Below are 230686 nucleotides of genomic sequence, written 5' to 3' on the forward strand. Positions count from 1 at the left end.
GGATCGTATTGTGCTGCTCTCGCGTCGGCCGAGTCGCGTTGCGCAGATCATCGAGCCCAAGATTGACCGAACCGCGTCTCCCGATGCGATTCGCCGCGATCAGGGCTATCTCGATACCGTCGAGGAGATCTGGCAGGGACTCAAACACTACGTGGACTGAGGAGGGCGGCTATGACTTTTTATGGATACCGGGTGCCGATGATGGCGTCCCTTCTGGTCTGGTGTCTGATATGGGAGCTGGTCGGGCAGTCCGGCCTGATGTTCCTGGTGCCGCCGCTCTCGAGCGTGCTGTTGGCCGGCGTCACGATGGTGCAGACCGGCACATGGCAAGCGGCCGCGCTGATCACGCTGCACAGCTTCGCCGTCGGCATGGCGCTAGCCATTGTTGTCGGCGTCACGCTGGGCGTGTTGATGGGAAGGTTCAAGGCCGCGGATGAGCTGTTCAGCATCTGGGTCAACATCTTCGTCAGCGCGCCGCTTTCTGCCCTTGTTCCTGTGTTGATGATTCTATTCGGCATGGGCGAGACCACGGTCATCGTCACAGTCTTCCTCTTCGCGGTGTGGATCATCGTGTTGGACACGCGAGCGGGCATTCAGCATGTGCCGAACTCGCTCATCGAGATGGGGCGCTGCTATGGCGCCTCTCCCTTCGCTCTTTACGGGAAAATCGTTCTCCTTGCAGCACTGCCGGAGATCCTCGCGGGGATCCGACTCGGCCTCGTGCGCGGCGTAAAGGGTGTTGTGATCGGCCAGCTTCTGGTGGCGATCATTGGTTATGGCGAACTGTTTGAACTCTATTCACGCAGCTTCGACATGGAGAACTTCTGGGCATTGACGATCATCCTCTTCGCTGCGGCGATGCTGATGTCGGCAACCATTGAACACATTGAGAAAAAAGTCGACTATTACGCAGGAGTAAGATGATGAATGCGCCTCTCGCTATGACCGGCTACGTCGTTCAGCCGACAGCAGTTGCCACGTTGCCTGTGCAGGGCAGTGACAAGCTCTTCCCGATCCATCGCATCTATTGCGTCGGCCGCAACTACGCCGAGCATGCCATAGAAATGGGTCACGACCCCTCGAAGGAGCCGCCGTTCTTCTTCCAGAAAAATCCGGACAACATCGTCACCGACGGCAAGTTCCCGTATCCCAGTGCGACCTCGGATGTGCATCACGAGATCGAGATGGTAGTGGCGCTGAGCAAGGGTGGTACTGACATTCCGGTGGAAGCAGCGCTCGATCACGTCTTCGGCTACGGCGTTGGCCTCGATATGACCCGACGCGATCTCCAAGGCGAAGCCAAGAAGCTGGGACGCCCGTGGGAAGTCGGTAAGGCGTTCGAGGCCTCCGCTCCTTGTGGCCCGCTGGTGCCCGCGAGTGAAATCGGCCATCCGACCTCCGGCGCGGTCACGCTGAAGGTGAATGCAGAAATCCGTCAGCAGGGTGATCTCAACCAGCTGATCTGGAAGGTACCGGAGATGATTTCGTATCTTTCTGGCCTGTTCACTCTGCAGCCGGGCGACATCATCATGACTGGCACGCCGGCCGGGGTTGGCGCGGTTGTGCGAGGCGATGTCCTCGAAGGCTTCGTCGAGGGCATCGGGAAGATCGAGGTCGTCGTCGTCTGACCCGAATAGCCCGCAGGCGTGATGCGGGTGAGGGGTTCTCTAACAACACCGCAGCGCATTTACTTGCGCTGCGGTGCAATTTTGCGGCGGATCAACCGCTAGCGTTCAATTCTGTCAGGAGCCACAAGTGGCGAAGATCAAGGTTGCCAACCCGGTTGTCGAGCTCGACGGCGACGAGATGACCCGCATTATCTGGCACTTCATCAAAGAGAAGCTGATCCACCCCTATCTCGACCTCGACCTGAAGTACTACGACCTCGGCGTCGAGCATCGCGACGCGACCAACGACCGCGTCACGGTCGAGGCCGCCGAGGCGATCAAGAAGTATGGCGTCGGCGTGAAGTGCGCCACCATCACGCCGGACGAGGGCCGCGTGCAGGAATTCGGCCTCAAGGAGATGTGGAAGTCGCCCAACGGCACGATCCGCAACATCCTCGGCGGCGTGATCTTCCGCGAGCCCATCATCTGCAAGAACGTGCCCCGCCTCGTGCCCGGCTGGACCCAGCCGATCATCGTCGGCCGCCACGCCTTCGGCGACCAGTACAAGGCCACGGACTTCAAGGTACCCGGCAAGGGCCGCCTGACGATCAAGTTCGAGGGCGAGGACGGCACGGTCATCGAGAAGGAAGTGTTCAAGTTCCCGGATGCCGGCGTCGCCATGGCGATGTACAACCTGGACGAGTCGATCCGCGACTTCGCCCGCGCCTCGCTCAACTACGGCCTGAACCGCAAGTACCCGGTCTATCTCTCGACGAAGAACACCATCCTCAAGGCCTATGACGGGCGCTTCAAGGACATCTTCGAAGAGGTCTACCAGAACGAGTTCAAGGCGAAGTTCGATGCCGCGGGCATTATCTACGAGCACCGCCTGATCGACGACATGGTGGCCTCGGCGCTCAAGTGGTCGGGCGGCTATGTCTGGGCGTGCAAGAACTACGACGGCGACGTGCAGTCCGACACGGTGGCGCAGGGCTTCGGCTCGCTCGGCCTGATGACCTCGGTGCTGATGACGCCGGACGGCCAGACGGTGGAGGCGGAAGCCGCCCACGGCACGGTGACGCGCCACTACCGCGAGCACCAGAAGGGCAAGGAGACCTCGACGAACTCGATCGCGTCGATCTTCGCCTGGACCCGCGGCCTCGCGCACCGGGCAAAGCTCGACGACAATGCCGAGCTCGCCCGCTTTGCCGCGACCCTGGAGAAGGTGTGCGTCGACACGGTCGAGGCCGGCTTCATGACCAAGGACCTAGCGCTCCTGGTCGGCGCCGAGCAGAAGTGGCTCTCCACCACCGGATTCCTCGACAAGATCGACGAAAACCTCAAAAAAGAAATGGCGGCGTAAAGAGCGCAAAGCCTCTCTCCGCGTGTGGAGAGGGGCTTTCGTTGAACTGCTCTGCCGGCTGCCCTTTGATCGGGCTATCCCGGGAAGCCGAACTCCAAATTTTACATCCTCTGCAAGGGGTGAATCCTCGTGTTTGGCATCCCCCTGCTTGATCTGGCGTGGCTTGTTGTGGCGCTGCTGGCCGCCGGCGCGATCACCGGCCTGCTCGCCGGCGTCTTCGGCGTCGGCGGCGGCGCGGTCGCCGTGCCGATCCTCTACGAGCTCTTCCGCATCCTGGAGGTGCCCGAGGAGGTGCGCATGCCGCTGTGCGTCGGCACCTCGCTGGCCATCATCATCCCGACCTCGATCCGCTCCTTCAACGCTCACCGGGCCAAGGGCGCCGTCGACATGACCATCCTGCGCGTCTGGGCCGTGCCCGTGGTGCTCGGCGTCATCATCGGCAGCATCATCGCCCGCTATGCCCCGGCCGACCTGTTCAAGGCCGTGTTCGTGGTCGTGGCCGGCCTCTCGGCCATCCGCCTGCTCTTCGGCAAGGACACCTGGCGCTTCGGCCTCGACATGCCGGCCAAGCCCATCATGGTGGCCTATGGCTGGATCATCGGCATCCTCTCGGCCCTCATGGGCATCGGCGGCGGCCAGCTCTCCAACCTGTTCATGACCTTCTACAACCGCCCGATCCATCAGGCGGTGGCGACCTCGTCGGGTCTCGGCATCCTGATCTCGATCCCGGGGGCGCTCGGCTACATCTATGCCGGCTGGCCGCACATGGCCGATTACCCGAACGTGATCGCCTTCCAGCCGCCCTTGGCCCTGGGCTACATCTCGCTCCTCGGCTTCGTCCTGTTCATCCCCACCAGCACCTGGATGGCGCCCATCGGCGCACGGCTGGCCCACCGGCTCTCGAAGCGCCGGCTCGAGGTCGCCTTCGGCATCTTCCTCCTCCTCGTCTGCGCCCGTTTCGCCGCAAGCCTCATCGCCTAAAGTATCGGCACATCCGTCCGGAACGACCGCTCCTGGTACGTTCCGGACAGGGGCGAAGTTCGGCGTTGGACAGGAACATCGGACGTTCCTCTCAGCGAACGAATTTCACTACCTGTCCCCTTGCAGACCTTCGGCCTTCTCCTAAGGTGGAGCCTCGAACTGGCCCCGAAGGGAACGGCATCATGACCCACGCAATACGCTTCCATGAGACCGGAGGGCCCGAGGTTCTCGTCTGGGAGAAGGTCGACGTCGGCCAGCCAGGGCCGGGTGAAGCCCGTGTCCGGCACACGGCCATCGGCCTCAACTATGTCGACACCTATGTGCGGTCGGGCGCATACCCAGCGTCGCTCCCAAGCGGCCTAGGCACAGAAGCAGCTGGCGTGGTCGAGGCGGTCGGTCCGGACGTTACAGACGTAAAAACTGGCAATAGGGTTGCTTATTCCGGAGGTCCTCAAGGCGCCTATGCGGAAGCGCGGGTGATGCCGGCGGATCGTCTGGTTGTGCTGCCGGATGGCATCTCCGATCACCAAGCTGCTGCGATGATGCTCAAGGGCATGACCGCCCAGTACCTCATCCGGCAGACCTACGAGGTCAAGGAAAGCGACACCATCCTGTTTCATGCCGTGGCTGGCGGAGTTGGCCTTATCGCGTGCCAATGGGCCAAGGCGCTCGGCGCAACCGTGATCGGCACCGTCGGCAGCGATGAGAAAGCCGAACTCGCCAAGGCTCATGGCTGCGACCATACCATCCTCTACACGCGCGAGAACTTTGTCGAGCGGGTGAGGGAGATTACTGGCGGCAACATGGTGCCGGTCGTGTACGACTCAGTCGGTAGGGACACCTTCTCCGCCTCTTTGGACTGTCTCGCCCCACGCGGGCTCATGGTGCTGTTCGGCCAATCCTCCGGGGCTGTCGAGCCGATCAATCTCGGCATCCTAGCCCAGAAGGGCTCGCTCTACGTGACGCGCCCCACCTTGGGAACCTACGCCGCGAAGCGGGTTGATCTTTTAGCCATGGCCCAGGACCTGTTCGACGTCGTGCTCTCAGGCGCGGTCAAGATCGAGATCAACCAAGCCTATCCTTTGCGGGATGCGGCCAAGGCCCATCAGGATCTGCAAGCGCGTAAGACCACCGGATCAACAATCCTGACGGTGTAGCGGTTCGGTCCGACGGCTGGATCACGCCCGGCAAGAAGAACGAGGCCGCTTGACAAGCCGCCATATCGGAATATCTAGCGCGCTAGATGCTAGGATACTAGAAGAGAATGACTTCGGAACGGCACAGCGTCAGCACGCAACTATCCTTTGCGCTTTATGGCGCGGCAAACCGCATCGCACGCATGCACAAGCCGTTCCTGGAGCCGCTCGGCCTGACCTTCCCCCAATATCTCGTGATCCTCGAACTGCTGGATGGCGCACCCCTATCCGTCGGCACGCTCGGCGCTCGCTTGGATATGGACACGGGCACAATCACGCCGCTGGTGAAGCGGTTGGAGAGTGCAGGCTTCGTGACGCGCACCCGTGACCCCTCCGACGAGCGCCGCGTGCTGGTAGACCTGACATCCCGCAGCCGGGCTCTCGAAGCCGAGATCCGGAGTATCACCGACAAGATCAAGTCAGCGTGCCAGCTCACCGACCAAGGAGTGGACGACCTCCGTCGCACGCTCGAAGCGCTCGCCCACCCGGCGAGCGAGTGAAGCCTCAAGGAATTCGTAGGAGACAATTATGAAGATCGGCATTTTAGGCACCGGCCACATTGGCAAGACCCTGGTCCGCAAGCTGGGTGCGGCCGGGCATGACGTGAAGGTGGCCAACTCCCGCGGCCCGGACACGATTGAGCGCGACGTGCTGGCTTCTGGCGGGCGTGCGGTCCCGGCGGCGGAAGCGGTAGTGGACGTTGACGTCGTGATCCTGTCGATCCCCCTCAACCGACTTCCCGGGATCGCGCCGCTGATCGCGAGCGTCCCAGCCGAAACGGTGGTCATCGACACGTCGAACTACTATCCGGCCCGCGACGGCAGGATCGAGGCCATCGAGGCCGGTCAGGTCGAGAGCCTGTGGGTGTCCGAACAGTTAGGCCGTCCCATCGTCAAGGCATGGAACGCCATCGGGTCCGACTCCTTCGCAAGGAAGGGCAAGCCTGCCGGCAGCCAAGACCGCATCGCTATTCCCGTTGCGGCTGAGAATGACAGAGATCGCAAGGTGGGCATGGCACTCGTCGAATACACGGGGTTCGACGCTTTTGACGCGGGCACGCTGGCCGACTCGTGGCGGCAGCAGCCTGGCGCTCCGGGCTACTGCACGGACCTCACCCTTGAAGAGATGCCTGCCGCCCATGCTGCGGCCGAGCGGGCGCGGTTGCCGAAGCGGCGCGACCTGGCGGTCGCTGCCATCGTGGAGAGGGTTGGTGACGGCACAACGAACCCAGATGCGGAGTACGGCGTCCGCCTGAGCCGTGCGCTGTACATGTGAACCCTGGCGCAATCCTCCGCGAAGCACCTCGCGCAAGAGGGATCAGCTCGCGCTGATCCACTCTGGGGCGGAGCGCGGGAGCGCTCACGCGGAAGGTCTCTTAGTGGCACGCCTGAGACCTTCGCTCGAAGGCAGCAATCCTCATCGAACCGGACCTTCCGAAAGCGCAGGGAAACTCGGTTCCTGACCCGAAGCAGCTCTTCGAGATGTCATGGACTGATAATCAGATATTGAGACTATTGTGACAACGCACGATATAGAGGGCGCTCTTCGTACGACCTCAGTAACATCGAAATCCGCTCCGCCCCAATGAGAAAGAGCGGCACTTCAGCGCTTAGCACTATCCTGCTGGTGGATCTCGAACGTCCACTCTGCGCCGCCTGGCCAGACCGTCACCATGCACGATCGGGCCGGTACGCAGCTTTCAATCTCACTCGCCCACGATGGTCCCTCAGTCAAACCACGCGTCCATGGGCTCTTGATCATCTGGGCTACGGATACGGCGCCCATCAGGCAGATCAGGGCAACGCTGATCCGGCGCGCCAAGCGATCGTTGGCTCTCGTCCCGAGCACCAGAAGGAGCAGAAAGCACACGCAGCCGAACAGATAGTAACGTGCTCCACCCCATCCCGAGATGAGGCCTTCCGGATAGCCTCCGAAGGCCCCGAACGTATTGAGAACCGACTCCAGCGCCCACAGGAATACGAGAACCGCAACGAGGCTTCTCCAGCGCGACGACCAAGCCAGCGCCGCGGCAAGGCAGATCAGCGAGAGGCTCACCAGAACGGTCGCTGTGGTAACGATATCCGCTCCCGCTTCACCTGAGCGGATCTTCGCGCCGATGAGTTCGACGATGTCGGCGCTTATGATGGGTGCGAGCACGGTTTGCAGCAGGCCCGGCATGACAAGGGTCAAAGGGGCGAACGCAAACGAGCGTCCCTCGATCGGGTGGGTGATGATGAGGACCAGCTGGATGAGTGCACAAATGCTAAGGATGACGCCGATCACGAGGTGGGGCCTTGATCGCTCGGCAATGCCGCGTAGAAAAAAGCCCGGCGCAGCGATGCAGGACGGGACGCCCGTGAGCCCGCAGGCGATCACCCAGACGTAGAGCGCGGGCTCGTAGCGCGTTTGCAGGATGTGTGGAGGAAGCGCGCAGATCAGCAGGATCGAGACCGAGCACACCCATTGCGCGTTCGTCGCCGTCGCAAAGACCTCATAGGTCGGGGGCAGGAGAGCCCAGATGATCACGGCGGCAAAGCAAACCGATTGCCTGATGCCATAAGATGCGCAGAAAAGAACGATCAGATGGGCCGTGAATGCCGCAATGGCGAACGACAGATAGGTTGTGACATGCGCCGCCCAAGCCAGCGGCACCTGGGTGGCCAGATAGACGATGGCGTTCGTGAGAAACTGGATATTCGCGCGTACGACCAGGGTCAGCGAGTCGATGAGGCCGAGCGACTGGATCGCGCCGAAATAGAGCGTGCCTTCCTCGGACCACATCCGGGGAGCCATGTAAAGCGTGGGCGCCTTCAGCCATGAGACGATCAGGAACGCCGTAAGGGCGAGGGGAGCGGTCGTTCTGAGCTCATAGTCGACTTTCATCGGCTCTGCGACTCGTCGCCGAACCGCACCTCCGTCATGCGACATACTCCACGACATCGTCCACGGACAAGCCTTCCGCTTGAAGACGCCACATGGTGTCGAACAGGCCGCCACGCTGCCGCAACTCCGTCGCGGTTCCGTCCTCCACGATCTGCCCTCCCTTGACCACGATGATGCGGTCGAAGGCGGAGAGCGTGGAGAGGCGGTGGGCAACCGCGATCACCGTGCGACCGCGCATGAGGCGCACGAGCGAGCGCTGGATCTCCATCTCGGATTCCGTGTCGAGGGCCGAGGTCGCCTCGTCCAGAATGATGACCGGAGCATCCTTCAGGAAAGCCCGCGCGATGCCGATCCGCTGGCGCTGGCCGCCCGAGAGCTTCATGCCCCGCTCGCCGACAAGGGTGTTGTAGCCTTCCGGCGTCGCGCGGATGAAGCTGTCGCAGCAGGCGGCGCGGGCGGCTGCATAGACCTCCTCATCCGTGGCGTCCGGCCGGGCGAAGCGGATGTTCTCCATGAGTGTGCGATGGAACAGCGTGATTTCCTGAGGGACCACGGCCAGGGCCGCCCGGAGAGAATCCTGCCCGACCTCCGTGAGACGCTGCCCATCGATGAGGACTTCGCCCGATTGCACGTCATATAATCTCTGCAGCAAGTGGATCAGGGTGGACTTGCCTGCCCCTGAAGGGCCCACGATCCCGACCTTCTGGCCCGGCGGGATCCGCAAGCTCAGTCCATGCACGGTGTCGGATCTAGCCTCGCCGTAGGAGAAGCTCACATCCCGGAACTCTACCGACCCGCCGCGGGCGACGAGGGGCTTGGCGTTCGGCGCGTCGACCACCGATTGCGGCTGTGCGATCACCCGCAAGGTGTCCTCGATATACCCCACATACTGCGCCGTTTCGACGAGCGAGAGGGCCAAGTCCCGGGAGCTGTTGAGAATGCGGAAGGTCAGAGTCGACACGACCACCACATCACCTGGCGTGATGTCACCCAGACTCCAAAGATGCACCGCCCAGGACAGCATGCCGCCCGCCATGCCCCACAGGGTGACGTCATGCAGGGCGCGCGCTTTCTCGAGATAGAGCCAGCTGCGGCGTTGCGCTAGCGCCTCCCGACGGAAGCCTTGGGCGAGACGCTCCGCCTCACGGGTGCGGGCCGAGAAGGATTTTACCGCCCACATATTGGTGATCACATCGACGAGGTCGCCCGCTACGGCGCCCGCATGACCTGCATATGTCCGATGCAGCGGTCGCCCGCGCTCGCCGAACCAGATGAGCCCGCCGGTAACCGCTATCACGAATACGGCAAGGACGAGCATCATGCGCCAGTCGACCGTCATGAACACGATCAGCGCGCCGATGAATTCTATGCAGGGCGGCAGGATGCGCCACACAACCGTATTCGTGAGAGCCCCGAAATTGCCTGCCGTCGCAGTTAGGCGCTGCCCGAGCGAGCCGGCCAGATTATCGGCGAAGTAGCGCATGGGTTGACCGTTCAGGTAACTGAACAGATCAAGGCGCATGTCCACACCGACGCCGAGGGTGGCTCGGCAGGCAAGCCAACCTGTGATGCGCCAAAGGATGCTCTCGCCGGCAATGAAGGTCACGAACAGGATAAGGGCCGACCAAACTGCCGCGCTTGCCTCGCGAGGCCCCGCCATGCCATCGACAAGGAGCTTCATCACGTACTGCACGGCCACCGCGCAGCCTCCGGCTCCGACCACGGCCAGAAGCAGCGCGCCGAACTGCCAGGGGCGGCCGGCAATGTAGTGAAGGACGAACCGGTAGGGCCCCTGGAGAAAGGTGGATGGCGCCGCCATGGGCGGAGCCGGATTGATCGTGAGGCTCCTCGACCGGCTGCGCCCCGAGTTGACCAAGAGGCTATCGTCCCACCACATGAATCCTACTCCGCCGCCACTGAAGGTACAGGGCCGGTATCGCTTGCCTCGAACACTGCAAAAAGAGCCTGCTGTTGCTGCAGCTCGCGAGCAAGCCGAGGAAAGACCGCGCGGCGCCCCTGCGCGTCAGGAGCCGTCAGGAGTCCGACGCTGCAGGTCCGCTCATTGTCCCAGCCAGGGTAGTCCGCGATCGGGTAAAGACAGATCCCCTTGATCGGGACGCCGGCATCCAGGGCGGCATGCACCTCCGAGCAAACATAGTGAAACCAGGAGGACCGGCCGCAACCTTCAGCGCCCGTCTCGGCAATGAGAAGTGGGCGGCGATAGCGCAGGTGCACCTCCTCCAGCAGCGTGTGCAGGGGCCGGTATGCATGGTGGCCCATGGGAATTGTCGAGCCGCCGTGATACCATTGGTTGTCGGGGTAATAGTTGAGCCCGATGATATCGAGACACTCAGGCGCCCCACCTAATTCGGGCTCCTTAGCGCCGCGCAGGATGTCGAGTGCTTCAAACTGAATCTGCTGATAGGCGTACGCGCTTCTGACATGCTCCTCGTCACCGAGGCCTGCTTCCACATTGATCAGCGGCTCCGCCGTTATGAATCGGGCCCTCGGATCGACGCTCCGGACCGCGTGGATAGCTGCAATTGTGGCGCGCACGAGCTGGCGCTTGAGCTCCGCGCCCCGGCCGTGACAGCAGGGATTGAAGCGACCGACCTCGCCGCCCGCCCAAGCCCAGAAGGACATTTCGTTCACGGGGCAGTAAACTGGCACATATTCGCTTTCTTCCTTCACCACCCGGGCCGTGGCGGCAGCAAAGCGTGCGAACCGGTCGATGAAGGCAGGCGACCAGATGTCGAGACCGTCGGGATAGCCATAGTGGCACAAGTCCCAGATGACATGCGTTCCGGCGGCCTCTGCGGCCCGCAACATCGGCAGAAAGCTGCTCCAGTCATAATGACCGGGCGTCGCCTCGATGAGATGCCATCGCAAGCCGTCGCGAACTGCCCGTATGCGGTGCCGGGCGAGAAGCTCGTAATCCTTCGCAGCAAGCAGGTCGTGTTGCGTGCTCGCAAGGAGATCAAGCCTTCGACCGTCGTTGCGCCAGTGGCTTGAACATTCGAAACCACCTAGGAAGAAGCTCCCGAATGTAGAAGCAATATCAGATGAAACCATAAGCGCGATTGCTCCAACCCTGCGTGATGGCGGGTAAGCGTTGGTTGCTTGAATCTGTAGCGGCCAGCCCGCGCCGAATAGCCGGCTATTCCACTTTTACGCACACAAACTTGGCTGGGCCGCAACCCGGCTACCAACAATGTGCCTATCGCTTTGTTCCAAAGCCGCTCTGATACTTTGACAGTTCTGTATGTACCGCACGCAGATAGCGGGCTGTTCTGTGCTGATATTATCGGGAAGGCTATCAGCCCAGACAGCTAAGCTTTTCATACGTTAAAGCGACTCTTTTGGCGAATTCTCAGCATAGGGTCGAGTTTGTCCGGATCGTGAAGATCGGCCGATAACCGTGAGAGCGCGGTGTCAGACGGAAACTTGCTTGGGGCATGTTCGGATAGCGGCCGCTTCAGGCAGAAAGAACCTCTTGTGCCGCAAGTGCCACACTCTTGATGAGGAGGCTCATTTGAGTGAAGTGATGTTGCTGACCGCGATCTTAGGCGTGGTAAGCGCGACTGCGCGAATCCTTTATCAACATCCCATTCAATGGTCCGAGGAGACGGATGACGAGCTAGGCAGTTCAGCTCGCACCAAAATGCAGAACCTTTTTATGGCCTGTCCCGGAGGCAGAGTGTGGCCTGGACGAGATCATCCATCTGTTTGATACTGTCGGCCATGATCACGAGCGACGCAGACATTCTGAAGCTCGATGTCACGATCATAGATCCCACGACGCCTTTGCAACACCTGATCGATTTCGGGGCGTCACCTTGTTGGTTGGCCGAATGGCCGACGAGGCGTTGCCGCGCTTAGGCTCGATCGGCATATTGCAGTGCTGACACTGACGCATGATCCGACGATCAGGCGCTCTCGGCTGCCTTGCGATCCGACTGCTTCCACATCGGTGCGCTCGGGGCTCGAAAGTCGCATGCCCAGCGGCTGGAGCGGTTGGTTGCCATGGGCTTTACGGACGCAGATCTGGCACATCTTCACGTCTCGGCCGGCATCCGTATCGGCGCCGTCTCTCCCGCCGAGATCATTGCGATCCTTCGATACACCGGACGAACTTCAGACCCTCGCAACCTGACGCGTTGGGCAACTGACAGGCAGATCATCCAACCAGACTGGAACTGCCTGTCTTCCCTTTTCATATTATTGGCTTTCCGCCCGTCACTGCGATGGTCGCACCTGAGACATAGCTGGAGTTCGGCTCCGCCAACATAACATAGGCCGAGGCCAGCTCCTTGGGCTGTCCTGGACGCTTCATCGGCACCTGCGAGCCGAACTCCTTCACCTTCTCAGGAGGCATGGTGGAAGGGATCAGCGGTGTCCAGATTGGGCCGGGAGCGACGCAATTCACTCGGATGCCCTTCTCGGCAAGCAACTGCGCCAACCCTCCCGTGAAGTTCTGGATGGCACCTTTGGTCGTGGCGTAGGCCAGCAGTTGCGGGCTTGGCGTATCGGCATTCACCGAGGTGGTGTTGATGATGGCGCTGCCCTCCCGCATGTGCGGCACCGCCGCTTTGACGAGATAGAACATCGCGTGGATGTTGGTGCGGAAGGTGACGTCCCATTCCTCGTCGCTGATCTCCTCCACATCGGTGAAGGTCGCCTGGTGGGCCGCGTTGTTGACGAGGATGTCGACGCCGCCGAACTCCTGGACCGCTCGCTGCACGATGGCGCGGCAATGAGCCGGATCCTTGATGTCACCGGGCATGAGCACGGCCTTGCGGCCGGCGGATTCGATGAGGCGCTGCGTCTCACGGGCGTCCTCATCCTCGTTGTAGTAGCTGATCAGAACGTCCGCACCCTCGCGGGCAAAAGCCAACGCCACGGCCCGCCCTATGCCGCTGTCGCCGCCGGTGATGATGGCTTTCTTGTCGGCCAGACGACCCGAGCCTTTGTAGCTGTCCTCGCCGTAATCGGGCTGCGGGTCCATGGCTGCACTGGAGCCCGGCATTGGCTGCTTCTGATCGGGAAAGGGAGGTTTCGGAAAATCTTGGCTCATCGTACTGTCCTTATCCAGATTTACTGCTGTGGCTTGGCCGGTCTGTCGAGAGAGCCGGTCGCCTCTGCGCTGTCGAGCTTCATCCGCCAGAGCTGGGTGGTCAGGCTCTTGGGAGCGTCGGGCTTGTAGGTCGCTGAGTCCTGAATGCGCGACGTGGTGAAGTACAGCGTTCCATCCGGCCCTTCGGCGAGGCTGTCCGGCCAGCGCAACCGTTTATCCTGCACGAGGATGGACGGGCGGCTGTCCTGGGCGGTGCCAAGAACGCGCACCTTGAGCGCGTCCTCCTCGGGTGCGGTTACGATCATGCGGTCCCCGCGGCGGGTGATCAGCAATCCGTCGGCCACACCGTTTTCGCCGACCTTCTCGACCTTGGACGCCAGATCCTTGTCCCCCACCTGCGCATTCTCAAGCGCATCGGTGGCGATGCGGTAGAGCGTCTTGCCCTTGATGGCCTGCCAGTAGAGATGGCGTCCGTCGGGGTCAGCGCGATGCCGTCGGCCGCAAATTCGACGCCGCGTCCATCCGGGCGCCGCAGCACCTGACCGTCCGCCTTGACCTGCACATCCTTCTCGACCTGCGTGCTCGGGTGCCCATCGAGCACGCGACGGGACTGACCGCTGCGCAGATCCACCACGACGAGCGCGCCTTTAACTCCGGAATCCGTGATGTAGGCGTGGCGGCCGTCAGGGGAGAAGCGCGCGTCATTCAGATAGGAGCCCTGAGGGGCGATTTCCTCATTGAAGGCAATCGTCTGGATCGGCTGGTTGGTTTTGAGATCAATCTTCACCAGCTTCGGCCCGCCGGAGACGACCTTGTCCTGTGCCGGTGCTGCCGGATCAAGAACCCAGAGGTTGCCTTGACCGTCTGCCACCACGCTTTGCACGCAAACCCAGTGGTCCTGCGGCGACATCTCATCCTTCCGGGCATTGCGCCACTCGTTCCAGCCCTGGTCAGGATAAGGTTTGAGCGAGCCGTCCTTCATCACCTCGGCCACGGAAACCGGTGCATCCTCGGTCCAGCGGGGAAAGTTGACGAAGATCCTTCCTTCCTGCGAGACGGCCACACCGGTAACCTGATGATCGAAGGTCGCGACCTGCTCAAACGGTTGCTGCGACGGGGTCTGAGCGAGGGCTGAGCCGAAACCTGCGGAGGCAGCGAGGCAGACGCCGAGCAGAAGCCTTGTATGAAGAGGAGCGTTGCGCATGGAGCTTCCTATCAGATGTCAGGGTAGGGAGGTGGAGCGCACGTCTCCCATGGTCCATCAACCGGACGGGACTCTCCTCGTTCCATCAAAGAGCTCTCTTCACCTTGCGCGTCAGGACGTGTTCACGCCTTCTTGAGTTCGCTCGGCTTATGCGCGGCGGTTTTTCCCGACTTGTCGCTTTTGACGATGTATTGCGGGTTGCCTTTCGAGGCTGCCACCTTGTGGCCTTTAATCTGCGTCGGTCTGGTCTGCTTCGTTACGACCTTGCCGATGCTGTGGCCGCCTGAGGAGTCCCGGGATACTTTGTCTCCGGTTTTGAGTGACTTCGCCATCGCAAGCTCCTCGCAAGGACCATGAACAATCGGCAACTCAGGCCCACGGGCTCTGTTCCTTAGAGTGATATCCTGCCGTGTCCGGCGGAGGTCTGACGCTCTCAATCCTGAAGCATCGTGTGAGCGGGCTCCTCTGCAAGGGCCCGTTCGATCTCCTCGCGGCCAGGAGTTCCGGCGCGCAGGGCCTTCTCCAGATTTTTGGCGTATTTCTCCATGCGTTTGGGCGGCAGAAGCGGGTCGTTGGGATCGACAATGGCCTCGACCAGAGCCGGTCCCGACTCGGCAAGGGCTTGGTCGAGCACGGGTCCGCATTGCTCCGGGTCCTCGACACGGAACCCTCGGATGCCGAAGCCCTCGGCCACCTTCGCGAAATCGATGGGAGTGAGGTCGCACTCGTATTCCGGATTGCCGAGGAACATCATCTGCTCCCATTTGATCTGGCCGAGGGTGTTGTTCTTCACCACCACGATCTTGATCGGGAGCCGGTAGCGAACCACCGTCGCGAGTTCCCCCAGAAGCATGCTCAAGCCGCCGTCGCCCACGAAGGCCACGACTTGCCGGCCGGGGAAGGCCAGTGCCGCGGCAATGGCATAGGGGATGCCGCAGCCCATGGAGGCGAGAAGGCCCGAGCCCGAGAACATCCGATCTCCCCGTGCTTCGACATAGCGGGCGAGAAGGCCTGTGTTGTGGCCGGAATCCCAGGTCACGATGGCATTGTCGGCAAGCCGTCCGTTGAGATCGCGGGCGATGCGCCCCGGCTTCATGGGAAGCTCGTTCTTCTCGACCGCATCGTGCAGCAGCCGGCGCCATTCGGCCATGCCCTGCTGGGCCTGCTCCAGGAAGCTGCGATCCTCCTTGCGGGTGAGCTGCGTGTTGAGCATCTCGAGCGCCGCTCGGGCATCTCCCACGAGCCCAACTTCGGCTGGAAAGCGAAGGCCAATGCGGGTCGGGTCCCTATCGATCTGCACGCCGCGCGCTTGATCGGGCTTGGGATAGTACTCAATGTAAGGAAAGGTCGAGCCGACGACCAGCAGCGCGTCGCATTGCTCAAAAGCTTCCTGAGAAGGCCGTGTGCCCAGAAGGCCGATGCCGCCGGTGGTCAGCGGATGATCGTCCGGCACGACCCCCTTGCCGAGCAGCGCCTTGACGATGGGAGCCCCGAGGAGGTCTGCCGTGCGGATCAACTCGTCACGGGCATGATAGGCGCCTTGCCCGGCCAGGATCGCCACTTTCCGTCCCGCGTTCAGGATCTCCGCCGCATGGGCGATGGCTTCCGGATCGGGAATTCCCGTTGATTGCGTCTGTGCGAAGGAGGTGTGATGCGGAACATTGCGATCCGAGGGCTTCGTCGTCGCCTCCGGCTCCTCCTGCACGTCAACCGGAATGGCCACATGAGCAACGCCGCGATGGGTGAGCGCCATGCGACAGGCGAGCCCCACGGTGTTCTCCACCTGGCGGGGGCTCATGATCCGTGCCGTGTAGAGGGCCACATCCTGGAACAGCTTGGTATGGTCGACGTCCTGCTGCGTGAAGGTGTCGACGAGATCGTGGTAGGGCAGGCCGGTGATTGCGAGGACTGGAGCCCGGTCGAACTTGGCATCGTAGAGGCCATTGAGCAGGTGAATGCCGCCCGGTCCCGTCGTGGCAAGGCAGCAGCCGAGCTTGCCGGTGAACTTGGCATAGGCACAGGCCATGAAAGCAGCGGATTCCTCATGTCGGACCTGGATGAAGCGAATACGGTCGGAGCGGGTACGGATCGACTCCATCACGCCGTTGATGCCGTCTCCCGGCATGCCGAACACCACCTCGACACCCCAGGCGATCAGACTCTCGACCAGAACATCGGCTCCGTTGCGGGACATCGTAGGCTCCGTGTTGAAGATGCAAAGCCGGCTCGACAGTTGCAGGATGATCCGAGCGGCCATTGACGAGGCTGGCACCTCACAGCTGAACTCATGCGCGCTTGCGTTGTTCCGGCTCCCTTAGATCAAGCCAGCCTGTCAGGACTGCACCATCTCTGGTTTCATCTGCCGCAGCCCCGGCGAGCTGCTGAACGCAGATTACCTGAATTCAAAAATCGGCCTGGACGCAGTCGGCGGATCGCTTTGCTCTCACGATTGGATTTGGCTGCTTATGGCACATTCCGGCAGGAGACTAATTTTCTGGGATATGGCGCGGAGCGGACCTTTGCACGGCCGCGCCTAGAGACGGTCCTCGACCCAGTGCAGACCTTCCTTGGGTTCTGCGTCGACACCACCAGCCTCGGTCCAAATCGCAACAGTTACCGTTTCATCTGTCTCTCCGGGACAGCAAGCACCATCATTGGCTTCAAGCCTGCCTGTCGCGTAGCCCAGAGTGTTGAAACGGATCGCTTCAGGATTGTTGACATTCTATTTGGGGTGATTTGGCCAACGGGAGGCTCAAAGAACTTGAGCGTGTGTGAGAGCATACCTGATGCGCTGGTTCGCTCGGAAATGAGCAAAACCCTAGATGGTTCTAGGAGCGCGAGAATCTTGGAGGAGGTCCCGTCCGCAGCAAGCTACCAAGCCATTTCAGCCCTCATGGGCATCAAGGATTTCAGGCAATTCGTTGAGGAGGACCTTTTATGTCCAAGCCATCGCTTTATTTCAACGCGACCACCGAAGAGCATGGAGCAGAGCTCTATTATCTCCCTCAGGGAGGCGCTCGGGCGACCCTGATCGATCTGATTCCGGGCTCGGTTGGATCCGATCCTGCCGGCTTCATCACTCTGGAAGACCGAATCTATTTTTCGGCCTATGCTCCGGGGCATGGCTATGAGCTTTATAGCCTTGCTCCCGGAAGCTCCAAACCCTCATTGATCGAAATCGAGAGTGGCCGGGAGAGCTCATACCCGCACAATTTCACGGTCTACAAGGGACAGCTCTATTTCACCGCCACCACGGCAGCGAATGGCGCCGAACTCTATCGTCTCTCTCCCGAGAGCAATGTGCCGACCCTGATCGATATCAATCCCGACCGTAGCGGACCCAATTCGTATACCGTGGGTTCTGACCCGAAGAACTTCCATATCTATAAGGGGGACCTCTACTTCACCGCCTTCACGGAGGCGCAGGGAGAGGAGCTCTATCACCTTTCTACCGACAGCAACAAGCCAACCGTGATCGACATCAGTCCCGGCCCAAGGAGTTCGAAGCCGGGGATCTTCGGAGATTTCACGGAGTACAAGGGACAGCTCTATTTCACGGCAGATACACCGCAGAGCGGGGTTGAGCTGTATCGGCTGTCCCCCGGCAGCACGAACCCCATTCTGATCGAAATGACCCCTGGTTCGGCAGGATCATTCTCCACTTACTTTAATGGTTTCGAGGAGTTCGGTGGCAAGCTCTACTTTGCCGGATTCAGTGCAAAGACAGGGGCGGAGCTCGCTTATCTCGACGGTATAAGCAGGACACCGACAATCATCGATATCAACCAGGGTCCGGCCTATTCCTTTCCGAGCGACCTCACCGCTTTCCGAGGAAATCTTTATTTCACGGCTTCGACGGAGGAGCATGGCACCGAACTCTACCGCCTCCCTCGTGGCAGCACGAAGCCGGTCCTGATCGATCTCAATCCAGGCTCCGCCGGCTCGACTCCGCATGACCTGACCGTCTTCAAGGGCAGTCTCTACTTCACAGCCAGCTCGAAGGAGCATGGCACCGAGCTGTACCGGATCTCTCCCGGCAAGACGAAACCAACGCTGATCGACATCAATCCGGGGACGGCCGATTCTTCCCCATCGGACTTTGCCGCGTTCGATGGCAGACTTTACTTCACGGCCAGTTCACACGATCACGGCCGTGAGCTCCATGGCCTTTCTCCCGGCAGTCAGAAGCCGAACGTCATCGACATCAATGCTGGCGTTGCGGACTCGTATCCTCACGAATACTTCACGCTGTGACTGTACTAAAAAGCGCTTCTGATCAGAGCGGTGCTGAAAACGAGGTCAGGCGGAGTTCTAAACAACGAGTTGCCGTTGCGTGCGCGTCAAGACGTCCACGGGTACTTCCATTTCCTGGGCGGTGAAGTCGTCGCCGTAGGCGTGCGTCACGTGCTGGTCTGGCTCGAGGCTGTCGTCGGCGCAGAGGGCCTTGGCCTTCGCGTCGATCTCGTCATTCGTTACGCGGGATGTAGCCCGTGCGGTTGAGTGCAACATCAATCAGTCCGAAACCGACTTGATTGGGGGAAGAGGCTCGTTGCGCTGCTCCAGGCAGCGTGTCAGCTCTTGGATGACCCAGCGTCTGGCCTGGCGTTTCGAGGACCGCTTCATGATAACCTCCTGCGATGGATCCCAGTATCGCTCGAAACAGCCTATCCTTCTGTGAACGGCAGCACACAAGCCTTGTGTGACGTGGCTCACAGTCAGCACGCGATGAAGCGGCTAGAGCTAAGGAGTTCCTTGTGGTCCTCCCTCACTTAAGCGCCTCGGTATCAAACCGAGGCGCTCTTTCTGGCCCAGTTCCATCCACGTCCCTCAGCGAAATTCTGCCTGGGAACAGTCGAGGATTCGGCGTGTGGGACGCTGTGAACCCGGAAAGTCTCCAAATGGCGCTGAACTGAAGTATAAGCCGAACGTCCGCTTTTACATGGCGAGCAGACCTCAACACTGCCGCGCTTAAGGGCTGTTCCTGACCCAATCCGCACATTCCGGAAAGTCGCAGAAATTTGTCAGCGTGAAGCGGCAAGCCGCCATTGTGCAGTGCGGCAACCGGTTTGGACCTGCTGCGTTGTCTGATCTCACATCTCACGGGAGAGGCCAGATGCGCAGCGTGGATACGACAGCCGGAGGTATCACACCGAATCGCGTTCCTGGGCGAAGTCAAGCACCACGCCACCTTGGCCTTGAGAACGGGAAGGATGGCCTTCCTCGGACAAAGCATCGCTCCAACTCTCGACGCTGGCTCGTACCTCTTTTAGCCGGCTCCGCCGCCGCTCTTGGAGCATCCGTTCTGTACAACAGGAGGCAGACTCAAGAAGCGGAGCGCCGCAATCCGCCGGTTGGCAAATTCCTCAATGTGGATGGAGTGCGCCTGCACTACATCGAGCGTGGCCATGGCGATCCATTGGTGCTGATCCATGGCAACGGCACCATGGTGCAGGACTTCACGGTCAGCGGGCTCGTGGACCGGTTGGCGGAGCGCTACCGGGTGATCGTGATCGACCGCCCCGGCTATGGCTATAGCTCACGACCGCGCCAGCTCTGGACGCCGCGAGCCCATGCTACCCTTTTCCAGAAGGCTCTGGGGCAGCTCGGGGTCGAGCGGGCAATGATCTATGGACACTCGTGGGGCACATTGGTGGCGGTTGCGCTTGCCCTGGAGTTTCCGTCGTTCGTGCGTGGCCTCGTCCTGGGGTCCGGGTACTACTACCCGACCCTGCGGGCCGACACGGTCCTCCTCTCGCCGCCGGCCATTCCGGTGATCGGTGATGCCATGCGCTACACCATCTCTCCCTTGCTCGCACGGACCATGCTCCCTGGCATGATCAAGCGGGTGTTTCAGCCGGCAGCGGTGCCGGAGCGTTTCGAGAAGCGGTTTCCGAAAGCGTTGATGCTCCGCCCGCTGCAGCTTCGCGCAGCCGCGGAGGACGCAGCCCTCATGGTGCCGTCCGTCATGGAATTGGAACGTCACTACAGGGAGCTGACGCTGCCGGTGACGATCATCACGGGAGCCGATGACCAGATTGTGGATGTGGGTCGCCAGTCCGGGCGCCTGCATCGGGAATTGCCGCACAGCGAACTCACCGCTCTTCCAGGCCTGGGTCACATGATCCACCACCTGGCTCCCGATGCTGTCATCCGCGAGATCGATCGGTTGGCGCAGAAGTCCAAGGCCTGAACGGACCACCCAAAACCGCTGTTCCGATTTCCGCCGCTTGGGAGATGGTAAGACCCGAACGCCCGGAACAGGGACCCGCCGACGAGCGAGAGCATCAGCGAAAAATCATCAGGATCACAAAGTGGGAGTGGCAACCGCCTAGCGCTGCTCCCGCCTGTGGGCTTCCGATGTGGTGTTGGGTGACTCCTTGGGACATACGGCCCGTCTGCGAGGCGGCCCTGAGGATCTCCGGCGTTCCTGCAATCCGGCTATCGCGCACTGACGTGCGCCCATCACCGGCTTCCGTCTCGGGCAGAGGCGATCTGTCACGTCCCTACGCTTCAAGGTGTGGCATCTGTCCTGGGCGGCAGTCGGGGAGAGCCGGCACGGGAGAGGTGATCGTTATCGATGTCCGAGAAGGAGCAACAGGCGGAATTGGCCTGTCCGGCTGACGAGCCTGCGCCTTGAAGCCGAGACTGGACGGCAACCAAAAATGCCGTCCGACGTTATCGAACCGTGGCAGTTCGAGTGTGAGGTCAGGCGTATGCGACGGTTCCTGCGGGACAATGGACTCTCGGTGGCATTGTTCGGCCTGTTCCTGGTTTCCCTTATCGGCCAGGCGCTCACGGGATGGAGAGCCCAGGCCGAGGAACTGCGCCTGCATGAACTCCCTGCCATCGGTTTCCTGCCCTATCTGACCAGCGGCCACTTCATCTCGGCGGTGTTCGAGAACTGGGAAAGCGAGTTCCTCCAGATGGCGGCCTACGTGCTGCTCACCATCTTCCTGTTCCAGAAGGGGGCCTCTGAGTCCAAGAAGCCTGATGAGGACAACCCCGAGGATGAGTCGCCATCCGCTCATCGCGGCGATCCGGATGCACCCGGTCCCGTCCACCGTGGCGGCTTGCTGCTGAAGCTCTACTCGCATTCCCTCAGCATCGCTCTGGTCACGCTGTTTCTTGCCTCCTTCTGGCTGCACCTGGCGGGGAGCACGCGCCGGATCAACGAGGAGGCGCTCCAGCATCATCAGCCGCCACAGACCATCACCGACACGCTGGTTGATCCGCAGTTCTGGTACGAGAGCTTCCAGAACTGGCAGAGCGAGTTCCTGTCGATCGGGGTGCTGCTGGTGCTCGGCATCTACCTGCGGGAACGCGGATCGCCGGAGTCCAAGCCCGTGGCCGCCCCTCATGCGGCTACCGGACACTGAGCATTCGATCTCGGACTCGGATCGGAGCGCGTTACGCCTCAGCGACAACCGTGACGACGAGCCTGGTCTCCGTTTCGGCTTCCGGTCACCGCGAACAGCAATGCGACCACGAGGTGACGTTGAGACAGCCCCGTCTAAAGACCGTCCTCGAGCCACAGAAGACACTCGCTGAGTTCTGTCGCCACTCGTTCCTTGGTTATCAAACCTCGACATGGAAGTGGAACAAGCGCGCGACTGTCACGCGAGGGAGGCGAACCGCCTCAAGTCGGACGAGAACAATGTACAGGATTGCTCCAAACGAAGGCCCCAACAGGTAGATCCATGGGTCTACGGGCACATTGGCCACAAGCGCCGGCCCAAACGAGCGCGCCGGGTTTGCGCTTGCACCGGAGATCGGGGCCTCCAGCCACACCAGCACGGAAAGGACGGCAGGCATCACGAGCGGGGTGAAGCGCCGTGTGCGGGGGTGAGCCGCTGTGGTGAGAATGGCAAGAATGAGCAGAAACGTCACTCCCGCCTCGCCCAGCATGGCGGCCCAGGCGGGCACGTGGGGACCCGGCTGGGTCGCGCCAAACGCAACGCTTTGTCCCATGGGTCCCCAAGCCAAAAGTGGCACGGCTCCGACCACGCTGCCAGCAAACTGAGCCAGCATGTAAAGAGCCGCATCGCGCCACGCCAGCTTGCCCTCCAGCCAAAACGCAAGCGTTACGGCGGGGTTGATGTGCGCACCGCTGATCCGACCGACCGGCGAGATGGCAATGAGGGCGCCGACAGACCCGAACAAACCTCCCGTCAGAAACAAGCGCAAACCTTCGGCAGGGATCAGCCTCGATCCGGGACTGCCCTGCCCGAACATGAGGATCACAACGGACACCCCAAGCACAACCAGAAGGGCCGTGCCGATGAACTCGGCCATATAAAGAGCGGGGTGCAACCGAGAAGGAGGAGAGGGGGCGCCATGCAACGGCCGGTCCCGAGCACGCCGCGCCGGCACGCGCTCATCCCGCATGATCGGTCATCGTCGGCGATGCCATGGTGCCGCGGCGCAGGTCCTGGGCCGCTTCCTGCTGGGAGACGGCATGGGCATTGCCGAATTGACTCGGCTGAATGATCGGCAGCGTAAGACATACGCTCTGCGTTGGCAGAACCCTGCGCCATCTCTGGATCAATTGCTGATAGGCTTTGCCCACGGGCCGGATATTGCGATCCAGATCATAGAGGCCGAGGGGATTGACCCGGCCGTTGTCTTCACGCAAGGCCGTGTCCCAATCGACCTGGTCCGTCAGTGAGTACCACGTGAATCCGACGATTGGGACGCCGCTGTTGCGGACCCGCAGGACATTGGCCCATTCCTTCCGTAACCAGGTTGCCGCTTCATCGCCGTTGGCGCCCTGTGCCAGATTCGTCTCGGTGTGCATGACCGGGAGGCGGTAGCGGTCGTAGTATTGCCGGGTGATCTCGGCGTATCCGAAGATTTCTCCCGCCGCCCAGGTCCGACCATCAGGCGCAACCCGATGTTCGTTCGTGACGTAGTAGTCGTTCCCCATGATGCAGTGCTGACGCAGATGGTGGGTCAGGAAGAATTGGTACTCGTCGCGCGTCATGCCGTTGTCCAGGAGGAACTGGTACATGTCGGAATCGACTCGGCGGCCGTAATTGAGATCCAGGGAGAGAAACCGGCGCGCATTCAGGATCTCGGCACCCCCGATTGCGTCGGGCTCGTCGGCATGGAAGTACTCTGACGACTCGCTCTGAATGAAAATCGCATCGGGGCGGATTTCAAGGATTGCCGCCATGGCCAGGACGTTCGCCTTCACGATGTGCTTGAGCGCCGTCACGAAGGCCGTGTCGTTGGCAAGCTGCTCATTCCACCAGCCGTACGCCGCCGAGAAGGTGGCACATATGAACATCTCGTTCACCGGCGTATAGAGCTGCACCCACGGAAACCGCTGCGCAAAGGCACTCGCATACTCGGCGAACAGGGTCGGGAAATCAGGATTCTGAAAATTGCCGACCCAGTCGGGCACCCCGAAATGGCAGAGATCCACAATGGGCACGACGTCAAGGGTCTTGAGCACGCCGAACGTCTCATCCGGAAAGCTCCAGTCATACCGGCCGTGGCCGAGCCAGACGCGGTGGATCGGCGGACCATAGCGCAGGTAACGGATGTCGAGTTCCTTCAGGAGCTCAAAATCCCTCCGCCAATGCGTGTAGTGGCCGCACTTCTCAAGCTCGTCGACGCGGGCGCTGCCGTTTTTGATCGTCGGATAGCTGTTCTCTATGCCGGTCGCGAACATGAACCAGGGAGCTGCCATCGCGGGCCTCCAAGCAGGGCCCACCAAGCCCCTTGAGCAAAGTGGCCAAGCGGGCTCGCCTGACCGACGCAAGATACTGGTCTCTCAGGAAATCATACGTCGATTGCAGGCCAACGCAAAGGCGTGCCGCAGTGGTTGGCTGCCTCATTGGGCGTACTCCGACCCGTCATGTCGGATGGCCGAGGAGGAAGGACCGAAGCAGTCGACGTCTCCGGTCAGGGGCGGATCATCCCGTTCCCGGTGCGGTGGCACACTGGGCGACGAAGCTCCGGATTGCCGTCCCGACTTCCTGCGCTGCTTCGAGCGGGAGAAGGTGCCCGGCTCCCGCAATCTCGATGCGGGAGGCATTGGCGAGGCGGGGCATGACGTCGGCTGTGATCACGTGAGGCGAAATGACCGGGTCGTCACTCCCGCCCAGCACCAGAACCGGACAGGCAACCTGCCCGGCCTGCTCCGTGATGTCTTCACGGCTGCCCTCCGCGAGCCACCAATGCCAGGCCTCAGGGGAGGTCAGGAGGTTGTCCTCGATGCAGACTGCAATGTCCGCCTCCGGGATATCCCGCCGCGTGATCGCGCGAACGGTTCGCTCCGCCGAGGCGCGGTCACCGTGCGTCGCGAGCAGGCGGGTTCGTTCTCGCTCGTCCATCGGTTCGGGCGAAGGAGGTGAGGGGGCCACGAGAACGAGACCCGCCAAACCCGAAGGATTCATGGCCGCGCAGGCGAGCGCCAGCTTGCCTCCCATCGAGTGACCGACGAGAACGTAGCTGTCGAAGCGATAGTTCGCGATCTGCGTCGCGACCGCCTGGGCCACCGCGTGCACGCTGTAGGCCGGCAGCGGCGCCGAGCGGCCGAAGCCAGGGAGGTCGATGCGCAGGCATCGGCCGGTGCTCGACAGATCTCCGGCAACATGGGCCCAGGAACGCAGGGAGCCGGCGAAATAGTGAAGGAAGACGAGAGCAGGAGATCCGCTGCCTTGATCTTCGTCGTGTAGGATAACCTCGCTCATGTCCTCACCGTCAGCCGCTCAAGCCGTCGCGCCCTCCGATCGCTCTTGTGGCGGGCGACAGGGGCGGCGGAGGCCTATGGAGAGTGAGTCATTTGCGGTGTATCGCCAATGGCTATTGCGTGGATCCGCTCCGGATCTTGCGCGTTCCGGAAGCAGGTCGAACGTCTATATCTGCAATTGAACGGACCTCCATGTGCTCACGCCGGAAGGCCTTTTTGACCCAACGCGGACGTTCCGCAGCACTGAGATGCGGGTGCAGTCGTCCGGGTGGGCGCAACGGCATGCACACGAGAAGGGGGAGAAACCAGGGTCACGGTGGGTTCGCTCTCGCCCTGGGAAACACGGGCGGTAGCGGTCCGGTCTCACGTCTGGGGTGCGGACAGGGCCTGTTGCAGCTGGGCGGGATCGATCGCCACCTTCAGGACGGTTCCTCCGAAATCCAGGATCAGGACGGGGCTTTCGCCACCATGGTCGACTCGTGTGCTCAGAGGCTGCAGCGGCACGCTCCTGACATGGTTCGGCCCAGCATCTCCGGCAAAGGTCCTGGGCGGTTTTCCCCGGTGGGTTCGCACCATTTCGTTGAGCAGGTCCGTCACGATGGGCGTTGAATCCACCGTGCCGAGAAGAACCTCATATTCGCGGCCCGTATCGGCGCGGACGCCTAGTGCTATGATTGCTCCGTCGTCCGAGACCTGGACCCGCCAGGCCGTTGAACCAATCCGCTTGACCAAAACCGTTCCTCCCGACGCACCGTCCACCCTGTGCGACCCGGACCGTCTCCCTGTCAATCCCAACAATCCCAGTTGCAATGCCGAGCGGCCTCGCCCGAACTTGATATTCGACGGGATGACAGGTTTCATCGCCGGCTAAATGATGTCGCTGCCCTGTTTGCAAATGCGTCCCCACAGCTCGTCCGCCGCATGGTTGCGGCAATCGGGCGATCTGAACAAGCGGATCTCAACCGGGATGTCGGAGCTGTTCGGCCCAGCTCGCACGAGCCGCGTGCGGATCAGATCCTCCTCGACCAGCCCGAGAGGAAGCCAAGCGATGCCGTGTCCCTCCCGGGCCATGGTCATCAGCGTGGCGGCCAGATGCGAGGTGAAAACGCTCTCCAGCCTGGACGCTTCAGCGTTCCTGATCTCGTGAGCGGCGAGGATGCGACCAAGGCCGGATGCGGGGCTGTAAGCGAGCAGCCGCGCCGGCCTCTCGGGTGTACCGGGAAGCGGCCAAAGAGGCTGGCCTTGTGCATCTGGCGCACAGACCGGGAGCAGGAGATCCTGCCCCACCCGGACGCTCTCGAAGCGGCTGTCGTCGAAGCGCGTCGGCACATCGGCATGATAGTGACAGAGCAGGAAATGGACTTCGCCCCCGAGCATGATCTGCTCGCAAGCTTCCATGCTGTCCGAGATCAGGTTGAGCGTGCCGAGCGCCTCGAAGCGCATGTGCCGGCGGATCCAGCCGGGAAAGTAGGTGAAAGACAGAGCATGGGTCGCTGCAATGGACAGCGATCCCGTCTCGCGCTCGCCCACGGTCCGCGTAGCGCGACGAGCGCGATGCAGGTTGCGCATCAAGTCTTCAGCCAGTGGCAGGAAATGAAGACCGGCCCGTGTCAGGCTGGCGCCCTGGGTGCCCCGCACGAACAGGGGCGTTCCGATCCAATCCTCAAGAGCGCGGATCCGGCGGCTGAAGGCTGGCTGCGAGACATTCCGCGCCTCCGCGGCCCGGGAAAAATTCTTCTGCTCCGCCAGAGCCAGAAAATCCTCTAGCCAATTCAGGTCCATCTCGATGCCGTTCACGCATAACGCGAACCGATCTTGGCATTGGCCTATGGGCAGTGTCCAGACCTATAAAGACTTCCGCTCCCGCAGCATCCCAAATCACAGGCTCCAACGCGAGAAGGTTGTCCATGCGCATCATCGACGTCCGCGAGATCACCCAGCCGATCGCCTCGCCGATCCGCAATGCCTATATCGACTTCTCGAAGATGACGACGAGCCTCGTCGCCGTCGTGACCGACGTGGTGCGCGACGGTCGCCGCGTCGTCGGCTACGGGTTCAACTCGAACGGCCGTTACGGTCAAGGCGGACTCATCCGGGAGCGCTTCCGTGACAGGATTCTGGAGGCCAGCCCCGAGAGCCTGCTCGATGAGAGCGGCGCCAACCTGGATCCGCACAAGATCTGGGCCACGATGATGAAGAACGAGAAGCCGGGCGGACATGGCGAGCGCTCGGTCGCAGTCGGCACTCTCGACATGGCGATCTGGGATGCCACCGCCAAGATCGCCAGCAAGCCGCTTTTCCGCCTTCTGGCCGAGCGTCAAGGCCGTGAGGCCAACCCGAGGGTCTTCGTCTATGCCGCGGGCGGCTACTATTATCCGGGCAAGGACGACAGCGCCCTGCGGGCCGAAATGCGCAGCTATCTCGACCGCGGCTACAATGTCGTGAAGATGAAGATCGGTGGAGCTTCCATCGCGGAGGATCAGCGCCGGATCGAGGCGGTCCTCACCGAGATCGGTTCCCAGGCGCAGCTTGCAGTCGATGCCAACGGACGGTTCGACCTCGAGACCGGGATCGCCTACGCCAAGATGCTGCGCAACTACCCGCTGTTCTGGTACGAGGAGGTCGGCGATCCGCTCGACTATGCTCTCCAGGCCGCGCTTTCCGAGTTCTATCCCGGACCGATGGCCACCGGCGAGAACCTGTTTTCGCACCAGGACGCCCGCAACCTCCTGCGATACGGAGGCATGCGGCCGGACCGCGACTGGCTGCAGTTCGACTGTGCATTGTCCTACGGGCTCGTGGAGTACCTGCGCACCCTCGACATGCTTGAGCAGTTCGGCTGGTCGCCCTCCCGCTGCATTCCGCACGGCGGGCACCAGATGTCGCTCAACATTGCGGCTGGGCTCGGTCTCGGCGGCAACGAGAGCTATCCCGACCTTTTCCAGCCCTATGGAGGTTTCCCGGACACCGTGCGGGTGGAGAACGGTCACATCGTCATGCCTGAGCTGCCCGGCATCGGATTCGAGGGCAAGTCGGACCTGATCAAGGTCATGCGCGAGCTGGCGGAGTGATCGGTCCCTGAGCGCCTTATGCCTCTGGCGGCACGCGGTACTGCTCATCCGTGACATGCTCCAGCCACGTGACATGGGTGCCGTCCAGGGCCTCCTGCATGGCGATGTGGACCATGCCGCTGGCGGGCGAAGCGCCATGCCAGTGCTTCTCGCCCGGCGGGATCCACACGGTGTCGCCGGCCTTGATCTCCCTGACGGGCCCGCCCCAGGTCTGCACGCGCCCGACGCCCAGGATTACGTGAAGGGTCTGGCCGAGCGGGTGGGTGTGCCATGCCGTCCGGGCGCCGGGTTCGAAGATGACACGGTTCGCTCGGATGCGCGCCGGAGGCGGGGCATCGATGATCGGGTCGTGCCAGACCGTCCCGGTGAAGGCATCGGCCGAGGCCCGCTTCGTCGGGAACGTTCCCGCGACGTGAATTTCCATGGAATTCTCCCCCATATGATGTTGGTGCGCCAAGCCGATGCGTCAGAGATGCTTGATGCCGAAGCTCTGGATCAGCGGAAGAAGCTCGTCCCGGGCGTCGATGCGATGCTGGCGAGCATGCTGGTGTGCGTCGGCCATTTGCCCTTTCCGGATCGCCTCGGCGATGCTCCTGTGGGCGGCGGCCGATCCGGTCGGCTTCGGCCGGAGCTTGAGCGTGAGCATTCGCGCCCGGTGGGCCTGGTCTGTGATGGTCTGAGCGATCCTGCGGATGCGGCTGTTGCCGCAGCGCTCGACAAGGATGCGATGGAACTGATCGTCGGCGACGGCCCAGGCGTGGAGATCGTCCTCCCGAAGAGCCTGTTCCATGCGTGCGGTCGCTTCCTCGAGCTCATCGGCGACCCGTCGCCGGATTTCGTAGGGCATGGCGGCCAGCAGCTCTGCGGCTCGCGCTTCTATGGCGAGGATGACATCATAGATCTCGCGAATGTCCTCCGGGGCGAGCGGGCAGACCTGGACGCCCCGCTTGGAGAGCACGCGGACGAGCCCGTCCTCCTGAAGACGGATGATGGCCTCGTGAACCGGCGTCCGGCTCATGCCGAGCCGCAGGGCGATTTCCTGCTCCGAGCCTTGGTAGCCGGGCGGAAAGACATTGTCGCGGATCGCCTCCTTCAACGCCTTGTAGGCGTCCTCGACCAGCGAGGGCTTCCTCGCAGTCTCCTGGGCCGTGCGCACCTGCAGCTTGTCCATCATTGGGCCTCCCGCTTCATGATGCCCTTCTTGCAACTTCCATACAAGGATGAATGGATGGTTGACAAAGGGGCAGATGAGGAGCAGCTTTCTTGCATGCCAACTTCCATGGAAGCTGTGGAACCATAAAACAGCCAGCCAAGCGCTCACGAGAAGCGGGGGCATGTGGAGGCAAGGGCGCAGGAATCCGAGGTGTATCACCGACGACCAAGCTTTGCCGACAGGCGAGCGGCGCCGCTCGCCGACAACAAGAATCTTTAGGGAAGGAAATGCCTATGAAGAAAGCTCTCTTCACCCTCACGGCGGCCTTGGGATTCCTTGCGACGGCCGCACAGGCACAGGGAACCTATCCGACGCGGCCGATCACCCTAGTGGTCCCGTTCGCGGCCGGCGGCACGACCGATGTGGTGGCGCGCCTCATGGCCGATCATATGAGCCGCACGCTCGGTCAGCAGCTGGTGGTCGAAAACGTCACCGGAGCGGGGGGCACCGTCGGCGTCACCCGCGTCTCCAAATCCGAACCGGATGGCTATACGATTCTCATGGGCAATCTTGGAACGCAGGCGGCAAGCGTCGGCCTCTATCCCAAGCTGGCCTACGATCCGCGTACCGACTTCGAGCCGATCATGAACTCGGCGGCAACGCCGATGCTCGTGGTCGCGAAGAAGGATCTGCCGGTCAAGGACTTCAAGGAATTCATCGCCTACCTCAAGGCCAATGCCCCCAAGATGAACTACGGTTCCGGCGGCGTCGGCTCGACCTCGCACCTGACCTGTCTGTTCATGGAATCACTCCTGGGCGTGAAGCCTCAGCACGTGCCGTTTCGCGGCTCGGGTCCGGCGTTGAACGCGCTCCTCGGCGGCCAGGTCGACTATGTGTGCGACCAGACGGTCGCGATTGTGCCGACGGTGCAGGCGAAAGAAGCCAACGGTCTGGTCGTCGCGGTGCAGAACCGCCTCCCGGTTGTCCCGGACGTTCCGACATCGGCCGAGCAGGGCTTGCCGCAGTTCCAGGCGACCGGCTGGAACGCGCTCTTCGCCCCGAAGGGAACGCCCAAGGACATCGTCACGAAACTGAATGGCGCCGCGAAGGCGGCGCTGAAGGATGAGACGACGCGCAAGCGCCTCCTTGATCTCGGCGCGGAACTCCCGGACGAAGCGGGTCAGACGCCCGAGGCACTCGCCAAACTCGTGAGTTCCGAAATTGACAAATGGGTTCCGGTCATCAAGGCCTCAGGCGTTACCGGGCAGTAACAATCGATGGCGGATGCGAGTGCCTCCAGCGTTCGCATCCGCCATCGAACCAATCATGAAGGACGGACGGGTTTCACATGGCATCGGATCAAAGGAAGCGGTATCGGCTGGCAGTCATTCCAGGTGACGGCATCGGCAAGGAGACGACCCCGGAGGGCGTCCGGGTTCTGGAGGCTGCCGCCAAGAAGTTCGGCTTCGACCTGCAGCTCGATCACTTCGACTTCTCATCCTACGACTACTACGCCAAGCACGGCCGCATGCTGCCGGAGGACTGGAAGGCGCAGATCGGCTCGCACGATGCCATCTTCTTCGGAGCCGTCGGCTGGCCGGAGAAGATCCCGGACCACATCTCCCTCTGGGGTTCGCTGCTGCAGTTCCGCCGCGAGTTCGACCAGTACATCAACCTGCGGCCGGTGCGCCTGATGCCGGGCGTGCCGACGCCGCTCGCCAACCGCAAGCCCGGCGACATCGACTTCTGGGTCGTGCGCGAGAACACCGAAGGCGAATATTCGTCCATCGGTGGCAAGATGTTTCCCGGTACGGAACGTGAAGTCGTCATCCAGGAAACCGTGATGACGCGCATCGGCGTCGACCGTGTGCTGCAATTCGCCTTTGATCTCGCTCAGAAGCGCCCCAAGAAGCATCTGACTTCGGCCACGAAGTCGAACGGGATCTCGATCACGATGCCGTATTGGGACGAGCGCGTGGAAGAAATGGCCAGGCGTTATCCGGATGTGAAATGGGACAAGTACCATATCGACATCCTCACGGCTCACTTCGTGCTGCATCCCGACTGGTTCGACGTGGTCGTCGCGTCGAACCTCTTCGGAGATATCCTGTCCGATCTCGGACCGGCCTGCACGGGCACCATCGGCATCGCGCCCTCGGGCAACATCAACCCGAACAGTGATTTCCCTTCGCTCTTCGAGCCGGTTCACGGTTCGGCGCCCGACATTGCAGGGCAGGGGATCGCGAATCCCATCGGACAGATCTGGGCCGGCGCCATGATGCTGGAGCATCTCGGCGAAGCGGAAGCGGCGGCCGCCATCGTCCAGGCTATCGAGGATGTCTTGAGCGAGCGGACCCTGCGCACCCGCGATCTCGGCGGGAATGCCGGAACCGAGACCACAGGCAAGGCCGTCGCCGACGCGCTCGGCTGATCAGGAAAAGTGACGAATCGATCCTCGGCCGCCGCGCGCCGGCGGCCGCACAAATCAGGTGCAATCATGAACAGCTATAAGATCGCAGCCATTCCCGGCGATGGAATCGGCAAGGAAGTCATCGCGGCCGGAGTCGAGGTTCTTCAGGCTTTGGCTGCCCGCGACGGTGGCTTCAAGCTGGAGTTCGAGGCCTTCGACTGGGGCTCGGACTACTACAAGAAGCATGGCGTCATGATGCCGGAGAACGGCCGCGAGACTCTCAAGAGTTTCGATGCGATCTATTTCGGTGCCGTCGGTGCGCCCGATGTTCCCGATCATGTCACGCTGTGGGGCTTGCGTCTCGCGATCTGCCAGCCTTTCGATCAGTATGCGAACGTGCGCCCGACGCGCATCCTGCCCGGAATCGAGGGGCCCCTTCGCAACGTGGCGGCAAAGGATCTCGATTGGGTGATCGTGCGTGAGAATTCCGAAGGCGAATACGCCGGCCAGGGCGGACGCTCGCATCGCGGTCTGCCGGAAGAGGTGGCGACGGAAGTCTCGATCTTCACCCGCGCCGGCGTCACGCGGATCATGCGCTTCGCCTTCGAGGTGGCGCGATCGCGTCCGCGCAAGCTTCTCACCGTGGTGACGAAGTCGAATGCGCAGCGTCATGGCATGGTCATGTGGGACGAGATCGCCGCCGAAGTGGCTGCAGACTATCCCGACGTGACCTGGGACAAGATGCTGGTCGATGCCATGACCATGCGCATGACGCTGAAACCGCAGAGCCTCGACACCATCGTGGCGACCAACCTGCATGCCGATATCCTGTCGGATCTCGCGGCGGCGCTGGCGGGGTCGCTCGGCATCGCGCCCACGGCGAACCTCAACCCGGAGCGCAGGTTCCCGTCGATGTTCGAGCCGATCCATGGTTCGGCTTTCGATATCACCGGCAAGGGCATCGCCAATCCGGTGGGTACGTTCTGGACGGCCACGATGATGTTGGAGCATCTCGGCGAGAAACCGGCCGCCGAGCGTCTCATGCGAGCCATCGAGCGGGTGACTGCCGATCCATTGCTGCATACGCCGGATCTCGGCGGTTCGGCCACGACCCGTCAGGTCACGGACGCCGTGATCGGCGCCATTCACGGCGACAATGCGTGAGAGCAGGTTCTCTGGAACCGTACACCTTCCGGAGTTGAACAAGGACTGCGCTCGCGTGGGTGAGCGCAGTCCTCGGTGGGATCGAGCTCTGATATAAATTAAATGACTGCGGCCTTGCGCAGTGAGAGATTCGCGTCCTCGAACGCGGCCCTGATACGCATTGCCATGCTTGCAATGCCCGTCCGGTCAGGCTGTCGTTCCACGACTTTCACCATTTGGGAGTACGCAGAACTAGCGCCGAAGCGGCGAGCGACAAGCTCTATCATCCTGATATCTGCCCTGTCGGAAATGCAATTGTCCGCCACCCGGCAAAGGACCGAGCATCGGGTTCGATTGATTCCCGAACGCCACTCCAATCCTGGAGAAAATGGGAACGATCGGTTTCACTCAGGGAGGAAGACTCGATGAGGGCTTTGACCAGAACCGCATGCCTGGTGCCATATGTGGGCGCTCTGCTCGCAAGTACGGCGATTCCAGCTTCCGCTGACATGTCGAGTGCGGTTCGGACCACATCGCAGCAGGCGAAGGGGCTCCAGGCTCCGGCTGAAATCATCGTCGATCATTGGGGCATCCCGCACATCTACACGGAAAATCAGCACGATGCCTTCTTCATGCAGGGCTATAATGCTGCACGCGACCGACTCTGGCAGATCGACCTCTGGCGCAAGCGTGGCCTCGGCTTGCTCGCGAAGGATTTCGGCCCCGCTTATGCGGATCAGGACCGGGCCGCTCGCATGTTCCTCTATCGCGGCGACATGGACAAGGAATGGGCCTCCTACGGACCCAAGGCCAAAACCTATACGGAAGCCTTCGTCGAGGGTGTGAATGCTTTCGTGCAGCAGGTCCGGGACGGCACACGCCCTGCTCCGGTGGAGTTCAAGATTGCTGGAACGCAGCCCGACTTGTGGAAGCCGGAAGATGTGGTTCGCATCCGCAGCCATGGACTGACCCGCAACGTGGCGTCCGAAGTCCGGCGAGCTCAGGTCGCGTGTGCGGCCGGTCTCGACGCCGACCGCCTGCGCACCAAGTTCGAGCCCGAATGGCAGACATCTGTCCCGGCAGGTCTCGACCCGTGCTCGATCCCCAAGGACGTCCTGAACGACTACGAGCTCGGCACGAAGGATGTCTCATTCACCCAGCCACAGAAGAAAGCTTCACTGGACACGCATGAGGACTTTCTCAACGAGGCGATGGCGAATATCGACCGGATCGGATCCAACAACTGGGTTGTCGCAGGCAATCGAACCGCAACGGGCCGGCCGATCCTGGCGAACGATCCGCACCGTGCTCATGGCGTGCCCTCCCTCCGCTACATCGTGCATCTGAATGCACCCGGGATGTCCGTGATCGGAGCGGGCGAGCCGGCGCTGCCGGGCATCTCGATCGGACATAATGGGAAGATCGCATTCGGCCTGACGATCTTCGGGATCGATCAGGAAGATCTCTACGTCTACGAGCTGAACCCGAGCAATCGCAACCAGTATAAGTTCCGTGACGGCTGGGAGGACATGAAGGTCGTGCGGGAGACGATCGAGGTTAAAGGCGAGCAGCCGCGCAATGTCGAACTGCTCTTCACGCGCCATGGGCCTCTGCTGTCGAGGGATGACGCCAAGCAGCGGGCATTTGCCATGCGTTCGGTCTGGTTCGATCCCGGCACCTCCGCCTATTTCGGCTCGTCGGACTACATGACGGCCCAGAACTGGAACGGCTTCCTGGAGGCCATGAATCGCTGGGGGGCTCCATCCGAGAACCAGGTCTATGCCGATACGGACGGCAACATTGGCTGGGTCCCCGGCGGCCTGACACCCCGGAGGGTCAGCTACGACGGCCTGATGCCGGTGCCTGGGGATGGCCGCTATGAATGGGACGGGTTCATTCCCATGGCCGACCTCCCGAAGGAGTACAATCCTTCTCAGGGCTTCTTCGCGACCGCGAACCAGAACAACCTTCCTCCCGACTATCCGGTGAACGAGCGCAGAATCGGCTTCGACCAATGGGCCGACCCCGCGCGGTTCCAGCGCATCACCGAGGTTCTCCAGGCAAAGCCTAAATTCACGTTGGCCGATGCCATGGACCTGCAGAACGACGACACGAGCATGCTTGGACGCAGGCTCATTGTGCTGCTCAAGCCTCTTCGTTCGGAGGATCCGAAGCAGCGGGCTGCTCTCGAGCTGCTGCAGAACTGGGACGCGAAGGAGGCCGCCGACAGTGCCGGGGCCGCGCTCTTCGAGGTTTGGACCGGTAAGCATCTGGGCCGGGCAACGGTTGCCGCAACAACGCCGGAGGCGGCTCGCGCCATCATCGGCAACGGCAGTCTCTCGGCCATTGTCGATTATCTGGAGAAACCCGACCAGGCTCTCGGGGCCGATCAGTCTGCGGCCCGGGACAAGATCCTGCTCACGAGCCTTTCCTCTGCAGCGGATGAAGTCGGCAAGCTGCTGGGCGAGGATATGGCGCAGTGGAAGTGGGGCAACCTGCATCAGGCCGAGTTCAACCATGCCTTGAAGCCTCTCGCCGACAAGGCGACGCAGGCGCAGATGACCGTTGGACCGCTCGTGATGGGCGGCGGCAACAACGTGCCTCATGCGGCGGGCTACAACACGTCCACGTTCAAGGTGACGTCCGGTGCATCGTTCCGCATGGTGCTCGATGTCGGAAACTGGGACGACAGCCGGGCGATCAACACACCCGGCCAATCCGGCAATCCCTACAGCCCGCACTACCGTGATCTCGCACCACTCTGGGCGACGGGCGATTACGTGCCGCTGCTCTATTCCCGGGAGGCCGTGGAAAGGGCTGCGAGTGAGCGCCTCCGACTGACCCCATAAGGTCGATCTGGTTGGAGAGAATAAATTTTCCAGCTGCGAGAAGGACCGGCCATTGGCCGGTCCTTTTCTATGCGATCGATCGATCGGGCGAGCCTCCGCTGGCCTGATCGAGACGGCGGGAACCCGGCCGAAAATCCATGGGTGGGACCGGCTGAAGGGCGGCCGGGAAGTTCGACCCGACCGATCTGCATGAAGTCAGAAAGGGTGCTGCCGCATGACCCTCAGTCCGTGCATGCCGCCCTAATGTCCTCGAGCGTTCCAAAATGGGATCGTGGGAGCTAGAGGATCGTCGTCAGGGTTTGCTCAACCCAGGCTCCGGCCTCTTCGGGCGTCTTGAACAGAGGCGCATACCGAACGGCGCATTTGCCGAACCCTGCTTCCAGGTTCCAGAGCCCCTTATGCTCAGGCTCATGGCTTTCGCCGTCGAGGCGGACGATCACGGCGGTGAGCTGGCCATCTGAGAGGATGAGATTGCCGTCGGTGTCGTGACCATCGATGAGGACAGGGATGGGCTTGAACGAGATGTTGAGGGGCATGCCTTCGCCTTCGGTTGGGGCGAAGGGTCAGTTGCCAGATGGCCGGACACCCAAAAAGCTAGATCATATCGTACTCGATATGTTATGATTAGGTACTAACATATGTTGTTCTTGACTATTAACACACGCCGCCTGTGAAGACGATGATCTTCTTCCTAGTCTCGCGCCCACCGCAGCAGGAAAAACATAGATCAATATTATGCATTAATTTGTATTAATCTGAAGAACAAACCTGCTTGAATGACAGCAATTGGCATCTGTGTGACGGATGGTTCATCGTCAGCAGACAGCTATAGGCACCGATGCCAGAGAGTTTCTTGTGCTCCCGCCTGTCAATGAGGGGAGCCTGATCGTGAACTCAACCTTCCATCGCGAGCATAATCCACTCATCCGCAAGCTGGAAAGCGCCATTGCCCTCACAGACGACGAGCGGCAGGCATTGCTCGACTTGCCGCTGCAGCTTGTCGCCATCAAGGCTGACCAGGACATCGTACGCATAGGCGACCGACCGTCCCGCTGCTGCCTGCTTTTGAGCGGCTTTGCCTGCACCTATACAATGACCGGCGAAGGCAAGCGCCAGATCGTCAACTTCCATATTCCCGGCGATATTCCCGACCTGCAGAGCTTGCACCTGAGGGTGTTGGACAACAGTGTCGCCACGATCGAGCCCTGCACCGTCGGGTTCATCACCCATCAGGCCCTGCGCGACCTGTGCCGCCGCTACCCCAGGATTACAGAGGCCTTCTGGCGCAACACTCTCGTGGATGCCGCCATCTTCCGAGCTTGGATGACCAGCATCGGACAGCGCGAAGCCTATGATCGGATTGCCCATCTCCTGTGTGAGCTGCTGGTGCGCCTGCGCGCGGTCGGACTGGCCGAGGATCACACCTGCGATCTGCCGATCACTCAGGTCGAGTTCGGCAATGCGCTCGGCATCACGACCGTTCACGTCAACCGCGTGTTTCAGGCTATGCGCGCCGATGGTCTGATCCAGACCAAGGGAACCCGGCTGACCATTCCCGATTGGGAAAGATTGAAGGAGGTCGGCGACTTCGATCCGACCTACCTGCACCTTGAGCAGGAGGATGCCACTAAATGAGCCTCACGCTTCAGCCGGTGCGCGTTGCAACCGGCAGCGATGAAGAGGGCATGCTGGTCTTTGGCAAGGGGCAGCGGCTCGTGGCGGTGCTGACCCATCTTTCCGAGAGGAATGAGATCGCTCCCGGCCAATGGTACCTGGAAGCGGGTTTTGGCCCGCTGGAAGGACCGAGCCACCCCACCTTCGTCGACTTGGAAGCGGCGCAGGCGTGGATCAACCAGCGCCTTGCCAAAGGGCGTTAGGTGTCTCTCCCCAGGTGCCAATGCTGTTTCTGCTCAATGACGTCCATTCCATGCTTCGTCAGCGTCTCTCCATGAGGACGTAGAGACCGGGCACCGGCCGCCCTGCCTCAAGCCGAATGTTGCCTTCCACGGCTTCCATAATGACGAAATCGGTGGCCATCGCCTTGAGGTAGTCAAGAGAGTGAGCAAAGCGACCGGAGGGCTGCAGCGTAAAACCCTCCCGTGCTGCAACCTCAATGCTCAAGGCGAACAGCCCCCCTTGTACCATGGCCTCGGCAACGGCCCGCATAAGCGACCCGAGTTCGCCAAAATTGATCAGCGAATCCGCCGCGAAGATGAGATCGAAGCGGTTTGGTGTCGTCTCGAGATAGGCGATTGCCTCCGACTTGACGAGTTCCGTGTATCCCCCGCGCTTTGCCGCCTCCGCCAGCATGCCCGAGGACAGATCGACCCCGATCAGAGTCTGGCCGAACGGCAGCAATTCCCCGGCTGCAAGTCCGGTGCCACAGCCCAGGTCGAGCATTTGCTGGAAGTCGGTCCGGTGCCCGGCCACAAGCTTCGCCATCCGGCTCGGGGCATTGTATTGAAGCGTCTCGAGCAGTTTGCTGTCGAACTGCGGAGCAAACTGATCAAAATAGCGTTCGATATATTCCGTGGGAGCGGCCGTCATGGACCGCCCGAGGACGGCGTCGAGCAGATAACGCCGGACTGGATCGTCCGGCTTGTCGGCAAGCCGCATCCGTCCAATTTCGGCGGCCGCTTCGAGGTGACCGGAGGCGCTGAGAACGGAAAAGGCATCTCGCGCGATGACATCGAGATCCTCACGATCCTCGCCTGCAATCTGGCCGTAGTTTTGAAGGGCTTCTTGGACGCGGCCTTCGATCATGGCCTGAAACGTCAAAGCCCGCGCCCGCTTCTGCCTGCTTTGCGGATCGAGCGGCAGGGTCAGTCGAGCGGCTTCGTCGAATGCTCTCGCGCAGCCCGCGAAATCGGATGCGATAAAGGACAGGTGGCCGAGAGCGAAATGAGCCAAGCCGTTGACGGGGTCAAGATCAACGGACATCCGCACGGCAGCCAAGGCCTCTGCGTAGCTCTTTTTCCTGAACAACAGCAGGCCAAGCCCGAGATGGGCAGCGGCGGCTTTCGGATTCAGATCGATTGTGCGGCGGTAGGCGCCTTCGGCCGCCTCAACGTCGTCCAGCCGGTCTGCCACACTGGCGAGGGTCTGCCAGGATTGAGCGCTGTGCGGATCGACTTCCAGGGACTTCCGTATCGCCGCCAGCGCCTGCTCGTCGCGATCCGAAGCGCTATAGACGCTTGCCAGATCGCGCCAGAGGTCAGGATCTTCAGGCCTGAGAGAGAGCGCGGCTTCAAACGTCCGAGCGGCTGTGTCGAACCGTCCATTCTCCCAATGAACGAGACCGAGCTGTCGCAAGGCGGGGGCCGGATGCCCGAACTGATCGACGATGCGGCCGAAGTCCGGCAGGTTCGCCTGTAAGCTGGCCACCAGCGCCATCGTGACGCTGACGTCAGGAAGTTGGATGTTCGTCATGGAAAGGATCCGAATGTCATTTCTACCTGAAGCCAAATCACCTGCTCCAGGATTAATCGAGCTAGCTTTTCTGGGCCTTGCCGATCGATGCGTCGTATTGCCGAGGCCGAGAATACCTTCACCTGTTCATGGGAAGGGCGGAGATTGTCCAGACGCTTGTCCACAACAGGTCCGGAGGTCGGCTCCGGGCACCGGGCAGACTTCTTCGGAATTTCGGCATTGGTAACGTGAGCGGATCTTCATTGAGCGCATCGCGCGGATCCGATGCTCCTGTCCGCTCTTGTTCGTCGGTTGATTTCGCCTGTCAGCCTGCCTCATCCGCAAGGGCTACAAGTTCGGTAATCCGGTGGGATGTCAGGAACGGCCAGCCAGTCCCTGGACCCGGTTGGGTCTGGACGGCTGGCCCCATTGCCTCCCAATCAGTCGGGCCAGCGCATGATCGCCTGAGAGGACCGGCTGCGACGCCCCTCGAGGGGTGTTGCAATGATCTCGTTGGATTGCCGGGCCTTCTCCAGTTCCTCGACGAGCCGTTCTGCGACGACGGTTTCCTGTCCCGGATGAAGATTGCACGGGTCGAGATAGAAATAGCCGTGCTCGACCTCGTGGTCGCGAACGATGATCGGCGTGCGCCCCGATGCGAGAGCGTCGGCGAGATCCCAGGCTGTGATGTGGGCTCCCTTGGGCTCGATGGCGACCTTGAGACGATCGAGAGGGTTGTTGGTCGGATCCGCCTCGCGGATCGGCGTCACGCCGGGACGACCGGAAAGAGTCTGCTCCCAGAGTTGCAAGTAGCGCGTCTCGCGATCGCGGACAGCAGCATGGTCCCGCTTCTCCCAGGCTTCGAGTGCGGCGATGGTGCCGAGAATGCCCTCTTTGCCGATCTTCATGCCGCGGCCGATGCCCATGTTCTGCATGTAGGTGGCGCGAACGAGCTCGGTGCGGCCGGCCACGATGCCGCCGGTCAGGCCGCCGAGGAATTTATGGGAGGAATAGAGCGCGATGTCGGCGCCGGCGGCCAGGAACCCCGTCAGGTCGTATTCCGAGGCCGCGTCCACGATCACCGGCACGCCCCGCGCATGGCAGATCTCGACGAATTCCTTGAGCGGGATCAGACCGTACTGCACCGTGTGGTGCGATACGACGTAAACCGCAGCGGCCGTCCGTTCATTGATGGCGCCATTGAGTTGGTAGCCATAGGCCGAGGTGGCCTGACCCACCGGCACGACCTTCGCGCCCGCGAGGCGGATGCCCTGCTCGACCGGTGCGCCGTAGCTGACCATGTGACCGGTCATCAGCAGCACCTCGTTCTTGAGATCTTCCGTATTGGGAAGGCGCTCGACTGCAGCAAGATCGCAACCGGTCATGGCTCCCGCAACAGCAAGTGTAATCCCCGCCGAGCAGGATGCCGTCACGAAGCCGGCTTCGGTGCCGCAGAGGCGCGCGATCACGCGGCTGGCCTTCTTCTGAAGATCGCCGATCTCGACGAATTGCGGAAGGATCGCCGAGACAGCGGCGACCGCTTCGGGCACGACGATGGATGCACCGAGCGAGGTCATGGTGCCCGATACGTTGATGATGGGGCGAAGGCCAAGGTCCGAGCGGATGTCTGTCTGGGTCATGGGGCTCTTTGTCTCTATGTTTTATGTTGCCGGAATGGCGTATGTTCCATTATTGAGGAAGCGCGCGAGGGGATGCTGCCAGTCCTGACGGCGGGCCGCAGTTTCTGAAGATCCGGGAGAAGATCCAGTGGACACCAAGTTTCCTGAAGCCGTGAATGCTGCCGCACCCGAGAAGCGCAGCCGCGGCGCGCGCGTCAGCGGTATCGATCGTGCCTTGCAGATCCTGGATTTCCTCCAGGCGGAAATGAAACCGGTCGGTGCCTATGCGGTAGCCAAGGCTGTCGGGGCGCCTCTCTCGACGGTCTACGTGATCATCGAGGATCTGGTCGAGAAGAGGCTTCTGCAGCGGCGCAGCGATGGCACGGTCTGGCTCGGACCGCGCCTTTATCACTACGGTTTGGCTTATGCCGAATCTCTCGACTTCCTGAACGTTGCCACGCATGAGATGCAGGATCTGTGCCGGGAGGTGGAGGAAACCATTCAGATCTGCGGGCGGGACGGAGACCATATGGTCGTGATGGCCATGGCGGACGGACCTGGGCATTTCCGGATCACGTCGAAGATCGGTTCGCGCGTGCCCCTGAACTGGACGGCCTCGGGCCGCCTTCTTCTCGGGCATCTTCCTGACAAGGAGCGGCTGGAGATCTTCAGGCACGCTTCGAAGGTGTCGCCCACAGGGCGTGCCAATACGAACCCGGAGGCACTTTCCGAAGCTTCTGCGAATGCCCTGCGGGAACGCCTGTCGATCCAAATCAACGAGTCGGATTTCTCCGTGGCCTGCATCGCTTCGCCGATCTGCCAGCCGTCCGGAGAGTGTCTTGCGACGATTTCCATCGTGCTGCCGGAGCATCGGGTCGTGCAGGATCGTGACCGCTACACCAATGCTGTCCGCAAGGCCGCCGAAAGGATCGAGGCAACGTTGGGCTGGCGCTGATCCAGGCATGAAGGAACGCCTCATTCCGCGAGAGCGATGATGGCTTCGATCTCGACCGTGATGTTGTTGGGCAGGGACCCGAAGCCGACGGCAGAGCGGGCGTGGCGCCCGGCCTCTCCGAAAACGGCCATCATGAGATCGGAGCATCCGTTGATCACCTTGGGATGCTCGCCGAAGTCGGGTACCGCGTTCACCATGCCGAGGAGCTTCACGACGCGTTTCACGCGGGACAAGTCACCCAGCGCATCCTGCATGACGGCGAGCAGATTGATACCTGTCAGCTTGGCGTGTTCATAGGCCTTGTCCACATCGACGTCGCGGCCGACCTTGCCGGTATGAAGGTAGCCATTCGCCTCCTGCGGTCCTTGGCCCGACAGGAACAGAAGGTTGCCTTCTTGAACGTGGGTCACGAAGTTGGCGATCGGACTCGGAGGCTTCGGCAGCGCGAGGCCCAGTTCTTTCAGGCGCTCGTAAGGGTTCGACCCAGTCAGATATTGAACTTCGTTCACAATGTCAGTCCTTGAGAAATAACTTCAGGGTCGCCGTGGCGAATGCAGGCGACGTGATGGTTCGAGCCGACGTCCTCCAGAGGCGGAACGATCTCGGCACAAGCCTCGACGGCGTAACGGCAGCGTGTCCGGAAGACGCAACCGGATGGCGGATTGAGGGGGCTCGGAATATCGCCTTTCAAAACGATCCGCTGTCGGCTCGCGTTCGGGTCCGGTATCGGAGCAGCCGAGAGAAGCGCCTGCGTATAGGGGTGGCGCGGCATCGCATAGATCTCGCGGCCGGGACCGCGCTCCATGACACGCCCCAGATACATGACGACGACCTCGTCGCAGAGGTATTCGACCACCGACAGGTCGTGAGCGATGAAGAGCATCGTCAGGCCGAAATCCTGCTGCAGATCCTGGATCAGGTTGAGGACCTGGGCCTGCACCGAGACATCGAGAGCAGAGACCGGCTCATCCGCCACGATGAAGTCCGGCTCCACCGCCAGGGCACGGGCGATGCCGATGCGCTGCCTCTGCCCGCCTGAGAATTCATGCGGGAAGCGGCGCGCGGCATCCGGATTGAGACCCACTCTCTGCAGCAGTTCTGCGATCCGGTCCCGCCGGGCGCTGCCCTTGACGGGCCGATGGATATCCAGCGCCTCACCGATGATCTGATCGACGCGAAGGCGGGGATTGAGGCTCGAATAGGGGTCCTGGAAAATGATCTGGAGCCGGCTCCGATAGTCCCGCATCTCCCGTTCCCGCAATGTGCGCAGGTCGACACCGTCGAAAAGGATCCGTCCTTCGTCAGGCTCGACGAGGCGGAGGGTGCAGCGGCCGGCGGTGGTCTTGCCCGATCCGGACTCGCCGACGAGACCCACGATGGTTCCGCGCTTCACGTCGAAGCTGACGCCGTCGACGGCCTTGACCGTGCCGTTGCGGGTCTGGAACTGCTTGGTGAGCCCCTGGACGCTCAGGAGAGTTTCTGCGCTCATAGGGCTTCATGCCTCCAGCACCGGCTGAGATGGGAGGGCCCCGCCGTCATCAACGGCGGCGCCTCGTCGCAATGCGGGATGCGATAGGGGCAGCGTGGGGCGAAGCTGCATCCCGGCGGGAGTGCGGTCACAGCGGGCACATTGCCCGGGATAGGATTGAGGCGCAGCCTCTCGCCGGCGGCATTGCGATCCCGCGATGCGTTCGGGATGCAGGCCAGAAGACCGCGCGTATAGGGATGCTTCTGGTGCTCGAAGAGGCTGGCGACCGAGCTCTTCTCGACCACGCGGCCCGTATACATGACCACGACGTCGTGAGCGATCTCCGCCACCACGCCGAGATTGTGCGTGACGAACAGGATGCTCATGCCGATTTCGCGCTGCAGCCTGCGGAGCAGATCGAGGATCTGTGCCTGAATGGTCACGTCGAGGGCAGTCGTGGGCTCGTCCGCGATCAGAAGGTTCGGATTGCAGGACAGAGCCAGGGCGATCATCACGCGCTGGCGCATGCCGCCCGACATCTGATGCGGGTATTCATCCAGCCTGCGGGCGGATGCCGGAATCTCGACCAGATCCAGCATCTGCTTCGCCCGTTGGCGGGCCTCGGCTGTCGAGAGCGGCTCGTGAAGCCTGATCATCTCCACAATCTGGTCGCCCACCGTATAAAGAGGGTTGAGGCTCGTCATCGGCTCCTGAAAGATCATGGCGATCTCCCGGCCGCGGATCGCGCGCATCTTCCTCTCCGGCAGGGCCGCAATGTCGATCACCTGACCCTGGCTCGTGCGGTAGAGGATGTTGCCTCCGACGATCCGGCCCGGAGGCGAGAGAAGTCGCATGATCGACAGGCTGGTGACGGATTTGCCCGAGCCGGACTCGCCGACGACCGCGACCGTCTCTCCGCGCTTCACGTCGAAGCTCACGCCATCGACCGACTTGGCGACACGGCTGCCGAGCTCGAAGTGAGTGCGCAGGTCCGAGACCTTGAGCACGGTATCGTCGGGCAATTCCGTCATCGGGCGTTGATCCACCCGCAATGCGGACAGGCGGAACTCTCCAGGGCGGACTTCCGGGGCGGGACGTAGCGACTGGCCTTGATGGCCTCCTGTCCGAGGATGGTCCAGACGGGTTCGATCAGGCGCGGCAGGTGCGCGTTGTAGCCCATGGAATCGACGATCCGGAGATCGCTGTCGTTGACCTCGAACACAGTGAACTCGGCCCGTGTGCCGGGAGAGAGAAGGTTCTCGGTCGGGAGACCGATCACTTCCATCGGCGCCCGTGTCGAAGCGTCGATGACGGCCTCGAACGGCATGCCGACGGAGAGAAGCTTCGACATGGTCGTGCCCATGTCCCAGACAGGATTGTCGAGGGAGCGCGCGTGCAGGTCGGTCGAGATCGAGAAGGGCAGGAGGCCGCGCTGAATGGCGAGTTCGGCCACCTTGAACGAGAACGATGCGCCGCCATGACCGACGTCGAGGCGGATCCCGTCCTTGGCGCAGCGTTGCGCCAGCAGGAACAGGTCCTCGTCCTCCATGATGTTCGCTGCGGCCTTGCCGTTGAAGCAGTGGGTCACCACGTCGCCGGGCCCGAGGATCTCGAGAACCTCGTCGAAGACCGGAGGCGGTTCGCCCACATGCACCATCAGCGGCAGCTTCAGGATCTTGGCGACCTTCTTGGCGATCTTCACGGGCGTGATGCCCCAGGCGCCGACGATCACGCCGCTCGCCCGCACCTTGATGCCGATAATGATGTCACGGTTGGCTTCGACGCAGGCAATGGTGCGGTCGATATCGATGGACCGCATGTCGATCAGCTCGCTGACGCGGTTGCAGGCGACAAGACCGATCGAGCCGATATTGAGGAAGGCCTTGATGCGCTCCTTGGCCGGTTCGATGATGTACTCGCGGAAGCCGTGGAAATTGGCCTCGCCGGCCGAGCCGGCGTCCACGATGGTCGTCACGCCCCGCTCGATGCCGCAGACCTGCGGCTTGATCGAGATATCGGTGCCTCCGTGCCAGACATGGGCATGGAGATCGACCCAGCCGGGTGAGACGTAAGCCCCTTTGGCATCGATGCGGCGGGCACCGTCCGGCGCCTGGAGCGAGTTGCCGACGCCGGCAATCTTCCCGTCGCCGCCGATCAGAATATCGGTGGCTTCCTGAGACACGCCTCTGCCGAAGCCGACTGGCTTCACGCCCGAGATCAGAAGAGGCGACGCTTCTGCGTGAAAAGTCATGAGATCAAAGATCCTTTCTCAGGCGCGGATCGAGAAGATCCCGGAAGCCGTCGCCGACCATTTGAAGTGAAAGAACGGATAGGATGATGGCAATGCCGGGAAACAGCGTCATCCAGTCGGCCTGTCCGATATATTGCCGTCCGGCCGCAATCATCGTTCCCCAGGTCGGCACCTCGGGGCTTACGCCGAGACCGAGGAAAGACAGCCCCGCTTCCGCCAGCATGGCATAGGCAAAGATGAAGGTGCCCTGCACGAGAATGGGAGACACGAGGTTGCGCAGCACGTGCCGGGACATGATGCGCCAGGTCGGCACTCCCAGTGCACGGGCCGCTTCGACATAAGGCAGTTCACGGATGACGAGCGTGGAGGCTCGTACGATACGGGCAAGGCGCGGTGTGTAGACGATGCCGAGAGCCACGATGACGGTGATGAGGGACGGACCGAGGGCAGCGACGAGCGCAATCGCCAGGAGAATGTCCGGGAAGGCCATCATGGCATCGATGATGCGGGCAATCGGCATGTCGAGACGGCGGAAGAAGCCGGCAACGAGGCCGAGCGTCACGCCAAAAACGGCTGCGAAAGTCACGACCGAGACGCCGACGAGCAGCGAAAGCCGGCCCGCATAGATGGTGCGGCTGAACACGTCCCGGCCGAATTCATCCGTTCCGAACCAGTAGATGCTGCTCGGCGGCTTGAGCCGGTTCACTACGGAGAGACGGCTCGGCGAGTAGGGCGCAATCAACGGCGCCAGGATCGCCAGTGCCGCGACGATCACGAGGATGAGAAGGCCGAATATGACGGTTTTGCGGGTCACCAGCCGCGAGACGAAGCTCGCTTCGATGATGGCAGGGGAGCTGACCGCAGCCATCAGTAACGCACCCGCGGGTCGATGAGCAGGTAGAGCATGTCGATCAGGAAGTTGATGAGAACGTAGAGCGCCGCTACGATCAGGAGGGCACCCTGGATGACAGGATAATCGCGGCGCAACACGGCCGAGACAACAAGGTTGCCGACGCCGGGAAGGCCGAACACGGTCTCCGTCACGACGGCACCGGACACGAGAAGCGCAGCCGTCAGGCCGATCACTGTCAATACCGGGATGAGCGCATTCTTGAAGGCGTGCTTCATGACGACCCGGAATTCGCTCATCCCCTTGGAGCGGGCGGTACGGACGTAATCGTCGTTCAGAACGTCGAGCATGCTCGCCCGCGTGAAACGCAGGATCAGGGCCGACGACACGATGCCGAGGGAGAACGCGGGAAGAACGAGATGGGATAGGCGCGTCCCTAGCCCGGCGCCGGGGCCGCCATATCCCGAGACCGGAAAGATTCCGAGTCGCACGGCGAAGAATTGGATCAGCAGCAGACCGAGCCAGAAGCTCGGCACGGACGCCGCGAGCATGGCCAGGGTCGTGGAGGCCTGATCGAAGAGAGAGCCGCGCCAGTAGGCCGACAGGACGCCGACCGGGATGGCGATCAGCGCTGCGATGAGGATGGAGAACAGCGTCAGAAAGAAGGTCGGCTCGGCCCGGTCTGCCAAAGCAGACAAGACAGGACGGTTCAGAAAGATGGATTCGCCCAGATCACCCCGCAAAAGCTGACCGAAGAAGATGCCATATTGAACGATGAGCGGCTGATCGAGACCGAGGCGCGTGCGCAGTATTGCGATGTCCTGAGCCGTCGCATCCGGCCCGAGCATCACGGCGGCAGGGTCGCCGGGGGCGATGCGGACGATGATGAACACGATCGTGACGACCACGAACATCACGACCAGCATGCCGAGCAAACGTTGAAGGATGTATTGGCTCATGCGTCGATCCGCATAAAGGAGTGTTCGGGGAGCGCGGAGAGGAGCGCTCCCCAGCTTGCCGTGCGCTTACTTCTTCACCGTCACGTTCCAGAAGTAAGGCCAGGGCGCCGGCACGACACCTTCCAGCTTGGGAGACTGTGCCGACAGGGCATTGAAGTCGCCGATCTTGATGCTGGGGGTTTCGTCGTAGATGACCTTCTGAACTTCAGCCCAGAGGGCAGGGCGCTTCGCCGGATCGCTCTCCGTGTTGAAGGCATCGACCGCCTTCGAGCGGGCGGGGCTCGACCACCAGCCGGGCGAACTCTCGGAGAGCTGGCCGATGAGGGCGGGTTCCGGAAGGAACGGGCTGTGGGTGATATAGATGTCCCACAGAGCCGGATCGCCGCGCCGCTGGGTCAGCGTTGCCCAGTCGACCACCTGCAGATCGACCGTGAAGCCAGCCTGCTTGAGGTACTCTGCCGCCACCTGGGCCATCTTGTAATGGAACTCGTACTGCCGGCTGGTGAGGATGCGCAGCGGCGCGCCGCCGTAGTTGGCTTTCTTCAGAAGCGCCTTGGCCTTGTCCGGATCGGCGACATTGTACTTGCCTTCCACACCTGCCGTCGTGTTCCACACATAGCCCTTGGGATACATGGCCCCGTCGAGCGAATAGAACTCGGGATTGCCGAAGGCCGCAGCCAGCATGTCTTCCATGCTCAGCGCGAGACGCACGGCCATGCGGGAGTCGGCATTGGCCATCACGCCCTGCTTCGTGTTCATCACGAAGACGGGCCAGCCGAACGGCTTGAGAACGACCGGTTTCGAAGTCTGGACGTTCTTGATGCGGTCGTAGGATTCGACCGGGATGGAATCCACGTAATCGAACTGCCCGGAAATCGCCCCTTCGACACGCGTATTCGGATCCGGAACCGGCACGAACCGGATCTCGTCGAGGATCGGCTTGCGTGCGCCGCCATAACCGTTCCCGGCGCCTTCGAGAGGCTTATAGGAGTCGTTGCGTACAAGCTGGATGTACTGATCGGGTTTGCGCTCCTTCAGCTTGTAAGGGCCCGTACCGACCGGCTCCTTCATCGGAACGTCCATCTTCTCCGATGGCATGATCACCGCAGCGGAGTTGTTGAAGGACAGGAGCGCCAGGAGCGGAGCATAGGGGGTCTTCAGGGTGAGGCGCACGGTCGACGGATCGACAGCTTCCAGCTTGTCGACATTGCCGGCGACCTGCTTGCCGCGGGACGCCTGCTCCATCCAGCGCTTGAGAGAGGCGACGACGTCCTCGGACGTCATGTCCGAACCGTCGTGGAACTTGATGCCCGGGCGCAGCTTGATCGTGTAGATCTTGCCGCCCTCGGCGACCTCGGGAAGCGACGCCGCCAGGAGAGGCGTGACCTTCCAATCCTTGTCGAAGGTGAACAGGGTCTCAAAGAAATGCTGAGTGACGATCCCAACCAGGTCTGCCGTCGAGACCATAGGGTCAAGCGTCGGCGGCTCGCCGATCGTTGCCACGTTGATGATGCCACCTGACTGAGCGAGAGCCGGACCCGATGCAAGTATCGCCAAGCCGGTTAGTAATGCTTCTCTGATCCTCATAGTTACCCTCTTGTTCTATAATTATGTATTATTTGCTCTAGTTATGTCATAGTGAGCGAGCAAGGGTCCAAGGTCAATAGCGATGAAGAGGCGTAGCCTCCGCTGGATGGACACTGTCGTTCAGCAGAGACGTGCTCATTCCGGTCGAGCTGTGTCGTGATCATGTCTGGAAGAGCGCAGCATCGCTTTCGGTGCCCCTGGGCTCGATCCTGGCGACAGGCCGTTCCTGTCCTGGGCGGTTTCACAACAGAAAGAATTTCGGATGTGTGACGCGCTTCACAGCGGTGTCGGTCAAAGTGGTTCAAAGTCCAATCATCGCCAACAGAGAGAGCATCTCAGGCGGTCTTGAGAGCAACGCCAACTTGAAGAGGCCCTATTATGGAAAATTTCCAGTTCTCCGAAAACGACATCGACCAGCACGTCTTCAACACCGCCTTCGGCGGCAGCGCGACCTCGGCCCAGCTGGCCAACATTTCCGACCCCGATACACTGCTCGACACCGGCAGCAGCTGGTTCGGCGGCGGGGTCAACGACCAGCAGTCCTTCAACACCATCGACCAGAGCGCCTTCAACACGTCCTTCGGCGGCAGCGCGACTTCGGCCCAGGTGGCCTCCATCTCGGACGGCGACACCCTCGTCGATGCCAGCCACGACTTCCCGGTGTACTACTAACCCATTCCTCCCGGAGCGCCACACGCGGTAAGCCGTGGCGCTCCACTCCAGCCCTCTCAGCACCCTGAGAGGGCTTTTGCGCGTGTCCTGCACGGTTCCGCTGCGCAAGCCGTCGAGCCTCTCTCGAAAATTCCCGGTCAATGAGAGCGATGTCCGGCTGTGACGCAACTCACAGCCCTAGTCTCGAAAGTCATTCAAGGTTCATCGATCGCCGACTGAGAGAGTAGCTCGGGCGGTCTTGAGAGCAACGCCTACTTGAAGAGGTAATTTCATGCCGAATTTTCAGTTTTCCACAAACGACGTCAACCAAGCGGTCGCCAATACGGCCGTGGGCGGCAGCGCAACGTCGGCCCAGGCGGCCAGCATCCACGATCCCGATACGATCTTCGATTCCGGAGACAGCTGGGACTGGTCCTCCGGCTCGCCGGAGATCAACGTCCAGCTCGACACGAACGTGGTCAATCAGACGGCGGTCAACACGGCGCTCGACGGCGACGCGGCGTCGGCCCAGGTGGCCAGCATCCACGATCCCGATGCCCTGGTGGATTCCGGCGGCTATGACGGCTCTGCCGACTTAAACTTCCAGATCTCCACCAACCTGATCAATCAGACGGCGGTCAACACGGCCATCGACGTCGACGGCCTTTTCCCCTTCGGCTAACCCACGGCCGTCCCGGAGCGTCATTCTCGGAGCGCCATCGGCTGCCAAAGCCCGTGGCGCTCCTGATTCTCGACCTCCCGGGAACGCGGCAGGGTGACGTCGGCTATTTGATTCCGTTCAAGGCCAAATAAGAACGGATGACCTGGCTGTCATCTTCCTGACCGTCGCCGCGTCCGGAGGCTGCAAGGAACATCTGATGGGCCGCAGCGGCCAGGGGAAGCGCCGCCTTCGTGTCCCGGCCCGCATCGAGAACGATGCCGAGATCCTTCACGAAGATGTCGACTGCGCTGGTGACCTCGGGAGCCGACTGAAGCATGCGCGGTCCGCGGTCTTTGAGCATCCAACTTGAGGCGGCGGACCCGCTCATGATCTGCAGAAGGATATTGAGATCGACGCCGACCTTTGAGGCCAGGGCGAAAGCCTCCGCGACAACGGCAATGTGCACACCGCAGAGGAGTTGATTGACGGTCTTGACCATCGCGCCTTGGCCCGGGCGCTCACCAACATGAAAAACCTTGTCGCCCATTGCGTCGAAGACCGGTTTTACGACCTCGAACGTGTCGCGGGGCCCGGCCGCCATGATCGTCAGCGTTGCCGCCTTGGCACCCGCGACTCCGCCCGAGACGGGAGCGTCGATCAGACGCCTTCCGGCCCGACGCACCCGCTCTTCGATGGCTTCCACCGCTGCCGGAGGACAGGTTGCCATCAGGACGACCACGCCGTTCTCGCGCAGCTTCTCCAAAGCGCCGCTTTCGAAGAGCACGGCCTCGGCCTGTGCCGCGTTCACCACCATCAGGATCAGGGCATCCGCCTCGGTTGCCGCTTCACTCGCGCTTCCCGCGCGCTTCCCTCCGGCATCCTCGAGCGCGTTGAGGGCATTGGCGCTCAGATCGAACCCGGTGACCTTGAACCCTTTCCCGAGCAGGTTCGATGCCATCGGCAGTCCCATGGCGCCAAGGCCGACAAATGCAACGCGGATCATTTCGTTCATCCTTCGCGGTAACGATTATCGATACTGTGCCGGCCGGATCGTCAAAAGGAGCAGAGCGTCCGACTCGTGCTTAAGTAGGACGCCCCTCGGCTCAGTAAATCGTCAGTGCCGGAATGTAGCTCACGGCAAGGAGGACCAGCATGGCGACACCGAAGTAGGGCCAGAGCTCGCGGGTGGTGTCCGCCAATGACGATCGTGCGATCGAGGAGGAGATGAACAGCGTGGTGCCGATGGGTGGAGTGTAGAGCCCAATGCCGAGGTTCAGCACCATGATGATCCCGAGTTGCACCGGATCGAGCCCTATCGTCGCCGCCAAGGGAACGAAAATCGGCCCGAGGAGCAGGATGGCGGGCGGCAGATCCAGCGGCATGCCAACGACGAGGAGCAGGATGTTCATGGCCAGAATCACGAGGAGAGGATTGCTGATCGTGGCCGTGACCCATTCGGCGAAGCGGATCGGCACCTCGTCGAAGGTCAGGATCCAGCCGACGATGGCGCTGCCCATGATCACGAGCATGACGACACCTGTCGCGATGCCTGACTCGATCAGGCTGTGATGGAAGCGTTTCCACGTCAGGTCGCGATAGAAGAGCGCGCTGAGGGCAAGCGCGTAGACGACGGCCAGTACCGAGATCTCGGTCGGCGTGGCGATGCCGAAGCGCAATCCGAGCAGGATCAGGATCGGCATCAGAAGGGCAGGGCCGCTCAGAACCGCAAGTTTGAGAAGTTCCATCCGACTGACGGCCGGATCCTCGGAATGGATGCCGCGCCTCCGCGCGATCCAGCTGCAGGTCATGATGAACCCGCCTGCCATGAGGATGCCTGGGAGAATTCCTGCCGTGAACAGGTCGGCGATGCTGACGCCGCTCACGAGAGAATAGAGGATCAGAGGGATCGAGGGCGGAATCAGAATGTCGATCACCGCCGATGTGGCGTTGTTGGCCGCGCAGAGCCCGGCCGGATAACCCTGCCGCTTCTGCCAGGGGATGAGCACCGACCCGAGAGCACTGGCGTTGGCGACCGCGCTCCCGGAGACCCCACCGAAGACCACCGAAGCGACGACCGTGGTCGAGAGCGGCCCTCCGCGCCAGCGCTGCATCGACTTGGTGGCGAAGGAAAGGAGCTCCTGTCCCAGCTTGCCGCCGAGCATCAGGCTGCCCGCCATCATGAAGAAGGGCAGGGCGAGCATCGGAAAGGATTGCGTCTGCTGATACATCTGCTGCGCGACGATCATCAGGGGCAGCTCTCCCTGCCAAGCCAGCGTCGCGCCGGCCGCGATGACCAGGGCATGGCCGACGGGGATCGCCAGCAGCATCAGGATTGTGAAGACAACGACGAGAACGATGCTCATATGCCGGTCTCCTCCGGATCAGGGGTCGGCATGGCTTCGGGGCCGATCACGGCGACTCGCAGGGCCAGGGCGAAGGTCGTCAGAATGACCGCAATGCAGCCAAGGGCGAGCGCATAATAGCTGTAACTGCTGGACAGGCCGAGCACGGGGCTCTTCTCGATGGACACGATGTCGGCGACTCCCATCGCCTCCCAACCGAGGACAGCATAGGAGGCGATGATGATCGCGTGACCGACGAGGAGAAGGATGCGGGCCCCTTGCCGGTTCAGGCGGGAAAGAACGGATTCGACCGCCATGTGGCCGCCCTTCTGAACGGCGAGCGCCACGCCTGCCATGATGAACCACGGGAAGAGGCGCTCAGGAAGCTCCTGGGCGAAGCGGAAGCCGCCGCTCTCGAGGACGTAGCGGGCGACGACGTTCGCCGTGAGGATCGCGAGCAGCGCGATCCCCGTCAGCAGAATGACCGCTCGGCATGTGAAACCGACAGCACGGTCCAGGACATTAGCCACGGCGAGCGCGCCGCCCCCGTGGCCAGCTCTTGTTCGTGGTGGGGGAGCGGGGCGACACGCGTCATGGCATCAGCTCCGGGCGGTTTTCGCAAGCCGATCGACGAAATCGCCGAAAAGCTTGGAGCGCCAGGTGTCGATCACCTTGGCGGACGCTTCCCGGAAGGCCGCCTTGTCGACTTCGTTGACCGCGAGCTTCGGATTGGCACGGAACTCGCTGTTGTACTTGGCCTCGTTCTCGGCGAACAGCTTGCGCTGCAGGTCGCCGGCTTCCTTGGCGGCAGCCTTGACGATGTCTCTGTCGGCGGCGGGCAGGCGCGTCCAGGTGATCTGCGACATCAGGAAGGGAGAGCTCTCCCACTTATGGCCCGAGAGACTGATGAACTTGTTCACCTCGTAGAGCTTCGAGCTGGCGATATTGGTCAGCGGATTCTCCTGACCGTCCACGACACCCTGCTGCAGGGCGACATAGAGCTCGCCGAAGCTGATCTGCTCCGTTCCGGCCCCCAAAGCCTGGAAGATGTCGATCGTCATCGGGTCCGGCGGCGTGCGGATCTTAAGGCCCTTCAGGTCGGCCGGCTTGGCGACCGGCCGCTTGCTGTTGGTGATGTGGCGTATGCCGTTGTCCCACCAGCCGAGGGGAACCATCTGGACCTTGGAAAATCGCTGAGCGAGCTCCTCGCCGATCGGCCCTTCCAGCACCTTGAAGGCTGCGGCGCTGTCCTCGAACAGGAACGGCAGCCCGAGAGTCGCAATCTCCGGCACGAGAGCCGAGGTGGAGCCCTGGCTGTTGACGGTCATATCGACCGCACCGGTTCGGAGACTCGTCAGCAGGGACTGCTCGTTGCCGAGCTGCTCGGATCCGGCAACACGAACGCTGATGCGCCCGCCCGAGCGCTCCTTGACCAGCTCGCCGAAGCGCTCGGTCGCAATGCTTCTCGGATTGCCGGGGGCCGCGTTGTGGCCCAGCGTCAGATTTGTTGCGGCATGGGCGCCGCGGGGAAGCGACAGAACGGCCGGTGCCGCGAAGGCTCCGGCAATCAGGGTACGGCGCGAAATCGTGCTCTTCATGTGCGTTCTCCTCTGGGGGCCTGCCCGTTGGTCGGGCTTCTTGACCATTGTGGTATTGGGCGATGGCCTGATGGGCTTCGCCGGAGCCTCGGAACGGCGGGGCCGTTCCGAGGACGAACATCCTAGAGCCAGCCCTTGATTCTGTGCGTGACGGCATTCACCGAAAGCCCGTAACGCTCGTGAAGAGTCGGTAGGGCACCAGCATCCAGAAATTCATCGGGCAGGGCAATCTGACGAAAGGCGGCCGGGAACACGCCTGAGCGCATCAGGAGCCCGGCAACCGCTTCGCCGAGGCCGCCGACAATCGTATGGTTCTCCGCCACAACCACCATGCGGCCGGTCCGCGACGCTTCCTTCAGGATCGTCGCCTCGTCGAGCGGCTTGATGGTGGGCACGTGCAGTACACCGACGTCGACGTTGTCATGGGAGAGTGCTTCCGCCGCCTCGAGCGCACGCATCGTCATCAAGCCGGACGAGATGATCAGCACGTCATGACCGTCCCGCAGCGTCTTGGCCTTCCCGAACTCGAACGTGTAGCCGTATTCGTCGAGAACGAGCGGGACGTTGCCGCGCAGCAGACGCATATAGACGGGGCCGTTGTGAGCCGCGATGGCCGGAACGGCCTGCTCGATCTCATGGGCGTCGCATGGATCGATGATGGCGATGTTCGGCATGCCCCGGAAGATGGCGATATCCTCGGTGGCCTGATGGCTCGGCCCGTAGCCGGTTGTCAGGCCTGGCAGGGCGCACACGATCTTCACGTTGAGGTTTTCCTCGGCGATCGCCATGCAGATGAAGTCGTAAGCCCTTCGCGCTGCGAACACCGCGTAGGTCGTGACGAACGGCATGAAGCCTTCCCGCGCCATGCCGGCGGCGGCGCTGATCAGGAGCTGTTCCGCCATGCCCATCTGGTAGAATCGGTCGGGGTGCGCCTTGGCGAAGACGTGCAGGTCGGTGTACTTCGCGAGATCCGCCGTCAGCCCCACGATCTCCGGCCGACTTTCGGCCAGTGCCGCAAGCGCGTGGCCGAACGGGGCGGATTTCGTGCGCTGGTCCGGACCGGCGAGCGAAGCGATCATCGCGGAGGTCGTCAGCCGCGGCTTGTCCGCCGTTCCCTGTCCTCCCTCGCCCTGCTCGCCGAGCCATGCTGGCCGTGAGTATTTCGAGCGCCTCATGATGACCTCCCGGCGTCGAGCAGTTCGAGAGCCTTCTGCCATTCGTGCGGCTCGACCCGCAGGAAGTGGTTGCGTTCGCGCTCCTCGAGGAATGGAACGCCTTTCGCCATCTTGGTATCGCAGATGATGATGCGGGGTTTCGGCTCGGCGAGGTTCCGGGCTGCGTCGAAAGCCGCAACCAGGGCATCGATGTCGTTGCCGTTCACGCGCTGCACGTGCCAGCCGAATGACTCGAAACGCGCTGCGAGAGGCTCGAAACCCGTGACCTGGGAAGCGGGGCCATCCGCCTGCTGATTGTTGACGTCGACAATCCCGATCAGGTTGTCGAGCTTCCAATGGCTGGCAGACCAGGCGCCTTCCCAGATGGAGCCCTCGCCCAGTTCGCCGTCGGAAAACAGACAATAGACGAAGGAGCTCGATTGCTTGCGTTTCAAGCCGAGGCAGAATCCGACCGCGAGGCCGAGGCCGTGTCCGAGGGATCCACCGGTGATTTCCATGCCTGGCGTGTAGGCTGCCATGCCCGACATGGGCAGGCGGCTGTCGTCGGTCCCGTAGCTTTCAAGCTCGTCGTCGGGAATGATTCCGGCTTCGATCAAGGCCGCGTAAAGAGCAATCGCATAGTGGCCGATGGAGAGGAGGAATCGGTCGCGCTCCTCCCATTCCGGATCCTCGGGCCGGTAGCGCATGGCGTGGAAATACGACACCGCCAGAACGTCGGCGATTCCGAGAGCCTGGGCAATATAGCCCTGGCCCTGCACTTCGCCCATGCGCAACGCATTGCGGCGGATGCGATAGGCCCGGTCCACGAGGGATACGTTGGACAGGGCAGGCTGCGGCGCCCGTGGCATCGCTTGGCTCGTGCTCATGATGATCGATCTCTCCAGGTTTGGCGGGCGCGGACGGGCCGGCACCGCATGCCGCCGGTCAGTGGATCAGCATTCCGCCGTTCACATCGATGACGGCGCCGGTGATGTAGGCGGACAGGTCGGAGGCGAGGAACAGGTAGGCTCCTGCCACGTCCTCCGCATCGCCGAGACGGTTGAGAGGGATCCCCTTCAGGATGTCCCGGCGCATCTCGTCAGTGAGCTTGCCGCCCGTGATGTCCGTCTGGATCAGACCGGGCGTGACGCAGTTGACGCGGATGCCGTCCGGCCCGAGCTCGCGCGCCATGGCCTTTGCAAGGCCGAGAACGCCGGCCTTGGCGGCCGAGTAGTGCGGGCCGCCGAAGATCCCGCCGCCGCGCTGAGCCGAAACGGACGACATGCATGCGATCGAGCCTCTGCGGCGGGAGCGCATATGCGGAATGAACGCCTGGCTCAGGTAGAGAACGCCGGTCAGGTTCACGTCGACGATGCGGTGCCAGCTCGCCGCGTCGATCTCCATCGTCTTCACCGGCTGGGTGATGCCGGCATTGTTGAGAAGGATGTCGACATGCCCGAAAGCCGTGATGGCTGAATCGGCGGCGCGTCTGCACTCGTCGAGGTCCGTGACGTTGCACCGGATGCCGATGTGGTCGGGTCCCAGCGACGCAGCCGCTTCCCTGGCTCCCTGTTCGTCAATGTCGAGAATGGCTACCTTCGCCCCGTGGGCGGCAAAAAGGCGGGCAGTCGCCTGTCCGATTCCGCGCGGGCTCGCCGCGCCGGAAATGACCGCGGTCTTTCCTTCGAGAAGCATTGTTTCCTCCAACGGGAATTGTCGTTCTTGTCTTTGTTGGGAGAATTATTTTCCACATTGATCCGTTGGACAAACGCGCCGTTTACACCCTCTGTTGAATCTGGTTCACTAATCCGATGCTTCAGCAGGTTCCGCTTTCCTTCCTGAGGATCTTCGAAGCCGCTGGTCGGACTGGGTCCTTCCGCGCCGCCGCCGCAGAACTCAACCTGACGCCCAGCGCGGTGAGCCACGCAATCCGGAAGCTCGAGCAGGTACTCGGGATCCCTCTTTTCGACCGCGATACGCGCAACGTGCGGCTGAGCTATGAGGGCGAGGCGCTGATGCGCCACGTCGGCCGGGCGTTCGAAGAGTTGCGACGCGGCATGGAAGTGGTGTCCACTCGTGGTCCATTGCTCCTGCGTCTCCATTCGGCCCCGAGCTTTGCGGCGCAATGGCTGACGCCTCGCCTTGCCGATTTCCTGAAACGTTATCCCGGCATGGATGTCCGCCTCGCTGCAGGAACAGATTATACGCGGTTCAGCTCGGACGAGTTCGATGCGGACATCGTTTACGGGGCTCCACGCGTCGAGGGACTGATCGTCGTACCGCTCGGTGAGGAGACGATCACACCTCTGTGTGCTCCTGAACTCGCATCGACGCTCAACACTCCGGCGGACCTGTTCAATCATGTCATGATCCAAACCGACAGCAAGCAGATCCAGTGGGCGGACTGGTTTGCGGCGAATGGGCTTGCCGGACCGTCTCCGAACGGGAGCCGGTTCGATCGCAGCTTTCTGGCTATAGCGGCGGCAGCGGAAGGCCTTGGTGTCGCGTTGGAATCCACGCGTCTGGCGGAAAGGGAACTCGCCTCGGGACGACTGGTCATGCCGTTGGACGGGAAATCCAACTCGGTCCGGTACATCGGACATAATCTGGTTTTCCCCCGCTATGTTCGGCAACGCCGTCCTCTAAGAGCCTTTGCCGAGTGGCTTCTGGCCGAACTTGAGATCGAGGCTCAACTTCCTCAATGGGATCTGAATCCCGCGCTTCGGCCATAAGGATCGCGACGGCGAGTCGATGGTCGCGGCAGCGCGAGCGCTTCGACGATTGCAATGTGGAAGGACCAACAATGGTCAGGTTCATTGACCTATGTACGGTGATTATTGCTCATCTGTGAAAGCCGGAGACTTCACTGCTTGATATGAAGCAGTTCTTCCTAGAATATTCAGTCCAACAACACCTTGAGCCTGCATCAGACGGGCATTGGGAATGATCGGGGGCCGGGAGGAAGCGCATGCTTCGATGCGAGCGCGCGACTTGGACGTTTCAGACGTCTGCCGCCGGTCCGGATGAACCCATCCGGACAAACCATCGTGCGGACAGGTCATCATCCGGCCAGCCCGAAGCAGCAGGCTCATGAGTTCCCCCAAAATCCGGGCCGGCGAATTCGCTATTCTCGCCGGGCTCTCGGTTTCGGAGAACGCAGTCGGCGCCAGGGCGGGTGAAGGACACATCACCGACGCGTTCCCGCCCTTCGCAGAAACGTCTTCGGGCGAACTTATCCACATCACGTTCGATCCGGTTCTCGTCCATGACCGCGGCTGGAGGACAGAACCGAGGATCGACTGACTTCAAGTGCGCGGCTCAGCCGGGGCGGCCACGCATGCCACCAGAGATCCCGGACTATGGAGGAAGCGAACGATGACCCTGTCTAGACGTGATCTGCTTCTTGGAACGGCGGGCCTCGCCGCAGGTGCGGCGGGAGCCCAGCTTCTGAATGCCGGGCCGGCTTTCGCGCAAGCAGCCGCCCCGCAATACAAGCCCGAGCAGGGCGCCAGCCTGCGCGTGCTGCGCTGGACACCCTTCGTGAAGGGAGACGAGGATTCCTGGCTCGCTAATACGAAAAAGTTCACCGAAGCTACCGGTGTCGACGTGCGCGTCGACAAGGAAAGCTGGGAGGACATCCGGCCCAAGGCGGCTGTTGCGGCCAATGTCGGTTCGGGTCCGGACGTCATGCTCGTCTGGTTCGATGATCCGTTCCAGTATCCGGATAAGCTCCTCGATGTCACCGATATCGGAAGCAGCTTTGCCAGCCGGTATGGTGGCTATTATCCAGGCCTCGAAGGCTATGCCAAGCAGGGCGATAAGTTCATCGCGCTCCCCCTTGCGACGATCGGCAATGGCATTCTTTACCGCGACAGCATGGTCAAGCAGGCCGGCTTCTCGAAATTTCCCGAGAAGACCGATGAGTTCCTCGAGTTGTGCAAAGCCCTCAAGGCCAAGAGCAAGCCTCCCGGTTTCGCACTCGGAAAGGCTGTCGGCGACGGCAACAACTTCGCGCACTGGATCGTCTGGAGCCACGGCGGCAAGATGGTCGACGAGAGCGGGAAGGTCGTCATCAACTCGCCCGAAACCATCAAGGCGCTGCAATATGCCCGCGAGCTCTATCAGACCTTCATTCCGGGCACGGAAAGCTGGCTCGACATCAACAACAACCGGGTCTTCCTGGCCGGTGACGTCTCCGTGACGGCAAACGGCGTCTCGCTCTACTATTCGGCCAAGAACGATCCGAAGATGGCCGAGCTGGCGCAGGATATTCGCTCCACGACCCTGCCGGTCGGCCCTGTCGGCCAATCCGTGGAGCTGCACCAGACCACCTCGGCGGTGATCTTCAAATACACGAAGTTCCCGAACGCGGCCCGTGCCTACCTGCAATTCATGCTCGACAAGCCGCAGATGGATGCCTGGGTCACCGGAGCGAGCGCCTATTGCTGTCCGCCCCTGAAGGGCATGATCGACAATCCCGTCTGGACGTCCGATCCGGTGCACGAGCCCTACAAGCGTGCCTCGTCGACCCTGCGGCCCAATGGATACGCCGGTCCGCTCGGTTATGCCTCGGCGGCCACGATGGCGGATTACGTCATGGTCGACATGGTGGCCGAGGCCGCCACGGGACAGCGCACGCCTGGAGGAAGCCGCCAAGCGCGCGGAGCAGCGGGCCAACCGCTACTACCGCGTCTGACGAACCTGAAGGGGCGGTGCACTCGCACCGCCCCTTGTCCTGTGTTGACGATCCCGGAGGTGCTCCATGGTCGATGCCGCCCTTACCCGCGCCGGCGCGACGGCTGCGACCGCACGCACGCCCCTGATGCAGAGCAAGCTCTTTCTCGGCCTGCTTTTCATGCTGCCGGCGGCCATATTTCTTCTGGTCTTCCTCTCGTATCCGCTCGGGCTTGGCGTCTGGCTCGGTTTCACCGACACGCGCATTGGCCGCGCCGGCGTTTTCGTCGGGCTGGAGAACTACCAGCTCCTCTGGGACGACAGCATCTTCTGGCTCTCGGTCTTCAACACGATTCTGTACACGGTGGCGGCCTCAATCCTGAAATTCATGCTGGGCCTCTGGCTGGCCCTTCTCCTCAATGAACATCTGCCCTTCAAGGCCATCATCCGCGCCATCGTTCTCCTGCCCTGGGTGGTGCCGACCGTGCTTTCGGCGATCGCCTTCTGGTGGATCTACGATGCCCAGTTCTCGATCATTTCCTGGGGGCTCATGAAGCTCGGATTGATCGATTCGCCCATCAACTTCCTCGGCAACCCGAACAACGCGCGCGCAACCGTGATCCTCACGAATGTGTGGCGCGGGATTCCTTCGTGGCGATCACGCTGCTGGCCGGCCTTCAGACGATCTCGCCGTCGCTCCATGAAGCGGCGACCCTCGATGGCGCGACCTCCTGGCAGCGGTTCCGCTACATCACGCTGCCCATGCTCTCGCCCTTGATCGCCGTGGTGATGACCTTCTCCGTCTTGTTCACCTTCACGGATTTCCAGCTCATCTACGTGCTGACACGAGGCGGGCCTCTCAACGCGACACACCTCATGGCGACTTTGAGCTTCCAAAGGGCCATTCCTGGCGGCCAGCTGGGCGAGGGCGCGGCGATTGCCGTCGCGATGGTGCCCTTCCTTCTCGCTGCCATTCTCTTCAGCTATTTCGGGCTGCAGCGCCGCCGCTGGCAGCAGGGAGGAGCCGACGCATGACCTCTGGTGCCAGACCCGTCGATCCTGCCGTCACCGACGACAGCGTCGGCATGAGCTATCTCAACCGCACACCGCAGAGATTGCTCACGGTGTATCTGCCGTTGGCGGTCTTCGTGTTCGTCCTCCTGTTTCCCTTCTACTGGATGACGATCACGGCCCTGAAGCCCAATGCGGAGCTCAACAATTTTCGCGATTACAACCCGTTCTGGCCCTCCAGCCCGACACTGGAGAACATTCGTTACCTTCTGTTCGAAACGTCCTATCCCGGCTGGCTCGTCAACACGATGGTGGTGGCGGTAGGGTCGACTTTCCTTTCGCTCGCCGCATCGGTGTTTGCGGCCTATGCCATCGAGCGCATCCGCTTTCCCGGCTCCCGTTGGACGGGCCTGGGGATCTTTCTGGCCTATCTGGTGCCGCCCTCGATCCTCTTCATTCCACTGGCGGTGATGATCTTCAAATTCGGGATCTACGACTCGAAGCTCGCCTTGATCTTCACCTATCCGACGTTCCTCATCCCTTTCTGCACCTGGCTGCTGATGGGCTATTTCCGTTCCATTCCATACGAGCTGGAGGAATGCGCTCTCGTCGATGGAGCGTCACGCTGGCAGATCCTGACGAGGATCATGCTGCCGCTCGCGGTGCCGGGCCTCATCTCGGCTGGCATTTTCGCCTTTACCCTCTCCTGGAACGAGTTCATCTATGCGCTCACCTTCATTCAGTCTTCCGAGAACAAGACCGTGCCCGTGGGGGTGCTGACCGAGCTCGTGCGCGGCGACGTCTACGAATGGGGGGCGCTCATGGCGGGTGCACTTCTGGGATCGCTGCCGGTCGTGCTACTCTACTCGTTCTTCGTCGACTATTACGTGTCTTCAATGACCGGTGCGGTGAAGGAATAGCTGACAACAAACGACCAGCCTCAAGAGCGGCGGTCGCTACGCGAATTGACGGGCGATCACGGGAGCCAGGATTTGGACTTCTCCTGTCATCACTCGTTGCCCTGACCATCGCCGTCGGACACTCGGACCTGCGAGCAACGTCTCCTCCCGGCACGACCCGAGAGTCAGGCTTCGGTCCGCTCGCCTGGCTCAAGCAGACGGTCGTGAAGGGCAAGGGAGCGTCGGGGTCCGACTCGAAGCCGACCTTCATTGTTCAAGTTGGAAGGTGTGTTGCTGCTGCAGCCCGTCTCGGCTGTTGAAGAAGAGCCCTATCGTGCGACGGAGCCTTCTTCGGTCTGGATATATCTCGGCCAGGTCATGACGGCGGTCTCCGGAGACCGCCGTCCGTTGCGTCGTTGCCCCTCGTGAAGGGGACTCGGCGCGGTTGCGAGTTTCAGTTCTTGGGCTTCTCCAGAACAGGGAACTTGATGCCCAACTGGTCCAGATACGTCGCGTACTTCGACGGGTCGTAATAGTACTTCTTCATCTCGGGTCGGTAGGTCGCCATGATGTCGGCGTTGATCTGGATCTGGGGCTTGTCCTCGGCCGAGAGCATCGGAGTGTACTTCTGGTTCTTCTGCTGCTCGTTGGCGAAGTACTGCTTGGCCTGCACCAGCAGTTCCGGCTTCGACAGCAGGTCGATGGCTGTCATCGCGATCACTTTCGATCCTGCAACGATTCCCTTGTGTGCGATGGGCGTTGCCATCGACATGGCGTTCGACCAGTGATGGCCAGGCAGGTTCGGGATGTTGGACGGATAGTTCAACGTGATCGTCGGGACCGTCCAGGAGATGTCGCCGATGTCGTCCGAGCCGCCGCTCTCGGGCTTCTCGAGCGGCTGCTCGAGTTTCTTCAATTCGGTTGCGAGCCCTTCCTCCTTGTCCTTGACCGTGCGCTGCACCGCCTTGGCGAAGGCATGCTCATCCTCCGTCCACTTAGGAAGCCCGACCTGCTGGATGTTGGCGTATGCGGCCTCCGCAATCGGCTTGTTGAAGTGGCGCGGCGCCGCCGTGCCGATGACCTTTCGGGTGACGGTGGTGTCCGTCATTTTGGCAGCGGCCTCCGAGATGGTGTTGGCGGTCTCGAAGTTCTTGCGGATGTTCCCGAAATCCAGCTCGCGGATGAAGTACCAGACACTGGCGACTGACGGCACGACGTTGGGCTGATCGCCCCCGTCCGGGATCACGTAGTGAGAACGCTGCTCCGGCCGCAAATGCTCGCGGCGCATGTTCCAGGCGATGTTCATGAGCTCGACCCCGTCGAGCGCGCTGCGTCCCCGCCATGGGGCTGCGGCGGAATGCGCCGACTCGCCGCTGAAGGTGTACTCGACGGAGACCATGCCCGTGCCCCTGGGCTGGCCCCAGGTGGTCTCGAGATTGTTGCCGACATGGGTGAAGAGAACCGCGTCAACCCCGTTGAACACGCCATCACGCACCATGTATGCCTTGCCTCCGAGAAGCTCCTCAGCGACGCCGGGCCAGAGCATGATCGTGCCGGGGATCTTGTCTCGCTCCATGATCTCCTTGAGTGCGAGTGCCGCGACGACATTGAGGGCTTGACCGGAATTGTGCCCCTCCCCATGTCCCGGCGCCCCTTCGATCATGGGCTCACGGTAAGCCACGCCTGGCTTCTGCGATGCCTTCGGTATGCAGTCGATGTCGCTGCCGAGGGCGATCACCGGACCTCCGGACCCCCACTTGGCAACCCACCCTGTCGGCAGTCCCGCGACATTGCGCTGGACCGAGAAGCCGTTCTTCTCGAGAATGTCCGTGATGTACTTGGAGGTCTCGAATTCCTGAAACGCGAGCTCGCCGAAGCTGAAGATTGAGTCGTTCATCTCCTGGGCGAGCTTGGCGCGGGCCTCAACGCCCTCGACGGCGCGCTTCTTCAGTTCCGCGATGCGCTCGCCCAATGCGGCATCCTGTTGGGCGGTCTGCGCAAGGACAGGTGCGGCGGTCGTGAGCAGAGCGGTGAGTACAAGGCTGGGCAATAGACCATGCTTCATGAGATCCTCCCGGGTCTTCCGATCGGCGCCGGCAAATCAGGCGGCGCAAACAACATCCGATCAGAACGCGAGTCTTTAGGCTTCGGCGTGGAATGCAGATCTGTCATCGGATAATTACATGGCTGTTGCCGGAACTTTTTCTGACGTCGCGAGATCACGACGCGTTTTGCCCAACGCATCAGAGGTGCCAAGCGGCCGATGGCGAGGTTGCAACTTGAATGGGAAGGTCGGCTTCCGGCACATCCCGGACGCAGGCCGACTGTCTGCTCAGGCAGGGAACACCGAACGTTCAGATAAGGGAGGGGATTTCCTGGTTCGCCCCAAGTGGGATCTTCATCGGGACGATCTCCCCTGATGACGGTGCCGACCGATCGACCGAGACGCGATCGGGTCTGCCAATCTCAAGCATGCCTCGAATGCATTATGGTTCGCGTTCGTCTGCCGCCGCTCGACCATGACACGTCGGTGGTAAAGGACACGCCGGTTCGGTTGCCCTGATCAACTCAGCGTGGCAACGCTCATGTCTCCCTGCTTGGACAGGCGAGGGCCGAATTGGGACGTGCTGATGGTCGGCCGGCCCGTGATGAGTTCCGCGCAACGGCTTCCGAGCATCATCGCAGGCGCATTCGTGTTGCCCGCATTGATATTGGGCATGGCCGACAGATCGCACACCCGCAGGTTCTCGATGCCGCGCACGCGGAGCCTGGAATCGAGAACGGCCATGGGGTCGCTCGCCGTGCCCATCCGGCAGGTTCCGCTGGGATGGTAGTTCGTCTTCACGAAGCGCCGGCAATGCTTCATGATCGCCTCGTCGCTGAGATCGTTCGGGTCGGGGATCGAGACACGCTCGATCCGTTCCGCCAATGGACTGGTCTCGAACGCGCGAATGAAGAAGCGCTGTCCGTCGATCATCGCCTGGGCATCGTCCGGATGTTTCAGGAGATTGGGCGAGACCAGGGGCATGTCTTCCGGATCAGCCGAGCGCAGCCGAACGAAGCCGCGGGATTTCGGCTTCACCACGACCGTCGTGATCGTCAGTCCATAGGTGTCGTCGACCAGCCCGAGCGTGTCCCGGTCGAGATAGATGATCGGCACGCAGAAGGCCTGGATCGTGGGCTCCGCATCCGGATCCCTGGGATTGACGAAAGCGCCGGCTTCGACGCCGGCCGAGAGGATCGGCCCTGAGCGAAACAGCCGGAAATGAAGGCCATTGAGGAGCATCCGCCATCCGATACCCTGCTTGTAATAACCATAGGGACCGTTGGCTTTCGCGATGAGGGGCACCTCCGGGTGATCGACCAGGTTCTCTCCGATGCCTGGCAGATCGGCGATGCAGGGGATTCCGTGCTCTCGCAACTGACCGGCCGGACCGATGCCCGACAGCATGAGAAGCTGCGGCGTGACTAGGGCTCCGGACGCGACGATCACCTCGCCGTCCGCATAAACCCGGTGGTCCGTGCCCTTCGCGTCACGATAGGTGACGCCGATCGCGCGGCCGTTCTCGATCTCGATTTTGCGCACCCGCGACTGCAGGCGGATGACGAGGTTCGGGTTGTCCGCGAGCGGCGCCAGGAAGGCATAGGCCGCGCTGCTCCGGCGGCCGCGCCGGTTCATGAACTGGTAGAAGCCGACACCCCGCTGCTTCGATCCGTTGAAGTCGGGGTTGAACGGTTCTCCAAGGGCCTGGATGGCCTGCACGAACCATCGTGACATGTCGTTGATGTGGCCGGGGTCCGATACCAGCAGCGGACCGTCGGCACCGTGCAACTCATTGTAGAGCCTGTTGTTGCCCTCCATGGTGCGGAAGTGGGGCAGCACGTCGGACCAGCTCCAGCCCGGATAGTCGTTCTCCCCACGCAGCATCTCGTGCCATTCGTCGTAGTCGGACGGGCGGCCGCGCATGTAGACCTGTGCGTTGACCGATGAGCCGCCGCCGAGAACGTTGGCCTGAGGGATGTCATGCACGCGGCCGTCCAGATGTTCCTGCGGAATCGTGTGGTGATACCGCATGTATTTGCTGCCGTTGATCATCTTGAAGATGCCGGGCGGCATGTCCAGGAGCGGATGGCGATGGGAATAGCCGCCCTCGAGCAACAGGACGCGTCTGCCTTCGTTGACAAGTCGCGCGGCCGCGACGGAACCGGAGGAGCCGCCGCCGACGATGATATGGTCGAAACGCTCGTTCATGGATGCACCTGCTTCGCTATCGGCCGATGACGGTCGGTGTCTCAGGCCTTGATCGTGTCGAGACCCTTCCAATCGAAGGCGATGCCGTGGCCGGGACGATCCGGCGCCAGAGCGAAACCATCCTGGATCTCGAGCGGTTCGGCGATGTAGCGCTCGAGCCCGAAGCCGTGGGCTTCGAGGTAGGAGCGGTTCGGGCAGGCGGCGAGCAGATGGACGGTTACGTCGTGCGCGCCGTGGCTGGTGACCGGAAGATTGAAGGCCTCCGCCAGATGGGCGATTTTCATGAAGGGCGTGACGCCGCCGCAATTGGTGACGTCGGGCTCGGGATAGGTCACGCCGCCGCCGGCCACGTAGAGCTTGAACTCCCAGAGCGTCCGCAGGTTTTCGCCTGCGGCGATCGGCAGCCCGCCCTCGCGCACGATGCGGGCGTGGCCTGCGGGATCGTCGGGAATGGTCGGCTCCTCGAGCCAGGTGAGGTCGAAGGGCTGCAGGGCCCGCGCGGCGCGGATCGCGCCGTCGACGCTCCATTTCATGTTGGCGTCCGCCATCAGCGGGAAGCCGGCGCCGAGATGCTCGCGCATCGCCTTCACCCGCTCCACATCCTCGAACAGGTTGGCGCGGCCGACCTTCATCTTGATGGCGCGGAAGCCTTTGGCGAGATTGTCGTCCGTCTGGCGCAGCAGCTTGTCGAGGGGCAGATCGAGATCGATGCCGCCGGCATAGCACGGCACCTTGGCGTCGAAGCCGCCGAGCGCCTTCCAAAGGGGAGATGGGCGCGCTTGGCCTTGAGGTCCCACAGGGCCATGTCGAAGGCGGAGAGCGCCAGGACCGTCGGCCCGCCACGGCCGCCGTAATGAAGCGCCCACCAAGCTTTGTGCCAGAGGCGCTCGATTTCATCGGCCTCTTCGCCGTCCATGATCTCGGGGAGCTCGCGCGCCAGGATCGTGTCGATGGCGGCTCCGTTGCGTCCCACGGTGAAGGTGTAGCCGACGCCCTCGGCCCCATCGGCATCGCGAATGCGCACCGTGTTCAGCTCGAAGGCACGCATCTCGCCGTGCATGGAATCGGTCAGAACGGTCGGCAGCGGGATGCGGTAGAAGCCGGGTTCGATGGAGGTGATGCGGGGCATGGCTGTCCTTCGCTTGCTCGATGATCGAATGCGTGACCCTTCAGGAGGCCGCCTCTTCGGCGCGCATGCTCAACCTCGCCTGGATGGCGACGACGAGCAGCAGGAACGCGCCGCGGATGACGGATTGCCAATAGGCGGAGAGGCTGATCCAGCCGAGGCCGTTCTCGAAATTCAGGATGTTGAAGATCAGGCCGAGCAGGAGCACGCCCGCGAGCGTCGAGCCGACAGAGCCGACACCGCCTGTGAGGAGCGTCCCGCCGACCACCACCGCCGCAATGGCGAAGAGCTCCCAGCCGACGCCTTCGATGGGCTGGCCCGCGCCGAACTGCGCCGCGAGGATCACGCCCGCAAGGCCCGCGAGGCCGCCGCTCGCCAGGTAGACGAGCGCCTTCACCCGGGTGGCCGGAAGTCCCATGAGGCGCGCTGCATCCTCATTGCCGCCGATCGCCAGTACGGTGCGCCCGAAGGAGGTCAGGTTGAGAACGAGCGAGCCGACGAGATAGGCGACCAGCGCGATCCAGGCCGGAACGGGAAAGCCGAGGAAGTCGCCCTGGCCGAGTTCGGTGAAGCCTGATTCATAGGAGACCGAAACCGACTGGTTCTCCGCCAGCAGCAGCGCGCAGCCGCTCGCCGCCAGCATCGTGGCCAGGGTGGTGATGAAGGGCAGGATGTTGAGCCGCGTGATGATGAGGGCGTTGCAGGCCCCGACCGCCAGTCCCGCGGCCAGTCCGCCGAGCAGCCCGGGCAGGACGCCGTAGGGCGAAAGCAGGGCCGCCACGACGCTTCCGAGCGCTGCGGTCGAACCTACCGAGAGATCGATGCCGCCGGTGATGATGACGAAGCACATCCCGAGCGCGACCAGCGCGAACATGCTGTTGTAGCGCAGGACCGAGAGCACGTTGAACGCGCCGAGGAAGTTCTCGTAGCGCAACCAGCCGACCAGGATCAGGGCGAGGAGCGCCAGGAGGACGCCGTAGCGTCCGATGCCCTGAAAGAGTTTGAGCGTGGTGGGGTTCATCGACGACCTCAGCGATGGCTCTGCCGCTGCAGCCAGACGGCCAGCACGATGATGACGGCCTTCGCCACCAGCGCCGCCGCATCCGGCACGCCGTTGGCAAGCAGCGTGTAGCGAACGAGCTGGATGATGAGCGCACCCACCAAGGTGCCGATCACCGTGGCGCGGCCGCCGGTGAGAAGCGTGCCGCCCACGGCCACGGCCGCGATGGCGTCGAGCTCCATGCCGAGACCGACGAGATTGGCATCCGCGGCGGAGTTGCGGGCGATGACGATGAGACCCGCGATCCCGGACAGAAGGCCGCTGATGAGATAGACCCGCTGCTTCACCGAGACCACGGGAATGCCCGCGAGCCTGGCAGCCTTTTTCGTTGCCGCCGATGGCGAGGATCTGCCGGCCGAACACGGTGCGTCTGAGCATCCAGGCCGCGGCGGCGACGATGACGACCATAAGGATCGCCTGGAAGGGGATGCCGAACACGCGCCCGAGGCCGATGAACTGGAAGCTCGGCAGGTTGAAGACCTGCAGATTGCCGTTGGTGAAGACCTGCGCGATGCCGCGCCCTGCGATGAAAAGCACGAGGGTCGCGATGATCGGCTGGATTCTCAGGCGCGTCACCAGCCAGCCGTTGAACCAGCCCAGCGCCGCCGCGACGAGAACGGGCACCACGAACGCCAGCGCAATGCCAACGGCCGGGTGGGGCAGGGGGAAGAGCTTGCCGAGGAAGATCAGTGGCGCCAGCGCTCCGGCGATGGCCATGAGCGCGCCGACGGAGAGATCGATGCCGCCCGTGGCGATGACGAGGGTCATCCCGACGGCGACGATCACGATGGTGCAGACCTGGGTGAGGTTGACGTTGAGCGTCTGCCAGGTGGCGAAGTTCGGCGTGACGGCGAGGTTGACCAGGATCAGCAGCGCGAGAGCGATCCAGGCGCCGTAGCGCGTCAACCCGAGCCTGATGTCGAAGCGAGGCGCCCTTTGGGCGGGAGGAAGGGTGGTGGCGGATTCAGCCATGGGCCTCCTCCCGTGAATCCTCGTGCCCATGGGCCATGGCGGCCATGACGCTCTGCTCGTTCACGGCATCTCCTTTCAGCTCCGCGGCCGTGTGACCGTCGCGGAGGACGAAGATGCGGCTGGCGGCCTCCACGACTTCCTCCAGCTCCGAGGAGATCATCAGAACGCCGAGGCCCTGGCCGGCGAGCTCCCGGATGAGACTCAGGATCTCGGCCTTGGCGCCGACATCGATCCCGCGGGTGGGTTCGTCGAGGATGAGCAGTTTGGGGTTCATGCAGAGCCAGCGGGCAAGCAGCACCTTCTGCTGGTTGCCGCCCGAGAGCTCGCGAATGCGCTGTTCGGGTCCGGCACATCGGATGCCGAGGCGTTTGATGAAGCGGTCGACGATCTCCTGGCTGCGCCCCTCGTCCACGATGCCGCGCCGGGCCAGCTGCGGCATGAGCGCCAGCGTCAGGTTCTCGCGCACGGACATGTCGGGAATGATGCCCTCGAGCTTGCGATCCTCCGAGCAGAAACCCATGCCGGCCCGGATCGCATCCGACGGGGCCGCGATCCGGTTGTCGCTCCCGGCGAAGGTGACGGTGCCGGCGTCCGGCTTGTCGGCTCCGAAGACGGCGCGCACGGATTCCGTCCGGCCCGCGCCGAGAAGTCCGGCGAGACCCACGATCTCGCCGGGGCGCACCTCGAAGCTGACGTTGCGAACCTTGCGACCGACAGCGAGGTTCGCGACTTTCAGAACCGGCTGACGGGCTTCGCTGTCGGGATCGCCGGCATCGTGCCCGTCCTGCAGAACCTTGGTCAGCTCCCGTCCCAGCATGGCGGTGACGAGATCGAGCCGCGACAGCTCCGCCAGGGGGGCCACCTGCACGGTGCGCCCGTCGCGCATGATGGTGACGCGGTCGCAGACGGCATAGAGCTCGTCGAGCTTGTGGCTGACGAAGATGACGGAAACGCCCGCCGTCTTGAGCTGGCGGATGACGCCGAACAACACCTCGACCTCGCGCTCGTCGAGAGAAGACGTGGGCTCATCCATGATGACGAGCCTGGCCTCGAACCCGATGGCGCGGGCGATGGCGACCATCTGCTGTATGGCCGTCGGATAGGCCATGAGCGGACGGTGCACGTCGATGTCGATGTTGAATCGGGCAAGGAGCGCGCGGGCCTCCGCGTGCATGGCAGGCCAATCGAGGAAGCCGAAGCGGCGCTTCTCTCGACCCAGACAGATGTTCTCCGTCACGGACCGGTAGGGCACCAGGTTGATCTCCTGATAGATCGTGCTGATGCCCGCGCGCTGCGCGTCCTGCGGCGAGGAGAATTCCGCCGGCTTCCCGTCGAACAGGATCTCGCCCGCATCCTTCCTGTAATAGCCGGTCAGGATCTTGATCATGGTCGACTTGCCGGCGCCGTTCTGGCCGATCAGGGCATGGACTTCGCCCTTCTCCACCACGAGTTCCGCCGCGCGCAGGGCCGGTATTCCGGCGAAGCGCTTGTCGATGCCATGCATGGTGAGAAGCGGCGCCATGAAAGGTCCGTCGGTCCGTTCGTCAAAGCGAGGAGGGGCGCTGCCCGTCGACATGACGGGCAGCGCCCCTCGCGTTCAGTAGGCGTCGGCGATAAGCTGGGTCGCGTTCGACTTGTCGAAGAAGCGGTCGGTGTTGATCACCCACGGCTCGATCTGCTCGCCCTTGGCATAGCGGGCCAGGGTCTCGAAGGCCTTCGGCCCGAACTTCGGGTTGCACTCGACGGTCGCCAGCATCTTGCCGTCGATGATGGCCTGGAGCGCGTCGCGGGTGCCGTCGACGGACACCACGATCACGTCCTTGCCGGGCTTCTTGCCGGCCGCTTCGAGAGCCGCGATCGCACCGATCGCCATCTCGTCGTTGTGAGCGTAGATGGCCGTTGCGTCGGGATGGGCCTGCAGCAGCGTTTCGGCAACCTGCCGGCCCTTGTCGCGGGCGAAGTCGCCCGACTGGGACGCGACGACCTTCATGCCGGGATGCGCCTTGATGTAATCCTCGAAGCCCTTGCGGCGGTCATTGGCCGGCGACGAGCCGGTGGTGCCCTCGAGCTGGATGATCTTGGCGTTCCCGTTCACGGCCTTGGTCAGCGCCTCGCCGGCGCGCTTGCCCTCATCCACGAAGTCCGACCCGATGAATGTCACATAATCCCGACCGGCCTTGGCGAGGCTCTGGTCCACATTGCGGTCGAGAAGCACCACCGGAATGCCGGCCTTCTTGGCCGCCATGACGGCGGGAATCAGGGGCTTCTCCTCGCGCGGAGCGAGGAAGATCAGGTCGACGCCCTGCGCGATCATCGAGTTGACGTCGGCCACCTGCTTGGCGGCGGAGCCGGCAGCATCCGTGTAAACCAACTGATGACCGAGCTTCGCGGCCTCGGCTTTCATGCTTTCCGTCTGCGCGATGCGCCACGGATTGTTCGACTCGGTCTGCGCGAAGCCGACCTTGTACTTCTCTTTTTGCTTCAGCTTGGGCAGGTCCTGCGCCGACGCGCCGCCAAGTCCAAGACCGATGGCAGCGACGCCCGTCGCGAGTGCAAGGAAAGTCCTTCTCAGCATTATCTTCCTCCATGAAGGTTTCGCCCCGTTTTCGGGGTTCTTTATGTCTTGCCGCAGCTCTCGTGGCTGCAGGTCGTCACCAGCGGACGTAGGTCGTCTGCTTCCGCAGGTATCCGTCGAAACCGTACTTGCCGTCCTCGCCACCGAGGCCGGAGTGCTTCCAGCCCGTGTGGAAACCTTGAACGAGCTCGCCGCAGGGGCGGTTGACATAGAGTTCGCCGAAGGCGAGCTCCCGCGAGAGCCGCATCACCCGGCGAAGATCGTTGGTGTAGACATAGGCCGACAAGCCGTAGCTGGTATCGTTGGCAAAGCTCAGCGCCTGCTCGAAGCTGTCGACCGTCATGACCGGTGCGACAGGACCGAAGATCTCGCGCTGCATGATCGAGGCGTCGTTGGCGTCGACGCGCAGAACCGTGGGCTCGAACCAATGGCCACGGGAAAAGTCGCCTTCCGTCAGGCGGTGTCCGCCCGCGAGAACCTCGGCGCCCGCCGCGATGGCGTCGTTCACGATCTCCTCGACCTTGTCGACCTCGGGGCGGTTCACCTTCGGTCCCATGTCGGGATTGGTCATGGGGTCGGCGAGACGCATCTGCTTCACCCGGGACACGAACTTGTCGAGGAAGGGCTCCGCGATGCTCCGATGCAGATACATGCGCTCGTTGCAGGTGCAGATCTGCCCGCAATTGGTGAAACGCGAAACGATCGCGGCGTCCACCGCCGCCTCGATGTCCGCATCGTCGAGAACGATGAACGGCGCCTTGCCGCCGAGTTCGAGGCGCACGACCTTCAGTTCCTGCGCGCCCGCGGCGTAGATCTCCCGTCCGGCGCGGACGCTGCCCGTCATCGTGATCATGTCGCTCAAGGGAGATCGTACGAGCATGTCGCCGACCGTGCGGCCGTCGCCCGTGATCACATTGAGAACGCCCTTCGGGATGCCGACCTCATGGGCGAGGCGGGCGATCTCGAGAGCCGACAATGGTGTGGATTCATGACCCTTGACGACCATCGCGTTGCCGGCAACGAGGGCCGGGCCGATCTTGCGGGCCGCCAGGGCTGCCGGATAGTTCCAGGCCGTGAGGCCGACGACCACGCCGAACGGAACACGGCGGATCCAGACTTCCTCGTTCTGGAAATCGGACGGGAGAATATCGCCCTCGATGCGCCGCGCACTCTCGGCCGCGAAGGTCAGAAACGTGATGACGGCGTCGATCTCGCCTTCGGCCTGGTTCAAGGGCTTGCCCTGCTCCAGCACGACAACCCGGGCGAGACGCGCCTTCTCCCGCTTCACGGCCGCGGCGAGATCGTTGACGTAGCCGGCACGGACAATCGGCGGCAGGGCCGCCCATGCGGGCTGCGCGCGTCGCGCTGCCTCCAGGGCAGCCGTCGCGTCCTCCGCCGTTCCGGCCGGGACGGTCGCAAAGACGACCTCGTTTGCGGGATTCTCGACGTCCGACCGCCCGGAGGAACGTCCGTCCGTCCAGGCCCCGTCGATGTACATCTGATAGTGCGTCACGTCCTCAGCGCGCGTAGCCCGAAGCGAACTGGTCATAGGAGGCCCTCGCAAGATCCCCGACGGGGAGGCTGCGGATCAGAGTTCGACAGCGGAGTGCCTTGAAATGGCGTCACCAGTCTCTCTCCCTGTTTGCCCAAGCTGAGCATCTCGAACCAAACACCGGTTATCGGTCTATTTGGTTCGACCGAAATCAGGATGGTCGGACAGTCGAGGGCTGTCAAGTGTCATCATTTTCAGCCTCCAAGCGTGAATGTGCCGTGTTTTGTGGTTAAATACGGTGGATCTTGACCACATGAAGTGCGGGCCGATGGATTTTGGTCCGACCATATGGTATCTCTCAGGGGCTTGAAGATCGGCTGTGGCTCGTTCCGGACAGGTTTTCGATCTCGAACGACGAAGAGGTGACCATGGACCTGAGCGAAAAGCTGGATGGCCACGGAACAGCAGGGACGGCAGGGCGTCGATCGGATGTCGTTGCAGTCGAACTCGCGCGCATGATCCAAACAGGGGACCTGCAGGAAGGCGTGCGTCTGCCGGCCGAGCGCGAGCTGATGCAGCGCTACGGCGTGAGCCGGACCGCCGTGCGGGAGGCCATCGTTTCTCTGGCCAATCGTGGTTTGATCGAAACGCGCCTCGGTCACCGACCGATCGTGCGAAAAGCCGATTACGAAATCGCCGTCGACAAGGTCGGAAATCTGGTCGGGCATCTCATGGTCGATCGCGAAGGCGTCTGGAACCTGTTCGAAACGCGAATCTTCATCGAAGGCTCGCTCGCGCGCTGGACCGCCAAACATGCGCGACGCGCCGATCTCGAAGAACTTCGCGCGGCCCTCGACAGCAATCGCGAGGCGATCGGCGATCCGCTCCGGTTCGACGAGACGGATGCGGCCTTCCACGCGATCCTCTATCGCGTCCCGGGAAACCCGATCTATCCGGCCATTCACAAAGCCTATGTGGAATGGCTCACCCAACACTGGCGCTCGATGAAGCGCGGTGCGGGGATCGACCAGATGAACCATGCGGGACATGTGGCGATCTTCGATGCGATCGTGGCACGCGATCCCGACAATGCCGAGGAATCGATGCGGCGCCACCTCGTCGCCGCCTGGGAGTTCGTCCGTTCGACGTTTCCAACCGACAGGTAGGACACGCCTGTGAGGCGATCGGGTGCTGGGCTTGCATCAAGGGAGATGTCGGCCCGCACGATCTTACTGTCACAGAACAGCTCCGTCAGAGACACGCGCAGTGCTCGACGGCAATCCCTGACGACCGCGTCCGCATTTCACCAACCATTTCCTGACTCTTGCCCGGCGCGGACGACGTTACCTCGGCACGTGTCCCTTCACCGCATGCGCGCGTGCCCCGTAGGCGATGCGTCCGTCGGCATCCGCGGGCAGGCGCGCGCACACCCGGCTCTTGAGCGTCTCGACGTCTTCCGCCGTCATCGTGGCGATTGCAGCCCTCATCGAAGGGGACTTCAGGCTGGTCATCCAGAAGTCGTCAAAATCCGCGAATGTCCGACGCACGGTGATCTCCCGCGTGTCCACTGCTTCGAGACCGGCGCCGGTCCACAGGTCATGCATCGCATCCCGTCGGGACGCATCCAATTGCGGCGGGCGCGGGGGCGTAAGGTCCATCGCGCGCATCTCGACGAGGATCGGATCCAGTGGAAATCCGCCCCCCAGCATGTCCCACATATAGGCCGCGACCGTGCCGCCCGGCCTCACCACCCGAACCATTTCCGCGAGGCCTTTGGCCGGTTCGGGGACGAAGACAAGGACCAACGCCATCACGGCTGCGTCGAACCTGTCGGCGGGGAAGGGAAGTGCCATGGCGTCGCCCTGGCGGAACTCCGCCGCGCGAGACGCGGGTCGCGAGCGTGCAAAGGCCAACTGCCCTTCGGACGGATCGATCCCCAGGACCTCCACCGGGGCACACCGCTCGACCAGCAGTTCGGTGAAGGCCCCGCTGCCGCATCCGACGTCGATCCATCGCCAACCCGACGGCGGCGCCAGCCAATCGAGGAAGATCTCGCCGGCAAACCGGCTCCAGATCCCCATCATCTGCTCGTAGGCGGCGCCGTCATCGAAGCGAATCTTCTGTTCGACCATAGGTGACATCCTGCCATAGCCCGTTGGTCCACGAGCCCGAGAGTACCACCGTGCTGGTGTTTCCAGAACCGGAAAGCCGCAGCGTGCCAATCGTTCGCGCATGTTCTGTATAAAGAACAATTCGGTGCGTTGGGTGAGGAGAATGGGCAAGGGCTACCCTCCGTCTCAAGCCGGTCCGCGTGGCAGACAGAACAAATATCTCTCATTTAGTCCGAAAAGAGAAGATTTTGCTCGTTCGGGTTGTTCTAAAAAAAGAACGTTCCAATTGCTTTTCCGGACGTTCCGCCGCGATAATCCGTTCATCGTTCGGCCCAATGACCAGCCGTGCAGGGGATGTATCGTGACACTCAAATCTCGCCTCAGTAGCAAAGTCGGCCTTGCGGCCTTGGTTGGAGCCACGTTCCTGGCGGGCACCGCGCTATGGGGCAGTGGCGCGATGGCCGCCGGATCCGACGGCGCTCCCGTGAAGGGCGGCGCGCTGGTCTATCTCGAGCAGCAGCCCCACACCAATCTCTATCCGCCGGCGGGCGGGTTCTATCCGAACGGCGGGATCCTCAACCAGATCACCGACAAGCTGACCTATCAGAACCCCAAGACGCTCGAGATCGAGCCCTGGATCGCCGAGTCGTGGACGGTGAACGCCGACGCGACGGAATACACGTTCAAGATCCGCAAGGGCGTGACGTTCTCCGACGGAACCCCGCTCGATGCCGCCGCCGTGGCCAGGAACTACGACACGTTCGGGCGCGGCAACAAGGAGCTGAAGCTGCCGATCTCGGAGGTCATCAACAATTACGACCGCAGCGAGGTCATCGATCCGCAGACGGTGAAGTTCACGTTCAAGAAGCCGTCGCCGGGCTTCCTGCAGGGCACGTCCGTGATCGGATCCGGCCTCGTGTCCCTGAAGACCCTCGCGCTGCCCTATGAGGCCCTGGGCGATGCCACGAAGATCATCGGCTCGGGGCCGTTCGTCGTCGCCAGCGAAACGCTCGGACGCGAGCTCACGCTGAAAGCGCGCCCCGATTACAATTGGGGGCCGGCGAAACTCGAGCACCAGGGCCGCGCCTATCTCGACGAGATCAAGTACATCGTCACGCCGGAGGACAGCGTGCGCATCGGCGGCCTGTTGGCCGGGCAGGCCGACATCATTCGCCAGATCCAAGCCTATGACGAGAAGCAGGTCGAGGATGAGGGATATCTGATCTACGCGCCCTCGACCCGGGGCGTGAACAACAGCGTCGTCTTCCGTCCCGACAACCCGATCGTGGCCGATGTCCGGGTCCGTCGTGCGCTGCTGCACGCCACCAACACGGACGAGATCGTCTCGACCCTGTTCTCGGACAATTACCCGAAGGCGAGCTCGATCATCGCCAAGACGGCGCTCGGCTATGTCGACCTCTCGCAGAAGCTTTCCTACGACATCGAGAAGGCCAAGGCGCTGCTCGATGAGGCAGGCTGGAAGGTCGGCGCGAACGGCCAGCGTCAGAAGGACGGCAAGCCATTCGAGCTGTCGGCCTACGAATCCCTGCCGCAGCCGCAGAACAAGGAGACGCTGCAGCTGGTCGCTCAGCAATGGGAGAAGATCGGCGTGAAGCTGAACGTCCTCACGGCCGATTCGGGCAGCGCCGTCGTGAACAATCTCGATCCCGCCAAGGCGCCCGTCTCGCCGGCCATGGTAGGCCGGGCCGATCCGGATGTGATCAAGAGCCAGTACTATCCGACCAATCGCAATGTCCTGCTGCAGAAGGGCGGAAACAGCGACAAGGTCCAGTCCTTCGTCGACGAGAAGCTGAACGCGCTCCTGGATCAGCTCGCCTCCGAGCCGGATCGTGCCAAGCGCCTCGCGGTCGCAGGCGACGTCCAGAACTACGTGGTCGATCAGGCCTACGCCATTCCGATCTTCGAGGAGCCGCAGGCCTTTGCAGCCGCTCCTTACGTGAAGGGCGTGTCCTTCGAGGCGGTCGGTCGCCCCAGCTTCTACAACACCTGGCTGGCGCCCCGCCGCTAAGTAAATCTTCGGGCAGGCCGGGTGTCGCATGTGAACGACATCCGGCCTGCCTTTCGTCGATCACATCGATTTCCAGACAGGATCTCTCATGTCGCGATACGTGATTGGAAGGATCGGGCAGGCGGCCCTCGTGCTCTGGGCCGCGTTCACCGTTTCATTCGTCCTGCTGCAGGCCCTGCCGGGCGATGCCATCCTCATCAAGTTCCTCAATCCCGAACTCGGCCTCGGCCCGGAGCAGATCGCGGATATCCGCGCGTCCTATGCGGCGGACAGCCCGCTTTGGGTGCAGTATTTCAATACCGTCGTGAATTTCCTCACCGGTCATTTCGGCTATTCCATTCACGCGGGCGTCCCGGTCGGTGATCTGCTTCTCGCCAACCTGCCTCCGACCCTTTGGCTCGCGACGCTCGGCTTTCTGCTGTCGCTCATCCTCGCGCTAACGCTCGCCGCTCTCTCGGCGCTGTCTCCCTTCGCGTGGCTGCGCTCCTTCATCCAGTCGATTCCGGCGCTCTTCATCTCGACGCCCGTGTTCTGGCTGGGGATCCTGCTGATCCAGGTGTTCTCGTTCCAGCTCAAGCTCATTCCGGTCATCAACCCAGGACCGTGGGAGGCCCTGATCCTTCCCGTCGTGACATTGGCCGTTCCGATCTCGGCGCCGCTGGCCCAGATCCTGATGCGCAATATCGACGACGTCCTGACGGAGCCCTTCGTTGCGGTTGCCCGCGCCAAGGGAGCCTCCCATCGCTGGGTCCTGTGGCGGCACGTGGCGAAGAACGCCGTGCTGCCGACGCTCACCATCGGCGGCATCCTGTTCGGGGAGCTTCTGGCGGGCGCGGTCGTCACGGAAGCGGTGTTCGGCCTCAACGGCATCGGCGGGCTGACGCAGCGCTCCGTCGGCGATCAGGACATCGCGGTCCTGCAGGCGATCGTCGTGTTCTCGGCGGCGGCCTTCGTGCTCATCAATCTGACCGTGGACCTGCTCTACCCCGTCTTCGACCCACGCCTCAGAGTGAGACAAGGAGCTGTCGCATGACCGGCCTGAACGCGATCGGACGCAGTCTGCTGCGCGATGATGCGGATATCGTCAAAAGCTCCTCTCCGGGATCACGGCGGGTTTCATCGGGTATGCGTTGGCTGACGAGCATCAGGAGCATCCAGCCCGGTCTGGTGCTGGCCTGGATCGTCATGGCCGTCGTCGTGCTCTGGGCGCTGTTCCCGCAATGGTTCACCCGCTACAGCGCCACCGTCGGGGTTGCGCGCCAGCAGCTTCGCGCGCCCAGCGCTGAGCATTGGCTCGGCACCGATGCGCTGGGACGTGATCTTCTGGCCCGCATCATCTATGGCGCAGGCAATTCGCTCTCCGGAGCCTTCGTGGCCGTCGGCGTCGGCCTCGTGGTGGGCACGACGCTCGGCATCGTCGCCGGATCGGCGCGAGGCAGGATCGACGGCGCCATCATGCGCGGCGTCGACGTGCTGCTGTCGATCCCGCAGCTTCTTCTGTCGCTCAGCATCGTCATCCTCCTCGGGTTCGGCATCGTGAATGCCGCCATCGCGGTCGGTGTCACGTCGATCGCCAGCTTCGCGCGGCTTGCCCGTTCCGAGGTGGTGAGGGTCCGGGCCAGCGATTACGTCGAGGCGGCCTTCGGGAGCGGCGGGACGTTCAGCCGCGTTCTGCTGCGCCACGTCCTGCCGAACTCTCTGACGTCGGTGATCGCGTTCGCGGCCCTGCAACTCGGCTGGGCGATCCTGACCATTTCCACGCTGGGCTTTCTCGGTTACGGCGCGCCGCCGCCGACGCCGGAGTGGGGCCTGCTGATCGCCGAGGGCCGGAACTACATCGCGCGGGCCTGGTGGCTGACGACCGTCCCCGGAATCGTCGTCATTCTCGTCGTCCTGTCGGCGAACCGCATCAGCCAGTCCTTCGGAAAGGCCAAGGCATGACCGCCGCGATCAATATCAGGCCCGCATCCACGGATGTCTCGACAGCGCCGGTTCTCGAGATCGGCAATCTCGCCGTCGGTTATCGCGGCAGCGACGGGTTTCATCGGGTCGTCCACGACGTTTCACTGCTGGTGCGTCCGGGCGAAGTCGTGGCGCTCGTCGGCGAGTCGGGCTCCGGAAAGACCACCACGGCGCAGGCGGTGATCGGACTTCTCGCGGAGAACGGCCGATTGGAGGCCGGGACGGTCCGGCTCAACGGCACCGATATCGCGGGCTGGTCACAGAAGCAGCTCGACACCATTCGCGGCAGGAAGATCAGCCTGATCCCGCAGGACCCGACGAGTTCGCTCAATCCGGTCAAGACCATCGGCGCGCAGGTCGCCGAAGTGCTTCAGATCCACCGGCAGGGCAGCCGGGCGGAAATCGACGCTCGTGTCATCGAGCTGCTGGCGCGCGTCGGCCTCTCGCAGCCTGAGCTGCGCGCCAGGCAATATCCGCACGAGCTCTCGGGCGGCATGCGTCAGCGCGTCCTGATCGCCATTGCGATTGCCTTGCGCCCGGCCTTGATCATCGCGGACGAACCTACCAGCGCGCTCGATGTGACGGTGCAGAAGCGCATCCTCGACCTGATCGACGAGTTGCGCCGCGAATACGGCACGGCGGTTCTGTTGGTGACCCACGACCTGGGAGTCGCGGCCGACCGGGCCAACCATATCGTCGTGCTCAAAGGCGGACGTATTCAGGAGCAGGGGTCGACCTCGGAGGTCCTGGGTTCTCCGCGCAGCGAGTATACGCGCAAGCTTCTGGCCGATGCTCCCTCCCTCGGTAAGATTCTGCTCCGTACCCCGGGCCAGGTCCCCGCGCGTCAGCGGGAGCGATGACGCTATCGTCGTCGAGAACCTCGTGCAGGATTTCTCGGTCCACGGCCGCCGGGAGGCCTTCCGAGCGGTGGACGACGTTTCCTTCACCGTCCAAAGGGGAACGACCCACGCCATCGTGGGCGAGTCCGGCTCGGGCAAGACGACGACCGCGCGCAGCATCGTCGGCTTCCAAAGGCCCACGTCAGGACGCATTCTCGTCGACAATGTCGACGTGACGACCCTGCGCGGGGAAAACCTCCGCCAGTTCCGCAAGACGATCCAGCTCGTCTACCAGAACCCGTTCGCCTCGCTCGATCCGCGGCAGACCATCTTCCAGATCGTCGAGGAGCCGCTTCTGAATTTCGATCCCGTGCCGCGGGAGGATCGGGCGAGGAAAGTCCACGCCATTCTCGAGCGGGTCGGTCTTCCGCAATCGGTTCTGACCCGCAAGCCTCGCGCCCTCTCCGGAGGGCAGCGGCAGCGCGTCGCGATTGCCCGCGCGCTCGTGCTCGATCCGCAGGTCCTGGTGCTGGACGAGGCCGTGTCGGCGCTCGACGTCACGGTGCAGGCGCAGATCCTGGAACTGCTCGAGGAACTGCAGCAGGCCCTTGGACTGACCTACCTCTTCATCTCCCACGATCTCGCCGTGGTCCGCCAGATCTCGGACACGGTCTCGGTCCTGCACAACGGCCGCCAGGTCGACAGCGGCCGCGTCGGGGATGTGTTCCTGCGCCCGGGCAGCGCCTACACGCGCGACCTCATCAGCGCGATTCCCGGACAGCGCGATGTCAACCAGAACTAATTCCAGAAGGCCCAGTGGAGCAAACCGATGACAAATTCCTCGCACCGACAACGCCTCGGGTTCTTCACCCGCCTTCTGGATCAGGCCAGTGCAGGCGAGCGCTACCGGTTGGCCGCCGAGCAGATCGGTCATGCGGAGCGGCACGGGTTCGACTCGGCCTGGGTCGCCCAGCACCACTTTCATGAGGCGGAAGGCGGTCTCCCTTCTCCGCTCGTCTTCCTGTCCCACGTGGCGGCGCGGACCTCGAAGATTCGCCTCGGCACGGGGATCATCACCCTGCCGCTCGAAAATCCCATTCGGGTGGCGGAAGACGCGGTGGTGCTGGACCTCCTGTCCGGTGGTCGTCTCGAGGTCGGCGTCGGAACCGGCGGCACGCCGTCGTCCTTCACGGCATTCGGCCTCGACAGCACCAACCGCTCGGAGATCTACGATCGAAATCTCGCCATCGTGCGGGACGCCTGGGACGGTCGACCTCTCGAGGGAGGCGATTCAATCTATCCGGCTGCACCTGGCCTGAACGATCGCGTCTGGCAGGCGACCTTCTCCGTCGGGGGAGGAATCCGTGCCGGAAAAGCCGGCGACGGCCTCATGCTCTCGCGCACGCAGCCCCGGCCTAAGGACGCGCCTCGAGCCTCTCTCCCGGACATTCAGCATCCCATCATCGATGCCTATCTCGAGGCGCTGCCCGAGGGCCGGGAGCCGCGTATCGTCGCCTCGCGTTCGCTGTTCGTCGCGGACAGCAGGGAGGAGGCGCTGCGCCTCGCGGAAAAGGGATTGCGCCGCGTCGTGGCCGACTTCGCCGCCAAGGGGCACGTGATCCCGGGCGACACCCTGGTGGACATCATTGCGGCTCTCGACACTCACGTGGGCACGCCCCAGGACGTGATCGAGAGCTTGAGCCGAGACACGACCCTGCCACGGGTGACGGACCTCGTGTTCCAGGTCCACTCGATCGATCCTCCGCACGAATACATCCTGCGGTCGATTGAACTGATCGCAAGCGAGGTCGCCCCGGCGCTCGGCTGGCAGAACCCGGCAGGCAAGCCCGAGAAGCGCGTCGCCCTCGTGCGTTGAACCAGCCACGTCAACAATCGGCACGTTAACAATCGGCACGTCAACAATCGGAATGTGAGAAGACCATGAGCACCATCATATCGGACGTCATCGATCATCTTGCCGGGATTCAGCCGGGTTCGAGCCTCGACACGTTGCGCGACCAGCGGCAGCAGGCCCGGGAGAACGCGCAGAAGAGCTTTCAGGCGCTGTTCGAGCCGGAGTTCCCGGGCAATGTCACGGCGATCGAGCGTTACGCCGTCGCTACCTTCGTGGCAGGCCTGCATCGTCAGCCTCACGTGACCGCCTTCTATGCCGCCTCCCTGCAGGAGCTCGGACATCCCAGGCTGACCGACGCGATCAAGGCGGAGATTGCCCGGGGTTCCGTCGAGGGCCCCTATGGCCGCTATCCGCAGGGTCCTCTCACGGTCGAGGACAAGGAGGGCCCCGTCTACAAGGTCTCCGCGGACAACCGGGAGAGCCTCGGACAGCGGCTCGCCGCGGCGCTCGAGCATGCGCATCTGCTCGTCTTCCATCCGCGGGATGCAAGCCCGACCGCCTTGCAGAAGCTGCTCGATGCCGGCTGGTCGACGACGGATATCGTGACCCTGTCGCAGCTGGTGGCGTTTCTGTCCTTCCAGATCCGCGTCGTCGCGGGCCTGCGGGCTCTTGCGGGCTCGTCCGCAATCGACACCACCGATGCGGAATACACGCAGATCTTCACGGGCGTCCTGGCGTCCGGCGCCGTTTGAGAAGGAACGATTCCATGACCGAGAAAACCCTGTCGCATCCCGACAACCGGGAGCCCACGGCATTCACCCAGGAAGAGCTCGGCTGGGCGCCCTGGCTGGAGCCGTTCCCCGCCGATCAGCTGACCGAGAGGCACTGGGCCGGTCTCGTCGATGCGTCGCGCGCCAAGTCGCCATACTTCCTTCTGCTCGCCCGCGATCCGGATATCCTGCAGGCCAGGACGAAGACGGACAAGGACATCTTCTACAACACGAGCAACGGCCTTCCCCGCGCCGAGCGGGAACTCGCCGCGACGGCGACCTCGCGCTCCAACGGCTGCATCTTCTGCGCGTCCGTCCATTCCCGGTTCGCCACGCAATATTCCAAGCGCGGCCCCGACGTTCAGCGTCTTCTCGACGAGGGCGTCGAGGCGGATATCGACGGCCGCTGGAACGCCGTCATCGAGGCTTCCGTGGCGTTGACGGATACGCCCATCGCGTTCGGCGACAGGCAGATCGAGGCGCTGCGTGAAGCGGGACTCGACGATTTGGAGATCGTGGACGTCATCAACGGTGCGGCCTTCTTCAACTGGGCCAACCGCTTGATGCTCTCCCTCGGCGAGCCGACGCCGCCGGCCGGACGGTGAGGCGACGCTTTCAACTCTCTCACCTCATCCTGAGGAGCCGCTGAAAAGCGGCGTCTCGAAGGAGGTTCCAGAGAGCCAAGAATCCTCCTTCGAGACGCAGACTTACGTCTGCTCCTCAGGATGAGGGTTGAGCTTCCAAAAACCTGGATGGCCGGGCCTGTCCCGGCCATGACGGGAGGAGCAGTGGTGCGGTTAGACGATGGAAAACGTCGGAAGAGCCGCGGCCCCTCAATCCCCGCCCCACGTCATCACTGGGCTTGTCCCGGTGATCCCGATTGGAGGAGCGCGGCGTTTCAAACAAACGAGATGGCCGGCACAAGGCCGGCCATGACGTCCAAGAAGTCATCAACGGTCTCTGCGACCCCTTAGCGCTCCGCCGAACGACGGGATCCGCCGTCGATCTGCTGGCCGAGCAGCGCGATCGCCTGCTGATAGACCGATGCCGCGTTCCAGGCCTGGATCGCCCTGAAATTGGGTTCGCCCGGCTGGTATCCTGCACCGGCAAGCCAGCCATTGGCCTTGAGGAAGTTGGCGGTTGCCGCCAGGGCGTCGGCCGTGGTGTCGAGATTGCCGCCATTGCCGTAGTTCAGGATGCTCTTGGGCATGAACTGGGTCTGGCCGATCTCCCCGTGCATGGAGCCGCGCGCGTTGCTCGAGAGGGCTCCGCGGTCGATCAGGGTCAGGGCCGCGTAAAGCTGGTCGGTGAAGAATTCCGGCCGGCGGCAGTCATAGGCGAGGGTCGCCACGGCCGACAGCGTGTGCTGGTTGCCGCGCTGGCTCCCGAAGGCCGTCTCCATGCCCCAGATGGCGATGAGCGGCCCCGGCGGGACGCCGTAGCGCTGCTCGAGGGACGCGAACAGGGCGGCGTTCGACTGCTTGAGCGAACGCCCGCGCGAGACGATGACCGGACCGCCCCGCTTGGCCAGGAACTGATCGAGGGACAGCCGGAAGCTCTTCTGGCCGCGGTCGGCCCGGATCGTGGTCGTCGCGTAGTTCGTCGCCATGAGGGCGGAGATGGTCGAGGCGCTGATGCCCCTGGCCCGCGCTTCCTGGGCGAAATCCTGCTTCCAGTCCTCGAAACCGGCCGCGCTGTTGCCGCATTGCGCAGCGCCCGCTGCCCCGGCCATTCCCACCAGCGACACCAAGCCCGTGACGGCGGCGATCCCGTATTGCCAGCCCCTCATCATTTCGATCTCCTTACACGTCGTTTTACGTCGGGTGAAACGTTGCCGCCTCATCCCGGCCAAGTTGAGGCATCATGGTCAAGCTTCGTAACGTTTAGTCCAGATTGACGGTTCCCAAAGCGAAGCCCGTCTTGTCCTGTGTGATCCAGACCACTCCCTCTCCGAGCATCAACCCCTTGTCCCGGACGAAGACGCTCTCGAACGTGGATTTGGCGACCGCTTCCCGGATTGCGGCGTTCATGACGGTCTCCTTCGCGGCGATCAGCTGCTCGCGGTTTCTGATCGTGCGTCTGACCTTGCCCGTCACCATCAAGGGATAATGGCTCACGCGGGAGAGAAGTTCGGCATCTCCGGACCGGAAGGCCGCCTTCACGCGCCTGAAGCCGTAATAGGCCGCATAGGGATCGAAGTCCTGAGCGCGGTAGCTGGCCTCGATGTCCGGGCTCAGCTTCGGCCGCGAAAAACCGGTCTCCGGCGTCCTGACCGGCAGGTCGAGGGACCGCCGCAATTCCCGCACGAGGAGGTTCAGGGCTCTCTGGCGGTCGTAGAGCGTCTGGAGTTCCGGGGAGCGTGCCCGACCGTCTCCGGTCGCGAGCGATCCCGTGATCTCCTGCCTGACCGCCTTCGGGTCCGACCCGGCGTTGCGCCGATCCCGGGACCCGGCCCTTTCGTCCAGTTTCGCATCGAGCTGGTTCCTGGCGACCCAGACCCTTTCCTCGACCTCGGCCAGAACCTCTTCATGCGACGCCCTGAAGCCGGGACCCCGCCCGAGGTCGGACGGCAGGGCCTTCATGGCGTCCTGGGGCTTGGGGCCTTTCGGCTCATCGGACGGATACCGCGGATCGATCTTGTAGGTCCTGCCGTAGACCCGGACGAAGAACGGATCCGCGTGAGCGGGAAGAACGACGGAAAGAGCCAGCAGGCAACCGAGCAGCCCGAGGATTCTGGCGGTGAAGCCGGTCATTGCCGTCTCCGCTCGATAAGGAAATCGGTCGACGCAGTGTACACTGCGACGTCAAAGGGTGAAACGGCCGAACGACATATCGAAACTGGCATCGGAGCCTACCGGGTTCTTCGCCTCGTCCCTCGTGGCGGCGCCTGCAGGCGATAGCGCTGCATGTCGGTGCGGTCCCGGTCGGCGATCTTGTCCTGCCGCTCGCCGGCCAGGACGGCGACGATGTCGTCGCGGACCGCCGGGAAGATCCGATAGTACTGGTGGCTCTGGAAATCATGTCGCGGGTCGATCGCGTCGCTGACGTCCACCGCCGTGACCTTGTCGCTGATCATCGCCATGTTCTCCGGTCCGTCCACGCCCAGGCGCGGGCCGTTGAACTTGGTCACGGAGCTCAAGGTCGAGAGGATCCAGTCCTTCTGGGTGTGATAGACGGTGACGCGGGTGCCGAGGCGCGGCAGATATCGCAGCTCCCTGGCATCGTCGAAGGCGTCCTCGTCCTCGTCGGCGGCGGCCAGGACGATCTGGTCGAAGGTGCGGCGCAGACGATTGGGATCGGGCGCCTCGGTCGGCAGGGCCACCAAGGCCGGGAGAGGACGCTCCTGGGCATCCGGCGCGGGAGAGTCGACCGTGCGGACATATTCGCGCGGCTCGCCCTGAGGCACCTGCATCAGGGCCTGCACGGCATACCGGAACGCGTAATTCCCCATGCTGTGGCAGATGAGATGCAGCGGCTGGCGGCAAAGCGCCTGGTGGGGAAGATTGTCGATGAAGTCGTAGAGAATGCGCATCGTCCGGGCGATGGCCACGCCGGAGGCCCGCGCGGTGCTGCGGTCGTGGAAGTAGTCGTTGTACGGCAGGGGCGTCGGCAGGAGCGTGCCGATGGAAGGCCAGGTGAACGCGAACACGTTCGCATCGATGCCGTAGAAGTTGATGATCGTTGCGGCGCGCTCGATGGCCTCCTTGAAGGTGTTCGAGAAGCCGTGGATCACCACGAGGGTGGGACGTCCTCCGTCCTGCATGTCCTGTCGCAGCTTTTCGAAGATGTCACGGCTGCCGCGCTGGATCGTCGGTCCGATGAGCTGCTCCGGCGCCACATAGAGTGAACCCGAGATGAAGCTGGAACTCGTTGCCGTGACACTCGCCTCAGCGCTGCCGAACCGCACCGCCGTGCCGTCGATGGGCCCGAGCTCCGAACCGAAATCGATGATCGCACCGCTCCCGTCAGTGAGCGGCATGCGGTTGGTTGCGAAATAGACCGTCACTTTCTGCGCCATGACCCGTCTCTCCACTCAAGAGAGTGTCGCACGTCCAGGGCGAGGTGTCAGCCTGATGAGGCTTCGGACGAAACCCGCGGATGAGGAAGGGAGAATCCCGATCATGAGCCGGATTCTCCCTTCCTCATCTGCATATTCTCATTGCTTGCTGGATGCGGGACACTCACTCCCTCGTCATCACCGGCCTTGTGCCGGTGATCTCGATGAATTGGAGCGCCGCGCTTCGCATGATCGGGATGGCCGGCACAAGGCCGGCCATGATGTGGAGGGTGCGAATGCAACCAACTTTGACAAGATGGCGATCTCGGACAACTCTGCGGCCGGGGCGATCGGAAGGCTGAGGTCATGCGCGTTCGGCTCGGCTACCAACTCTCCATCACGGCGCTGTTCGTGGCGGTTGTGCTGACTGTCGGCCTTGTCCTGGTTTTCCTGAGCTTCGACCGGGCGCGATCGATCACCCGCTCGGCCGCGCTGGCCTTCATCGATCGGGTAGCCGATCATACGGCCGACCGGGTCGACGGACAGTTCAAGGACGTGCTCGACATCCTCGAAGTGCTGCGACAGCTGCAGCCCGTCGAAACCGGTGCGATCCTGGACAATCCGCCGTTCTATGCAACTCTGGCGGCGCTTCTGCGCCGGCATGGACAGCTCTACAACCTCTATGTCGGCTACGACGATGGCGGGTTCATCGAACTCGACGTGCTGGATCGGGCAGGGCCTGCCCTTCGCGCTCAGCTCCGTTCCCCGGCAGATGCCGCCTTCCGGCTCAGCATCGTCGAGCAGCCGAAGGATGGCACGTCGAGGATACGATACACGGACTATCTCTCCCCCGATTTGGCGGTTATCGCCCACGAGCGGCGCGAGGCGGATTACGATCCGCGCGAGAGACCCTGGTATCGGGACGCGTTCCAGCCGGGCGCCGGCGCCATCACCGATCCCTATGTGTTCAAGGCGGCCAACCTGATCGGCTATACGGTGCGCGTGCCGTTCTCCGAGAGGCGGCGCGGGGTCATAGCCGGAGATATCCTTCTCGCCGACACGGACGCTTTTCTGCGGACCCAGAAGCTTGGAACCACCGGCGTCGTATTTCTCTTCGACGATAGCGGCAGGGTCGTCGCGCACCCGCGCATGTCGGAGGTCCTGCACGCCCGGGCTGCGGATGCTCCGCTCGACCTGCCGCGTGTCGATCAGATGTCGACCGTCGATGTCGCCAAGCCTTTGAACGCGTGGCGGCAGGGCGGGGCGGCGCAGCAGATTTTCGAAGCGGCGGACGGGCGAACCTACGTGGCTGCGTTCCGGTCGATCAAGACCGCTGGCGCGTCCGGCCTTCGACTGGCCGTCATGGCGCCACTGGACGATTTCTTCGCGGAGATCGAGGCGGGGCGGCGGCGGCTGTTCTTCCTGGCGCTCGGCTTCGTTCTCGCCACACTTCCGGCCGTCTGGTGGATCGGATCGATGCTGTCCCGTTCCATGAAGGCGCTTGCCGTCGAGACGGATCGTATTCAGAAGTTCCAGACAGACGGGCCGGCAAGGGAGGTCCGGTCGATGATCCGCGAGATCGACGATCTCGGGCAGTCGGTCGCGACCATGCGGACTGTGGTGCGGACATTTGCGAGCTTCGTTCCGAAACGACTGGTGCAGCAGCTTCTCGCAACGGGCGACGCGCTGCGGCTCGGCGGTTCCCGGCGCGAGGTCACGATTCTGTTCACCGACATCGCGGGGTTCACCAACATCACTGAGAAGGCCGATCCCGAGCAGGTGATGATCCGGACCTCGCGCTATCTGGCCGTTCTCTCGGCGGTGATCATGGAGCATGGCGGCACGGTGGATAAATTCGTCGGCGATGCGATCATGGCGATCTGGAACGCGCCTGCGGATGATGACGATCATGTCGCCCATGCCTGCGCGGGCGTGCTGGCCTGCCGCGAGGCCAACCGAAGGCTCAATGCGGAATTCGAGAATGAAGGGTGGCCGGCCTACCGGACGCGGTTCGGGCTGCACACCGGAGAAGCGGTCGTCGGCACCATCGGGTCGGCCGACCGGATGGCCTACACGGTCCTCGGCGCGACGGTGAACCTGGCGGCCCGGCTGGAGCCGCTCAACAAGCAGTACGGCACCGAGATCCTGGTCAGCGATGCCGTCCGCCAGCGCGTCGCCGACCGCTTCGCCTTCCGACTGGTCGATGAGATCCAGCCAAAGGGTTTCGAGGCGACCGTCCGGGTCTACGAACTGTGTGGGGAGGTGCAGGAGCGGGTTGGGATGCAAATCGGGAATGGTGGGGGATGATACCTTCCCCGTCATCACCGGGCTTGTGCCGGTGATCTCGTTTGCATGGAGCGCCGTGCTCTTCTTTACCGGGATGGCCGGGACAAGCCCGGCCATGACGTGGAGTGATGTCTGCAACCGGTCCGAAGGATTGCAAATCCCCTGACGTCATCACCGGGCTTGTCCCGGTGATCTCGGTCCGAGAGGCGTCTCACCTTTCCGTATCGGGATGGCCGGCACAAGGCCGGCCATGACGTGGAGGAGTTGTGACGGCTTGTTATTCTCGATGAACCAAGCCAACCATGGGTTATGGGACTGTATTACGTCTATATCCTCGCGAGCCGGCCCGGTGGCGCCCTCTATGTGGGTGTTACCAACGATCTGGCGCGGCGCGTATGGGAGCATAAGACCGGGCACGGCAGCGGTCACGCGCGGCGCTATAAGATCGGCCGGCTCGTCTATTACGAGAGCTACCCGAGCATTGTGGATGCCATTCAACGGGAGACGTCGATCAAACGTTGGCCACGCACCTGGAAGACAAACCTGATCCTTGGAATGAACCCGACATGGCGTGATCTTTACGAGGAGCTGAACGCCTGACCGCTATAACTCCACGTCATGGCCGGCCTTGTGCCGGCCATCCCGCTCCCGTGAAGCGCAGTGCTTGTTCTAATCGGGATCACCGGGACGAGCCCGGTGATGACGGCCGGGGAATAGGTAGCCTCCGGACCGTTAGCGGATACCGCTCCACGTCATGGCCGGCCTTGTGCCGGCCATCCCGATAAGGAAAGGTGAGACGCTTCATGCAAACGAGATCACCGGCACGAGGCCGGCGATGACGTGGCAGGTGGTGTCATCCCCGGCGAGCGGAGCGAGGGAAGGGGATCCACTCCCACGCTCAGCGCTCTCGATTCCGTTCCCCTTCGCTGACGCTCCGGCCGGGAATGACACCACCGGAGCGCCGCGCCGAACGATCCTCTAGTTCACCTTCCGCAGCACGGCGTTGCCGTCCTCCAGAATGCGCTGGGCGGCATCGGCGATCGAGATCTGTCCGAAGGCCACTTGATCGGCCACCTTGCGCATGACGTTGTTGTCGAACTCGACGGCTCCGATCGGCACCGGCGGAGGATAATCGCTCACCTTGTCGGCCAGGAGGTTGACGTAGTCCACGGTCGCGCGCTCGACGTCGTTCAGACTGGGCAGGATGGCCTCGCGCACCTTGGGCGACATGGGAACGCCGCGCTCGACACCGAGAATCTTGCCCGCTTCGACGTCGTTGACGAAGAAGCTGATGAAGGCTGCCGCCTTGTCGGGATTCTTGGTCGTCGACCCGATGCTCCAGATCAGCGCCGGACGGTAGTAGTGGCCGGACTTCGTGCCCGGTCCCGACGATGGCACCATGGTGATCCCGAGCTTGTTCTTGGTGAGAAGCTGATAACCGATGAGCTGGTTGGAATAGGTCAGGCCCATGGCCGACTTGCCGAGCGCCAGGGAGTTCCGCTCGATCTGGTTCTGGTCCAGCGTCTGCACATCGGCCGGAACGCAGCCGTTGCGCTTGCGCAGATCTTCCCAGTAGGTGAACCACTCCTTCGCATCATCCACGGTGAACCCGAGCTTGGCGTCTTCCGTATACAGGCGCTTGCCGCGCTGACGGAGCCAGACGTCGAACACGTAGTGATAGCGGGCGCCGTAGGGAGCGCCCCAATAATCGGGGCGTCCCGACGCCTTGGTGAGTTCGACCGCCATGTCGGCAAACTCCTTCCAGGTGGTCTCGTGCGTCGGCGGCTTGATGCCGGCCTTCTCGAAGACCGTCTGGTCGTAGAAGAGGGAGAACGAATTGAGGCCCAGCGCAACGCCGTAGATCTTGCCGTTGGCGCGGCAGAGATCGACCATCTTCTCGCCGAAGCTGGAGATGTCGAGCTGCTTGCCCACGAACTCGTCCATGGGTTTCGCGGCGCCGCGCCCGGCATAATCCGCGAGGCTGCTCGGCTCCAGCTGGAACACGTCGGCGATGTTGCGTCCCGCCATCTGCGTGCCGATCTTCGCCCAGTAATCGGCGCCGACGGGCTCACCGGCGATCTCGATGCCGGTGCGCTCGGTGAACAGTTTGCCCACGTCGGTCGTGCGCCTTGCCCGGTCGGGGGATCCCCACCACGTGCAGCGCAGCCGTGCGGCGTCTCCTTGCGCCCAGCTCATGCCGGGGGCATTGATGGCGGCGGCGCCGCCGAGTGCCAGAGCGGATTTCAGTAAGGTACGACGATCGAGATAAGTCTTCATGGCTTCCTCCCATACGCTTCTCACATCGTTCTTCAGCGAGGGGGCGAGAAGCACGCCCCTCGGCGAGTGTCGTTATAGAGGTCGCGCCGCTCCAGCCGGGCGGTCCTTCACCTCTTCCAACAATTGACGAAACACGGCTGCATCGAGCCGGAACTGTTCGGGACTGTCGTCGCGGACGAATTCCAGCATGGCGAAACGGTCTCCCGGCCAGCGTGTTTCCGGAGCTTCCGTCAGGATCCTGCTCCAGTACGTTCGCTGGTCCGACAGCGGATAGCGGCTCTTCTCCCCGTCCCACGCGAAAACATGGACATGCGAGGTCTCGGCGCCGATGGCACGGAGCTCGTCGAGCGCTTCGTCGAGAGGCAGGCCGGGCCGGGGCTGCCAGTAGAGAAACACGTTGGGATCGTCGATCTCCGCCGCGAGTTTCTGGGCTGAGGCGAGATCGTCGGTCAGGGAATTCGGATGGTATTCGAGGCCGATCGTCACGGATGCGGAATCCGCCAGTCTCGCCATGCGCCGGATCAGCGACGCGGCGTGCTCGCGCTCCTGCTGAGAATAGGTCACGGAATCGCGGTTGCGCGAGCCCGGCCAGATGCGGATGTTCGGAGCACCGAGAGCCTGCGCGGTTTCAAGCACAGTGGCGAAGGCAGTCTCGTCGTCGCTCGGCGGTGCGATGTAGGATCCGTAGGAGATCACCGAGAGGCCCGCGTCTTCGGTCAGGCGCCGAACATGGCGTGCAAAGTCGAGTTGACCGGGTGGAACATGCACATCGCCCGCCCATTCGATCCCTTCGATGCCGCATTCCGTCGCAAGCCGGACGATGGTCCTGGGCGCGAGCTTGCGGAATGTCACCGAGCACAGGCCGGGCCGGAACGACGTCATGCCATCGTCTCCAGGGCGGCGGGCGTGATGGCGGAGCGCAAGGGGCGGCCCTCGACGAACCGCTCGATCTCTTTGACGATGTATTCGCCGAGCAGCTCCCGCTCATTGCCGATGGCGCCGGCGATATGGGGCGTGAGAAAGACGTTCGGAAGGTCGTAGAGCGCGGATGACGTCTCCGGAACTTCCGGATGGGTGACATCGATGATCGCATCGATGCGGCCCGTGCGCAGCTCATCGATGAGGTCGTCCTGATTGACGATGATGCCGCGCGCCGTGTTGATGAGCGTCGCCCCATCGGGCATGAGGGCCAAGTGCCTGCGGGCGATCATGCCCTGCGTCGCCGGCAGGGCAGGGGCATGAATGGAAACGACATCCGAGCGCCGCATCAGCTCTTCCAGGGAAACGCTCTCCACGCCAAGAGCCGCTGCCTCCTGAGCGCTCACATACGGATCGTGAAGCAGAACCCTGAAGTGGAACGGCTCCAGAAGCTCGATGACGCGCCGCCCGATCCTCGAGGCTCCGATGATGCCGATCGTTCGATGGAAATTTCCGAGTGATCGCGACGTCATCGGAAAGGTCCGGGTGCGGTTTCGGTCCGAGCGGTAGATATCGCGAAAACGGAAGACCTGCTTGTTGGCGAAGATGATCGCCGCGAGCGTGAATTCGGCCACCGGGATGGCGTTTGCCTCGGCCGCGTGAGTGACCGCAACTCCGGCCGCGAGAACATCCGGCGACAGGAACCCTTTGACGGTCCCCGCCGCATGGGCGACCAGCTTCAGTTGCGGCGCCATCTCCAGAATGTCCCGCCCGATGGCCGGACAGCCCCAGCCGGTGATGAGGATTTCGGTCTTCCGGAACACATCGGGTGCCTGCCCCAGGGTAAACGACCGGAGCGGGTTGGGATCGAGGATCGTGCAGCACCGTGCCAGCCGGTCGAGCAGGTGTGACGTGAGGACACCTTCCGTACGGGCAGGATCCATGGCGAAGGCGACGCTGTACGGCCGGGTCATGGCGCCATTCTCCAGGCGATGGCGCCGACGCGGCGGCTGTCCCGTGATATGAGAGCTTCCAGCTCGTCGATTGCCGGTGCGGGTGGAATGTCCTTCCAGATCGCGGCCGCATCGAACCGATCGGTCAACGCGATCGCCGCCGTCATCAGAATCGTTTCTCCGCTTGGGATTTCGCCGCGGAGCTGCGGCACGAATGTCTTCGGATAGAGCAGATTCGTGTTGGGAGGAGCTTTCAACGCGACTCCCCGGCGTTCAATCAAGGATCCCAGATCGGCGATGCCGCTGAACTCGCCGGCGCCGACGACCAGCGCAGCGCCGTTTCGCTCCTCGATCCGTTCCAGCTTCCGGTAGGCATCCGCGCGGGGAATCGCAAAGCCCCCTTCGGCGGTGCTCAGCGGACGCGGCGTTCTGATCCGGTGGACCCGGACATGCCATGGGTTGGCCGGGAGGAGCCAGGTTTCCACCTCGACATCGGACCAGGGACGCCAGCGGGCATAGAGAACAGTCCCGGCGATGCGCGCCTCTTCATTGGTTTCGCGCACGCGGAAATGCCGGCCGTCGTCGCTGAAGGCGAGCATCCCGTCCAGGGCCGCCCCCTCGAAGATGCGTTCGTCGCTCTCGACGCTGAAGGCATAGCGGGACGAATAGACGAACTTGGCATACTTCTCGCTGCCGAACCGCATCTGGAGGTTTTCCTGACCGGACGACAGCGCGATGACGTTTCCGGGGGTGTGCATCATCACCATGCCGGGTTGGGGTTGAGAGGATGTCTCCGAGATGACGGGAGCCGGTGCTTCCTCGGCCGTCCAGAACGGGTGCGACGGGGGAAGGGCAAGCGGCAGGAAGGCCTTGAAGGCCCAATAGGGCGACCCTGCCGAATTGTAGTTCTCCGACATGAGCAGGTTGGCGTAGCCGAACCCGACGGTGAGCACGCCGCTCCGGTCGGTGATCGGATACTGGGCCCACCAGCGCAGATGGCGGAGATAATAGCCCTTCACCTCGCCCCAGGGCAGCGCCTCCTCGTCCGCAAAGGCCAGCGCGGCCCAGAAGCCGGCACAGGCAAAGCGGTAGGTCATGCTGCGGCCGAAGACGAGCGCGCCGCCGTCGTCCGCGAACCAGTGCCGGATGTTCGGAGCGAACAGACGGGCCCAGTCGCGGAACCGTTGCTTCCGCTCCTCGTCGGTTGCCGCCAGGGCTGCGTAGATCAGCCCGTAGAAGTGCATCGCAAAGGGGATGTAATGATCGACACGCGGGACATTGCCATCCCGGTACCATCCATCTCCGAGGTAGAATGCTTCCAACTCTTGAAGGTATTGCTCGGTGAGCGTTCGGTCGAAGTCTATGCCGATCCGCTCGAGACCGAGATCGATCATCACCCGGAAGAACTTCCAGTTGTTGTCGGCGAACTGGTGGGGGCGTGCTTCCAGCAGATAGGTGGCGACGTTCCTTCGCGCACGCTCGTCAAGAGGGTCCCACAGGTGCTGGGGGATCAAGCGAAGCGCGAAGCCGAGCGCGGCCAGTTCGACCATCCTCTGATCGCGGTCGGTGACCTTGCCCCAGTACTCGGGATGCTCGGGATCCGTCCCGTTGGCGAGCCCTTTTGCGAAGAGATGCCAATGGGGAAAGTCTCCGCCGCCGGCGGCATAGGGCGCCAATCCCCAGAGCGGCCGTGCAAAGCCTTCCAGATCCGCCGCGGCCTGATCGAAATGGGCAGCCGTGGCGCTGAGGCTCACCCGAGCGCCTCCTTCCGAAAAGGCAGGCAGGAGCGGATTGAAGAGATCCAGAAGCGCCTTTTCGACATCCCCTCTCGTCTTGAGCGGGTTGCCGGCGAGAGGATTGGCATGGATGGGGGTATAGGTCATGCCGAGAGCTCTCCATCTTCGGGCTGCTTGGAAGGAGCCTGCACAGTGGCGCCTTCGACCAGCCTGACAGCCAATTCGACCTTGCGCGGCTCTGCGCCGGGATCGGCGATGCGACGCTGCATGAGGTAATAGGCCTCCTGACCGATCGCCTCCCGGTCGACATGCATGGTGGTCAGCCGCGGCATGGTCATGGATGCGCAGGGCAGGTCGTCGAACCCCATCACGGCGAAGTCGCGAGGGATCGAAAAATGGTGATTGGTGAGAGCTTCCATGACCCCGACCGCCATCATGTCGTTCATGCAGAAGGCGGCGGTGAAGCCTTGGTCGTCGCGCAGAACCGCCTCCATCGCTTCACAAGCCTCCATGCTGGTCCGGGATGCGGAAGGCAGCTGGACGATGCGCGTCGTCACGCCATTTTTCGCGGCCGCCGCCTCGAAGCCGCGGACGCGCTCCCGGATCGTATGGCGATGGGACATCGTGAAATGGAGAATCCGCTGGTGGCCCGCGGCAATGAGATGCTGAGTCGCGAGCCGCGCCCCGTAAAAGTTGGCGGGCGATACGCAGTCGAACTGAAGGTCAGGGTCGTTGCCGTTGACCCAGACGGTCGGGATTTTGGATTCAATGAGCCAGCCGCACAGATCCTCCGGTGGGTCGATGCCGACCAGGAAGATACCCGTCGCATCGGTCTCCGACAGGGTGTGCTTCAACTCGGATGCCTTCAGGGAGGATGATCGGACGAGCCGCGGCAGGAGAGTGCCGCCCGAACGGGATGCGGCTCCCCGCAGACCGCTCAGAATTCCTTCATAGAACATACCCAACCCGCCCGTTGCCTGATCGACCGGTATGAGTGCAACGGACCGTTGGTTTTGCGGCTGGGCGCTCGGCACCGGGCGGATGTTATAGCCGAGTTCGGACGCGATCCGGATCACCTGATCCCGCACATTCGTGCTGATGCCGGGCTCGTTCGCGAGGACACGCGATACGGTGCTCACCGAAACGCCGGCAAAGCGGGCGATGTCCGTCTGGCGCGGACGACGGCTGAGGCTCACTCTCGTCATCTCCTCCCCGCTTTTATTCGTTGCATGAATTTGTTGCGCAAGCCGAGCCCAGTTGCAATCCTCATGCAAATGCAAAATTTTGCACGAGGATTGCCTTGGGGTTGCGGTGTCTCTGTGCCGAGATCGAGCAGCTGCGCTCACGGTACCGAGGTGATGGTCAGCGCGGCGATCTGCCGACCTGGGTTCCGATGACGGCGGCTGAGACGATCGCCAGGCTACCCACGACGAGGGAAAGCGTCGGGACGATGCCGAAGTAGAAATAATCGGCGATGGAGGAGAAGACGATCACGACATAGCTGAGGGGGCCAGGATGCTCGCTTCGGCCAGTTGGTGGGAGCGCAGGAAGCAGAATTGGCCGACTTGGGCGAGGACGCCGATGATGAGGAAGGCGGGAAGGTCGTCCAGTACCGGGGGAACCCAGACGAAAGCCGCCGGGATGGCCGTCAGGATGGCAAGGCCGATGGTATAGAACACCATCAGGACGACGGCGTGTTCTCCCGTGAGACGGCGGGTCTGAATAACGCTCAGGGAGCCAAAGAGGACCATTCCCAAAGCCGCCAGCAAACCCCAGTCCCAACTCATCGAACCGGGCTTCACGATGAACAGCACGCTGACGAAGCAGATGACGGTCGATATCCAATGCCGCCGTAGAATACGCTCGCCCAACATCAACGCGGCAAGGGCCAGAATGACGAAAGGACGGGTGAAGCCGATCACGGTGACGAGCGTCAAAGGCAGGGCGGCGGTGGCGGCATAATTGCAGCTCAGGGCCAGCGTACTGCAAAGCACCCGTCCGAGATGCCCCTTTACTTGCCGGCTGTTGAACACGTCGGATCGATAACGCCATATGAGCGGGGCAATGAGCAGGAGCCCAACGATGGCGCGGAAGAAGACGAGCTGGATCGCGGGAAAGGTCGCGCCGGCCTGCTTGATGACTCCCATCGACGTGACGACGAGCACCATGTCGGCCAGGGCAAAGACCGCCCCTTGTCGATTGGCGACATGACGGTCTTTGACATCGGTTGGAGGCATCATGTTGGAGAAAGGCCTGATCTGGGCAGGCCCGACATTGAGCAGATCTGCCCAGGAAGTCTCGTCCGACGCCGTTAACATCAGCTTATCGATCTGCTGAAACGACAAATGTGCTCAGGCAAGACGGACAAGCTTGATAGGCGAAAGGCTACCGACGGTCGATGACGGTGTATTCTGCGTCGATCACATCATCCTGCGAGTGGTTCCGAGCGCGGCGCACACGGCGGCGAAGGTAGAAATACAAGGCCGTGCCGCCTGCAAGAAGGAGAGGGAGCACCACGAAGAGACCGATCAGCATCATCGCCAGCAGGGCAACTCCTGCCGCAGCCACGGCCACCATTCTCACCAGAATGGACAGGAAGCCACCGGAAGGGGTGTTTGTCGTTCGTGTCCGAAAAACCGCGTAGTCCATGATGGATCCTCCAGTTGCGGGAGCGCTCGTCGGCGCAAGGGCAAGAGAGGTGTCCGACATCGCGAGCGGCGACCCGCTCGCCAGAGGGGCCCGGACCCCTAGGCCACGCCAATGTGGGAGGAGAATAGGGCGGATGCAAGGCTAAGGAGAATAATCCCGCACAGACGCTTTCCGTATGGTTGTCTCGGGGGATTGCTTCCTTACTGCCAGAGGGCGAGCCGATTACTTATCCGTTTGGACAAGAACAGCAACCTGAACTCTAGATGGAGGTTCAGATCCTTGCGGAAGCCCGTCTTCCGCTGAGTTTCTGAAATCAATCGATGAACAGCTTGGCGCAATGAAACAACATATAATTCGCAGAGATTATATATTTGTTCAAAACAGCGCTTTGAGGACCCGGCAATCATCAACGCGCAGCTTGCATTGTGTCTCCAACATCTCGTTAAATAATCAACTGCTGCCACAATAGGACGGTGCTGAACTGAGAGTTGGCAATGAATTGTCCACGCTGTGCACAACCTAGCCCGGACAATGCACGGTTTTGCAGCCAGTGTGGGGCACCTCTTGTCCTGGATGCTCCAGTATCGGAGAGTTCTTCGACAGAGCCAGAGAGTACGGAAGAGTTCAAGCCCGTCACGATCCTCTTTGCAGATATCGTTGCTTCGACTGAACTTGTTTCAAAACTCGATCCTGAACAGGCAATGAGGCGTCTGGCGCCGGCTGTCTCTCTCATGCGGCGAGCGGTGGAGCGTTTCGGCGGGACCATCATCCATACATTGGGTGACGGTATAATGGCACTCTTTGGTGCGCCGCACATCCAAGAGGGGCATGCCTTGCTGGCATGTCAGGCTGCATTGGCCATTCAGGCCGAAACAAGGGAGGCATACGGAGCGGCAGCTGTTCGGATCGGTCTGCATTCCGGGTTGATCGTTTCCGAGACGAAGCTTGTCGGGGCGATCAACGAACGTGAGGCCTATGGCGTCGCCATCCATATCGCCAACCGAGTGCAATCCTTGGCCGAGCCAGGAGCAATCTATCTCAGTGAAGATTGCTATCACCTTGTCGAGCGGTATTGCTCCGCCCGATTAATTGGGCGCCGCAGCATCCGGGGTCTGTCTCATGACATAAGTATCTTTGAGCTCATCGGTTTGCAGCCGTCGTCATCCGAGGAGCTTTTCAAAAATTCGAACCTCACGCTTTTCCAAGCCCGAGAGCGGGAAATATCGGACCTCGAATCGTCCTTGCAAGCAGCTCTACGCGGTGAAAGCCATGTCGTTGGGATCTGCGGCTCGGCCGGAAGTGGAAAATCAAGACTTTGCTATGAGTTTGCCGAGCGATGCCGGGGAAATCATATCCCGGTAATCGAAGTCAGGGCTCAGCCTTATGGAAAGGCCGCTCCCATTCAGCCTATTCTCGAAGTCGTCCGGCTGTTGCTCGGGATTTCACCAGGTGACGACCCCACCACTGCGCGAAGCCAAGTCGCAGACTGCCTGGAGAAACTAGGTTCTTCTCCAGAGAACGCATTGCCGATCCTCTGCGATTTCCTTGGCGTGGCCGAGAGCGGTCCAGAGCCGGCAATGACCCCGAAAATGCGGCATGCGGCACTTCTGGATATTCTCTCGTGGTTAGTCGGTGGTCATGCTTCCAATCCGTATGTCATCGTAATGGAGGACCTCCATTGGCTGGACGACGCAAGTGAGACCTTCCTGGAAACATTCTGGAATTCGATTGTCGGCTCTTACGCCCTGATGATCGTCAACTACAGGCCCACCTATCAGGCACCTTGGACCGATCGAGAGGGCTTTCATCTCCTGGAGCTGAAGGACCTTGATGGCGCTCAAATAGATGGATTCATTTCCTCCGTCATTGGATCGCATGCAGATCTGGCAGACATACGCCGTCGAATTGCCGACCGGTCCGGAGGCAACCCGTTCTTTGCCGAAGAGATCATTCATTCATTGGTTGAAAGCCAAGTCCTTATCGGCAAGCCTGGCGATTATCGCCTTGGAGGCGAGATCGACGACAATCCGCTCCCAGTGACGCTTCAGGCCGTAATCGGCGAACGCATTGACAGGCTTCCGTCCTTCGATCGAACGCTCCTGCAGATGGCGTCAGTCATCGGAAAAGAGGTTCCGTATGCGGTTTTGGAGGCAGTGAGTGCGCAGGAGCAGGATGCCGAAATCAAACCAGCGCTCCTACGGCTATGTGCCGTCGAGCTCCTGCAGGACCAGAACAGACCGGACGGCCGCTACTATTCCTTTCGTCACCCGCTCATCCAGGAGGTGGCCTATTCAAGCCAGCTTAAAGCCCGCAGAAGCAGACTTCATGCCTTTGTCGCTCCGGCCTTGGCAAGCTACTATGCCGAGCGACAGGATGAGGTGGCGGGCCTCATCAGCTTCCACTACGAAGCTGCAGGCATACTTTCGAAAGCCGCCGAATACGCCCGCAAAGCGGCGGAGTGGATCGGGTCGATGCACCCGGCACAGGCGATCCGGCAGTGGCAGGTCGTACACCGTCTCGTCCACGCTCAGAGTCCATCTGCGAAAGATAATGCTTTGCTTATCCTCTCGAGCGCTCAGATCGCATGGCTTGGATGGCGCGAGGGAATGGGTGCCAAGGATGCCGCTCCCTACATCCAGGAAGCTCTGGCCATTGCGAAGAAGACGGACGACACGATGGTTCCTCTGCTTCTTTTCGTAGAGGCCAGGATCAGCGGTGCAAGCGGAGGGGCCGCGGACCATTATGTCGCCCGTGTCAGGGATGCATTGGCGATATTGGATGGCGCAGCCGACCAAAGCCGGGCTGCGACGCTCTATGCGTCACTGAGCCAGGCCTATGGCTGGGCTGGTCTCTTCAATGAGGCTCTCAAGGCCAATGATCGCGCCTTGTCCCTGCTGCAATATGTACAGGATTTTGAGAACCGCTTTCTGGGATACAGTGTCGAGCATTGGACACTCAGCCTGAGAGCGAGGATCCTAATCCATCTCAATCGCAGCGATGAGGGAAGAGCATGGCTCGATCATATGCTTGCAATCGAGGATGGACTGATCGATCCGACCGTTCAATTCATCAGTCACCTTGGCTATGTCGATCTCGCGTGGCTATCAGGAGATGCTGATTTGGCTCTATTTCACGCAACACGCGTGAGCCAACTCGCGGAGCGCCACGGTACGCCTTACCTGAAGGTGTTTGCATATGCATGCATGGCGATGGCCCGGGGACTTGCGGGAGACAACCAAGCGGCAATTCACGGCTTTGAAGAGGGTTTGAACTTCATGCACGCGGCAAGGGCAGCCTTGGACTACGAGCCGGACATGATGGCCAGTTTGGCCGAATGCCAGGCTCTTGTGGGCCAATATGGGGAAGCCCTTCTGACCGCAGAGCGCACGATCAGCCTGTCCCGGAATCGAGCGACCCGTCTCACCGAATGCCGCGCCCTGATCGTCGCCGGCGATGCTCTGCTCGAGCAGTTCGGAAATGAACGCTGTCAGGATGCCATAAGCTTTTTCGGGAAGGCCAAGGCGCTGATTGATCTGACTGGTGCAACGGTTCTTGAACCCCGTCTAAAGGCCGGTCAGGACAAGCTCCTGATCAAGTGCCCCTGAGCCCAAGAAAGCATTTCCGGATTCATATCAATCGATAGTCAGGTTGATTCTTAGGGCCGAAGCCGACGTTAATTGCCCGAAAGAGTCCGAATGGGTCTGATGAGAAGGGTAAACTCGCTCATCCCATAATCATTGATGAGGTGGACTTCGGAGCTAAGGCTCTTTTCGCAGAAGTCGATCCATTGCATCGGATCGGTACAATATAGCCCGGCTTTCGCTCTTTCCCCAGTGTTTGGCAAGTGGACAAAGTTTACGGCGAAGCCCTTGCAGCTGGTCGAACTCAGATGGGACAAGGTCGTCTCGATGAGACGCTCCCAAACCTGGATCGGCTGATCCAGCATGACGTTGAAAATTCCGCTTGCGATGCTGTAATCTGCTTGGCGCGGGCTCTCTCTGCCATGATGGAACCGGATCAAATCTCCCGCCCAGCGTTTTTTTGCACGGCGAACCATTGCAGATGACAGGTCGATTCCGAGATAGTTGATAGAGCTCTGAGGATGATAGAGCGCGAGGTAGTCGAGAAGAGCGCCGTACCCGCATCCGATATCATTGAGGGAGAAAGGGACGTCAAAATTGCAGAGCGCGAGAAGTTTTCGAAACCGCAGTGCTTGCGTCGGAACGCAGCTCCAGTCGACCCCCAGCGGTGTCGGGCCATAGCGACGAAGCTTCTGCGTGTAATACTGCGCTACCTGCCAATAGGCATCATCAAGTTCAGCAGGCGGGGAACTTGTCATTCCGAGCGACGGCCTATCTTCGCCGTGGCGTTTTTCGCGTGCTCTTGGGCGCTGGCTTCGTTGTCTTCGTCGGTGCCTTCCGAGCGGCAATCGTGGTTTGCCTGGCAGCCCGAGCAGCCGTTTTGGGGAGCATTGGGATCGATACGATAATGTAGTCCTGCGTCATATAGAAGAGACCGGTTGGAGCATTCCTCACGATAACCCTGCGCCCGTCCTCGCTGCGGGAATCATGAGCCTGGAAGTGAACGGGAAGGGGATAGCGCGACGCCAGATTCTCAATCATCATGTTCATGATACGATCATTGCCATTCACGCCTGGCTCGTCCGACTCGTACAAACCCAACTCACCAATCAGGGTGAGCCATCTGTTCCGTGCCCGGGCGTTCCAGAAACCTCCGAGATTGAGGACCGCAACGCAGTCGCGCAGGGAGCGTCCGCGTTGAAAGATCTGGAACTCTTTTTGAAGCGCAGCCATCTCGTCTATGCCGCCGAATGCTTCCTTCGGACCTTGGGAAGGACCGAAGCGAAGGTTCATGAGATCGAACAATCCTGAGATGAAGATATCATCCTCTTTCATGATGCGGCCCATGAGTTCCTCCAGTTTCCCGATGCAGAGTTGCCGTGCGCATCGCGAAACCTATCGCACCAGTCTCCGAAAGCAGTGTCAAGTTTAGATGGATGGTTACTAAGAGGTAGAAGAGTATTGAATCCCAATTAAATGCGAGGCTGGGGCTTCAAAGCCGCGTTCCCTGCGCTTGGGCGGAAAATGGTTCGTGATTTGACTTCAAATTTCAACGGCCGTGCGAACGAAACTCTGCTGAGAAAAGCGCATAAAAAGTATGTGCGTCAGTTCGTCGGACGCTGGCGGCTAAACGAATGAGTATGTTTCGGCAAGTAATGCTCATATAAGTTAGAATAGTTCGAAGGAATGTATAGTTTTATTATAATAATTAAAAACTATAGTATTTGACTCTACGAGAACTGTTCTGATAGGCGGAAACCGTCGTCGTGATATGAAGGTTTCTGTTGTGAAGCTGCTCCTTTCGTTGCTGGCATCGTCAGCTCTTGTTTTTGTATCAACTCAAGTGTTCGCTCAGACGTCAGAGACGCGCGCCATTCAGCTTGAGGAGGTGACGGTTGAAGGGAGCCAAACTGGGCAGGGGGGGACATCACCGCCGACGGCTATGTCGCCACGTCGACCCGCAGTGCAACCAAGACGGACACGCCAGTTCTCGAGACGCCTCGGTCGATGTCGACGGTCACGCAGGAGCAACTAGAGGATCGCAAGCCCCAGACGTTGCTCGACGCACTATCCTATACGCCTGGCGTCCGGGTTGGGAGCTACGGCTTTGATCCGCGTTACGACGCATTCACCATCCGCGGCATCGATGTCACCTATACCGGGGTATTCCGTGATGGCTTGCGCCAGGTGAACAGCCCGAATGGCTTGTTCCGACTCGAGCCTTACGGCCTGGATGGAATTACGATTCTGAGAGGGCCCGCGGCCTCGATTTATGGCGCAAGCAGCACCGGCGGCGTCATCGATCTGATTTCGAAGCGCCCGACTTTTCTACCCTTTCGCGAAGTCGAAGTTCAAACCGGCTCCTATGGACGTCTTCAGGGCAACTTCGATCTTTCAGGTCCCGCCAATTCCGACAACACGTTCTTCTATCGCCTGACCGGTCTCGTGCGCCATGCGGGAACTGAGATCGACGCCGTCAAGGACGACCGTATCTTCATCGCGCCGGCCTTTACCTGGAGGCCGAACGATGCCACGACGCTGACGATCCTTGGCGAATACATGGATTCGACCACGGGTGGTACCGCGGCCTATATCAATAACTACGCGACGGATGCTTCAGGCAATCCCACCAGTCTGTCGATTGGCGCCACCCGTGTGTTTGCCGGCGACAAGCGATACAATGACTTTCGTCAGAAGCAGGGCCGGATCGGCTATGAGTTTGAGCATCGCTTCAACGATACGTTCACCCTGCACCAGCGCACGCGGTTCTCTGCGCTTGGCATCAACCAGGAATATTTCTTCGGTGGGTCGGGCCTCACTCGCGAGAACAATTGGGGTATCGTCAGCGATACCTATCTCGAAAGCCGCGTGAAAACGGGTGCGGTCGATCACACGATCCTGACCGGTCTGGATGTCAGTCGCTTGAGCTATGTCTCCAAGCAAGGTTTCGGCGTCGTCCCCATCGGGACCGATCCGGTGCTCTCCTATCGGGAAGATCAGACGCAGACCCTCACCGGAATCTACATTCAGGACCAACTCAAGTGGCAGAACTGGCGGCTGACTCTTGGCGGCCGTCATGACTGGCTGACGAGCGAGTTCGACAGTGCAGGCCTCGAGTTCGATCGGGATGACACCAAGTTCACGGGGCGTGCCGCTTTGGGGTACGTGACTGATTTCGGACTTGCGCCTTATCTGAGCTGGGGCACGTCCTTCACGCCCAATCCAGGTACTGTCCTGGGAGGCAGCGTGGCGGAACCGACGACGGGCGAACAGGTCGAGGTTGGCGTGAAATACGACCTTCCAGGCATCAATGCATCGCTGCGTGCCGCCATCTTCGATATTCATCAGGATAACGCGGTAGTCTATCAGGTCGTCGACGGCACGAACCAGCAGGTTCAGCTCGATCTCCGGTCCCAGGGGTTCGAGCTTGAAGGTGTCGCCTCACTGACGGACGGACTGAATGTCCAGGCATCCTATTCCTATACCGATGCGCGCATCGAGAAGCTGACCCCGGAAACCGTGGGTAACCGGCTGACAAGCGTACCCTACCATCTGGCATCGCTGTGGCTCGATTACACCGTTCAGGAGGGGCCGGTCAGGGGGCTCGGCATTGCCGGCGGCGTGCGCTATGTCGGCTCCAGCTTCGGCGACAACCTCAACCGACTCGTGATCGAGAACGAGCCGCGCACCTATCTCGATGCTGCAATCCGCTATGATCTCGAGAACATCAATCCGAGCCTTAAGGGATTGCGCTTCCAGGTGAATGCCACGAACCTTCTCGACGAGGACGGTCAGGTCTGCACGTCCAACTACTGCTACTTCGACGAGGGCCGTAAGGTCATCGCAAGTCTGCGGTACCGGTGGTGACGATGACGGCCTCAGGAGCGCCGCCCGCTCGCAGTCTCGACACCCCGCTCGCTATCGTCCTTGCGATCGGAGGATTGTATGTGGGGCAGAGCATCATCGGAGGAGTGACCTTCAGCGCTCTCCCGAGTGTGCTTCGCGAGCGTGGACTGCCTCTCGACCAGATCGGATTGACCTATGTCGCGGTTCTGCCATGGGTGCTGAAGTTTCTCTGGGCCCCGGCAATCGAGCGCTATCGTCTGCCGTCGACTGGTCCGAGCCGGTCGCGATCCATCGTCCTGATCGGCGGGTTGGTCTCGGCTGCCTGCTTCGTCTTGGCTGCCGTGATCGGTCCGAGCAGTTTTGTGCCACTCATGGCGATATTCATTGTGGTTGCTTTCGCAGCCTCGACGGTCGACATCGCTTGCGATGGTCATGCCGTCGAAAGCCTGTCCGAGCGGTATCACGGCTGGGGCAATGCCGCTCAGGTGGGCGGGGCCTATCTCGGCTCCGCGATTGGTTCAGGTCTTTTCCTGGTGCTCGTTGCGCGAGTCGACTGGATTCAGGCCATGATCGTCATGGCGGTCCTTCTCTTGCTGCTCGGGCTGCCCTTCGTCCTGTCGCCTGCGATCACACCAGTCGACGCGAGATCTCATAGGCCATCTCTGCGTGACGCACTGAGGCGTACAGAGATGCGCAAGGGGCTGGCGCTGGCCGCACTTTATGCCGTATCACAGAAATGGGGCTTGGCGATGCTAGGGCCATTCCTCGTCGATTCCGGTCTCGATCTGGATTCGCTCGGAGTCGTCAATGGGGCCGGAGGGATGATCCTCGGTTTCGGCTGCGCGCTTCTGGGCGGCGCTCTGGTCCGATCTTGGGGAGCACGAGCGATCATGGTCCTCGCGCTCGTCCTGCAGGCTCTCACTCTGTCTGGACTTGCGGCGGCCGCATGGATCGGTGGAGCATCTCAATTGCTTCTGCTGGGCTTCGCGCTTGCCAGTTCGTCCGCCATCATGGCGCTCGGTTTCGTAGCGCTTTATGCACAGTTCATGGCACTGTCGGATCCACGCCAGGCTGGGATCGACTTCACGCTGCTGCAATGCATGGATGCGCTCGTCAGCATGATCGGCGGCATCGGGGCAGGCTGGATCGCTCAGCATTTCGGCTACAGCGCCTGTTTCGGACTTGCGGCGTTTCTCGTCATCCTCGCGATCACACCGGTGGCGTTGCTGACCGTAAGGTCCGGATCATCGGAAGGGATCGAGACCAGCTCCCAGCCTCGTCAGCCGCTACCGCAGCGATCCTGATTTGTGGTTGGCTGCTAAAAGCGGGCATGGCGTAATATCAGCATGCGACGATTACCCGCATCCGTGATACTGCCTCTCGCAGGGCGGCGCTCAGCGATGTCTGTGTTGCATTGACGAGGAGTTAGGATTAAATATCCGGAATGCTCTTTTGATCTACATTTCGATCTGCAGCGACGATCGATTAATTCTACTTAGGATGGAAGTAGGTTTTGCGCTGAGCTTAACCGCTTTTGGTCCGCTACATTGCTGCCCCTGCACCTGAAGGTTTATTGGTCTGCGACGATGGCTGTTGTCACCTTCAGTAGCGATATGCGGCCAGGACTTCGGTTGCAGGATTTCTTCGCGCTGGTCGCAAGTGAAATAAGCATCGCAACCGCCTCCCAGCCGCAGACGGCAACCTTCCGGGTTAATATCGATCAGATGATTGTCGATGTCCTCTATGGAGGACCTGCCGTCTCAGAATCCGCAGGGCGGGTGTCACAGCTGGAATTCCGGCGAGGTGACGCCCCGTGGCTCACTTACGGAAGTTTGAACGGTCCGGTTCTGTTCGACTATGGGATGCTCGCCAGTTTCCACGCGCAAGGTGCCGCCGCTGCAGCTGCCGTCATGCAAGGCGATGACCACATCATGGGTTCGTCTCACGGCGATTATCTAGAAGGATATGCCGGGAATGACCGTCTCGATGGCGGGGCCGGCGCAGATACGCTGGATGGTGGATCAGGCAACGACACCTACATCGTCGATAGCAGGGACGACCGCGTCTTCGAAACAATCGGAGGGGGCCACGACGTCGTCTTGACGAGTGTCAGCTTCGCCATAGCGTCCGATGCCGAGATCGAAGAGCTTATCGCTGTCGATGGGACGGGTTCCCTGTCCCTGATCGGCAGTGACTCCGCGAACCTGATCGCAGGCACTTCCGGCAACGACGAACTCGACGGTAAGGGAGGTGTCGACACCTTGACCGGCGGAGCCGGCGACGATCTCTATATCGTTGACAGCCCATTCGATATTGTCTGGGAGGACGTCGGACAGGGGCATGATACCGTCTTGGCCCACACGTCGTTCACGTTGAGCGCCAATATTGAAGTTTTGAAAGCCTCAGGCGGCTATTTCGCCATCAATCTGACGGGCAACGCGCTCTCCAATGAGATCTTCGGTAATTTGGGTGCCAACGGGATCTATGGCCTCGATGGAGACGACGGGCTCTATGGAGACGGTGGCAACGATATCATTGATGGTGGTGTCGGGCAGGATGTCTTGTATGGCGGAATTGGCAACGACTTCCTCTCAGGTGGGGATGGAAATGACCTTCTCTATGGGGACACGGGACAGGACACGATCGATGGTGGCACCGGTCATGACCGCCTCTATGGCGGCACCGAAAGCAACCGACTGCTCGGGCAGAGCGGCAACGATACGCTCTTTGGAGGAATGCACGCGGACACTTTGCAGGGCGGAGATGGCAACGACAGGCTTTACGGCGACGCCGGTAATGACGTTCTCGATGGCGGAGCCGGGAAAGACACCTTATCCGCGGGATGGGGACGTGACATCTTCATTTTCAAGAATGTGCTGAATGCGAAGACCAATGTCGATACGATCACGGACTTCAATGTGAAGGATGATACAATCCGCCTGGAGAACAGCGCTTTCAAAAAGCTACGCAAGACAGGAAAGCTGAAACCGGATTTCTTGACCATCGGCAGCAAAGCCCAGGATGGGAACGACTATCTAGTCTACAACAGGAAGAACGGCTACCTGTCCTATGACGCGGATGGCTCCGGCTCAAAGTACAATGCCATTCTGTTTTTCAAGTTGAAGGCTGGTCTCGCGATTACCGAAAAAGATTTCTACATCATCTAGCTTGGAATCTAGGCGGTAGTTATGACGCCTTCCGGTATAATTTCGCAATCTGCGATGAGCGCGTCTGCCGAGCGATGATCTGCGCGATCATATGCTCTCGCTCCCTCGAATGACCTATTGACACACATCCACCCAGTCGGCGCCGACGAGATCGGCCATCCGTTGAGGATGGATGCGCACAGCCGTGTGGATCGAGCCCGCTGCTGGGACGACTTCGTCGAAGGCTTTCAGGGAGATGTCGCAGTAGATCGGAAGCGGGGTTGCTAACCCGAACGGGCAGACCCCGCCAACGGGGTGCCCGGTGAGAGCCTGAACCTGTTCCGCATCCAGCATGGAGGCCTTGCCACCGAAGGTTGCCTTGACCTTGCGGTTATCCAGCCGCGCCGTACCGCTCGTGACGACGAGAAAGCTTTTCTCTCCCACGCGCATAGACAGCGTCTTGGCAATTTTTTCGGGCCCTACGCCATGTGCTTCCGCCGCCTGGGTCACGGTGGCGGTGCTGGTCTGCATTTCGATGATCTCGATATCCGGTGCGTTCTGGGCCAGAAAGGTGCGAACGGATTCGAGGCTCATGGCCGAGAAGCTCCTTTGATGGGAGTTGGAGGAGGCGGTGGGCATACCACAATTGGTCGCCCGATACGATGCGATCAGGATAGCCGCCGTCCCGTCCATCATGCAAACGTGTTTCTAGCGCTCGCTCTCCGGATAATCTGCTCCCCGACTTGTCTCCGCCCAGGCTTCGACTTCCGCGAGAGTTTCCTTGAGCTTCTCCCCGATTCCGTCGAGCGCAATGGCGCCGAGAACCAGATGCTTGGGCGGATCGTTCGCCTCGACGGCCCTGATGATGGCTTCCGCCGCCCGAACAGGATCGCCGGGTTGCTTGCCGCTGTAGTTCGCCGTCGTTTCAAGGCGGGCGCCAACGGTGTCCTGGTAATCGGCAATCGTCGGGCGCCGCTGCTGCAGGGAGCGGCCCGCCCAATCGGTGCGGAACGGTCCAGGCTCGACACAGGTTACCTTGATCCCGAGCGGCGCGACCTCCTTGGAGAGTGCGTCTGACAAGCCCTCCACCGCATGCTTGGTCGCGGCGTAGTAGCCGGAGCCTGGATAACCGATGAAGCCGGCCTGCGATGAGATATTGACGATATGCCCACGACGGCGCGCCCGCATACCGGGAAGCACTGCGCGGGTCATGGCTGCAAGACCGAAGACATTCGTCTCGAACTGGGCGCGGATCTCCGCGTCGTCGCCTTCCTCGATGGAGGCTTGGTACCCATAGCCGGCATTGTTCACGAGCACGTCGATGGCGCCAAAACGTATCTCAGCCTCATTGACGGCCGCGACGATGTCATCATGTTTGGTGACATCGAGCGACAGGGCCAGCGCCTTCTCCTCATGTCCGCGGGTTAGGTCCTCTACGCGACTGGCATTGCGCGCCGTCACCACGGCGCGCCAGCCCCGTCGCAGCACCAATTGCGCCAGTTCCCGTCCGAACCCGGTCGAGCAGCCCGTGATGAACCAAACGGGATTATCGTTGAGCGGCATGGGAAAATCCTCTTCAGGGCTGGTTCGAGACGGGAGGAATATAGGCGCTTCTTTAAGAGTGGGAATAGGCGCAGGGCGGCAGAGCCGAGAGAGCCGCTGAACGGCCCTCTCGTGCATAAGTTCACTTTGCGCCCGCTTGCGGGCGCATCACACCTTTTTCGTCGCGGCGCAGGGGAGCCGATTGCTTCGGCAACGGGGCGCCAGGAGCTTCAGCGACAGTCACGCCATGCGGCCAGTCGGCCGGAGCGATGGCCACATATCGGGCATAGCCACCCGTGCCGCCGAGAGGCTTGGCGAAGCCGATGGAGATCAGGGCCCCAGTCTCGGGGACCTTGTCGAGATTGGCGACACCTTCGGCTTGAGTGAAGTGATTGTGCAGAAGCCAGGATTCGCCTTCGAGAGTCGGTGTCGTGTCCGTGTCGAGAGGCTCGTGCCCATGAAACAGGATTTTGCGCTCGAGGTGCAGGAACTTGAGAGCATCGAGGCTGACACCCGGATGCGGCTTACTCGCAAATCGGGCCGGGTCGTTCCAGCCCTTGTACCAGTCCGAGCGGACCATAACGACGGCGCCTTCGGGAATTCGCCCCTTCCGGCTCTCCCAATCCTGGATGTCCTGCACACTGAGGTGATAGCCCGGATCCGCAGCCACTTTTTCATGGATCGGGATTACCACAAGCGGACGGACTGCATATGTCGCCGGAAGGTCGCTGATCGTTGCACCGTACTCGTCCCAATGGGCCGGCGGATCGAGCTGCGTACCGTACTGATCCGTGGTGAGCAGATAACTCGTGGCGACGAACCCATGCTTGGCATAGGTGTATTCGTCACCCTTCGCGACGTAATTCGGGATATCGGTCCCTGCCGTCGTCGCCTTGAACTCCGCGTGTCCGAAGCCTGGCCAGACCGGCTGAACCGGTGCGAAGGCGTGAGTGAGGTCGATATGCTTGGCAGTCTTGATACTTTGTTCGTAAACGGACCAGAGCCCGCTCTGCGGTTGGGAAGGTTGTTGTGCGAAGGCGTACGATGAGACGAGAGTGCTGGCGAGAAAGGCCGCTGCTGAGGCATAGTTCGAGATCACGGTAGGCTCTCCCTTGTCTAAACCGCACAATCATTCATCCATGTCCGCCTCGGTTCAATGCCTCATTTCTCCAGCCGCAGTCTGCGCCCCTATGCATTCCGGAAATCGATGAGTGGCTCGTCATAGATCGCAGTCAGCAGCCTGCCGTCACCTCTGACCACGCCGCGATACATGCCCGAGCAATTGAAGGGCAGGGAAACGTTGCCGGCTTGGTCGACTGCAATGACGCCACCGGAACCTCCGGCAGGCGCCAGCATGTTGATCACGACGGCACGCGCCGCTTCTTCCAGAGACTGGCCAGCATAGCGCATGCGGGACGCGATCTCATGGGCAGCCGCATAGCGGATGAAGATCTCGCCGTGACCCGTCGCCGAGATGGCGCAGGTCTCGTTGTCAGCCCATGTCCCTGCACCGATTACGGGACTGTCGCCGACGCGTCCTGGAGATTTAGCGGTCATGCCACCAGTGGATGTAGCGGCAGCAAGGTTGCCATGTCTGTCGCGGGCCACCGCGCCGACCGTGCCATGCTTGCGCGACTCGTCCTGGTCGTCCGCGCCGCTTTCGCGGATGGCAAGCGTTTCCTGCAAAGCGTTCCAGCGCTGCTCGGTGTAGAAATAGGACGGCTCCTCGAAAGCGAGGCCTTGCCTGCGGCAGAACTGCAGGGCGCTTTCCCCGATGAGGATCACGTGGCCGGAATGCTCCATCACGGCGCGGGCGGCAAGGACCGGATTGCGCGGGCCGCAGATCCCGGCGACGGCCCCAGCCGAGCGGTCGCGCCCGTCCATGACGGCAGCATCCATTTCCTGCTTGCCGGCCGAGGTATAAACCGCTCCACGCCCGGCGTTGAAGAGCGGTTCGTCTTCGAGCGCCATGACCGCCGCGGACACCGCATCGAGCGCGCTGCCGTCATCGGCCAGGACGATGCGCCCGGCCTCGAGCGCACGGCGCAGGCCCGCATGATAGGCAGCTTCCCGCTCGGGAGTCATCTTGCTGCGCAGGATCGTGCCAGCCCCGCCATGGACTGCGAGGGCGAAATCGTTGTCGGAGGTCTTGTTGCCGGTCATGGGATTCACGTCTCGGTTGTGAGGGATTTCAGTGCGCCGACGAGGCCCGGACGGTGATGACCATCACGACCTGTCATCGAGCCTGCAGCGACAAGGGCATCGAGAATGGCCTCCTGCGTAGCGTCGGCCATAGCCTCGAAGAGGAGGTCTATGCGATTCTCGTTGAGGATGCGGAGCTCCACGAGAGCAGTCTTCTCGTCATGAGACAGGATGTTGGCGGTGGTAAAGCCGAGTGCGATGTCGCCGCTGCCATGGCCCCAGAAGGCACCCAGTCGCGCCAAACCGACACCGGAGCGGCGAATGACTCGCTTGAGCTGCCGATCACTCAGGGGAATGTCCGTGGCCGCTATAATGATGATTGATCCTTTCTCTGCGGCCTTCTCGTCCATAGCGGCTTTTGAAGGCGCAACGATTCTGCCATCGGGAAGACGCAGGTCGCCCGAGCGGCCAAAATTGGATAGGACAAGGACACCCAGGTGAAAGCTTCGCCCATCGAGATCCAGTCGACGGGAGGACGAACCGATGCCGCCCTTGAAACCGAAGGTGCTCATCCCGCAGCCGGCACCCACGGAACCGCCCTCGAACTGAGGTGAAGCGCGCTCCAAAGCAGCACGTGCGTCCGCTTCCGTGACGGCCAGAGCCTGAATGTCGTTCAGGTACCCGTCATTGCACTCGAACACGACTGGGTTCACGGTCGCGGTCTCGCGGCCGATATCCGGATTGTTCTCGACGGCGTGGCGCACAAGCGCGGTGCAGCAGGTGCCAACTGAAAGAGTGTTGGTGAGCAGGATAGGCGTCTCGAGTGTGCCCAACTCCTCTACCTGCACCAGTCCTGCGCTTTTTCCGAAGCCGTTCAGAACATGAACGGCGGCAATCGGCTTCTCTCGATAGAGATTACCGCCATGCGGTACGATGGCGGTCACCCCGGTTCGGATGTCGCCATCAACGAGCGTCCGATGGCCGACGCGCACGCCTGGGACATCGGCGATGCTGTTGAGCGTACCTGCCGGCAGGCTGCCGCAGGCGAAGCCGGCATCCCGGGCACGGGAACGGCGGCTCATCAGGGGCATTCCGCCTTCACGAAGGCGGCGATCTCCGCATGGGTCGCGATCCAAACATCCGAGCGCCGGGTGATCTCCTCCAGGAGCTTCTCGAGGATCCAGATGCGCGAGCGGTAGCCGGTCACGTGCGGATGCATGGTGAGCAGGAAGAGACCGCCTTCCTCGTAGGCCCGCTCGAATTCACGGAAGAAGATGTCGTAGACGGCCGTCGGCGGTGTGTGCGGGCGCAGGCCGTTGAAACGGTGCATGTTGAAATACACTGCGTCGTCGCGGATCCATTCCACGGGAAGTTCCACGATGCCGGTGGGTTCGCCTTGTTCCAGCAATTCGTAAGGGTCGTCGTCGGCCATGAGCGACGAATCGTAGAGGAGGCCGAGTTCCCGCTCGATGCGCAGCGTACTGGGGCTGAAATCCCAGGACGGGGTTCGCAGGCCGACGGGACGCACGCCCGTGATTCGCTCCAGGGCATCCGCCGAGCGGAACATCAGATCGCGTTCGATCTCGTAGGGTAGCTGGCTGTTGAGCTCGTGGATCCAGCCGTGGATGCCGATCTCGTGGCCTTCCGCGACGACCCGGCGCTGCTCGTCTTCGTAGAGGAGGCCGGCGACGGCAGGGACGAAGAAGGTCGCCTTGGCATCATATTTGGCGAGCGCGTTGAGAATGCGCGGTACGCCCTGGCGGTTGCCGTATTGCCCCTGAGACATGCGGCCGATGGATTTGCCGCCGTCGCGCAGCTCGTTCGTCTCATGGTCGGAATCAAAGGAGAGGGCGACGGCGCAGCGGGCTCCGTTCTTCCACTTAGCCGGCTTCATGGAGCGGCCGGCGCGCACGTGATCCACCTTGCCGCGCCAGGTCTGCTCGTCCCAACGCCAGGGTTGGCTGCTGATATCGTCCATGCTTCCTCCTCAAAATCCTTGCTTGAAAATTTGCCCGCCCCGTTCTGGCTTCAGGAGCGTCCGCCATCCGCGGAGATGATCTGTCCGGAGATCCAGGCCGCTGCATCGGAGGCCAGGAACATGACGGCATTGGCTATGTCCTGCGGATAACCCAGGCGCCGTGTATGAATGCTCTCCACCAGGCGAGCCTGGCCTTCGGGGCCATAGCTCTCCCACTGGCGCTGCGTTGCCGGGTTCGACAGCACGAAGCCGGGGGCGACGCTGTTGACGGTGATGCCATGAGGACCTAGTTCGAAGCTGAGCTGCTTCGTCAGCCCGACGAGGGCATGCTTCGAGGCCGTATAGGCCTGGATGCCGGTTAGGCTCGGACGCAGGCCTGCTCCCGACGAGATATTGACGATCCGGCCGAACGTCTGGCGCTTCATGTGAGGGGCCACGGCCTGCGAGCACCAGAAGGCGCCGTGCACATTGGCCTCGAAGAGAACAAGCCAATCCTGCTCGCTGACCTCCTCGATCGGTTTTGCCACTTGTCCTCGGACGCCGCCGGCGCAATTGACGAGAATGTCGATGCCTCCGAGGCTGTCCGCCATCTCGTCGAAGGCGCGGCCGACCGCAGCACGATCCGCAAGATCAAGGGTGCGGGTCGCTTTGGCTCCCGCTTCCGCAGCGACGCGCAAGCCGGCATCGTCCATGTCGAGAGCCCACACATGGGCGCCCTCTGCCGCAAGGGCTTGAACGATGGTCCGGCCGATACCCTGCGCCGCTCCGGTCACGGCAACGCAGCGATTGGTGAAATCCAGATTCATAGCGTCAGCATCTCGTCGAGGGTGGGCCAGGATTGTTCGCGCTGCCCGTCCTCGATGTCGTGGATCAGCTCGACCAGCTTATCGATGGCAGGCGTTGGGATGCCTGCCTCCCTTCCGAGGACGGCAATGATCGCGATCTGTGCGTCGACTTCGGTCTTACGCTTGCGCACGGCGAGATCGCGCCAGATGCCGGAATGGGTCTTGGCCGTGTGCCGGTTGAACTCGGCCATGTCGGCGACGGAGCGGTGCGCTGCCGTCTCATCCGCACCCGGCATGAAGGCGTCCGGATCGAAGCCGTTGAATCCCAACGGCTTCACGCCACGGGCTTTCGCCACCGCCATCACTTCCTGCCCAAGGCGGCGATAGACCGAAAAGTGACGCTCGGAAACGAGGTTCTCGGACATGGAGGCATTGGTCAGCGCCGTTGCGAAAAGCAGCGAGCCGTAACCGAGCTTGCCCCAGAGATAGCCCCAGATGTTATCGGTCAGCACGGCTTTCGGCTCGAAGATCGACAGCAGGCGATGATAGTCGCGCACCGCATCCGTGGCTTGCCCGTCGAGGCCGCCGACCGCGACCGCTGCCCGGTTTCCGAAAAGAATGCGGCCGGGCTCCAGCCAGTCCGCGCCGAAGTTGACGAAGCAGCCGATGGTGCGCTCGGCACCGACTTCCTCGGCAATGACGATCTCGTTCAGCCCGTTCTGAGCGGAGAGAACGGTGCCGTTATCAGCCAGATGCGGTTTCAAGGCACGTACGGCATCGCGGGTGTGGTGAGCTTTGACGGCCAGGATGATGCGCTTGAACTTGCCCTTGACCTCGCTGGGCAGCGCGGCCTTGACCGTTTGCTGAAAGGTCTCGACTGGCCCCTCGAGGAAGAGGCCGTCCCGCTTCATGGCCTCCACGTGCGGCTCGACGATGTCGACGAGCCGCACGTCTTCGCCCGCACGAGCCAGATAGGCGCCGAGGGTTCCACCGATGGCGCCTGCGCCCCAGATCAGAATGGTGTTCTCGTTCATTGCCAGTTCTCGATCAGCGCGCGGGTTTCTTCGATGGCGACGGACCAGATGGCGTTCATGTCTTCATCGGAGCGCTGGAAGTAGCCGCCGAAATTTCCGTCCTGCAGGATCTCGCGGACGCCTTTAGGGCCGAACGTGCGCATGCGCTCCAGATCGACCATCGGCTTCTGGTGAGATGGTTGCTCGATTCCGGGCAGACGGGTCCAGGGGAAGTTCTCCATCCAGGAAGCATGGGAGGCGACCGGGTCGATTTGCTTCACCTTCTCGAACGTGCGCGGCGCGTTCCACCAGTTATGGAATTTCACGCGGCAATCCGGGTTCTCGCCCATCCATTCGATGGCAGCGGTCTGGCCGGGCGTGTTGCCGCCATGGCCGTTGACGAAGAGGATCCGGCGAAAGCCTGTGCGTTTCAAGGACTCGAGGATGTCGGTGATGATGCGCAGGTAAGTATCCGCTCTCAGGGAAATGGTTCCCGGATAAGCCATGAAATAAGGTGTGATGCCGTAGGCCTGAACGGGGAAGACCGGAACGCCTGTCGGCGCGGCTGCTTCCGAAGCTACGCGTTCCGCCAGGATGCTGTCGACGGACAGGCTGAGGTAGGCGTGCTGCTCCGTACAGCCGAGCGGGACGACGGCGCGATCATCCGTCTTCAGATATTCTTCGACCTGAAGCCAGTTCATCTCACTGATTTTCATGAAGGGACTTCCTCTTGCGAAACGAGGGACGAGCGCAGCCGCTCGATCACGGGGAGCAGCGTGGCGCGAATGGCATGGGGATCCGGCACGTAGCGGAATTCCATGGCTTGGCGATCCTCCGGCAACTTCTGCCGGACAGTTGCTTCCGCACCGCTGGCATAGATCGCCACGTCGATCTGAGACAGAAACACCTCCAGGTCGGGTGCCGTAATCAGGCGCACGTCCACATCGGAAACGTGAGGGGCGAAGCGCAGCACGCCGGGCTTCATCAGGGCGGTGAATTCAGGAAAGATCGACACGATGCCGATGCGAGCCATGGGATCGATCATGGCGAGCTGCGCCCGCGTCTCTTCCGCCGGAATGAAGCTCAGGCCAACGACCGGAATGCCGTTGGGAACGAGGTGCTCGACTTCGCCGCGTCGGTGAGCGAGGGTGACGCAGATATCGCAGTGCAGAGGGAAGGTCTCGCCCGCATGCAGGGCGTCTACCGTCGTCACCGCGATGGTGTCGCCGGCGCCCAGATATTCCTGGATCCTGTTGGCGTATTGCTGGGTCGTCTCGACGAAATTGCCCACCATGACGAGACGCAGAGGCCGCGTCGGCGTCGGCCCCCGAGCGGCGCGCGCATTCACCAGCGACGACACGACCGAGGGTGCGAGGCCGAGTTGCTTGGCCTCAGTGAAGAGCATTTCGATTCTACGCTGGATCTTTCGGATAGCGGACGAGCGCAGGCCGTCGCTGTTGTGTCCGTCGCCGACATAAGTGCCAGCACCCGGCTTCGCCTCGATGAGCCCTGCCTCGCGCAGCTCCCGGTAAACCGTCGCGACGGTCATATGCGCAATGCCAGCCCGCTCGGCCAATTCCCGCACGGAGGGCAAGCGCTGACCGGTGGGCAACTCGCCGAGAGCAATGCCGAACTCGATCAGGCCGCGCAGCTGGATGCCAAGCGGCACCGGAAGAGTACGGTCAAGCGCCCCAGCGAGATTGGCAAGAATGCGTTCGTCGGGCGTCTGTACCGTGTCGCTATAACGGATGCCTTCATAAGCGTCAGATGCTGGTTGAGGTTTGGGCAAGGCGCTGTTGACTTTTCTTAACCGGGTGACCTACCGTTCTAATCGATAAGAACACCTTGGACGAAAAGCCAGGGTCTTAGCAAGAGGGGAAGTGAAGTGAAACAAAACTTCAAGCTTGGTGGATCGCTCGTCGCAGCTCTCGTCCTCGGAACCGTTCTCGGCGGCTCGGTTTCGGCACAAACGCTGACCATGGGCCTTCGGGCAGGCCCTGACTCGATCGACCCGCATTGGTCGACGCTCGGCAGTCAGGCGGAGGCACTGCGTCATATCTTCGATACGCTCGTGATGTCGGACGAGAACCTGGGACTGAAGCCAGGTCTTGCAACCTCATGGAAGCCGATCGACGACACGACCTGGGAGTTCAAGATCCGCGAGGGCGTGAAGTTTCACGACGGATCGGAGCTGACTGCCGAGGACGTGAAGTTCTCGATCGACCGCATCCCGGTGGTCACCGGCCCCATGAGCATGACCATCTATACGAAGCAGGTTGCGGAGACGAAGGTCGCCGACAAGTACACCCTGCACGTGAAGACGAAGGCTCCGGCTCCGACCCTGCCGAACGATTTCATCCGCCTCTTCGTCGTGTCGAAGTCCGTCGGCATGGAAGCCCGCAACGAGCAGTTCAACTCGGGCAAAGCCGCTATCGGCACCGGCCCGTACAAATTCGTCTCCTGGGAGCCCAAGGGTGATCTCGTCCTTGAGCGCTTCGATAGCTATTGGGGCGAGAAGCAGCCCTGGCAGAAGGTGATCCGTAAGGAAATTCCGAGCGATCCGGCTCGCATGGCAGCACTGAAGTCCGGCCAGGTCGATCTCGCCAACTACGTGCCGGCCACCGACTATGCTGCGATGCAGAAGGACAAGTCGGTCGACACCTTCGTGGCCGACTCGGTCTATTTTCTGAACATCACGCCCAATGTTAAGGAGACCCTGCCGAAGAAGGTGAAGGTCGACGGCAAGGAGATCGAAGCCAACCCGTTGCGCGATCCCAAGGTGCGTGAGGCCATGGATCTCGCCATCGACCGTAAGACGCTCGTTCGCGTCGTACTCGAAGGCCTCGGCCGCCCGGCCAACCAGCTGATGCCCGCGAGTTTCTTCGGCGGCAACAAGAACCTGCCCGAGCGTCCCTACGATCTGGCCAAGGCGAAGCAGCTGCTGGCCGATGCGGGTTACCCCAAGGGCTTCGAGATCGACTTCCATTGCACCAACAATCGCCTGCCGGGCGATGGAGCAGTGTGCGAGGCGCTCTCGCAGATGTGGGCCCGCGCTGGATTGAAGGTGAACGCCAATGCGCTCAACGGCACTGTGTTCTTCCCGGCGCAGCAGAAGGGCGAGTTCTCGCTCTGGATGAGCGGCTGGGGCACGCTGACCGGCGAGGCGAGCTACACCTATGGATCGCTCGTGCACACAGCGGATCCGCAGGTCGGCCTCGGCGCCTTCAACAAGCAGGGTTATTCCAATCCGGAAGTGGACAAGCTGCTCCAGGAAGGCGCACGCACCATGGACGACCCGAAGCGCCGCGCCTTGTTCGAAAAGGTGACGGAAGTCTCCATGAACGACCGCGCGCTGATCCCCACTGTTCAGATCCAGACAGTATGGGCGGCCAAGAAGGGCATGGTTACCATTCCGCCGCGCGTCGATCAGGAAACCTTGGCTTACGAGATCAAGCCGAAGAGCTGATTGTGTTGATAGCTGGCCGGTCATCCCGGCCGGCCTCTCCCGGAGGGAAGAAAATCTTCCCTCCGGCTTTTTTGATTGATCCCCGTCCTGGAGTGTCGGACAGCCTGTCCCTCGCTCCTCGGCATCCCGACACCATGCACGAGACAGCATGATTGGTTTTCTTATTCAGCGCATTCTGCAAGCGATCATGGTCGTGATCGCGATGTCGATCATCGTGTTCCTTGGCGTCTACGCCATCGGCAATCCGATCGACGTGATGATCGATCCGGGATCGGACCAAGCGCTGCGCGAAGCGCTGATCCAGCGGTACGGCTTCGATCGTCCCCTGATTGAGCAGTACTTCGTGTTCATGAACAATATGCTGCACGGGGATCTCGGCCAATCCTTCATCTATCGCCTGCCTGTGCTCAACCTGATCATGTCGCGTCTTCCAGCAACATTGGAACTCGCGCTGACGGCCATGTTGATCGCCACCGGCCTCGGCATTCCGCTCGGTTTGTGGGCCGGCTACAAGCCAGATCTGCTTTCAGCCAAAACGATCATGGGCTTTTCGGTCCTCGGGTTCAGCGTGCCGAGCTTCTGGGTCGGACTTCTGCTCATCATGATCTTCGCGGTCGAGCTCGGATGGTTGCCGTCAGGCGGGCGGGGGCCGACCACTCAGGTGCTCGGCATGAACCTGTCGATCACCTCCCTCGAGGGCTGGAGCTACATCATCCTGCCGGCGTTCAACTTGGCGCTGTTCAAGCTCGGTCTGCTGATCCGTCTGACGCGCGCGGGCACGGTCGAGGTGATGAGCTCCGACTATGTGCGCTTTGCCCGCGCACAAGGCTTGTCCGAGAGCAAGGTCGTCGGCCTTCATGTGCTCAAGAACATCTCAATTCCGATCGTGACGGTCTTCGGCCTGGAGCTCGGCTCGACGCTTGCCTTCGCGGTGGTGACGGAAACGGTCTTCAACTGGCCCGGCATGGGCAAACTCATCATCGACTCGATTACCGTTCTCGACCGGCCCGTGATGGTCGCCTACCTCATCCTCGTAGTGTTCCTCTTCGTTATGATCAATCTCGTTGTCGATCTGGTCTATGGCCAGCTTGACCCGCGCATCCGTGTAAAGGGAGCGTCATGAGCAGTTCCCCCGCTCTCCCATTGCCGGCGGAGACTGGCTGGACCCGGTTCTCCAATTTCTGGTCGGATTTTCGCCAGAGCCCCGTTGCCGTCGCTGCCCTAATCATCGTCGTCGCAGTCGTCCTCATGGCTGTGCTCGCGCCCTTCGTGGCGCCGCAGGATCCCTATAACCAGGAGACTCTCGACCTGTTCGACGCCCGTCTTGAGCCCGGGGAGGTCGGTTCCGGCGGCTATGCCCATTGGCTCGGCACCGATGCTGCCGGGCGAGACATCTTTTCGGCCATTCTTTATGGGTTACGCACGAGCCTTATCGTCGGCGTCATGGCCAGTACGTTGGCGCTTGTACTCGGTACGACGGTCGGTCTCGTTGCGGCCTATTATGGCGGCCGCATCGAGGCGCTTATCATGCGCATCATCGATCTGCAGCTCTCTCTGCCGGCGATCCTGCTCGCGCTGGTTCTCGTCGCGATGCTGGGGCAGGGGCTGATGCAGCTCGTCGCGGCGCTCGTGGCTGCGCAATATGCCTATTTCGCACGTACGACCCATGGTGCGGCCAGCGCGGAGCGGCGCAAGGATTACATCGAGGCGGCGCTTTCCACGCCGCTGCCCGCGCGCCATGTGCTGTTTCGTCATCTCCTGCCCAATGCGCTGCCGCCCCTGATCGTGGTGGCAACGGTGCAGGTGGCGAACTCCATCGCCCTCGAAGCGACTCTGTCCTTCCTTGGGCTCGGACTTCCCATCACGCAGCCTTCGCTGGGGTCCCTCATCTCCAATGGGTTCCAATTCCTGCTGTCGGGCCGCTACTGGATCTCGATCTATCCGGGCATCGCGCTGATGCTGATTGTCGTCGCCATCAATCTCGTCGGCGATCAGGTCCGCAACGTTTTAAACCCGAGGCGCAGCCGATGAGCGATGCGGTTCTTCGCGTCAAAGACCTTCAGACGCAGTTCCAGACCCGGGCCGGCGTTCTGAAGGCCGTCGACGGCGTCAGCTTCGAGGTCGGCCGCGGCCGTATTCTGGGGCTCGTCGGCGAGTCTGGTTCCGGCAAGAGCGTGACGGGATATTCCATTCTTGGCCTAGTCGAGCCGCCCGGCAGGATCGCAGGGGGCGAGGTGCTCCTGAACGGCAAGGATCTCACCCGCCTGAAGGGCGAGGCCATGCGGCAAGTCCGCGGCGCCCAGATCGCCATGGTCTTCCAGGACCCGATGATGACGCTCAATCCGGTCCTCAAGATCGGAACGCAGATGATCGCGGCCGTGCGGGCTCACGACAGGGTCTCGCGCAAGGTAGCTCGTGAAAGAGCCCGCGATGCACTCGCCAAGGTGGGCATTCCGAGCCCCGAGGAGCGGCTCGATACGTATCCGCATCAGCTCTCCGGCGGCATGCGCCAGCGCGTGGCTATCGCCATCGCTCTCCTGCACAGCCCTGCCGTCATCATCGCGGATGAGCCGACCACAGCGCTCGACGTCTCGATCCAGGGCCAGATTCTAGCCGAGGTGCGGCGACTTGCGGATGAGACCGGCACGGCATTCGTGTGGGTGACGCACGACCTCGCCGTGGTGTCGAGCCTCGCGGACGATATCTGCGTCATGTATGCGGGAAGGGTTGTGGAAAGTGGTCCTGCCGCCGACGTGATCGCATCGCCGCGTCATCCCTACACCGCTGGTCTCCTCGCATCTGTGCCCGCCGAGCACGAGCCCGGGACGAAGCTTCCGCAAGTTCCCGGTTCGACACCTTCCCTGGCCAATCTCCCGCCGGGCTGCGCCTTCGCGCCCCGCTGTGCCAAGGCGGGACCGGCCTGCACCACGACACCGCCTGTCCAGCACTTCGAGGATGGACGCACCGCCCTTTGCCATTACCCGATCGAGCCCGTTTCATGCCAGCCGCTCTCCTTGACATCGACCACGTATCGAAGCGCTTCGTAAAGCAACCCAATCTCGGAGAGCGCATCGCCGGTCTCTTGGGTGCGGGGCAGAAGGCCGAGACTGTGCGCGCTGTAACCGATGTAAGTCTCACGATCGCCAAGGGCGAGGTTGTGGGCCTCGTTGGTGAATCCGGCTGCGGAAAGTCGACGCTTGGGCGCATGGTCGCCGGCATCTACACGCCGAGCGACGGCAAGATTCTGTTCGACAAGGTGCCCGTGGCCAAGTCGCAGGGACGGCGCACGCAGAAGCTGACGACCCGTGTGCAGATGATCCACCAGGATCCCTTCGCGAGCCTCAATCCGCGCATCCGCATTGGCGATACGGTGGCCGAAGGCCCGGTGGCGCACAACATCGTCAGGTCGCGCGAGGCGGATTCCTATGTGGCGGATCTGCTCGGCCGCGTCGGACTCGACCCGAGCTACCGCAGGCGCTTTCCCCATCAGTTCTCCGGCGGCCAGCGCCAGCGCATCGCCATTGCCCGCGCACTCGCCATGAAGCCGGATCTTCTCGTGCTTGACGAACCCGTGGCATCGCTCGACGTGTCGATCCAGGCGCAGGTGCTGAACCTTTTCATGGATCTGCGTCGCGATCTCGATCTGACCGGTATCTTCATCAGCCATGATCTCGGTGTGGTTCGACACGTCTCCGACCGAGTCGCGATCATGTATCTCGGACGCATCGTCGAACTGGCGCCGACATCCGAGCTCTATGCCAAACCGAACCATCCCTATACCCGCGCGCTCTTCGAAAGCGTTCCGCGCATCGGCGTGGGCCGGAAGGACTTTCGGCCGATTGCCGGCGAGATTCCGTCGCCGCTCCATCCGCCGAGCGGATGTCACTTCCACCCGCGCTGTCCCTTCGCAGGTCCACGCTGCAAGCGGGAAACGCCTCCGCTGACCGCTATCGGCCCCGGCCGCTTCTCCGCCTGCCATCTCAACACCGGTGGCACGGATTAATCGAGAAGACTGACAGACATGACCCAGCACGCCTCTCTCGTGGCGCTCCATGAGCGCATCGCTGCCGTCAACGATGTGCTCAATGCAACATCCGTCCTGACATGGGATTCCCGCACCATGATGCCCGCGGGCGGAGCGGAAACCCGCGGACATCAGATCGCGACGCTGACGCGGATCGCGCGCGATCTGCTTCTCGCGCCCGAGACCGAGAGGGCGCTTGAGGGGGCCGAGCGGGCGGTCGAGGGACTTGCGGAGGATTCTGCCAAGCGGCGCATGGTGCAGCAGACGCGGCATGCGGTGGAGCATCACAAGAGAGTGCCTGCATCCCTGATCCAGGAGCGGGCGGCCCTTCGCACCGTCGCCCAGGCAGCCTGGATCGAGGCGCGTTCAAAGAGCGATTTCTCGGTCTTCTCGTCCTACCTTGCCAAGACTGTCGAATTGTCCCGCGCATATGCCGATTGCATCGGCTGGAGCGAGCATCCCTATGACGCAATGGTATCAATCTACGAGCCAGGCGAAACGGCTGCGAGTCTCAAAGACCTTTTCAAGGAATTGCGGGCAGGGCTGCTGCCGATCCTTGACGCTGCGAGGTCCCGGCCTCAACCCCGTTCGGACTTCCTGTTCCGCGATTTTCCGGAAGAGGGGCAGCGCGCCTTTGGGCTGAGCCTTACCGAGAAGCTCGGTTACGATCTCCAACGCGGGCGCCTGGATACCACGGTGCATCCGTTCGAGGTGTCGTTCACGCGCAACGACGTGCGCATCACCACCCGCTACAACCGCAACTATCTTCCCGCTTCCATCTTCGGCACCGCCCACGAGACCGGGCATGGACTCTATGAGCAGGGCGTCGATCCGGCCTACACCCGCACGACGCTCACCACCGATCTGGTCGGCCTCTACGCGGTCGGCGGCACCAGCTTCGGTGCCCATGAATCCCAGTCGCGCCTCTGGGAGAACCACATCGTCCGCAGCCGTACCTTCTGGCAGCTTCACTTCCCCGAGCTGCAGAAGCATTTCCCGGATCAACTCGGCGACGTGAGCGCGGAAGAGTTCTATCGCGCCGTCACACGCGTGGAGCCCGGCTTCATCCGTGTCGAGGCTGATGAGCTGACCTATGACTTCCACATCATACTGCGCGCCGACATCGAATGTGCTCTCATGGACCGTTCGCTGCCCGTGGCCGATCTGCCTGAAGCCTGGAATGCCGCAATCAGACGCGATCTTGATCTCGTCGTGCCGAACGATGCGCATGGCGTCTTGCAGGACGTACATTGGTCGACGGGATATATCGGCTCCTTCCCGACCTACACGATCGGCAATGTCATGGGCGCGCAGATGATGGAGACCCTGCGCAGGCAGAAGCCCTCTCTCGATGCTGCCATCACGGCAGGCGAGTATTCCACTCTGGCGCAAGAACTGCGCACCCGGATTTGGCAGCACGGCCGCCGGTTCAGGCGCGACGAGTTGCTGGAGCGCGAAACGGGACGCCGTCTCGATCCGGCGCCTTATCTCGCTTATCTCCGCAGCAAGTACGCAACATAGAAGATCGGCGGCAACTGGAACTAGTTTCGCCATTTGTCCTAGGAGCAGGTAAATATACTTATACTAAAGTAGGGCCACATTAACCAATCGGGCAGTATTGCGAAGCAAATCACAATACAAGTTGGGGCTCTTCGGTGTTGAATAGAGTTACGTTGCCTGTAAAGATCATGGCGCTGGTTGCCATGGTCATCTTCTCGACGGCTGGAACCATGTGGTTTGCCGCTTCGCGTCAGATCTGGTCTGATCTGGAGATACAGCAGCAGCAGAAGGCCGAGCAGTATTTGCGCAGCCTCTCTCTCGTCTATGCTGCGCGGATGTCCGGCGCCGAGACCAGGATCGAGAATGGTCGGGTCGCACGCATTGTGAGTCCGCCGCTGGCCGAGTACAAGGATTTCTCGGTCGTCGACGATTCCGTGTCCTATGTTGGTGGCAATGCCACTATCTTCACCTTCGATGCGGCGCAGGACAAATTCATCCGCCGCGTCACGACGGTCAAGAAAGAGAAGGGGGAGCGGGCAGTTGGCACGGCCCTGGCTCCGGATAGCCCGGCTCAAGCCTTTGTTCGCCGCGGCGAGCCCTATTACGGCCCGACAATGCTGTTCGGGAGCCAGTTCTACACGGCCTATCAGCCGACTTTCGACAATGCAGGCAAGGTCAACGGCATTCTCTATGTAGGCGTGCCGGTTGCGGATCTGCATGGAGCCTATTCGTCGACGATGACGATGCTGACCATAGCAGCAGGCTTGATCGCTGTTCTTGCCAGCATAGGCGCCATGCTGATTGCGACCAGACTGTTCCGCCCGCTCAAGGAGATCACCGGCCGGGTCGAGAAGCTGGCGGAAGGAGATCTCGAAAGCGCCATCGGTTACCAGGACCGTGGCGATGAGATCGGTGCAGTGGCCAAGTCCTTGCAGGTCTTCAGAAGCGCGCTGATCGCCCAGAGACAGACTGGTGAGGCTGCTGCTCGAGAGCAGGAGGCGAAGACCCGCCGTGCCCAGATGCTGGACAAGCTCACGCAGCACTTTGAGTCGAAGGTTTCGACCCTGACGCATCGCCTGTCCGTTGCCGCATCGGATCTGGAGGCGACCGCTCAGTCCATGACATCGGTCGCCGACAAGGCGACCCACCAATCCGTGGGCGTCGCTTCCGCCTCGCAGCAGACTTCCGCAAATGTGCAGACGGTTGCGGCCGCCACGGAGCAGCTGTCCATCTCCATTCGTGAGATCGCTTCGCAGGTGGCTCAGTCATCCAGCATTGCCGAGCGCGCCGTGGTCGACGCCCAGCGTACGAACGGCATCGTGCAGATGCTCGCAGGCTCCGCCGAGAAGATCGGCCACGTGGTTCAGCTCATCAACAGCATTGCGTCTCAGACCAACCTCCTGGCGCTCAACGCCACAATCGAGGCCGCCCGGGCGGGAGAGGCCGGTAAGGGCTTTGCGGTCGTCGCTTCGGAAGTGAAGGAACTCGCCAACCAGACCTCTCGGGCGACCGACGAAATCTCGGCTCAGATCGCCAGCGTGCAGCAGGTGACAGGCGAGGCCGTACAGGCGATCCAGGCGATCGCCGGTACCATCGGCGAGATGTCCCAGATCTCGGTGACGATCGCGGCGGCCATGGAAGAGCAGGGTGCGGCTACGGCCGAGATCTCCCGCAATGTGCAGGAAGCGGCCCGCGGCACAGACGTCGTCACGGGCAGCATTGGAGAGGTTCGTCAGGCAGCCGGCGACACAGGTGCCGCGGCATCCCAGGTGCTTTCGGCGGCGCAGGAGCTTGCGCGGCATTCCGCCAGCCTTGGACAGGAGGTCGACTCCTTCCTCTCCGGAGTCAAAGCCGCGTAATTCAGGGTATCGACTGAAAATGAAAAGAGCCGTAGGGGAAATGCCCCCTGCGGCTCTTCATTAATGTTCGACCTGGTCGGCTGTATGGCCCGCACGCCAATAGGCAACGACCTGATGCTCCGAGGTCGGCACCCTCCACTCCTTGCGCAGGAGCTTCTTCAGGCATCGGCAGCTTTTCTGCTCGCAGCCGGCCCAGATGAAGCGGCGCGTCTGGTCCGACGGCATGGCAATCCCGCGGACGGCATCCTCGAGCAGGGACGTTGTTCCTGCCAGCGCTCCGTTCCGATACATCCAGCGGATGTCCAGCGCGGCGGCGGAGCGAAGAGGCTGCTCCTCGTTCGCATCGGCCACCTCGAGCAGGACGGTCGCTTTGCATTCGGCCGGGAGCTCCGCTAGGATGCGGCTGATAGCCGGAAGTGCGGTTTCATCTCCGGCAAACAAGTACCAGTCGGCAGCCGGAAGGTCACCACCGCCGGGTCCCATCACTCCGACGATGTCTCCGGAGCGTGCCTGCTGGGCCCAGGTCGAGCCGGGCGTGTTGTCACCTTCGTGCAGGACGAAATCGATATCGACCTCACCGCGCTCTACATCGAGTTCGCGGATAGTATAGATCCGCATCACTGGCCGATCCTCTCCCTTCGACCAGACGGGCCGTCCGTCCTCACCCATCACCGGCCATTGTGGTGCAATACCGGGCTTTGGAGGAAACAGGAGGCGGACATGCATGCCGCCGATGGCGAAGCGCGCCAGGTCCGCTCCCTTGAGCCTCACCCTGCGCATACGTGGCGTGATGTTGGTCGCGCTGACGACGTGCATTTCGCGGAAGTAGGGAAGCGACGCTCCGGCAGCGCCATCGCCGGACCAAGCGATGTGAGGGCGCTCGCCCTCGGCAAAATCCAGGATATGCTCGGCGAGGCTCCATTTGACGTAAGCGAGTCCTGTCGCGTCGGTACCTTCGGCACGAAGGTAGAGAGTGTCTTCATCCGCCTCGACGGACGCACTGCCAAAATCGAATTCCACTCGGGCCGAACGCTCGGCCCGATCCACCTTGCCGTGTTCGATGAAATGATCGCAGAGTTTTTCCATCATTTGGATGGGGCCTGCGAGGGTAACCCTCGCTTCGGCGCGAAGGATGGGTGATGTCATCGTTTGTTCCATGGACAATGGCGCTCCATCTATCGGTTTCGACGTAAAAGCCAGATCAGATACGGTCCGCCGATGAGCGAGGCGAAAAGACCCAGCGGGAGTTGGTAGGGAAAGGAGACGATCCTGGAGAGCCAATCGGCTCCGGTCATCAGTCCCGTCCCGATCAGGATTGCAGCCAGCAGCTGGTGATGGGCACGACCAAAGCCGAGCAGCCGCGCCATGTGGGGAGCGACAAGCCCGACAAAGCTCAAAGGTCCAACGATGATCGAGGCCGCAGCCGTCAAGCCTGCGGCAAACAGGGTGAGGGTCATCCGGCTGATCTGGAGCGGCAATCCGACAGCTCGCGCCTGATCCGATCCCAGGGGCAGAATTTCGAGCCAGCGTGTCATGAGGGGCAGCAGTCCCAGCAGGACCAGGGCCACCGCACCTGAGACCGAGGCTTCCGTCCACGTGACTTGATTGGTCGAGCCGCTGATCCAGGCCAGAAGCTGGAAGGCGCGGGCATCGCCCGTGATCATGGCGGCGTTGACCAGAGCGCTGCAGAGAGCTCCGGTCGCCAGCCCTCCAAGCAGGAGGCGCTCCGAGTTTTTCTCCTGCCGCCCGGCCACCGAGAGAAGTGCGATCAGGGCGATCAGGACGCCGACCGTGGCACCGATCAGCCGTGTGCTCATAGTCGGCGCAGGAAATGTGAAGAGCACGGCAGCGAGACCAACTCCGGCACCGGCACTGACGCCCAGCACTTCCGGGCTCGCGAGAGGATTGTTGGTCATCCGCTGCAGGATCATTCCAGCCGCTGCCAGCATCGCTCCGGCCGCGGCTGCCGCGGCGATGCGTGGTGCGCGGAACGGGAAGAGGTCGTCAAGAAGCTGTCCTGTTGCCACACTCCAGCCATCCGGTCCGCGCCCAATGAACAACGCCAGCACGATCATGCCCATGACAAGAAGGAGGATCGCGAGGAACGGGAGGTGTGGTCGAGCAATCGGTCGCGTAGGTGAGGGCGGCATCGATACGGATGCTTGGCCGGCGAGCCGAAGGCGTGGGAGCAGATAGAGGAGCAGAGGTCCACCGAGCAGCGCCGTGGCGGCTCCTGTAGGCACCATCTCCGCCGATCCACCGGTCGCAAGCTGCACGAGGCCATCCGTGAGCCACAAGATGGCGGCTCCGATGAGTGGCGCTGCCACAAAGGTGTCCTTCTGACTGCGCGCGCCGCACAGCCGGGCGAAAGTCGGGGCTGCCAACCCGATGAAGCCGATCACTCCGACTTCCGCCGTGATGGTCGTGGCGAGCCATACGGCGACGGCGAGCGCCAGGAGGCGCAGGGACAGGAGACTGACCCCGAGGCTGCGCGCGCTCGCGTCATCGAGGCTTAGGACTTCCAGCGGGCGGATCAGGAGGAAAGCTGCGATAAGGGAAATGGATAGGGTAAGCGCAATCGCCTGAGCGTGATCCCAGCCCTGCTGGGTGAGCGAACCGCTGCCCCAGATGAGAAGGGACATCATGTATTCGCCATTCGCGAGGATCAGAGCCGCGCTTAAAGCCATGACGATCAGGGAAACCACCATGCCTGCGAGGACGACGGTGATCGGCTCAAGCCCACGCTTCCAGGTAAGGGAAAGGAGAATGGTGACGACCGCCAGCCCACCGAACAGCGCGACGGTTTCGCGTGCTGTGTCCATGAGTGCCGGTGCAAACAAGGTGGCCGCAGTCATGGCGAATTGCGCACCCGCCGAGATGCCGAGCGTTGACGGATCCGCGATCGGATTGCGCAGGACCTGCTGCAACAGGGCACCGGACAGCCCAAGCGCGGCGCCTGAGAGCAGCGCGACCGCGGCGCGGGGAAGAACGCTGTTGAGAAGAAGGATGCGATTGAGATCGAAGCCCTGATCGCCCGACAAGGGAAACAGGTTCAGGGCCTGATACCAGCACAGGCCCATGGCGACGGCAGCCGTCAGAAGCCATGCGAGCGCGGAGGGTCTTTCCGTCATTGCCCTAACCATGAGGCGGGGCTCCAGGCTTGGAGAGCGCTTCCGCCAGCACTCGAGCGAAGCGCCTTGCGGCGGGAAGCGCACCGAAGGGATTGACCGGCGGAAGCGTCACGACGCGTCCCTCGCGAACAGCCGGAAAGGCTTTCCACAACGGACTATTCGCGAGGGTGCTGTGCGCATCCGGCGGAACCGGAGAGATGATGACGATCGAGGCCTCGGGCACCTCCGCGAGAGCTTCAAGGGGAAGTGGCGCGGCCGCTGCATAGTTGGTGGCCTTTGGCCACGCATTCCTGAAACCGAGGCGCTGAAGAACATCGCCGAACATGCTGTCGATGCCGAAGACCCTGAAGTGGCGTGCATCGCCGAGATTAATCAGGAAAACGGGCCGCATCGTCTTGTCAACGACGCGTCGGCTCGCCTGTGCGATCTCTAGGGACGATGCCTCCAGATAGGCCTGCGCCTGTTGCTTGCGTCCGAGATGCTCGCCCAGAGCCATGGTGATCTGCTCGGCCGAGGCATAGGGTGGACGACCTGGTTCGTAGATCGAATAGGACGCGACAGGCGCGATCTGTTCGAGGTTGTCCTTCACCCATGAAAACCAGCGCGAGCTGATGATCAGATCGGGGCTGGAGAGACGCAGCATTTCGAAATTCGGAGAGCCGCGAAGGCCGAGATCGGCGACTTGCGCCGGCACATGAGGTTCGACTGCAATCTTTCGAAACTGCACGAGTTCCGTCGCAGCGACAGGCACGACATCCAGTGCGAGCAAGGTCTCGAACATGGCCCAATCGACGACGGCAATCCGCTGGTGCGGGTTCGCTTGGACTTTGCCGATGATGGACGAGCCGATTGCGGCTCCAAGGAAGCTGCGCCGGGTCAACGCGAATGCATTTCGTGCGGAATAAGGCTGCATTGGCTTTCGACGTACCAGGAGAAGATCCTTGAGGTCTCACTATGATGGATAATTTATACTTCTGCTCAAACGAAGAGTACTATCTCGGTAGGGTCTCTGCCCAAGGATCAATTGGCTGTCGCTTTCGCTCATTGTTTGTCGCGCGGGGCTCCAACATCATCCGTTGTCTAGAGCGGGTTGATGAACCGTGGATGCGATTGCGTCAATAAATTTCTCTGGAAAGTGCAATCATTGCATAAACTTAGAACATTTCCAAATAGCGCGACTCAAAAACGGGGCGGCGAACTTCATCAGAAAGGCTTCTCGTCTCGGGTCCTGAACCGCTCGCTTGTGGGCTCTATGCAGCTCATAAACCACCAAATTGCTCTCCGGCCTTACATAGAATAGATCACAATTTATAAGAGATATAAAGAGCGCATTTATTGTTTAAAACTATTGTAAACCGCAGTTTAGAGTAATTTCAAAACATAATTCTTGCCTGAACTCAGCGGAAACCATAGTCAGTGGCCCCGGACCAGCAATCCGCCGATTGCACGCTCATGCGAGGTTTCAGCAGACCTCCATGCGCTTGAAAGCCTTGGGGACAGCCATGAATCGTCGTTATGTATTGAGTATGGGAGTGAGCTTGGTCTCGCTGGCGGTGATGGCGGCATCGAGCGGGCAATCCTTGGCCCAGACGCAGCCTGCGTCCGGCGAAATCGCGTTGGAAACCGTCACTGTCGAAGGGCAGGGCGGCAGCGCAACCGGGCCGGTGAACGGCTATGTTCCCAATCGCACGGCAACGGGCTCCAAGACCGACACGCCCATCGAGGAAATTCCGCAATCAGTTTCGGTGATCGGCCGCGAGGCGATCGAAGACCGGCAGGCGCAGAAGGTCGACGAGGCTCTGCGCTACACGGCCGGCGTCTTCGCGCAGCCCTATGGAGAGGATTCCGACACGGATTGGTTCTTCATCCGCGGCTTCGATGCCGGACAGACGGGTGTCTTCCTGAACAGCCTGCCACTTTATCAATATGGGTTCGGCGGGTTTTATATCGATCCGTTCGTTCTCGAACGGATCGAGGTGCTCAAGGGGCCAGCCGCCGCTCTGTATGGCGGCTCCGCGATCGGCGGCATCGTCAATCTTGTGAGCAAGCGTCCGACGACCGAGCCGCTTCGCTACGTCGAGACGGGCATCAACTCCTGGGGCAATGGTTATGCGGCCTTCGATTTCGGCGGAGCGCTCGACAAGGACAAGATCTGGTCCTACCGCTTGACCGGTAAAATGTCCGGCGGCGGCTGGGAGACGAAGGAAGCCGAGGATTTTCGCGGCGTCATCGCACCGGCCCTCACGTTCAGGCCCGATGCGGGCACCGAACTGACGGTGCTCGGATCCTACCAGAACATGGATCTGACCCACACGGGTGGCTTCCTGCCTTATATCGGAACGGTCGTTCCCGCCTCTTACGGCCGCATTTCGCGCCGGTTCTATTACAGCGAGCCCGAGATCGATCTCTACCGCCGCGACCAAGCGATGATCGGCTACGAGTTCCAGCATGCCCTGAATGATATTTGGACGCTCAGGCAGAACTTCCGCTACGCCCATACGGATTCAAAGGAGCGCGGTCCCTATCCCTACGGCTATCTCGACCCCGCGACAGGTTTTCCTGTGGCGACACCTGTCGCACCTGACTTCCTGCTTTACCGCATCGGTTTCAACCACCACACGGTGGTGAACACCCTATCCATCGACAACCAGGCGGAGGCGAAGTTCGGGACTGGACCGCTGAATCACACTCTGCTCCTCGGCCTGGATTACAAGTACTACAACATCGATCAGATCCAAGCGTCCGGCGGCGGTACGCCGATCAGCCCAGTCAATCCGATTTATGGTGTGCCCCAGGGACCGACCGTTCCCTATCTTGATCAGGACCTGACCATGAACCAGATTGGATTCTACGCTCAGGACCAGATCCGTTTCGGGGGCTGGATCGCAACGCTGAACGGACGATACGATCACGTCTCCACGAAGAGCACCGACAAGGCCGGAGCTGCCAATTTCAGCGACGAAGCCGGCGAGTTCAGTGGTCGCCTGGGACTGGGCTATGAGTTCGCCAACGGAATGACGCCCTATCTCGCCGTGTCGCGCTCGTTCAACCCGGTCATCGGGTCTGATTTCTCCGGTCAAGGGTTCGAGCCCGAGACCGGACAGCAATATGAAGCCGGCGTTAAATATAAGCCGACATTCTTCGACGGTCTCATCACCGCCTCCCTGTTCGATCTGACCCGCCAGAATGTTCTGACCTCCGACCCTCAGCACCTATTCTTCGAGGCTCAGTTGGGTGAGGTCCGCTCTCGCGGCTTCGAATTCGAAGCACAGGCTAACATCACGGAAGGCCTGAAGGCGGTCGCCGCCTTCACAGCCTACGATATCGAAATCACCGAGGATCCCAATGCCGCGCTGATCGGCAACCGCCCCAATGTAGTGCCGGAGATCCTGGCCTCGGGCTGGCTCGATTACACGGTCCAGGACGGTGCGTTCAAAGGGCTCGGCTTCGGCGCCGGCGTCCGCTATGTCGGCTTCTCCTATGTCGACAACGAGAACACCTTGAAAGTCCCTGCGGCGACCGTGTTCGACGGCGCTATCCGCTACACGCGCGATAACTTCACGGTGGCGCTCAACGTCAACAATCTCTTCGATAACGAATATGTCTCGTCCTGCGACACGCAATACACCTGCAACTACGGCGCAGGACGTGTCGCGACCCTGAAGGCGAGTTACAAGTGGTGATGTGCGGAGCGCCATCTCGAGGCGACGCTCTCATGTCCGTGCTGACGTCCATGTCCACTGCTTCCAGTCCCCACCTTGTCGCCGAGGCTCCTCTGTTCGAACTGAAGGATGTCAGCTTCGCGATTCCCGAGCGCACATTGCTTCATCCTCTGACGCTGTCCCTTCCGGGGCGGCGTGTGATCGGATTGATCGGCCACAATGGTTCGGGCAAGTCGACGCTGATCAAGCTTCTGGCCCGCCAGCAGCCGGCATCCGGCGGCGCCGTTGCCTTCGAGGGGAGGGCGCTGTCGGACTGGGGAGACCGGTCCTTCGCGAGACGGGTCGCCTATCTGCCGCAGCAGACGCCGCCGGCGTCGGGCATGCTCGTCAAGGAACTCGTGGCGCTCGGTCGCTATCCCTGGCATGGCCCGCTGGGGCGCTTCGGAACGACCGATCGCGAGAAGGTGGCTGAGGCCATGGCGCTCGCCGATGTGGAGCCTTTCGCCGAGCGCCTCGTCGAGACTCTCTCCGGCGGCGAGCGCCAGCGGGTCTGGCTGGCGATGATGGTGGCACAGGATGCTCAGTTCCTGCTGCTCGACGAGCCGATTTCGGCACTCGACGTCACTCATCAGGTGGAGGTGCTTGCGCTCGTCCAGCGTCTCTCGCGAGAGCGTGGCCTCGGAGTGATCGTCGTGCTGCATGATGTCAACATGGCCGCTCGCTTCTGCGACGAGATCTTGGCGCTGCAGATGGGCCGGCTGATCGCTCGTGGCACGCCCGACGAAATCATGACGCCAAGCCAGCTGGAGGCCATCTACGGTATCGCCATGGATGTCATCCCGCACCCCGTCACCGGCCAGCCCGTCAGCTTCGTCCGTTGAGCCTGTTTCCAAGCTCCCGCTTGCCCTCATCGGCAGCCGGCAGTACCTAGTCTCGCCATGCGCTCCCTCCTCAAACGTTTCTTCGCGTATTATCAGCCTCATCGCGGCCTGTTCGTGCTGGACTTCTCCTGCGCCGTGGCCTCGGGTCTGCTCGAGCTGGGCTTTCCGATCGCCGTCAAGCTGCTGATTGATACCCTTCTTCCGACCGGCCAGTGGGGTCTCATCGCCGTAGCCTCGGCAATCCTGCTCGCCGTCTACGTTCTCAATGCCGGTCTGATGGCCACGGTGACCTATTGGGGCCACATGCTCGGCATCAACATCGAGACCGAGATGCGGCGCAAGGCCTTCGACCATCTCCAGAAGCTCTCCTTCGGGTTCTTCGACAACCAGAAGACCGGGCATCTCGTGGCGCGTCTCACCAAGGACCTGGAAGAGATCGGCGAGGTCGCCCATCACGGGCCGGAGGATCTGTTCATCGCCGTGATGACGCTCGTGGGCGCGTTCATCCTGATGTTCACGGTCAATATGAAGCTTGCCGTGATCACGGCGCTCGTGGTGCCGCTCACCGCTTGGCTGACGACGCGCTATGGCGGCCGCATGACACGCAATTGGCAGGCTCTTTATGGAAAAGTCGGAGATTTCAACGCTCGCATCGAGGAGAATGTCGGCGGAATCCGCGTGGTTCAGGCCTTTGCCAATGAGGATCACGAACGGCGCCTGTTCGCCGCCGACAACCAGGGCTATCGCAAGACGAAGCTTGAAGCCTACAAGATCATGGCAGCGTCGACCTCGCTGAGCTATCTCAGCATGCGCCTGATCCAGATGGTCGTCATGGTCGCGGGCAGCTATCTGGTGCTCAAAGGGGAACTCAGCGCAGGCGGCTTCGTCGGCTTCCTGCTTCTCGTCGGCGTCTTCTTCCGGCCGATCGAGAAGATCAATTCGGTCATCGAGACCTATCCGAAGGGCATCGCCGGTTTCAAGCGCTACATGACGTTCCTCGACACGAGGCCGGATATCGCGGACCGTCCCGGCGCGAGGGAGGTGGGCAAGCTCAGGGGCGCCATTCAGTATAAAAACGTCGAGTTCGGCTATGCCGCGGAGCGCAGCATCCTCAAGGGTCTCGACCTGACGATCCGCGCCGGCGAAACCATCGCCTTCGTCGGCCCATCCGGGGCGGGCAAGACCACGATCTGCTCGCTCCTGCCTCGCTTCTATGAAGTCGACGGCGGCGCAATCACGATCGACGGAATCGACATCCGGGATATGACTCTCCGCTCCCTGCGCAGCCAGATCGGCATCGTGCAGCAGGATGTGTTCCTGTTCGCAGGCACCATCCGCGAAAACATCGTCTATGGCCGGCTCGAGGCCACCGAGGGTGAAATTCTGGAGGCTGCCCGCAGGGCCCGGCTCGACGAGGTGATCGCCTCACTGCCGGCGGGCCTCGATACGATTATTGGAGAGCGGGGCGTCAAGCTCTCGGGAGGTCAGAAGCAGCGCCTCGCCATCGCGCGAATCTTCCTCAAGAACCCGCCGATCCTGATCCTCGACGAGGCCACATCGGCCCTCGATACGGAAACGGAGCGGGCGATCCAGCAGGCTCTCGCCGAGCTGTCGAAGGGGCGCACGACGCTTGTCATCGCCCATCGCCTCGCCACCATCGTGAACGCGGACCGGATCGCCGTGATCGACCGCGGCGCGATTGTGGAGCAGGGCGACCACAAGGAGCTTCTCGCTGCGAATGGAATTTACAAGCGGCTGAGCGAGGCGCAGTTCGCCTGAGGCAAAGATCTGACGAGTCAGGTGCCTGCGGCGTCTGCCCAGTACTCAAGGCTGCGCGCGTTGACGGGCAATCCTGCTGCGTCATTCAGGTCAAGGACAGCATTGTGAAAGCGCTGAGCTTCCTCCGGTCCGGTGAGAATTCTCAGGCTATGGATGATCCGGGTGATCCGCAGGTGGTTATGATCATACGAACTGAGCCACCAACGCGTATCCTGGTAGAACCTTAGCATCCGCCCGGCCGCTCGCCTGAGTGTGTCCTGCGCGCTCGGATCAGCCCTGATCGCGTCGATCTCGGCCTGCGTCAGTATCGGAGCTCCAGGCTGAGCGCCGCTGCGGGCCGGAAGCGGAAACAGCCACTGGATGTAGTCGTGCACCTCTTCCAGCGGCTCGTCGGGAAAGCCGAGCACATCGGCCGCAAGACGTCCCCGGCTGTCGCGCCCGGTTCCGGCAAGAAAAGCATGGAGAGGTCCCGCCGATGATGCCATTGCCGTGCCTCCGCTTGGGGCGTCAGTTTAAGGCTGTTCGTGCGCTTAGGCGATGAGGCTTGCGGCGAAACGGGCGCAGACGAGGAGGAGGAAGATGCCGAAGGCGACCTCGAGCCGGCGCTTCGAGAGCCGGTGGGCCAGCCGTGCGCCGATGGGCGCCATCCAGGTGCTGGTGGGGATGAACAGGACGAAGCCGAGGAGCGAGATGTAGCCCAGGGCCAAGGGCGGCTGGAAGGCGATCACGTTCGGGTAATCGGCCATGTGCGGCCAGCCGGCATAGATGTAGCCGAGCGCCCCCGGGATCGAGATCAGGATGCCGAGACCCGACGAGGTCGCCACCGCCTGATGGATCGGGCGGTTGTAGAAGGTCATGAACAGGTTGGAGAGCTGGCCGCCGCCGATGCCCATGAGGGCCGAGAGGATGCCGATGATCCAGCCATAGGCCACCATGATGGGCTTGGCCGGCATGTCGAGGCCGAAGCGCCAGGTGTCCTTGCCGAAGAGCAGGCGGATGGCCGAGAGGCCGGCCACGACCACGAACACGGCCTTGAACAGGTCGGCCGGGGCATAGCGGGCGATGATGCTGCCGATGATGACGCCGAGCACCACGGGCACGGCCCAGACGCGCAGGATGGTCATGTCGACGGCGCCCTTGGCCCGGTGAGCGTTGAAGGAGCGGATCGAGGTCGGGATGATGATGGCCAGCGAGGTGCCGACGCACAGCGGCATGCGCACCTCCTCGGGCACCTCCAGGATGCGGAAGAGCTCGTAGAGGATCGGCACGGCGACCGCGCCGCCGCCGACGCCGAAGACGCCGGCGAGCAGGCCGGTGATCGCGCCGGCGGCCAGCAGCGCCACAACAAGCCACGCCAGATCAAACAGAGGGATGCCAAACATCGGAATGTCCATCAAAAGGAAGCAGATCGCCGTAGGATCTTTTCAATCCCGCGGCAAGTGAGACTGTTGCAGGATTGTCCTACCGCGAGGCGCGTCTCTCATGCTGCGCCTGATATTCACGCGCCTTCTCGTCGATCCAGGATCGATCCGTGATGCCGCCGGGATTGGCGCGAGTCGCCATGGCATCCATGAATGCGAGAAAGCGCTCATGAGCGACGCCGTAGAGGCGGCGCATCTCATCCAGAGGCTCAGGGTGATCGTCGACGCGCAGGTCGAGCATGGGATAGGGCTCGTCGCGCCAAATCTTGATGGCGGCGGATTGCTTGCCGCGCTTGTCGCCGCCCTCGGCTTGCCCTGCATCGAGCGCGCTCATGAGACGATCCGCGAAGGGCAGATCCATGTGGTGCTTGTAGGTCTCGAGCGTTGCCTCGATCACTGCAGGACCCACCAGCATGTTGCCGGCAACGGAGACGCCCTCATCCGTCAGGTGACCGCACCAGTCGATGCAGTCCTGGCCCGTATGGGCCGCGGTGCGACCGTCACGGGCGATCACGTGGAGCTGGCGGGAGCCGCTGCCCGGATCTTGAGCCGTGAGGATCGTGACGATGTCCTCGGCGCTGCGTCCCTCCGCCAGGAGCCGAATGCCATCCGGGCCGTAAAGGGGATTGACGAGCGCCTGCGTGGCAAGAGCACCGATCCGTGCCGCGCCGTGGGGGCAAAGCGCTCCCACGGCGAAGAACTTCGTGGTCACCGCAACGCCGAAGGCGCCGGTCTCAGGATCCTTGGCGATGATCGACCAGGTCATGGTTCATGCTCCTCAACGACCGACCGCATAGGCCTGCATGAGGCGCGGCGTGGCGGCGCCGTGCAGCAGCCCATCCTTGTCGCGGCTTGCCGCCACGAGGCGACCGACCGTCCAGGCGGGCGCGACCTCGACCTCGTGACCGCGCGCGCGCAGATCGTCGAGCACCTCGGCGCCATAGGTCTCCTCCGCCATGAGATGGCCGGGCTTCTGCTCGCGCGGATAGAACGAGGAGGGGAAATGCGCCGTATGCGACATCGGTTGGTCGATCGCTTCCTGCAGGTTCAGGCCATGATGGGCATGGCGCAGGAACAGCAGAAGCTGCCATTGCTCCTGCTGGTCGCCGCCCGGCGAGCCGAAGACCATGTAGGGCTCGCCGTCCTTCTCCGCGAGGGTTGGCGTGAGCGTGGTGCGCGGACGCTTGCCCGGAGCCAGGCTCGCTGGCAGGTTCTCTTCGAGCCAGAACATCTGGGCGCGAGAGTTGAGCATGAAGCCGAGTTCTGGAATGACCGGCGAGGATTGCAGCCATCCGCCGGAGGGCATGGCGGCGATCATGTTGCCGAAGCGGTCCACCGCATCGATATGCACCGTGTCGCCTCGGCGTGCGGAGCGCATGGAAGCGAGCGTCGGCTCGCCGCCTGTCACTTCCCGGTTCTTTGTCGAGAGATTGCGCAGGGCCTCAAGTGTGCGTTCCACCTGAGCCTCGTAGCCTTCGATGCGGCCGGGGCGCAGCTCGAACGATGCCTTGTCGCCGATGAGCTTGCGGCGCTCGTCGTTATAGGCATCCGACAGCAGGGTCTCGATGGGTACGTCGACGAAATCCGGATCGCCGTAATAGGCTTCGCGATCGGCGAAGGCGAGCTTCTTGGCCTCGACAATGGTGTGGACGAACTCCGCGCTGGTCGGGCCCATGGCGGCGAGGTCGAAGTCCTTCAGCAAAGCCAGCGTCTGCAGGAAGACGGGACCCTGGCCCCAGGGCCTGATCTTGTTCACCCGGTAATTATGATAGTCGTAGGTCTGCGGAGCGTCGTAGCTTGCGGACCACCTCGCCATGTCGTCTGCGGTGAGCACGCCACGATGGCGCGAGCCGCTTTGATCCATGGCTTCCGTCTTGCGCACGAAGGCGTCGATGGCTTCGGCCACGAAGCCCTTGTAGAAGGCATTGCGCGCTGCCTCGATCTGAGCCTCGCGGTCGCTGCCCTTGGCTTCTCCCTCGCGGAGGATGCGCTTCCAGGTGTCGGCAAGCTGCGGGTTGCGGAAGAGCTGGCGGGGCTTGGGGACCTCGCCGCCCGGCAGGAAGACGCCAGCAGAGGTTGGCCATTCGGTCTCGAAGAATTCCTTCAGGCCCTTGATGGTGTCCGACACGCGCGGCAGCAGGGGATGCCCCTGCTCGGCATAGTAGATCGCAGGTTCCAGCACGTCTCGCAGCGAGAGAAGGCCATGGTCGCGCAGCAGCAGCATCCAGGCATCGAAAGCGCCGGGCACGACGGTGGCGAGCATGCCGTTGCCGGGAATGAGCTTGAGGCCCTCGTTCTTGTAATGGGCGATGGTAGCGCCTTTCGGAGCCGTGCCCTGGCCGCAGAGCACTTCGATCTTCTTGGTCCTGGCCGAGTAGAACACCGCAGGCACTTCGCCGGACGGACCCACCAGATGCGGTTCGACAACCTGCAGCACGAAGGCGGAGGCAACACAGGCGTCAAAGGCATTGCCGCCTTTCTCGAGCATCGACATGCCGGCCGCGGAGGCGAGCCAGTGGGTCGAGGTGACGATGCCGAAGGTGCCGAGGATCTCTGGCCGAGTCGTAAACATATGTCTTATCCGAAGTTGGTGTTGTTGTTACTGTTCGCGAGGATCGAGCGCATCGCGCAGGCCGTCGCCGAGAAGATTGAAGCCGAGCACGATCAGGAAGATCGCCGAGCCGGGGAAGATCGACATCCAGGGAGCCTGGTCCATGAAATTCTTGGCTGTGTTGAGCATGGAGCCCCAGGATGGGTTCGGCGGCTGCTGGCCGAGGCCGAGGAAGGACAGGCTTGCTTCTGCGATGATAGCGGTCGCGATGGTGAGAGTGCCCTGCACCAGGATCGGCGGCAGGACATTTGGGAACACATAGCGCACCAGGATCCAGAAATCGGGCAGCCCGATGGCGCGCGCGCCTTCCACGTAATCCTCCGCCTTCACGGTCAGCACCTGTCCGCGGGTGAGTCGGATGAAGATGGGCATGGCGGACAGACCGATGGCGATCATCGCGTTGGTGAGGCTGGGCCCGAGGAAGGCCGCGAGCGCGATGGCGAAGATGAGGAAAGGGATCGCCAGCATGGCATCCGTCGCGCGGGAGATCGCAGCATCGATCCAGCCGCCGAAATAGCCGGCGACGAGGCCGAACGGTACGCCGAGCACGATGGCGATGGTCACCGAGACCACACCGGCCATGATAGACGCGCGGGCACCCCAGAGCATGCGGGAGAGAAGGTCACGTCCGAGTTCGTCGGTACCGAACCAGTACAAGGCCGACGGCGCCTTCCGGATGCTCGTGAAGCTCGGCTTGATCGGATCGTACGGCGCGAAGTAGGGGCCGACGAGCGCGACGAGCACGAAGAACAGAACGATAGCGCCGCCGAGAACGGCGCTCCTGTTCTTCAGGAACTTGGTGAGGACGCGGTTACGCTTCTTCGGCAGCGCGACCTCGTCGGCGATAACGGCTGTGGCGGTCATGCAGCGTGCCTCAGGCGGGGATTGACGAGAACGTAAAGGACATCGGCGAGGAGGTTCATGAAGATGAAGCCGATGGCCGTGCAAAGCACGACACCCTGAACCACCGCGTAGTCACGGTTGAACACCGCATCAACGATGAGCTTGCCGAAGCCCGGGATGGTGAAGATCTGCTCCGTGAGCACCGCGCCGGCCAGCAGTTCGCCGAAGAGCAGGGTGGAAAGTGTCACGATGGGCACGAGCGCGTTTCGCAGGGCATGCTTCAGGATGACTTTTCGCGACAGAAGCCCCTTGGCTCGGGCCGTGCGGATATAGTCAGAGCGCAGGACGCCGAGCATAGCGCTGCGGGTATGGCGCATCAGGCTCGCGGCCAAACCCGTGCCGAGCACGAAGGCTGGCATGAGCATGGTCTTGATGTTGAGCCAGAGATCCTCGGTCGGCGGCACATAGCCGGAGGCGGGCAGGAGCTGCCAGCGCACCGAGATCAGCATGATGAGCATGATGCCGAGCCAGAAATTGGGAATGGACAGGCCCGACAAAGCGATGACGTTGGCGGTGTAGTCGACCGCCGTTCCCTTCTTCACGGCCGAGATGATGCCGGCGGGAATGCCGATGGCGAGCGCCACAATCATCGCCATAATGGCCAGTTCCAAGGTGACGGGCAGCTTGCTGAGGATCAGATCGAGAACCGGGATGTCGGTGCGCAGCGAAATCCCGAGATTGCCGGTCAACGCAGATCCGATCCAGGCGAAATACTGAACCGGGATAGGGTCGTCCAGGCGATATTTCTCGCGCAGGTAGGCGAGCACCTGCGGGTCGCGTTCCTCGCCCGCCATGGTGAGAACCGGATCGCCGGGCAGGAGCTTCTGCAGGGCGAAGACCAGAAGCGACACGATGATCAGCGTCGGGATAGCAATCAGTATTCGTCGTCCGATATAGCGCAGCATCAGCTCGTGGAACCCATAACATAGAAGGGCAGGGGCGTGCCCGGTCATTCAACCGGGCACGCAGCTTCTTGGTCGTCTCAGGAGGCGAACTTCACGCCCTGCAGGCGGATCATGCCATCCGGATAGGGCTTGAAGTTCTGGACCTTCTTCGTGTGAACGAAGGGCCAGGGCTGGTAGTAGGTGTAGATGATCGGCAGATCCTGCTTCAGGATTTCCTGCGCGGCATCGTAGAGCTGCTTGCGCTTAGCCTCGTCATTGGTGACGCGGGCGTCGTTCAAGAGCTTGTCGACCTGCTCGTTGCAATAGCGGCCGTCATTGAGGGCGCCCTTGCAGGTGACGAACGGATGAATGTTGCCGTCGGGGTCGACGCGGCCGGACCAGCCGATCACGTTCACGTCGAAGTTGCCAGCCTGGGCTTCCTTCTGCATGGCCGCGAACTCGGTCGGGCGCAGCGAGATGTCGAATCCTGCCTCGGCGGCCATCGCCTGGATGATCTCGGCGATCTGCTGAGCCGTCGTTCCGGTGCCGAAAGTCAGCTCAAGCTTCACCCGGTCGACACCGGCCTCTTTCAGGAGCTGCTTGGCCTTGGCGACGTCACGCTCGGTGGCCTTGAACTTCGGGTTGTTGTAGGGGCTCGCTTCCGGGAACGGCTGACCTGCGGGCGGATAGATTCCCGCGCCGACCACTTCGTTGATGACGTTGCGGTCGATGGAGAGCTCGAGGGCCTGACGGACGCGCTTGTCCTGACCGAGCGGGCTCTTGGCGCGCTCACCATTGTTGGTGTTGATAGTCAGTCCCTGGTAGCCGATGCCGGAGACCGGCGCGAAGACCAGGTTGGAATCGCTCTTCGCCGCCGGAACGTCGCTCGGGGCCAGACGCTCGATGAGGTCAAGATTGCCGGAGCGCAGGTTGGCAAGACGCACGGTCGTGTCCGGGATGGGTTGGAACACGATGCGCTCGAAGTTGAAGTTTTTGGCGTTCCAATGATCGGCGAACTTTTCCAGCACGATGCGGTCGTTCTGGACGCGCTCCACGAACTTGTATGGACCCGAGCAGATCGGCTTCTGGCCGAAATCGGCCGAAGACAGCGCCTTCGGCGACATGATCATGCCGGCGCGGTCGGAGAGCTGGGAGAGCAGGGTCGCGTCGGCGCGGGAGAGATTGACCTTCACGGTCAAGTCGTCGACGGCCTCGACATTGTCCACCGAGGTCAGCTCGCTCTTGCGCAAGGAGTCCGGCAGCGTGCGGGCACGGTCGATATTGGCCTTTACGGCAGCCGCATTCAGTGGCTCACCGTCATGGAATTTCACGCCCGGGCGCAGCTTGAAAGTCAGCGACTTGCCGTCGTCGCCCCATTGCCATTCGGTGGCGAGTTCGGGCGTGAACTTCAGATCGGGCGTGATGTCGACGAGCTTGTTGCAAAGCGACGTGAACACGATGCGCCCGACGAAGGTGCGCGCGCGGTGCGGATCGAGCACATCGGGATCTTCATTCAGACCGATGCGCAGGGTTTGCGCAGAGGCCGCGGTGCTCATCATGAGCCCGGCGGCCAAGGCAAGGAGCAGTCTCTTCTTCATTCTGTCGTCCTCCAATCGTCCTCTGGATGTCGTCTTCTGGTTCAAGGGCTCGTCGTGACGGGCTTATCCTGCCGTTCGCGCCAAGTTCGGTAGAGCGCAAGACGCTTGGCGAGCGCAGCGCTCGGGGGCGGCGCGCTGATGGAGCCGGCGCCCGCTCCCTGGATTTCGCGCCAGAAATGGCAGGCTACCTGCCGACCACCGGGCGCTGTTTCAAGGGCAGGATGCTGCTCCCTGCACACCGCACGGGCGTGGGGGCAGCGGGTATGGAAGCGGCAGCCCGACGGCGGCGCGGCCGGGCTCGGCACATCGCCCTGGAGCAGCGCTTTCGGCTGGCGGTTCATCGGGCTCGGAACGGGAATCGCGGCGAGCAGCGCTTGAGTATAGGGATGCAGCGGGTTGTCGAAGAGCGCATCCGTATCCGACAACTCCACGATCTCGCCGAGATACATCACCGCGACGCGGTCGCTCATGTGACGGATGACGGCAAGGTCATGCGCCACAATGACGAGGGTCAGGCCGAAGCGGCCCTTCAGGTCCTCGAGCAGGTTGATGATCTGCGCCTGGATCGAGACGTCCAGCGCGGAAACCGGCTCATCGCCGATGATCAGTTTCGGGTCGCCGGCGAGCGCCCGGGCAATACCGATGCGCTGGCGCTGGCCGCCGGAGAACTCGTGCGGATAACGGTCCGCGTGGGTCGGCAGCAGGCCGACCGTGCGCATGAGATCGGCCACGCGCTCGCGCTTCTCTCGCCCGGCGGCAAGATTGTGCAGCCAGATGGGCTCGGCAATGATGTCGCCCACATTCATGCGTGGATTGAGTGAGGCATAGGGATCCTGGAAGATAATCTGCAGCTCGCGCCGCAGCTTGCGCAACTCACTCTTGTTGAGCTTCAGGATCGAACGGCCCTCATAGCGCACGTCGCCCTCGGTCGCCTCGATCAGGCGCAGCAGAAGGCGGCCCAAGGTGGACTTTCCGCAGCCGGATTCGCCCACGATGGCGAAGGTCTCACCGCGCCGAATGCCGAGGGACACGCCGTCGACGGCGCGCACGACGGAGGGCGACGAGAGCAGGCCGCCGCTGCCGAAATGCTTCTTGAGGCCAACGCCTTCGAGAATGATGTCGTCCGGGGGCATCACGCTCATAGGTCGGCTCCACGGTGAACTTCGAGAGGGGCGTACCAGCAGCGTGCCCGATGGCCAGGCTTAATCTCGGCGAGTGGCGGCGGATCGTTGGCGCAATGGCTGTCGGAGAACGGGCAGCGCGGCGTGAAGCGGCAACCCTTGGGCATCAGCTCCGCCGGCGGAACTGTGCCGCGGATCGTAGCGAGCCGACCCTGACGACGGCCGAGCGACGGGACGGAACCCATGAGGCCGATGGTATAGGGATGCTGCGGGTCCTCGAAGATCGCCTCGACCGGACCACTCTCGACGACGCGTCCCGCATACATCACGGCAACCTCGTCGGCGACTTCCGCCACCACGCCGAGATCGTGGGTGATGAGGATCATGGCGGTGCCGGTCTCCTCCTGCAGGCGTCGGATGAGAGTGAGGATCTGCGCCTGAATTGTCACGTCGAGGGCCGTGGTCGGCTCGTCGGCGATCAGGAGCTGCGGATCGTTGGCAAGCGCCATGGCGATCATGACGCGCTGGCGCATGCCGCCGGACATCTCGTGCGGATAGGCACGCAGACGCTTCTCGGGTGCGGGAATGCGCACCTTCTTCAGCATCTCGAGGGTCCGCTCCATGGCCTCGGCCTTCGACACCCTGCGGTGGCGGACGATGCCCTCCGCGATCTGGTCGCCGATGGTGAAGGCCGGGTTGAGCGAGGTCATCGGCTCCTGGAAGATCATGGCTATCCGGTCGCCGCGCAGATCTGCCCGCTCGCGCTCGGTGAGGGTCAGCAGATCCTGGCCATCGAACTGGGCCGAGCCTGACACGATCCGCGCCGGCGGCGTCGGCAGGAGCCCCATGAGGGCTAGCGAGGTCACGCTCTTGCCGCAGCCGGATTCGCCCACGATGCACAGGGTCTTGCCCTTGCTCACCGAGAAGGACACGTCGTCGACCACGTTCACGCCCTTGGGCGCGCCATCAAAGCGGACGGAAAGCCCTTCAACATTGAGCAACGGCGGCTCGGCGGCCAACCCGACCTTGCCCGGATTGCGAGTGCCGGTCATTGATTGCTGTGCTGCCTCAAGTCCCATGGAGACGCTGATCCTCGGTGTTTTCAGATATTGCCGCATCTGGATCCCTGCCGTCGGGCAGGGGGCTCGTCATGACTTTCAGAAGCCCGTCGCGCACGAGCTCGAGGTGCTCGCGCATGGCTTCTTCCGCCGCATGGGCCTCGCGCTGGGCGATGGCTGCGATCACGCGCCGGTGCTGATCCACATAGGCCTGCTGACGGGCGCCTGAGCGGGCGCGCTCGCGCAGAAGCCGCCACGTGGCGTCCTGGCGGATTCGATCGACCATGTCGAAGATCGCCAGAAGAAGCGAATTGTTGGCAACCTCAGCAATGGCGCGGTGCAGGGCGCTGTCCCAGAGCTCGCGGCCGTCCGCATCGGACATCGACGCGGTCTTGTTCGCCAGATGCAGGAGCCGCTCGATGTCGCCGTTCGAGGCGCGCAGGGCTGCGAGCCGGGCCAGCGCTGGCTCGATCTCCAGGCGCACGTCCATGACCTCGAGCGGGTTGGTCCGCTTGGACAGTTCCTCGAGATCGGCATGCGGCTCGGGCGGGCGGGGCCCGAGAAAGGTCCCCTTGCCCTGGTGGCGCCAGATCCGCCCTTCGGCCTCCAGCACCTCGAGAGCCCGCCGCAGCGCCCGCCGGCCGATGCCGATCTGCGCCGCCAGCACTCGCTCCGACGGCAACCGCTGCTCCTTGTCGAAGGAGCTGTCCTCCAGGAGAGCCCGCAGCCGCCCGAGGGCGAAGTTCGAGCTGTCCAGCAATGGATCGGGGTTGGACATGAGATCCGGCTCCGTACGAACCAATCTTGCTGCCGGTCCCAAAGTCACGATCCATTGTTTCGTGACTCAAGGCCTCAACGAAACAAGGCTAGCCCAGGGCTGAACCAATTTGCAACTGGTTCGGTGATGGTTCTCTGTTCAAACCTTGCCGGTTCATTGATCAGAAGGGCGAAGAGAGCCGTTATCGCGCCCTGCCAAGCCTTCGCCAGATGCCTAAAGTTTACGCATCGAGGAGCCGGATTTCGGAAATCGCCGAGGGTGGGCGGCTTGGCCTGAAACTTGCTTCAAGTCTCCGGTAGTGGATCACCATTCGCAGCGAGAGCTTTCAGGAATTTGACCAAAGACACACAACCCGGTCAGCGGCCTCTTCGCGTTGCGATCATTGAGGAAAACAGCATCAGGGCGGCCATTCTCATCGATGGATTGCAGGAGGCTGGGATCCTCGACGTGGAGGTCATCGAGACGATGACCAACATGCTCCGGCGCCTGAGCACCGTCGATCCCGACGTGATCATCATCGGCATCGAGAACCCGAGTCGCGACGTCCTGGAGCAGATGTTCCAGGTCTCGAAGCTCGTGTCGCGTCCCGTGGCGATGTTCGTGGACCACTCCGACGGATCCATGATCCAGGCTGCCGTCGAGGCCGGCGTTTCAGCCTATGTGGTCGATGGATTACGCAAGGAGCGGGTGAAGCCCATCGTGGACATGGCGGTGAGCCGCTTCAATGCCTTCGATCGTCTGCAGCGCGAGCTTCTTGAGGCTCGCAGCGAACTGGCGTCTCGCAAGGTGATCGAGCGGGCCAAGGGCATTCTCATGAAAACCAGGCAACTCTCGGAGGAGGAGGCTTATGCCCTTCTTCGCCAAACCGCCATGAACGAGAAACGGAAGCTCGTCGATATCGCCCAGAGTGTCGTGACGGCAGCTTCCCTTCTGGAGAAATAAGCGCGTGTGGGATTTGAAAGACGCGGGGAGCAGCCCCATGCATCAGGCTGGATCGGTGGATGACACTCCTTCGAAAAGGAGGGGACGTCCCGCGCCCGAGCGCCTGGTCCGCATCGGGTTCATCCCCCTCGTCGACATGGCCGTGCTGGTAGCCGCCGCCGAACAGGGCTTTGCCCGCCGAGAAGGTCTTCGCCTGCAGCTGATCAAGGATGTGTCGTGGTCCAACATCCGCGACCGTCTGGCATTTCGCCAGTTCGACGCAGCTCAAATGCTGAGCCCGATGCCGATTGCGTCGCAACTCCAACTGGGATCCAATCCCTATCCCTGCTTCACGCCCTTCGCGCTCGGGCGCGGCGGCAACGCGATCACGCTTTCAGTGGAGCTTTATCGCGAAATGCAGGCTGTCGCGGGGCTTGATGGTTCCGAGGGCGCACTCGCGAACGGCGTGGCTCTGAAGCAGGTGATCGAGCAGAGAAGGTGGGCCGGCAGGAAGCCGCTCGTCTTTGCCATGACCTATCCCTTCTCTTCTCACAACTACGAGTTCCGCTTCTGGCTCGCGGCGGCAGGGATCAATCCCGACGCCGACGTGACCATGACGATCGTGCCGCCGCCGCTCACGGTCGATGCCATGACGGCGCGGGCCATCGACGGCTTTTGCGTCAATGCTCCCTGGAACATGATCGCCGTGGAAAAGGGCGTCGGGCGCATGGTGGCGACCAAGGCCGATATCTGGCCATCGGCTCCGGAGAAGGTGCTGGGCGTGAGCCCGGAATGGGCCGAGGAAAATCCTGAGACCCTGTCGCGCCTCATCGTGGCGCTCGATGCCGCAGCCCGCTGGTGCGACGAGAGACGGAACCACAGCGCCCTGGCGGACATGATGTCGGATCCGGCCTATGTGGGTGTTCCATCCGAACTGATCCTGCGCCTGCTCTCCGGGCAGCTGACGGTCGATCCCGACGGCAGAACGCGGCAGGTGGCGAACTATCTGACATTCAACGATCAGTCGGCGAACTTTCCCTGGATCAGTCACGCCCTGTGGATCTACAGCCAGATGGTGCGCTGGGGACAGGTTGCCTTTGACGTGGCCGGCCTGTCCCAGGTTCAGGCTGCCTATCGCCCAGACATGTACCGGGAGGTTCTCGGGAATTTGGGTCGTTCCGTACCCTCGATCGACAGCAAGATCGAGGGTGTAGGACCGGAGAAGTTCATCGATGGGCGAACCTTCGTGCCCGAGGACATTCCCGGCTACGTCGCAGGTTTCGACATCCGAAACGGGATCAATGCTTCGATTGCCGAATAGGCATTGCACCGCACATAACAAAGGCGCACTGCACAAATTATGACCTTGAGCAAGATATAGGCAGTCTATACCTTTTCTAAGCGAGAGACCGGCAGGACAATGATGTCTGAGCCACTCTCGACGATAGGCCGGTCAACGATGACGGGCCGTTGACGCCTCTCGAAAGGGGCATTTCCCGACAACGACGTCGCTGGATCAGCTGTACCCGCATCGATGCGGAATTCAGTTCATCTCGCGGCGTTTTTTGCTTTTCGGCCGGCTCTGCATGACCCGGCAACAGGCGATCTGCGTCTGCGGTTGAGCCTCATGGCTTCCGGCAGATCGACCTCGACAAAGTTTCATTGACGCTCGTTCGGCGCAACGGCGCTTGGCGGCAGGAACAGGGGAAGCACGATGCAGACACCGAAGATCACCCGTCGAGACGCGCTTCGCGGTGCCAGCGCAGCCTTGACGCTGGCTGCCGCGAAGGCGGCTTTCCCGGGCGGCGCTTTCGCGCAGAGTGCCGAGCCCGAGACGAAGACGGTCAAACTGGGCTACATCGCGCTCACCGATGCAGCCGCTCTGATCATCGCCAAGGAGAAGGGCTTCTTCACCAAGCACGGCTTGCCGGATGCTGAGGTGCTGAAGCAGGCCTCCTGGGGCGCGACCCGCGACAATCTTGTGCTGGGCTCGGAAGCCAACGGCATCGACGGCGCTCACATCCTGACCCCGATGCCCTACCTGATCTCGACCGGCAAGGTGACGCAGGGCGGCGTGCCGACCCCAATGTATGTCCTTGCCCGCCTCAATCTCGATGCGCAGGCAATCTCCGTTGCCGCTGAATACAACGGTTTGAAGTTCGGGCTCGACTCATCTCCGTTGAAGGACGCCTTCGCCAGGAAACGTGCCGCGGGTGGCGATCCGAAAGTTGCGATGACCTTTCCGGGTGGCACGCACGATCTGTGGATCCGTTATTGGCTCGCAGCCGGCGGCATCGATCCCGACAAGGACGTGTCCACCATCGTGGTGCCGCCGCCTCAGATGGTCGCCAACATGAAGGTCGGCACCATGGATGCCTTCTGCGTCGGCGAGCCTTGGAATGCGCAGCTCATCAACCAGAAGCTCGGTTACACGGCGGCCAACACCTACGAGATCTGGAACAAGCATCCGGAGAAGGCCCTCGGCCTGCGCGCCGCCTGGGTGGACAAGCACCCGAAGGCGGCCCGCGCCCTGCTCATGGCCGTGATGGAAGCTCAGGCCTGGTGCGACAAGCTCGAGAACCGCGAGGAGATGTGCAGGATCGTCGGCACCCGCGCCTGGTTCAACGTTCCGGTCGCCGACATCCTGCCGCGCCAGAGGGGCGAGTACGACTACGGCATCGAGGGCAAGGTCGTGAAGGACTCGCCCGGGATCATGAAATTCTGGCGCGATCACGCCTCCTTTCCCTTCAAGTCGCACGACCTGTGGTTCGTTGCCGAGAACATGCGCTGGGGCAAGTTCGAGACAAACACCGACGCCAAGGCCCTCGTCGACAAGGTCAACCGCTCCGATCTCTGGCGTGAGGCGGCGAAGACGCTCGGTATCGCCGCAAGCGACATTCCGGCCAGCGACAGCCGCGGCAAGGAGACCTTCTTCGACGGCAAGGTCTTCGATCCGGAAAACCCTCAGGCCTATCTCGCAAGCCTGCCCATCAAGCGCATTGCGTAACCGTCGGAGAACAGGCTCATGGTTCATTCCGCCCGCGTCCTCGCTCTTCCAAACCCGAAGGCCGCACCGCCCGCTCAGCAGGCAGTGCTCCATCCGCTGGCGCCGAAGCCGGTCAGCGTTCTCTCCCGCGCCGTTCGCATCGGCACCGGCATCGTCACGCAACTGGCCCCGCCGGTTCTGACCATCGCGTTCCTGCTGATCCTCTGGCAGATCCTCGCTTCGAGCCCCACCTCGGCGCTGCCGAGCCGCTGAAGGTGATCGACGAGAGCTGGGAGATCATCGTCAATCCCTTCAAGGTCGGCAACGGCATCGACCAGGGCCTCTTCTGGCATGTGTCGGCCTCTCTCGTGCGCGTCGGGTACGGCTATATCCTGGCGGCAATCGTCGGCATCGGTGTCGGCGTCCTGCTGGGTCAGTCGACGCTGGCCATGCGCGGCCTCGATCCGGTGTTCCAGGTTTTGCGCACCATTCCGCCGCTGGCCTGGCTGCCGCTTTCCCTGGCAGCCTTCCGCGACGGGCAGCCCTCCGCCATCTTCGTGATCTTCATCACGAGCGTGTGGCCGATCCTGATCAACACCTCGGTGGGTATCCGCAACATCCCGCAGGATTATCGCAATGTCGCCAAGGTCCTGCGCCTTTCGCCCATCGAGTTCTTCACGCGCATCATGGTGCCGGCCACCGTGCCTCACATGTTCACCGGCCTTCGCATCGGCATCGGCCTGTCATGGCTCGCCATCGTGGCGGCCGAGATGCTGATCGGCGGCGTCGGCATCGGCTTCTTCATCTGGGACGCGTGGAACTCGTCCCTCATCTCCGACATCATCGTGGCCCTGGTCTATGTGGGCGTGGTCGGCTTCGTGCTCGACCGCTCCATCGCGGCCATCGGCCATCTGCTCACCCGCGGCACTGCCGCGCAGTAGGGAGACGGCACCATGGCTTATCTCAAGATCGATCACGTCAGCATCTCCTTCCAGCGCGCCGGCGCCACGACCGAAGTGCTGCGGGATGTGAACCTCTCCATCGAGAAGGGCGAATACGTCTCGATCATCGGCCATTCCGGCTGCGGCAAGTCCACCGTGCTCAACATCGTGGCCGGCCTCCTGGAACCGAGCCAAGGCGGGGTGCTCCTGGAGGGCAAGGCCGTGAGCGGCCCGGGACCCGATCGCGCCGTCGTGTTCCAGAACCACTCGCTGCTGCCCTGGCTGACCGTGCGCGAGAACGTGGAGCTTGCAGTCAACAAGGTGTTCCGCGGCAGGAAGTCGAAGGCAGAGCGTCGCGACTGGACCCGCCACAATCTCGAACTGGTGCACATGGCCCATGCCGAGAACAAGCGGCCACACGAGATCTCCGGTGGCATGAAGCAGCGCGTCGGCATCGCCCGGGCGCTCGCCATGGAGCCGAAGATCCTGCTGCTCGACGAGCCGTTCGGCGCTCTCGATGCGCTGACCCGCGCGCATCTCCAGGATCAGGTCATGGAGATCCACAGCCGGCTCGGCAACACGATCATCATGATCACCCACGACGTGGACGAGGCGGTGCTGCTCTCCGACCGGATCGTCATGATGACGAACGGGCCTGCAGCCACCATCGGCGAGGATCTGGAGAGTCGATCTGGCGCGTCCCCGTCAGCGCCTCGAACTCGTCGGTAATTCCACCTACAACGATGCCCGTGCGGCTGTGCTGGAGTTCCTCTATGCACGCCACCGGGCTCCGACACTCGCAGCGTGAGGAGAGTGACGATGCCCAAGAAGCTGGTCGTCATCGGCAACGGCATGGCCGCCGGCCGTGCCCTGGAGGAGTTGTTCGAGCGGGCGCCCGGCGCCTACGAGGTCACGATCTTCGGCGCCGAGCCGCGCGTGAACTACAATCGCATCATGCTCTCACCCGTTCTCTCGGGCGAGAAGGCCTATGAAGACATCCTGATCCATGACGATGCCTGGTACGAGACGCACGGCATCACGCTCCATCGCGGCAAGCAGGTCGTCGAGATCGATCGTGCCGCCAGACGCGTGATCGCGGCGGATGGAACGGCGGCCGATTACGACCAGCTCCTCGTCGCCACCGGATCGATGCCCTTCGTGGTGCCGATCCCCGGCGCCACCCTGCCGGGCGTGGCCACCTATCGCGACCTCGACGACGTCAACAAGATGCTCGAGGCGGCGCAAAAGGGTGGACACGCCATCGTCATCGGCGGCGGCCTGCTCGGGCTCGAAGCGGCGGCCGGTCTGAAGGCGCAGGGCATGGAGGTGACCGTTCTCCACCTCATGCCGACCCTGATGGAGCGACAGCTCGATCCCTCGTCCGGCTACCTGCTGCAGAAGGCCTTCGAGGACCGCGGAATCGCCGTGCGCTGCAAGGCCAATACCCACGCGATCCTCGGCGAGACGCATGTCACCGGCGTTCGGCTCGACGACGGAACGGAACTGCCGGCGGACATCGTCGTCATGGCCGTCGGCATCCGGCCGAACGCGGGGCTGGCGAAAGAGGCGGGGCTCGAGACCAACCGGGGCGTGCTCGTCGGCGACGACATGCGCACGAGCGATCCCGATATCTTCTCGGTGGGCGAATGCGTCGAGCATCGTGGCCTCTGCTACGGCCTCGTGGCGCCGCTGTATGAAATGGCGAAGGTCGTCGCCGCGCAGCTCGCCGGCGACGAGGCGGCCGGCTATACCGGCTCCGTCACGGCCACCAAGCTGAAGGTCACCGGCATCGATCTGTTCTCGGCCGGGGATTTTGGCGAGGCCAAGGATCGGCAGGATATCGTCCTGCGCGATGCGGCGCGCGGTGTCTACAAGCGGCTCGTTCTCAAGGAGAACCGCATCGTCGGCGCGGTGCTCTACGGCGAGACGGGCGACGGGTCCTGGTTCTTCGATCTCCTGCGCAAGGAGACGGATGTCACGGAACTGCGCGACACCCTGATTTTCGGTCAATCCTACGTCGGAGGCGCTCCCCTGGACCCTACGGCGGCCGTTGCAGCCTTGCCGGATGATGCGGAAATCTGCGGCTGCAACGGCGTCTGCAAGGGCAAGATCGTCCAGACCATTGCCGACAAGGGGTTGAGCACGCTCGCCGAGGTGAGGGCGCACACGAAGGCCTCCGCGTCCTGCGGCACCTGCACCGGACTGGTCGAGCAGGTGATGGCCCTGACGCTCGGCGACAAGTTCGCGAAGGCGACGGTCGAACCGATGTGTGGCTGCACCGATCTCGGCCACGACGACGTGCGCCGTCTCATCCGGACGGCCGAGCTGAAGTCGATCCCGGCCGTGATGCAGGAACTGGGATGGAAGACCTCCTGCGGCTGCGCCAAGTGCCGCCCGGCCCTGAACTATTATCTGCTGTGCGACTGGCCAGGGGAATACGAGGATGATGGCCGCTCCCGCTTCATCAACGAGCGCGTCCACGCCAATATCCAGAAGGACGGCACCTATTCGGTCGTGCCGCGCATGTGGGGCGGATTGACCAACCCGCGGGAACTACGCGCCATCGCGGACGTGGCCGAGAAATACAACATCCCGACCGTGAAGGTCACGGGCGGCCAGCGCATCGATCTCCTCGGTGTGCGCAAGGAGGACCTGACGGCCGTCTGGGCGGACCTCAACGATGCCGGCATGGTCTCGGGCCACGCTTACGCCAAGGGCCTGCGCACCGTGAAGACCTGCGTCGGCACGGAGTGGTGCCGTTTCGGCACGCAGGATTCCACCGGCCTCGGCGTCAAGATCGAGAGGTTCATGTGGGGTTCCTGGACGCCGGCGAAGGTGAAGATGGGAGTCTCCGGCTGCCCGCGGAACTGCGCGGAATCGACCTGCAAGGATGTGGGCGTGATCTGCGTCGATTCCGGCTACGAGATCCACTTCGCCGGGGCGGCAGGCCTGCACATCAAGGGCACGCAGTTGCTCTGCAAGGTGCCAGAAGAGGATGAATGCATCGAGGTCATCGCGGCCCTGACGCAGCTCTATCGTGAGCAGGGGCACTATCTCGAGCGCATGTACAAATGGGCCGACCGGGTCGGCGTGGAATCCATTCGGGCGACCGTGGTCGACGATCTGACGAGGCGCCAGGCCCTCTACGAGCGCTTCGTCATCTCCCAGCGCACGGCGCAGGTCGATCCCTGGGCCGAGCGGGTGGCCGGGCGCGACGCGCACGAGTTCAGGCCCATGGCCGACTTTACCCTGGCGGAGGCAGCGGAATGAGCGAGTGGATCGATGTGGGCGCGGTCGACGACGTGCCGGTTCTCGGATCGCGGGTCGTTCAGGCGCCGGGCGGGGACATCGCCGTATTCAAGGCGGCGGACGGAACGCTCTTCGCGCTGCGCGATCGCTGCCCGCACAAGGGCGGGCCGCTGTCCCAGGGTATCGTGCACGGCCATTCCGTGACCTGTCCGCTGCACAACTGGGTGATCAGCCTGAAGACCGGCGAGGCGCAGGGGGCCGACCATGGCTGCACCCATAAAATCCCGCTGCGGATCGAGGGCTCACGCATCCTGCTCGCAGCCTCGGCTCTCATGGCCCGCGCTGCCTGAGGAGGAAGAATGGCGAGCGGCACCCCGACCCGAACCACGTGTCCCTATTGCGGCGTCGGCTGCGGTGTCCTGGCGACGCCGCAGGAGGATGGATCTGTCGCGATCAAGGGGGATGAGCAGCACCCGGCCAATTATGGCCGCCTCTGCTCGAAGGGCTCGGCTCTGGGCGAGACGCTGAGTCTCGACGACAGGCTGCTCTATCCTGAAGTCGACGGCCGCCGTGCGGCATGGGATGAAGCGCTCGATCTGGTGGCGCGGCGCTTCTCCGAGACGATTATCGAGCATGGTCCTGAATCGGTGGCCATCTACGGTTCGGGCCAGTTGCTCACCGAGGACTACTACGTCGCCAACAAGCTGATGAAGGGCTTCATCGGCGCTGCGAACATCGACACGAATTCCCGTCTCTGCATGGCCTCGTCAGTGGCAGGCCACATCCGCGCCTTCGGGTCCGATACCGTGCCCGGCACCTATGAGGATCTGGAGGAAGCCGATCTCGTCGTTCTCGTCGGCTCCAACATGACGTGGTGCCACCCCGTCCTGTTTCAGCGCCTCCTTGCCGCGCGCGAGCGACGCGGCACCAAGATCGTGGTCGTCGATCCGCGCCGTACCGTGACGGCGGAAGCTGCCGATCTGCATCTGGCGATCGCTCCCAATTCCGACGTCGCGCTTTTTTTGGGCCTGTTTGATCATCTCGACCGAATGGGCTTGGGCGACAGCGCCTATGTCGACGGTCACACCTCGGGCCTCGCTGAGGCGCTAGGGGCAGCACGGGAATGCGGTTTTCCGGGTGCGCTCAGCGCCACCCGCCTTCCGGCCGAGCAGCTGCGCGAGTTCTACACGCTGTGGAGTCGCTCGGAGCGCGTCGTGACGGCCTATTCGCAGGGTGTGAACCAATCGGTCGTCGGCACCGACAAGGTCAATGCCATCATCAATTGCCACCTGTTCACCGGGCGCATCGGACGTCCCGGCATGGGGCCGTTCTCGCTCACCGGCCAACCCAATGCCATGGGCGGGCGTGAGGTCGGTGGACTGGCAAATATGCTGGCGGCGCATCTCGACATCAACAGCCCGAGCCACCGCGAACTGGTTCAGGCCTTCTGGGGCAGTCCTGGCATCGCGGAGCGTCCGGGCCTGAAGGCCGTCGACCTCTTCCGCGCGGTCGGCGATGGGCAGGTCAAGGCGATCTGGATCATGGGCACCAATCCGGCCGATTCCCTGCCGGATGCGGATGCCGTTCAGGATGCGCTTCGCAGCTGCCCGTTCGTGGTGGTGAGCGATGTCACCCGCACCGACACGACACGCCACGCCCATGTCCTCCTGCCGGCAGCCGGCTGGGCGGAGAAGAGCGGTACGGTGACGAACTCCGAGCGCCGCATCTCGCGCCAACGCTCCTTCCTGAAAGCCCCGGGAGAAGCACGACCCGACTGGCGCATCATCTGCGACGTCGCCGCCCGCATGGGATTTGCCGAGGCGTTCGATTACCGGTCGCCGGCCGAGATCTTCCGCGAGCATGCCGCCTTGTCGGGCATTGCGAATGACGGAACACGCGATTTCGACATCGGCGCCTGTGCCGAGTTGAGCGAGAGCGCCTACGACATGCTGGCGCCGTTCCAGTGGCCACGCCGGCAAGGTCAGGCGCTCGATGACGCGACGACGCGTTTCTTCGCGGAGGGCGGCTTCTACACGCCCGACAGGCGAGGGCGGTTCGTTTCGACGCCGGTCGCGCTGCAAGCGGTTTCGCCGGAATTCCCACTGATCCTCAACACGGGCCGCATCCGCGACCAGTGGCACACCATGACGCGCACGGCGAAGACGCCGCGCCTGATGAGCCATTACGCGGAGAGCTTCTGCGAGATCCATCCAGAGGATGCCGAGGAGGCCGGAATCGCGCCTGCCACCCTCATGCGCATCGTGAGTCCGCAAGGCGCGGTCGTCGTCCGCGCCCTCGTGACGGAGCGGCAGCAGAAGGGCAGCGTCTTCGTCCCCATGCACTGGACGGATCAGCAGACGGCGCAGGGACGCATCGGCGCGGCAGTTCATCCATCGGTCGATCCGATTTCCGGCCAGCCCGGTCTCAAGTTGTCCGGTGTGCGCATCGAGCCGTTCGATGCCGCTTGGTACGGCTTTGCCGTCCTGCGCAACAGGCCGGAGGTCATCGCGGCGGATTATTGGGCGCTTGCCAGGGCCGAGGGCGGCTGGCGCATCGAGCTCGCCGGTGCCGAACCGGTGGAGGATTGGGCTGCCTACGCGGCCGACCTAGTCGGGAGCGGCGAGAATCTGGAGACGCTGTCGTACAGCGATCAGGACCAAGCCAGCTTCCGGCTCGCGACCTTCTCGGGCGACGCATTGCTGGGCGCGCTGTTTATCGCGCCGCGGCCGGTGGCCGTGTCGCGGACATGGGCCGTCGAACACCTCTCGGCGAAGGAAATCCGCGGTACCGAGCGCCTGCGCCTGTTGAGCGGGCGTCCCGGCGCCGACCAGGCCGATCCCGGTCCCATCGTCTGCGCCTGCTTCTCGGTCGGCGCGAACCAGATCGCGGCGGCCGTCGAGAATGGCGCTGAAACCGTGGATGAGGTCGGCCAGTCCCTGCGTGCCGGCACGAATTGCGGCTCCTGCCGCGTTGAAATCAGGAGGTTGATCGATGCTGCAGCCCTTAAGAAAGCCGTCTGAGGCGGAGCCGGGTCGGCTCGGCCGCTTGGCCAAGCTGCCGGTCTTCTTCGACCTGAAGGACCGGCGCGCGGTTCTCGTCGGCGGATCGCCCGGTGCGGCCTGGAAAGCGGAACTGCTCGCCGCTGCCGGAGCCCATGTGGATATCTATGCCTTGGAGCTATCTGCCGAGATGGACGCATTGCTGTCGCGCGGTGCTGTGGATGGCTCGCTCAGCCTGCATCGAGCCGGTTGGTCCGCCGATATGCTGACCGATGCCGCTCTGGCCGTGGCCGATCTCGAAGATGAGGAGGAGGCAGGGGCTTTTTCTGCGGCTGCCCATGAGGCCGGCGTACCGGTCAACGTGGTCGACAAGCCCGGCTACTGCGATTTCCAGTTCGGCTCCGTCGTCAACCGTTCGCCCGTCGTGATCGGCATTTCCACGGATGGCGCGGCGCCGATCCTGGGCCAGGCGATCCGGCGCAGGATCGAGACGCTGCTGCATCCTTCCATCGCCTCCTGGGCTGCCTTGGCAAAGCATTTGCGCGAGCGCGTCATGCGGAATCTGTCTCCGGGCATGGCACGACGCGCCTTCTGGGAGCGCTTCACGGATCTCGCCTTCCAGGGCAGAGCGCCGGAAAGCTTTGGCGATACCGTGCAGACGGTGCTGGATCGGATCGCGTCCGAACCGGCAGCAAGGACTGGACGCGTCACGCTCGTCGGCGCCGGGCCCGGCGATGCGGAACTGCTGACGCTCAAAGCCATGCGCGCCCTCCAATCCGCGGATGTCATTCTCTTCGACGATCTCGTGTCCGAGGACGTGCTGGAGCTCGCCCGCCGCGAGGCGAAGCGCCTCATGGTCGGCAAGCGGGGAGGGCGTGCCTCCTGCGCCCAGGGCGACATCAACGATCTGATGACCCGCCTTGCTCTCCAGGGAAAGCAGGTGGTGCGGCTCAAGTCGGGCGACCCGATGGTCTTCGGCCGCGCCGGAGAGGAGATCGAGCATCTGGAGAAAGCCGGCGTTCCCGTCGACGTGGTGCCGGGCATCACCGCCGGCATCGCCATGGCATCCGCTCTCGGCGTGTCGCTCACCCATCGCGACATGGCGCAGTCGGTCCGCTTCGTCACCGGATGCGCGAAGACCGGGCGGCTTCCGAGCGGTCTCGACTGGCAGGGACTGGCGGATCCGAACACGACGACGATCTTCTACATGGCAGGCGGCACGGCGGGCGCCATCGCCGAGCGCCTGATGGAGGCGGGATGTTCGCCGACCATGCCTGCCGTGCTGGTCTCGAATGTATCGCGGGGTGACGAACGCTGGGCCGGCTCGATTGCGGACCTCGGCTGGGCCAGCGAACGGCGCGATCCGACGAAGCCCGTCATCATCGGCGTCGGCCGCGTGTTCGAGCGAGCCGCCAAAGCAAACGATCGGGGGCTCGAACAGCCTCTCATGCTCGATGCGACGGCTTGAAGAGAAGGACAAAGGCAAGATCATGCTGGATGGACGCCGCATCGCCGTGCCCGAGAGCCGGGAACTCGATCTGTTCACGCGAATGCTCGAACGGCAGGGCGCCGTCGTCGTTCGTTGCCCGCTGGTGTCGATCCACGATGTGCAGGATTCCGGTTCGGTCGACGCCTGGCTCGATCGGCTCGTCCAGGGCTGGCACGACATCGTGGTCCTCTACACCGGAGAAGGGTTGTCCCGCCTTCTGGGCTTCGCCCGCCGCAAGGGCATCGAAGCGGATGTGATCGCGGCGCTGCGCAAAGCCTTCAAGGTCGCTCGCGGACCCAAGCCCGCCAAGGTCCTGCGTGGCATCGGTCTCGCGCCCGACCTGATGGCCGACGAGCCGACGACGGCGGGATTGATGAAGACCTTGTCCGCCCATCGCATCGAGGGCAGGCGCATCGGCATTCTGCTCTATCCGGGCGGCGAGGAGGCTCTGCCGAATTTCCTGGAAGCCGCAGGGGCGCAGGTCGATCCCGTCCTGAGCTATCGCTATGCCTCGGACGAAGAAGACGGGCAGGTCCTCGCGTTCATTCAGGAACTCGCCTCCGGAACCGTCGACCTGATCGCCTTTACCAGCACCGCGCAGGTGCGGCGGCTGCAGGAGGTCGCGCGGCGGTTCGGCCAGGAGGAGGATATCGACGCGGCCATGCGGCGGATCCTGATCGCCGCCGTCGGGCCGGTCACGGCGGAGGCCGTGGAAAAGGCAGGCTGGCCTGTCGGCGCGATGCCGCAGGACAGCTACCACCTCAAGCCGCTGGTGATGGCCTTCGGCAGGAAGCTGTCAGCGGCTCACGTCAGTCCCGCGTGATCCCTTCGCCGGCTTCGAGAAGGGCCTGCAGACCCTCGCGATAGGTCGGGTAGCGAAGCATCACGCCCAGCTCCGTCCTGATGCGCGTGTTGCGAACCCGCTTGTTGTCCTCGTAGAAGGTGCGCGCCATCGGGGTCATCTCGGCCTCCTCGAACGGCACCTCCGGAGGTGGCTCGCGACGGAGCAGGTCGGACGCGTAGGCGATGACATCCTGCGGCGGGCCCGGCTCGTCGTCCGCGACGTTGTAGATCGCATTCCGGCTCGGGCGCTCGATGGAGGCCATCAGAACCTGCGCGATATCGGTCGTGTGGATCCGGTTGAACACCTGTCCCTGTTTGACGATTCGCTTGGCGGTGCCGTCGGCGACCTTCACCAGAGCATTGCGGCCGGGGCCGTAGATGCCGGCCAGCCGAAAGATCTGCACCGCAAACGGGGCGCTCTCCCCGAGTGCAAGCCACTCCCGCTCGGCGGCGATGCGATGGCGGGAGCGGATCGTCGCCGGATTGGGCGGTGTCGTCTCGTCCACCCAATCGCCGTCCGCATGGCCGTAGACGCCCACGGTCGACAGGTAGCCGATCCAGCGCAGATGGGGGGCCGATGCGATGGCTTCGGCGAAATGGTCCAGCACCGGATCGGTCTCACTCACGGGAGGCACGGAGACGAGAAGCGCGTCCGCACGGGCGATCCGCTCGAGTATGCGAGGATCGAAGTCCGTGCCGTCGAATCGGAGGGCCTGGATGCCTTCCGCCTCCATCGCCCGAACTTTCTCCGGCTTGCGCACCGTGCCGCCGATCTCCGTGAAGCGCTCGCGGTACAGGCTGAGGAACTGGCGGACGGAATAGCCGAGACCGAAGACGAACAGGTTCATGAGACCAGCGAAATTTTATGGGTGAGGAAACGTGAACGGAACCTAGCGTCACCGGGCGGACCCAGCAATCTCCAATCCGAAACGGGGACAGGAACTCTGTTTCAACCCATGATGCTTCCGTATGGACAGCTTGATCGAGGCCCGTCCTTCGGTCCATAACGTCGTGCCGAAACAGGCCGGGCTGTTATCGCTTGAGCGGTTCTGCTCCCATCAAGGTCCAGTGCGGAGGCGATCCATGATTTTGAGCAACGAAGACATGGTCGAGCTGGCGGCGTTTCGGCGCAAGCTCCACCGCACGCCTGAACTCTCCCGAGAGGAGGTTCAGACCGCAGCTGAGGTTCGCGCGTTCCTGGCTCCCACACGGCCGGACCGAATCATCACGGGTCTCGGCGGCCACGGAATCGCGGCCATCTACGAGGGCAAGGCGCCGGGGCCAACCGTCATGGTCCGGGCGGAACTCGATGGCCTGCCGATCGAGGAGATTTCCGATCTGCCTCATCGCTCCGGCGTTCCGGGCAAGGGACATCTGTGCGGCCATGACGGTCATATGGCGATCTTGGCCGGTCTGGCTCGTGCGCTTGGCCGCCGACGTCCGCAGCGCGGCCGCGCCATCCTGCTGTTCCAGCCGGCGGAGGAGGATGGCTCCGGGGCGGCGGCCGTCGTGGCCGACCCGCGCTTCCGCGAGATCTCACCGGATTTTGCATTCGCCCTGCACAATCTCCCAGGTCTGCCGCTCGGCCATGTCGCGCTGGCGGAGGGACCGGTCAATTGCGCATCCCGGGGCATGCGCATCGTTCTCAACGGCAAGACCGCTCACGCGTCGATGCCCGAGACGGGCATATCGCCCGTGAATGTCGTGGCCGAGCTGATGCCGGCGCTGACGGCTCTCGGCCGGGGTGGCCCGCTGGACAAAGACTTCGCAATGGTGACCGTCACCCACGTGAAGATCGGCGAGCCCGCCTTCGGCGTGGCTCCGGCGCGGCGCCGAAATCTGGGCGACCCTGCGCACATTGACCGATGCCGGGATGGAAGATCTCTGCGTGAGCGCCGAGCATCTGGTCCTGAGCGCGGCGCGGGAGAAGGGACTGAGCGTCGAGGTGTCCCATGACGACATCTTCGGGCATTGCGAGAACGCGCCGGAGGCGGTGGCCCATCTTCGCCGTGCGCTCGATGAAGAAGGCGTGCCCCACGACAAGGGCAACCTGCCGATACGGGCCTCGGAGGATTTCGGGCGCTTCGGCCAACGGGCGCCCGCCGCCATGTTCTTCCTCGGAGCCGGCGAGAACCACCCGAGCCTGCACAATCCGGACTACGATTTTCCCGATGACCTGATCGGCATCGGCGCACGGGTGTTCATGCGGACGGTACGGAATCTGCTTGGGTAGGTTTCCGCGCTACGCACTGTCATCCTCGGCGACCGAAGGGCCGGGAAGGGGATCCATAGAGCAGCGCGTGTAAGTGGATTCCCTTCCCCTTCGCTGCGCTTCGGCCGGGAATGACACAGTTGCATTCCCTCCAACGTCATCGCCGGCCTTGTGCCGGTGATCCCACCTCGAAAAGCAAGGTGTTTCACGTGATCGGGATGGCCGGGACAAGCCCGGCCATGACGTCGAGGGATAGTGGTCCGGACAAGCCGTGGGACGGGAGCGCTTCGCTAAAGCGGCAGGCCGCGCAGGGCCGAGACGGCCTGCATCACGCCGCGCAGTTCGGCCAGACCTCTCATGCGACCGATGATCGGATAGCCGGGATGCGTGGGTCTGCCGACATCGTCGAGAAGCTCGTGCCCGTGGTCCGGCCGCATGGGGATGCGCCAATGCACGTCGCCAGCATCCTTCCGACGCTTCTGCTCGTCGAGCAGCACCGTGACCAGGGCCACCATGTCCGTGTCGCCGCCGAGATGATCCGCTTCCATGAAGGACCCGTCCGGGTCCTTTGCGACGTTTCGCAGGTGAGCGAACCAGATTCGGTCAGCGAAGCGCTTCGCAATGGCCGGAACGTCGTTGATGGGATTGGCTCCCAGCGAACCGCTGCAGAGCGTGAGCCCGTTGGCAGGCGAGTCGACGGCACCAAGGATGAACGCGATGTCGTCCGCGTTGGACACGATGCGCGGCAGGCCCATGAGCGGCCGTGGCGGATCGTCGGGATGGATGCACATCCGGATGCCGACCTCTTCCGCCGTCGGGATCACCTCCCGCAGGAAGCGGGCGAGGTTTTCGCGAAGGGCCACGGCATCGATATCCTTGTAGCGATCGAGCATCGCGCGCAGGCCCGGGACGTCGTACCGGTCATAGGCGCCCGGCAGGCCCGCCATGATATTGGACAGGAGCTTGCGCCGGTCTGCTTCCGATGAGCGGAGATGCCAGTCTTTGGCCCGTGTCAAAACATCTTGTGAGTAGTCCGCCTCTGCGCCGGGTCGCTCCAGCATGAAGCAGTCGAACGCCGCAAATTCGTGAGCGTTGAAGCGAAGCGCCGTTGCGCCGCCGGGAAGAGGGTAGGCCAGCTCTGTCCTTGTCCAATCGACCACGGGCATGAAATTGTAGCAGATCGTGGTGACGCCGCATTGCGCCAGGTTGCGCATGGATTGGCGGTAATTATCGAACAGGCCCGTCAGGTCGCCTTCGCCGATCTTGATGCGCTCGTGGATCGGCAGGCTCTCGACCACGCTCCACCGCAATCCCAGCGACGGATCGGCGGCGATGAGCGCTTTCCGCTTCTCGATCTCCTCGACGCTCCAGATGACCCCATAGGGGATCTGATGCAGCGCGGTGACGATGCCCGTAGCACCCGTCTGGCGGATATGGGAAAGCTGTACGACATCGTCAGGGCCGAACCAGCGCCAGGTCTGTTCCATGATTGCCTCTTAAACGTTAGGCCGAACTTGGGCGTCGGCGGAGGTTCTGAATTCGTCTTTGACTGAGGTCACGCGCTGAGCACCTCCGGTAGACCATCGACCTCGGACTCGAAGAGGTCCGGATGCTGCGCGGCAAGTTCCGGCAAGGAACGCAGGATCTCGCTGAGGTGCTGATGCATGGCCTTTTCGGCCGCAACGGGATCGGACACCTTGATGGCATCGACGATCTCGGCGTGCTGCGCGACGATGAGGTGGCGCGGCGTGGCCTGCTTCACATCCAGATACCGCACCCGGTCCATCTGCGGTTTGACGTCCTCGATCATCCGCCATGCGGCGGGCCGTCCTGCCGCTTCCGCCAGAAGACGGTGAAACTCCTCGTCGAGGGCCATGAAATCGTCCGACGAGGTTGAACGCTGGGCACGACGCTGCCGGGCCAGATTCGCATTCAACTCAGCCAGCATCATCGGAGTGGCCTTCAGGGCAGCCTCCCGCACGACGGCACATTCGACCGCTTCGCGAATGAAACGCGCATCCTCGACGGCTGCCCGTGAAATCTTGACGACCTGCGTGCCTCGCTGCGGCAGGACCCGCACGAGGCCGGCTTCGCTCAGCTTGATCAGGGCCTCGCGTACGGGGGAGCGACTGACCCCGAATCGCTGCGCCAGATCCTGCTCGGACAGCATCTCGCCGGGCGAAATCTTCATGCTGACGATGGCTTGGCGAAGCGTGCGCGTGACCTGCCGGGCCATGGGTTCGCGGCTGAGATCGAGCTTCGCAAGGGCAAGTCTATTCGTCATAAGTGGCACACTACCATACTAGTAGACCATTGCAACGGATCGTGGATCGTTTTAAGGTTTGCCCAGTGAGGTGCTCGGAACCGGCCTGAACAGGGCTTGGGAGAAGTGCCAAGGGAGTACGCCATGCTGATCCACCCGGACCGGCTGTTTCCTGTCGATCCCGCCACTCGCGAGGTGGCGCGCAGACTCTATGGGCAAGTACGGGACTTGCCCATCATCTCGCCGCATGGCCACACGGATCCCCGCTGGTACGCGGAGAACGAGCCCTTTTCGGATCCGGCGACGTTCTTCGTGATTCCCGATCACTATGTTTTCCGCATGCTCTACAGCCAGGGCGTGCGGCTCGAAGATCTTGGTATTGCAACGAAGGACGGCAGCCCCGTCGAGACCGACCCGCGGGCGATCTGGCGCCGCTTCGCCTCGCATTATCATCTCTTCCGCGGCACACCCACACGCGCCTGGCTCGATCATACCTTCGCGACCCTGTTCGGCTTCACCGAGCGGCTGTCGGCCGCGAATGCGGATGCCTATTACGACCGTATCGACGAGGCGCTGCAGACGCCGGAGTTCCGGCCGCGCGCGCTCTTCGAGCGCTTCCGAATCGAAGCCATCGCCACGACGGAAAGCCCGCTCGATCCGCTGAAACATCACGAGACCATCCGGCAATCGGGCTGGAAGGGACGCGTGGTGACCGCCTATCGTCCCGACCCGGTCATCGACCCCGAGTTCGAAGGTTTCCGCCAGAACCTCGTGCGCTTCGGCGAGATCACCAGCTGCGATACGTCAACCTGGAGCGGCTATCTGGATGCGCATCGGAAGCGGCGCGCCTTCTTCCGCGACTATGGCGCCACCTCCACCGACCACGGCCATCCCACCGCGCGGACCGCCAACCTTTCGCAGGCGGATGCCGAGGCCCTGTTCCGCCGCGTCTCGACGGGAGATGCGAACCCCGCGGATGCGGAGTTGTTTCGGGCACAGATGCTGACCGAGATGGCGGCGATGAGCGTGGAAGACGGCATGGTCATGCAGATCCATCCCGGCTCGTTCCGCAATCACAACGATGCGCTCTATCGCCGCTTCGGCCGCGACATGGGCGCCGACATTCCGCTCCAGACGGACTATGTCCGGGCGTTGAAGCCGCTGCTCGACCGGTTCGGCAACGAGCCCGATTTCACCCTGATCGTCTTCACCCTGGACGAGACGAGCTATTCGCGCGAACTCGCGCCGCTCGCAGGCCATTATCCGGCGTTGAGACTCGGTCCGGCTTGGTGGTTCTTCGATGCGCCCGAAGGCATGCGCCGCTTCCGCGAGCTCACCACCGAGACGGCCGGCTTCTACAACACGGTCGGCTTCAACGACGACACGCGGGCCTATCTGTCCATACCGGCGCGGCATGACGTGGCCCGCCGGGTCGACTGCAGCTATCTGGCCAATCTCGTGACGACCCATCGCCTCGAAGAGGATGAGGCGTACGAGGTAGCCTATGATCTCGCCTATCGCCTCGCGAAAGAGGCCTACAAGCTGTGATACGGGACATGGCCGAGAACGAGCCATGTCGCACAGAACGGGAGGAAGACCATGACGAACCTGATCACCAGGCGGACCTTCGTCGGCGGTGTCGCCGGCGCCGCAGGCGTTGCAGCCCTCGGCGGGCCGAGCTTTGCGCAAGCGACCCTGCCCACGAGCCCGGTTTCGCTCAACGTCATCGACGTTGCCGGCAACCTGGCGCTGACGCAGAAGGCCATCGAGAATTACCGCAAGGCGAAGCCCAACCTCGTTTCGCGCATCTCCTTCACCAAGGCGACCGCACCGGAACTCGCGGGCAAGATCAAGGCGCAGCAGGATGCCGGCCGCGTCGACATCGACCTCGTGCTCACCGGCACCGATGGCCTCTCCGCCGGCATCGAGCAGAAGCTCTGGGTCGACCTGATCCCCGGCCAAGCGAATTCCCTGCCGAAGCTCGACGACATCTATCTTCCGCCCGCAGCCAAGATGCAGGGGCTGGCGAAAGGGCAGGGCGTCGTCGTGACCTATTATCCGTCGGGTCCGCTCCTCGAATACATGCCCGACAAGGTCAAGAACGTGCCGACCACAGCGGAAGAGCTCCTGGCCTATACCAAGGCCAATCCGGGACGCTTCCTCTATGCGCGTCCTGCGAATTCCGGCCCGGGCCGCACCTTCATCATGGGCCTGCCCTACATCCTGGGCGACAGCAACCCGCAGGATCCCGCCAAGGGCTGGGACAAGACCTGGGCGTTCCTGAAGGAGCTCGGGCAGAACGTCGAGTACTACCCGTCCGGCACCGGCGCGGTGATGAAGGAGCTCGGCGAAGGCTCCCGCGACATGACCGTGTCGACCACCGGCTGGGACATCAACCCGCGCGTTCTCGGCGTCGTGCCGAAGGAGGCGAAGGTGGCGGCGCTCAAGGGCTTCCACTGGGTGGCGGATGCTCACTACATGTGCGTGCCCAAGGGCTTGGCGAACGAGAAGCTCGCCGTTCTCCTCGACCTCATGAGCTTCCTGCTCACCAAGGAGCAGCAGGCCTACGCTTATGACGAGGGCTACTTCTATCCCGGTCCGGCCGTGAAGGGCGTGACCCTCGACATGGCTCCGCCGGAGAGCCAGGCCGCCATCAAGGAATTCGGCCGTCCCGAATACGAGAAGTGGATTGCCGAGAATCCGATCGAGTTGCCGCTCCAGCCCGAGCAGATGGTTGTCGCCTTCCGCATGTGGGACGAGCAAATCGGCGGCGGCAAGCGCAAGTAAGACTGCGCAGGTAAGACGACAAAACAAGGACCCGCGATGACCATAGCCCTCTCCCAGTTCGACGAAGTCCGGCTCGATCGCGTCAGCCGCGATTTCGGGGCGCTCAATGCTTTGCGCGACGTCTCCCTGACGATCCGGCGGCGCGAGTTCATCGCGCTGCTCGGCCCGTCGGGCTGCGGAAAGTCGACGACGTTGAACTGCATCGCGGGTCTTCTGCCTGTGACCGGCGGAGCGATCTGGCTCGACAAGAGCCGGGTCGATACGCTGCGTCCCGAGGAGCGCGGGTTCGGGATGGTGTTCCAGAACTACGCACTCTTTCCCCACCTCAACGTGCGCCAGAACATCGGCTTCGGCCTCAAGATGCGGGGTAAGCCCAAGGCCGAGATCGACCGCAAGGTCGACGAGGCCCTGAACCTGGTCCGCCTCCGGGGGCAGGAGAACAAGCTGCCGGGACAGCTCTCCGGCGGCCAGCAGCAGCGCGTGGCGATCGCCCGCGCCATCGTCATCGAGCCGCCGCTGGTGCTGATGGATGAGCCCCTGTCCAACCTCGATGCCAAGCTGCGTCTCGAGATGCGCGCCGAGATCCGGCGCATCCATAACGAGCTCGGCGCGACCACCATCTACGTGACCCACGACCAGGACGAGGCGCTGTCGCTCGCCGACCGCATCGTGGTGCTGCGCGACGGCGTGGTCCGGCAGGTCGGGACGCCGAAGGAGCTCTACGACGCTCCGGCGCATCTCGACGTGGCCGACTTCATGGGCTTCCGCAACAAGCTGCAAGGGAAGGTGGTCGGAAGCGACGGCAGCCGTGTCGTTCTCGACGTGGAAGGCGCGCGGATCAGCGGCGTCGCCCGCGAAAGCCTGTCCGCCGGCGCCGCAGCCTATGCCGCCGTCCGTCCGGACGACCTGATGGTCGGCGAGGCGGGACAAAACGCCATTGCCGCGACCGTCGACACCATCGAGTATCGCGGCCGCGAATTCGTCGGCACCGCCCATTCGGCCGGCGGGCTCGATTTCGTGTTCCGGTCCCATCAGCCGGTGGAGCCGGGATCCTCGGTGCATCTGCGGGCGGACGACCAGCGCGTGCTCGTCTTCGCGGAGCCGATCCAGGGGAGGCATTGATGGACGCCCTCGCGCCTGCAGCCCCCGTCGAGCACGGCCCCAGCCTGCGCCAGCGTCTGGCCGCCAGGGGCTTCGATGCGGTCACCCTGCTCGTCATCCCGGCGGCGATCTTCAGCCTGCTGCTCTTCGTCTATCCCTTCGCCTTCGGCTTCGTTCTCTCGTTCGAGCCGAAGGCCGGCGGCGACTGGCTGGCCAATTACAGGCGCTTCTTCTCCGATCCCTTTCTCTACGAGACGATCGCCAAGACGCTCTGGCTCGCGATCCCCGTCACGCTCGTCAACCTGCTGCTGGCGGTACCGATCGCGTTCCGCGTGCGCCTCATGCGGCGCCAGCGCCTGCTGACCACGATCCTCGTGCTGCCGATCACGCTCGGCACCGTTCTCGTGGCCGAAGGCCTGTTGAACTATCTCGGGCCGCAGGGCTGGTTCAACCGCACCCTGATCACCTTCGGGTTGATCTCGCAGCCCCTGAAGCTCGTTCACAATTACTGGGGCGTCTTCGCCTCGCTGGTGATTACGGGATTTCCGTTCACGTTCCTCCTGACCCTGTCCTACGTCACGGGCATCGATCCGGCGCTCGAGCAGGCGGCGGCGACGCTGGGCGCCAGCGCGTGGCAGCGTTTCCGCCATATCTATCTGCCGCTGCTGATGCCGGGCTTCGCCATCACCTTCTGCTTGTCCTTCGTGCAGGCCTTCTCGGTGTTTCCCTCGGCGGTGCTGCTCGGCGAGCCGGCTGGCAACACCCGTGTCATCTCGATTGCCGCGGCGACGGCGGCCTTCGAGGAATACGACTACTCCATGGCGTCGGCGATCGCGATGATCATGGGCTTCGTCCAGCTCGGGATCGTCGTGGCGGTGCTCGCCTCCCGCGGCCTGTTCTACCGTGGCCCAGCCTCCGGCGCGAAAGGGTAAAGCCCATGATCCGCGACACGACACTCGGCTCGAAACTCTGGGCGGCGGCCATCTGGTTCCTCGTCGGCTTCTTCGTCATCAACCTGTTCGCGATGATCGCCACCGTGGTGACGAGCTCCTTCGCCACCCGCTGGCTCGGCACATGGCTGCCCGTGGGCTTCACCACGCGCTGGTATTCCTCCGCCTGGAGCGAGTTCCAGCTCTGGGACGTCCTGATGGTCACGTTCCAGGTCATCGCCGCCGTGGTCTTCATCTCCGGCGCTCTCGGCATCACGGCGGCCTACGCGTTGGCCCGCCGCGATTTTCCGGGCAAGCGGCTTCTCGTCCTGCTCTTCCTGCTGCCGCTGCTCATTCCGCCGATCACGTTCGGCATCCCGCTCGCGACCGTGCTGTACCAGACGGGCCTAGCCGGCACCTTCTGGGGCGTGGTGGCGGCCAATCTCGTGCCGACCGTTCCCTTCGTGATCCTCGTCATGATCCCGTTCATCGAGCAGATCGATCCGAAGATCGAGGCGGCGGCCCGCGTATTCGGGGCCAACACCTTCAAGCTCTTCATCCACGTGCTCCTGCCGCTGCTCCTGCCGGGCATTCTCGCGGCGCTGCTGCTGGTGCTGGTGCGCACCATCGCCATGTTCGAGCTCACCTTCCTCGTGGCGGGTCCGACGAGCCAGACCCTCGTCGTGGCGCTCTATTATGCGGTCTTCGCGGCAGGCGTGCGCGCCGTGCAGTCCATTGATGCCATGGCGGTGGTCTATATGGTAACGACCCTGGTCTGGCTCATCATCGCGCTGCGCTTCGTCAATCCGACGCAGATCGTCACCCGCGCGAAGCAGCAGCCGGCGCATTGAGACGCCGGCTCGTAAAGCACGGGGGAGAAGTTGGAGCAGGGTGCCGCTGAGCGAGACCTTTTCGTCATAGCCGGGCGTTTCTCAACCATCCCGAGACGGTGAGGCGCGGCGCTTCACACGATCGGGATCACCGGCACAAGGCCGGTGATGACGAGAGCCGTGAGCACCTTGATCCCTCCCTCTTGTGAAGAGGGAGACAGGCGCAATACTTTTATGGGTCAGGCCTTGAGGACATGATGCCAGATCGACTGAACGATGACGCCCTGAGCGAGCTGCCGAGCGAAATTCGCCGCCCGGCTTACGACCGGAGGGCGGTGAAAACCGGAATCGTGCATCTCGGCGTCGGTGCCTTCCACAGGGCGCATCAGGCGGTCTATACCGACGACGTTCTCGGCCAGGACCCGCAATGGGGCATCGTGGCGGCCAGCCTGCGCAGCCCTGATACCTTCGACGCCCTTCAGCCCCAGGACGGCCTCTACACCCTGGCGGTACGCTCGCGGGAGGGAGAAGCGTTGCGGGTGGTCGGCTCGATCGGCCGGATCATCGTTGCCCCGCGGGCGACGGACGATCTCCTCGAGGTCATGGCCGATCCCGGGACGCGGATCGTCACGCTGACGGTGACGGAGAAGGGCTACTGCCATGACCCCGCGACCGGCGCCCTCAACGAGGCTCATCCGGACATCGTGCACGATCTCGCCTATCTGAGAACGCCGCGATCCGCTCCGGGCTTCATCGTCGAGGCCCTGCGCCGCCGGCGCCTGGCGGGCGTTGCGCCCTTCACGGTGCTGACCTGCGATAATCTTCCCTCCAACGGGCGCACGGTGAAGCGCGTTCTCACCCGCTTCGCCGAGCTGGTCGATCCGGAGCTCGGCCGGTTCGTGGCGAACGAGGTCTCCTGCCCGTCGACCATGGTCGACCGGATCGTGCCGGCGACCGGCGATCCGGACCGGGAGCGCATCGGCGCCGCTCTGGGCGTCCAGGATGCCTGGCCCGTCGTCACCGAGCCTTTCACGCAATGGGTGATCGAGGATCGCTTCCCGCAGGGTCGACCGGCCTGGGAGAATGCGGGCGCCGAGTTCGTGACTGATGTCGAGCCCTATGAGCACATGAAGCTCAGGCTACTCAACGGGAGCCACTCGACCCTGGCCTATCTCGGCTATCTCTCGGGCTATGAGACCGTTGCCGACACCATGGCCGACCCGGCCTTCGTGCGGCTGATCGAAGGGCTCATGGACGAAGAGGTCGCCCCGACCCTCCACATGCCGCCGGGCGCCGACCTGAATTCCTACAAGAAAGCGCTCATCGAGCGCTTCAGGAACCCGGCCTTGAAACATCGCACCTGGCAGATTGCCATGGACGGCTCGCAGAAGCTGCCGCAGCGCCTTTTGGGAACGGTCCGTGACCGCCTGCGCGATCATGCGTCCATCGCGCGGCTTTCGCTCGGGGTGGCCGCCTGGATGCGCTATGTGACGGGCATCGACGAGAAGGGCGCACCCATCGACGTGCGCGATCCCATGGCGGCTCGGTTGCGGGAACTGGCCGACGGGGCAGGGGGCTCGGCCGAGAATCTGGCCGGCGCGTTGTTCGGCGTGCGTGAGATCTTCGGCGATGACCTGCCCGGCGATCCCCGTTTCACAGGAGCGGTCACGGCGAACCTGGCGCGGCTTTACGAGCGCGGTGCCAAGCGGACGGTTTCGGAGTTCAAGGCGGATTAGGGTGTCGACACCCTCCACGTCATGGCCGGCCTTGTGCCGGCCATCCCGATCATGCGAGGCGCGGCGCTCCCATCAATCGAGATCACCGGCACGAGGCCGGTGATGACGTGGAGGACGTGAGTGAGAGGCCGCGGCCCTTCCAGCGTTTTCCATCATCCAGTCGCACCAGTCTTCCGACCGTCATGGCCGGGCTTGGCCCGGCCATCCCGATACTGGAAGGCGCCGCGCTTCTCCACATCGGGATCACCGGCACAAGGCCGGTGATGACGTGGAGGGTTTGGACAGGTGCGGTGCTCATTCCCGGCTGGAGCGTCGGCGGAGCGGAAATCATCAGCTTAGAACGTGAGCATCGATCCAAGGATGCATGTTCGGGATCGTTCTTCCAATCCTCAAGCGCTCGCCTGCTTCGCGCGCTTGCGTTCGCAGGACTGGCATTTGCAGCCCATCGGCTTGATGAAGGTTTCGAAGTAGTTCTTGCCGTAATTGTAGGTGATCTCGTCGCCCGGCTTGATGCGCTTGATCGCCTTGATGCGGATCTTGCCTCTCGAGACGGTGGCCTGGGCATTCGGGCGGCAGCCGTGGTTGATGTAGCGCGCGGTGTTCCAGCGGGGCGAACCGTCGACGGTCCAGCGGCTGTTGATCTCGAACAGGTAGCGTGTATTGCGCCGGCGCTCGACTTCCTCGCTCGTGATCTTCGGCCCGACATATTCGATGATGAACGTTCCCTTCTCGATCACATCGGTCGCAAAGAGGCCAAGACCGGTGGATGAGCGCGCGATGCGAAAGGGGCCTTCCGGCGGTTTGGCTTTCATGATGGGCAGATACTCCAGGGCTCTCGAACGCTCAATAGCCGTAAACACGGAGCGATTAAATTGGGTCGTCGCCCGATCTTCTCCAGATCCTGCCGAAGTTTTTTGCATTCCCCTAAATTGGTGAGCGGCCTGTTTCCGATTGGCCATCGAGCCAGTGGCGCGCGGGCTCGGACAGATGCGGTTGAAACAGGCTTGCGACCTGCTTGAGGCCCCATTCGAGATGAGACTTCTTCAAGGCGCGGACACCTTCCTGCACGTCGAGATAGACGACCCAATAGGTCGACACGATCCACACATTGTGGAGCAAGGCATCGAGGGCCTCGTCGGAGACGTCCATCAATCCCGCCGCTCGCATATGTTCGATGAGCTGCCTGACCGGAGCTCGAATACGGTCGCTGATCGCCCGGATGCGGCGGCGCAGCTCGGGTGCCGTGGCGATGAGCCCCATGAAGTCCCGGTAAAGGAATCGGTAGGTCCAGACGATCTCGAACCACTCGGTTAGGAACGCCACATAGGCGCCCGGATCGGCGCTTGAGGCCCGGTCGCGGGCCAGCAGATCGTCGACGGCCGCTTCGAAGCGGTCGAAGATCGTCAGGATCAAAGCCTGCTTGGTCTTGAAGTAGTAGTAGAGATTGCCCTCGTTGATCCCGGCGGCTTCAGCGATCTGCGCCGTCGTGACCCGATCGGGACCACGTTCGTTGAAGAGGGCCAGGGTCACGGCAATCAGGTGATCGCGCGTGCTGACCGCTTTCCGGCGGCGCTTGGCTCTGGGCATCTGTCCTGGCTCGCTCACCGATGGTCCTCTATGTCGCACTTGGAGATATAAGGTGGGCACCTTAAATGGCAAGCTGTCTAAGGTAAGCACCTTATACGCGGTGCCTGCCGGCATCGGGTTCGAGTATAGGCGATTTCAGGGAGACCTTCATGAGCATCGATGCCCTTCCCACGATCTCGGAGGAGTGCCCGGGCGTGACGGTGAGCCGACGCTCCCCGTTCTCGGTCCTTCCCGCCCTGGTGCGCGACCCGCTGCAGGCCCTGCCGCCGGAGATCTATCATGAGCCGGTGGTCTATTCGCAGGTGGCCGGACGCCAGCGCATTCTCCTGGCCGATCCGGCCCTGATCCATGAGGCACTGGTGCGCAACGCCGACGCCTTGAACAAGGGCGAAGACGTTCGAAGGGCCCTGGGCCCGGCGCTCGGCCAGGGTTTGCTGACGGCGGACGGCGCCCATTGGCGCTGGCAGCGCCAATCGGTGGCTCCGGCGTTCCGGCATGAGAAGCTCATGGGATTGCTGCCCGCGATGATCGCCGCGGCGGAGAAGACCAGGGATCGCTGGCTGGCATCCCGATCCCCCATCGGCATCGGTCACGAGATGATGCGCACGACCTTCGACATCATCGTCGAGACCATGATGTCGGGCCCAGCCGGAATCGATGTGGCGCGGGTGGAGAGAGGCATCACGGATTATCTCAAGCCGACCGGCTGGGTCTTTGCCCTGAGCATCCTGGATGCTCCCGAATGGCTGCCGTATCCCGGCCGCAGCCGGGCGCGGGCGGCGGCAACCTATCTCCGTTCCGCTATCACCCGCATGATCGCGGAGCGCCGTCGGAAGCCGGACGGGCGTGAGGACCTGGTGGCCTTGCTCCTTGCGGCGTCCGATCCCGAGAGCGGCCGAACCATGACGGACGAGGACATCGCCGACAATCTTCTGACCTTCGTGACGGCCGGACACGAGACCACGGCTCTCGGCCTCGCCTGGACCTTTCTCCTGCTGGCGCGTCATCCCGACCACGAGGCGAGGGTTCTTGCCGAAATCGACGAGGTAACGGCGGGCGAGCCGGTTCGCGCCGAGCACATCGCCCGGCTCGCCTACACACGGCAGGTATTCTCCGAAGCGATGCGGCTCTATCCGCCAGCGCCGATCATCACGCGGACCGCCACGCGCGCCTTTCCGCTCGGCGGGTTCATGGTGCCGCAAGGGGCGGTCCTCATCGTCCCGATCCATGCGGTTCATCATCATGCGACGCTCTGGGAAAGCCCGGAGCGGTTCGATCCCGAGCGATTTGCGCCCGAGCCGGCGAAGAGCCGCCATCGCTATGCCTACATGCCGTTCGGCGCAGGCCCTCGCATCTGCATCGGCAGCGCGTTCGCAACCATGGAGGCTGTCGCCATCCTGGCGGTGCTGCTGCAGGCCGTCCGACTGCGGAGCCGGTCGGACGACATGCCGGCGCCCATGATGAAGGTGACGCTGCGCCCGAAGAAAGAGGCCGAGATGCTGGTCGAGCGGCGCTCCTGAAGCGACGGGCCTGAAAGCGGGATGCGCCTGGGGCTCGTCCGATGCTCAACCGTTATGCGGTGCGTATCGTTGGGCGCGGACCTCTGATTCCGCCCGATGCGCCAGGATTTCGAAAACAGATCATTCAACGGTGATAAGGGCACATCGCCCCTGTTCTCGAGCGAGACTCCTAGACCACCTCGGTCGTGTCGGAGGTTCCCGCCAGAGTGCGGCGCAGGGTATCGGCGAAATTGTCGTACGAGAACGGCTTCGACAAGGTCGAAGAGTCGCGAAACCGTTCAGGAAGCGAGCGAAAATCGTAACCCGTCGAGAAGATGAACGGGATCCCGCGGAAACGCAGGACATCGGCGACGGGAAAGACCACTGATCCATCGACATTGATGTCGAGGATCCCGATATCGATATCGGCCTGGAGCGCAAGGGTCAGAGCATGGTCCAGACGCGCAGCGGGGCCCACGACCTCACAGCCGAAATCGAGAACCATGTCCTCGATCAGCATCGAGATCATCGCCTCGTCCTCTACGATCAGGACCCGCTTTGTGCGACTCTCGAGCATAGCCCCTCCAAGCCGGATTGCATCTGAAAAGCGCCTTGCGACGTCATTAAACGAATCAGTTGCAACAACTATAATCGATGGTTTGGTACGCCATCACTATCTTAGGTTATTATGACTTGGGATGTATGGTAATGCTGGGGGGCAACCAAAGTAAAGACCCTGGTTGCATCCTGATTATACAGCTTTCCGGCGTGCAATTTCTGCGCGCACGACTGGTGCAACCTTGGTCCCCAGAAGCTCGATGGAGCGCATGATCCGCGCATGCGGCATGGTCCCGACGCTGAATTGTGCCAGATAGCGGTCGTGGCGGAAGAGCTCGTACTGAAACAGGATCTTGTCTATCACTTCCTGCGGGTCGCCCACGGTGAGGGCGCCGCGCGGCTCCCGCATCGCGTCGAACTGCGGGCGGGTCGTGGGAGGCCACCCACGTTCACGGCCAAGCCGGGTCATCACCTGGGCATAGGCGGGAAAGAATTCGTCGGCGGCTTGCTGCGAGGTGTCCGCCACATAGGCGTGGGTGTTGATGCCGACCTTGAGGTTTGCCGGATCGTGTCCCGCCCGGCTCCCCGCCTCACGATAAAGTGAAACGAGCGGGGCGAAGCGCTCCGGCTGTCCTCCGATGATGCCGAGAGCAAGAGGCAGACCGAGCGTGCCGGCACGCACCACCGATTGCGGCGTTCCGCCGACGGCGATCCAGACCGGCAAAGGCTCCTGAACCGGGCGGGGATAGACCGGCTGATCGGTCAGGGGTGCCCGATGCCGGCCGGCCCATGTCACCCGTTCCTTGCCCCTGATCTTCAGGAGCAGATCGAGCTTCTCGGCGAACAGGGCGTCGTAGTCGTCGAGATCGTAGCCGAACAGCGGGAAGGACTCGATGAACGAGCCGCGGCCCGCCATGATCTCGGCGCGCCCACCCGACAGAAGGTCGAGGGTCGCGAAGCTCTGGAACACCCGGACCGGATCGTCTGAGCTCAGCACGGTCACGGCGCTCGTCAGGCGGATTTTTTTCGTGCGCTCGGCGGCGGCGGCCAGCACGACGGCCGGGGCGGAGACGACATAGTCGGGCCGGTGATGTTCGCCGAGGCCGAACACGTCCAGGCCGACCTGATCGGCCAGCTCCACCTCCTCGACGAGATCGCGCAGGCGCTGTGCCGGGGAGAGCCGATCTCCGGTGACAGCATCTTTCGTCAGCTCGCCAAAGGTATAGACACCAAGTTCCACTGATCTTCCACACGATTGTCGCGGACGGGAAGGGCTATAGCAGCCGCCGTGCGCGAATGCACCGAGGGGCAGAGATGCGTGGAATCAGCGCTGGAGCAGCCTTTGGATCAAGGCATCGGCTGCGTGACTGGTCAGTCCCCAAGCAACGGGCTGGTCGCCGAGATAGACGGTGAATGTTCCGTCCTGCGTCGCCTGTTTGGCAAAATGTACCATCTGTCTGTCATCCACTGATGCGGAAACCGGGCCAGGGGTCCGTCGTGCGCTCATGATGAAATGAGAGGCGCTTTGCACAAAGATTAAATTATGAGCAGTGACGTGCCGACGATGGTCCAAGAGCTTGCGAACCAACGGGTTCATGAACCGTTGCCGTGATGGTGCAGCGAAGCCGAGCAAGCTCAGGCCTCGTGAGCTGGCAAACAGCAGGTTCAATCATGAAGCTTTTCGAATGTCAGGCCTGCGGCCAGCCGCTCTATTTCGAGAACAGTAGCTGCGAAAGCTGCGGTCGACGCCTCGGCTGCCTGCCATCTCTTCAGGAGATCAGCGCTCTGGAGCCCGAAGAGGAGGGACGCTGGAAGACGTTGGCCCTCCCAGAGGGACGCTTCCGCTTCTGCGCCAATGTGCAGCACGATGCGTGCAATTGGCTGATCCCAGAAGAGGAAAACAACCCTTATTGCCGGGCTTGCCGGCATAATCGCACGGTACCGGACCTCTCCATCGCGCAGAATGTGAACAGGTGGCGCAGTCTGGAGACCGCCAAGCGGCGTCTTTTCTATACCTTGCTGAAGCTCGATCTGCCGCTGGCGACGCGTGCGGAGGACCCGCAGGGGTTAGCCTTCGATTTTCTGGCCGATTCTGCCGAGAATTCTCCCAATGGTGCTTCGATCCTGACCGGGCACGATAACGGCCTGATCACCATCAACATCGCCGAGGCGGACGACGCCGAGAGGGAGCGTCGGCGCCACAGCATGGCGGAGCCATACCGGACACTCCTCGGCCACTTCCGCCACGAGATCGGTCACTATTTCTGGAACGTCCTAGTGCGCAACGATCCGAGCCTGGAGCGCTTCCGCCAGATCTTTGGGGACGAGCGGCAGGACTACGGTGAAGCCCTGCAGGCTCATTATGCCAATGGACCGAAGGAAAATTGGCAGGACGAATTCGTCAGTGCCTATGCCGCCTCCCATCCGTGGGAAGATTTTGCCGAGACCTGGGCTCACTATCTCCATATCGTCGATACTCTGGAGACGGCCAACGCCTTCGGAATGAAGGTGCGCCCCAGGATCAGCCGGGGTCCGGAACTCGCAACCGAAATCGACTTCGATCCGCACCAGGAGGCGGCTCTGAATCGGCTGATCACAGCTTGGCTTCCCCTGACCTTCGCCGTCAACTCCCTGAACCGCAGCATGGGACAACCCGACCTGTATCCTTTCGTGCTCGCCCCCGCCGTCATCGCCAAATTGGCCTTCATCCATGCGCGCATCCATGCCTGGAGCGGGCGCCGGCAGGGGGAGGTTGAGAGCCATCACGTCCTGAAAGCCGTGATTGGGGGGCTGAATTCTCGCATAGGCGCCCCACAATCCGCATAACTCGTCCTTTTGGGACCTTGCGTGAATTGACTAGGTATGAGTAGTAATCTTCTTGCCCTCAGCGGTTGGGGGCGTTACGCCTATAGCGTTTACGAAACTTGAGACTTTAGAAGGCAGTCCTGATGGGCCGGGGAAATGATCACCGTGATCGCCGACGTCAATTTGGCGGTCAACCCGAAGATCACTGGGGCGATTTCGCTCCTCCAACATCTTACGAACGGCCCGTGCGGCAGCAGACATCCTATGGCGCTCCAGCCTCGGGACCCGACACTGAAGCAAGGGTGAAATGGTTCAATCCTGAGAAAGGCTTCGGCTTCGTCGAAATGACCGACGGATCGGGCGAGGCCTTCCTGCACGTGCGGCAGGTCGAGGCAGCGGGCTATTCCGCGCTCGAATCCGGCACGACGCTGGTCATCAAGGTCGGTGCGGGCCAGAAGGGACCGCAGGTCCAGGAAATCGTCAGCGTCGACGCCAGCACGGCCGAACCCGAGCCACCGCGTGGTGCTCGTCCGCCGCGGCCGATGCGTTCGGGCAGTCAGGGTCAGGGCCAGCCCGGTGGCGGGTTTGGTCGTCCGAGTGGCGGCCCAAGCCCACGTCCGGTCAGCGGTCCGCCGGAAGTGCCGGCCACCGTCAAGTGGTTCGACTCCGTGAAAGGCTACGGCTTCGTGTCCGTCGAGGGTGAGAGCAAGGACTTGTTCCTGCACATCTCCGTCGTGGAGCGCGCAGGCCTCAGCCAGCTCGAGCAGGGCCAAGCGGTCCGGGTAGCCATTGTCGAGGGGCGCAAAGGCCCTGAAGTCGGCGCCATCGAGATCGCCTAAGGCATTTGGCCTTTCTCTTCGTGAATTGATCCGGGTCCACGGCCGCGCATCCTGCGGAAAAGTGGACCCGGTTTTCGCGTGTCAAACGACGTATCATTTGACGAAGTGAACGCCGGACCCAAAAGTGCCGTCCACTTTTGGGTCCGATTTTTCAGCAGTGTACCTCTTCAAAGGCCCGCACCCACATCTCGCAGACGCCGGACCGCACGATCTCATTGAGGGTGAACTCGATGATCGGAACGGGGAGCATCTGCGACTTGATCAGGTGAATGACGGTACGCAGACCCGATGTCTCGCGCAGGTCGCACTGGCTCACATCCCCGTTGATCACGACTGTGCAATCCTCCCCAATGCGAGTGAGGAAGGTTTTCATTTCGGCCGGGGTGGCATTCTGCGCTTCGTCCAGGAGGATGAAGGCGTCGCGCCAGGATCGCCCGCGCATCACCTCGAAGGGTACCATCTCGATATCGCCGTTCTTGACCGCGATCTCGTAAGCCGCCGCACCGATCCGTTCCTTGATGGCCTCGATAACCGGCGCGGCCCAGGGGCCGAATTTCTCCTCGAGACTGCCTGGGAAGAAGCCGAGGGAACGGCCGCTGGGAACATTGGGACGGGTGAGAATGATCTTGCGGATGCGACGCTGGCGGAACAGATCTGCGGCGTGGGTCGCTGCGATCCAGGTCTTGCCCGTACCGGCGGGTCCAAGGACCACGACCTGGGTACCGTTCTTCAAAGCGTCGAGATAATCATCCTGCGTTGCATTGAGCGGCTTGATGGGGGAGGAGGCTGCGCTCAGCCTGGAACTTGGATCCGGTGAGGTCGAAGACCTGCGCAGTTTCAACGGTGCGGCGGGTCTTGCGTCTCTGCTTCTCATGATGCTTGCTCAATGACCAACTCCGGTTTTTGAAACTGCGCACAGAGACCTATCCAGGCGCCGCGCAGAGGCGTCTGGGGGAGAAACTTCCAAGAGAAGGGTGGATGCGAGAGCGAGTCGTTGCGGGCGGTGGATTTCCGCGATCCGGAAGGTGAGGATCAGCCTGCCTGCCCATCAAAGCCTATTCTTCAATCTGCCAGTGGCAAACTATCTTTGATTCTGATGACAGTTTACCGCTGCTACGCCTACCTGCGAGTCAAATGTTGAGGCAGCCTGCTTGGTTCCAGGGCATAATCCCTCTGTGGCAGCGAGGGGAGAAATAGCTGTGGATGGCTCAAATGGCGTGTCTCCGAGAGCGCGCCCACAGTGCGGGCCCTCGCCAATCGTGATTGCCGAGTGGTAAGGAGTGCGCCTCAAAAAAGGGCAGTGCGGCATGATCGTCATATTCGGCTCCATCAACATGGACCTCGTCGCAAGGGTGCAGCGGATCGCCCGTCCGGGCGAAACCGTCCTGTCCCGTCGGGCCGACAGCTTCTTCGGCGGCAAGGGAGCCAATCAGGCTGTCGCAGCCGCCCGGGTCGGCCGAGGCGGACCCGGGCGGGTGGCGATGGCGGGGGCTGTCGGCAACGATCCTTTCGGAATGGCTTGCCTCAAGAACCTTGAAGGAAACGGGGTCGGCGTCACCGCAATCCGGGTCACTGACGAGCCCACCGGCTGCGCCTTCATCGCCGTGGACGAGACGGGCGAGAACGCCATCACGGTCGCCAGCGGAGCGAACATGGCACTGCGCTCGGCCGACCTTCCCGATAGCCTCCTGTCGAAGGCCTCCGTCCTGGTGCTTCAGATGGAGGTGCCGATTGCGGACAACCTGGAGGTCGCCGCTCGAGCACGCCGGGCCGGAGTGAAAGTCCTGTGGAATTTCGCGCCGGTGCCGCCCATCAAGGAGCGCTCCGCCATGGCCGAACTCCTGGCCGTGACCGATGTGCTCGTCGTCAACGAGCACGAGGCCCTCGCCATCGCCGATATTGTGGGCGAGCCCTCCGGCGACCACTACCTCAAAGCGGGATCAGCGATTTCCCGCTTGTTCGGTCCTGCCTGCATCGTGACGGCAGGGTCTCGCGGCGCCTACGCCATCGCGCCGGATGGTATCCAGACCCATGCGATGGCGCGCCCAATCACACCGGTCGACACGACCGGCGCTGGCGACACCTTCGTCGGCGTCCTCGCCAACGGGCTCGCCGAAGGGTTGGAGATCGGGCGAGCTATGGAATTAGCTTGTGCCGCCGCATCCTTGTCTTGCCTCACGGCAGGTGCCCAGGCGGGTATGCCCCAGAGGGAGGCTCTGGAGCTTTACCTCGCTCAGGCCTGAACGCTGTTTTCCGGGATGACCTTGGTCAGGCTGCCGGTCGTGGGAAAGAGCGGAATCAGGCAGGCCTGCAGCGCGTGATAAAGATCGGGCTTGCCTGTGAACAGGCTTGTGCCCGGCTTCAGGTCCTCTGTGAGCTCCGGCCGCCATCCGCCATGGCGGTGGTCTATGAGGTAGCGGTCCGCGAAGCTCCAGAGGGTACGGTACCATTGCTCGTGGTAATCGCTCGGGCTGTGATCGCTCAGGAAAGCCGCGGCGCCGATGGCTTCGGCGCAGGGCCACCAGAGCTTGTGGGGCAGCCTCGGCTTGTCGTCCCAGTCCAGGGCGTAGAAGAAGCCGCCCTTGTCCTTGTCCCATCCGAGTTCGACGGATTGTCGGAAGAGTTCGCGGGCCGCCTCCGGCATCCAGGCATGACGCTTGCCGCCGAGCGCCCAGAGCTGAAGCACGAGGCGCGCCCATTCGAGCCAATGGCCCGGCGTGGTGCCGTAAGGACGGAACACGTCATAGCCGCGATACTCCTTGTCGAGGCTCCAATCGGCATGGAAGTGCTCGGCCACACGATAGCCGAGAGAGGCGGCATGACGGCCGATGATGAGGCTGGCGATCCGCTCCGCCTTGTCGAGATAGGCTCTGTCGCCGGTGGCCTCGAAGGCGGCCATGAGCGATTCCGTCAGGTGCATGTTGGAATTCTGGCCGCGATATTGGCTCAGGGGCTGCCAGTCGCGGGCGAACTCCTCGGTCACGGCCCCGTGCTGCTCCTCCCAGAAGCGCTCCTCCAGAACCTGTGAGATGTCCTGGATCAGATTGTCTGCGAGAGGATGCCCCACCACCTTCGCGCTGGAGGCGGCGAGCAGCACGAAGGCATGCCCATAGGCCTGCTTGGTGTCGTCTTTCGGTCCATTGTTGTCGAGCGACCAGACATAGCCGCCGTTCTGGGCATCGCGATGCGCATTCCAGAGATAGTTCATGCCGTGATCGACGATCGCATCGCATCCGGGCCGGCCGAGCAGGGTGCCGATGGCAAAGCAATGCACCATCCGAGTGGTGTTATGGATTTGGCGGACTGGGTTGGCGGTCTCGATGGGCTGCCCCGCATCGTCGAGATCGAAGAAGCCGCCAGCCGGATCGATGATGCCGTGCTGGAAGAAATCGAAGAGGTTGTTGGCCTGATCGAGCAGCCATTGCCGATGAAAGCGATTCGAGCGCCAGTTCGGGTCGAGCGGAGGGAGGACAGGCTGGGATATCGTCATGATAAGATCCGTTGTGATCAGGCGCGTGCCGCGATGAATTGCTCGGCCTCGGCCCATGAGGGCGGATTAGCGCCGCGACGCGTGCAGACGATGGCGGCTGCGGCGGCTGCAAAATCGAGAGCTGCCGTGACCTGCGCCTCGGTCAATCCGGCAATTCCTTCGGGCGAGAGCAGGTTATTGGCATCGAACCAGGAGAGAAGCCCGGCATGGAAGGTGTCGCCTGCGCCGACCGTATCCACCACCTCGATCTTGGGAGCGGGGCGCTCCAGGATCTGATCGCCAAAGGCCGCCAGCGGGCCCTTCTCGCCACGCGTGACAATGACGAGCTTCGGGCCGCGTTGGAGCCAGGCGCGGGCTACAGATGCGAGGTCGTGGGTAGCGTAGAGAAGCTCGATGTCCTCGTCGCTCGCCTTCACGATATCGGCACAGGCAAGCAGGCCTTCGAAGCGCTCGCGATGGGCCTTCAGATCGCCGACGACGCGCGGTCGGACATTGGGATCAAGCGAGATCACGCGCGCTCCGGCCTCGCGGCGGAGCAGGGTTTCGATAGCGCTCGCGATGGGTTCAACGCCAAGCGCATAGGACCCGGCAGCAATGGCATTCACGTCAGGAGGCAATCGGGCAGGGAGCGCCTCAGCCGTGAGAGCGCGGTCCGCACTGTCCGGAGCATAGAAGGAATATTGTGGCTGCCCCGAAGCGTTCGTCGCGACCACGCTGAGGGTGGTGTAGTTCGGACAGCGCTGGATATAGGCCGGGCTCACGCCGGACTCGGCCAGTTTCTCCGCCAGGAAGGTGCCGAACACATCGTCCGACAAGGTGGACAGGAAGGCCGAGGGGCGACCGAGGCGGCCGATTCCGATGGCGACATTGAAGGGCGAGCCGCCTGCCACGGCCTCCGCCGGAAAGCCGGTCGGGGCCGATGCTCCGATAAAGAGGTCGATCAGGGCTTCACCACAGACCAGGATCATCAAAAGCCTCCGGACTAAACCTCAATGACACTCGTGGACGCTCGTCCGGCTCGGCCCGCTCGAAATCACTCGGGCATAGCATCGGGCGGAACCGGCCCCGAGGGAAGAGCCGCGATCCGTTTAAGGTCGCGCAATATATGATCCAGGGAGACGGGTCCAGAGACACCGCCGAAACCGAAATAGAGCGTCCTGTAATGGGCGAAGAGCTGCTCATAAACAGCGTGTGCCTTCGGATCCGGCTCGAAAGTGCGGAAGGGCAGGCAGATCGCTCCTTGAGCGCTGTCGAGATCCGGATGGGATCCGGCGGCGAGACTCGCGAAGATGCTGGAGCCGAGGCCCGTCGGGATGCCGCTGGGCACCAGCACGGGCCGACCGAGCACATTGGCGTAAACTTGGTTCAGAACCGCATTGTGCTGCGGGATGCCGCCCGCGTTGATGACCCGTTCCACCGGCACGCCACCCTCGGCCATGCGCTCGAGAATGATGCGCGTGTGGAAGGCGGTGCCTTCGATAGCGGCGAACAACTCGTCCTGTGCCGTGTGCAGCAGATTCCAGCCGAGCGTGATGCCGCCGAGATCCGCTTTCACGAGAACCGTGCGGTCGCCGTTGTCCCAGGTCAGGCGCAGGAGGCCGGTCTGGCCGGCGCGGTACCGCTCCAGGCCCTTGGAGAGTTCCTTGACGTTGGTGTTGGCGCGCCGCGCAATCGCCTCGAAGATGTCGCCGGTAGCCGACAAGCCCGCTTCGATGCCCACGAGCCTGGGATCGACGCTGCCGGGCACGACACCGCACACGCCCTGGATCAGGCTGGTGTCCTCAGCCATAGCGATGATGCAGGTGGAGGTCCCAACCACGTTCACCACATCGCCGACCCGGCAGCCTGCGCCGATGGCATCCCAATGGGCGTCGAATGCGCCGACCGGGATCGGGATGCCGGCCTTCAGGCCGAGCCGCTCCGCCCAGTAGGGGGTGAGGTGGCCTGCGACGACATCGGAGGTGACGTACTCGCCCGCGAGCTTCTCGCGGACGCCGTCGAAGAGCGGATCGACCTTGGACAGGAATTCCTGCGGGGGCAGGCCGCCCCAGCGCGGGTTCCACATCCACTTGTGCCCCATGGCGCAGATGCTGCGCTTCAAGCGGCTTGGATCGGTGACGCCCGTGAGGGTCGCCGCCACCATGTCGCAATGCTCGAGAGCCGTCACGAGCCTGTCGCGCTTGTCAGGATTGTGGCGCAGCCAGTGCAGCAGCTTGGAGAAGCCCCATTCGTGCGAGTAGACGCCGCCGCACCATTGGATCGCTTCGAGACCTTCCTGGTGTGCGAGCCGAGTGATCTCCTCGGCTTCGGATTTCGCCCTGTGATCGCACCAGAGGTAATACTCGTCGAGCGGCTCAAGGCCCTCGCCGACCATGACCACGCTGGACCCGGTCGTGTCGATGGCGAGCGCCGCGACGTCCTCACCCTTCACACCCGCCGAATCCAGGGCACCGCGCATGGCGCGTGCCAGGGCATCCATGTGGTCGGCATGTGCCTGGGTGGCATGGTCGGGATTTTCGCGCTTGCGGTGAAGCGGGTACTCCGCCGTGGCAAGGCCGAGCGGGCCCTTGCGATCATCGACGAGGGTGACCCGTACGCTCAGGGTGCCAAAATCGACACCTGCTACAACAGCCATCTGTGTCTCCCAATAAGGGGCGTATGCGGTCGAAAAAGGGAAGGGGCGCTACTTCTCGGCCTGGCCATAGGTCGCCGTCGCACCGTGCTTGCGAAAATAATGCCGGTCGAGAAGCGCCTGAGATACGCCCCGCGCGTTCGGCTGCAGCGAGAACGTGTACATCGCCATGCGGGCCACCGCTTCGAGCACGACAGCATTGTGAACGGCGTCGTCCGGCGTCTTGCCCCAGGCAAAGGGTCCATGACCGGCGACCAGGGCAGCCGGCACCTCCAAGGGATCGCGGTTGCCGAAGGCGTCCGTGATGGCAACGCCCGTCGCACGGACGTAATCGTTCTTGATCTCGTCGGCGGTCAGCTCGCGGGTGATCGGAACCGGGCCGTAGAAATAATCGGCATGGGTCGTGCCCAAGGCTGGGATCGAACGGCAGGCCTGGGCCCAGGCGGTGGCGTGTTCCGAGTGCGTGTGCACGACACCACCTATGTCCGGGAAGGACTTGTACAGGTGGATATGGGTGTCGAGATCGGAGGAGGGGCGCAGCTCGCCCCAGACGATCTTGCCGTCGAGATCCGTGATCACGAGGTCGTCTGCCTTCATGCGTTCATAAGGCACGCCGCTCGGCTTGATGACGACGAGATTGTCCTCGCGGCTGATACCGCTGACATTGCCGAAGGTGTAAAGCACAAGCCCGCGGCGCACCACTTCCAGATTAGCTTCCAGAACCTGCTCGCGCAGCTGCTTCAACATCGAGGCGCCTCCTAATGGCTCATGAATGGAAAACGGCGGCCACAGCTCGCGCCATGGCCGCCGGATGTCAAATCAAATCAGCGGACGGCCTGCCAGCCCTTGTAGTCCTTGATGTTGTCGGCCGTGATTAGCTTCGGCTCGAGCAGAATGACGTTCTTCTCGGGCTTCTTGCCGTTCACGATACCGACCGCGAGCTCATAGGACTGAGCGGCCATGACGTACGGGTCCTGGGAGGCCGAGGCCTTGATCAGGGAGTTGCCGGACTTCAGCTCGGTCTCGATGTCCGGAGCGCCGTCGACCGCCGTGATGATGAACTCGTTGCGATTGAGCTGCTTGGCGGCCAGGTTGATGCCGATGGCGGTCGGATCATTGATCGCGAAGACGGCATCGATCTTCGGGAAGCGGGTCAGCAGGCTCTGGCCGACGGCGAAGCCGCCTTCACGGGAGCCCTTGGCGTCCTGGTTGTCTGAAAGAACCTTGATGTCCGGGAACTTGGAGAAGACGTTCTTGCAGCCCTTCACACGGTCCGTAATCGATGAGACCTGCGGACCGTTCACGATGAGGACGTCGCCCTTACCCTTGAGGTGGTCGGCGATGTACTGGCAGGCGAGCTCGCCGGCTTTGACGTTGTCCGTCATCACCGTCACGTCCGCTCCCGCGGCAGCCACGTCGAAAGCGGCCACGACCATGCCGCCTGCCTGAGCGCGCTTGACGGACGGCTCGATGGCCTTCGGGTCGACCGCATTGATCATCACGATGTCGGTGCCGGCCGCCGTGAAGTTGTCCATCTGTGTGAACTGCTTGTTCAGATCGTAATCCGCCGACACGGATGTGATCCTGGCGCCGGGAGTTACCTCCTTCGCCTTGGCCTCGATACCCTTGATGGTGGCGACGAAGAACGGATTGCCGAGCAGGCCGACCGAGATGCCGACGTTTTTGACGTCCTTGGCGTAAGCCGGGGCTGCCAGAACCGCAGCGAGGGCTAGGCCGAGAGAGAGACGAGACAGTGTCATAGAGGTTCCTCCAGGATCTTCATTGCAGGTGTCTTATTGCCTCACGATTCCCAGAGCTTGTGCTTGCCACCGGGCAATCGCAGATACGAGCGCCCGAACCGAGCGCCGGTATTTCGTGTCAGGTGCGTGCCGATCCCTTGAGGCGGTAGCGGTCGAGCGCCACGGCCCCGATGATCACGAGCCCTTTGATGATGAACTGCCAGATGTCGGATACACCCACCAGAATGAGGCCGTTCGTCAGAATGGCGATGATTAGAGCGCCGATCAGCGTGCCCCAGATCGACCCGATGCCGCCGACGAAGCTGGTGCCGCCTAGAATGACGGCCGCGATGGCGTCGAGTTCGTAGGACTGACCGAGCTGCAGGCCGTTCGCGGCGAAGAGGCGCGCCGCTGACATGACGCCGCCGAGGCCTGCCGCGAGGCCCGAGAAGGCATACACGAACAGCAGGACGGCCCAGACCTTGATGCCGGTGAGCCGCGCCGCATCCGGATTGCCGCCGACCGCGTAGATATGAACGCCCAACACGGTTCGCCGCAGGATGAACCAGGAGATGATCACCACCGCGAAGGCAATCCACACGAGCCAGGGCAGACCGAACAGGGTGCCGTTGCCGATGAAGGCGAAGGGAAGCTGCGGATTGAACTGGGTCGTGTCGCCACCGAGCAGGCGCGCGAGACCGCGCACGGCGGTCAACGATCCTAGGGTGACGATGAAGGGCGGCAGCTTCGCGAAGGCGATGAGCGCGCCGTTCACGAGGCCGAGGCCCAGGCCCGCAAGCAGGGCGGCCGGAATGCCCAGCATGCCCCATTCAGGGATCAAGGATCCCAGGATCGCCACCATGGCGGCGGCGGCCAGGATCGAGCCGACCGACAGGTCGATGCCGCCCGTGAGGATGACGAAGGTCATGCCGGCCGCAAGCACGGTGTTGATCGAGGCCTGCTGCATCACGATCGAGAGGTTCTGGAAGCTCAGGAACCGGCCCGACATGAGCTCGAACACGACGCCGAGGATGATGAGCACCGGCAGCATGCCGATGGCCTGCAGGGTTGACCGCCAGGCAAGGCGGCGCTGCAGGCTTTGAGACGCCGCATCGGCGCCCTTGGCTCCGGTTACTTGCACGGATGCGCTGGTCTCATTCGGGGGTGTCATTCGGCCGCTTCCCTTACGCCTGTCGCAATGGTGATGATGTTTTCCTGTGTCATGGGCGGGTGACCGGCTCCGCCTACCTCGCCGGCAAGCCGACCCTCCCGCATCACGAGCACGCGGTCGCAGATGCCGACGACTTCCGGCAGCTCGCTTGAGATCACGATCACGCCGACGCCGTTGCGGGCGAGGCTATCGATCAAGCGGTAGATCTCCGACTTGGCCCCTATGTCGACGCCGCGGGTCGGCTCGTCGAGAATCAGCACCTTCGGCTTGGTTTCGAGCAGGCGCGAGAGCAGAACCTTCTGCTGGTTGCCACCGGACAGGCTGCCGACGGGTACCACGTCGCCCGCCACGCGAATGCCGAGCGCCCGGATCGCTGCAGCCGCTCTCTGCTTGGCGGCTTTCAGGTTGAGGACGCCGCCTGGGCGGGCGTCCCGATTCAGAACGCTGATGTTCACGTTCTCGCGGACGGTCAGATCGAGGAAGAGGCCGAGATGTTTGCGATCCTCGGTCAGATAGACGACGCCGGAACTGATGGCGTCCTCGGGCCTATGGATCGAGAGGCGTTTGCCCCCAAGGAAAACCTCGCCGCTGGTGCGCGGATCGGCTCCGTAGACGAGGCGCGCGAGTTCGGTACGCCCTGCTCCGATGAGACCGGCAATGCCAAGAACCTCGCCCTCATGCAGCTCGAAGGAGCAATCGTGCACGCGAATGCCATCGCCCATGTTGCGAACGGCAAACATCACCGGCCCGCGGCTCTGATGCGCGTCGTGCTCCTTCTTGTAGAAGGACGACAGGTCGCGGCCGACCATCATCTGCACCAAGCGTTCCGCCGAGATTTCGTCGCCGACGAGGGTGCCGACATAGGAGCCGTCCCGGAGTACCGAAACCCGCTCGGCCAGCTCGTAGATCTCCGCCATGCGGTGACTGATATAGATGATGGCAAGTCCTTCGGCCCGCAGCTGCCGGACGAGCGCGAACATCGCCTCAGTCTCGCGGGAGGAGAGAGAGGTCGTGGGCTCGTCCATGACCAGGATGCGGGAATTCGCAATGAGGGCTCGGGCGATCTCCACGAGCTGCCGCTCGGCCATCGACAATTCGCTGACCTTGGTCGTGGCCTTGAAGTGAACCCCGAGCCGTTCGAGAACCGTCTGGCAGGCCTTCTCCATGGAGCGCCGATCGACCATCGGGCCCGACTTGTGCTCACGCCCGAGAAGCATGTTCTCCGCCACCGTCAGATTGGGGGCGAGGGAGAGCTCCTGATAGATGATCGAAATGCCGTGATGGCGCGCTGTCAACGGTCCGTCAATGGTGACAGGCTGGCCGCTGATACGGATCTCTCCACCCGGGTCGGCTTGGTAGGCTCCGGACAGGATCTTCATCAGCGTCGACTTGCCGGCACCATTTTCGCCCATCAATGCATGGATTTCGCCGGGGTAGACGGTGAGAGAGACGTTCGTGAGCGCCTTCACGCCCGGAAACGTCTTGGAGATGTCCTTCATTTCGAGGATCGGGGCTGATCCTGTCATGGGCGTTTCCCTAAAGGCGCTTTATTGGAACGGCAGTTTTCAGCCTTGAATTCTGAAGACTCTATCATGCCAAAAGTCGGACCGGATCAGAAGGGATTGTGACTGCCCTAAATGCTTCAATTAAATTGCGTTTCAATCCCTCCTTTTTGTTCGTGGACGACAGCCCACAACTTTTCATCCGCATGGGCTATCGTACGCGCCAAAATGCCGGACACTAGTAGATACATTATTTCAATTATGAGAATGGCGCCTCATCCAGCTCTGTTCAGGAACGCATGAATTCCGGCTTCAAGGCGCGATACAGACTGCGGAAGGCCTCGATCCGCGGGCCGTATAGCTCCACGAGATGCGGCTCGGGTTCAATGGTCTCGATAATGCTGGGTGCGGTGCATACGGCTTCCGGGGCTTCGCCGGTTGCAGCGAGGCGCGCCAGCCGGGCCGCGCCGAAGGCCGGTCCCTTATCGCTGCCTTGATAGCGCAGCATCGGAACATTCAGGACGCTGGCGAAGATCCTGGCCCAGAACACGCTTCGCGAGCCGCCTCCGATCATGCCGGCATAGGTGAGGGGAGTGCCCGCCTGCTCGAGACACTGCTTCGCGTCGGCGAAACTGAAAGCCACACCTTCGAGGATGGCCTGCACCAGATCCGTCTGCTGCGTCCGGGGCGAGAGCCCGAAGAAAACACCGCGTGCATAAGGATCGTTGTGCGGCGTCCGCTCTCCCGCGAGATAGGGCAGGAAGAGAACGGAGGACGGCTTTCGATAGGCGTCTTCGGTTTCGCGCAGGAGTTCGTCGATGTCCCGTTTCAGGAGGTGGGCACCCCAGGCCAGACAGCTTGCCCCGTTCAGCATGGCCGCCATCTGGAACCACCGGCCCGGAACCGCATGGCAGAAGGAATGCACCACCGCCTCCGGAGCCGGGCTGAAATCCTGCGTGGTGACGAAAAGCTGGCCGGAGGTGCCGAGGGAGATGAAAGCCGACCCGTCCTCGATGGCGCCGAGACCGATGGCGCCCGCCGCCGCATCTCCCGCGCCGCCCGCCACGACGACGTCGCTCCGCAGGCCCCATCGTTGAGCCATATCGGCCCGCAGGGTGCCGGAGGGTTGCGAGCCTTCGACAAGGCTCGGCATGTGATCACGTGTCAGGCCTGTCGCAGCCAGCGCCTCGTCAGACCAATCGCGCTTGGCTTCATCCAGCCACCAGGTACCAGCCGCATCGGACATCTCCGTTACGATCTCGCCGGTCAGCTTGAAGCGGATGTAATCCTTCGGAAGCATCACCTTGCGCACGGCGCGAAAGATTTCCGGTTCATGCCGTGCGAGCCAAACGAGCTTCGGGGCGGTGAAGCCGGGCATCGGGATGACACCCGTGGCATGGGAAAGTTCAGGGTACTTGGCTCCAAGCTCCTGCGCCTCCCGGAAAGAGCGGCCGTCATTCCAGAGAATCGCGGGACGAAGGGGAAGGTCGTTCTCGTCGAGCAGCACGGCACCATGCATTTGCCCCGAGAGGCCGATGCCGCGGATATCGGGGAGCGCCGAGGGGGATTGCGTGCGCAGCTGATCGAGCGCGGATTGCACCGCCTCCCACCAGATCTCCGGATCCTGCTCGGACCACAGGTCGTGCGGGCGGGAGACCTGCAGCGGAACGTCCGCTTCTGCAACCGCAGTTTGCTGCTCGTCGACGAGAATGGCTTTCACCGCTGAAGTGCCGACATCGATACCGAGATAATGAGGCACGCCGCATGCTCCTTGAATGTTGATGGCCTTGGTTTGGCCTCATGTTCAGACGAGCATATAGCCCAGCCCCGCCGCTTAGGCATACAGATGATTAAATCCAGAGGCGTGGCCATGAAAAAAACTCATGGTCGAAATGTCGCTCGGATATTTAAATGGCGGCGGCATGCACCAAATAGTTCGGCATGCCACAGAATTCCGAAAACCAGTCCGAGTTCACCCGTCCCGATGCGCCTTCCTCGGCAGCAGCGCTGAGCGCTGCCGTGCGGCTTCATCTGGGAAAGCAACTGCGTGCCCTCTATGGCGACCCCGCGGAGGACAAGCTTCCACGCGATCTCGCACGGCTTGCCGATCGCGTGGCCCAGGTCATCCGTGCCCATACGGAGCCGGTCGACCAAGAGTTCATCAACGGCGTCATGGATGCGCTACCGAACCTGCGCGCCTTTGCGCTTTCCCTGACCGGCAAGGTCGATCAGGCCGAGGACCTAGTGCAGGACACCGTGCTCAAGGCGCTCACCAAGCAGGACACCTTCGAATCCGGCACGAACCTGCAGGCCTGGCTCTTCACCATTCTGCGCAATGGCTTTTACTCCACCCACCGCAAGACCAGCCGCGAGGTCGAGGACGGAGATGGGACCCATGCTGCCAGCATGATCGCCATCCCTGACCAGGAGGACAAACTCGCGCTCCAGGATCTCTCGACCGCACTCGAAAAGCTGCCCCAGGAGCAGCGCGAGGCGATCATCCTCATCGGTGCCGAAGGCATGTCCTACGAGGACGCTGCAGAGGCACTGGGCGTGAAGGTCGGGACGATCAAGAGCCGCGTCAACCGCGCTCGTAACCGCCTCGCCGAACTGATGGGCACGAGCCGGGTCGAGCACGACCACTCGGCAACTGCCTGACAAATCCATTCACCGCGTGCTATGCGTCGGCTCCACCACCATGGGCAGACGCGTAGCATTCTCTCGTTCTGGAGCCTTGCTTCTGCTCTCCGGCCGCAATTGCCCACGTTCAGCGCCGTAACCGCCGTCTGGACTTCGCAGGGCAACTGACTGCCTGAAGGACGCTTTGAGGCATGTCGCTTGTCGCACTGATCGGGTTTCTCGCTCTTACAGGGGTCGCCGCCTATACGCAGACCCTGACGGGCTTTGCCTTCGGTCTGATCACCATGGGCGGTGTCGGTCTCACAGGTCTGCTCTCGCTTCCCGATGCGGCCTTGATCGTGAGCGTGCTCACTTTCGTGAATGCCACTCAGATGCTCCTGAAGGGGTGGCGGGACGTGGCGTGGCGGGAATTCCGCCTCGTGATGCTGACCAGCGTCCCCATGCTCTTTGTCGGCTATTGGCTTCTGGAATGGCTTGCTGGCACGCGTGCCGACCTTCTGCGCTTTATTCTCGGTCTCGTGATCATCGTCTCGAGCCTTCAGCTCGCGCGGAAGCCGGAGCCGCTCGCCAGGAAATCCGGCGATGGTTCGTTTCTGTTCTTCGGCAGCATTGCCGGCCTCATGGGCGGACTGTTCTCGACTGCTGGGCCGCCGCTGGTCTATCACCTCTACCGGCAGCCGATGCCGCTGGTAACGGTGCGCGAAACCCTGGTGACTGTCTTCGCGCTGAATGCCGTCTTCCGAACCGGTCTTGTGACCTTTTCAGGCGATCTGCCTTCTTGGTCGACTTTGAGCAGCCTTCTGGCCATTCCCGTCGTCATGGGCGCGACCCATGCCGCACGCCGATGGCCGCCGCCGCTTTCGCCCGCCACCATGCGTCGGGTCGTGTTCATCCTGCTGTTCCTATCCGGGGTGTCTCTTGGCGCTCCGGCCGTCATTCGCCTTCTGGCGGCAGCCTGACCTGCCTAAAATATCAGCGTCCGCAACACCTCCGGCTTCGAACTTTTGCACCGGTTTCAAGGTTGAGCTTGTAGCTGGTGGGTGCTCGTAACCGCTCTTCTGCCAAGGAGGGGAGCATGGAACACAGGCCTCTGTCCGAACTCAGTAGCGTCGCCGACCTGAAGAGCCCAAAGGAAGTCGCAGCGCCGGTCCTGTCGAAGCGGGAACGTCTGGACCGTTGGGTCGAGCTCCTGGAGCGGGAGCCTGACCGCATCCTCAAGACCCTGGACGAAATCGAGTGGAAGCCCAAGGCGCAGCGCCGCGCCTTGCGTGCGGACGGGTCCGCCCTGACGATAGCTTATTCCGATCCGGTGCTCCGGACGGCCGGGCTGCTCAGCGACAGGTTCGGGGATGCCGTCGATTTCTTCGAGATTTCCGAGCACGATGCTCACATCGTTCTGTGCTCATGCCATGGCGGTGAAGCGATGCGTGCGGATGAGGCCGCCCGCCGGGTGCGTGGCATCCGGTCTCCCGGTCTCTGGGCTCTTTATTTCGGCTGGTTTCGATAACGCTCACGCGGCCCTGGTTGGGGATCAATCCTTGTAGGGATCGAACTCGCCAGGGCCTGCCATCGCCACGGCAAAGGGTCTCAGCGTGTGCTCGATCCTGATCGTGCCCTTGTGATAGGCGAGCACGTCCTCCAGGCGCCGGTAGACCATGGGGCTTTCGTCCACATCCCCGCCACGCAGGAGAACGCCTTTCTCGCGCAACCACGAGTCCATTTCGTCGCGGGTGAACCGGGGAGGGCGGGTCCATTCGCCAGCCTTGTTCTTCTTGCCCTTCGCCTCCATGCGACCGAAGAGGCGGCCCGCGCCGTGCACGGTCGAATAGAGACTGTCGGCGCTTTCCGAATTCTCGACCCCATGCAGAATCACTGCATTGTCCGCCATGGAGCCGCCGACGAAACCGCGCTGTCCAGGAAATGCAGGCGTCGCACCCTTCCGGACGACCCAGTACTCCTTGTCGCCGTGTTTCTCCCGCCACACGAAGTTGTGGTGGTTGTGGACCGTATCTGTCACCCGACCGCCGATGATCTGGCGCACGCGCTCGACCACCCATTCGCGTCCGGCATAGGCATAGAGCCCGCCAAGCTTCACTCCGGCAATGTAGCTTCGTCCAACCTCGCTGTCCTGATGGACGAGGGCAGGGTCGACCTCCATGCCGTCCTTCGCTCCGACCAAAGCAAGGTGCCGGGTGGTGATCTTGTGGCCGAGGCCGCGAGAGCCGAAATGGACCCCGATCCAGACGAATCCTTCCTCGTCCTCGAACAGGTCCACATAGTGGTTGCCGGAGCCGACCGTCCCGAGCTGTCCTGAAGCCAGCTTCTTGAGGTCCCTGACACCGGCTTCGTCCCAGAGCGGCGAGTCGAACAGCTCGTGATCGACTGCCACGGCGTTCTTCTGCCCGATCCCGAAGCTGATGTGACGCCCGATATCGGAGAGGATGCGCCCAGACTGGCCGGCGATATCCTCGTAGCGGGTATCGAGCCGAACGGCCATGTTCCCACAGGCGATGTCGAACCCGACGCCGCTGATGGAAATGTGCTCTTCGTAGGCAATCACCCCGCCGATGGGGTGGGCATAGCCGAGATGTCCGTCCGCGCAGAGCACGCCCTTCGCGGCGCTCCCGACTTGCATGCAGCGGTCCAGCTGCCTGATGGTTTTCTCGTCGTGCTCGCCGTAGATTCGGGTATTCGTCGGCACGAATGTGCTCCTTAGATCAGGGACGATTGTATCGCTCGCGCAGGCGTTCGACCTCGCGCTGCAAGGCATCGAGACCGCGTGCAATATCCCTGCCCATGTTCTCGACGACGCCGGTGCTCGCGGCCACCTCCGGGCAGTCCAGCGTGCCATCCCGTCGGTGCCGGGGTGATATGCCGCCCTGAGGGGTGAGGAGATAGGCGCAGCCCGTATCCTGGTCGCGCCAGACCACGGGCTGCTCGAGAGCGGCGGCCGGGCAGGCCGCCAGGACGAGGAAGGCAATGCCGCACCATCGGACAGACCTGTTCATGGCAAGACCTCCAGCATCGAACCCCACTTGCGAGGGCAAAGCCGGCGCGGGCGCCCGGTTCCTTGGGCTTTGTGCGGAATAGTGGCCTCCACATTCGGGTCCGGTGCTTTAGCCGCTACCTTCCGTCAATTTGACTTCCCATCGGGTTTAGAGGACATCACGCGGTTTGATGGACCTGTGCCCACGGAAAATCCCGTCGGCACGAAGGATTACCCGCCTCCGGAGTGATTGATGGACGGTTCTGTCCCCCAGCAGCGGATGTCATTGCGCTACTTCTCCGTGGCCCAGCTGACGAGCGTCGTCGAGCGGAGCCACGCCCGCCTCTGCGCCGTTCTCGTGCTGCTGTCGCTCGTCTGCTTCCTGCCGGGCTTCACCTCGCTCCAGCCCATGGACCGGGACGAGCCCCGATATGCCCAGGCGTCCAAGCAGATGCTGGAGGCCGGCGATTTCGTCGACATCCGCTTCCAGGATGAGGCGCGGCACAAGAAGCCGGTCGGAATCTACTGGATGCAGAGCGCCAGCGTCGCCATCGGCCAGGCGCTGGGCGTGCCCGAGGCGCGGACCACCATCGCGCTTTATCGAATCCCGTCCCTGTTCGGTGCCATTGCGACGGTTCTGCTGACTTACTGGGCGGCCCTGGCCTTCTTCGGGAGGCGAGGGGCCTTCCTGACAGCAGCCCTCATGGCGACCTGCGTGATTCTCATGGTCGAGGCCCGTCTCGCCAAGACGGACGCCATGCTTACCGCCTGCTCCGTCGCGGTCATGGGGGGACTTGCCCGGGCTTACTTAAGCCGCGGAGCCGGGGTTCTGCCCCGGCGGGCCCTGCTGATCTTCTGGACCGGATTCGCCCTGGGGATTCTGATCAAGGGCCCCCTGGTGATCATGTTCGCGGTCCTGACGGCAGCCGTTCTCGCCTACAAGGAGCGCTCCGTCCGCTGGCTCCTCACCCTGCGGCCGTGGCTTGGTGCCGTCTTCACACTCGCGGTCGTGCTGCCGTGGTTCATTGCAATCGCACTCAAGACCGGTGGTGCCTTCTATTCCGAGGCCGTCGGTCACGACATGCTGGGCAAGGTCGGCACGGCGCAGAGATATCATTGGGCCCCGCCCGGCTTCTACCTAGTCTCGTTCTTTGCCACTTTCTGGCCCGGTGCCATTCTGGCAGCCATCGCGGTGCCATTCGCCTGGATCCACCGCCGCGAGGAGCCGGTGGCCTTCGCCCTTGCCTGGATCGTGCCCTCCTGGATCATCTTCGAAGCGGTACCGACCAAGCTCCCGCACTATACGCTGCCGCTTTTGCCAGCGGTGGCGATCATCACGGTCATGGCCATTTCGCGCCATTTCGTCGGGCCGCACCGGCCCGCGGCCAAGCTGGCGACGGTGTTGATCCCGTTCATCCCGGTGGGGCTGACCATTGGCCTGTCGGCGGTCGGATGGTCGTTCGACGGGATGCCGCCCTTCCGGGCGCTCCCATTCCTTGTCATCTCCTCGCTTCTCGCTCTCTGGGCCTGGTGGCTCTTCGTGAAGAACCGAATGGTGCCGACGCTATGGGCAGGCTTCATCTCGGCCGCCTTCCTGGCTATCGGCGTTTTCGGGTTTGCCCAGCTCGACCTGCGCTCACTCAAGCTGTCGGACCGACTGGCCGAGGCCGCCCGCAACGTGGCGTGCGACAATCCGCAGGTCGCGACCCTCGGCTATCGCGAGCCCAGCCTCGTCTTCCTCACGGGTACGAACCTCGAGATGGTCGAAACGGGAGCCCAGGCCTCCGCCTTCCTGCGGCAGGGCGGATGTCGTGTCGTCTTCGTGGAAAAGCGCTACGAGGGTGAATTCCGGGCAGAGAACGAGCGTCTGAAGCAGCAGCCCACCCTCTCGACCCGGATCCAAGGGTTCAATATCAACAGTGGGCGACGGGTCGATCTCGCCGCCTATGCGACGGGCTTCTAGACCATCGGACCTAAAGGTGGTTTCCACTTTTGGGATCAATCCGATGTTCATCATCTTGACTTGCGCATCGTTTGGCGCGGAAAACCGGATCCACTTTGCCGCACGATGCGCTAGAGCTCCGATTGCGTTTTGAAGAGGCGGCCAGCAGTGGCCCGTAACGGATGACTGACCTTTCCCCGGGCCCCCGCATCAGTGTCGTGGTGCCTGTCAAGAACGAGGCGCTCAACGTTCTCCCCCTCGTGGAGGAGATCGAGCTCGCCTGCGCGCCGCTCTCGCCCTTCGAGGTCATCTATGTGGACGACGGCTCGATGGATGCGACCGTGGAACAGGTTCTGAGCGCCCGTGCAACCCGCCCATGGCTGCGCCTCGTCCGGCATGAGGCGAGCTGCGGCCAGAGCGCGGCCGTTCGCAGCGGCGTCCATGCCGCCCGCGGGCCCGTCGTCGTCACCCTGGACGGGGATGGGCAGAACGATCCCGCGTTCATTCCTCAGCTCGTTGCGGCCCTCGACGATCCTCAGACGGCTCTTGTCGCCGGGCAACGGGTGGGGCGCAAGGACGGCGCCTATAAGGAATGGCAGTCCCGCATCGCCAATGGCGTGCGCGGGAAAATCCTGAAGGACGGGACGCGGGACACGGGTTGCGGGCTCAAGGCCTTCCGTCGCGACGTCTATCTGCGACTGCCCTATTTCGACGCCCTGCACCGGTTCATGCCGGCCTTGGTCAAGCGTGAGGGCTTCCAAATTGCCCATGTGGATGTCATCGACCGGTCCCGCCATGCGGGCCGCTCCAATTATGGTATGTTCGACCGTCTGTGGGTCGGCATCCTTGATTTAGCCGGAGTCTGGTGGTTGATCCGGCGTCGCCGCCGCGTTCCCGTTGCTCAGGAAATCGTTTGATGTTGATGCGTCTTTCCCACGACATAGGACTTTACTTCTACGACCTGGTCGTCGCGAGATTCGATCTGTGGGCTGCCTTCGGCGTGCTGGCCCAGTTCGTCTTCGGGGCACGCTTCATTGTGCAGTGGATCGCGAGCGAGAAGGCGGAAAAGAGCGTGATTCCTGTCGGGTTCTGGATGCTGTCGATCTCCGGCGGGCTGATGACCCTGGTCTATGGCTTCGCCCGCAGCGATATCGTCATCATCCTGGGTCAAGCCTTCTCGATCTTCATCTATATCCGCAATCTGATGCTGATCGCGAAGGAGAAGAAGAAAACCGGTGGCCAGATCGTCACCGGCTCCGAGGTGGAAGCTTCGGCAGGTTGACCGCTACCGAAGACTGAATTCCTCAGGCCGCCTGGGCATCCGTCTCCCGGAGCCGGGCGAACCCGGCATCGAGATCCCGCTTCAGGTCGTCCAGATCCTCCAACCCGATGTGGAAGCGCAGGGCATGGCCGCCGGGCTCCCACTTGGTGGCCGTGCGATAAGTCGCGCAGTTGAAGGGGATCACGAGGCTCTCGAACCCGCCCCAGGAATAGCCCATGCCAAAGAGGGAAAGCCCATCGAGCATGGCGGCGAGCGCCCGGTCGGAGCAGGGCTTGAGGATGATCGAGAACAGGCCCGAGGAGCCCTTGAAGTCGCGCTTCCAGATTTCGTGGCCCGGATAGGTCTCCATGGCCGGATGCAGCACCCGGGCCACCTCGGGACGGCCGTCGAGCCAACGGGACATCTCCAAGGCCTGGGTTCCATGCTCCCTCAGGCGCAGCGCCATGGTACGCAAGCCCCGTAAGCCCAGGAAGACATCCTCCGGGCCCGGGCACATGGCGAAGGAATCGTACGTCTCGCGAAGCCGCTTGAAGCAGCGCTCATTGGCCGAGACCATGCCGAGCAGCAGGTCCGATCCTCCGCTGAGATACTTGGTGCCGGCCTCGATCGCGAGGTCCACGCCACGCTCGTGGGGCGGGAAGAGCAGGGGGTCGCCCAAGTATTGTCCATGAGGACGACAGCCCCATGCCGGTGCGCCACCCCGGCAATGGCCGGGATGTCCTGCATCTCAAGCGACTGGGAGCCCGGAGCCTCCGTGAACACGGCGGTCGTGTTCGGACGGATCAGGGCTCCGATCCCGGCACCGATCTCGGGGTCGTAGTAGGTGGTTTCCACACCAAAATTTTTGAGGACGCCGTTACAGAACTGCCGAGTCGGCAGGTAGACCGAATCCGTCATCAGAAGATGGTCGCCCGCTTTCAGGCATGACATAAGGGCAACCGTGACGGCCGCGAGGCCCGAGGGGGCAAGCACCGTGCCGGCCGCTCCCGTCAGCTCCGTCCAAGCCGATTCAAGGGAATTAGTGGTCGGAGTCCCTTTCGTTCCATAGGAATATCGCCCGCGCCGGTGAAGGAGATCATCGGTCGTCGGATACAGGACGGTGGAGCCGCGATAGATCGGCGTATTGACGAAACCGTGCTGCTCGAACGGCTCTCGGCCGGCATGAACGAGACGGGTTCGTTCGGATATGTTTTGGGGCTTTGGAGGGAGTTTTGACATTGCTTCAAGGGGTTGCTGAGGAGATTTCGATCTGAAACCGGGCAGCCCCTGCCGTCAAGTCAGGCAAGAAATGCCTTTCATCAAGACTTGACCAGTGATTAATCATGGAATGTGATGGATCTCGATGCCGCCTCAACCGAGACGGCGCGGAACGGTCTATCGAGGCTCGGCTGGGGGGTGATAACCATAAGCGGTCGAGCCATGTCGAACTATTGGGAGAAGATACCAACATGAAAAAGGCTCTCGTATCGATTGCCTTCGGCCTGACAGCCAGCCTGTTCGCAACGGGCGCATCGGCCCAGGCGACACTCAACAGCGTGAAGCAGAAGGGCTTCCTGACCTGCGGCTCGAATACGGGCCTTGCCGGTTTCGGTCAGCCGGACGCTCAGGGCAACTGGACGGGCCTCGACGTGGATTTCTGCCGCGCCATCGCTGCCGCGATCTTCGACGACCCGACCAAGGTTCGTTTCATTCCGCTCGCTGCCAAGGACCGCTTCACGGCGCTCCAATCGGGCGAAGTGGACGTGCTGTCCCGCAACTCCACCATGACGATGTCGCGCGACACGCAGCTCGGCCTCGACTTCCCGGCGATCAACTACTTCGACGGTCAGGGTTTCATGGTCCGCAAGAAGCTCGGTGTCGCCTCCGCCAAGGAGCTGAACGGCGCTTCGATCTGCACCCAGCAGGGCACCACGACCGAGCTGAACCTCGCCGACTACTTCCGTGCCAACAACCTGAAGTACGAAGTGGTGGCTTTCGCGACCTCGGACGAGACGTTCAAGGCCTATGACGCCGGCCGCTGCGACGCCTTCACAACCGACGCCTCCGGTCTCTACGCCGAGCGTCTGCGCGCCTCGGCTCCGGACGATCATATCGTTCTGCCCGAGATCATCTCCAAGGAGCCGCTTGGACCGGCAGTCCGCCATGGCGACAACCAGTGGGGCGATATCGTCCGCTGGACGCACAATGCCATGCTGAACGCTGAAGAACTCGGCGTGACCAAGGCAAATGCCGACCAGATGAAGACGTCCGAGAACCCGGAGATCAAGCGTCTGCTCGGCACGGAGGGCAAGTTCGGTGAGGCCATCGGCCTGACCAACGACTGGGCTGTCCGCATCATCAAGCACGTGGGCAACTACGGCGAGGTCTTCGAGAAGAACGTGGGCGAGGGCTCGCGCCTGAAGATCAAGCGCGGCCAGAACGCCCAATGGACCAAGGGCGGCCTGCAATATGGCATCCCGGTTCGCTAAGCCGCTTTAAGACCAGGGCGCCCGGCATTCCGGGCGCCCTTCAAAAACGATAAAAATGCCGCCCGTTCATGGGGCTCGACCCAGGCATGAACAGGGGAGGACGGCCCGGTATAAAATAAAAAAGCCGTCAGAGGATGAACTCAGTGCAGACCGTTGTCAGTCAGACATCGCCCCCCCGAAAATCGTTTCTGTACGATCCGAAGGTCCGTGGAATTTTCTACCAGGTCGTTCTCGTCGCCGCGGTCGTCTACCTTTTCTATATGGCAGCGACGAATGCCATCGAGAACCTGCAGCGCGCCAAGATCGCGTCGGGTTTCGGCTTTCTCAATAATACTGCCGGCTTCGACATCAGCCAGTCCCTGATCCAGTTCAGCGCGGCGGGCTCAACCTATGGCGACGCCTTCATAGTCGGCCTTCTGAACACCCTGGTCGTATCAATTATCGGCATCTTCTTCACGACTATCCTTGGTTTCACGATCGGTATTGCCCGGCTGTCGAAGAACTGGATGGTGGCGAAAGTTGCGATGGTCTATGTCGAGGTGCTGCGCAACATCCCGCTGCTGGTGCAGCTGCTGTTCTGGTACATCGCCGTTCTTGGCACTCTGCCGCAGCCGCGCAACTCCCTTGAGATGGGTGCCGGATTCTACCTGAATTCCCGTGGCCTCTTCATGGCGAAGCCCATTTACGGTCCCAACATATCGATCCTCGTTACGGTTCTCGTGATCGGTCTCGTCGGTACGTTCGTGTATCGGCGCTGGGCCAAGAAGCAGCAGGAGCAGACCGGGCGGCAATCTCCCGTCGGCAAGGTCACGTTGGCTCTGATCCTCGGCCTGCCAATTCTGACCTGGATCGTCCTTGCCCTAGTCGGCGCCAATCCCATTACCTTCGAGCTGCCGCGCAAGGGCACATTCAACCTGACTGGCGGCTTGCAGATCCTGCCGGAGTTCGTGGCGCTGCTCCTTGGCCTCGTCACCTACACCGCAGCCTTCATCGCCGAGGTCGTCCGTGCCGGCATTCTGGCCGTATCGAAGGGACAGTCGGAAGCGGCGGGCTCTCTCGGTCTCACTCCGGGACAGACCCTGCGTCTGGTGGTGATTCCGCAGGCCATGCGGGTCATTATTCCACCGCTGACGAGCCAGTACCTGAACCTGACGAAGAACTCCTCGCTGGCGGTGGCCATCGGCTATCCGGATCTCGTGCAGGTGTTCATGGGCACCGTGCTCAACCAGACGGGTCAGGCCATCGAAGTCGTCGTCATCACCATGGGCGTCTATCTGACGATCAGCCTCGTGACATCTTTCATCATGAACGTCTACAATCGCCGTGTAGCGATCGTCGAACGGTAGGAAATCGCATGAGCACCACCGTCGACATGCCCCGTTTCGTCCGCGCCAACCAGGTGGAGGCGCTGCCTCCGCCCAATCTGGCCCGCGGTCCCATCGCCTGGGTTCGGGAAAACCTTTTTTCCGGTCCCTTCAACACGATCCTGACGCTGGTGGTGTTTTACCTCCTCTACGTCACCGTTCCACCGCTGGTGAGATACCTTATCATCGACGCGGTCTGGACGGGCTCCGACCGGGCCGCCTGCCGTGCCGATGCGGGCGGCAGCGAGTCGGGAGCCTGCTGGGCCTTCATATGGGACAAGATCAACTACTTCATCTACGGCTCCTATACGATCTCCGAACGCTGGCGGGTGGACGTCTTCTTCGCTCTTCTGGCCATTGGCGTCGTCTGGATGCTTTGGTTGAGGGCTCCGCGCCGGGACCTGGGGGCGGTCTATTTCTTCTGGATCTTTCCGATCGTCTCCTACGTCCTCCTGACCGGCGGCGATGCCGATTTCGGTGTCCGCTTCTGGATCGGCTTTGCGGTCTTCGGGGCGCTGGTAATCGCGCTGTTCGCCTTTTTCGCGGCTCTGCTCAAGGCAGCCATGCGTCCGGCGCTCATCATGGGCGGCGGCATCGTGGCGGTGATCGGCATTACCTTGGCCCTCGTCGATATCGATTTCGGCCTGCCCCATGTGCCCACATCCCTGTGGGGCGGCATCCTGGTGACGCTGCTCGTCGCGACGGTGGGCATCGTGGTCTCGCTGCCTTTCGGCATCGTGCTGGCGTTGGGGCGGCGCTCGAAGCTCCCCATCGTACGGATGGCCTCGGTGATCTTCATCGAGTTCGTGCGCGGCGTGCCTCTGATCACGGTGCTGATCATGGCCAACACCATGCTGCCGCTCTTCCTCCCGGCCGAAATGACGGTCGACCGCCTGCTCCGGCCTCTCATCGGCACCGCGCTCTTCGCCGCAGCCTACATGGCCGAGGTGGTGCGCGGAGGTCTCCAGGCCATGCCGAAGGGGCAGTATGAAGGCGCGATGTCGCTGGGCCTCAACTATCCGCAGATGATGACCCTCATCGTTCTGCCACAGGCCCTGCGGATCGTGATCCCCGGCATCGTCAACACCTTCATCGGCTTGTTCAAGGATACATCGCTCGTTGCCATCGTCGGCATTTTCGATCTGGTGAAGACCATTGAGGCATCCCGTATCGACCCGAGCTGGGCTGCCCCGACCATCGGTATCACGGGCTATGCCTTCGCGGCCCTGTTCTACTTCATCTTTTGCTTCGGCATGTCGCGGTACTCGCTCGGGGTCGAGCGGCGCCTTGCGGCTGGTCAGAAACGGTAAACATCCATGGCTACGACACTGTCATCTCAAACCATTCGCTCCGTCGACGTCGATCCCAAGGCGGAGGCCGCCGTTCAGATGATCGACGTGCACAAGTGGTACGGCGAGTTCCACGTGCTGCGGGACATCAACCTCAACGTGCGCCGCGGCGAGCGCATCGTCATCTGCGGTCCCTCGGGCTCGGGCAAGTCCACGATGATCCGCTGCATCAACCGCCTGGAAGAGCACCAGAAGGGCCGCATCATCGTCGATGGCACCGAGCTTCTCAACGATCTCAAGCGCATCGACGAGGTGCGCCGCGAGGTCGGCATGGTGTTCCAGCACTTCAACCTGTTCCCGCACCTGACGATTCTCGAGAACTGCACGCTGGCTCCGATCTGGGTCAAGAAGATGCCCAAGAAGGAGGCGGAAGAGATCGCCATGCACTACCTGAAGCGGGTCAAGATCCCCGAGCAGGCGAACAAGTATCCGGGCCAGCTCTCCGGCGGCCAGCAGCAGCGCGTGGCGATCGCCCGCTCGCTGTGCATGAGCCCCAAGATCATGCTGTTCGACGAGCCGACCTCGGCGCTCGATCCCGAGATGGTCAAGGAGGTGCTCGACACCATGGTGGGGCTGGCCGACGAGGGCATGACCATGCTGTGCGTCACCCATGAGATGGGCTTTGCCCGCCAGGTCGCCGATCGGGTGATCTTCATGGATTACGGGCAGATCGTGGAGATGAACACCCCGGACGAGTTCTTCAAGAACCCGCAGCACGAGCGCACCCGGCTCTTCCTGTCCCAGATCCTGCACTGAGACGGATCCCCGAAACGCAAAAGGCCCCGGACACCCCGGGGCCTTTTTCTTTGTCCAACAGTGTTCAAGCCTTCTTCGCCGGTCCCGTCTCCACCGGCAGATCCTCCCGTGCGCCCCATTCGGACCAGGATCCGTCATAGATCGCTTTGGCTGGACGGCCCAAAGTCTCGAAAGCAACCGAGAGGATCGCTGCCGAAACACCAGAGCCACAACTGGCGATGATGGGGCGTTCCGGATCGAGGCCAGCCTCCCGCACGGCCTGCTCGATACGCCCTTTGTCCTTCAAGCGACCATTGTCGACAATCGCGCTCCAGGGAAGATTCAGGCTCCCAGGAATATGGCCGGCCTTGAGGCCTGGGCGGGGCTCAGGCGCTTCGCCTCTGAAGCGGTCGGCGGCCCGCGCATCGACCACCTGAGCCGAGCTGGAGTGGAGCGCGGCTTGAACCTTGGCGACATCTGCGACGGCCGAACCGTCAAAAGACGGATTAAAGGTCTTCGGTGCGGCCGGCTTTTCCGGTCCCGTCTCGACCGGACGCCCCTCGGCCTTCCAGGCAGGAAAACCACCGTCGAGGATCGAAACGTTGCGAGATCCGAATACCTGAAACATCCAACGGACGCGTGGTGCCGAGAACAGCCCAACGCCATCGTAGACGATGACGGTCATGTCTTCGCTGATTCCCATGGCACCTACAGCTTTCGCGAAATCGTCAGGAGAAGGCAGCATGTGGGGCAGGGAGGACGATGTGTCCTTCACCGTGTCGATGTCGAAGCGCACCGCGCCAGGAATATGACCGGCAAGATATTCGGCTTGGGGGTCCCGGTTCTGGTTTGGAAGATACCAAGAGCCATCCACCACGACGATATTGGGATCGTTCAAATGCTCCTGCAGCCAGGAGGTTGAAACGAAAGGCTGGGACATCGGCAGTTCCTTCTGAATGGCTGAACGGGCTTAGAGCTGTTTCCGCTTGCGTGGAATCATCTCTCCTCTTTGCTCTGCCGCATTTTCCGGCGAACCGGATCCACTTCGCCGAAAAATGCTCTAGTCGACCAGGGACATGCGAACGCGGCGATTCTGCTTGCCCTTCTTCTCGATATCGGTGATCGCGACCGTGCCGATCTCGCCGGTGCGGCGGACATGGGTGCCGCCGCAGGGTTGAAGGTCGATTCCTTCGATTTCCACCAGACGAACGCGGCCCGATCCGCGCGGCGGCTTCACGGACATGGTCTTCACGAGTCCCGGATTGGCATCGAGTTCCTCATCCGTGATCCAGCGCTCGGTGACCGGCGCATCGCGCTGGATCAGTGCATTGAGCTTCTCCGTGATCTCCGCCTTGTCGAGGCCCGCGTCGGGAATGTCGAAATCGAGCCGCCCATCGCCCTCGCCGATGGCGCCGCCGGTGACCGGGTAGGGCAGGACCACGCTGAGCAGATGGAGCGCAGTGTGGACCCGCATGCGTCTCAAGCGACGGGGCCAATCGAGCTGAAGTTCGGCGGTTTCGCCTCCTTCGAAACGCGATGCCGCCTCGGGCCCGACGAGATGAACGATCTGTGAGCGATCGGCACCGTAGACCGTATTTGTGATGTCGAACCTGTCGCCATTCGCCCTCACGATAGCGCCGACGTCTCCCGGTTGCCCGCCTCCTTGGGCATAGAACACCGTGCGATCCAGAATGACACCGCCCTCCGGAGTGGTCCCGAGAACGCGCGCTTCACAGGCGGTGGCATAGGCATCGTCGCGGAAAAGAAGCGTGGTCGTGGTCATGATCGTCTCGAGTTGTGACGGGCCTGAGTGGCCGCATCAGGAAAACGAGGAGCGATGCTGACGGCAAGGAGCTTTGCGGGTCAAGCCGCTCCGTCGGTCGAACGTCAGGAAAGTGCATCAGCGATGCCGCGAAGGCCGCGAAAGGCTTCCAAGGCGCGCTCCCGCGCCGGACCATGCGGAACGATGGGTCCAGGATAGGTCTCGTCCAGCCTGATTCCCGCTGCGAAGAGAATATTGGGAGGGGCTTCCCAAGGCTTGTGGATGAAGGTCGAGGGCAGTCCTGAAAGCTCCGGCACGAAAGTGCGGATGTAATCGCCTCGCCGATCGAACTTCTCGCCTTGGGTGACCGGGTTGAAGATCCGATGGAATGGCGACGAATCCGGCCCCGATCCCGCGACCCATTGCCAGCCGAAGGCATTGTTGGCCGCGTCCGCATCGACCAGGGTGTCCCAGAACCAGGCCTCGCCCCGTCGCCAGTCGGTGAGGAGATGCTTTATCAGGAACGAGGCTGCGATCATGCGCACCCGGTTGTGCATCCAGCCGGTCTGCCAGAGCTGGCGCATTCCGGCGTCCACGATGGGATATCCGGTCCGGCCCTTCTGCCAGGCCTTCAGAGTTTTCGCATCCTCGATCCATGGAAAATTGTCGAACCGGCTGCTGTGCGACCTGACCGTCAGGTGAGGGTGAAAGTGGAGAAGCTGATAGCTGAAATCGCGCCACACGATCTCACTCAGGTATTTCTCGGCATCCCGTCCCAGGCCGGGCTCATGGGCAACCTGGGCTGTCATGGCATGCCAGATCTGCCGGGGAGCGATCTCTCCAAAGCGGAGATGCGGTGAAAGACCCGACGTGCCCGGAATCGACGGCCAGTCGCGATTCTCCGCATAGCCTTTCAGGCCCTCGCGAAGGAATCGCTTGAAGCGTGCTCGCGCAGCCTGCTCACCAGGCTGCCAATGCTTGCGTATCCCGCCGGCCCAATCGGGGGACGAAGGTTCGAGACCGAGCTCTTCGGAGGGGACGGCTGCATCGAGGAGCGATGACGGCCACGTTCCACCCATCAACTTCTTCGGAGCCGGGAGCGGAGCCGCAATGGCGCGGGCCATCACGGCCCGGAGATAGGGGGTGAAGATCTGAAACGGTTTGCCGGCCTGGTTGGGGATCTCCCACGGTTCGTGGAGAAGCCGCCCGTTGAAGCTGTAGGCCTTGATGCCGCGATCGGTCAGGCGCTTCTTGATCGCGCTGTCGAGGGCGATCTCGACCGCACTGTAGCGCCGGTTCCAGAAGATCGCGGACGCGCCTGTCTCGAGCGCCACCTTCTCGACCGCCGAAAGGGCGGGGCCTCTGAACAGGATGAGCCGGGAACCGGCTCGTTCCAACGCCTCTCCAAGGGCGCGAAGTGAACCGTGAAGCCACCAGCGAGCCGCACCACCGAGCGGGCGCAGTCCGTCCGAGCCGTCGTCGACAACAGCAAAGCATAGAACCTGCGATCCTGTTGAGGCGGCAGCGGCGAGGGCAGGGTTATCGGCGAGACGATGATCGTCGCGGAACCAGACCAGAACGGGAGTTTGTGAAACGGTGCTCATGGTGCCGGATCATAGCCAAGCTTCGAACCCGTGATACAGCGCATCGCGAAGGGTTCCGGGCCGATTGGCTTTGCTGAGGATGAGCACTGGGAAGGTTGGCTCCGGCGGTAGGATTCGAACCTACGACCAACGGATTAACAGTCCGCTGCGCTACCGCTGCGCCACGCCGGAATAAGCCACACCTTTCAAAGAAGCCTTTATTAGGCTTCCTGAGCGCCACGGAGGTCTCTGGAGACGTGTCCGTCGCGAGGTGGGAGGCATATAGCATGGGTTTCAACGGTTGCAAGTGCATTGTTGGCGCACGGGACTGAAAAGGGCCTGTTGCTCTTTGGGGGGATGGTTGCTATGGAGCAGCCGTCGCGTTCGTGACACGCCCCGGATGGCCTCGTGGCGGAGTGGTTACGCAGAGGACTGCAAATCCTTGCACCCCGGTTCGATTCCGGGCGAGGCCTCCAACAAAATTCTGAAGGCACTATCCATGGTCGATTTCACCCAAGCGCGCCGCATGATGGTTGATGGCCAGCTGCGCACTTTCGATGTGAACGACATGCCTCTCCTGGATGCCATGGACAGCGTTCCGAGAGAGCTTTTCGTGCTGCCAGGCCGCGAAGGTCTTGCCTATATCGATCAGGATATCCTCGTCAGTGACAGCGGTGAGACCCGCTATATGCTCTCCCCGATGATCCTCGGCCGCCTGATCCAGGCGCTCGAGATCGATGCGGGGGAAAAGATCCTCGACGTTGCCTGTGGCCGTGGCTACGCCTCGGCTGTCCTTCATAGACTCGGTACGCAAGTGACGGCCCTTGAATCGGATGAGGCTCTTGCCGCTGCTGCCAGGCACTGCCTGAATGCGGCCGGTGCCGGCGATGTCATGGTCGTGACGGGACCTCTCGAGGAGGGCTATGCCGCCCACGCTCCCTATGACGCCATTGTGGTGAACGGCTCCGTCGAGGTTCGTCCTGAAGGGCTCCTTCAGCAGCTGGCCGAGGGCGGCCGCCTCGTGTGCGTGAAGGGGCGGGGACGTGCCGCTCGGGCGATGCTGTATGTCCGCTCCGGCGATGCCATTGGCGAGCGTAGCCTGTTCGAAGCTGCGGCGCCTCTCCTGGGGCCGTTCGTTCAGACGCCGGGTTTCACGTTCTAATTCCTTCCAGATCCTTAATTTCCTCGATTGGTGGTGTCGCTTTTTTGCGCCACTCCCAAGCTAAAATCGAGTCGACCCCAACGCGTTGTTGCCGACTCTGTTCCCTCGGGTATTGTTGCGCTTTGAGTCGTAGTGGTTTCTGAAAACGGCGGCTCTTGCGGTTGTTCCGTATTGGTCGCTAGGCAGGTGCGCGTGAAGAAGAAGCATTCCAGGAAGACGTATCGCTTGCTCTTCGGGGCTATGACCTCGGTGTTCGTGCTGGCGGGCCTTGGCGGAGTGTCGGCCGAGACCTTGGAAAGCGCTTTGGCGCGGGCTTATGGCAACAATCCGGATTTGAATGCTCAGCGGGCGAATGTCCGAGCGACGGACGAGACGGTCGCGCAGGCCAAGTCAGGCTACCGGCCGACGATCAATGCAACCGCCGACGCCGGCAGGAGCTGGGTGTCGGCCGAGACACCGTCATCGCGGTTCTCGGCGAACACGACCACTCGAAGTGCGCTGAACCCGCGCGGGGTCGGCGTTGAGCTCAATCAGACAATTTTCGATGGGTTTCGGACCCAGAACCGGGTCCGTGCGGCGGAATCCTCCGTTCTCGGTTCGCGGGAATCCCTGAACAGCACCGAGCAGAGCATCCTGCTCGACGCCGCGACGGCCTATATGGACGTTCTGCGGGACACGGCCATTCTCGACCTGCAGCGCAACAACGTCGAGGTCATCGATGAGCAGCTGCGTCAGACCCAGGATCGCTTCAACGTCGGCGAGGTCACCCGGACGGACGTTGCCCAGGCTGAAGCCCGTCTCGCGGCCGCGCGGTCCGAGGCCAGCTTGGCCGAGGCGACCCTGCGCAACAGCATTGCTACCTATCGCCAAGTCGTTGGTGTCGAACCTGCCCAATTGGCGCCTGGGCGTCCTCTGGACCGTCTGACGCCGCGCAATGTCGATGCTGCTCTGAAGGCCGGCCTTAACGAACATCCAGCCATCAAGGCGCGCCAGCACGCTGTCGATGTGGCCGAGCTGCAGGTGAAGATTGAGCAGGGCGCCCTTGCTCCCCAGCTGGGTGTCGCCGGCGCCGTCGACCAGCGCTACGACCGGCAGCAGGGGGCGACGCCGCACTTTCGGCTTCTGTGGTCGCTCGACTGACCGTGCCGATCTACGAAGGTGGTCAGGCCTATGCCGCGACGCGCCAAGCCAAGGAAACGGCCGGTCAGCGCCGCCTCGAAGCCGATTCCGTGCGCGATCAGGTTCGCGCCGCCGTCAGCTCGTCTTGGGGACGTCTGGAGGCGGCCCGCGCTCAGATCGTCGCCGCCCAGGCCCAGATCGATGCCGCCGAGACTGCGCTCAGCGGTGTGCGTGAAGAGGCCCGAGTCGGTCAGCGTACGACCCTCGACGTACTGAACGCGCAGCAAGAATTGCTGAATGCTCGCGTGAATCTCATCACGGCCCAGCGCGACCGCGTGGTGGCCTCCTACAGCCTCGTCAATGCGATGGGCCGCCTCAACTCACGGGCGCTCGGCCTCAAGGTCAACCACTACAGCCCGAAGATCCATTACGATCAGGTCAAAGATCTTTGGGTCGGTACGAGCACGCCTGACGGCCGTTGATAAGTTTCGGGGCCAGAACCAAAAAGTTCTGGCCCCGCTTGTTTTCTTTAAGGTTGCGTAAAATACTTCATTTACATTCATTCGAATGTGATTCTTGCGTATTTTAATTTGGATGCGGCTATGGGTTCTGCGGGCCTGAAGGTTAATGAGCCATCGATGGAAGAAATTTTGGCTTCCATCCGGCGTATCATCTCTGACGATGACGCGCTGCGATCCTCCGAGCCTGATGAGCCGAGCTCCTCGCCTCTGAGCAATGTCCTCGACATTGCCGAGCTTCATGTGTCTCCGCTGATTGCCCCAAGTCCCAACGAGTCGGTGCTTGGTCCCTGGAGCCGGGGGAGGCCCTGGCAGTCGATACACATTCCGAAGACGACATCGTGGAGGATCGCCATATTCCTGCCGAGCGGGCTGAGCGAATTCCTGCACCGATTGCCGTCCGTGAATCTTCCCGTGAATCTTCGCCGGTGATAGCTGCGCCGGTCGAGCACGCAGCCGCCGGGGTCCTCATCTCGAACGAGACCAGCGCCTCGGTTTCCGGCGCCTTCGACCTTCTCAGTGCTTCCTTGAAGCCAAGCCAGCCTCAGACCGTCGACGATCTCATGAAGGAGATGCTGCGTCCCATGCTGAAGGCATGGCTCAATGACAATCTTCCTTCTCTGGTCGAGCGGCTGGTGCGGGATGAAATCGAACGCGTGACCCGCAGCCGGGGCTAGGTCCTCGAATGAGCGCCTCCTGGGGAGGGGCTGGCCACTTTTGAAGCCCGTTGCGCCCAGATTGTCGCCCCTCTGTTGACTTCGACCGATCCGTCCGGTTTGTAGCCGTCTTGCTTGTGCGTTTCTCGCGCCAAAAGACCGGTATTCATCATGATGGACAAGACGTTCGATCCCTCCGCTGTCGAAGCACGCATTTCCACCCGCTGGGAAGAGGCTGAAGCCTTCAGAGCCGGCCGCGCGGATCGCAAGGACGCCGTACCCTACACGATCGTCATTCCGCCGCCGAACGTGACCGGCTCGCTCCACATGGGGCACGCCCTCAACAACACGATCCAGGACATTCTCTGCCGCTTCGAGCGCATGCGGGGCAAGGACGTGCTCTGGCAGCCGGGCATGGACCATGCAGGCATCGCCACACAGATGGTCGTCGAGCGCCAACTCGCCGAGCGCCAGATCCAGCGCCGTGACCTCGGCCGTGAGGAGTTCGTGAAGCGGGTCTGGGAGTGGAAGGAGGAGTCCGGCGGCACCATCGTGCGCCAGCTCAAGCGCCTCGGCGCTTCCTGCGACTGGTCGCGCGAGCGCTTCACTATGGACGAGGGCCTGTCCCGCGCCGTCCTGAAGGTCTTCGTCGATCTCTACAAGCAGGGACTGATCTACAAGGACAAGCGCCTCGTGAACTGGGACCCCAAGTTCCAGACCGCGATCTCGGACCTGGAAGTTCAGCAGGTCGAGGTGAAGGGCAATCTCTGGCACATCCGCTATGGCATCGACGGCATGCCCGACCGCTCCATCACGGTGGCCACCACCCGTCCCGAGACGATGCTCGGCGACGTGGCCGTGGCCGTTCATCCTGAAGACGAGCGCTACAAGGATCTGGTCGGCAAGTTCGCCATCCTGCCGCTGGTCGGCCGCCGCATCCCCATCGTGGCTGACGAGTATTCCGACCCGGAGAAGGGCACCGGCGCGGTGAAGATCACGCCGGCGCACGATTTCAACGATTTCGAGGTCGGCAAGCGCCACAAGCTGCCGCTCATCAACATCTTCGGAACCGAGGCTCAACTTGCACTCGCCGGTAACGAAGCCTTCCTGGAAGGCCTTGAGCAGGCTGACGATCTCAAGGCCGTGATGGCCCTCGACGGTGTCGGCCGTTTCGAGGCGCGCCAGCGCATCGTCCTGATGCTGGAGGAGCGTGAGATCCTCGTCCAGATCGAGCCGCACGCTCACACCGTGCCGCATGGCGATCGCTCGAACGTGGTGATCGAGCCCTATCTCACGGACCAATGGTATGTGAACGTGAAGCCGCTTGCGGAGCGTGCCCTCGGGGCCGTGCGCAAGGGTCAGACCAAGTTCGTGCCCGAGAACTGGGAAAAGACCTACTTCCAATGGCTCGAGAACATAGAGCCTTGGTGCGTCTCGCGCCAGCTCTGGTGGGGACACCAGATCCCGGCCTGGTATGATGATCAGGGCAACGTCTACGTCGCCATGAGCGAGGATGAGGCCAAGGCCGAAGCGCGCGAGAGGAATGGCCGAGACGTGGCGCTCACGCGTGACGAGGACGTGCTCGACACCTGGTTCTCCTCGGCGCTGTGGCCATTCTCGACCCTCGGCTGGCCGGACGATGCTCCGGAGCTGAAGCGCTATTATCCGACCAATACCCTCGTCACCGGCTTCGACATCATCTTCTTCTGGGTTGCCCGTATGATGATGATGGGCCTGCATTTCATGGACGAAGTGCCGTTCGACACGGTCTATATCCACGCCCTTGTTCGTGACGAGAAGGGCGCGAAGATGTCGAAGTCGAAGGGCAACGTCATCGATCCGCTCGACGTGGTGGAGCAGTACGGCGCGGACGCGCTGCGCATGACGCTGACCTCGATGGCGGCGCAGGGGCGCGACATCAAGCTGTCGGTTCAGCGCGTCGAGAACTACCGTAACTTCGCAACCAAGATCTGGAACGCGGCTCGCTTTGCCGAGATGAACGAGTGCAGGCGCGTCGCCGGCTTCGATCCGAAGTCGGTGAAGGAGACGCTCAACAAATGGGCGCTCAGCGAATGCGCCAAGGCGATCAACGAAGTCGCTTCAGGCATCCAGAGCTACAAGTTCAACGAAGCTGCGGGTGCTGCCTACCGCTTCGTGTGGAACGTGTTCTGCGACTGGACGCTCGAACTCTCCAAGCCGGTGCTGCAGGGAGCGGATTCGCCGGCAAAGGATGAGACTCGCGCGACGATCGCCTTCATCCTCGACGAGATCTGCAAGCTCCTGCATCCTATCATGCCGTTCCTCACGGAGGAGCTGTGGGAGGTGAAGGGGCAGGAGGGTCCGAAGCGTGAGACGATCCTGGCGCTTGCACCCTGGTCGAACCTCGACGATCTGATCGATCCGCAGGCGGAGGCCGAGATCGGCTGGGTGGTGGATCTCGTCACCGAGATCCGTTCCGCGCGTTCCGAGACGAACGTGCCGGCCGGCGCGCAGATCCCGCTCGTGCTCGTCGCATCCTCTGCGGATGTGAAGGCCCGTGCCGAGCGCTGGGGCGATATCGTGCGGCGCCTCGCGCGCATCTCGGACATCTCCTACGCCGATGCCGCTCCGAAGAGCTCGATCCAGCTCCTCATCCGCGGTGAAGTGGCGGCTCTGCCGCTGGAGGGTGTGATCGATCTCGACGCCGAGCGCGCGCGCCTCGCCAAGGAGATTCAGAAGCTCGACGTGGAAGTCGGCAAGATCGACGCCAAGCTCGGGAATGCGGATTTCATTAAGCGCGCACCTGAGGAAGTCGTCGAGGAGCAGCGCGAACGCCGCGAGGAGGCGCTGACCCGCAAGGCGAAAATGGATGAGGCGTTGGGCCGTCTGAAAGACGCTTAAGGCAGTCTGTCTATACACACGAGATCACCGGCCTTGTGCTGGTGATCTCGATGGAGAAAAGCGCGTCCGCCCTTCAAGTCAGGATGGACGGGACAAGCCCGGCCATGACGCGAGCGTGAGGCTCATCCTCAAGCGGCGCATCGTTTGGCGTGGAAACCCGGGCCCACTTTTCGGTGACGCCGACCTCTGGTTCCGCACGATGCGCTAAGGCCGCTCACCCGATCACGAAATCCAGCAAGAGCTTCACGTTCAGTACCACGATCACAGCGGCAACCAAGCCCGCAATGGCGGTGAGCCAGCGCGGCGTGACGAGGGCGCCCATCTTGCTCTTCGAGGCGGTCATGGTGACGAGCGGAATGACGGCGAAGGGCAGTTGAAGGCTCAGGATCACCTGGCTCAGGATCAGGAGTTTCGCCGTGCCGCCCTCGCCATAGGCAATGGTGACGCCTGCGGCGGGAATGATGGCGATGCCGCGCGTGATGAGGCGGCGCATCCAAGGTGCCATCCTGAAGTTGATGAAGCCCTCCATGACGATCTGGCCCGCCATGGTCGCCGTCACCGTCGAGTTCAAGCCGCAGCACAGGAGCGACAGGCCGAAGAGCATCGGCGCGATGGCGCTGCCGAGGATCGGCTGGAGGAGAGTATGGGCTTCGCCGAGCTCTGCGATTTCCGACCGGCCCGTGTGGTGAAAGGCCGCGGCCGCGAGGATGAGAAGGGACGCGTTGATCGTCAGCGCGAACATCAGGGCGATGGTCGAGTCGAGCGTTGCGAAGCGCAGGGCCTCGCGCCGCTCCGTCAGCGTGTCGCCATAGGCGCGGGTCTGCACAATGCCTGAATGCAGGTAGAGGTTATGCGGCATGACCGTCGCGCCCAGGATGCCGAGCGCGAGATAGAGCATGTCGGGATTGGTGACGATGTCGGTCGTCGGGGCAAAGCCGGTGATCACGCCGGCCCAATCCGGATCGGCCATGCCGATCTGGATGCCGAAGCACACGGCAATTACGCCGAGCAGGGTGATGATGAAGGCCTCGACCCAGCGGAAGCCGAGATTCTGCAGATACAGGATCAGGAACACGTCGAGCGCCGTGATGATGACGCCGATCTCAAGCGGGATCCCGAAGAGGAGATTAAGGCCGATGGCCGTGCCGATCACCTCCGCGAGGTCCGTGGCGCAAATGGCAAGCTCCGCGAGAAGCCACAGGCCCCAGGCGACCGGCTTCGGATAGGCGTCCCGGCAGGCCTGGGCGAGATCCCTGCCCGTGGCGACCGCCAAGCGTGCACAGAGAGACTGCAGAATGATCGCCATGATGTTGGAGATCAACGCTACCGAGAGCAGGGCATAGCCGTATTTCGAGCCGCCCGCGATGGAGGTCGCCCAGTTGCCCGGGTCCATGTAGCCCACCGCTACCAGATACCCGGGGCCTAGGAAGGCCGCAGCACGCCTCCACACGGATCCCGGCCGCACCGCGATCGAGCGATTCACCTCCGGCAGGGAGGGCAGATCTCGGGAGTTCCGCCAAGCGGCCTTCTGCACGAGGGAGATGGGAGCGGGCTGATCCATGGGCTCTTTCTGCAGTTGCGAACCATTTGCAATTAGAGGCTAACCTGGAAAGAGCGATCCGACAAGAGGGTATTGTACAGAGTTGCAGAGAGATGCCTCGACTTTGGTCCGGTGGCGGCAGCAACATGACGAAGGCGAGTTTCAATCCTCCTGTTGATGCGTGACAAGTGGCTTCAGGTTTGCTCTAGGTTCCCAAAACCCGGACGAGAAAATCTGGTAAGGGATGGAAATGCTCGAGAGTGTTCTGATTGCCAATCGCGGCGAGATCGCGTGCCGCATCATCCGCACCGCCAGGCAGCTGGGGATGCGCACGATCGCGGTCTATTCGGAGGCCGACGCCGGCGCGCTCTTCGTGCAGATGGCGGACGAGGCCCACCTCATAGGTCCTCCTCCGGCCCGCGAGAGCTATCTCCGGATCGACAGGATCATCGAGGTCGCCAAGCGCACAAAGGCAGCCTCCATCCATCCCGGTTACGGCTTTCTCTCGGAGCGGGCCGAGTTCGCCGAGGCCTGTGCGGCGAACGGCATCGTCTTCGTCGGGCCGCCGGCCTCCGCAATCAGGGCCATGGGCTTGAAGGACGCGGCCAAGACGCTCGTGCAGCAGGCGGGCGTGCCGGTCGTGCCTGGTTATCATGGCTCCAAGCAGGATCCGGGTTTCTTGCGCCAGAAGGCTTATGAGATCGGCTATCCGGTTCTCATCAAGGCCGTCGCCGGCGGCGGCGGCAAGGGCATGAGGCGGGTTGAGAAAGCGGCCGATTTCGACGCGGCGCTCGAAAGCGCCCAGCGCGAGGCGCAGAATTCCTTCGGCGATCCACGGGTGCTGGTGGAAAAATACATCCTCGCGCCGCGCCATATCGAGATCCAGGTCTTCGCCGACGGCCACGGCAACGTGGTGCATCTCTTCGAGCGCGACTGCTCGCTCCAGCGCCGCCATCAGAAGGTGATCGAAGAGGCACCGGCTCCCGGCATGACCCCCGATATGCGCCAGGTGATGGGGCAGGCTGCGGTCGAAGCAGCCCGCGCGGTCGGCTATGTCGGTGCGGGCACTGTCGAATTCATCGCCGACGGTCGGGAGGGCCTTCGTCCCGACCGCTTCTATTTCATGGAAATGAACACCCGTCTGCAGGTGGAGCATCCCGTAACGGAAGCGATCACGGGGCTCGATCTGGTGGAACTGCAGTTCCGCGTCGCGTCCGGCGAAACGCTGCTTTTCTCACAGGACGATCTCACCATCGACGGACACGCGGTAGAGGCACGCCTCTATGCGGAGGATCCGGAAAAGGAATTTCTGCCTTCGACGGGCAGGCTCTGGGCTCTTGAATTCCCGGAAAGCGAGGGTATCCGCATCGATACCGGTGTCGAAGCCGGCGCCGAGGTCACGCCCTATTACGATCCCATGATCGCGAAGGTTATCGCGCACGGCGCGACCCGCGAGGAGGCCTTGGACAAGCTGGCCGATGCGCTCGGGCAAACGATCGTCGCAGGTCCTAAGACCAATGCAGCTTTCCTGAAGAAGCTCTGCGAAGCCGAGGGCTTCAGGGCGGGGCCGTTCGATACCGGCTTCATCGACCGCAACATCGCGAGCCTCGGGGTCGGACCTCAGCCGATTGACGAGGTCGCCGTGTCTTTCGGCGCATCCGCGCTCATCTCACGGGAGATCGAGCGGCTGCGCATGGCCGAACTGCAAAAAAGCGATGAGCCGTCATCGCCCTGGTCCATGCCGGATGGCTTCCAGCTTCTGGGACTTCGCAGCGTCGGCGTGCCGCTGCGTGTCGACGGCGAGCGCGTCGAGGCCCGCGAGGTGTTCAGCCGCGAGCATCATGGCGCGAGCACCGTTGCTTTTGGTGAAAGCGATCCCTGGGCCGATGCGGAGATCGACCGCGAGGTGGATGCACCGCACGGCGTGTACATTCTCCGCCATGGACGCCAGACGCTCGTGCAGCCCTATGATCCGTTCGATGTCGATCTCGAACACATGGACGAGGGTGGTACGGTCAAGGCGCCGATGCACGGCAAGCTCATCGCGATCTTCGTGCAGCCGGGCGACCGGGTCGAGAAAGGTCAGCGCCTCGCCATTGTCGAAGCGATGAAGATGGAGCATGTGCTGGTAGCGTCCTCCAATGCCGAGGTGGCGGAGATCGCCGCCGAGCCGGGGGCGCAGGTGGCGGAAGGGGCACGCCTGATCGTGCTCAAGACGGAGGACTAACCTGCGGCGCATCGCCGGATGACAGAGCCGGCAGGTGCATGGTTGAAAACGGATATGACACTTCACCTGATCAAACTCTGCGTCGGCTGCGACTCGATTACGGATCTCGAAGAGTGGATCGAGGAGAACCGCGCGCTGCATCGGCGCCTTGGGCACGATTATGAGCAGACGCACACGACCCGCATGGTGCCCAAGCGCGTCGACGAGTTGCTCGATGGCGGCTCCTTGTTCTGGGTGATCAAGGGGCACGTTGCGGCTCGCCAGATGCTGCTGGCCGTTCGGCCCTTCACCGATGCCGACGGCATCGGCCGCTGCCATCTGGTGCTGGAGCCGAAGGTGGTTGCCATCGAGCCGCGCCCCTACAGGCCATTCCAGGGCTGGCGCTATCTGGTCGCCAAGGAGGCTCCGCGTGACATCGACCTGAAAGCAGGCGATCTTGCCAAAATGCCGGAAGACATGCGCCGGGAACTGGCTGAGTTGGGCCTTCTATAACCTATGTGAATCTTTGGAGATGGTTCGATGAGGCTTCTATCCGCGATTGTCGCTCTTCTGATTGTCGCAATTGGTCCTGCGCTTGCGAAAGAGTGCCGCATGCCTGACGTGCCTCCAGGCGTGCGCGTCCAAGTCCCGCCGGAATGCAGGGATCGTTTCCAGGACCGCCGGATGGAGGCTGAGAGGCAGGATACCCTCAGGGCAAGTCAGGGCTTTATCGATTTGGGGAACGGCACGCAGGTGCGGATCGGTGGCCGTGTTCGGGCGGAAGTCACGGGGCGCCGTTAGACTTTTTGCTGGGGATCATCCTGGAACCGCGCTGCCTCGAATAGCATTGGCTCAGCAGTACAGTTGAGTGGAGGTTCCGATGCTGATGTGTGCATCCGAAGGCCGGCACTGGCGTTATGAGGTCTGCGAGCATGACGACGGCTATCTTGTCCAAATGCGCGATCTGATGACCGGCGAGCTGGACGAGGAATTCTCCACCATCTTCCGCACTCTTCCCGTGGCCTTTGCCTATGCCGAGATGTCGGCCGCCTACGAGCGCTACGCTGCATCGGAACTCGAACATGCCGAAGACGAGCAGATCGAATTCGATGTCGAAGCAACCGAACGCCATTTCATCGATCTGAGCGATAGGCTCCACGATTCCGGCATCAACGGCATCGTTGTCCAGGCCTGGGAACGGGAAAGCCAGCGCAGCCGGGCCGGATTGCTGCACTGAAACTTGATTGGGACAGTCCTGAGCTTCGCGTTTGCAAGCAGAGACTGTCCCTCTAGCATTGCTCCATCACGACTCACACCGATGATGGAGTTTCCATGGCCGATCTCTCAGCCTTCCCGATTGCGACCCGCTGGCCGGCCCGGCATCCCGACCGGATCCAGCTCTATTCCACGCCCACGCCCAATGGCGTCAAGGTCTCCATCATGCTGGAGGAGACCGAACTTCCCTACGAGCCGCATTTCATCAATATCGGCCAGAACGAGACCTGGACGCCGGAATTCCTCTCGCTGAACCCGAACGGAAAGATCCCGTCCATCATCGATCCTAATGGGCCGGGCGGCAAACCGCTGCCTCTGTTCGAATCCGGTGCGATCCTCCTGTACCTCGCCGAGAAGACCGGAAAGCTCCTGCCGTCCGATCCGGCGCGGCGCTACGAGACTATCCAATGGGTGTTCTTCCAGATGGCGGCAGTGGGGCCGATGTTCGGCCAGCTCGGCTTCTTCCACAAGTTCGCCGGTCGGGAGATCGAGGACAAGCGCCCGCTCGAACGCTACCGGAACGAATCCAAGCGCCTGCTCGGCGTGCTGGAGACAAGACTCGAGGGTCGCGACTGGATCATGGGCGAGGACTACACCATTGCCGACATCTCTCTGCTCGGCTGGGTCCGCAACCTGGTCGGATTCTACGGCGCGGGCGAGCTCGTGGACTTCGACAGCCTGAAACATGTCCCGGTCTGGCTGGAACGCGGCCTGGCTCGCCCTGCCGTCCAGCGCGGCCTCGATAGTCCGAAGCGGCCTGAATAGCCCTTCGCCGCCGGCATTCTTCAAGCTGCCAATTTACATCCGCCCCATCCCGGCCCACATGTTGGGGTGGGGAAGAAAACGATGATGCTGCTTCTTGGAATTGTGGCGGTCGCCCTTCTGTGGTGGCTTGCCAAGGCTTACACGCGCACTGATACCCAGGCTCTGGCGAAAAGCCTCAAGGCCGTGGCCGGTGTCGCCGCGTTGGGTGCCGCTGTGCTTCTAGGCATCAAGGGGCGCTTCGACATGGCCCTTCTGCTCGGCGGCTTCGGAGCCTGGGCGCTGGGCTGGAACGCCCTGAATCTTCCCGGGCCCTGGCGGAAATTCCAGCAGAAGACCGGCCGTTTTTCCCGCATCCGGTCAGCCATGATCGAGATGGAGATCGACCACGCGACCGGCGCTGTCGAAGGCAGCATCCTGGTGGGAGCTCTCGCGGGGCGCCGCCTCTCGAGCCTGGACCCGCAGAGCTTGAGTCGTCTCTATGACGAATGCTGCGCCCATGATCCCCAGGGCATTCCTCTCCTAGAGGCTTATCTTGATCGCCGGTTTTCCGGCTGGCGTGAAAACGCTCAGGGAGATCGCGACACGCGGACGCGCACCCATGCGCATTCGGGCGTAATGACGAAAGAAGAAGCCTATCAGATCCTGGGGCTTCAGCCTGGTGCGAGCCTCGACGAGGTCCGAAAAGCGCATCGGACGCTGATGAAGAAGCTCCATCCCGACCAGGGAGGGACGGCGTATCTCGCGGCTCGCGTAAACGAGGCGAGAGAAGTCTTGTTGGGCCGACATCGCTGATACTCCACGCGCGATCCGGTTTGCTTCAAGCTGCGACGGCACAAACACACGCACCGTCGCAGAGTTCTCTACATCAGGTCAGCCACGCGAGGCGAAGCAGTTCACGCCGCCTTTCTTGAGCTGCTTGCAGGCACTGGCTGCATCATTGGATTCGGAGAAGCCGGAGAAGCGGGCGCGGTAAAGCGTGCTGCCGTCGACGGTCACCTTCTCAGTGAAGGGCGAGGCCTTTCCGAGGACCTTGCCGAAGCGGCCGCGGGCCGAGTCGAGCATGGCCTTGGCCTTGTCCTCGTCATCCGTGGCACCGAGCTGGATCACCCAGCCGGTCACGACCTTCTTGGGCTCGGCCGCCTCGGCCTTGGGAGCTTCAGCCTTGAGGGAGGCTGTCTTGGTCACCGCAGCGGTGGTCGTGGCCGGCGCGGGCTCGACGGCCTTTGCCTCGATCTTGGCCTGCAGAGCAGCTTTCTGAGAGACCGGGATCTGAGCCGGAGACGGCAGAGCGGCGTAGGCCTGAGCGTTCAGCGGCAGCGGCTCCTGGCCCTTCTGCCACCGCACGGAGGAGGGAGTGGTGGTCGAACTGGCGCCCGAAGCCGAGGCGACCACCGGCCGCAAGGTGTTCAGGTCGAGCGGCTTACGCTCGGGCGCAGCCTGAGGTGTCGAGGCCTGTGCAACGGGAGCCTGCGGGGTGGCCGAAGCCACTTTCACAGGAGCCGCAACGGGAGCGGTCTCGACCAGGCGCGGAGCCGGGGCCTCAGCCACCAGGGCAGGCTGGTTCTCGAATACGGCAGGCGCAGTCCGAGCGCCCGCATAGGCGCGGGGCAGATGATCGTCGATGAGAGCAGCCATCTTCTGGTCACGGGAAGCGCCGGAGCGGCCGCCGAGCACCACGCCGACAATGCTGCGGGTGTCGGTGTTGACCGAGGTCAGCAGGTTGAAGCCGGAGAGGCGGGTATAGCCGGTCTTGATGCCGTCCACGCCCTCGACCTTTCCGAGCAGCCGATTATGGCCCCGGATGGTGCGGCTGCCGTACTGGAACGAGCGGGTCTGGAAATAGGCGAAGTACTTCGGGAAACGGTCCTGGATCGCGCGGCCGAGGACGGACAGGTCGCGGGCGGTTGTGATATTTGGCGGCTCATGCGGCAGGCCGTGCGGGTTGTAGAACGCCGTCGAGCTCATCCCGAGCTCCCTGGCCTTGCGGGTCATCATCTGGGCGAAGGCATCTTCGGAGCCGGCGATGTTCTCGGCGACCACGACAGAAACGTCGTTGGCGGAGAGGGTCACCATGGCCTTGATTGCATCGTCGACCTCGATGGTCGATCCGGGGCGGACCCCGAGCTTGGTTGGCGGCTGGCTTGCTGCATAGGCCGAAACTGTCAGAGGGGTGTCGGGGCGCATGCGGCCACGTTCAAGCTGCTCGAACAGCAGGTAAAGGCTCATCACCTTCGTGAGCGAGGCCGGGATGCGCGGCTCGTCGATGTTTTCGCCCTGCAGGATCTTACCGGTCTTTGCATCGACGACGATGGAAGCGGAAAGAGGACTGTAACCACCACCGGACGACTTTACCTTACGGCGTGCTGCTTCCGCTGGGGACGCAACCGCAACGGCAACTGACGCAACAATACCAATCAGAGCCCATGTCTTTCGGTGTCCCATCCTAACCGAATTCATGCTGCAAAATCCCTGTTTCGTTTGGTTTTTGGGCCCTTGCGCCCGGCTCTCTCGAAGGAACCGTTGCCGGCGCAACACATCCCCTGACGGTAAGAGGTTGCGGTTACGGGGCGGTTAACGGGGGAGAATCGATCGATTTGATTATTGTGCGCTGCACAATAAAACTTGACAACTTTTTGTGCGCTGCACATATTGGGTCCGTCAGCTATCCAGCGGCGCTTACCGTCATCTAACTCCTTATTGCCGAGGTTCACAATGCTTCAGCCGCTTACCCAGATTCAGAAGTTCGGCCAGGACAACCTGGATGCCACCGTGAAGGCCCTGGGCGCCTTCTCCAGCAACAGCCAGACGATTGCGTCCGAGACGGCGGATTTCGCCCGTAAGTCGTTCGAGCAGACCTCTGCGACCGTGGAGAAGCTCCTCGGCGTGCAGACCCTCGACAAGGCTGTTGAAATCCAGACCGCCTTCGTAAAAGGCGCCTATGACAGCCTCGTCAGCCAGACGGCCAAGATGGGGGCGCTCTATTCCGCTCTCGCGACGGAGACGATGAAGCCCTACGAGGGGCTCCTCTCCAAGGCGACCGCTGCCTGAGGCCGGATCGTCAGATCTTCTCTCATGAAGCGCCCGGGCCTGTCCCGGGCGTTTTGCGTTAGGGGTGCCATGCGCCCAGAGCTGAGCTTCCCGGTCGCGCAGGAGTGACCAACATGTCGCTCTTTTCTTGGAGGCTGCGACCACCCATCTGGTTGATCTGGCAAACCGAATGGAGCGACTATACATTTGGATTGATGCTGATGGCCCGAAACAGGACGGACCGGAGGCCGAGGCCAAAAACAGATGAAGGGGCGGTCGTCCGATTATGTTGCGGTTAGCTCAAGGTACTTTGACCCTGTCGGAGTCTTATCTGATTTCCGCTGCCGGCGGGTCACAGCCCCCTGGGGGCGACGATGGCGGTCGCTCGAACACCTCCATCATCACGAAAACCAAACCGCGCACGAAACGGCCGAACCTTTACCGCGTTCTCCTCTTGAACGATGATTACACCCCGATGGAGTTCGTGGTGCACGTGCTGGAGCGGTTCTTCAACAAGAACCGTGAGGATGCGACCCGGATCATGTTGCACGTACACCAGAATGGCGTGGGGGAATGTGGAGTTTTTACATACGAAATTGCCGAGACCAAGGTGACCCAGGTGATGGATTTCGCTCGGAAGCACCAGCATCCTCTGCAATGTGTCATGGAAAAGAATTAGCCGAGCCCCGTCTCATAAAAGGACAAGCCGTTGCCGAGCTTTTCTCGCAGTCTTGAACAAGCCCTTCACCGAGCTCTCGCTCTCGCAGGCGAGCGCCGCCATGAATATGCAACCCTCGAACACCTTCTCCTGGCCCTGATCGACGACCAGGATGCTGCGGCCGTCATGCGGGCCTGCAATGTCGATATCGAAATTCTTCGCCGCAATCTGGTCGAATACGTCGACAGCGAACTTGCCAATCTCGTGGCCGACGGACGCCAGGATTCCAAGCCGACAGCCGGCTTCCAGCGCGTGATCCAGCGGGCGGTGATCCATGTCCAGTCCTCCGGCCGCGACGAGGTGACCGGCGCGAACGTGCTTGTGGCCATTTTCGCCGAGCGCGAGAGCCATGCCGCCTACTTCCTGCAGGAGCAGGACATGACCCGTTATGACGCGGTCAACTACATCAGCCACGGCATCGCCAAGCGCCCCGGTCTCACGGAAAGCCGCTCCCCGCGCGGATCCGAGGAGGAATCCTCCGCCGAGCGTCCGACGCAGGACGAGGGTGACGCGCGCCAAAAGAAAAAGGGCGATGCGCTCGAGGCTTACTGCGTCAATCTCAACAAGAAGGCGAAGGAAGGCCGGATCGATCCGCTGATCGGCCGTGAATCGGAGGTCCAGCGCACCATCCAGGTTCTCTGCCGCCGCCAGAAGAATAACCCGCTCCTCGTCGGCGAGCCCGGCGTCGGCAAGACCGCCATCGCGGAGGGACTGGCCCGCAAGATCGTCCAGGGCGAAGTGCCGGAGGTCCTCAAGGGAGCCACCGTCTTCTCCCTCGACATGGGCACGCTCCTTGCCGGTACCCGCTATCGCGGCGACTTCGAAGAGCGCCTGAAGCAGGTCATGAAGGAAATCGAGGCGCATCCGAACGCCATCATGTTCATCGATGAGATCCATACGGTGATCGGCGCCGGCGCCACCTCCGGCGGAGCGATGGATGCTTCGAACCTCCTGAAGCCCGCCCTGGCTCAGGGCAGCCTTCGTTGCATCGGCTCGACCACCTACAAGGAATACCGCCAGTATTTCGAGAAGGACCGGGCCCTTGTGCGTCGCTTCCAGAAGATCGACGTCAACGAGCCTTCAGTGCCGGATGCCATCGAGATCGTGAAGGGCCTGAAGCCCTATTTCGAGGACTTCCACAAGCTGAAGTACACCAACGACGCCGTGAAGGCGGCGGTGGAACTGTCGGCTCGCTACATCAACGACCGCAAGCTGCCGGACAAGGCGATCGACGTGATTGACGAGACCGGCGCATCGCAGATGCTTCTCCCGGAAGGCCGTCGCAAGAAGACCATCGGCATCAAGGAGATCGAGGCGACCATCGCCACCATGGCCCGCATCCCGCCCAAGACCGTGTCGAAGGACGATGCGGAGGTGCTCGCGCACCTGCAGGATACCCTGAAGCGGGTGGTTTACGGTCAGGACAAGGCCATCGAGGCGCTGTCCTCGGCGATCAAGCTGGCCCGCGCCGGCCTGCGCGATGCGGAAAAGCCTATCGGCTCCTACCTGTTCGCCGGCCCCACGGGCGTCGGCAAGACCGAGGTGGCCAAGCAGCTTGCGACGTCGCTCGGGGTCGAACTCCTGCGCTTCGACATGTCGGAGTATATGGAGCGGCACACGGTCAGCCGCCTGATCGGCGCGCCTCCCGGCTATGTTGGCTTCGACCAGGGCGGTCTCCTGACCGACGGTGTCGATCAGCATCCGCATTGCGTGCTCCTGCTCGACGAGATCGAGAAGGCGCATCCGGATCTGTTCAACATCCTGCTCCAGGTCATGGACCACGGGAAGCTGACGGACCACAACGGCAAGCAGGTCGATTTCCGCAACGTGATCATCATCATGACCACGAATGCGGGGGCCGCCGACATGGCCCGCCCGGCCTACGGCTTCACCCGTACCAAGCGTGAGGGGGACGATACGGAGGCGGTCAACAAGCTGTTCACGCCCGAGTTTCGCAACCGTCTCGACGCGATCATCTCCTTCGCCCATCTGCCGAAGGAAGTGGTGCAGAAGGTCGTCGACAAGTTCGTCATGCAGCTCGATGCCCAGCTTGCCGACCGCAATGTCTCGATCGAACTCACCGACGAGGCCCGCGACTGGCTGGTCGAGCACGGTTATGACGAAGCCATGGGCGCCCGCCCGATGGGCCGCCTGATCCAGTCGACCATCAAGACACCGCTCGCGGACGAGGTTCTCTTCGGCCGCCTGAAGGATGGCGGAGCCGTGCGCGTTGTGGTCAAGACGGACGACATCGGTCTGCAGAGCCTCGGCTTTGAATACGTCGAAGGGCCTGTGAAGCCGAAGCCCGAGAAGGATGTGACGAATGCCGCCAAGAAGAAGCCCAAGGCGAAGGCCGCTTCTTCGAAGGCGAAAAAGGCAGTGAAACCGAAGGGATCCGATGGTAATGGAGGCGGAGGTGTCCGCACCGTTCCGAAAGTTCCATTGGTTAGAGCATGACGAGTGAGATTCACGAGGGACCCCTGGAGGCGTCCCGGACCCTGGACGCTCCGGCGAAGCCGTCATGGCGCGAAAAGCGCTACCTGCGTCGTCGTCGGCGAGTATGGTTCGAGGAAGTCCTCGGTTGGATCCTCGTGCCGGTAATCGTTTTCGGTTGCTACTGGCTGCTGAACATCGGCCTGAACGCGGTCGGCACATCACCAGCCGCGATCATGGAAGGGATCGACGCGATCATCTCCAGTCTTTGAGATGAGCCGGGTCTAGACTTAGCTCTCTATCAAGCCACATCGGATCCCATGCCGATGTGGCTTTTTAGTTGGCGGCTCACGTTACGGGAGCGTCGACCCTACAGATGATCCCGGCCGGAGCGAATGTGATCTGCGCCTCGCCGTTCAGATCCTGCGCCAGGCTGCGCTGGATAAGGCGGGTGCCGAAGCCGCGGCGCTTGGGGGGCTCGACCCTGGGACCGTTCGTTTCGGACCAGGTGAGATGCAGGCGCTTTTCGCCCTTCCGCTCGACCGACCAGGTAACCCGAACCTCGCCGTTGGCATTTGAGAGGGCGCCGTATTTCACGGCATTGGTGGCCAGTTCCTGCAGGGCCATGGCGACGGCCAGCGCCATGCGCGGCGATAGGCGGACGTCCGGACCCTCCATGTGCAGGCGGTTCTCGCGTTCGTGACGATAGGGAGCCATGGCCTCCCGCACAATCTCGATCAGACCGGCTCCTTCCCAGTTCTCCCGCGTGAGCACGTCATGGGCACGGGACAGGGCGAGCAGGCGCGCCTCCATGGCCGAGCGGGCCGCTTCCGTGGTGTCTGCGTTACGGAGGGTCTGAGAGGCAATGGACTGAACGGTGGCCAGGGTGTTCTTCACCCGGTGGTTCAACTCATTGATCAGAAGCTCGTGGTGCTCCTCGGCCTTCTTTCTTTCCGTGATGTCGACGGCGATACCGGGAAGCCTGACCGGCTGACCAGCTGCGTGATAGCAGCGTCCCTGCGCGAAGACCCAACGGATCTGCCCGTATTTATCGATCGTGCGGTACTCAGCGGCCAAGGGAGCACCCGTCTCAACCGCCTGTTGGATCTGTTCCTTTATCCGATCGCGGTCGTCGGGATAAATGCCATTCACGAAGCTGGCGATGGGCGCTCCCGCTGCGGCGAATTCGGAATCGACGCCGTAGAGGACTGCGAAACGCTCATCCGCATATACGAGATCGGACTGGATATCCCAGTCCCAGGTTCCGACGACACTCGATGCCGCAAGGGCGAGTTGAAGGCGCTCCTCGCTCTTGCGCAAGGCGGCTTCCGACCGCAGCCTCTCGACGGCATCCCATGTCCGCTCGGCCACATCCTCGATGAGCTTGACTTCGCCCGGGCTCCAGAGGCGCGGCTCGCGGTTGTGAACGTAGAGGGCTGCGACCATGCGTCCGCGCTTGATCAGACTCACGGTGACGACGGCGGAGAACTCAAGAAAGGCAAAGGCGGCTAGGTGCTCCGGCGAATCGGTGCGCGGATCGGCGGCCGCATCATGGACCACGAGTGTTTCACCCCGCTTGAGGGCGTCATGGATCTCTGGGCCGAACGCCGCGAGGTCATGGGTGCCGGTCCTGTGCGCGACCGTGCCGTCGGTCCAATTGCGGTCAGTGGTGAAATAACGAGCCGTCTCCTCGACCTCCCCATAGCCGACGCGACTCGTCTTGAGATGCTCTCCCAGCATCGCCTGTGCCGCCGCGATCACCTCGATGGGCTCGTGCATAGCGCGTAGGCGATCACTCAGGCGAACGAGAAACTCGAGTCTACGTTCGCTCAGAACCTTTGCGGTGGTGTCATGGACGATGCAGAGGATGCCGCCGACATGACCTGCCTCATCGTGGATAGGGCTGTAGGAGAAGGTCCACCACGTTTGCTCGGGGTAGCCGTTGCGCTCGACAGTGATGGGCAGGTCTTCGAAGTAGCTTGCCTGTCCGAGAAGAGCCTTTTCGGCAATCGGGCCAACCGTGTCCCAAGCCTCGGCCCAGACTTCCCGAAAGGGTCGACCGAGGGCCTCCGGCTTAGATCCCAGGATCGATGCATAGGCATCGTTGTAGAAGCTCGTCAGTTCTCGGCCCCACAGCATGTAGGTCGGGAACTTGGAGTGGAGCATGATACCGACGGCCGTGCGCAGAGAATGCGGCCATGTCTCGATCGGGCCGACCGGCGTGGCCGACCAATCGTGATGGCGAGTGCGTTCGCCCATGATCCCGCCTTCCGCAAGGAAATCGGGCTGAAGCTTCACGCGTTCCTGCATCAGGTGTGCTCTCGTGAGATGCAGCTGTCGTTAATGTTCATGGATGGTGAGGAGTTCGGCGGGTGGGCGCAGACGCATAGTCCACATATGAACCAATGTCGCGCATTGTCTAGGGCGCAGCTTGGGGCTTGTTGACGCGACTTTGGGCTGAGGAAGTATTCTTTTGGAGCGGTTTGACTTGATCTGCTCCGAATCCTAGCCTCGCAAATTCGTTGCTCACTTGCGGGATGAGCTTCTGATAGGCGATGAGGTCGATGTGACGAAACTGATCGGTATTTCGGGAAGCCTGCGTCAAGCCTCGTACAACTCCGCATTGCTGCGGAACGCGGCAGGCCTGATGCCCGAGAATGGGGAGCTCGTCGTCGAAACCATCCGCGGAATTCCGCTCTACGACGGCGATGTCGAAGTCAATGAAGGGATTCCCGAGCGGGTGAGGGAGCTGAAGGAGGTCATCGCCGCTGCGGACGGGTTGCTTCTCGTCACGCCGGAATACAACAACTCCATCCCTGGCGTATTCAAGAACGCCATCGACTGGCTCTCCCGACCGGACTCGGACATCAGGCGCGTCTTCGGCAGCAAGCCAGTGGCTGTCATCGGCGCGTCGCCGGGCGGCTTCGGCACAATTCTGTCCCAGAATGCATGGCTTCCAGTCCTGCGAACACTAAGAGCCGATTTCTGGGCCGGCGGTCGCCTGATGGTCTCGCGCGCGCAGGCGGTCTTCAACCAGGACGGCACATTCGCCGATCAGAAGATCGAGGAGCAGCTGCGAAAATATCTCGAAGGCTTCACCGCCTACGTTCGGGCTGCACGGCAAAACGCATCTGCGCCCTAATCCTGATCTTCGTCCCGGTGCCGGAACGGGGTCGCTTCCGACAGCTCTTCCGCAGCCTCCGATACGTAGAGACGCTCTTGATCCAGATAATCCTGCACCGCTCGGCGCAGCGAAGGATCGGCGATATCATGGGCGGAGGCCGTGATCACGGGCCTGTAGCCGCGTGCCAACTTGTGCTCTCCCTGAGCTCCGGCTTCGACCCGGGCGAGCCCGCGGGTGATCGCGAATTCGACAGCCTGGTAATAGCAGACCTCGAAATGCAGGAAGGGATGATCCTCGATGCATCCCCAGTTGCGTCCATAGAGTCGCTTGTCGCCGATGAAGTTGATGGCACCCGCGATATAGCGCCCGTTGCGCTTGGCCATGACGAGCAGGACCCGGTCGGCCATACGTTCACCGACGAGGGAGAAGAAGCGGCGATTGAGGTAGGGACGGCCCCATTTGCGCGAGCCCGTGTCCATGTAGAACGCGAAGAAGGCATCCCAATGCGCCTCGGTGATATCGCCTCCGGTCACCCACTCGATGGAAATGCCGTGTGCCAGGGCATCGCGCCGCTCGCGCCGGATCGCCTTGCGCTTGCGTGAGGCGAGGGCAGCCAGGAAGTCTTCGAAACTGCCATAGTTGTCATTGAACCAGTGGAACTGCTGGTCGTCCCGCTGCAGGAACTTCTCCGCGGTCAGCGCCTTGAGATCCGCTTCCTGCAAGAAGGTGGCATGAATGGAGGAGGCGCCCGTCTGATCTCTCAGGGCTCTCAGACCAGCGATCAGATAGGAGCGTATTTCGGCTGATCGAGGCCCATCTGGAACGATGAGGCGAGGGCCCGTGACCGGCGTGAACGGAACCGCGACCTGGAGTTTGGGATAATAGCGCCCGCCCGCGCGGGTATAGGCGTCCGCCCAGGAATGGTCGAACACGTACTCGCCCATGGAATGGGACTTGAGGTAGCAGGGGGCCGCACCCAGAAGTTTTTCAGCCTCGTCCTCGACGAGAATATGAACCGGCGCCCAGCCGGTCTTGCCCCCGACGCAGCCGGAATCCTCCAGCGCGGAGAGAAAGGCATGAGACACGAACGGGTTGAACGGATCGTCGTCGCCCGAGCCCGAGCCGATCGCGCAGGCATCCCAGTCGGCGGCAGGAACCGCCTTGAGACCTTGGGCAATTTTGACTTGGAATGTCACTGGGTGGAAGGATCTCGCCGTCGGGGATTAAGAGCTAATCACTCAGCGAGATCCTTGCAACTGTTGGCACATCGTGCGGAAAAGTGGCGCCGGTCTTCCGTGCGATGTGCTCTTCAAGAAGAGGTGCATCGGACCAACCCTAAAAGCGGTGTCCACTTTCGGGTCCGGTGCTCTAGGGCAGAAAGCCCTCGAACACCATCTGGTCCGCATGCTTTTCGGCCTTGGCGCGATCCTCAGGATTGCGCACCGTCCAGGTCATGACGGGCAGGTTGCCCAGGATCCGGCTGAGATGGGTCGAGGCACAGGGGATATCCTTGACGCGCCAGGACAGGAAGTGCGGCTGCGTCTCGGAAAAATGCAGCAGGTTCGCCATCCGGTGCTTCTGCTCAGAGCTTAGGAAGCTGTCGGACTTGGAGGCGTATTCCAGCTCTCCGATGAACCCGCGCGTGATGCTCGGCGCATTTTCGCGAAGATAGGCGACGATATCCGGGTCGAACGACTTCACTACGAACGGGCCGTTGTAATCGGCCAGGGTCTCGATGACCCGCTTCGTCAGCCGCATG

191 protein-coding genes, 2 tRNA genes and 12 pseudogenes (2 of these 205 only partly in view) are annotated in these 230686 nt (G+C 62.4%); 99 read left to right on the top strand and 106 right to left on the bottom strand.

The annotated features are described in order from the left end of the window. From ACD578_RS06630 to ACD578_RS06665, 8 genes are all read left to right on the top strand, one after another. Positions 1-160: the 3' portion of an ABC transporter ATP-binding protein gene (locus tag ACD578_RS06630; protein ID WP_404291910.1), read on the top strand. Its footprint begins 641 nt before the window's first position; the window shows 160 of its 801 coding nt (coding positions 642-801); its start codon lies off the left edge, out of view; it ends in the stop codon at positions 158-160. An 11-nt stretch (positions 161-171) separates the two neighbouring features. After that, positions 172-924 (top strand): ABC transporter permease, encoded by a 753-nt coding sequence (locus ACD578_RS06635; RefSeq protein WP_404291911.1) that lies wholly within the window; start codon positions 172-174, stop codon positions 922-924. After that, complete coding sequence (locus tag ACD578_RS06640; RefSeq protein WP_404293729.1) at positions 924-1628, top strand: fumarylacetoacetate hydrolase family protein; 705 nt, start codon at positions 924-926, stop codon at positions 1626-1628. The genes ACD578_RS06635 and ACD578_RS06640 overlap by 1 nt, the downstream gene beginning before the upstream one ends. Positions 1629-1755: 127 nt before the next feature. Further along, a complete protein-coding gene (locus ACD578_RS06645) occupies positions 1756-2970 on the top strand; it encodes an NADP-dependent isocitrate dehydrogenase (RefSeq protein ID WP_404291912.1) in 1215 nt (404 codons plus the stop codon). Between the two features lie 129 nt (positions 2971-3099). Next, positions 3100-3951, top strand: coding sequence for a sulfite exporter TauE/SafE family protein (locus tag ACD578_RS06650; protein WP_404291913.1), 852 nt, complete (start codon positions 3100-3102; stop codon positions 3949-3951). A gap of 182 nt (positions 3952-4133) precedes the next feature. After that, complete coding sequence (locus ACD578_RS06655; protein WP_404291914.1) at positions 4134-5108, top strand: quinone oxidoreductase family protein; 975 nt, start codon at positions 4134-4136, stop codon at positions 5106-5108. A 107-nt stretch (positions 5109-5215) separates the two neighbouring features. Next, positions 5216-5647: a MarR family winged helix-turn-helix transcriptional regulator gene (locus ACD578_RS06660; RefSeq protein WP_404291915.1), complete on the top strand. Its 432-nt coding sequence runs from the start codon at positions 5216-5218 to the stop codon at positions 5645-5647. A gap of 28 nt (positions 5648-5675) precedes the next feature. Beyond that, positions 5676-6422: an NADPH-dependent F420 reductase gene (locus tag ACD578_RS06665; protein ID WP_404291916.1), complete on the top strand. Its 747-nt coding sequence runs from the start codon at positions 5676-5678 to the stop codon at positions 6420-6422. Positions 6423-6749: 327 nt separating this feature from the next. Here the strand turns inward: ACD578_RS06665 and ACD578_RS06670 are convergent, their stop codons facing one another. The 3 genes from ACD578_RS06670 to ACD578_RS06680 are packed head-to-tail and all read right to left on the bottom strand — an operon-like array spanning position 6750 to position 11102. Beyond that, positions 6750-8030: a hypothetical protein gene (locus ACD578_RS06670; protein ID WP_404291917.1), complete on the bottom strand. Its 1281-nt coding sequence runs from the start codon at positions 8028-8030 to the stop codon at positions 6750-6752. Between the two features lie 34 nt (positions 8031-8064). Then, positions 8065-9927 carry an ABC transporter ATP-binding protein gene (locus tag ACD578_RS06675; protein WP_404291918.1) on the bottom strand — a complete coding sequence of 621 codons (1863 nt, stop codon included), beginning with the start codon at positions 9925-9927 and terminating at the stop codon, positions 8065-8067. A gap of 5 nt (positions 9928-9932) precedes the next feature. Beyond that, positions 9933-11102 carry a beta-glucosidase gene (locus ACD578_RS06680; RefSeq protein WP_404291919.1) on the bottom strand — a complete coding sequence of 390 codons (1170 nt, stop codon included), beginning with the start codon at positions 11100-11102 and terminating at the stop codon, positions 9933-9935. A gap of 861 nt (positions 11103-11963) precedes the next feature. On the opposite strand from ACD578_RS06680, the pseudogene ACD578_RS06685 reads away from it, so the two are divergent. After that, positions 11964-12320: pseudogene (locus ACD578_RS06685) on the top strand (XdhC family protein); the annotation flags it as partial. Here ACD578_RS06685 and ACD578_RS06690 read toward each other — a convergent pair. The 4 genes and pseudogenes from ACD578_RS06690 to ACD578_RS06705 all read right to left on the bottom strand — a co-directional run bounded on the left by ACD578_RS06690 (position 12244) and on the right by ACD578_RS06705 (position 16502). Beyond that, the gene (locus ACD578_RS06690) at positions 12244-13104 is read right to left on the bottom strand and encodes an SDR family oxidoreductase (RefSeq protein ID WP_404291920.1); all 861 of its coding nucleotides are present in this window, start codon (positions 13102-13104) and stop codon (positions 12244-12246) included. The pseudogene ACD578_RS06685 and the gene ACD578_RS06690 sit on opposite strands and share 77 nt — an antisense overlap. Positions 13105-13124: 20 nt before the next feature. Further along, positions 13125-14308: pseudogene (locus ACD578_RS06695) on the bottom strand (SMP-30/gluconolactonase/LRE family protein). Between the two features lie 122 nt (positions 14309-14430). Continuing rightward, the gene (locus tag ACD578_RS06700; protein WP_404291921.1) at positions 14431-14640 is read right to left on the bottom strand and encodes a DUF2945 domain-containing protein; all 210 of its coding nucleotides are present in this window, start codon (positions 14638-14640) and stop codon (positions 14431-14433) included. Between the two features lie 101 nt (positions 14641-14741). After that, positions 14742-16502, bottom strand: coding sequence for a thiamine pyrophosphate-dependent enzyme (locus ACD578_RS06705; protein WP_404291922.1), 1761 nt, complete (start codon positions 16500-16502; stop codon positions 14742-14744). 743 nt (positions 16503-17245) lie between these two features. Between ACD578_RS06705 and ACD578_RS06710 the strand changes: the two genes are divergently transcribed. Further along, positions 17246-18562: a hypothetical protein gene (locus ACD578_RS06710; protein WP_404291923.1), complete on the top strand. Its 1317-nt coding sequence runs from the start codon at positions 17246-17248 to the stop codon at positions 18560-18562. 57 nt (positions 18563-18619) lie between these two features. Here ACD578_RS06710 and ACD578_RS06715 read toward each other — a convergent pair whose 3' ends face one another. Next, on the bottom strand, positions 18620-18817 hold the full coding sequence (locus ACD578_RS06715; protein WP_404291924.1) for a hypothetical protein: 198 nt from the start codon (positions 18815-18817) through the stop codon (positions 18620-18622). Positions 18818-19610: 793 nt separating this feature from the next. Between ACD578_RS06715 and ACD578_RS06720 the strand changes: the two genes are divergently transcribed. Both ACD578_RS06720 and ACD578_RS06725 read left to right on the top strand, forming a co-directional pair. Continuing rightward, positions 19611-20498 carry an alpha/beta fold hydrolase gene (locus tag ACD578_RS06720; RefSeq protein ID WP_404293731.1) on the top strand — a complete coding sequence of 296 codons (888 nt, stop codon included), beginning with the start codon at positions 19611-19613 and terminating at the stop codon, positions 20496-20498. A 523-nt stretch (positions 20499-21021) separates the two neighbouring features. Beyond that, the gene (locus tag ACD578_RS06725; protein WP_404291925.1) at positions 21022-21684 is read left to right on the top strand and encodes a DUF6766 family protein; all 663 of its coding nucleotides are present in this window, start codon (positions 21022-21024) and stop codon (positions 21682-21684) included. Between the two features lie 199 nt (positions 21685-21883). On the opposite strand, the gene ACD578_RS06730 is transcribed toward ACD578_RS06725, so the two are convergent. The 5 genes from ACD578_RS06730 to ACD578_RS06750 all read right to left on the bottom strand — a co-directional run bounded on the left by ACD578_RS06730 (position 21884) and on the right by ACD578_RS06750 (position 26786). Next, on the bottom strand, positions 21884-22600 hold the full coding sequence (locus ACD578_RS06730; protein WP_404291926.1) for an MIP/aquaporin family protein: 717 nt from the start codon (positions 22598-22600) through the stop codon (positions 21884-21886). Between the two features lie 82 nt (positions 22601-22682). Further along, positions 22683-23999, bottom strand: coding sequence for a family 1 glycosylhydrolase (locus ACD578_RS06735; RefSeq protein ID WP_404291927.1), 1317 nt, complete (start codon positions 23997-23999; stop codon positions 22683-22685). A 226-nt stretch (positions 24000-24225) separates the two neighbouring features. Beyond that, on the bottom strand, positions 24226-25005 hold the full coding sequence (locus ACD578_RS06740; protein ID WP_404291928.1) for an alpha/beta fold hydrolase: 780 nt from the start codon (positions 25003-25005) through the stop codon (positions 24226-24228). Positions 25006-25367: 362 nt separating this feature from the next. Then, positions 25368-25736 carry a hypothetical protein gene (locus ACD578_RS06745; protein WP_404291929.1) on the bottom strand — a complete coding sequence of 123 codons (369 nt, stop codon included), beginning with the start codon at positions 25734-25736 and terminating at the stop codon, positions 25368-25370. A gap of 135 nt (positions 25737-25871) precedes the next feature. Further along, positions 25872-26786: a LysR family transcriptional regulator gene (locus ACD578_RS06750; protein ID WP_404293734.1), complete on the bottom strand. Its 915-nt coding sequence runs from the start codon at positions 26784-26786 to the stop codon at positions 25872-25874. Positions 26787-26905: 119 nt separating this feature from the next. On the opposite strand from ACD578_RS06750, the gene ACD578_RS06755 reads away from it, so the two are divergent. Continuing rightward, on the top strand, positions 26906-28075 hold the full coding sequence (locus tag ACD578_RS06755) for a mandelate racemase/muconate lactonizing enzyme family protein (RefSeq protein WP_404291930.1): 1170 nt from the start codon (positions 26906-26908) through the stop codon (positions 28073-28075). A gap of 16 nt (positions 28076-28091) precedes the next feature. Here the strand turns inward: ACD578_RS06755 and ACD578_RS06760 are convergent, their stop codons facing one another. Then, positions 28092-28499, bottom strand: a complete 408-nt coding sequence (locus ACD578_RS06760; RefSeq protein WP_404291931.1) for a cupin domain-containing protein — start codon at positions 28497-28499, stop codon at positions 28092-28094. 42 nt (positions 28500-28541) lie between these two features. Then, positions 28542-29246: a GntR family transcriptional regulator gene (locus tag ACD578_RS06765; RefSeq protein ID WP_404293737.1), complete on the bottom strand. Its 705-nt coding sequence runs from the start codon at positions 29244-29246 to the stop codon at positions 28542-28544. Positions 29247-29521: 275 nt separating this feature from the next. On the opposite strand from ACD578_RS06765, the gene ACD578_RS06770 reads away from it, so the two are divergent. The 4 genes from ACD578_RS06770 (at position 29522) to ACD578_RS06785 (ending at position 35630) form a co-directional block, all read left to right on the top strand. Beyond that, positions 29522-30499: a tripartite tricarboxylate transporter substrate-binding protein gene (locus ACD578_RS06770; RefSeq protein WP_404291932.1), complete on the top strand. Its 978-nt coding sequence runs from the start codon at positions 29522-29524 to the stop codon at positions 30497-30499. A gap of 77 nt (positions 30500-30576) precedes the next feature. Next, positions 30577-31659, top strand: coding sequence for a tartrate dehydrogenase (locus tag ACD578_RS06775; protein ID WP_404291933.1), 1083 nt, complete (start codon positions 30577-30579; stop codon positions 31657-31659). Between the two features lie 66 nt (positions 31660-31725). Beyond that, entirely contained in the window at positions 31726-32802 is a 1077-nt protein-coding gene (locus ACD578_RS06780) for a tartrate dehydrogenase (RefSeq protein ID WP_404291934.1), read from the top strand. Between the two features lie 404 nt (positions 32803-33206). Further along, complete coding sequence (locus ACD578_RS06785; RefSeq protein WP_404291935.1) at positions 33207-35630, top strand: penicillin acylase family protein; 2424 nt, start codon at positions 33207-33209, stop codon at positions 35628-35630. A 278-nt stretch (positions 35631-35908) separates the two neighbouring features. Here the strand turns inward: ACD578_RS06785 and ACD578_RS06790 are convergent, their stop codons facing one another. Continuing rightward, positions 35909-36166 (bottom strand): hypothetical protein, encoded by a 258-nt coding sequence (locus ACD578_RS06790; protein WP_404291936.1) that lies wholly within the window; start codon positions 36164-36166, stop codon positions 35909-35911. Positions 36167-36518: 352 nt separating this feature from the next. On the opposite strand from ACD578_RS06790, the gene ACD578_RS06795 reads away from it, so the two are divergent. Beyond that, complete coding sequence (locus ACD578_RS06795; protein WP_404291937.1) at positions 36519-37265, top strand: Crp/Fnr family transcriptional regulator; 747 nt, start codon at positions 36519-36521, stop codon at positions 37263-37265. Next, on the top strand, positions 37262-37507 hold the full coding sequence (locus ACD578_RS06800; protein WP_404291938.1) for a hypothetical protein: 246 nt from the start codon (positions 37262-37264) through the stop codon (positions 37505-37507). The genes ACD578_RS06795 and ACD578_RS06800 overlap by 4 nt, the downstream gene beginning before the upstream one ends. Before the next feature lie 58 nt (positions 37508-37565). On the opposite strand, the gene ACD578_RS06805 is transcribed toward ACD578_RS06800, so the two are convergent. Both ACD578_RS06805 and ACD578_RS06810 read right to left on the bottom strand, forming a co-directional pair. Further along, entirely contained in the window at positions 37566-39059 is a 1494-nt protein-coding gene (locus ACD578_RS06805) for a tetratricopeptide repeat protein (protein ID WP_404291939.1), read from the bottom strand. A gap of 419 nt (positions 39060-39478) precedes the next feature. Then, the gene (locus ACD578_RS06810; RefSeq protein ID WP_404291940.1) at positions 39479-40678 is read right to left on the bottom strand and encodes an aminotransferase class V-fold PLP-dependent enzyme; all 1200 of its coding nucleotides are present in this window, start codon (positions 40676-40678) and stop codon (positions 39479-39481) included. 127 nt (positions 40679-40805) lie between these two features. Between ACD578_RS06810 and ACD578_RS06815 the strand changes: the two genes are divergently transcribed. Then, positions 40806-41612, top strand: coding sequence for an IclR family transcriptional regulator (locus ACD578_RS06815; RefSeq protein WP_404291941.1), 807 nt, complete (start codon positions 40806-40808; stop codon positions 41610-41612). A 20-nt stretch (positions 41613-41632) separates the two neighbouring features. Here the strand turns inward: ACD578_RS06815 and ACD578_RS06820 are convergent, their stop codons facing one another. The 7 genes from ACD578_RS06820 to ACD578_RS06850 form a co-directional block, all read right to left on the bottom strand. Beyond that, positions 41633-42121 carry a RidA family protein gene (locus tag ACD578_RS06820; RefSeq protein WP_404291942.1) on the bottom strand — a complete coding sequence of 163 codons (489 nt, stop codon included), beginning with the start codon at positions 42119-42121 and terminating at the stop codon, positions 41633-41635. Further along, positions 42118-43101, bottom strand: a complete 984-nt coding sequence (locus ACD578_RS06825) for an ABC transporter ATP-binding protein (protein ID WP_404291943.1) — start codon at positions 43099-43101, stop codon at positions 42118-42120. The genes ACD578_RS06820 and ACD578_RS06825 overlap by 4 nt, the downstream gene beginning before the upstream one ends. Then, positions 43098-44111 carry an ABC transporter ATP-binding protein gene (locus tag ACD578_RS06830; protein ID WP_404291944.1) on the bottom strand — a complete coding sequence of 338 codons (1014 nt, stop codon included), beginning with the start codon at positions 44109-44111 and terminating at the stop codon, positions 43098-43100. Before ACD578_RS06830 ends, ACD578_RS06825 begins: the two co-directional genes overlap by 4 nt. After that, positions 44108-45331: an amidohydrolase/deacetylase family metallohydrolase gene (locus tag ACD578_RS06835; RefSeq protein WP_404291945.1), complete on the bottom strand. Its 1224-nt coding sequence runs from the start codon at positions 45329-45331 to the stop codon at positions 44108-44110. The genes ACD578_RS06830 and ACD578_RS06835 overlap by 4 nt, the downstream gene beginning before the upstream one ends. Positions 45332-45335: 4 nt before the next feature. Next, entirely contained in the window at positions 45336-46199 is an 864-nt protein-coding gene (locus ACD578_RS06840) for an ABC transporter permease (RefSeq protein ID WP_404291946.1), read from the bottom strand. Then, the gene (locus ACD578_RS06845) at positions 46199-47140 is read right to left on the bottom strand and encodes an ABC transporter permease (protein ID WP_404291947.1); all 942 of its coding nucleotides are present in this window, start codon (positions 47138-47140) and stop codon (positions 46199-46201) included. The genes ACD578_RS06840 and ACD578_RS06845 overlap by 1 nt, the downstream gene beginning before the upstream one ends. A 66-nt stretch (positions 47141-47206) precedes the next feature. Further along, positions 47207-48727: an ABC transporter substrate-binding protein gene (locus ACD578_RS06850; protein ID WP_404291948.1), complete on the bottom strand. Its 1521-nt coding sequence runs from the start codon at positions 48725-48727 to the stop codon at positions 47207-47209. Positions 48728-49105: 378 nt separating this feature from the next. Here ACD578_RS06850 and ACD578_RS06855 point away from each other — a divergent pair, with 378 nt between their 5' ends. Both ACD578_RS06855 and ACD578_RS06860 read left to right on the top strand, forming a co-directional pair. Next, positions 49106-49399, top strand: coding sequence for a hypothetical protein (locus ACD578_RS06855; protein WP_404286154.1), 294 nt, complete (start codon positions 49106-49108; stop codon positions 49397-49399). A 271-nt stretch (positions 49400-49670) separates the two neighbouring features. Further along, the gene (locus ACD578_RS06860; RefSeq protein ID WP_404291949.1) at positions 49671-50060 is read left to right on the top strand and encodes a hypothetical protein; all 390 of its coding nucleotides are present in this window, start codon (positions 49671-49673) and stop codon (positions 50058-50060) included. Between the two features lie 103 nt (positions 50061-50163). Here ACD578_RS06860 and ACD578_RS06865 read toward each other — a convergent pair whose 3' ends face one another. From ACD578_RS06865 to ACD578_RS06895, 7 genes are all read right to left on the bottom strand, one after another. Then, positions 50164-51051, bottom strand: coding sequence for an NAD(P)-dependent oxidoreductase (locus ACD578_RS06865; RefSeq protein ID WP_404291950.1), 888 nt, complete (start codon positions 51049-51051; stop codon positions 50164-50166). Positions 51052-51142: 91 nt separating this feature from the next. After that, on the bottom strand, positions 51143-52402 hold the full coding sequence (locus tag ACD578_RS06870) for a TRAP transporter large permease (protein WP_404291951.1): 1260 nt from the start codon (positions 52400-52402) through the stop codon (positions 51143-51145). Next, a complete protein-coding gene (locus ACD578_RS06875) occupies positions 52399-52911 on the bottom strand; it encodes a TRAP transporter small permease (protein ID WP_404291952.1) in 513 nt (170 codons plus the stop codon). The genes ACD578_RS06870 and ACD578_RS06875 overlap by 4 nt, the downstream gene beginning before the upstream one ends. Before the next feature lie 69 nt (positions 52912-52980). After that, positions 52981-53979 carry a TRAP transporter substrate-binding protein gene (locus tag ACD578_RS06880; protein WP_404291953.1) on the bottom strand — a complete coding sequence of 333 codons (999 nt, stop codon included), beginning with the start codon at positions 53977-53979 and terminating at the stop codon, positions 52981-52983. 122 nt (positions 53980-54101) lie between these two features. Next, positions 54102-55154: a transketolase family protein gene (locus tag ACD578_RS06885; RefSeq protein WP_404291954.1), complete on the bottom strand. Its 1053-nt coding sequence runs from the start codon at positions 55152-55154 to the stop codon at positions 54102-54104. Beyond that, entirely contained in the window at positions 55151-56020 is an 870-nt protein-coding gene (locus ACD578_RS06890; RefSeq protein WP_404291955.1) for a transketolase, read from the bottom strand. The genes ACD578_RS06885 and ACD578_RS06890 overlap by 4 nt, the downstream gene beginning before the upstream one ends. 58 nt (positions 56021-56078) lie before the next feature. Continuing rightward, the gene (locus ACD578_RS06895; protein ID WP_404291956.1) at positions 56079-56828 is read right to left on the bottom strand and encodes an SDR family NAD(P)-dependent oxidoreductase; all 750 of its coding nucleotides are present in this window, start codon (positions 56826-56828) and stop codon (positions 56079-56081) included. A gap of 116 nt (positions 56829-56944) precedes the next feature. Here ACD578_RS06895 and ACD578_RS06900 point away from each other — a divergent pair, with 116 nt between their 5' ends. From ACD578_RS06900 to ACD578_RS06920, 5 genes and pseudogenes are all read left to right on the top strand, one after another. After that, a complete protein-coding gene (locus ACD578_RS06900) occupies positions 56945-57865 on the top strand; it encodes a LysR substrate-binding domain-containing protein (RefSeq protein WP_404291957.1) in 921 nt (306 codons plus the stop codon). A gap of 358 nt (positions 57866-58223) precedes the next feature. Next, positions 58224-58436: a hypothetical protein gene (locus ACD578_RS06905; RefSeq protein WP_404291958.1), complete on the top strand. Its 213-nt coding sequence runs from the start codon at positions 58224-58226 to the stop codon at positions 58434-58436. Between the two features lie 72 nt (positions 58437-58508). Further along, positions 58509-59829: pseudogene (locus ACD578_RS06910) on the top strand (ABC transporter substrate-binding protein). Positions 59830-59955: 126 nt separating this feature from the next. Continuing rightward, positions 59956-60842, top strand: a pseudogene (locus ACD578_RS06915) (carbohydrate ABC transporter permease). After that, the gene (locus tag ACD578_RS06920) at positions 60839-61738 is read left to right on the top strand and encodes a carbohydrate ABC transporter permease (RefSeq protein WP_404291959.1); all 900 of its coding nucleotides are present in this window, start codon (positions 60839-60841) and stop codon (positions 61736-61738) included. The pseudogene ACD578_RS06915 and the gene ACD578_RS06920 overlap by 4 nt, the downstream one beginning before the upstream one ends. Before the next feature lie 433 nt (positions 61739-62171). Here ACD578_RS06920 and ACD578_RS06925 read toward each other — a convergent pair whose 3' ends face one another. From ACD578_RS06925 to aldA, 8 genes and pseudogenes are all read right to left on the bottom strand, one after another. Next, on the bottom strand, positions 62172-63782 hold the full coding sequence (locus ACD578_RS06925) for an amidohydrolase (protein WP_404291960.1): 1611 nt from the start codon (positions 63780-63782) through the stop codon (positions 62172-62174). 498 nt (positions 63783-64280) lie between these two features. Then, entirely contained in the window at positions 64281-65969 is a 1689-nt protein-coding gene (locus tag ACD578_RS06930; protein WP_404291961.1) for a GMC family oxidoreductase, read from the bottom strand. A gap of 41 nt (positions 65970-66010) precedes the next feature. Next, positions 66011-67098, bottom strand: a pseudogene (locus tag ACD578_RS06935) (mandelate racemase/muconate lactonizing enzyme family protein). Between the two features lie 40 nt (positions 67099-67138). Next, positions 67139-68116 carry an ABC transporter permease gene (locus ACD578_RS06940; protein WP_404291962.1) on the bottom strand — a complete coding sequence of 326 codons (978 nt, stop codon included), beginning with the start codon at positions 68114-68116 and terminating at the stop codon, positions 67139-67141. Positions 68117-68124: 8 nt separating this feature from the next. After that, positions 68125-69127 (bottom strand): annotated as a pseudogene (locus ACD578_RS06945) (ABC transporter permease). Next, positions 69120-70649 carry a sugar ABC transporter ATP-binding protein gene (locus tag ACD578_RS06950; RefSeq protein ID WP_404293739.1) on the bottom strand — a complete coding sequence of 510 codons (1530 nt, stop codon included), beginning with the start codon at positions 70647-70649 and terminating at the stop codon, positions 69120-69122. The pseudogene ACD578_RS06945 and the gene ACD578_RS06950 overlap by 8 nt, the downstream one beginning before the upstream one ends. Positions 70650-70724: 75 nt before the next feature. Then, complete coding sequence (locus tag ACD578_RS06955) at positions 70725-71702, bottom strand: ABC transporter substrate-binding protein (protein WP_404291963.1); 978 nt, start codon at positions 71700-71702, stop codon at positions 70725-70727. A gap of 76 nt (positions 71703-71778) precedes the next feature. Next, complete coding sequence (gene aldA, locus ACD578_RS06960; protein WP_404291964.1) at positions 71779-73251, bottom strand: aldehyde dehydrogenase; 1473 nt, start codon at positions 73249-73251, stop codon at positions 71779-71781. A 371-nt stretch (positions 73252-73622) separates the two neighbouring features. Between aldA and ACD578_RS06965 the strand changes: the two genes are divergently transcribed. Further along, the gene (locus tag ACD578_RS06965; protein WP_404291965.1) at positions 73623-74360 is read left to right on the top strand and encodes an FCD domain-containing protein; all 738 of its coding nucleotides are present in this window, start codon (positions 73623-73625) and stop codon (positions 74358-74360) included. Between the two features lie 177 nt (positions 74361-74537). Here the strand turns inward: ACD578_RS06965 and ACD578_RS06970 are convergent, their stop codons facing one another. Beyond that, positions 74538-75326 carry a class I SAM-dependent methyltransferase gene (locus ACD578_RS06970; RefSeq protein ID WP_404291966.1) on the bottom strand — a complete coding sequence of 263 codons (789 nt, stop codon included), beginning with the start codon at positions 75324-75326 and terminating at the stop codon, positions 74538-74540. Between the two features lie 436 nt (positions 75327-75762). Here ACD578_RS06970 and ACD578_RS06975 point away from each other — a divergent pair, with 436 nt between their 5' ends. From ACD578_RS06975 to ACD578_RS07010, 8 genes are all read left to right on the top strand, one after another. Beyond that, entirely contained in the window at positions 75763-77334 is a 1572-nt protein-coding gene (locus ACD578_RS06975) for a TIGR04028 family ABC transporter substrate-binding protein (RefSeq protein WP_404293741.1), read from the top strand. Positions 77335-77422: 88 nt separating this feature from the next. Beyond that, the gene (locus ACD578_RS06980) at positions 77423-78367 is read left to right on the top strand and encodes an ABC transporter permease (protein ID WP_404291967.1); all 945 of its coding nucleotides are present in this window, start codon (positions 77423-77425) and stop codon (positions 78365-78367) included. 92 nt (positions 78368-78459) lie between these two features. Continuing rightward, a complete protein-coding gene (locus ACD578_RS06985) occupies positions 78460-79275 on the top strand; it encodes an ABC transporter permease (protein WP_404293743.1) in 816 nt (271 codons plus the stop codon). Continuing rightward, on the top strand, positions 79272-80156 hold the full coding sequence (locus tag ACD578_RS06990) for an ABC transporter ATP-binding protein (RefSeq protein WP_404291968.1): 885 nt from the start codon (positions 79272-79274) through the stop codon (positions 80154-80156). The genes ACD578_RS06985 and ACD578_RS06990 overlap by 4 nt, the downstream gene beginning before the upstream one ends. Positions 80157-80178: 22 nt before the next feature. Then, complete coding sequence (locus ACD578_RS06995; protein WP_404291969.1) at positions 80179-80937, top strand: ABC transporter ATP-binding protein; 759 nt, start codon at positions 80179-80181, stop codon at positions 80935-80937. 27 nt (positions 80938-80964) lie between these two features. Next, a complete protein-coding gene (locus ACD578_RS07000) occupies positions 80965-82011 on the top strand; it encodes a putative FMN-dependent luciferase-like monooxygenase (RefSeq protein ID WP_404291970.1) in 1047 nt (348 codons plus the stop codon). A 65-nt stretch (positions 82012-82076) separates the two neighbouring features. After that, positions 82077-82742: a CMD domain protein gene (locus tag ACD578_RS07005; protein WP_404291971.1), complete on the top strand. Its 666-nt coding sequence runs from the start codon at positions 82077-82079 to the stop codon at positions 82740-82742. Positions 82743-82756: 14 nt separating this feature from the next. Continuing rightward, the gene (locus ACD578_RS07010) at positions 82757-83365 is read left to right on the top strand and encodes an alkylhydroperoxidase domain protein (RefSeq protein ID WP_404291972.1); all 609 of its coding nucleotides are present in this window, start codon (positions 82757-82759) and stop codon (positions 83363-83365) included. Between the two features lie 365 nt (positions 83366-83730). Here the strand turns inward: ACD578_RS07010 and ACD578_RS07015 are convergent, their stop codons facing one another. The 3 genes from ACD578_RS07015 to ACD578_RS07025 form a co-directional block, all read right to left on the bottom strand. Next, positions 83731-84552 carry a lytic transglycosylase domain-containing protein gene (locus ACD578_RS07015; RefSeq protein ID WP_404291973.1) on the bottom strand — a complete coding sequence of 274 codons (822 nt, stop codon included), beginning with the start codon at positions 84550-84552 and terminating at the stop codon, positions 83731-83733. Positions 84553-84643: 91 nt separating this feature from the next. Next, positions 84644-85513, bottom strand: a complete 870-nt coding sequence (locus tag ACD578_RS07020; RefSeq protein WP_404291974.1) for a hypothetical protein — start codon at positions 85511-85513, stop codon at positions 84644-84646. A gap of 98 nt (positions 85514-85611) precedes the next feature. Beyond that, complete coding sequence (locus ACD578_RS07025) at positions 85612-86778, bottom strand: alpha/beta fold hydrolase (protein WP_404291975.1); 1167 nt, start codon at positions 86776-86778, stop codon at positions 85612-85614. 345 nt (positions 86779-87123) lie between these two features. On the opposite strand from ACD578_RS07025, the gene ACD578_RS07030 reads away from it, so the two are divergent. Further along, positions 87124-89064, top strand: a complete 1941-nt coding sequence (locus ACD578_RS07030) for an adenylate/guanylate cyclase domain-containing protein (protein ID WP_404291976.1) — start codon at positions 87124-87126, stop codon at positions 89062-89064. Between the two features lie 288 nt (positions 89065-89352). Beyond that, a complete protein-coding gene (locus ACD578_RS07035) occupies positions 89353-89643 on the top strand; it encodes a GIY-YIG nuclease family protein (RefSeq protein ID WP_404291977.1) in 291 nt (96 codons plus the stop codon). Positions 89644-90021: 378 nt separating this feature from the next. Here the strand turns inward: ACD578_RS07035 and ACD578_RS07040 are convergent, their stop codons facing one another. The 8 genes from ACD578_RS07040 to ACD578_RS07075 all read right to left on the bottom strand — a co-directional run bounded on the left by ACD578_RS07040 (position 90022) and on the right by ACD578_RS07075 (position 97576). Further along, positions 90022-91320 (bottom strand): ABC transporter substrate-binding protein, encoded by a 1299-nt coding sequence (locus ACD578_RS07040; protein ID WP_404291978.1) that lies wholly within the window; start codon positions 91318-91320, stop codon positions 90022-90024. A gap of 72 nt (positions 91321-91392) precedes the next feature. Continuing rightward, a complete protein-coding gene (locus tag ACD578_RS07045) occupies positions 91393-92202 on the bottom strand; it encodes a sugar phosphate isomerase/epimerase family protein (RefSeq protein ID WP_404291979.1) in 810 nt (269 codons plus the stop codon). Beyond that, entirely contained in the window at positions 92199-93212 is a 1014-nt protein-coding gene (locus ACD578_RS07050) for a hydroxyacid dehydrogenase (protein WP_404291980.1), read from the bottom strand. The genes ACD578_RS07045 and ACD578_RS07050 overlap by 4 nt, the downstream gene beginning before the upstream one ends. Then, the gene (locus tag ACD578_RS07055) at positions 93209-95074 is read right to left on the bottom strand and encodes a DUF2264 domain-containing protein (protein WP_404291981.1); all 1866 of its coding nucleotides are present in this window, start codon (positions 95072-95074) and stop codon (positions 93209-93211) included. The genes ACD578_RS07050 and ACD578_RS07055 overlap by 4 nt, the downstream gene beginning before the upstream one ends. Next, entirely contained in the window at positions 95071-96132 is a 1062-nt protein-coding gene (locus ACD578_RS07060) for a LacI family DNA-binding transcriptional regulator (RefSeq protein ID WP_404291982.1), read from the bottom strand. The genes ACD578_RS07055 and ACD578_RS07060 overlap by 4 nt, the downstream gene beginning before the upstream one ends. A 157-nt stretch (positions 96133-96289) precedes the next feature. After that, complete coding sequence (locus tag ACD578_RS07065) at positions 96290-96421, bottom strand: hypothetical protein (RefSeq protein ID WP_404291983.1); 132 nt, start codon at positions 96419-96421, stop codon at positions 96290-96292. Then, positions 96418-97245 carry a DMT family transporter gene (locus ACD578_RS07070; protein ID WP_404291984.1) on the bottom strand — a complete coding sequence of 276 codons (828 nt, stop codon included), beginning with the start codon at positions 97243-97245 and terminating at the stop codon, positions 96418-96420. The genes ACD578_RS07065 and ACD578_RS07070 overlap by 4 nt, the downstream gene beginning before the upstream one ends. A 67-nt stretch (positions 97246-97312) precedes the next feature. Beyond that, entirely contained in the window at positions 97313-97576 is a 264-nt protein-coding gene (locus ACD578_RS07075; protein WP_404291985.1) for a hypothetical protein, read from the bottom strand. A gap of 494 nt (positions 97577-98070) precedes the next feature. Here ACD578_RS07075 and ACD578_RS07080 point away from each other — a divergent pair, with 494 nt between their 5' ends. Next, on the top strand, positions 98071-101181 hold the full coding sequence (locus ACD578_RS07080) for an adenylate/guanylate cyclase domain-containing protein (RefSeq protein ID WP_404291986.1): 3111 nt from the start codon (positions 98071-98073) through the stop codon (positions 101179-101181). A gap of 68 nt (positions 101182-101249) precedes the next feature. On the opposite strand, the gene ACD578_RS07085 is transcribed toward ACD578_RS07080, so the two are convergent. Both ACD578_RS07085 and ACD578_RS07090 read right to left on the bottom strand, forming a co-directional pair. Then, on the bottom strand, positions 101250-101915 hold the full coding sequence (locus ACD578_RS07085; RefSeq protein ID WP_404291987.1) for a class I SAM-dependent methyltransferase: 666 nt from the start codon (positions 101913-101915) through the stop codon (positions 101250-101252). Between the two features lie 13 nt (positions 101916-101928). Continuing rightward, positions 101929-102504 carry a hypothetical protein gene (locus ACD578_RS07090; RefSeq protein ID WP_404291988.1) on the bottom strand — a complete coding sequence of 192 codons (576 nt, stop codon included), beginning with the start codon at positions 102502-102504 and terminating at the stop codon, positions 101929-101931. Between the two features lie 660 nt (positions 102505-103164). Here ACD578_RS07090 and ACD578_RS07095 point away from each other — a divergent pair. From ACD578_RS07095 to ACD578_RS07105, 3 genes are all read left to right on the top strand, one after another. After that, the gene (locus ACD578_RS07095) at positions 103165-105024 is read left to right on the top strand and encodes a TonB-dependent siderophore receptor (RefSeq protein WP_404291989.1); all 1860 of its coding nucleotides are present in this window, start codon (positions 103165-103167) and stop codon (positions 105022-105024) included. 2 nt (positions 105025-105026) lie between these two features. Next, positions 105027-106307, top strand: coding sequence for an MFS transporter (locus ACD578_RS07100; protein ID WP_404291990.1), 1281 nt, complete (start codon positions 105027-105029; stop codon positions 106305-106307). Between the two features lie 282 nt (positions 106308-106589). After that, on the top strand, positions 106590-108170 hold the full coding sequence (locus ACD578_RS07105; protein ID WP_404291991.1) for a calcium-binding protein: 1581 nt from the start codon (positions 106590-106592) through the stop codon (positions 108168-108170). A 114-nt stretch (positions 108171-108284) separates the two neighbouring features. Here the strand turns inward: ACD578_RS07105 and ACD578_RS07110 are convergent, their stop codons facing one another. From ACD578_RS07110 to ACD578_RS07155, 10 genes are all read right to left on the bottom strand, one after another. Beyond that, a complete protein-coding gene (locus tag ACD578_RS07110) occupies positions 108285-108743 on the bottom strand; it encodes a YbaK/EbsC family protein (protein ID WP_404291992.1) in 459 nt (152 codons plus the stop codon). Positions 108744-108857: 114 nt separating this feature from the next. Beyond that, positions 108858-109712 carry an oxidoreductase gene (locus ACD578_RS07115; protein WP_404291993.1) on the bottom strand — a complete coding sequence of 285 codons (855 nt, stop codon included), beginning with the start codon at positions 109710-109712 and terminating at the stop codon, positions 108858-108860. Positions 109713-109833: 121 nt separating this feature from the next. Next, on the bottom strand, positions 109834-110790 hold the full coding sequence (locus tag ACD578_RS07120; protein ID WP_404291994.1) for a cyclase family protein: 957 nt from the start codon (positions 110788-110790) through the stop codon (positions 109834-109836). 89 nt (positions 110791-110879) lie between these two features. Continuing rightward, positions 110880-111854: an isoaspartyl peptidase/L-asparaginase family protein gene (locus tag ACD578_RS07125; protein ID WP_404291995.1), complete on the bottom strand. Its 975-nt coding sequence runs from the start codon at positions 111852-111854 to the stop codon at positions 110880-110882. A gap of 5 nt (positions 111855-111859) precedes the next feature. After that, positions 111860-112915, bottom strand: a complete 1056-nt coding sequence (locus ACD578_RS07130) for a P1 family peptidase (RefSeq protein ID WP_404291996.1) — start codon at positions 112913-112915, stop codon at positions 111860-111862. Then, complete coding sequence (locus tag ACD578_RS07135) at positions 112915-113811, bottom strand: polysaccharide deacetylase (protein ID WP_404291997.1); 897 nt, start codon at positions 113809-113811, stop codon at positions 112915-112917. The genes ACD578_RS07130 and ACD578_RS07135 overlap by 1 nt, the downstream gene beginning before the upstream one ends. A 50-nt stretch (positions 113812-113861) precedes the next feature. Continuing rightward, positions 113862-114617 carry an SDR family NAD(P)-dependent oxidoreductase gene (locus ACD578_RS07140; RefSeq protein ID WP_404291998.1) on the bottom strand — a complete coding sequence of 252 codons (756 nt, stop codon included), beginning with the start codon at positions 114615-114617 and terminating at the stop codon, positions 113862-113864. Further along, the gene (locus ACD578_RS07145) at positions 114614-115630 is read right to left on the bottom strand and encodes a ketopantoate reductase family protein (protein ID WP_404291999.1); all 1017 of its coding nucleotides are present in this window, start codon (positions 115628-115630) and stop codon (positions 114614-114616) included. The genes ACD578_RS07140 and ACD578_RS07145 overlap by 4 nt, the downstream gene beginning before the upstream one ends. Next, positions 115627-116325 carry a creatininase family protein gene (locus ACD578_RS07150; protein ID WP_404292000.1) on the bottom strand — a complete coding sequence of 233 codons (699 nt, stop codon included), beginning with the start codon at positions 116323-116325 and terminating at the stop codon, positions 115627-115629. Before ACD578_RS07150 ends, ACD578_RS07145 begins: the two co-directional genes overlap by 4 nt. After that, positions 116322-117398 (bottom strand): GntR family transcriptional regulator, encoded by a 1077-nt coding sequence (locus ACD578_RS07155; RefSeq protein WP_404292001.1) that lies wholly within the window; start codon positions 117396-117398, stop codon positions 116322-116324. The genes ACD578_RS07150 and ACD578_RS07155 overlap by 4 nt, the downstream gene beginning before the upstream one ends. A 96-nt stretch (positions 117399-117494) precedes the next feature. On the opposite strand from ACD578_RS07155, the gene ACD578_RS07160 reads away from it, so the two are divergent. The 7 genes from ACD578_RS07160 to ACD578_RS07190 all read left to right on the top strand — a co-directional run bounded on the left by ACD578_RS07160 (position 117495) and on the right by ACD578_RS07190 (position 126458). Next, on the top strand, positions 117495-119075 hold the full coding sequence (locus ACD578_RS07160; RefSeq protein ID WP_404292002.1) for an ABC transporter substrate-binding protein: 1581 nt from the start codon (positions 117495-117497) through the stop codon (positions 119073-119075). 148 nt (positions 119076-119223) lie between these two features. Continuing rightward, entirely contained in the window at positions 119224-120198 is a 975-nt protein-coding gene (locus tag ACD578_RS07165; RefSeq protein WP_404292003.1) for an ABC transporter permease, read from the top strand. After that, on the top strand, positions 120195-121106 hold the full coding sequence (locus ACD578_RS07170; protein ID WP_404292004.1) for an ABC transporter permease: 912 nt from the start codon (positions 120195-120197) through the stop codon (positions 121104-121106). Before ACD578_RS07165 ends, ACD578_RS07170 begins: the two co-directional genes overlap by 4 nt. Then, positions 121103-122122: an ABC transporter ATP-binding protein gene (locus ACD578_RS07175; RefSeq protein ID WP_404292005.1), complete on the top strand. Its 1020-nt coding sequence runs from the start codon at positions 121103-121105 to the stop codon at positions 122120-122122. Before ACD578_RS07170 ends, ACD578_RS07175 begins: the two co-directional genes overlap by 4 nt. Then, positions 122074-123078 (top strand): ABC transporter ATP-binding protein, encoded by a 1005-nt coding sequence (locus ACD578_RS07180; RefSeq protein ID WP_404292006.1) that lies wholly within the window; start codon positions 122074-122076, stop codon positions 123076-123078. The genes ACD578_RS07175 and ACD578_RS07180 overlap by 49 nt, the downstream gene beginning before the upstream one ends. An 18-nt stretch (positions 123079-123096) precedes the next feature. Continuing rightward, positions 123097-124620, top strand: a complete 1524-nt coding sequence (locus tag ACD578_RS07185; RefSeq protein WP_404292007.1) for a carboxypeptidase M32 — start codon at positions 123097-123099, stop codon at positions 124618-124620. Between the two features lie 134 nt (positions 124621-124754). Continuing rightward, positions 124755-126458 carry a methyl-accepting chemotaxis protein gene (locus ACD578_RS07190; RefSeq protein WP_404292008.1) on the top strand — a complete coding sequence of 568 codons (1704 nt, stop codon included), beginning with the start codon at positions 124755-124757 and terminating at the stop codon, positions 126456-126458. A 60-nt stretch (positions 126459-126518) separates the two neighbouring features. On the opposite strand, the gene ACD578_RS07195 is transcribed toward ACD578_RS07190, so the two are convergent. Genes ACD578_RS07195 through ACD578_RS07205 form a run of 3 tightly spaced genes read right to left on the bottom strand, consistent with a single transcriptional unit; the run spans position 126519 to position 130502 of the window. Next, positions 126519-127604, bottom strand: coding sequence for a siderophore-interacting protein (locus ACD578_RS07195; RefSeq protein WP_404292009.1), 1086 nt, complete (start codon positions 127602-127604; stop codon positions 126519-126521). 29 nt (positions 127605-127633) lie between these two features. Beyond that, positions 127634-129589, bottom strand: a complete 1956-nt coding sequence (gene fhuB, locus ACD578_RS07200; RefSeq protein ID WP_404292010.1) for a Fe(3+)-hydroxamate ABC transporter permease FhuB — start codon at positions 129587-129589, stop codon at positions 127634-127636. A gap of 4 nt (positions 129590-129593) precedes the next feature. Continuing rightward, on the bottom strand, positions 129594-130502 hold the full coding sequence (locus ACD578_RS07205) for an iron-siderophore ABC transporter substrate-binding protein (protein WP_404292011.1): 909 nt from the start codon (positions 130500-130502) through the stop codon (positions 129594-129596). A 589-nt stretch (positions 130503-131091) separates the two neighbouring features. On the opposite strand from ACD578_RS07205, the gene ACD578_RS07210 reads away from it, so the two are divergent. From ACD578_RS07210 to ACD578_RS07220, 3 genes are read left to right on the top strand one after another with little or no spacing between them, the layout of a single operon-like run. Further along, entirely contained in the window at positions 131092-133272 is a 2181-nt protein-coding gene (locus ACD578_RS07210) for a TonB-dependent siderophore receptor (RefSeq protein WP_404292012.1), read from the top strand. Between the two features lie 32 nt (positions 133273-133304). Further along, entirely contained in the window at positions 133305-134132 is an 828-nt protein-coding gene (locus tag ACD578_RS07215) for an ATP-binding cassette domain-containing protein (protein ID WP_404292013.1), read from the top strand. Between the two features lie 57 nt (positions 134133-134189). After that, positions 134190-135911: an ABC transporter ATP-binding protein gene (locus ACD578_RS07220; protein ID WP_404292014.1), complete on the top strand. Its 1722-nt coding sequence runs from the start codon at positions 134190-134192 to the stop codon at positions 135909-135911. A gap of 17 nt (positions 135912-135928) precedes the next feature. Here the strand turns inward: ACD578_RS07220 and ACD578_RS07225 are convergent, their stop codons facing one another. The 10 genes from ACD578_RS07225 to ACD578_RS07270 all read right to left on the bottom strand — a co-directional run bounded on the left by ACD578_RS07225 (position 135929) and on the right by ACD578_RS07270 (position 146285). Then, on the bottom strand, positions 135929-136396 hold the full coding sequence (locus ACD578_RS07225) for an opioid growth factor receptor-related protein (protein ID WP_404292015.1): 468 nt from the start codon (positions 136394-136396) through the stop codon (positions 135929-135931). 45 nt (positions 136397-136441) lie between these two features. Continuing rightward, positions 136442-137293, bottom strand: a complete 852-nt coding sequence (locus ACD578_RS07230; RefSeq protein ID WP_404292016.1) for a sulfite exporter TauE/SafE family protein — start codon at positions 137291-137293, stop codon at positions 136442-136444. Between the two features lie 79 nt (positions 137294-137372). Beyond that, positions 137373-138098 (bottom strand): DUF1028 domain-containing protein, encoded by a 726-nt coding sequence (locus tag ACD578_RS07235; RefSeq protein ID WP_404292017.1) that lies wholly within the window; start codon positions 138096-138098, stop codon positions 137373-137375. 12 nt (positions 138099-138110) lie between these two features. Then, on the bottom strand, positions 138111-139904 hold the full coding sequence (locus tag ACD578_RS07240; RefSeq protein WP_404292018.1) for a gamma-glutamyltransferase family protein: 1794 nt from the start codon (positions 139902-139904) through the stop codon (positions 138111-138113). Positions 139905-139931: 27 nt separating this feature from the next. Then, positions 139932-140807 carry an ABC transporter permease gene (locus tag ACD578_RS07245; protein ID WP_404292020.1) on the bottom strand — a complete coding sequence of 292 codons (876 nt, stop codon included), beginning with the start codon at positions 140805-140807 and terminating at the stop codon, positions 139932-139934. After that, positions 140804-141751 carry an ABC transporter permease gene (locus ACD578_RS07250; protein ID WP_404292021.1) on the bottom strand — a complete coding sequence of 316 codons (948 nt, stop codon included), beginning with the start codon at positions 141749-141751 and terminating at the stop codon, positions 140804-140806. Before ACD578_RS07250 ends, ACD578_RS07245 begins: the two co-directional genes overlap by 4 nt. A gap of 77 nt (positions 141752-141828) precedes the next feature. Beyond that, a complete protein-coding gene (locus tag ACD578_RS07255; protein WP_404292022.1) occupies positions 141829-143328 on the bottom strand; it encodes an ABC transporter substrate-binding protein in 1500 nt (499 codons plus the stop codon). Between the two features lie 41 nt (positions 143329-143369). After that, complete coding sequence (locus ACD578_RS07260) at positions 143370-144470, bottom strand: ABC transporter ATP-binding protein (RefSeq protein WP_404292023.1); 1101 nt, start codon at positions 144468-144470, stop codon at positions 143370-143372. After that, entirely contained in the window at positions 144467-145501 is a 1035-nt protein-coding gene (locus ACD578_RS07265; protein ID WP_404292024.1) for an ABC transporter ATP-binding protein, read from the bottom strand. Before ACD578_RS07265 ends, ACD578_RS07260 begins: the two co-directional genes overlap by 4 nt. A 16-nt stretch (positions 145502-145517) precedes the next feature. Beyond that, positions 145518-146285 (bottom strand): FadR/GntR family transcriptional regulator, encoded by a 768-nt coding sequence (locus ACD578_RS07270; RefSeq protein WP_404292025.1) that lies wholly within the window; start codon positions 146283-146285, stop codon positions 145518-145520. 333 nt (positions 146286-146618) lie between these two features. Here ACD578_RS07270 and ACD578_RS07275 point away from each other — a divergent pair, with 333 nt between their 5' ends. The 10 genes and pseudogenes from ACD578_RS07275 to ACD578_RS07320 all read left to right on the top strand — a co-directional run bounded on the left by ACD578_RS07275 (position 146619) and on the right by ACD578_RS07320 (position 159693). Continuing rightward, positions 146619-147227 carry an ANTAR domain-containing response regulator gene (locus ACD578_RS07275; protein ID WP_404292026.1) on the top strand — a complete coding sequence of 203 codons (609 nt, stop codon included), beginning with the start codon at positions 146619-146621 and terminating at the stop codon, positions 147225-147227. Positions 147228-147264: 37 nt separating this feature from the next. Continuing rightward, a complete protein-coding gene (locus ACD578_RS07280; protein WP_404292027.1) occupies positions 147265-148527 on the top strand; it encodes a CmpA/NrtA family ABC transporter substrate-binding protein in 1263 nt (420 codons plus the stop codon). 393 nt (positions 148528-148920) lie between these two features. Beyond that, entirely contained in the window at positions 148921-150213 is a 1293-nt protein-coding gene (locus tag ACD578_RS07285) for a CmpA/NrtA family ABC transporter substrate-binding protein (RefSeq protein WP_404292028.1), read from the top strand. An 18-nt stretch (positions 150214-150231) separates the two neighbouring features. Next, a pseudogene (gene ntrB / locus ACD578_RS07290) lies at positions 150232-151133 on the top strand (nitrate ABC transporter permease). Between the two features lie 12 nt (positions 151134-151145). Continuing rightward, positions 151146-151941: pseudogene (locus ACD578_RS07295) on the top strand (ABC transporter ATP-binding protein). 11 nt (positions 151942-151952) lie between these two features. Further along, positions 151953-154403, top strand: a complete 2451-nt coding sequence (gene nirB, locus ACD578_RS07300; protein ID WP_404292029.1) for a nitrite reductase large subunit NirB — start codon at positions 151953-151955, stop codon at positions 154401-154403. Further along, entirely contained in the window at positions 154400-154732 is a 333-nt protein-coding gene (gene nirD, locus ACD578_RS07305) for a nitrite reductase small subunit NirD (protein WP_152738362.1), read from the top strand. The genes nirB and nirD overlap by 4 nt, the downstream gene beginning before the upstream one ends. Positions 154733-154741: 9 nt before the next feature. Further along, complete coding sequence (locus tag ACD578_RS07310; RefSeq protein WP_404292030.1) at positions 154742-157402, top strand: molybdopterin-dependent oxidoreductase; 2661 nt, start codon at positions 154742-154744, stop codon at positions 157400-157402. After that, positions 157374-158849 carry a siroheme synthase CysG gene (gene cysG, locus ACD578_RS07315; protein WP_404292031.1) on the top strand — a complete coding sequence of 492 codons (1476 nt, stop codon included), beginning with the start codon at positions 157374-157376 and terminating at the stop codon, positions 158847-158849. The genes ACD578_RS07310 and cysG overlap by 29 nt, the downstream gene beginning before the upstream one ends. 22 nt (positions 158850-158871) lie before the next feature. Continuing rightward, positions 158872-159693, top strand: coding sequence for a uroporphyrinogen-III synthase (locus tag ACD578_RS07320; protein WP_404292032.1), 822 nt, complete (start codon positions 158872-158874; stop codon positions 159691-159693). On the opposite strand, the gene ACD578_RS07325 is transcribed toward ACD578_RS07320, so the two are convergent. Further along, positions 159680-160561 carry an SDR family oxidoreductase gene (locus ACD578_RS07325; RefSeq protein WP_404292033.1) on the bottom strand — a complete coding sequence of 294 codons (882 nt, stop codon included), beginning with the start codon at positions 160559-160561 and terminating at the stop codon, positions 159680-159682. The genes ACD578_RS07320 and ACD578_RS07325 overlap by 14 nt on opposite strands. Positions 160562-160796: 235 nt before the next feature. On the opposite strand from ACD578_RS07325, the pseudogene ACD578_RS07330 reads away from it, so the two are divergent. Further along, positions 160797-161946: pseudogene (locus tag ACD578_RS07330) on the top strand (amidohydrolase). A gap of 269 nt (positions 161947-162215) precedes the next feature. On the opposite strand, the gene uxuA reads toward ACD578_RS07330, so the two are convergent. Then, on the bottom strand, positions 162216-163412 hold the full coding sequence (gene uxuA, locus ACD578_RS07335) for a mannonate dehydratase (protein ID WP_404292034.1): 1197 nt from the start codon (positions 163410-163412) through the stop codon (positions 162216-162218). Between the two features lie 68 nt (positions 163413-163480). Beyond that, a complete protein-coding gene (locus tag ACD578_RS07340; protein ID WP_404292035.1) occupies positions 163481-164209 on the bottom strand; it encodes a GntR family transcriptional regulator in 729 nt (242 codons plus the stop codon). Between the two features lie 123 nt (positions 164210-164332). On the opposite strand from ACD578_RS07340, the gene uxaC reads away from it, so the two are divergent. The 6 genes from uxaC to ACD578_RS07370 all read left to right on the top strand — a co-directional run bounded on the left by uxaC (position 164333) and on the right by ACD578_RS07370 (position 171571). Next, positions 164333-165736, top strand: a complete 1404-nt coding sequence (gene uxaC, locus ACD578_RS07345) for a glucuronate isomerase (protein WP_404292036.1) — start codon at positions 164333-164335, stop codon at positions 165734-165736. 51 nt (positions 165737-165787) lie between these two features. Then, entirely contained in the window at positions 165788-166975 is a 1188-nt protein-coding gene (locus ACD578_RS07350; protein ID WP_404292037.1) for an ABC transporter substrate-binding protein, read from the top strand. 36 nt (positions 166976-167011) lie between these two features. Beyond that, positions 167012-168097, top strand: a complete 1086-nt coding sequence (locus ACD578_RS07355; RefSeq protein WP_404292038.1) for an ABC transporter ATP-binding protein — start codon at positions 167012-167014, stop codon at positions 168095-168097. Then, positions 168097-169008, top strand: coding sequence for an ABC transporter permease (locus tag ACD578_RS07360; RefSeq protein ID WP_404292039.1), 912 nt, complete (start codon positions 168097-168099; stop codon positions 169006-169008). The genes ACD578_RS07355 and ACD578_RS07360 overlap by 1 nt, the downstream gene beginning before the upstream one ends. A 5-nt stretch (positions 169009-169013) precedes the next feature. Beyond that, entirely contained in the window at positions 169014-169856 is an 843-nt protein-coding gene (locus ACD578_RS07365) for an ABC transporter permease (protein WP_404292040.1), read from the top strand. A gap of 236 nt (positions 169857-170092) precedes the next feature. Then, positions 170093-171571, top strand: coding sequence for a mannitol dehydrogenase family protein (locus ACD578_RS07370; RefSeq protein ID WP_404293744.1), 1479 nt, complete (start codon positions 170093-170095; stop codon positions 171569-171571). A gap of 389 nt (positions 171572-171960) precedes the next feature. Here the strand turns inward: ACD578_RS07370 and ACD578_RS07375 are convergent, their stop codons facing one another. Then, positions 171961-172383 (bottom strand): SET domain-containing protein, encoded by a 423-nt coding sequence (locus tag ACD578_RS07375; RefSeq protein ID WP_404292041.1) that lies wholly within the window; start codon positions 172381-172383, stop codon positions 171961-171963. Between the two features lie 112 nt (positions 172384-172495). Next, positions 172496-173158: a TetR/AcrR family transcriptional regulator gene (locus tag ACD578_RS07380; protein WP_404292042.1), complete on the bottom strand. Its 663-nt coding sequence runs from the start codon at positions 173156-173158 to the stop codon at positions 172496-172498. A 149-nt stretch (positions 173159-173307) separates the two neighbouring features. Here ACD578_RS07380 and ACD578_RS07385 point away from each other — a divergent pair, with 149 nt between their 5' ends. After that, the gene (locus ACD578_RS07385; protein ID WP_404292043.1) at positions 173308-174678 is read left to right on the top strand and encodes a cytochrome P450; all 1371 of its coding nucleotides are present in this window, start codon (positions 173308-173310) and stop codon (positions 174676-174678) included. Positions 174679-174847: 169 nt separating this feature from the next. Here the strand turns inward: ACD578_RS07385 and ACD578_RS07390 are convergent, their stop codons facing one another. The 3 genes from ACD578_RS07390 to ACD578_RS07400 form a co-directional block, all read right to left on the bottom strand. Then, positions 174848-175234 carry a response regulator gene (locus ACD578_RS07390; RefSeq protein ID WP_152713964.1) on the bottom strand — a complete coding sequence of 129 codons (387 nt, stop codon included), beginning with the start codon at positions 175232-175234 and terminating at the stop codon, positions 174848-174850. A gap of 174 nt (positions 175235-175408) precedes the next feature. Continuing rightward, the gene (locus ACD578_RS07395; protein WP_404292044.1) at positions 175409-176455 is read right to left on the bottom strand and encodes an LLM class flavin-dependent oxidoreductase; all 1047 of its coding nucleotides are present in this window, start codon (positions 176453-176455) and stop codon (positions 175409-175411) included. Positions 176456-176539: 84 nt separating this feature from the next. Continuing rightward, the gene (locus ACD578_RS07400) at positions 176540-176884 is read right to left on the bottom strand and encodes a hypothetical protein (RefSeq protein ID WP_404292045.1); all 345 of its coding nucleotides are present in this window, start codon (positions 176882-176884) and stop codon (positions 176540-176542) included. A gap of 2 nt (positions 176885-176886) precedes the next feature. Between ACD578_RS07400 and ACD578_RS07405 the strand changes: the two genes are divergently transcribed. Together ACD578_RS07405 and ACD578_RS07410 are read left to right on the top strand one after the other, a co-directional pair. Then, positions 176887-178041: a putative zinc-binding metallopeptidase gene (locus ACD578_RS07405; protein ID WP_404292046.1), complete on the top strand. Its 1155-nt coding sequence runs from the start codon at positions 176887-176889 to the stop codon at positions 178039-178041. Between the two features lie 224 nt (positions 178042-178265). After that, positions 178266-178859, top strand: coding sequence for a cold-shock protein (locus ACD578_RS07410; RefSeq protein ID WP_404292047.1), 594 nt, complete (start codon positions 178266-178268; stop codon positions 178857-178859). Between the two features lie 151 nt (positions 178860-179010). Here ACD578_RS07410 and ACD578_RS07415 read toward each other — a convergent pair. Next, positions 179011-179746: pseudogene (locus tag ACD578_RS07415) on the bottom strand (PhoH family protein). Between the two features lie 420 nt (positions 179747-180166). Between ACD578_RS07415 and ACD578_RS07420 the strand changes: the two are divergent. Next, positions 180167-181102: a ribokinase gene (locus ACD578_RS07420; RefSeq protein WP_404292048.1), complete on the top strand. Its 936-nt coding sequence runs from the start codon at positions 180167-180169 to the stop codon at positions 181100-181102. On the opposite strand, the gene ACD578_RS07425 is transcribed toward ACD578_RS07420, so the two are convergent. The 8 genes from ACD578_RS07425 to xylB form a co-directional block, all read right to left on the bottom strand. Then, positions 181093-182349 (bottom strand): AGE family epimerase/isomerase, encoded by a 1257-nt coding sequence (locus ACD578_RS07425; protein ID WP_404292049.1) that lies wholly within the window; start codon positions 182347-182349, stop codon positions 181093-181095. The two genes, ACD578_RS07420 and ACD578_RS07425, sit on opposite strands and share 10 nt — an antisense overlap. A 17-nt stretch (positions 182350-182366) precedes the next feature. Then, positions 182367-183317 (bottom strand): carbohydrate kinase, encoded by a 951-nt coding sequence (locus tag ACD578_RS07430; RefSeq protein ID WP_404292050.1) that lies wholly within the window; start codon positions 183315-183317, stop codon positions 182367-182369. Between the two features lie 65 nt (positions 183318-183382). Further along, positions 183383-184984 carry a ribulokinase gene (locus ACD578_RS07435; protein WP_404292051.1) on the bottom strand — a complete coding sequence of 534 codons (1602 nt, stop codon included), beginning with the start codon at positions 184982-184984 and terminating at the stop codon, positions 183383-183385. A 48-nt stretch (positions 184985-185032) separates the two neighbouring features. Next, entirely contained in the window at positions 185033-185728 is a 696-nt protein-coding gene (locus ACD578_RS07440) for an L-ribulose-5-phosphate 4-epimerase (RefSeq protein ID WP_404292052.1), read from the bottom strand. 77 nt (positions 185729-185805) lie between these two features. Next, the gene (locus ACD578_RS07445; RefSeq protein ID WP_404292053.1) at positions 185806-186741 is read right to left on the bottom strand and encodes an ABC transporter substrate-binding protein; all 936 of its coding nucleotides are present in this window, start codon (positions 186739-186741) and stop codon (positions 185806-185808) included. 118 nt (positions 186742-186859) lie between these two features. Further along, positions 186860-187891 carry an ABC transporter permease subunit gene (locus ACD578_RS07450; protein WP_244627002.1) on the bottom strand — a complete coding sequence of 344 codons (1032 nt, stop codon included), beginning with the start codon at positions 187889-187891 and terminating at the stop codon, positions 186860-186862. After that, on the bottom strand, positions 187888-189417 hold the full coding sequence (locus ACD578_RS07455) for a sugar ABC transporter ATP-binding protein (protein ID WP_404292054.1): 1530 nt from the start codon (positions 189415-189417) through the stop codon (positions 187888-187890). The genes ACD578_RS07450 and ACD578_RS07455 overlap by 4 nt, the downstream gene beginning before the upstream one ends. Before the next feature lie 265 nt (positions 189418-189682). Continuing rightward, a complete protein-coding gene (xylB, locus tag ACD578_RS07460; RefSeq protein ID WP_404292055.1) occupies positions 189683-191152 on the bottom strand; it encodes a xylulokinase in 1470 nt (489 codons plus the stop codon). 182 nt (positions 191153-191334) lie between these two features. Between xylB and ACD578_RS07465 the strand changes: the two genes are divergently transcribed. The 3 genes from ACD578_RS07465 to ACD578_RS07475 all read left to right on the top strand — a co-directional run bounded on the left by ACD578_RS07465 (position 191335) and on the right by ACD578_RS07475 (position 193540). Beyond that, positions 191335-192051: a sigma-70 family RNA polymerase sigma factor gene (locus ACD578_RS07465; RefSeq protein WP_152710357.1), complete on the top strand. Its 717-nt coding sequence runs from the start codon at positions 191335-191337 to the stop codon at positions 192049-192051. A gap of 173 nt (positions 192052-192224) precedes the next feature. Then, positions 192225-192992: a TSUP family transporter gene (locus tag ACD578_RS07470; RefSeq protein WP_404292056.1), complete on the top strand. Its 768-nt coding sequence runs from the start codon at positions 192225-192227 to the stop codon at positions 192990-192992. A gap of 116 nt (positions 192993-193108) precedes the next feature. Continuing rightward, positions 193109-193540, top strand: a complete 432-nt coding sequence (locus ACD578_RS07475) for a hypothetical protein (RefSeq protein WP_152710355.1) — start codon at positions 193109-193111, stop codon at positions 193538-193540. 24 nt (positions 193541-193564) lie between these two features. On the opposite strand, the gene ACD578_RS07480 is transcribed toward ACD578_RS07475, so the two are convergent. Both ACD578_RS07480 and ACD578_RS07485 read right to left on the bottom strand, forming a co-directional pair. Continuing rightward, positions 193565-194734, bottom strand: coding sequence for an RtcB family protein (locus ACD578_RS07480; RefSeq protein WP_404292057.1), 1170 nt, complete (start codon positions 194732-194734; stop codon positions 193565-193567). Positions 194735-194750: 16 nt separating this feature from the next. Beyond that, positions 194751-195041, bottom strand: coding sequence for a hypothetical protein (locus ACD578_RS07485; RefSeq protein WP_404292058.1), 291 nt, complete (start codon positions 195039-195041; stop codon positions 194751-194753). Between the two features lie 231 nt (positions 195042-195272). Between ACD578_RS07485 and ACD578_RS07490 the strand changes: the two genes are divergently transcribed. The 3 genes from ACD578_RS07490 to ACD578_RS07500 all read left to right on the top strand — a co-directional run bounded on the left by ACD578_RS07490 (position 195273) and on the right by ACD578_RS07500 (position 198243). Further along, positions 195273-196982, top strand: a complete 1710-nt coding sequence (locus ACD578_RS07490; protein WP_404292059.1) for an ArnT family glycosyltransferase — start codon at positions 195273-195275, stop codon at positions 196980-196982. A 161-nt stretch (positions 196983-197143) separates the two neighbouring features. After that, positions 197144-197878 (top strand): glycosyltransferase family 2 protein, encoded by a 735-nt coding sequence (locus ACD578_RS07495; protein ID WP_404292060.1) that lies wholly within the window; start codon positions 197144-197146, stop codon positions 197876-197878. Next, a complete protein-coding gene (locus ACD578_RS07500; protein ID WP_404292061.1) occupies positions 197878-198243 on the top strand; it encodes a lipid-A-disaccharide synthase N-terminal domain-containing protein in 366 nt (121 codons plus the stop codon). The genes ACD578_RS07495 and ACD578_RS07500 overlap by 1 nt, the downstream gene beginning before the upstream one ends. A gap of 22 nt (positions 198244-198265) precedes the next feature. Here the strand turns inward: ACD578_RS07500 and metC are convergent. Then, positions 198266-199359: pseudogene (gene metC / locus ACD578_RS07505) on the bottom strand (cystathionine beta-lyase). Between the two features lie 332 nt (positions 199360-199691). Between metC and ACD578_RS07510 the strand changes: the two are divergent. The 4 genes from ACD578_RS07510 (at position 199692) to ACD578_RS07525 (ending at position 204180) form a co-directional block, all read left to right on the top strand. Next, entirely contained in the window at positions 199692-200711 is a 1020-nt protein-coding gene (locus tag ACD578_RS07510) for an amino acid ABC transporter substrate-binding protein (protein WP_404292062.1), read from the top strand. 134 nt (positions 200712-200845) lie between these two features. After that, on the top strand, positions 200846-202057 hold the full coding sequence (locus ACD578_RS07515; protein ID WP_404292063.1) for an amino acid ABC transporter permease: 1212 nt from the start codon (positions 200846-200848) through the stop codon (positions 202055-202057). 8 nt (positions 202058-202065) lie between these two features. After that, entirely contained in the window at positions 202066-203385 is a 1320-nt protein-coding gene (locus ACD578_RS07520; protein ID WP_404292064.1) for an ABC transporter permease subunit, read from the top strand. A 78-nt stretch (positions 203386-203463) separates the two neighbouring features. Beyond that, the gene (locus ACD578_RS07525) at positions 203464-204180 is read left to right on the top strand and encodes an amino acid ABC transporter ATP-binding protein (protein ID WP_152710371.1); all 717 of its coding nucleotides are present in this window, start codon (positions 203464-203466) and stop codon (positions 204178-204180) included. Positions 204181-204244: 64 nt separating this feature from the next. On the opposite strand, the gene sseA is transcribed toward ACD578_RS07525, so the two are convergent. The 4 genes from sseA to ACD578_RS07545 form a co-directional block, all read right to left on the bottom strand. Continuing rightward, positions 204245-205099, bottom strand: coding sequence for a 3-mercaptopyruvate sulfurtransferase (sseA, locus tag ACD578_RS07530; RefSeq protein WP_404292065.1), 855 nt, complete (start codon positions 205097-205099; stop codon positions 204245-204247). A gap of 120 nt (positions 205100-205219) precedes the next feature. Next, positions 205220-205942: an alanyl-tRNA editing protein gene (locus tag ACD578_RS07535; protein WP_404292066.1), complete on the bottom strand. Its 723-nt coding sequence runs from the start codon at positions 205940-205942 to the stop codon at positions 205220-205222. Between the two features lie 104 nt (positions 205943-206046). Continuing rightward, complete coding sequence (locus ACD578_RS07540) at positions 206047-207525, bottom strand: cryptochrome/photolyase family protein (protein WP_404292067.1); 1479 nt, start codon at positions 207523-207525, stop codon at positions 206047-206049. A gap of 96 nt (positions 207526-207621) precedes the next feature. Further along, positions 207622-207696 (bottom strand) — tRNA-Asn (locus ACD578_RS07545). 210 nt (positions 207697-207906) lie between these two features. Here ACD578_RS07545 and ACD578_RS07550 point away from each other — a divergent pair. The 5 genes and pseudogenes from ACD578_RS07550 to ACD578_RS07570 all read left to right on the top strand — a co-directional run bounded on the left by ACD578_RS07550 (position 207907) and on the right by ACD578_RS07570 (position 213839). Beyond that, positions 207907-207980, top strand: a tRNA-Cys gene (locus ACD578_RS07550). 23 nt (positions 207981-208003) lie between these two features. Continuing rightward, complete coding sequence (locus tag ACD578_RS07555; protein WP_404292068.1) at positions 208004-208666, top strand: protein-L-isoaspartate O-methyltransferase; 663 nt, start codon at positions 208004-208006, stop codon at positions 208664-208666. Between the two features lie 132 nt (positions 208667-208798). Then, positions 208799-210267: pseudogene (locus tag ACD578_RS07560) on the top strand (TolC family outer membrane protein). Positions 210268-210731: 464 nt separating this feature from the next. Then, positions 210732-210980 carry a PopZ family protein gene (locus ACD578_RS07565; RefSeq protein WP_404292069.1) on the top strand — a complete coding sequence of 83 codons (249 nt, stop codon included), beginning with the start codon at positions 210732-210734 and terminating at the stop codon, positions 210978-210980. Between the two features lie 150 nt (positions 210981-211130). Then, positions 211131-213839, top strand: a complete 2709-nt coding sequence (locus ACD578_RS07570) for a valine--tRNA ligase (protein WP_404292070.1) — start codon at positions 211131-211133, stop codon at positions 213837-213839. 214 nt (positions 213840-214053) lie between these two features. Here ACD578_RS07570 and ACD578_RS07575 read toward each other — a convergent pair whose 3' ends face one another. After that, a complete protein-coding gene (locus ACD578_RS07575) occupies positions 214054-215400 on the bottom strand; it encodes an Nramp family divalent metal transporter (protein WP_404292071.1) in 1347 nt (448 codons plus the stop codon). A gap of 229 nt (positions 215401-215629) precedes the next feature. Here ACD578_RS07575 and ACD578_RS07580 point away from each other — a divergent pair, with 229 nt between their 5' ends. From ACD578_RS07580 to ACD578_RS07605, 6 genes are all read left to right on the top strand, one after another. Further along, positions 215630-217606, top strand: coding sequence for an acetyl/propionyl/methylcrotonyl-CoA carboxylase subunit alpha (locus ACD578_RS07580; RefSeq protein ID WP_404292072.1), 1977 nt, complete (start codon positions 215630-215632; stop codon positions 217604-217606). A gap of 54 nt (positions 217607-217660) precedes the next feature. Beyond that, entirely contained in the window at positions 217661-218098 is a 438-nt protein-coding gene (locus ACD578_RS07585; RefSeq protein WP_404292073.1) for a DUF1489 family protein, read from the top strand. Between the two features lie 27 nt (positions 218099-218125). Beyond that, the gene (locus tag ACD578_RS07590) at positions 218126-218386 is read left to right on the top strand and encodes a hypothetical protein (protein WP_404292074.1); all 261 of its coding nucleotides are present in this window, start codon (positions 218126-218128) and stop codon (positions 218384-218386) included. A 79-nt stretch (positions 218387-218465) separates the two neighbouring features. Next, entirely contained in the window at positions 218466-218822 is a 357-nt protein-coding gene (locus tag ACD578_RS07595) for a hypothetical protein (protein WP_404292075.1), read from the top strand. A gap of 95 nt (positions 218823-218917) precedes the next feature. Beyond that, positions 218918-219625, top strand: coding sequence for a glutathione S-transferase N-terminal domain-containing protein (locus ACD578_RS07600; RefSeq protein ID WP_404292076.1), 708 nt, complete (start codon positions 218918-218920; stop codon positions 219623-219625). Positions 219626-219706: 81 nt separating this feature from the next. Beyond that, positions 219707-220417: a DnaJ domain-containing protein gene (locus ACD578_RS07605; RefSeq protein WP_404292077.1), complete on the top strand. Its 711-nt coding sequence runs from the start codon at positions 219707-219709 to the stop codon at positions 220415-220417. A 78-nt stretch (positions 220418-220495) separates the two neighbouring features. On the opposite strand, the gene ACD578_RS07610 is transcribed toward ACD578_RS07605, so the two are convergent. Continuing rightward, entirely contained in the window at positions 220496-222082 is a 1587-nt protein-coding gene (locus tag ACD578_RS07610) for an SPOR domain-containing protein (RefSeq protein WP_404292078.1), read from the bottom strand. Between the two features lie 255 nt (positions 222083-222337). Here ACD578_RS07610 and ACD578_RS07615 point away from each other — a divergent pair, with 255 nt between their 5' ends. The 4 genes from ACD578_RS07615 (at position 222338) to ACD578_RS07630 (ending at position 226075) form a co-directional block, all read left to right on the top strand. After that, the gene (locus ACD578_RS07615) at positions 222338-222673 is read left to right on the top strand and encodes a phasin family protein (RefSeq protein WP_404292079.1); all 336 of its coding nucleotides are present in this window, start codon (positions 222338-222340) and stop codon (positions 222671-222673) included. Between the two features lie 265 nt (positions 222674-222938). Further along, a complete protein-coding gene (gene clpS, locus ACD578_RS07620; protein ID WP_404292080.1) occupies positions 222939-223331 on the top strand; it encodes an ATP-dependent Clp protease adapter ClpS in 393 nt (130 codons plus the stop codon). Positions 223332-223361: 30 nt separating this feature from the next. Beyond that, the gene (gene clpA / locus ACD578_RS07625) at positions 223362-225827 is read left to right on the top strand and encodes an ATP-dependent Clp protease ATP-binding subunit ClpA (RefSeq protein ID WP_152710330.1); all 2466 of its coding nucleotides are present in this window, start codon (positions 223362-223364) and stop codon (positions 225825-225827) included. Continuing rightward, a complete protein-coding gene (locus ACD578_RS07630; RefSeq protein WP_404292081.1) occupies positions 225824-226075 on the top strand; it encodes a hypothetical protein in 252 nt (83 codons plus the stop codon). The genes clpA and ACD578_RS07630 overlap by 4 nt, the downstream gene beginning before the upstream one ends. Positions 226076-226151: 76 nt before the next feature. Here ACD578_RS07630 and ACD578_RS07635 read toward each other — a convergent pair whose 3' ends face one another. Continuing rightward, positions 226152-228113, bottom strand: coding sequence for an HWE histidine kinase domain-containing protein (locus ACD578_RS07635; RefSeq protein ID WP_404292083.1), 1962 nt, complete (start codon positions 228111-228113; stop codon positions 226152-226154). 256 nt (positions 228114-228369) lie between these two features. Between ACD578_RS07635 and ACD578_RS07640 the strand changes: the two genes are divergently transcribed. Continuing rightward, a complete protein-coding gene (locus tag ACD578_RS07640) occupies positions 228370-228945 on the top strand; it encodes an NADPH-dependent FMN reductase (protein ID WP_404292084.1) in 576 nt (191 codons plus the stop codon). Here the strand turns inward: ACD578_RS07640 and ACD578_RS07645 are convergent. Then, complete coding sequence (locus tag ACD578_RS07645) at positions 228942-230123, bottom strand: GNAT family N-acetyltransferase (RefSeq protein ID WP_404292085.1); 1182 nt, start codon at positions 230121-230123, stop codon at positions 228942-228944. The two genes, ACD578_RS07640 and ACD578_RS07645, sit on opposite strands and share 4 nt — an antisense overlap. A gap of 172 nt (positions 230124-230295) precedes the next feature. Next, positions 230296-230686 carry the 3' portion of a glycerophosphodiester phosphodiesterase family protein gene (locus ACD578_RS07650; protein ID WP_404292086.1) on the bottom strand. Its footprint extends 362 nt past the window's final position, so the window shows 391 of its 753 coding nt (coding positions 363-753); its start codon lies beyond the right edge, outside the window; it ends in the stop codon at positions 230296-230298.

It is taken from the genome of Microvirga sp. RSM25, from assembly GCF_044784385.1.
Taxonomy (GTDB): Bacteria; Pseudomonadota; Alphaproteobacteria; order Rhizobiales; family Beijerinckiaceae; genus Microvirga; species Microvirga tunisiensis.

Bases quoted from the DNA above. Each gene is read 5' to 3' on its own strand.
- ACD578_RS07535 (WP_404292066.1), bottom strand. From the start codon at position 205,942: ATGACCACGACCACGCTTCTTTTCCGCGACGATGCCTATGCCACCGCC.
- ACD578_RS06805 (WP_404291939.1), bottom strand. From the start codon at position 39,059: ATGACGAACATCCAACTTCCTGACGTCAGCGTCACGATGGCGCTGGTG.
- ACD578_RS07210 (WP_404292012.1), top strand. From the start codon at position 131,092: ATGAATCGTCGTTATGTATTGAGTATGGGAGTGAGCTTGGTCTCGCTG.
- nirD (WP_152738362.1), top strand. From the start codon at position 154,400: ATGAGCGAGTGGATCGATGTGGGCGCGGTCGACGACGTGCCGGTTCTC.
- ACD578_RS07010 (WP_404291972.1), top strand. From the start codon at position 82,757: ATGACCGAGAAAACCCTGTCGCATCCCGACAACCGGGAGCCCACGGCA.
- ACD578_RS07430 (WP_404292050.1), bottom strand. From the start codon at position 183,317: ATGATCCTGGTCTGTGGTGAAGCCCTGATCGACCTCTTTATCGGAGCA.
- ACD578_RS06905 (WP_404291958.1), top strand. From the start codon at position 58,224: ATGAGTTCCCCCAAAATCCGGGCCGGCGAATTCGCTATTCTCGCCGGG.
- ACD578_RS06670 (WP_404291917.1), bottom strand. From the start codon at position 8,030: ATGAAAGTCGACTATGAGCTCAGAACGACCGCTCCCCTCGCCCTTACG.
- ACD578_RS06860 (WP_404291949.1), top strand. From the start codon at position 49,671: ATGCCGAATTTTCAGTTTTCCACAAACGACGTCAACCAAGCGGTCGCC.
- ACD578_RS07080 (WP_404291986.1), top strand. From the start codon at position 98,071: ATGAATTGTCCACGCTGTGCACAACCTAGCCCGGACAATGCACGGTTT.
- ACD578_RS07035 (WP_404291977.1), top strand. From the start codon at position 89,353: ATGGGACTGTATTACGTCTATATCCTCGCGAGCCGGCCCGGTGGCGCC.
- ACD578_RS07610 (WP_404292078.1), bottom strand. From the start codon at position 222,082: ATGAATTCGGTTAGGATGGGACACCGAAAGACATGGGCTCTGATTGGT.
- ACD578_RS06675 (WP_404291918.1), bottom strand. From the start codon at position 9,927: ATGTGGTGGGACGATAGCCTCTTGGTCAACTCGGGGCGCAGCCGGTCG.
- ACD578_RS07170 (WP_404292004.1), top strand. From the start codon at position 120,195: ATGAGCAGTTCCCCCGCTCTCCCATTGCCGGCGGAGACTGGCTGGACC.
- ACD578_RS07095 (WP_404291989.1), top strand. From the start codon at position 103,165: ATGTCGACGGTCACGCAGGAGCAACTAGAGGATCGCAAGCCCCAGACG.
- ACD578_RS06705 (WP_404291922.1), bottom strand. From the start codon at position 16,502: ATGTCCCGCAACGGAGCCGATGTTCTGGTCGAGAGTCTGATCGCCTGG.
- ACD578_RS07320 (WP_404292032.1), top strand. From the start codon at position 158,872: ATGCTGGATGGACGCCGCATCGCCGTGCCCGAGAGCCGGGAACTCGAT.
- ACD578_RS07500 (WP_404292061.1), top strand. From the start codon at position 197,878: ATGTTGATGCGTCTTTCCCACGACATAGGACTTTACTTCTACGACCTG.
- uxaC (WP_404292036.1), top strand. From the start codon at position 164,333: ATGCTGATCCACCCGGACCGGCTGTTTCCTGTCGATCCCGCCACTCGC.
- ACD578_RS07635 (WP_404292083.1), bottom strand. From the start codon at position 228,113: ATGCAGGAACGCGTGAAGCTTCAGCCCGATTTCCTTGCGGAAGGCGGG.
- ACD578_RS06760 (WP_404291931.1), bottom strand. From the start codon at position 28,499: ATGGAAATTCACGTCGCGGGAACGTTCCCGACGAAGCGGGCCTCGGCC.
- ACD578_RS07205 (WP_404292011.1), bottom strand. From the start codon at position 130,502: ATGCAGCCTTATTCCGCACGAAATGCATTCGCGTTGACCCGGCGCAGC.
- ACD578_RS07020 (WP_404291974.1), bottom strand. From the start codon at position 85,513: ATGACCGGCTTCACCGCCAGAATCCTCGGGCTGCTCGGTTGCCTGCTG.
- aldA (WP_404291964.1), bottom strand. From the start codon at position 73,251: ATGACCAGTTCGCTTCGGGCTACGCGCGCTGAGGACGTGACGCACTAT.
- ACD578_RS07435 (WP_404292051.1), bottom strand. From the start codon at position 184,984: ATGGCTGTTGTAGCAGGTGTCGATTTTGGCACCCTGAGCGTACGGGTC.
- ACD578_RS06730 (WP_404291926.1), bottom strand. From the start codon at position 22,600: ATGGCCGAGTTCATCGGCACGGCCCTTCTGGTTGTGCTTGGGGTGTCC.
- ACD578_RS06975 (WP_404293741.1), top strand. From the start codon at position 75,763: ATGGCCGCCGGATCCGACGGCGCTCCCGTGAAGGGCGGCGCGCTGGTC.
- ACD578_RS07630 (WP_404292081.1), top strand. From the start codon at position 225,824: ATGACGAGTGAGATTCACGAGGGACCCCTGGAGGCGTCCCGGACCCTG.
- ACD578_RS07375 (WP_404292041.1), bottom strand. From the start codon at position 172,383: ATGAAAGCCAAACCGCCGGAAGGCCCCTTTCGCATCGCGCGCTCATCC.
- ACD578_RS06800 (WP_404291938.1), top strand. From the start codon at position 37,262: ATGAGCCTCACGCTTCAGCCGGTGCGCGTTGCAACCGGCAGCGATGAA.
- ACD578_RS07100 (WP_404291990.1), top strand. From the start codon at position 105,027: ATGACGGCCTCAGGAGCGCCGCCCGCTCGCAGTCTCGACACCCCGCTC.
- ACD578_RS07595 (WP_404292075.1), top strand. From the start codon at position 218,466: ATGCTGATGTGTGCATCCGAAGGCCGGCACTGGCGTTATGAGGTCTGC.
- ACD578_RS07455 (WP_404292054.1), bottom strand. From the start codon at position 189,417: ATGACAGGATCAGCCCCGATCCTCGAAATGAAGGACATCTCCAAGACG.
- ACD578_RS06690 (WP_404291920.1), bottom strand. From the start codon at position 13,104: ATGAGCCAAGATTTTCCGAAACCTCCCTTTCCCGATCAGAAGCAGCCA.
- ACD578_RS06770 (WP_404291932.1), top strand. From the start codon at position 29,522: ATGAAGAAAGCTCTCTTCACCCTCACGGCGGCCTTGGGATTCCTTGCG.
- ACD578_RS07105 (WP_404291991.1), top strand. From the start codon at position 106,590: ATGGCTGTTGTCACCTTCAGTAGCGATATGCGGCCAGGACTTCGGTTG.
- sseA (WP_404292065.1), bottom strand. From the start codon at position 205,099: ATGTCCCAGCCTTTCGTTTCAACCTCCTGGCTGCAGGAGCATTTGAAC.
- ACD578_RS07540 (WP_404292067.1), bottom strand. From the start codon at position 207,525: ATGAGCACCGTTTCACAAACTCCCGTTCTGGTCTGGTTCCGCGACGAT.
- ACD578_RS07165 (WP_404292003.1), top strand. From the start codon at position 119,224: ATGATTGGTTTTCTTATTCAGCGCATTCTGCAAGCGATCATGGTCGTG.
- ACD578_RS07265 (WP_404292024.1), bottom strand. From the start codon at position 145,501: ATGACCGGCACTCGCAATCCGGGCAAGGTCGGGTTGGCCGCCGAGCCG.
- ACD578_RS07350 (WP_404292037.1), top strand. From the start codon at position 165,788: ATGACGAACCTGATCACCAGGCGGACCTTCGTCGGCGGTGTCGCCGGC.
- ACD578_RS06635 (WP_404291911.1), top strand. From the start codon at position 172: ATGACTTTTTATGGATACCGGGTGCCGATGATGGCGTCCCTTCTGGTC.
- ACD578_RS06940 (WP_404291962.1), bottom strand. From the start codon at position 68,116: ATGAACCCCACCACGCTCAAACTCTTTCAGGGCATCGGACGCTACGGC.
- ACD578_RS07130 (WP_404291996.1), bottom strand. From the start codon at position 112,915: ATGAGCCGCCGTTCCCGTGCCCGGGATGCCGGCTTCGCCTGCGGCAGC.
- ACD578_RS07585 (WP_404292073.1), top strand. From the start codon at position 217,661: ATGACACTTCACCTGATCAAACTCTGCGTCGGCTGCGACTCGATTACG.
- ACD578_RS07135 (WP_404291997.1), bottom strand. From the start codon at position 113,811: ATGGACGATATCAGCAGCCAACCCTGGCGTTGGGACGAGCAGACCTGG.
- ACD578_RS07250 (WP_404292021.1), bottom strand. From the start codon at position 141,751: ATGCTGCGCTATATCGGACGACGAATACTGATTGCTATCCCGACGCTG.
- ACD578_RS06750 (WP_404293734.1), bottom strand. From the start codon at position 26,786: ATGGACCTGAATTGGCTAGAGGATTTTCTGGCTCTGGCGGAGCAGAAG.
- ACD578_RS06735 (WP_404291927.1), bottom strand. From the start codon at position 23,999: ATGGCAGCTCCCTGGTTCATGTTCGCGACCGGCATAGAGAACAGCTAT.
- ACD578_RS06845 (WP_404291947.1), bottom strand. From the start codon at position 47,140: ATGAGCCAATACATCCTTCAACGTTTGCTCGGCATGCTGGTCGTGATG.
- ACD578_RS06850 (WP_404291948.1), bottom strand. From the start codon at position 48,727: ATGAGGATCAGAGAAGCATTACTAACCGGCTTGGCGATACTTGCATCG.
- ACD578_RS06840 (WP_404291946.1), bottom strand. From the start codon at position 46,199: ATGGCTGCGGTCAGCTCCCCTGCCATCATCGAAGCGAGCTTCGTCTCG.
- ACD578_RS06655 (WP_404291914.1), top strand. From the start codon at position 4,134: ATGACCCACGCAATACGCTTCCATGAGACCGGAGGGCCCGAGGTTCTC.
- ACD578_RS07340 (WP_404292035.1), bottom strand. From the start codon at position 164,209: ATGACGAATAGACTTGCCCTTGCGAAGCTCGATCTCAGCCGCGAACCC.
- ACD578_RS07490 (WP_404292059.1), top strand. From the start codon at position 195,273: ATGGACGGTTCTGTCCCCCAGCAGCGGATGTCATTGCGCTACTTCTCC.
- ACD578_RS07005 (WP_404291971.1), top strand. From the start codon at position 82,077: ATGAGCACCATCATATCGGACGTCATCGATCATCTTGCCGGGATTCAG.
- ACD578_RS06680 (WP_404291919.1), bottom strand. From the start codon at position 11,102: ATGGTTTCATCTGATATTGCTTCTACATTCGGGAGCTTCTTCCTAGGT.
- ACD578_RS07365 (WP_404292040.1), top strand. From the start codon at position 169,014: ATGATCCGCGACACGACACTCGGCTCGAAACTCTGGGCGGCGGCCATC.
- ACD578_RS07230 (WP_404292016.1), bottom strand. From the start codon at position 137,293: ATGTTTGGCATCCCTCTGTTTGATCTGGCGTGGCTTGTTGTGGCGCTG.
- ACD578_RS07040 (WP_404291978.1), bottom strand. From the start codon at position 91,320: ATGAAGACTTATCTCGATCGTCGTACCTTACTGAAATCCGCTCTGGCA.
- ACD578_RS06885 (WP_404291954.1), bottom strand. From the start codon at position 55,154: ATGAGGCGCTCGAAATACTCACGGCCAGCATGGCTCGGCGAGCAGGGC.
- ACD578_RS07520 (WP_404292064.1), top strand. From the start codon at position 202,066: ATGAGCACCACCGTCGACATGCCCCGTTTCGTCCGCGCCAACCAGGTG.
- cysG (WP_404292031.1), top strand. From the start codon at position 157,374: ATGCTGCAGCCCTTAAGAAAGCCGTCTGAGGCGGAGCCGGGTCGGCTC.
- ACD578_RS07385 (WP_404292043.1), top strand. From the start codon at position 173,308: ATGAGCATCGATGCCCTTCCCACGATCTCGGAGGAGTGCCCGGGCGTG.
- ACD578_RS07175 (WP_404292005.1), top strand. From the start codon at position 121,103: ATGAGCGATGCGGTTCTTCGCGTCAAAGACCTTCAGACGCAGTTCCAG.
- ACD578_RS07515 (WP_404292063.1), top strand. From the start codon at position 200,846: ATGAACTCAGTGCAGACCGTTGTCAGTCAGACATCGCCCCCCCGAAAA.
- ACD578_RS07570 (WP_404292070.1), top strand. From the start codon at position 211,131: ATGATGGACAAGACGTTCGATCCCTCCGCTGTCGAAGCACGCATTTCC.
- ACD578_RS06970 (WP_404291966.1), bottom strand. From the start codon at position 75,326: ATGGTCGAACAGAAGATTCGCTTCGATGACGGCGCCGCCTACGAGCAG.
- ACD578_RS06775 (WP_404291933.1), top strand. From the start codon at position 30,577: ATGGCATCGGATCAAAGGAAGCGGTATCGGCTGGCAGTCATTCCAGGT.
- ACD578_RS06790 (WP_404291936.1), bottom strand. From the start codon at position 36,166: ATGCCCCTCAACATCTCGTTCAAGCCCATCCCTGTCCTCATCGATGGT.
- ACD578_RS07235 (WP_404292017.1), bottom strand. From the start codon at position 138,098: ATGACCTGGTCGATCATCGCCAAGGATCCTGAGACCGGCGCCTTCGGC.
- ACD578_RS06990 (WP_404291968.1), top strand. From the start codon at position 79,272: ATGACCGCCGCGATCAATATCAGGCCCGCATCCACGGATGTCTCGACA.
- ACD578_RS07145 (WP_404291999.1), bottom strand. From the start codon at position 115,630: ATGAACGAGAACACCATTCTGATCTGGGGCGCAGGCGCCATCGGTGGA.
- ACD578_RS06765 (WP_404293737.1), bottom strand. From the start codon at position 29,246: ATGGACAAGCTGCAGGTGCGCACGGCCCAGGAGACTGCGAGGAAGCCC.
- ACD578_RS07070 (WP_404291984.1), bottom strand. From the start codon at position 97,245: ATGTTAACGGCGTCGGACGAGACTTCCTGGGCAGATCTGCTCAATGTC.
- ACD578_RS07215 (WP_404292013.1), top strand. From the start codon at position 133,305: ATGTCCGTGCTGACGTCCATGTCCACTGCTTCCAGTCCCCACCTTGTC.
- ACD578_RS07615 (WP_404292079.1), top strand. From the start codon at position 222,338: ATGCTTCAGCCGCTTACCCAGATTCAGAAGTTCGGCCAGGACAACCTG.
- ACD578_RS06895 (WP_404291956.1), bottom strand. From the start codon at position 56,828: ATGCTTCTCGAAGGAAAGACCGCGGTCATTTCCGGCGCGGCGAGCCCG.
- ACD578_RS07360 (WP_404292039.1), top strand. From the start codon at position 168,097: ATGGACGCCCTCGCGCCTGCAGCCCCCGTCGAGCACGGCCCCAGCCTG.
- ACD578_RS07090 (WP_404291988.1), bottom strand. From the start codon at position 102,504: ATGGGCCGCATCATGAAAGAGGATGATATCTTCATCTCAGGATTGTTC.
- ACD578_RS07370 (WP_404293744.1), top strand. From the start codon at position 170,093: ATGCCAGATCGACTGAACGATGACGCCCTGAGCGAGCTGCCGAGCGAA.
- ACD578_RS06920 (WP_404291959.1), top strand. From the start codon at position 60,839: ATGACCTCTGGTGCCAGACCCGTCGATCCTGCCGTCACCGACGACAGC.
- ACD578_RS07590 (WP_404292074.1), top strand. From the start codon at position 218,126: ATGAGGCTTCTATCCGCGATTGTCGCTCTTCTGATTGTCGCAATTGGT.
- ACD578_RS06900 (WP_404291957.1), top strand. From the start codon at position 56,945: ATGCTTCAGCAGGTTCCGCTTTCCTTCCTGAGGATCTTCGAAGCCGCT.
- ACD578_RS07125 (WP_404291995.1), bottom strand. From the start codon at position 111,854: ATGACCGGCAACAAGACCTCCGACAACGATTTCGCCCTCGCAGTCCAT.
- ACD578_RS06810 (WP_404291940.1), bottom strand. From the start codon at position 40,678: ATGACCCAGACAGACATCCGCTCGGACCTTGGCCTTCGCCCCATCATC.
- ACD578_RS07310 (WP_404292030.1), top strand. From the start codon at position 154,742: ATGGCGAGCGGCACCCCGACCCGAACCACGTGTCCCTATTGCGGCGTC.
- ACD578_RS06955 (WP_404291963.1), bottom strand. From the start codon at position 71,702: ATGCTGAGAAGGACTTTCCTTGCACTCGCGACGGGCGTCGCTGCCATC.
- ACD578_RS07525 (WP_152710371.1), top strand. From the start codon at position 203,464: ATGATCGACGTGCACAAGTGGTACGGCGAGTTCCACGTGCTGCGGGAC.
- ACD578_RS07255 (WP_404292022.1), bottom strand. From the start codon at position 143,328: ATGAAGAAGAGACTGCTCCTTGCCTTGGCCGCCGGGCTCATGATGAGC.
- ACD578_RS07420 (WP_404292048.1), top strand. From the start codon at position 180,167: ATGATCGTCATATTCGGCTCCATCAACATGGACCTCGTCGCAAGGGTG.
- ACD578_RS07225 (WP_404292015.1), bottom strand. From the start codon at position 136,396: ATGGCATCATCGGCGGGACCTCTCCATGCTTTTCTTGCCGGAACCGGG.
- ACD578_RS06780 (WP_404291934.1), top strand. From the start codon at position 31,726: ATGAACAGCTATAAGATCGCAGCCATTCCCGGCGATGGAATCGGCAAG.
- ACD578_RS07355 (WP_404292038.1), top strand. From the start codon at position 167,012: ATGACCATAGCCCTCTCCCAGTTCGACGAAGTCCGGCTCGATCGCGTC.
- ACD578_RS06890 (WP_404291955.1), bottom strand. From the start codon at position 56,020: ATGAGCACGAGCCAAGCGATGCCACGGGCGCCGCAGCCTGCCCTGTCC.
- ACD578_RS06835 (WP_404291945.1), bottom strand. From the start codon at position 45,331: ATGACTTTTCACGCAGAAGCGTCGCCTCTTCTGATCTCGGGCGTGAAG.
- ACD578_RS06725 (WP_404291925.1), top strand. From the start codon at position 21,022: ATGCGACGGTTCCTGCGGGACAATGGACTCTCGGTGGCATTGTTCGGC.
- ACD578_RS07405 (WP_404292046.1), top strand. From the start codon at position 176,887: ATGAAGCTTTTCGAATGTCAGGCCTGCGGCCAGCCGCTCTATTTCGAG.
- ACD578_RS07075 (WP_404291985.1), bottom strand. From the start codon at position 97,576: ATGGACTACGCGGTTTTTCGGACACGAACGACAAACACCCCTTCCGGT.
- ACD578_RS06950 (WP_404293739.1), bottom strand. From the start codon at position 70,649: ATGGCGCCGCTTCTCACCATGCATGGCATCGACAAGCGCTTCGCCGGA.
- ACD578_RS07000 (WP_404291970.1), top strand. From the start codon at position 80,965: ATGACAAATTCCTCGCACCGACAACGCCTCGGGTTCTTCACCCGCCTT.
- ACD578_RS07085 (WP_404291987.1), bottom strand. From the start codon at position 101,915: ATGACAAGTTCCCCGCCTGCTGAACTTGATGATGCCTATTGGCAGGTA.
- ACD578_RS07030 (WP_404291976.1), top strand. From the start codon at position 87,124: ATGCGCGTTCGGCTCGGCTACCAACTCTCCATCACGGCGCTGTTCGTG.
- ACD578_RS06640 (WP_404293729.1), top strand. From the start codon at position 924: ATGAATGCGCCTCTCGCTATGACCGGCTACGTCGTTCAGCCGACAGCA.
- ACD578_RS07580 (WP_404292072.1), top strand. From the start codon at position 215,630: ATGCTCGAGAGTGTTCTGATTGCCAATCGCGGCGAGATCGCGTGCCGC.
- ACD578_RS07485 (WP_404292058.1), bottom strand. From the start codon at position 195,041: ATGAACAGGTCTGTCCGATGGTGCGGCATTGCCTTCCTCGTCCTGGCG.
- ACD578_RS07140 (WP_404291998.1), bottom strand. From the start codon at position 114,617: ATGAATCTGGATTTCACCAATCGCTGCGTTGCCGTGACCGGAGCGGCG.
- clpS (WP_404292080.1), top strand. From the start codon at position 222,939: ATGTTGCGGTTAGCTCAAGGTACTTTGACCCTGTCGGAGTCTTATCTG.
- ACD578_RS06825 (WP_404291943.1), bottom strand. From the start codon at position 43,101: ATGAGCGCAGAAACTCTCCTGAGCGTCCAGGGGCTCACCAAGCAGTTC.
- ACD578_RS06710 (WP_404291923.1), top strand. From the start codon at position 17,246: ATGTCCAAGCCATCGCTTTATTTCAACGCGACCACCGAAGAGCATGGA.
- ACD578_RS07110 (WP_404291992.1), bottom strand. From the start codon at position 108,743: ATGAGCCTCGAATCCGTTCGCACCTTTCTGGCCCAGAACGCACCGGAT.
- ACD578_RS06700 (WP_404291921.1), bottom strand. From the start codon at position 14,640: ATGGCGAAGTCACTCAAAACCGGAGACAAAGTATCCCGGGACTCCTCA.
- ACD578_RS07380 (WP_404292042.1), bottom strand. From the start codon at position 173,158: ATGCCCAGAGCCAAGCGCCGCCGGAAAGCGGTCAGCACGCGCGATCAC.
- nirB (WP_404292029.1), top strand. From the start codon at position 151,953: ATGCCCAAGAAGCTGGTCGTCATCGGCAACGGCATGGCCGCCGGCCGT.
- ACD578_RS07025 (WP_404291975.1), bottom strand. From the start codon at position 86,778: ATGGCGCAGAAAGTGACGGTCTATTTCGCAACCAACCGCATGCCGCTC.
- ACD578_RS07510 (WP_404292062.1), top strand. From the start codon at position 199,692: ATGAAAAAGGCTCTCGTATCGATTGCCTTCGGCCTGACAGCCAGCCTG.
- ACD578_RS07425 (WP_404292049.1), bottom strand. From the start codon at position 182,349: ATGACGATATCCCAGCCTGTCCTCCCTCCGCTCGACCCGAACTGGCGC.
- ACD578_RS07245 (WP_404292020.1), bottom strand. From the start codon at position 140,807: ATGACCGCCACAGCCGTTATCGCCGACGAGGTCGCGCTGCCGAAGAAG.
- ACD578_RS07575 (WP_404292071.1), bottom strand. From the start codon at position 215,400: ATGGATCAGCCCGCTCCCATCTCCCTCGTGCAGAAGGCCGCTTGGCGG.
- ACD578_RS06665 (WP_404291916.1), top strand. From the start codon at position 5,676: ATGAAGATCGGCATTTTAGGCACCGGCCACATTGGCAAGACCCTGGTC.
- ACD578_RS06980 (WP_404291967.1), top strand. From the start codon at position 77,423: ATGTCGCGATACGTGATTGGAAGGATCGGGCAGGCGGCCCTCGTGCTC.
- ACD578_RS07240 (WP_404292018.1), bottom strand. From the start codon at position 139,904: ATGTTTACGACTCGGCCAGAGATCCTCGGCACCTTCGGCATCGTCACC.
- ACD578_RS07060 (WP_404291982.1), bottom strand. From the start codon at position 96,132: ATGACGAGAGTGAGCCTCAGCCGTCGTCCGCGCCAGACGGACATCGCC.
- ACD578_RS07260 (WP_404292023.1), bottom strand. From the start codon at position 144,470: ATGAGCGTGATGCCCCCGGACGACATCATTCTCGAAGGCGTTGGCCTC.
- ACD578_RS07050 (WP_404291980.1), bottom strand. From the start codon at position 93,212: ATGACCCGGCCGTACAGCGTCGCCTTCGCCATGGATCCTGCCCGTACG.
- ACD578_RS07015 (WP_404291973.1), bottom strand. From the start codon at position 84,552: ATGATGAGGGGCTGGCAATACGGGATCGCCGCCGTCACGGGCTTGGTG.
- ACD578_RS06660 (WP_404291915.1), top strand. From the start codon at position 5,216: ATGACTTCGGAACGGCACAGCGTCAGCACGCAACTATCCTTTGCGCTT.
- ACD578_RS07450 (WP_244627002.1), bottom strand. From the start codon at position 187,891: ATGACACCCCCGAATGAGACCAGCGCATCCGTGCAAGTAACCGGAGCC.
- ACD578_RS06965 (WP_404291965.1), top strand. From the start codon at position 73,623: ATGGACCTGAGCGAAAAGCTGGATGGCCACGGAACAGCAGGGACGGCA.
- ACD578_RS07195 (WP_404292009.1), bottom strand. From the start codon at position 127,604: ATGACATCACCCATCCTTCGCGCCGAAGCGAGGGTTACCCTCGCAGGC.
- ACD578_RS07180 (WP_404292006.1), top strand. From the start codon at position 122,074: ATGCCAGCCGCTCTCCTTGACATCGACCACGTATCGAAGCGCTTCGTA.
- ACD578_RS07600 (WP_404292076.1), top strand. From the start codon at position 218,918: ATGGCCGATCTCTCAGCCTTCCCGATTGCGACCCGCTGGCCGGCCCGG.
- ACD578_RS07285 (WP_404292028.1), top strand. From the start codon at position 148,921: ATGCAGACACCGAAGATCACCCGTCGAGACGCGCTTCGCGGTGCCAGC.
- ACD578_RS07440 (WP_404292052.1), bottom strand. From the start codon at position 185,728: ATGTTGAAGCAGCTGCGCGAGCAGGTTCTGGAAGCTAATCTGGAAGTG.
- ACD578_RS06715 (WP_404291924.1), bottom strand. From the start codon at position 18,817: ATGTTGCACTCAACCGCACGGGCTACATCCCGCGTAACGAATGACGAG.
- ACD578_RS07445 (WP_404292053.1), bottom strand. From the start codon at position 186,741: ATGACACTGTCTCGTCTCTCTCTCGGCCTAGCCCTCGCTGCGGTTCTG.
- ACD578_RS07605 (WP_404292077.1), top strand. From the start codon at position 219,707: ATGATGCTGCTTCTTGGAATTGTGGCGGTCGCCCTTCTGTGGTGGCTT.
- uxuA (WP_404292034.1), bottom strand. From the start codon at position 163,412: ATGGAACAGACCTGGCGCTGGTTCGGCCCTGACGATGTCGTACAGCTT.
- ACD578_RS06855 (WP_404286154.1), top strand. From the start codon at position 49,106: ATGGAAAATTTCCAGTTCTCCGAAAACGACATCGACCAGCACGTCTTC.
- ACD578_RS07470 (WP_404292056.1), top strand. From the start codon at position 192,225: ATGTCGCTTGTCGCACTGATCGGGTTTCTCGCTCTTACAGGGGTCGCC.
- ACD578_RS06785 (WP_404291935.1), top strand. From the start codon at position 33,207: ATGAGGGCTTTGACCAGAACCGCATGCCTGGTGCCATATGTGGGCGCT.
- ACD578_RS07115 (WP_404291993.1), bottom strand. From the start codon at position 109,712: ATGCCGCTCAACGATAATCCCGTTTGGTTCATCACGGGCTGCTCGACC.
- ACD578_RS07270 (WP_404292025.1), bottom strand. From the start codon at position 146,285: ATGTCCAACCCCGATCCATTGCTGGACAGCTCGAACTTCGCCCTCGGG.
- ACD578_RS07280 (WP_404292027.1), top strand. From the start codon at position 147,265: ATGCATCAGGCTGGATCGGTGGATGACACTCCTTCGAAAAGGAGGGGA.
- ACD578_RS06925 (WP_404291960.1), bottom strand. From the start codon at position 63,782: ATGAAGCATGGTCTATTGCCCAGCCTTGTACTCACCGCTCTGCTCACG.
- ACD578_RS07465 (WP_152710357.1), top strand. From the start codon at position 191,335: ATGCCACAGAATTCCGAAAACCAGTCCGAGTTCACCCGTCCCGATGCG.
- ACD578_RS06740 (WP_404291928.1), bottom strand. From the start codon at position 25,005: ATGAGCGAGGTTATCCTACACGACGAAGATCAAGGCAGCGGATCTCCT.
- ACD578_RS06985 (WP_404293743.1), top strand. From the start codon at position 78,460: ATGCGTTGGCTGACGAGCATCAGGAGCATCCAGCCCGGTCTGGTGCTG.
- fhuB (WP_404292010.1), bottom strand. From the start codon at position 129,589: ATGACGGAAAGACCCTCCGCGCTCGCATGGCTTCTGACGGCTGCCGTC.
- ACD578_RS07495 (WP_404292060.1), top strand. From the start codon at position 197,144: ATGACTGACCTTTCCCCGGGCCCCCGCATCAGTGTCGTGGTGCCTGTC.
- ACD578_RS06930 (WP_404291961.1), bottom strand. From the start codon at position 65,969: ATGAACGAGCGTTTCGACCATATCATCGTCGGCGGCGGCTCCTCCGGT.
- ACD578_RS06870 (WP_404291951.1), bottom strand. From the start codon at position 52,402: ATGAGCATCGTTCTCGTCGTTGTCTTCACAATCCTGATGCTGCTGGCG.
- ACD578_RS07475 (WP_152710355.1), top strand. From the start codon at position 193,109: ATGGAACACAGGCCTCTGTCCGAACTCAGTAGCGTCGCCGACCTGAAG.
- ACD578_RS07555 (WP_404292068.1), top strand. From the start codon at position 208,004: ATGGTCGATTTCACCCAAGCGCGCCGCATGATGGTTGATGGCCAGCTG.
- ACD578_RS07150 (WP_404292000.1), bottom strand. From the start codon at position 116,325: ATGAAAATCAGTGAGATGAACTGGCTTCAGGTCGAAGAATATCTGAAG.
- ACD578_RS06830 (WP_404291944.1), bottom strand. From the start codon at position 44,111: ATGACGGAATTGCCCGACGATACCGTGCTCAAGGTCTCGGACCTGCGC.
- ACD578_RS07325 (WP_404292033.1), bottom strand. From the start codon at position 160,561: ATGAACCTGTTCGTCTTCGGTCTCGGCTATTCCGTCCGCCAGTTCCTC.
- ACD578_RS06880 (WP_404291953.1), bottom strand. From the start codon at position 53,979: ATGAAGAGCACGATTTCGCGCCGTACCCTGATTGCCGGAGCCTTCGCG.
- ACD578_RS07220 (WP_404292014.1), top strand. From the start codon at position 134,190: ATGCGCTCCCTCCTCAAACGTTTCTTCGCGTATTATCAGCCTCATCGC.
- ACD578_RS07045 (WP_404291979.1), bottom strand. From the start codon at position 92,202: ATGACGTCGTTCCGGCCCGGCCTGTGCTCGGTGACATTCCGCAAGCTC.
- ACD578_RS07185 (WP_404292007.1), top strand. From the start codon at position 123,097: ATGACCCAGCACGCCTCTCTCGTGGCGCTCCATGAGCGCATCGCTGCC.
- ACD578_RS06865 (WP_404291950.1), bottom strand. From the start codon at position 51,051: ATGAACGAAATGATCCGCGTTGCATTTGTCGGCCTTGGCGCCATGGGA.
- ACD578_RS07390 (WP_152713964.1), bottom strand. From the start codon at position 175,234: ATGCTCGAGAGTCGCACAAAGCGGGTCCTGATCGTAGAGGACGAGGCG.
- ACD578_RS07055 (WP_404291981.1), bottom strand. From the start codon at position 95,074: ATGACCTATACCCCCATCCATGCCAATCCTCTCGCCGGCAACCCGCTC.